Raw genomic sequence first — 230,686 nt, 5'->3', positions numbered from 1 at the left:
AACATCAAGACTAAGCAACATAAAGTTAAACCGCTGTACTGCATTGGCTCACGCTGCCTGTGCCTGAGCAATTCCAGTAATTTCAACCACATTACGAATCAGATAATCGAAAGCACTCAACGCGGCTTTAGACCCCTCCCCCATCGCAATAACAATCTGCTTATACGGCACCGTGGTCGCATCACCAGCAGCGAACACACCTGGTAAGCTGGTATGACCACGTTCATCAACGACAATTTCTCCACGGGGAGACAATTCCACCCTACCTTTCAACCACTCGGTATTGGGTAACAGACCAATCTGCACAAACACTCCTTCCAACGCCAATATAAAGCTTCCACCAGTACTGCGATCAACATAGACCAAACCAGTCACCTTCTTTCCATCACCACGTACCTCGGTGGTCTGGGCACCCATGATGACTTCCACATTCGACATACTGCGTAGCTTGCGTTGCAATACTTCGTCGGCACGCAGTTTGGTATCGAACTCAAGCAACGTGACATATGAAGCAATTCCAGCCAAATCGATCGCTGCCTCGACTCCCGAATTACCACCGCCAATCACCGCGACACGCTTACCCTTGAACAACGGGCCATCACAATGCGGACAATAAGCAACCCCCTTGTTTCGATACTCATCCTCACCAGGCACATTCATCTGACGCCAACGTGCACCCGTAGAGAGAATCACTGTGCGGCTGCTCAGCGACGCACCACTGGCCAATCTGACCTCGATAAAGCCGTTCTCTCCAGCCGGTACCAACGTCTCGACACGCTGCAAATTCATGATATCGACCTCATACTGACGCACATGCTGCTCCAGCGCCGCAGCCATCCTCGGGCCATCAGTTTCCGGAACAGATATGAAGTTCTCGATCGTCATGGTATCCAACACTTGGCCACCAAAGCGCTCAGCGACCAAACCCGTCCGGACCCCCTTGCGCGCAGCATATACCGCCGCTGCAACACCAGCCGGACCGGCACCAACCACCAACACGTCAAAAACAGCCTTAGCCTGGATACTCTCGGCTGTGCGCTTGGCCGCACCACTATCAAGCTTGGCAACAATCTGTTCCAACGTCATACGCCCCTGACCAAACAGCTCGCCATTCAAATACACCGTTGGTACTGACATAATCTGGCGCGCCTCAACCTCATCCTGGAACAATGCACCGTCAATAGCCACATGCTCAATCTGCGGATTCAACACCGCAGCCATATTCAGTGCCTGCACCACATCCGGGCAACTCTGACAAGAAACTGAAAAATAGGTCTCAAAACGATAATGACCATCCAGGTTACGTACCCGCTCAATAAGATCATCAGCCACTTTAGGAGGATGCCCACCAACCTGTAACAACCCAAGCACCAATGAAGCAAACTCGTGCCCCATCGGCAAACCAGCAAAACGTATCGAAATACTCTCTCCTGGAGTACTCAACCCAAAGGATGGCTTTCGCTTATCATCGTCACGATGCACCTCCAGAACGACCTTCTTGCCCGAAAGCAGCACAATATTTTCGAGTAAATCGAGCATCTCACGCGACTTGTGACTCTCGTCGACAGAAGCATGAATATGAATGGAGCGAATCACCCGATCCAAATAGGCTTTCAGCTGAGCCTTCAAACTTTCATCAAACATAACTATCTCCTGGAGAGGAGGATTAAAAGCACACGGCGTCGCTGCACGGCAAATCGCCGACGAGGATATATAAAGGGAATCAACAGCAAATATATCCCCACATACAAAACTGCGACGCAACAGACGCGTCGGAGTACCAGCTTTTTAGTTCATGAAATCATCCTCGACCGCGTTGTTGGCCGAGGATGTCTCGCAATTCAGATTTTACCGACCAAATCCAACGACGGTGCCAGAGTTTTCCCGCCTTCTTCCCACTTAGCTGGGCAAACCTCGCCAGGATGATTGGCAACATAAATCGCAGCTTTAACCTTACGCAAGAGTTCTTTTGCATCACGGCCAATGCCCTCAGCAGTAATCTCCACCGACTGAATCACACCCTGCGGATCAATGATGAAGGTGCCGCGATCAGCCAAACCACTTGGGCGCAACACATTGAAATTCCGACTGATCTCATGCGTCGGATCACCGATCATCGCATACTTAATCTTGCCAATCGCTGGTGAAATATCGTGCCAAGCCTTATGTGAAAAATGCGTGTCTGTGGAAACCGAATATATCTCAACCCCATACTTCTGGAATTCCTCATAATGATCAGCCAAATCTTCCAGTTCAGTCGGACAGACGAAAGTAAAATCAGCAGGATAGAAAACAAACACAGCCCACTTTCCCTTGAAAACCGCCTCCGAAACTTCAACGAATTGGCCATTCTTGTAAGCAGTCGCTTTGAATGAAAGTATTTCAGTGTTGAGAACAGACATTGAGTATTTCCTGTTGGTGGCGGAAAGTGTAGAACTCAGAATGATATATAGCTTAAGCACCCCTTATTAATTTATCAAATCAATGGAATAAATTAAATCGATAGTTATAAGCCATTAAATTAACTACCTACACACCCTTACCACCTTGCTACGCCCCATACTTATTCATTGACAATAACCAGACCACATAACCAATTACTGAGTAACAAACCTAGATTCCTCTTTCATGAAACCCACGACTTCGACTAGCCTTACTTAGCAATGATCGCGTGGACATCTAGAAAATCCAGTTGCCAAACCAAAGCATTACACACAGCACACTGAGGTAGGGCGGAGAACCACTCCCCGCCCCACAAACTACACTCACCACTGATAACCCACACCTGCACCTACACCCACGTGACTACGGGTATTCGCACTACCACTGAACTTGAACACCCAATGCCCACTGTCAGAAACCGCTGAAACACCCACCGCAATCGCCGACTGACCCTGATAACTACTGACTCCAACAGAGGTCATCCCTCGTCCCTGAACATAAGCCTGCGGGAGATTTGCCGTCGCAATCGCTGCGGCCACACCCCCGTTAGTCTCCCTACGGAGATTCCCTACCATCCCATCCGTGTACTGCTTGGCAGTGATCAAGCCTTGATTGAGTTGACTTACATTGACCGCATCCGTATCAGCAGTGCCTGCAGCCACATTCGTCACCTGCCTCTGAGAACCCGCAGATCCCACCGAAACACTGTTTGCGCGGTCAGCTACTGAATCATTACCAATAGCAACCGCATTATCAGCAGACACATTCGTATTCTTACCCAACGCAACACTATCTGTACCTGAAACTGCAGCATTGGTACCAATGGCCATCGCATTGACCCCCATCCCTTTAACACTTGGAGTACTGTCACCTTTAGTGACCTTAAAAACATCCTCTATATTATTGATCTCATGCCTCATATCATCCGTTTGAAGATTTGACTTCTGGGCCACAGCATCAAGCTGGCGCAAATTCACCGCATCCGTCTCCTCCTTAGCATCAGCCACATTACTGATCGAACGGGTTTCCCCCTTAGCAGCATCACCTACCGAAACAGTTCCCATCGTATTGTTCTGTACACCTGAATATTTCCCAGTGTAACTTTCTGCACCACGCCCACCATCCTTTGCACCATCACCCAAAGCCACACTGCCATCAGCACTAGCAATCGCATTACGGCCAATCGCCGTAGAACCTTTGCCACTCGAAGCAGCACCAGATCCCACCGCTGTCGCCCCTTCACCAGATGCCTGCGTACCAACACCGGCCGCGACAGCCTTACTGCCTGTCGCACCATCACCATCATAGTTACCTCCCTGGGTGCCACCATCATTCGTACTGTAATAGCGAGTCGCTTTGACACTCACATTCTGTACTGCCTGCTTCAATTGACTGACGTTAACCGCATCTGTATCTGCCATACCCACTGCAACATGGCTGATGACTTTGTCACCCGCATTGAACCCTGAAGCCGTCACCGAAGGTCCATTAGCAATGAATAATCCCATTGCACCCAACGAAACATCGCTACCCACCTTCACACCATCGGTGTTCACCACAGTATTGCCTGCAGTCACCCCATCCACTTTGAAATCCTTGGACAGGTTAAACACCACATCATTGCTATCGCTGGATTTACTGATCGTCAGATTCCCATCCGTATTCTTCAGATCCACCGTACCGCCAGACACCACACTGCTCCCATTGGCACCCGACGCCGTCAACGTCCACCCCTTATCAACCGCCTCGCTGACCGACTTCAACTGACTCAAGTTGACCGCATCCGTATCCTCCGTCCCTGCCGTCACATTAGTGATCTTATGGCTGCCAGCATTGATACCACTCAACGTAACCGACGCCCCACCGACAATTGATAACCCAAGATCATTAACAACAACAACATCATCAATATTCACACCATCGCCATTCACAACCGTCCTGTTAACAACACTTTCTCCATCTTCCAAAGTCTTGACAGATGAAGTGGATGAATGGCTCATAATCACTAACGACTTAGAATTCAGCAAAACATCACTGCTCACCTTCACCCCATCCTTGTCCAGCTGAGTGTTACCCACCGTTACACTTTTCTCCTTAAGATCCTCAGACAAGTTAAACACCACATCATTGCTATCACCGGATTTGCTGATCGTCAGATTCCCATCTGTGTTCTTCAGGTCCACCGCACCGCCAGAGACCACTTTGCTCCCATTGGCACCTGACGCTGTCAGCGTCCACCCCTTATCCACCGTATCGCTGATCGACTTCAACTGACTCAAGTTGACCGCATCCGTATCCTCTGTCCCTGCTGTCAACCCGCTGATCTTGCCGCCGTTGTTGATCAACACATTGCCAAACTTCGGAGAATCCGCCAATTGTAAATGAATCGCACCAGCTGCTTCATCCACCACACTCTTTAAATTCCCACCTGAATACGTCCCCGCAGTACTGCTTTCACCACTAATCACCACCGCCTGACCCAGGGTCCGTTTCACCGAGCCTTCGTTTCCACTAAACGTTACCGGCTGACTGGCTTGCGCTTGCACTGCATTCAACTGCGAGCCGTTCACCGCATCCGTCGACGTCTCCGACACCTCACCGGCCGCAACATGGCTAATCACCTTGCTGCCTGCATCAATACCCGATGCAGTCACCGCAGGACCATTGGTAATCGTCAAACCCGTCGTACCTAACGCAACATCGCTACCGACCTTCACGCCATCGTTATTCACGACCGTGGTGCCTGAGGTCATCCCATCCACTTTGAAATCCTTGGACAGGTTAAACACCACATCATTGCTATCACCGGATTTGCTGATCGTCAGATTCCCATCTGTGTTCTTCAGGTCCACCGCACCGCCAGAGACCACTTTGCTCCCATTGGCACCTGACGCTGTCAGCGTCCACCCCTTATCCACCGTATCGCTGATCGACTTCAACTGACTCAAGTTGACCGCATCCGTATCCTCTGTCCCTGCCGTCAGCCCGCTAATCTTGCCGCCGTTGTTGATCAACACATTGCCAAACTTCGGAGAATCCGCCAGTTGTAAATGAATCGCACCAGCCGCTTCATCCACCACACTCTTCAAATTCCCACCTGAATACGTCCCCGCAGTACTGCTCTCGCCACTGATCACCACCGCCTGACCTAGGGTCCGTTTCACCGAGCCTTCGTTTCCACTAAACGTTACCGGCTGACTGGCTTGCGCTTGCACTGCATTCAACTGCGAGCCGTTCACCGCATCCGTCGACGTCTCCGACACCTCACCGGCCGCAACATGGCTAATCACCTTGCTGCCCGCATCAATACCCGATGCAGTCACCGCAGGACCATTGGCAATCGTCAAACCCGTCGTACCTAACGCAACATCAGTGCCTACCTTCACGCCATCGTTATTCACGACCGTGGTGCCTGAGGTCATCCCATCCACTTTGAAATCCTTGGACAGGTTAAACACCACATCATTGCTATCACCGGATTTGCTGATCGTCAGATTCCCATCTGTGTTCTTCAGGTCCACCGCACCGCCAGAGACCACTTTGCTCCCATTGGCACCAGATGCCGTCAGCGTCCACCCCTTATCCACCGTATCGCTGATCGACTTCAACTGACTCAAGTTGACCGCATCCGTATCCTCTGTCCCTGCTGTCAACCCGCTGATCTTGCCGCCGTTGTTGATCAACACATTGCCAAACTTCGGAGAATCCGCCAGTTGTAAATGAATCGCACCAGCCGCTTCATCCACCACACTCTTTAAATTCCCACCTGAATACGTCCCCGCAGTACTGCTCTCGCCACTGATCACCACCGCCTGACCTAGGGTCCGTTTCACCGACCCTTCGTTTCCACTAAACGTTACCGGCTGACTGGCTTGCGCTTGCACTGCATTCAACTGCGAGCCGTTCACCGCATCCGTCGACGTCTCCGACACCTCACCGGCCGCAACATGGCTAATCACCTTGCTGCCCGCATCAATACCCGATGCAGTCACCGCAGGACCATTGGCAATCGTCAAACCCGTCGTACCTAACGCAACATCAGTGCCTACCTTCACGCCATCGTTATTCACGACCGTGGTGCCTGAGGTCATCCCATCCACTTTGAAATCCTTGGACAGGTTAAACACCACATCATTGCTATCACCGGATTTGCTGATCGTCAGATTCCCATCTGTGTTCTTCAGGTCCACCGCACCACCAGAGACCACTTTGCTCCCATTGGCACCAGATGCCGTCAGCGTCCACCCCTTATCCACCGTATCGCTGATCGACTTCAACTGACTCAAGTTGACCGCATCCGTATCCTCTGTCCCTGCTGTCAACCCGCTGATCTTGCCGCCGTTGTTGATCACCACATTGCCAAACTTCGGAGAATCCGCCAGTTGTAAATGAATCGCACCAGCCGCTTCATCCACCACACTCTTTAAATTCCCACCTGAATACGTCCCCGCAGTACTGCTCTCGCCACTGATCACCACCGCCTGACCAGGGTCCGTTTCACCGAGCCTTCGTTTCCACTAAACGTTACCGGCTGACTGGCTTGCGCTTGCACTGCATTCAACTGCGAGCCGTTCACCGCATCCGTCGACGTCTCCGACACCTCACCGGCCGCAACATGGCTAATCACCTTGCTGCCCGCATCAATACCCGATGCAGTCACCGCAGGACCATTGGCAATCGTCAAACCCGTCGTACCTAACGCAACATCAGTGCCTACCTTCACGCCATCGTTATTCACGACCGTGGTGCCTGAGGTCATCCCATCCACTTTGAAATCCTTGGACAGGTTAAACACCACATCATTGCTATCATCGGATTTGCTGATCGTCAGATTCCCATCTGTGTTCTTCAGGTCCACCGCACCGCCAGAGACCACTTTGCTCCCATTGGCACCTGACGCCGTCAGCGTCCACCCCTTATCCACCGTATCGCTGATCGACTTCAACTGACTCAAGTTGACCGCATCCGTATCCTCTGTCCCTGCCGTCAGCCCGCTAATCTTGCCGCCGTTGTTGATCACCACATTGCCAAACTTCGGAGAATCCGCCAGTTGTAAATGAATCGCACCAGCCGCTTCATCCACCACACTCTTCAAATTCCCACCTGAATACGTCCCCGCAGTACTGCTCTCACCACTAATCACCACCGCCTGACCTAGGCTACGTTTCACCGACCCTTCGTTTCCACTAAACGTTACCGGCTGACTGGCTTGCACTTGCACTGCATTCAACTGCGATCCGTTCACCGCATCCGTCGACGTCTCCGACACCTCACCGGCCGCAACATGGCTAATCACCTTGCTGCCCGCATCAATACCCGATGCAGTCACCGCAGGACCATTGGTAATCGTCAAACCCGTCGTACCCAATGCAACATCGCTACCCACCTTCACGCCATCGTTATTCACGACCGTGGTGCCCGAGGTCATCCCATCCACTTTGAAATCCTTGGACAGGTTAAACACCACATCATTGCTATCATCGGATTTGCTGATCGTCAGATTCCCATCTGTGTTCTTCAGGTCCACCGCACCGCCAGAGACCACTTTGCTCCCATTGGCACCTGACGCCGTCAGCGTCCACCCCTTATCCACCGTATCGCTGATCGACTTCAACTGACTCAAGTTGACCGCATCCGTATCCTCTGTCCCTGCCGTCAGCCCGCTAATCTTGCCGCCGTTGTTGATCACCACATTGCCAAACTTCGGAGAATCCGCCAGTTGTAAATGAATCGCACCAGCCGCTTCATCCACCACACTCTTTAAATTCCCACCTGAATACGTCCCCGCAGTACTGCTCTCGCCACTGATCACCACCGCCTGACCTAGGCTACGTTTCACCGACCCTTCGTTTCCACTAAACGTTACCGGCTGACTGGCTTGCACTTGCACTGCATTCAACTGCGAGCCGTTCACCGCATCCGTCGACGTCTCCGACACCTCACCGGCCGCAACATGGCTAATCACCTTGCTGCCCGCATCAATACCCGATGCAGTCACCGCAGGACCATTGGTAATCGTCAAACCCGTCGTACCCAATGCAACATCGCTACCCACCTTCACGCCATCGTTATTCACGACCGTGGTGCCCGAGGTCATCCCATCCACTTTGAAATCCTTGGACAGGTTAAACACCACATCATTGCTATCACGGATTTGCTGATCGTCAGATTCCCATCTGTGTTCTTCAGGTCCACCGCACCGCCAGAGACCACTTTGCTCCCATTGGCACCTGACGCCGTCAGCGTCCACCCCTTATCCACCGTATCGCTGATCGACTTCAACTGACTCAAGTTGACCGCATCCGTATCCTCTGTCCCTGCCGTCAGCCCGCTAATCTTGCCGCCGTTGTTGATCACCACATTGCCAAACTTCGGAGAATCCGCCAGTTGTAAATGAATCGCACCAGCCGCTTCATCCACCACACTCTTCAAATTCCCACCTGAATACGTCCCCGCAGTACTGCTCTCACCACTAATCACCACCGCCTGACCTAGGCTACGTTTCACCGACCCTTCGTTTCCACTAAACGTTACCGGCTGACTGGCTTGCACTTGCACTGCATTCAACTGCGATCCGTTCACCGCATCCGTCGACGTCTCCGACACCTCACCGCCGCAACATGGCTGATGACCTTGCTGCCCGCATCAATACCCGATGCAGTCACCGCAGGACCATTGGTAATCGTCAAACCCGTCGTACCCAATGCAACATCGCTACCCACCTTCACGCCATCGTTATTCACGACCGTGGTGCCCGAGGTCATCCCATCCACTTTGAAATCCTTGGACAGGTTAAACACCACATCATTGCTATCATCGGATTTGCTGATCGTCAGATTCCCATCTGTGTTCTTCAGGTCCACCGCACCGCCAGAGACCACTTTGCTCCCATTGGCACCTGACGCCGTCAGCGTCCACCCCTTATCCACCGTATCGCTGATCGACTTCAACTGACTCAAGTTGACCGCATCCGTATCCTCTGTCCCTGCCGTCAGCCCGCTAATCTTGCCGCCGTTGTTGATCACCACATTGCCAAACTTCGGAGAATCCGCCAGTTGTAAATGAATCGCACCAGCCGCTTCATCCACCACACTCTTCAAATTCCCACCTGAATACGTCCCCGCAGTACTGCTCTCACCACTAATCACCACCGCCTGACCTAGGCTACGTTTCACCGACCCTTCGTTTCCACTAAACGTTACCGGCTGACTGGCTTGCACTTGCACTGCATTCAACTGCGATCCGTTCACCGCATCCGTCGACGTCTCCGACACCTCACCCGCCGCAACATGGCTGATGACCTTGCTGCCCGCATCAATACCCGATGCAGTCACCGCAGGACCATTGGCAATCGTCAAACCCGTCGTACCTAACGCAACATCAGTGCCTACCTTCACGCCATCGTTATTCACGACCGTGGTGCCTGAGGTCATCCCATCCACTTTGAAATCCTTGGACAGGTTAAACACCACATCATTGCTATCATCGGATTTGCTGATCGTCAGATTCCCATCTGTGTTCTTCAGGTCCACCGCACCGCCAGAGACCACTTTGCTCCCATTGGCACCTGACGCCGTCAGCGTCCACCCCTTATCCACCGTATCGCTGATCGACTTCAACTGACTCAAGTTGACCGCATCCGTATCCTCTGTCCCTGCCGTCAACCCGCTGATCTTGCCGCCGTTGTTGATCACCACATTGCCAAACTTCGGAGAATCCGCCAGTTGTAAATGAATCGCACCAGCCGCTTCATCCACCACACTCTTCAAATTCCCACCTGAATACGTCCCCGCAGTACTGCTCTCACCACTAATCACCACCGCCTGACCTAGGCTACGTTTCACCGACCCTTCGTTTCCACTAAACGTTACCGGCTGACTGGCTTGCACTTGCACTGCATTCAACTGCGAGCCGTTCACCGCATCCGTCGACGTCTCCGACACCTCACCGGCCGCAACATGGCTAATCACCTTGCTGCCCGCATCAATACCCGATGCAGTCACCGCAGGACCATTGGCAATCGTCAAACCCGTCGTACCTAACGCAACATCAGTGCCTACCTTCACGCCATCGTTATTCACGACCGTGGTGCCTGAGGTCATCCCATCCACTTTGAAATCCTTGGACAGGTTAAACACCACATCATTGCTATCATCGGATTTGCTGATCGTCAGATTCCCATCTGTGTTCTTCAGGTCCACCGCACCGCCAGAGACCACTTTGCTCCCATTGGCACCTGACGCCGTCAGCGTCCACCCCTTATCCACCGTATCGCTGATCGACTTCAACTGACTCAAGTTGACCGCATCCGTATCCTCTGTCCCTGCCGTCAGCCCGCTAATCTTGCCGCCGTTGTTGATCACCACATTGCCAAACTTCGGAGAATCCGCCAGTTGTAAATGAATCGCACCAGCCGCTTCATCCACCACACTCTTCAAATTCCCACCTGAATACGTCCCCGCAGTACTGCTCTCACCACTAATCACCACCGCCTGACCTAGGCTACGTTTCACCGCCTGACCCTACGTCGTTTCCACCCTTCGTTTCCAAAACGTTACCGGCTGACTGGCTTGCACTTGCACTGCATTCAACTGCGAGCCGTTCACCGCATCCGTCGACGTCTCCGACACCTCACCCGCCGCAACATGGCTGATGACCTTGCTGCCCGCATCAATACCCGATGCAGTCACCGCAGGACCATTGGCAATCGTCAAACCCGTCGTACCTAACGCAACATCAGTGCCTACCTTCACGCCATCGTTATTCACGACCGTGGTGCCTGAGGTCATCCCATCCACTTTGAAATCCTTGGACAGGTTAAACACCACATCATTGCTATCATCGGATTTGCTGATCGTCAGATTCCCATCTGTGTTCTTCAGGTCCACCGCACCGCCAGAGACCACTTTGCTCCCATTGGCACCTGACGCCGTCAGCGTCCACCCCTTATCCACCGTATCGCTGATCGACTTCAACTGACTCAAGTTGACCGCATCCGTATCCTCTGTCCCTGCCGTCAACCCGCTGATCTTGCCGCCGTTGTTGATCACCACATTGCCAAACTTCGGAGAATCCGCCAGTTGTAAATGAATCGCACCAGCCGCTTCATCCACCACACTCTTCAAATTCCCACCTGAATACGTCCCCGCAGTACTGCTCTCACCACTAATCACCACCGCCTGACCTAGGCTACGTTTCACCGACCCTTCGTTTCCACTAAACGTTACCGGCTGACTGGCTTGCACTTGCACTGCATTCAACTGCGAGCCGTTCACCGCATCCGTCGACGTCTCCGACACCTCACCGGCCGCAACATGGCTAATCACCTTGCTGCCCGCATCAATACCCGATGCAGTCACCGCAGGACCATTGGTAATCGTCAAACCCGTCGTACCCAATGCAACATCAGTGCCTACCTTCACCATCGGTATTCAGCAAAGCAGGTCACCCAGCCACTTTGACATCCTTGTTCAAATTGAATTCCACATCATTACTTCATCGCTTTTGCTGAATCGTCAGATTTTTGTCGTGTTTTTCAGGTCCACCGAACCCTGAGACCTACGTTGCCACTTGGCCCCGACGCCGTAAGGTTCCAGCCTTTGGCCACCGTCAACGACCTGCTCGAGCAACATTCAACTGATCGTTTGATGTGCCTGCCGCCAAACCTGAGACTGACGCGTCTTAAAATTGCTACTTACATCGCCGATACTGACTGCTGCCAGTGTGCTTTTCCAGGCCGCTGAAGCCAGTGGAAATCGTTTTTGTTGGGTCGTACCCTGAGAGGCTTGCCAGTAGAAGCAACCGAGTTCAATCCCAATTGCCACCGCTCCATCTGGTACTGTAACCACCACCGCCACCAACCGCACGGCACCTTGACTGCCGAATTCCACCGAAGAAGCGTCCCGCAGTACTGCTCTCACCACTAATGCACTGTATCGGTGCACCATCGGCTTTTGCACCAATTGCAATTGCCAAGCACCAGTTGCTTTGGTTGCAAGCTCGCTTTCAGTGCATCAGCCGCACTACTCTGCGCCGAACCAATCGCAATTGCGTTGGTTCCCGCCATAGTGTTCATGGTTATCACACTGCCCATACGGATCGAATACGTTTTATTTAAAACGTCATTAACACCGAATTGACCCGAATTGACATATAAAACCCCACCCAGCGCAAGACTTCTTGATGCGTTCCCCTGGTCAGCAGTGGCTCCAGGGGCACCGAAGAAACGAGCGTAACCTGTCACAGTCCACGGATCTTCATTGCATAGGGGGGAAGTTTTCGACTCAATGGTCGTGTTTCCAAAATCAACGATCCTCTGACATTGCCCATCAATACCATCATTGATATAAAGTTGGGCTCTAGCCTCTTCAGCATATGGAAGCGACAGCGACAACGCAGCAAATAAAATAGTATGCAGCGGTTCCTTCCCATGCTGTTTACTACTATGTGGAGCTATAAATACCATGATCCACCCCCCAGTACTCGACCCAGATTGCCTAAATCAAGAAATAACTGATCGGTTATATATTTTGGACTTGATGAAAAAGTTCTCTTCATCTTATCTGCAGCAATATCAGCAGACAGCGAAATGAAAACGCGCATAGCAACCCTCCTTAATAAATAAAGAAGAAAATTTTTAGTAGCAGCATCAGCACCCACGTATTAGGCAATACACTTTAAATATCTTAAAAATCGTGTTTCGTTACTAAATTAGCCGCAGTGTGCCGATACCACAAATAAACCATTCGTAGAAAAACTACAATTTGAACTTAAATTTCATAATATGAACGATTGGCGTAAGCCAATGCCAACGAAGTAATCATAAAATGCACAATATCATTATCATTCCGTTGAATGATCCAAATCACATAATGTGCCAATATCCCATGAGTTTAACCAAAGGAATAGCAAAAAAACGAAATATTAACTTGCATAAAAACTCTCCTTAACTTTCAAAACAACATCAGGCATTAAACATAATCAACATCGAATAGATCAATGACTGCAATTAATTAATAACATCATAATCGTGATACTAGCGATACGAATCAATATTCTTTGATATTTTGATCACAAAAACGCGATTGATTATTTTAATATATTAAATATAAATCGATTAAAAAATATAACCATAAAAAGACAATTTCATAACATTATATTGCCGCCAAGCCATACACTCATGCCACATGAGTAAATGGCTTAATTAATTAGCATTAAAAATTCTTGGGAAACATGGCACCAGCAGCAGTTTCCCAACATCAAGCTCATTTTGTATTCAATCCTGGTAATGGCTCCATTGCGTTGAATTTTTGACTGTATTCATCAGTAAGATTACGCGCCTCCTGAGGGTTACGCACAATCTCTGGGGTCAGTAACACAATGATTTCCCGGCGATTATTATTCTGCGCCTTCGTACCAAACAACCCACCGACTATCGGCACCTTACTCAGGAACGGGACCCCGTTACTGCCTTTACCGCTATTACTGTCAATCAGGCCAGCAAGCATGATCGTATCGCCACTCTGCACCGCGGCCTCCGTCTTAATCCTGCGTGTGTTGATCTGGACATTGCACGCGGCGCTGTTGACCAACGTCGAACTAGCAGAGCTACATGCCGCTGGCAGTGAACCAGGGGTGCTGACCTCCTGTACGATGTCCAAAAACACCATTCCGTCCTTAGTCACGCGCGGACGCACTTTCAAAATGACGCCGGTATCAATGTACTGCACTGAGGAGTAGGTACTGTTACTGCCCAGACCGGTGTTAATTGAGGTGGAATTGATTGGAATACGCGCACCCACGTTGAGCGTGGCCTCGGCGTTGTTACGCACGAATACTGACGGCGTCTGTAGCAAACGGACCTGGGTGACTTGGTCCAATGCATTGATAATCGCTGCGGCGTTCTTTCCAAGGAACGTCCAAGCCAACCCATTGCTGGTGACCTTACCGGCAATGCTCTTCCACCCCGAACGCCCAGCGGCACTAGGCAGGCCCGCACCTAGGCCAATGCCAGTCCCGTTGGAAGCGCCATTATCCGCCGCATCAGCAGCAGCATTTACAGAATTCTGGAAAAACCAATTCACACCATAGCTGAGCTGGTTGGTGAGGCTGACTTCAGCGACCTGAGCTTCGATATGTACCTGCATCGGCATCACATCAAGCTTCTCAATCACATCACGTATCGATTTCCACGCTTGGGGAGTCGCACGGACCAGCAAGGTATTAATTTCCTCCACCGCCGACACACCGACGGTATCGCCCTGCACATGAAGAGTCACACTGCCATTGCCTTGGGTGCGTGGTGACAACTGGAGCGTACTGCCCCCCAAACCACCATTCGCACTGCTCGTGTTATCCGCCCCTCCGTTACTGGGAACAGCAGAAAGGCTACCGCCACCACCAGCACTTGGCAGGTTATCGCCACTGCCGCCACTTCCCAAGACGCCAAGTTGCGCGCCTGGAGCCAGCGACACATTACTATCTTCACGCCTAGCACCGACCCCAAATACTTCCGCCAGACGATTAGCTAAATCATTGGCCTTGATGTACTTCAGCGCGTAAGAGAACAAACTCAAAGCACCTCCAACACTGTCGACACTATCCAACCATTTCTGAATCTGATCCAGATAACTAGCCTGTGGGGTAATCACCAAAACAGCGTTAGCACTCTCCAGAGGCATAAAACGGAACATACCGGCGCTAGGCGTTTTTCCGCTCTCGCCAAACACTTTTTCCAAATCGGCAGCAACTTTATCCGCCTTGCCTGATTGAATTGGGAACACACCCACCGACATACCAGACAACCAATCAACATCGAAAATTTGAACAGTGCGCAGATAGTTCTCTAGCTCAACACGGGTACCCGCAAGGGTAATCAGGTTACGCGTTGTATCAATGCTGACAATCGCATTAGGACGTGCGTATGGATCAAGCACTTTTTTCATCTCGCTCGCCGAGATGTACTTCAGTGGTACCACACGGACTTCAAAGCCACGGGCAACCGCCGACGGTGCAGTACTCGGCGCAACCGTACCAGCTAGCGCCTGGTCGGCCTGGACAATGCTGTAACGTCCATTGTTATAAATCATCCGTGCGTTGTTCCAACCCAATACCATCTCCAAGAGACTCAGCGCCTGTGCCGACGAGACAGGCTTAGGTGTGGAAAGAGTCACCGTGCCCTGCACACCCGATGCAATGAAATAGTTTTGCCCTAGCATGTCGCCAAGAATGGCTTTGACCACAGCCTGCAACGACTCTCCTTCGAAGTTAAAGATAGCGCTACCTTTTCCAGCCACACCCATTGATGGCGGTGGAGTTGCAGCAACAGTCTGATTAATCACTTCCCCATTACCACGACGAATCACCGGGAGCGGGCCACCAGCATCAGAAAGCAGCGCATTCGGCGTCTCCGTAGTGTCAGGCAGCGGCACAGTGGCCGTCCCCACAGCGTCAGGGAGCTGTGTCGTCGGTATGTCTGCAGTAGCAGGATGTTTATGCAGAAGAGTATTCCGCTTAATCATCGGCGATGGTGGGGTAACACAAGAACCCAAAAGGGCAGTGACTATCGAAACAGTTAAAAGACGCGAAATCATGCATTCACTCTTATTGGTGCTGGTCAGAAAGAACCTCTATCCTGTTACTTTTGTTGCTCTTGTTGTTGCTGAAGTTGACGCCGACGGGCTTCAATGCGCTCACGGATAGCACGTATCTGTGCATCAATGGGCTTTTCAGGAGCTTGCGGTCCTGTCACCGCAGCCGGTTGCTGTCCCCCAGGAACCCTGCCACTTTGCGAAACAGCAGATGTACTAGGCTTTACTAAAGCAGCCGAGGCAGCCTCCGATGAGGGTGAGGCAACAGGATGCTCAACCATCGTTGGCACGTTATTTTCAGAAGGATTGTTCGCATTTTTATTGGCCTGACCATTAAAGGGCTGTAATTCCAGAGTGCGAGTACCACCAGCACCTTCAATCGTAGCGCTGCGTGGCTGTAAACTAATCAGGCGCCACCCATTGACTGCATCTCCACCCAAACGGATCCGTAGCGACTGGTTTTGCTCGTTGGTCAAGGTTGCCATTTTAAATTTAGGTGTGATCAGCACCCCGGTCAAACGTACATCGCTTTCAACACTCGTATTTTCGCCTGACACCAACAGGAACGGATGTGGTTTGCGATCCTCGGAAAACACTGGACGCGCAGCAATCTCACCATAACGGGTAAATGGGCCAAAATGCTCGGCTGCTGAAGCAGGCAATGATGGCAACTTCTGCCGGATTAATTGCGAATCATCACGAAGCAGTTGAACGCTTCTTCCCATGCCTGCCAACGCCAACATACAAACCAAAGCAGCCCAGCCTGCAACCGTGGCAAACAACCAGGTCCATACCGAAAAGGCATCAATTCGCATTGCTACTCCTTTGCGGCAAGGAAGAGGGCACATGATCACCCCGGGGCTTAAAAAGCCAGCCAATTCAAAAGCCACATCAAGACCATGACCACTCTCATTAGGCGAAAGAGGATAGCGCTGCGCCATTACATTAAGATTGTTCACGAACAACCGCGGGCTACCACTTTCCAAGTTATACAACACCAATGCCAGCTCCGGTGTGCCGCAGCGCAAACGGACCTGGACCGCCACGCGCACAAAACGATCATGCATATCTGGCTGCAGTGGCGAGCGGTTGATAATGGCGCAACTGCGGTTACCAGGGCTGGCATCGTTCACGACCCCCTCCAATCGCTTTACCAAGCCAGCCGATGCAAGCTCAACCGAAGACTCGGGCAAGAATCCCGGACGAGACCGCAATAACACCTGAATACGGCGCAATTGCTCAGCCAAATTCGCCCCCTGTTGCAACTGCGACTTGATCCTCAATTCTCGATCACGCAACACCTGGATCTGTTGCTGTACGCTCAACATCGGCCGAGTAAACCAAGGATGAACCAGCAACAGGTAGAGCACAGACAACTTTATAAACAACAAACCAAGTGCCAACCAACGATCAGAGTTAACGTTGTGCCTTGCCATCAGCAGCCTCCTTCATCGGAACCACTCCAACCAATTCGGCAGTGATGACGAAACGGTTCACACTGCTTCCCACATTACTCTGTAGCACGCTGCTTAATGACGGCGTACGCCATAACTTGGAACCTTCCAGAAGACGCACCAACGAGGATGCATCATTACTCATGCCCATCAAATGCAATTGTCCATCCTCAATCGCAAATTTTTCCAAATAGGTGCCGTTCGGCAAGCGTCGGCTCAGCTCCTCCCAAACTTCGATGACTTTCGGGCGCAGAGTGCGGCGCTCATCAAGGAAACGAACGCCTTCAATCAGCGTGACCAAGCGTTGACGTTCAGCCGCAACGCGGCGTGCACTGCTGGCCTGCGCCTGCACTTGCAGGCGCAGCTGCTCAGCCACACGGATGCGATTATTCAACAACAGCGCTCCGGCAGTGGCCACCAACAAAAGCGCGACCGCAGCTAGAGCCAGATTCCAACGTCGCATCGGATCACTGCACCGCCACCGCTGCACGGGCGGCAACAGATTCACATTCAACGGTTGGCCCTGCATATCAGCCACATCAATGCCCGCCAGAGTGGTGGCCCATTCCTTAGGAACACCGTCGGGACCGTCAACCAAACGCCGCGGCACCACGACCAACTCCGTTTCCAATTGAGCATCATCACCATGTCTTTTTAATAGACGCACATCGTAATAAACCTGTTCGACCTGGAAAGGCGTTTGACGATCAATTTCAAAGCGCACGACATCATGCAGACGCTGTGACGCCCCAGCAGGCAAACGCAACGGCCGACATAACGCACTCGTGGCAGGTAGCAGCCAGTGCCGCGGTAATATCTGCAACTTCGGCAACAACATCCCACTCAGTTCCTGAGGTGTGATAGGCCACGGCAGCTGTACCAGCGGTTCTAAAACATCACCGCACTGACGCACCAAATGCAAACCATCAGCCTGTACAGAGAGCAAGAGACGCTCTGAGAGCAGCCCCATCTGCACACGGCAGCGCATAGGTAACCAAGCCAACAGCGACTGCCACCACCAGTGCCAGAATCCACCCACACCGGGGGCAATACTCACACCGAACCACCTCAAACTCTCCCACCATTTACTCATTGCCATGCGATACCCTCTTCCCAATGCAAAATGGTGTAAGTCGCTCCTGGGATACGCCCCCCTCCCATGCGGACGACCGCGCGCAACACGGCTTCGCGCCCCTGAGCCAGCCGTACCTTGCTCTCAATACTGTAAGTGCCACTGCCCATCTGTTTGCTCACATCTGACGGAGACAACTGCTGACGCTTGGCCAGAACCGCCGCAACATTCTGCCCCAATGCAGTCAACACAGGGACCGGCGCATAACTTACTTCCGGCTGCAAATTCCCACTGTAAATAGTGATGTTAGGCAGCATCAGTCGATACAGATCCGTATCCATTCCTAACACCAAACGCAACTCAGCGATGCTCTGGAAAGGATTGTCCTTCGCACCATAGGGCAAACCAGCTGCGGCGTAATCTGAATCTTCGGCGCCACCAGGAGACACCAAATGATCGGTATCACGCCAATCAATGATCGCTCCAGCCAGACGCGCAGCACGCGCAACGTCGACACCCAATGCCTGAATCAAAGCGGTCAGCAGTTGCAGATCTGCAACGTTCAAATCAACCTTACCGCTCTCATCAATCATCCGCATCTCCAGCGTGGCATCTGCGTAATGCCAAGAGTAGGGGCGGCCATCGGGGATCCAACGCACCTGAACCGAATCGCTGTCCTGAAGCCGAGACACCGCATATTCCAACCCAGCACGTGCGACCTCCTGAGCTTGGGCACTACTGACTAGAACCGCCCCCTGAAGGTGCTCGACCCGAGCCGAGAGAGCAAACGCACCAATCATGGCCGCCAACAGCATGACCAGCCATAACACTACGATCAATGCAGCTCCACGCGCGCGCCTCACTAGTCCCCTCCATCGGAGTTGGACTGCAGAAGCACCACGACCAGTGTCGGCCACGGTGCAATGTCATCCTTGATCTGCACAGCTACTGACACTGGTAATTGATCCGAAGACGGCCAAGTAGCCACCCAAGGACCAAGTTGATGACGTGATTGATCCCAACCACGGTAGCTGAAATGCACTTCATGCAAGCCATCAGCAAGGAGTTCCGATGGTACCGACAGCCCATCTTTAACAGTCTCATCAGATTGCAACATGGTCAGTGCAATACGCAGCTGGTGCTGTACGCCACTCTGAACCACACTGATATCGTGTACATAAGGACCACCACGACCGAGATAATCCGGCACATCAGCGACAAAACGCATCCGCTGCGGCTCCCCGACAAACAACAACGGCATGTGCCGCTCCCTATCCTCCCCCATCATCAGCGGTAACGCGCCCATCAAACGCCGACGCAAAAATAACTCCACTGCTCTCATGCGCTCATTGCGGGAAGCCAGCGCCTCACTGCGTCGACTCACTATGCTGGCAGAGTGCAACGTCACAAAAGCCAGCGTAAGACCACTGGCCAGTAGCACGGTTGCCAAAAGCACCTCCATCAAGGTGAAACCGGCCATCCGTCTCATAGTCCGTCACCAGGCGGTTGCAGACGCACAAAGCGCAATGTCCGCCACTGCAACGATTGATCAGGCTCATCGCCCCAGCGCACTGACAGAATCAACTCCAGCAATTGAGCACCGTCAGGTGAGCCTGGTGAATTCTCATAGGGTCGCGTCTCCAACATCCAACGAAAACGACCGTTCTCAAACTGGCCCTGCTGATGCTGCACATGCAACGGCATAGCGACGCCTTGTTGGGCAAGAAACGACTGCGCGTACAACGTGGCCTGCGAGGCCAAATCGGCCCGACGCACCTGACGGGTTCCACCTGTCAGGGTACCGAGCAGCAAACTCAGCGCCAACGCCAAAATGGCAAACGCCACAATGACTTCCAGCAAACTGTAACCACGCTGACACTTCATAATGATGCAGATGTCCGCAACGGTCCGGAACGCACCTCACCGGTGATCCAACCCACATCAATACGCCAATAGGCACGCTTCATTTCCAGATCGATACGTCCACCACTTGAAGCTCCATCGTCGAAGAACTGAATCACCCCCTCACCCGAAGACGTCTGCAACTGCTGCGCACCACTGAAACGAATCTGCAATGCACCAGGCAATTTGCCCTGATGACCATTGGGTCCCTGCCATCGGCGTCGTTGCGGATCGATCATAAAACGCTGTGCAGTCCCCGTCGCCAACGCCACAGTACGTGTGTAACGCAACTCCGCAGCAAGCTGCTTACCGCTGTTGCGCAGCTGGACACCATCCATACCACCAGACAACACCGCAACGCCAAGCAAGCTGATCAAGGCGATCAAAGCAATCACAAGTAACATTTCCAACAACGAAACGCCCTGTGCATCTACCGGCGCACCTGAAGAGGTCTGAAAACGGAACGGAGCAGAACAAGGCAACATGCTGCTTATTCGTACTTGATATCGGCATCGTAACTAGACCCTCCAGGCTTACCATCCTTGCCCAAACTCATCAGATCAAATGGTCGTCCCTCACCGGGGACACGGTACTGAATCGGATGTCCCCAAGGGTCGTTCAATTCAGCGGCTTTGGCATAGGGACCAAGCCAATTACTCACACCACCAGGCGGATTCACTAAATCGTTCAACGATCCTGGCAACTTACCCGTGTCCAGCTGATAGTTCTCAATTTTTCCCGCCAACGTTTGAATCTGCGACTTGACCAAATTCGCCTTGCCACGATCAGCACCACCAAGAACACGACTGCCAACAAACGCGATCACACCACCAATCAGCACAATGACAATAATGATCTCCAGCAGACTCATACCAGCCTGACGCATCTGCGCTGGACTACATGTAATAGAACGTCGGTTTACCATCGCTACGACCTCAGGCCTCAATATAAAGTAGGGAAAAACAAATGCAGAACGCACCCATATTCATTTTAAAAACGCTGTTAATCAGCCAATCAAATTGGTCAAGCCGTACAACAATGCCAGAACCAACACAATCAACGTCATTGATGATAATCGCCATCACCAGCACGGTGGCTAGCGCCAGCACAACGAGCAGGCGATCATTAAGAAACAGCGTTGATCAGCCAATCGAATTGGTCAGGTCATACAACGGCACCAAGACCGACAGAATCACCACAGCGATAATCATCGCCATCACCAGCGTGATCGCTGGCACCAGCGCAGCAAGCAAGCGATCAATCATCACCGTGGTCTCCTGCTCGAAAGAGCTAGCCGCCTTGAGCAGCATCGTATCCAATGTACCGGACTCCTCACCAACCTGAATCATCTGCACCGCCAAGCGGGGGAAACGCTTACCACGCCCCAACGCTCCTGCCAATCCCAGACCATTTTTCACATCTTCGGCAACGCTACCAAGATCATCCACCAACGCTGCATTGGACAACACATTACGGGAAATCCTCAACGCGCTTAACAACGGCACACCGTTGCGCAGCAAGGTACCCAATGTACGTGCCAACCGGGCAGTCTCCAACTTAACAATCAGCGTACCCAACAGACGTTGACGCAGTAACCACGTATCGAACCGCGCACGGAATGCAACATCCCGCCGCTTACGCTCAACAAAAATCATACCGATGCAAATCACCGCTAATAGTAAAAACCACCAGTCACCGATGAAGTGACCCAATGCCAGCACGCCCTGGGTAAACCACGGCAACGCCACATCCAAACTCTCATACATCGCGCCAAATTGCGGAACAACATAACCAAGCAAAAAGGCAAGCGCACCGCCAACCACAAAAATCAGGATCACCGGGTAAATCAGCGCATTAATCACCTTGGCACGCACCACCTGGTTACGCTCCAGATAATCAGCCAGCCGCTGCAGCGTCTCAGGCATATTGCCGCCACTCTCACCAGCACGTGCCATCGTCACATACAACCTCGAAAACACACCATGCTGACGTTCCAAGGCAATAGACAACGGAGTACCGCCACGAACAATGTCGCAAACGTCACCAATAATACGGCGGCTCTTCTCGTTATCCGGAAGATCCGTCAAGATGGAAAGCGCACGATCCAAAGGTTGACCGGCGCCGAGCAACGCCGCCAATTGTTGAGTGAAATGAATCAAGCCGAGACCAGAAAACGGCTTCTCACCCAGAAAATTTCGCAATGACGGTCTGATCGCATCGCCGTTGGACAAACTCGCCTCAACAGGCACATGTCCCTGCTCTTGCAGCCGCGCGGCAACCTCGGCTTCACTGGCTGCTTCCATCTGGCCTTCCAGTAAGTCACCGCGCACATCCAACGCCTTATAGCGATACACCGGCATGTGTTATCCCTCAACGTCCATTGGCAACCACACCTTCAGCCTTCCTCCGTCACACGCAAGACCTCTTCAATCGTGGTCTCACCAGCCAATGCCTTGATGAGACCGTCCTCGTACATAGTACGCATCCCTGCTTGACGTGCGATCTGCTCCAACTCCCCTATGCCGGTACGGCTGATCACCGCGCGGCGCAGCGCATCATCCATAATCAGAAATTCGACGATCGCCGTACGGCCCAGATACCCAGTGGGCGCAAGCGCTGAAGCGCGCGGACGGTACAAATAAATATCACCCTCTGGCTGTAAACGGCGCAAATCAAAACGCGCGATCTGCTCTGGCGAAGCAAGATAACGCTCAGCATGCATAGGCTCCAAGCGACGCACCAAACGCTGCGCCAAAACACCATTGATTGTGGAGGTCAACAAATAATCCTCCACACCCATATCCAGTAATCGGGTCAGCCCACCGGCAGCACTATTGGTATGCAAAGTAGACAGCACCAAATGACCTGTCAGCGCCGACTGGATAGCAATGCGCGCAGTTTCCAGATCCCGCATTTCACCAATCATGATGATGTCCGGATCCTGACGCACAATGCTGCGTAGTGCGCTGGCAAAATCCAGCCCGATCTGCGGCTTCGCCTGGATCTGATTGATGCCTTCAATCTGATACTCAACCGGATCTTCCACCGTAATAATCTTGACACCGGTAGTATTGAGACGATTTAACACCGTATACAGCGTGGTGGTCTTTCCAGATCCCGTCGGACCCGTGACCAGTAAAATGCCATGAGGCATCTCCAACACACGGGAGAACCTGTTTAATAACTCATCGGTAAAACCAAGCTTCTGAAAATCGAATACCACCGTCTCCCGGTCAAGCAGGCGCATCACGACGCTTTCACCATGTGAAGTCGGCACAACACTCACCCGCAGATCCAGCTCTTTACCCTGAACACGCAACATGATTCGCCCATCCTGGGGCAAGCGGCGTTCAGCAATATTAAGTTTGGCCATAATCTTGACACGTGAAACCACAGCAGCAGCCAATTTAGATGGCGGACTCTCCGCATCAATCAACACGCCATCGACGCGATAACGTACCTTCAACCGATTCTCGAATGGTTCGATATGGATATCAGAGGCGCGTAATTCAACCGCACGCTGAATCACCAAGTTCACCAGCCGGATCACAGGCGCTTCAGACGCCAGATCACGCAAAGCCTCAATGTCATCTGTGGGCGCCGCATCACCATCGGTCGCCTCCACGATCATGCCCATGACGCTGCGGCCTTGGCCATACCAGCGCTCGACCAAGTCATCAATTTCGGAACGCAAACCGATACACAATTGCAATACTGCACCTGTGGCAAGGCGCAACGCCTCAATGGCGTACACATCAAATGGATCTGCAACACACAACTGCAACACACCATCATGCTCAGCAAGCGGGCATACATGGAACTGTTTGAGAAAGCGAATGGACAACCCATGCACCTCCGCCGAGAATTCTGGCGGCGTATCCGGCAATTCACGCACCTGTATCAACAACAGCCCCATCACCTCCGCACATACTTCAGCGTGATCGCGCTCAGAAACCAAACCAAGACGGCCCAACAAAGGTAACAACCCAACACCGGATTCGGCCTGCAACTGACGCGCACGATACAGATCACTTTCTTTCAAGCAACGACGCTGCAACAACGACTCAACGATGGATGCTTCCATACTTACATTCATACTTCCGCCAACAACGCACAACAACGTATTGTCGTTATTCCTATTTTCCACATTCGGACACCATAAAAAAACGACCTACTCATCTCTTCAATAAATTCCCCTTATTAAGCCACACACTTTCATCACCAACCGACTCGCACCTGAAGGCAGAAAACAGACAACCTCGTTCACTCCCCCAAAACACGAAGATTGCGTGAATGAAATTGCAGTCCCAATCGCCGAGTGGACGCGTAAAACATAATGAACAAAACAGAAAAAACGCGGGCAGCACAACGGCTGCCCGCGCATACACATTACCAGCCAAAACCCGCGCCAATGCCTACCGAACTATCACTACTACTGAACGCACCACCGATAGTGACCGTGCTCCTATCACTGATCGCACGCTGATAACCCAGAGAAAGTGCTGCCTGACCATTCTGGAAGCCAACACCAGCACCAACCCTATTTTGGGTATGGATTCCAGCAGCGCTGGTCGCCATGTTCAACATGGCCGCACCCATCGCTCCTTGGCGACTGATCCGGCGATCCTGCCGACGCATCTGTCCATTCACATCACTACGCAAACTCTCGAAACTATCGTTCAACGCCGAGAACCGTGCATCTGTGTAGCTATTGGCCGCCGCCATACTGTTATCCAATTGCGTTTTACTCACTCCCTGGGTTACCAAGGCGCCTACGGCCATCGTCGCCTGCCGTGCATTGAGCGAGCTACCTAACGAATCCGTACCCACCGAACTCGTCTGCACCTCATCCCTACTCTGAGCGCTACTCCCCGTCGCCGAAATGCTGACACCATTTTCTTTGGACAACACCTGCGCATTGGCAGCAACACTCGAATCAGACAACGCCGCACCGGAAACAAGCTTGGCAACTCCCACAACCTCCGTACTGGACGTTGCCCCCGGCTTGGAAGCACTGAGAGTAGACGCAGCAGCCCCCGCCGCAAGATTGCTATTCACGTTAACGCGATGATCAATATCAGTGACCTTACCATCCAGCGCCTTGAGCGCTGCACCCACACTGCCGTAACTACTGCCCTGTATTTGATACACCGGCGCAACCAACACGCCTTGTGCCCCTACCGCCGCACCACCACCTAAAATACTGGCCATGCTACTTAGGGTCTGGAAGAGCTGCCCACCATTCACCGCATCAGTGCTCACCTGCGATAGATTGCCGGAACTGACATTAACAATACGGCGTGTCGCCGGAGCACCGCGGCCGTTACCACTACCAATTGACAACACATCAGCTTCATAAGTACGCGAACCATAACCCAGCGCGATGGAATTTTTTCCAGAAACACCGGCATCAGCACCCAACGCAACACCATGCTCACCACTCTGACGAACAAAACTATTGAACCCCAGAGACACACTGCCATCACCGATCGCATTGCTCTGACGCCCAAGTGCCGTACTGTTGACCCCTCTGGCACGACTGTCCACACCCAACACAATGGAACCAATAGCGTTAGCAGTGGCACGCGTTCCCAAAGCAACACTGCTATCACCGGCAGCCTGCGCACTGGCACCGGCCGCAGTACTGTCCTTACGACTGACACTTGCAACACCGCTACCAGTGACTTGAATCGCCCCAGCAATATTTTTCACCGATGCCGCCACATCATTCACCGATGCCGTCACACCATCCAACTGCGACTTATTCACCGCATCGTTATTACCAATACCATCACCCACATTCACAATGCGCCGCACTGCTGGACCAGTCACCCCATCACCACCACCCACAGAAACCACATTAAGCTCTGAAGCCATCGAACCAGCACCCAAAGCCACTGAATTGACCCCTGATACGATGGCATTGCTCCCAAGAGCGATACCGTTGGTCGCACTCTGGGCAACAAAACTGTTGTAACCCAACGACGTACCACCCTCACTGATGGCAGTACTTTGACCTCCCAACGCAGTGCTGTTGGCGCCAAAAGCATGACCATCCACACCCAAGGCACTGGAACCAATAGCGTTAGCACGGGAACGCGCTCCCAAAGCAACACTGCTATCACCGGCAGCCTGCGCACTGGCACCGGCCGCAGTACTATCCTGACCACTGACACTTGCAACACCGCTACCAGTGACTTGAATCGCCCCAGCAATATTTTTCACCGATGCCGCCACATCATTCACCGATGCCGTCACACCATCCAACTGCGACTTATTCACCGCATCGTTATTACCAATACCATCATCCACATTCACAATGCGCCGCACCGCTGGACCACGCAAGCCATCACCACTACCCACAGAAACCACATTAGGCTCTGAAGCCATCGAACCAGAACCCAGAGCAACCGAGTCGACGCCTTGTAACAACACAAGGCTATTACTCCCAAGCGCCAAACCGTTGAATGAACCCTCGCCAACAAAACTGTTGTAACCGAGCGACACACCGCCTTGACCCAGAGAGACGCTTTGTGTCCCCACAGTTGTACTGTTGATTCCCTTAGCATGGCTATCAAAACCTAACGCACTGGCACCAACAGCGTTAGCGATAGCACGTCCTCCAAAAGCAGCAGTGTTATCAGCCACCGCCTGCGCACCAGAACCTATCGCAGTACTTTCCTTACCACTAGCACTAGCAACACTGCTACCGGTGACTTGATTCGTTAAGGCAATCGTCTTCACCGATGCCGCCACATCATTCACCGATGCCGTCACACCATCCAACTGCGACTTATTCACCGCATCGTTATTACCAATACCATCACCCACATTCACAATGCGCCGCACCGCAGAACCAGTCACCCCATCACCACCACCCACAGAAACCACATTAGGCTCTGAAGCTATCGAACCAGCACCCAAAGCAACCGAATTGACCCCTGATACGGTGCTATTGCTCCCAAGAGCGACACCGTTGTTGGCACTCTGAGTCACAGAGCTGTTGTAACCCAGCGCTATCGCATTCGGCGCAAAAGCCTTAGATAAGTAACCGATTGCAATACTATTATTGCCAAATGGGAAGAATTTCCAATCTAGCGCCATATGTGTCATCAACTCCGACCCATCGCCTGTAGGAATACGATCAGCGGTGCGATTTACCTGACTATCCACATGAGCCACCATGACCTTACTCGCGGTGACCATCGCAGGACCTTTCACCGATTGGGCATGAGTAACACTTGTAAGCGCAAGACCGATTGCCAGCACCAAGCTACGGTTTCGTACGCCTGAATGACGTAAAACAACATCACTGCAACCTCCATCATTAGTCATATGCGAGGCCACACTCCACGAACCCAAAGAGAGATTCCAGAATTTGCGGTAAATTTGATTTTCTTTCATTGACTGCTACTCCTGTAAATAACCCTTAAAAAATATTGATTATGAGAGATACCTGGAAACAAGAATGACTAAAAAAATGACTAAAAATTCTTTAATCAACATCACGATAAATAACAAAAATAATCACACTTTCCACTTTCACATCTGTATATAGAGGGCACCTAAAATTCTGACGCATTTAGACGGCTAGCTATTAGCTAACACCGATTAATCAATAAAAATCAATTTATTTAAATTATTTTTTTAGATATTGGGATTGGCATCACCTAATATCACCACAACCAATATTGTGATTTACATCATTTTAATATTGATGAAAATCAATATTTCGAATAATTGAAGATGATTTTTTTGACATACTCACGCAATACAACATGACAAGCAGCATAAAAATCAAAACCACCAAGATTAATTACCCCCTTCTAACTTCACGTCAATCACCTGTGACGCTTGTGAGCGCAGCGTGAATCCAGCAACTTGATGCGTTTTAGAAGGCACTATTAGTTTGATGCAGAAAATGCAATGCCAAGATGGACATAGAGCAATATGCCATTCAAACCAACCGGCTTAGCACGCGCGATATACAAAAATCCCAGGGCGGCGAAGATGGATGCCCTCCCCAATACGCATCACGGAAAAACATCATGGATCACCCAGAATCCAACCACCTCATAAACTCTAAACATCAACGAGACAGGCGAGTCACCCATACAATTGCTAAAGGAACTGTCACAACAGCAAGAAACGTGCTTACCATCACAGAAAAAGCAGCCTTCTCAGGATAGAGATTGAGAGTGTTTGCCACCACAACGGTATTAGCAGCCATTGGTGTTGCTAACATCATGACAATCACTGCAAGTGTGTCGATGGACACTGGAGTTATAAAATAAAAAATCAATACTCCAACAGCAGGGTAGATCAGATGCTTCCACGTGAGAGTGGCTATTAAAAACCCCCAGTCAATCTTGATCTTTTGGTAAGACGCAAGGGTCACCCCAATCACCATCATCCCCAACACACTATAAGCACCTTTAAAATTGGACATCGCAGAGAGTAATGTTGCTCCTACATCAATGCCCCACTTTTTAAACGTCATTCCAAGAATAATTGCATACAGTATTGGGAGCCGAACTATTTTCTGCAAACTATCTGTTGTTTTGAATGTACCCTTCGCGGCAATAAAATATCCAACAGTAAACTCATAGATATTAATACCGATGATGATAAAAACGGCAATAGCAATTTGCTGTGCATTAAACAGTGCAAATGCAAGGGGTAATGCAAAATATCCTGTATTTCCTGTGCCTGCTGCAAATGAAAAAAGATTCACTCTTCCATCACTCCATATCATTCGCGCCAGACCGTATGCAAGAAAAGCAGCGACGGATGCTGTCAATAATGCACCCAATGAATATGCAAAATAGGTCCAATCCGCAGGAGATTGCAATATGGAAACAAAAATAACGAATGGCGATATTACATAGACCAACAATGAAGATATCTCTTTTGAACTTAATTTCAAGATATATCCGGCACCCCATCCAAGCGCGGCAGTACATATTAAGAAAAATACCCTAATCAACACTTCAACGATCATGCATCACCTTGAAATAATAAGGGTTGACTCAATTGAAACACGGTGCCGGACGGAAAAACATACAATCCATAACACCGTTGCAACCAGCGTTGCCCTTGTATCTCGCCGCGTCCATGCATACAACGCAGGTTACTAAAAATAAGCAGGTCTGCTGGCTGCCACCGTTTAATGATCAACACAGATTGCAAAGCACGGCGTAATGAATGCAATGCATTGGATGCTATTGAAGTGAGTCCACGCGAATGATGCAATGCTGCTTTGACCTCATACATACCGTCTACCTTATCTAATATGAATGATCGACGCTTGGGGACTTTCACCTGAAAGGTTTCAGGGGAGACATGATAATAATCATCACGCATTAATGCATTGATCTTAGATGCACTGAGTAAGGGTAATGCTGCTTGCAAAGAAGCAAGCCATGTACCTTTCTGTGATATATCAACCAAACACAGTAAAGATAACGTATGCGGGCGGAGATGGCGTTCAAGATATGCACCATCGGTATGGAAATCAAAGCTGATAACACCATTGCTAGAAACACTTTTTTGTTGCCTGCAATCGGGGCAATGTCATGCACCAAGGCGCCACACTTTTCTTCTTGATAGGAGAAAGGATTCAAACCCAACGTGTAGGTGATTCAAAGTAAGCAAAGTTCGGAAAGGTGGCCTTTATTAGGGTGAGGTAAACCGTCAGAAGGCGGCGGCGGGATTGTTCTGTCAATTGGCACATTAGATATTTCGATATAACCTTTACCAGACTTTATTTCATTTCTAATAAAATCTATATCTGGAAGGTATTTTTTTGCAATATTGGATTGGCACTTCTGTGGATGGTGTCTTTATTAATACCTCCGTCAACTTCAATGTTCATTAATTCTTCAATCCAGTATTGCAATGCAACGGAAGATATTTCCAGCACTTTTTCTCGTTGTTGTATTTCATAATAATTTATAGAAATATGTCACGATTTTATATAACAAAAGGTATTTACTCGTTTATATACCAATAGACAGATAGCAGAAAAGTACGCCAACAATCAGACGATTGTTGGCCCCAGTTGAGCCGATGAGGTACTTCAACAGATCACCAAACACCATTGACGCATGGGAATAAACGCAATCAGTTACGGGGCGATTTTTCCTTGGCACAGATGGAGCAGTCATTGCACAAAACCGCATTAAGACACGACTTTTTTATCGCTTTCATTCCAAGTTAATAGCAACAATTGCAATAAATGCCGCCATATGTGTCAGCGCACTGGGCACACGTTCGCAAAGCACCAAGCATGGTGATCCGTAGAAAGGCTATGTGCACAGGTTTGGGCAGGCATGGAGTGGGTGTTTTAAGTCATAAAATACCGATGCTATTTCACAGCAATCAGTGTTGCCGTCTTCATTTTCTTAAAGGATGCAGTGATAGGGATGAGGACCGATAATCAGCACCCTGCTTTGCTCCACAATCCAGCCTTTCAATGCCATCACCGATCGCTTTGCTTGCCGCCGCCACTGAACGCATTGAGCGAGTCGATGCAGAAGCCTTGCTGTTGCATGCTCTGGACTGCGATCGGGCGTGGCTGTTCACCCATGGGGACATCCCCCTGGCAGCGGCAGCGACGGAGAGCTTCCAAGCGCTCGTGGAGCAACGTGCTCGCGGTATCCCCGTGGCTTATCTGATTGGGCGGCGTGGATTTTGGACGCTTGATGTAATTGTGTCCTCAGCAACGCTGATTCCGCGTGCAGAAACAGAAACGTTGGTCGAACAAGCATTGCAGCGACTCGACCATGCTTCAGAGCGACGCGTGGCCGATCTGGGCACCGGCAGCGGCGCCATTGCACTGGCTATTGCTTGCGAACGGCCGCAAGCACAGGTGTTAGCCACCGATAACAGCGCAGCCGCGCTCGACATTGCCGCACGCAATGCCAGCGCACATGGGCTAAATCATGTGGTGTTTCGAGAAGGCAATTGGTATGAGGCACTGTTGGGGGAACGCTTTGATCTGATCGTCAGCAATCCCCCTTACATTGCCGTCACTGATCCACATTTGACGCAGGGTGATCTGCGTTTTGAACCACCATCGGCATTGATCTCTGGTGGCGACGGATTGGACGCACTGCGCATCCTCGCTGCAGGGGCACCAGCACATTTACGGCCAGGGGGTTGGTTAGTGCTGGAGCATGGTTGGGATCAAGGTGCGGCCGTGCGAACATTACTGCACACTGCGGGATTGGTGGCAGTGGCCACCATGCAAGACTTGGAAGCACGCGACCGCGTCACCGTGGGGCGCTGTCCTGGTTTTTAAAAGCACAGCGGTACTGTGTGTCGTACTCAATACAATGCAGGCCATTTTCAAGTCGGCATCCCAGCCAAAGGCTGCTCATCTGTGGAGCGCATTGCGGTCGCAATGTCAGCAGGTCGGCCTCTTTAGCGTCCTGCAATGAGATGTAGGAGGCACTTACTTTCCCGCACAATCAGCTTGACAACGCACGCAGGATATTGATGGATTAAACCTGTAGTACGCAACTTCATCGCTGCTCATGTGGCTTGCATTGCCAATATCTAAAACGACTCAGCGGGGACCGAAGCAGTAATCGAAAACCGTGATTGGTAGTACATTCGCTGTTTACTATTTCCTAACAGGTATCGTCTATGCGTACGCTGTATCCTGAGGTCACCCCTTTCGACCATGGCATGTTGTGTGTTGATGACAGCCACAGGCTCTATTACGAGCAGTGCGGCAATCCGCATGGCAAGCCCGTTGTGATCCTTCATGGTGGCCCCGGCGGCGGCTGCAATGACAAGATGCGGCGTTTCCATGATCCCGATAAATACCGCATTGTGTTGTTTGACCAACGCGGTGCCGGGCGTTCGATGCCGCATGCCAACCTGACCAATAACACCACCTGGGATCTGGTGGCCGACATTGAGAAACTACGGGTCGCCTTAGGGATTACACGCTGGCAAGTGTTCGGTGGCAGTTGGGGATCCACCCTGGCGCTGGCTTACGCCCAAACCCATCCTGAGCAAACGACAGAATTAGTGTTACGAGGCATTTTCATGTTACGCCGCTGGGAATTGGAATGGTTCTATCAGGAGGGGGCGAGCCGTCTGTTTCCAGATGCCTGGGATCGTTACATTGCAGCGATCCCGCCGGTAGAGCGCCACGATTTGATCTCGGCTTTTCATCGCCGTCTCACCAGTGACGACGAGGCCACACGCTTGGCGGCAGCCCAGGCATGGAGCCTCTGGGAAGGGGCAACCAGCTGTTTATACATGGACCAAGATTTCATCGCCAGTCACGAAAACCCGCATTTTGCGTTGGCGTTCGCCAGGATTGAGAACCACTATTTTGTGAATGGCGGTTTCTTTGAGGTGGAAGACCAATTGCTACGCGATGCGCAGCGCATTGCGAATATTCCTGGCGTCATCGTGCATGGTCGCTACGATGTCGTCTGCCCTCTTCAAAATGCCTGGGACCTGCATAAAGCGTGGCCAAAGGCCAGTTTGAAGATCACCCCAGGTGCAGGTCATTCTGCATTTGAACCTCAAAACATTGATGCATTGGTCTGTGCAACGGATTCCTTCGTCTGAGATCCACACCATGAGCAGGTTCAGTGGCGATGGCTCCTTCTTCCATGAGGTTAACCGAACTCAGCGCTGCGTTCGCACCATGTCAATACCCTCAATACCCAACGTCGACCCAACGGCACAGGTACTGTCGATGTTCATCGGACACTGTCAAGAAGCGGAAGCCAGCCCATACATGCCCACACTCCTGTGCTGGCCTGGACCATAACAGATGCACACCAACGTCAATCTGTCGCAACCGCTCTTGCTGGTCAGATAGTTGAAAACGCAACTGGTACAAGGCATCGTCAACCAAAGAGGTATGGGACAAGACAAGCATGCCGTTTTCTGAAAGGTTGCTGAGCTGGCCAATCATGTGCTCAGCCACCATGTCGAGAACGCCAATGCGTCCGGATACTTGGCGGCGCAGTGTACGGCGAGATTCATGAATCATGCGTGGAGATTCTCAAAAGTATCTCGCGCACCGAGTAGGTGACGCAGCGCACGCAGCGTTGCACTCCACGCGCGGTCAATCAACCGCCCCTCTTCTTCAGTGAAGATACGAAGCTGACCGTTTGCAAGCAGCCGTGCAAGCGTGTCCAGCGTGTGTTCGGTGCTCTTTTGTCCACGTGGGTTGACGAGCAAGACATGGTCTGTCACCGGACTGTACCAACACAAGCGCTGACGACGCACGTCACCTTGCTGATTCATCACAAACTCCAACCAGGTACCAAACGGCAACGTGCGCAACTGTGCGTAACATGTTTCTTCAACGGTGTTACGAGGCAGGATAGTCTCCTGTAATGGCCTTGGTTCAATCTGCTCACCAAACCTGGTGTGGTGCTTCAGTCGCGCTGCCAATTCGGTCCGGGACATCAATTCATCCTCACCGTCTGGTGTAGATAAGCGGCGTGCAATCGCGCTGGCCTCAATGTTGCCATAACCAACGTGGTACAAGGATTGCTCGACCTGTTCCCTCAACACAAGATCACTGGCACCACCGGCTGGGGTGGAAGTGATCGCACAAATGCGCTCGGTCAATGCTTCATGTTCCTGCCATTCAGGCGACTCTTTTCCTTGACGCAACACACTCAGCGTCAATACGTCTAACCATGCCTGACGCAGCAGAGTCTTCACAAAACGGGGCGGCGGAGCAACGGCACACAGGAGTTCGATGGTTTCAGTCGCTTGGCGCTTGGCAAGCGCCAAGCGTTCTTGATCGCGTGCGGCTTCAATATAGTGACGCTCGGTGACCGCTACCCGATGCACCTGTGCACAATAGCCGACTTGGATGTCCTGATACGCTTGAACAAACACCGCTTCTTCACCCTGATACTCATGCAGCACCTTGTCCACGGCGCTGTTGAGAAGTTGCAATAATTGCGGGTCAAGCTCTTCATCACCGAGCCAAGTGGAGGCAGATTCAGCAATAACATTGAGCAATTCGCGTGCTGGATGCTGATCGCGGACGAAGAATCTGGGGTCCCGCAAGGCCGCACGCAGCACCGGCACTTGCAACCGTGTCAGCAAATCTGCCACGGTGCTACTGCCACGGACCTCGCGTTCTATCTCGCTGTACAACATGTCAATGAGTTCGAAAACGTGCTCATCCTGTGCCGACAAGACGGCTGCTACCCCATATCGGGCACGTATGTTAACCAGCACGTGCTGACGTAACTCACGCACACTGCGCCAAGCACCACCGCGAGGGGAAGTCGCAGCGATACGAGCCTGTAACGCGCTGAGCAACTGATTCAAGTCCATACCTGACAGGTACGATGCAGAAAATGGAGTCAATGTCCTGGCCTGAGGGGCATCAGAAGATTGATTACTTTTAATCTCTGTATCGGAAGGGAAGGTGAAGACCTGGCTCATCTTCATCTTGTACCCAGGAAACGCACTCGGCATCACAGCAAATTGCCCGTTGAGCTGAACCCCTGGTGGACATAAAACAGTCTCACCGCCTGCTCCAGAAGGTAAGAATAAAGTGGACATGCGGGTCTGGAGTACATCAGACATCTGGCTGAGATCAGGGGCAACCGATGGGAACGTTGTATCAGTGCCCACATCACTATCAACACCCGTTCCATTCGTGATCGTGGAACACTGAGGTACCGCTGGCAGCTGGGCTACATTCACGCCTTGTGCAGTCACTGGGGTGCAACGCGGCGCCAGCGTCGCGTTGCACCATTCGGTCGAACACATCACCGTGTCGGCAGGATTACCAGGCAGATCGTGTGGACGCGGTAACACTGAACGCGCCGCCTCGGGCAGAGAAACCAACCTGGGCAAGATACCGGCTTGATCCAGCAGGCGGTTGGCACACTCAAGCAGGTGACCGTAGCGGTCCATGCTCTTAGATTCAAACACACGGTATAGCGTCACCTGTGTGTTTGGATTCAGCCCCAATGTTTCTCCACACTCACGCAAGATGCGACACAGCAGCTGCGGCCCCATAGGCATCCGCTCGGGCTGGAATGCCGGCATGGCTACTAACACCGCCAAACGCTGGCCAAGCATCTGAAGCGCATCCAGATGGCGTACCACACTGCGACCGGCGATGTCATGCAACACGATGTCCCTATCTATCTCGCTATTTTCAGCCAGTGGCAGTGCAGCAGCTGTCATCTGCTCACACGGCATGTTCAATGCGCCAAAAGCACGCACCAAACCTTCACAGAAACACGGTATGAAGCTTTCTTTACGGTCACGCAGGCGCTTCATATCCACATACAGCTCAACCTGCTGCTGAGTGCTGGGCGCGCACGCGGCGAGCTGAAACAATTCCTGCTCCAACGCGGCTAAGGTGTCCATAAGTACTGGACCCAAACTATCCAGGCAACAGTTCAGCACTCCCTGCAACAGCACACTAGCGCGAGGAGACAAGGCCATATTGGCAGGTAGGCTGGAAGTTTTGCCGAGCGGTTCCGCAAACATCCGATGTAATCAATACTTTGATAAACCGCACATTTCTAGCACGTTTCTGGCAAAGAGGCCATGCACCGCTTATTCATTGAATAAGTTGATGACATCGTTAGCAAAACGCAACCCTAATTCAGTCGGGATGACGTGTTCAAGTTCACATCGTAACCAACCGCGTGCAACAGCCTCTCTCAATGCTGCATGGATTGATTCAACGGTCAGTCCTGTACGTACAGCAAAATCCTGTAATCGGAATCCTTCGCGCAGGCGTAATAGATTGAGCATATATTCAAATGGCAAGCGTGCCGTTGGCACAATCTCATCACCACCGATCGCAGAGACGGTACCAGCGTTGTCCAAGTAGGTGTACGGATGCTTACATTTCCAGCGGCGCAACACATGCTGTGACACTCCGGAAGTGATCTTGCCATGTGCCCCGGCACCGATACCAAGGTAGTCTCCAAAGCGCCAATAGTTCAGATTATGCAGGCACTGCCAGCCCTCACGGGCGTAAGCGCTGACCTCGTAATGCTGGTAACCAGCCTCAGCAAGCAGGCGTTGGGTATGCTCCTGCATCTCCCACGCGGCATCGTCATCGGGAATGCCCTGCGGCGGGCGGGCGTAGAAGACGGTATTGGGTTCAAGGGTGAGCTGATAATAGGAAAGATGGGTAGGCGCCAGGGCAAATGCACGCTGTAAGTCGTGCTCGGCTTCAAGCAAGGTTTGCTCTGGCAGCGCATACATTAGATCCAGGTTGATGTTAGTGAACCCGGCATCTTGTGCCAGTTTCACAGCCTGCTCAGCCTGGAGGCTGTCATGAATCCGCCCCAATCGCCGCAGTGCAGCATCATTAAAACTTTGGATACCAAAGCTCAGCCGATTGATGCCAGCGGCAAGATAACGATCAAAACGACCATACTCGGCAGTCCCCGGATTGGTTTCCAGGGTGATTTCAGCATCCGGAGCAAGACGCAGCCGCGCCGCAACGATCTGCAAAAAACGGTCAATCGCTTCCGGGGGGAATAGGCTGGGCGTGCCGCCACCCAAGAACACACTGTGCACAACACGGCCCCACACCAAAGGTAAGTCGTACTCCAGGTCACGCAGTAATGCGTTGACATAAGCATCGAACGGGAGTGCACCCTTGGCTTGGTGAGAGTTGAAATCACAGTACGGGCACTTACGCACGCACCAAGGCAAATGCACATATAGCGAAAGTGGCGGCGGGATCAACATGGGCAACAATAGAATGGCGATAAGGAAACGAAACAAACACCCCAAAAAAGTGGGCTAAAGGTTTAATCATGTTCACCGCGCGTAACACCGAGTGACAGGAACACCATCGACGGGCGGGTGCTTGTTCACTCCATCGCAACGGCAGCCAGGCGGCACATATCAAATCCAGTGTGCAATGAAGGTGTGATCTGCTAATAACGCCGCTCTGGTGTATGGCATGGATCAAGCCATGAATGTATGCAAGCAGTCACGCAACCTCTCCAACGCACGGGCACGGTGGCTGATCTTATTTTTTAATTCAGCCCCCATCTGTGCCGCAGTCATTCCGTATAAGGGATCGAAGAAGATCGGGTTATAACCAAAGCCCCCACTGCCGCACGGTTCAAAGGCGATCTCTCCCTCCCAACAACCATCAGCAATCAGTGGCTGCGGATCCTCGGCATGACGCAACAAGACAATCACGGCATAAAAACGCGCGCAGCGCCTGCCCGCAGGAACGTCACGCAGCATCTCCAACAACTTGGCATTATTGGCAGCCGCATCCGTCGGGGTACCAGCATATCGTGCGCTGTACAGCCCGGGCGCACCACCCAAGGCATCAACAATCAGCCCCGAATCATCCGCCAAGGCTGGGAAACCAGTCATCAGGCACGCGTGACGCGCCTTGATCAGTGCATTCTCAATGAAGGTCAAGCCAGTCTCCGGCACATCTTGCACACCAAATTCACCCTGTGCGGTGATCTGCAATGCCACTCCGGCAAGCATGGCGCGTAATTCCCCAAGCTTGCCTGCGTTGCCACTGGCAAGAACTAGTTTTTTCATCATCTTCGGTTCCAATCATATTGATGCATTACCCGTGGATGGCTCCATCGTCAATCATCACTGCAATGCATGTGGCGCCCAACAGATCTGCGATTCTAGCGGGCCAACGCTTCACGCTGGATGTCAAATAGCATGGCGGTGCCGCGCTCAGCCAACGCCAATAACATGTCCAGTTCACCGCGGCGGAATGCCTGCTGCTCAGCGGTCCCCTGCAACTCGATAAAACCACCCTCATCGTTCATGACGACGTTCATATCAGTGTCGCAGTCACTGTCCTCAGGGTAATCCAGGTCCAAGACTGGCATACCACGGTAAATGCCAACCGAGACAGCCGCTACAGCACCAATCAGTGGTGACTTCTTCAATTGACCTCGCTGCTCTAAACAACGCACCGCATCGACCAAGGCAACATAAGCACCCGTGATCGCTGCGGTACGGGTGCCGCCATCTGCCTGTAACACATCACAATCCAAGGTAATCGTGCGCTCGCCCAATGCAGTGCGATCGACACAGGTGCGCAGTGCACGTCCAATCAGACGCTGAATCTCCAAGGTACGCCCTGCCTGTTTACCACGTGCGGCCTCGCGCTCGGAACGCGTATGGGTGGAACGTGGGAGCATTCCATATTCGGCAGTGATCCACCCTTCCCCCTTATTGCGCAGAAACACGGGCACTTTGGCCTCCACACTTGCAGTGCACACCACCAAGGTGTTACCAAAACTGACTAGAACTGAGCCTTCAGCATGGCAGGTAAAGGCGCGCTCAATACGCACCGGTCGCAACGCATCGGCTTGACGACCACTGGGACGTGAAACATTCATATTGGTTTTTTCTTATTAGTCATAGTGAATGAAAAATTGAACCACCTTAAGGCCCCGCATGGGCGCGCTAGGGTACCATCCATATTTTGAGAGCAATATGATCCATAGCATGACTGCGTTCGCCGCAGATGAGCACCTTACACCATGGGGCCTGTTGGCCTGCGAGCTGCGTTCAGTCAACCACCGCTTCCTGGATATCGTCATACGCCTTCCTGAAGAACTCCGTGCTCTGGAATCACAACTACGTGAGCGCGTGGCCGCACGGGTCAGCCGCGGCAAGCTCGATTTGACGGTACGCCTATCACCACAGGAGATCCACACTGGGAAGCTGGTAGTGAACGAACTGCTGTTATCCCATCTCAGCACCCTGGCACTACGCCTATCAGCACAGTTCCCCGCGTTACGTGTCACATTTGCAGAGCTGCTACAGATCCCTGGTGTCCTGAAGGGTGAGCAGATCGACATGACCACGTTACAAGGACACGCCGTGGCGCTGCTAGATAAGGTACTGGATAACTTCATTGCCACGCGGGAACGCGAAGGTCTCAAAATGCAAGCAATGATCGCGCAACGTGCTAGTGCCATTGAACGCATCGTCGGTGAGGTTCGCACCCTGATTCCCACCATCCGCGAAGGCCAACACAACAAACTAAACGCTCGCATGAATCACCTGTCGTATCCCGTCGATCACGGTCGCATTGAGCAAGAGTTGGTGCTATGGCTACAAAAGCTAGACGTGGATGAGGAGTTGGATCGACTCAGCAGTCACATCAGCGAACTACATCGCATCCTCCAGCAACGCGAACCCGTCGGGCGGCGCCTGGATTTTCTAATGCAAGAATTCAACCGCGAAGCCAACACACTCGGCTCAAAATCGGTGGACAGCCGCACTTCTAATGCCACGATTGAGCTGAAGGTACTGATCGACCAGATCCGCGAGCAAGTGCAGAACATCGAATAACCGTAATAGTGCCTTTAACGGCAGTGACATCGCACACCAAGTATCCACCTGATCCATTGTCCACTGAGCAATCTCTATTCTATGCGCGGCACCCTCTACATCGTTTCAGCCTCTTCCGGCACTGGTAAAAGCAGCATCGTCAACGCCACTCTGGAACGCGATCAACAAATCGCTCTGTCGATCTCCTTCACCTCACGTCAGCCCAGACCCAATGAGCGCCATGCACAGCACTACTATTTCGTCTCAGCCGATGAATTTCAGCGCATGATTGAGGCAGGCGACTTTTTTGAATACGCATTGGTCCATGGCGATTGGAAAGGCACCGCCCGCCAATCGGTGGAGCCACAACTGGCTGCCGGTCACGATGTACTGTTAGAAATCGACTGGCAGGGTGCACGCCAAGTGCGCAGCAAGATCCCTGATGCAATCAGCATATTTATATTGCCGCCCTCACGCGCCGCACTGGAAGAACGCCTGCGTAAACGCGGCCAAGACAGTGAAGAGGTCATCCATCTGCGCTTAGCTGCCGCCCACGAAGAAATGGCGCACTACGATGAATTCGACTACACGATTATTAATGAGCATTTCGAAACTGCAGTTTCAGAAATGAGCGCTATCTTCACGGCAAGTCGGTTGCGGCGCCAAACCCAAAAAATACGGCATGCCAATCTGATCCAAACCTTATTAACTCCATAAAGCATGTTGGGGTTTTTCTTTAACGTGCATGTGGCATGCATACTGGTAAAGCCTCATTGGGATTCATCAGCAAGAAAAATCTGCGAAAGCAGGAAGTTCCATCAGCACAGACGCTGCGCTGCTGCTGCGACGCGTAGATCATTTACGGAAAGATTAAATAGACGAATCTTGCTACTGCTTGGTGTACGGTCTACAATGGCGCGCTTAGCGGTTATTCTGGAGTGGAGTCCGATGGCACGTATCACTGTTGAAGATTGCCTGGAAGTTGTTAACAACCGTTTCGAACTGGTCATGATGGCATCCAAACGTGCCCGTCAGCTCGCTAACGGTGTACCGCCGCTCATTGAAAATACCAATAGCGAAGATAAGCCGACCGTAATGGCATTACGTGAAATTGCTGCACGCAAGATCAACAGTAAGATGATCGACGAGATCGAGAAGGCCGAACGCGAGCGGGCTGAGCGTGAAGCTATGGAATGGGCCGCCGCTGAAGTCGTCGCTGACGAAGATATGTCTAAAAGCGACGATTGACCTGTCCGAAAAGGAGTCTCAGATCCCGAAACCGCACAATGTGCGGTTTTCTGTTGGATCGCGATCACATCGCGATCACATAAGGTCACATCACCCAAGTGAACCAAACAGCCTGCTGCAACACAGGCCCCAATCACTTCCCTTCCACCCCTAGCAACGACAACACCTGAGATGCCAATTGTTCAGGCGTTCCTTGGTCGGCACGCAGATGCAGTTCTGGGTGCTGCGGCGGCTCATAAGGGGAATCAATCCCCGTAAAATCGGTGATCAAGCCCGCACGGGCTTTCGCATACAAGCCCTTCACATCGCGCGCCTCAGCCACCGCCAAGGGCACATCAACAAACACTTCTACAAACTCATCAGCAGCGAAGCGCTCGCGGGCCAACTGCCGTTCATCCCTGAACGGAGAAATAAAACTCACCAGCACCACCAAACCAGCATCAACCATCAGTCTGGCGACTTCGGCAACACGGCGAATGTTCTCAACCCTATCTTCTACCGTGAAACTCAAATCACGGTTTAAACCGTGGCGCACGTTATCACCGTCCAAAATAAACGTGTGGTAACCCAAGGCATGCAAACGCTTGTCCACAATGTTTGCAATTGCAGATTTACCAGCACCGGATAGACCGGTGAACCACAGTACCTTGGGTGTCTGCCCCTTGATCCTGGCACGAGCAACATGATCAATATCCAGAGGCTGCCAATGCACATTGCTGGCACAATGCACCCCAGAATCCAACGTCCCGGCACCAACGGTAGCATTGGACTGACGGTCAATGAGAATAAAACTGCCCAGCACACGGTTGCGCGCATACGGTACAAACGCCACAGGCGCATCTAGCGACAGTTGGCAGTAACCCAGCTCATTCAGCTGTAAACGCTGCGCTACTCGCTGTTCCTGTGTATTGACATCAACCCGGTGCTTGATGTCACTCACGCTGGCAGCGACCATCCGCGCGCCCAACTTTAACCAATAACGTCGGCCAGGCAACAACGCAGTATCGTCCATCCACAACACGTAAGCAGTGACTTGATCGGCAACCTCGGGGGGATCATCAGTCGCGGCAATGACATCGCCGCGACTGATGTCAATCTCATCGGCCAGGGTCAAGGTCACCGCCTGGCCGGCAACAGCCTCGTGTACCTCAGTATCACCATTGAAGACACGTACCACACGTGAAACACAGCCCGAAGGCAACACGACGACCCCATCTCCAGAGCGCACGCGACCGGCGGCCAACGTCCCCGTGAAGCCGCGGAACTGAGAATCCGGACGATTAACCCATTGCACCGGCAAGCACATTGCAGCCGCAAGATCGACATCGGCTGGCTCCAACGCTTCCAGATACTCAAGCAAACTGGGGCCGACATACCACAGCATCCTTGCCGAACGCTTGCAAAGATTGTCGCCTTCCAATGCCGACAGCGGAATACACTGCACCTGATTGATACCCAGTTTGGCAGCCAGCGCCAGGTAATCGGAGGCAATCGCTTCAAATGTCTGCTGATCGTAGCCAACCAAGTCCATCTTATTCACCGCTAGCACCACATGGCGGATCCCCAACAACGCAACGATATAACTATGCCTGCGCGTTTGGGTCAACAACCCTTTACGCGCATCAACCAGCACCACCGCTGCATCCGCACTGGAGGCACCGGTGGCCATGTTCCGCGTGTATTGCGCATGTCCAGGACAATCGGCAACGATAAATTTACGTTTCTCAGTATCAAAGTAACGGTAAGCCACATCAATCGTAATACCCTGCTCACGTTCTGCGGCCAAACCATCCAACAACAATGCATAATCAATATGCTCGCCCTGAGTCCCGTAACGCTGACTATCCACCGTAAGATCAGCCAACTGATCTTCAGCCAAGCACTGACTGTCATACAGCAGATGCCCAATCAGCGTGCTTTTACCGTCATCGACACTGCCACATGTGATGAAGCGTAGCAGAGGCTTTATCTCCTGCTGCTTCAAGTAGGCAATCACAGACTGCATCCGTTTGTTGTCGCTATAGGTGACAGTCTCAGGAACCGGCAACGCATCCACACTTGTGCTTGCCTCTGACCAGTCAAACGCGCGTTTCACGTTCACCATCCGAGCAATCATCAGAAATACCCCTCTATCTTTTTGCTTTCCATTGAGGCACCAGGGGCATAATCGATCAGCCGCCCCTGACGCTCCGAAAAGGGAGTCACCAGCATCTCAGCAATGATGTCTTCTAAAGTCGCAGCACGAGACTCAACCGCCCCAGTCAGGGGATAGCAACCCAAGGTACGGAAGCGCACCCAACGCAACTTCGACACTTCGCCCGGATGCAGGGGCAAACGCTCATCGTCAACCAGAATCAACATACCGTCGCGCTCAACCACTGGGCGCGGTGCAGCAAAATATAACGACACCACCGGAATCTGCTCACGATAGATGTACAACCACACATCCAATTCAGTCCAATTAGACAGTGGAAATACCCGCACGCTCTCTCCAGGATGAATACGCGCGTTGTACACATTCCACAATTCAGGACGTTGGTTTTTGGGATCCCATCGATGATGGGCGTTACGAAACGAGAATACACGCTCCTTGGCACGCGACTTTTCTTCATCGCGGCGTGCTCCACCAATCGCCGCATCAAACTGCCCCTGCTCCAACGCCTGCCGCAACCCCTGCGTTTTCATAATGTCCGTATGCACAGCGGCACCGTGAGTGATCGGATTAATCTCCTGCGCCACACCCTCAAGATTAATGTGGACACGCAACTGTACCCCCGTCTCAGCAACACGGCGATCACGAAAGGCAATCATCTCGCGAAACTTCCAACGCGTATCGACATGCAGTAGCGGAATCGGTGGCGGTGCCGGCGCAAACGCCTTAAGTAACAGGTGCAACAGTACTGAACTATCCTTACCCACAGAGTAAAGCAACACCGGATTACGGAATTCCGCCACGACCTCACGCAAGATGTAGATACTTTCAGCCTCAAGCCGATCAAGATGAGAAAAAGAGAAAGAGGATGAATCCATCAGAGGTAGCAACTCTAGAGAATTGGAGTGATGTACACATCGGCGGACAGCGTAGCCAACCGAAAACATGCGCAGTGTGTAGCGAAATTAACCATGTTCTGAAATAAGCACGAAGCATAAGGGGATAACCTTCCTTCCTTTCCGCACCATTTCGCACCTCCCTAACATCTATTCGCTTGCTCCGGCTCATCACAAGCATGACTGCCCCCACCTATTCCCTTACCGCAAGCCCCCTCCCCGAGGACCGTCGCTCCCTGCTCATGGATCTCGTCAAGGGCCTGGACACACCGTCCCTATGGTGGCTATCCGGCTATGTCGCTGGACTGGCACAAAGCCAACTCACATCCACATTAACAGCGGTACAAGAAGAAGATTCAGGGACCCAAGCCAAACAACGCCTCACCGTGCTCTACGGCAGCCAGACCGGCAACGCACAGCGCATTGCTGAACAACTCGCCGCCGAAGCCGAAGCCGCAGGACTGGCAAGGCGCCTAATTAGAGCCGATGACTACACCCCTCGTGAACTAGCTGCAGAACGGCTGCTGTACATCGTCATCAGTACTCAGGGAGAAGGTGATCCACCAGATGACTCCATCGGCTTTGTGGAATTTCTGAATGAGCGACGCGCACCCAAATTACCCGAACTGAAATACGCCGTCCTTGGCCTTGGAGACTCCAGTTACGCTGACTTCTGCGGCATCGCCCGCCGTCTGGACGCACGATTGCAAGCACTCGGTGCACAACGGCTGCAACCATTAGGCGAAGCCGATGTGGATATCGATACAGTCGCCACGCCATGGCTGAAACAAGCGCTGCACCATGCCCGCGAGCAACTTAAAAACGCCACCGCCCCACTGACCAATGTCACACCGTTACGCGGCAATTCAGCTCTCCGTGGATCCAATCAGACGTTCCAAGCTGAACTGTTCAAAAACCAACTGGTCAGCGGACGCGACTTTAAAGGTCCAGCGTTCCGAACACATGGCCAGGCCTCGAAACGGGTCCACCACCTAGAGCTGTCGCTGGAAGGCAGCGGATTACACTACGAACCAGGCGACGCACTGGGCGTACATCACCGTAATCCCAATACGCTTGTAGATGCTGTCCTTACGACACTTAAACTTTCAGCTCACACCGAAGTAACACAAGATAAGGAAACCTTGCCGCTGTCCGAGTGGCTCGCCACCCGACGCGAAGTGACCAGATTGTCGCGACCATTCTTGGCTGCGCATGCCGAACGATCCGGTGCTGAGGAACTGCGCGCGCTACTCACCCCAACCCAGACTGCCGGACTAGCGACGCTACTCAACGATCATCAACTGATCGACGTATTGCGACGCTGGCCGGCGGATTGGGACCATACCGCACTGGTTGCAGCATTACGCCCCCTCACACCACGGCTGTATTCGATTGCTTCCAGCCGCAAGCGTGTCGGCGAGGAAGTCCACATCACGATTGATGAACTGCACTATCAAGCACACGGCCACGAACACATTGGTGCAGCAAGCAGCTTTCTGGCTGGTTTGACAGAAGCAGATACCCTCCCTGTCTACATCCAACCCAATGAGCGCTTCCGTTTACCGGCGGATGCAACACGCGACATCATCATGATTGGCTCTGGAACTGGAGTAGCACCATTCCGCGCTTTCGTCCAAGAACGCGCAGAAAGTGGCGCAACCGGGCGTAACTGGTTGTTCTTCGGCGCACAACACTTCAATTGCGACTTTCTGTATCAGACCGAATGGCAACAAGCCTTACAACGCGGTGAACTGCACGCATTGGATCTTGCATTCTCCCGTGACCACGCTGAAAAAATCTACGTACAGCACCGCTTATTAGCACAGGGGCAAGAGGTGTACACCTGGCTCCAAAATGGCGCATATCTGTATGTCTGCGGCGCAATCAGCATGAGTAAAGACGTCCATACAACACTGCTACAAATCCTCGTCACACATGGCAACCTCACCAAAGAAGCCGCCGCAGAGACGTTGATTGGAATGCAACGCGAAGGACGCTATGCACGTGATGTGTATTAATAGGCGCAACAACAGCCTGACTCGTATCGTGGCCATGCGTCGCTACAATCCCAACGACACATGGCGACCATGTCGCCCCAAACATCCTTGTCCATCCTCCTCCATCCGGGATCGCCTGCACCCATGAGTTCCTCCTCCATTGAAGACATCAAGGGCAAGAGCCACCGCCTGCGGGGGTCTCTGTTGGAGAGTCTCGCAAATCCAACCACCGGGGCGCTCGGCGAAAGCGACCAAACGCTGATTAAGTACCACGGCAGCTACCAGCAGGATGATCGTGATCTACGTGAGGAGCGCCGTCGGCAAAAACTCGAACCTGCTTACCAATTCATGATCCGCACCCGAACACCTGGCGGCGTCATCACGCCGCAGCAGTGGCTGCAGTTGGATGCCATCGCCACGCGCTACGCCAACCACTCATTGCGCGTCACAACACGTCAGGCATTCCAGTTCCACGGAGTCATCAAACGCGAATTGAAAACAACAATGCAGGCAATCAACGCGGCATTGATCGATACACTTGCGGCCTGCGGGGATGTCAATCGCAACGTACAGGTCGCTGCCAATCCATTGCTCTCGCGTGCCCATGCAGACCTTTATACCGACGCAGCGCACCTGTCTGAGCATCTGCTACCCAACACACGCGCTTACTACGAAATTTGGCTGGATGAAAAAAAGGTCGCTGGTGCCGGTGAGGAAGAGGAACCAATCTACGGCCCGCACTATCTACCGCGTAAATTCAAAATCGGTTTTGCCGCACCACCAATCAACGATGTCGATGTATTCGCCAACGACCTGGGGTTTATCGCAGTCATCGTTGACAACACTTTGCTTGGCTATAACGTCACTATCGGCGGCGGAATGGGGACAACGCATGGTGACCCCGACACGTGGCCTCGCGTCGGCAACATCATCGGCTTCATCACCCGCGCCGATCTGATCACAATCAGCACGGCCATCGTGACCACGCAACGCGACTTCGGCAATCGAACGCTACGCAAGCGCGCCCGCTTCAAATACACCATTGATGACCGCGGTCTAGATTGCATCGTCGGCGAGATCCAGCAGCGCGCCGGCATCACACTGCAACCAGCACGACCGTTTGTATTCGAACACAATGGGGACCGTTACGGGTGGATTGAAGGTGAGGACGGGCACTGGCATCTGACCTTATCGCTACCAGCTGGCCGCATCGCCGATACCGAAGGCAGCACGCTGCTGAGTGGCTTCCGAGAAATCGCACAACTTGGCATCGGCGAATTCCGCATGACTCCGAATCAGAATGTCGTGATTGCTGGCATCTCTCCCGGACAGCGCGCCGCAATCGACGCACTGGTCACCCAGTACGGTCTGGATACCGGTAACCGTGCGCCCACAGCCCTCGGACGTCACGCCATGGCGTGTGTCGCACTCCCGACCTGCGGTCTAGCGATGGCCGAAGCAGAACGTTATCTGCCGGACTTCAACGCGAAGCTACAGCCCATCCTGGAAAAATATGGACTTGCTGAAGCACCCATTCTGCTGCGCATTTCCGGGTGTCCAAACGGCTGCTCCCGCCCCTATCTCGCCGAAATTGCGTTGGTCGGTAAAGCCCCTGGACGCTATAACCTCATGCTCGGAGGCGATCAACGCGGCCAGCGCCTCAACACGCTGTATCGGGAAAACATCACCGAAACTGAAATCCTTGCGGCACTAGAACCATTGCTGGGCCGCTATCAACAGAAACGCCTTCCGAGCGAAGGCTTTGGCGATTTTCTACATCGCACCGGCATCATCGCACTTCCCCCATATCCCACCCACCGACACGTGATTTCCTCAACGCTGCAAGCATGACCGTACTTCCCGCCTTACCTCCTCTGGACGATCTGGAAACGCTCAACGTCCACCTAGAAACGCTGAGTGCTGAAAATCGCGTGTGCTGGGCACTGGAGCACGGTCCTGACCACCCTGCACTGTCTTCCAGCTTCGGCGCGCAATCGGCCGTCATGCTGCATCTACTCACCCGGTTTGCACCGGATATTACGGTGATCCTGGTCGACACCGGCTATCTTTTCCCAGAAACCTACCGTTTCGCCGACACGCTGACCGAACGACTCAAGCTCAATCTGAAGGTATACCAGCCGCTGCGTAGCGGCGCTTGGACGGAAGCCCGTCATGGTCGACTATGGGAACAAGGGATCGACGGAATTAATCAATACAACACCCTGCACAAGGTCGAACCGATGCGCAGGGCATTAGAGGAATTGCAAGTCGGCACCTGGTTTACCGGCCTACGTCGCGGACAATCCAGTACCCGTACCCAAACATCAATCGTGCAACGACGTGACGAGCGGTACAAAATCAGTCCAATTGCCGACTGGACCGACCGTGATATCTGGGAATACATGAAACACCATGATCTGCCCTATCACCCGCTTTGGGAACAGGGCTACGTTTCAATCGGTGACATTCACACGACACGCCCCTTGGAACCAGACATGCGCGAGGAGGACACACGCTTCTTCGGATTCAAACGTGAGTGCGGGATTCACGAGAACATCTAAGGCAGGTGTACATACCGCTACAACACTCTCGAGGATATACGGACATAGGCCTTCAGCCTTATTGTGTCTTCTCAAGACTGAATGCGCATGAGCAACAGCAGTCGCTCACCTGCAATCACTCCATGCCCACATTCCAGAACAGGTGCTATCAACACACTTAAACTTGCATAAAGATGTCGATCTTCAGCATCGCCCTCAGCAACAACGGCTATCCCAAAGTCAGATTTCAGGTCAGATAAAGTGCACGGCCGTCACCAGGTGAATAGCCGGAAAAACCGCATATAGGCATGGATGTGATTAAATTCTGAAAATAATTGCGATATTAATCCTATTATTTTTGTGGCGGAAAACTATATATCCATACCCAAACAAGGAATTCATATGAAACTTTCTAAAATTGCACTGCTAATAACCGCCATGACCTCTGGGGGCGTGATGGCGAACGATATTGTGACGCTGAAATTCAGCGACGCCCGTAAAGACGTAAAGGGCATCAAGGCCGTCAACGCGGTGCTGAATCCGATCGGTGTCAATGTCACCACCATTGAAATCCCTGAAGCCGCGAAACCGATCCTCAGGGCATCGGAAAGCCGAGCACTTACCAAAGAAGAGCACGCTTTTCTGATCAAAGAGTTTAACCTGACTCAGGAGCAGCTGCTGGAGCAAATCAAACTTGCAGGACGTACGCCGGCAGTAAAAGGCGGCGGCGTGCTGACAGAGGAAACAGGTTTTGGGCCGTATCCGAAAGTGTATGACATGCTGTCTCTGGATAAAGAAACCCACAAGGGCGTACTGGAAAAATATGGCCGCATGCATGTCAACTCTGCTGAAGATGGCACTGACGTGGATGAAGTGATGACGGTGGTCAGCGGCGGTCCGTTCCGCTGGGGCTTCACCCTGAAAGACGGCTCCATTGCACGCTTCCAGGTAGAAAAAGTTGGACTCAATGACAAGGCTGTGCGCGTGAGCTATCACGGTCTCGGCATGCACGCCGGCATCATGGATGCAAAACAGGGTCTGATTGTTGCCTTCGTCCACGGTCCGCAGGAGTTCACCATGCGCTATAAGGCGAACGTGCCACTGCCGCATGCGAAACTGCTGGGCACCAATCCGTGGATCGATTTCAGCGGTAACTACCCGGTCGTGCTCGATAAAGTGAAACACTAATTTATGGTCATAGCAGGGTAATGCACTTCATTCTGCCCTTTTCCCTTCAATATCATACTATTAGCTTGCTTCAGCCATTGCGTAGGGTAGTGAATGAATAATCAGCACACTGAATAACCACAGGGTTATTAGAGAGTATTTTTGGTAATACTATGCTGCTTCCTCAGATACTAATTGCGAAGCGGAAGCGTAATATTTCATTTCGGCTTCGGCTGTAACCAAATCGCCCAATCAGACTTATGTTGTTGTACCATTCAACCCGCTACAGCGTAGCCAACTCCACTTTCGTCCAATTTTTCCAGCTCCGGCGGTGGATAACCTCAGTTTTGTACAACCTGTTGATACTCTCTGCCATCACATTATCTTAGGCGGCACTGGTAGTGCCGACTGACGCCAGGATTGAAGGCAGCCCCTGCTGAGTGGCTTCCGAGAAATCGCACAACTTGGCATTGGCGAATTCCGCATGACACCAAACAGGTGTACATACCGCTACAACACTCTGGAGGATATACGGACATAGGCCTTCAGCCTTATTACATCTTCTCAAGACTGAATGCGCATCAGCAACAGCAGTCGCTCACCTGCAATCACTCCATGGGCCACATTCCAGAACAGGTGCTATCAACACACTTAAACTTGCATAAAAAATGTCGATCTTCAGCGTCGCCCTCAGCAACGACGGCTATCAAAAGGTCAGATTCCAGGTCAGATAAAGTGCACGGCCGTCACCAGGTGAATAGCCGGAAAGACCGCTGTCATACCAGGCATAGACGTAGAAACGATTGGTCACATTATTCAGTTGCAATGTCAATTCACTCTTGTTCGAAAGCAACCAAGTGGCACTAAGATTGCTAAGAAAATAACGGCCATAACGTCCCAGTGTGTTAGTGCGCTCAACATAATAGTTTCCCTGACCATTCCCCCAAGCACTGAGCTTGAGCTTGGGTAGCACCTGCCACTCCGCTCCAACATTGGTAAGCCAACGCGGCACATTTTCGATCTGTTTACCACGCGTGGCAGGCACACTCGGATCTGGAATAGCAATCTCAGCTTCCTGACGGGAATAGCCCAGCCATACACGCCACTGCTCGTCCGGCTGCAAGTTAAGCTGCGCATCCCAGCCGTTGCGTAACGTCTTGCCAAGATTACCAACCTCGTTAATGGCAATAGCGCCATTCGTACCTAAGAGAGTGGCCACCTCACCGGAAGCACGCTGCTGCCAGTACACCAAGCGCGCATTAGCCCAAGACCACGGCTTGAAAGTCAATCCAGTTTCCCAACCATCATTCATCGACGGCGCCAGATCATCAGCTTGAGTGCGATAGGCACCATTACCACTACCAATCTGGAAAGTACGCCCCCAGTTGGCATAGACAGTCACATCCTGACTCACGTCATAAGACACACTGAACTTCGGCTGTTGGATCGTGCCGTATCGGTACACCGGATAGCGCAGCCCACTAGCGATGTCAATAAACCGACCATCAATACGATCGACACGGTAGGCTGAAACCAACTTCAGGGAATCGTTGACGCGGATCATTGATTGTAAATAAGCGCCGTACGTATCCAGATCGAAATCCCAGTCACGCAGCACAGTGCCGCGCTGACCATCCAACATGCGATAGCGACGTGACACGTTGCTCTGCCATTGCGCATCAACACCGCCTTCAATGGAAAATTCATACGCCCAATCTACCGAAGGTCGCCAGATCGCATTGGTCAACACGCCACGATGGGTTTCATCGGTGTAGCGCTCCTGACGTGCGCTGGCAGCAGTGAACTTCACCACACGATCATTGGTATAGCGGTTGATATAAGACTTAGCAGTCCAATGGAATGCTTCACTCATCCTCCCATCCAAGTGCAAAGCAGTCTGTACGGTTTGGCGTTGGCTGTGGTCCTGTCCAGAATACGCTGGCGAACTACGCGGATCGGCGACAGCAGCATCATAAGTCAGGTATCCGGGCTCCTGAGCATCATTATGAAAGTAGCGCACACTCAAACCAGCACGCCACGCATCTCTAGGATCGGCATATCCCCATTTGCCAGAGACAGCACGTTTGATTGCACGCGCATGATCCCGGTATCCATCCGAATCAAGCCAACTTACAACGTAGTTCTGACTCCACGCGGCACGCTCAATGCCTTTGACCCACTGAATCTTGCGAGTGCCGAAGTCACCGGTAGTCACACTGAGCAAACCATCGTTGCCACCACTGCGGGTAATCACGTCGACATGGCCTGCGATCGCGTTGAGGCCATAGCGCGGATCATTCGTACCACGCACAATCTCAATCGCGCTCATCCCCAAAGGGGAGATCGCATCAAGGTAAGGCATCCCCCCCGCATTGTCGTTACTGGGGATACCATCAATGAGCAATTTAATCGCGTTAATACGGCCTTCGCCATTGAATCCCCTGAAGGAGATACGACCAGACTCAGTACCCATTTTAAACTGCGTCACCTGCACACCCTGTGCGCGCATGAATACTTCCCAGGTGTAATCGACATGCTGGCCTTGCAGCAGGTCATCGCTCAGGACATCGACAGAACCAAGCTTGCTATCCACTAACGTGGCGCCGTCATGAGTCCCCTCAACTTGAATTTTACCGAGGCTCAACGGTAGAGAATGATCCGTACTGGTAGTAACAGCAGTGGCATCAACGCCGAAAACGACACTACATAAAATAAGACTAAACAGCGACGCCGAGAAAAAGAAGCGGAATGACGGCATGAAAGAGATGCTCCAACCAGATCCGAACAGGGATAACAATAAAAAACCAATCACTAACAACGTACGTTAGCAGTCTAGTAACAGATGAAAATTTGGGTTCATCGCAATGTGTCAAAACAAACAAACTCTCAGCAGCCATAACACCCCAAAAACCCTGACCTTAAATCTTGAGATACAGATAACAGTCACGACAATCTGCCAATACATAACACGCCTATCGTAACTAAGAACACGCCAGAAAACGTTGTAGAGCCTGCCTATCAACGCCCCCTAAAGGGACTCAATCTATTTTTGAAAAAAGGACCATGAAGGAGATCGCACTACTCACAACTCACACCCTAGAACAGGTCGCCACAACAACTCTTTTAAGCTACCAATGTACTTAAGAACCTGGATTCCCACCTCAAACAAGAAGCAAGATAAGATGATCCAATTTGCCCCTTCAAAGCGAAGGCTGAGCACCAATACTCACTCGACGCAACAGAAAATACGCTACCCTTCTAGGGTTCATCCTCAATCGACAGCATTGCTATGTCTGTATTCCGTACGCTGACCGTTCTCTCCCTATTGCTACTTAGCAATTACGCCAGAGCAGATGGACACTGGGTCAATCTCGGTGGTCAACGCTACCAGGTGGAGCTAGCACAAACTGAAGAAAGCCGCGCGCTCGGGCTGATGTTTCGAACAAAAATGGCAGCAGATCACGGCATGTTGTTCATCCACGACCGTCAAGAACCTCAAGCATATTGGATGAAAAATACCAAGATCGCGTTGGACATCTTGTATTTCGATGAACAAGGAAAACTGGTAAGCCAGCAACGTAACGTGCCGCCGTGCCCAGCAGGTGAAGCGTGCCCACCCTACCCAAGTAATGCACCGGTACGCTACGTACTGGAACTCAACGCTGGTCAGGCTGCACGCCTTGATCTGAAAGATGGTACCCAACTGGTATTCGGACCAGGCATTCCCAAACTCTGATTAATCGGTTTTGCCATTGGCCATAGATCGGCAGGCCCCTTTCAGAAAACGTTGGGCTTGAATAAAGAGACACTTGGCACCACCCTGTGTTTCATGGTCGAACAACTGCTACTACCCCTCTGGAACAACCTCGCCACTGTCGACGATGAAACGCTGCCATTGATGTCGACAGCGTTACTGATCGCTCGTGACGAATATCCAGACCTGGACGCTAACCTCTACGACACGCTGGTACAAAGCTATGTCGAATACCTCCGCTCAGAAGTGGAAGAGATTTCTCTGTGGCCACTGAAGATGGCCGCAGTAAACCGTTACTTGTTCCAAAAATTAGGATATTCAGGAAACCACGACGAGTATTACGATCCACGCAACAGCTACCTCAATCAGGTATTTGAGCGCCGTCTTGGCAATCCAATCTCCCTGGCAGTCATACAAATAGAGGTAGCACGACGCCTTGGTATTCCTCTAGACGGTGTATCATTCCCTGGGCATTTCTTGGTCCGGCTGCCTGTCGACGACGGCATACTCGTCATGGATCCATTCAACGGCGGCCGACCATTAGACGCAGAAGAGTTACGGGAGCGCGCCCGCCCACATCTAGGTGGTGAAGCGCCAGATGATCGCGCATTAGCTCAAATCCTCAATCCCGCACCACACCGCACAATCCTCGTTCGTATCCTACGCAACCTACACAGTGTGTACGCTAACACTGACCGCTGGGATCGCGCAGCACGCTGCGCTGATCGCATCCTCAAACTGGTGCCGAACCAACCTGAAGCACTCCGCGACCGCGGCTTAGCATATCTGCAACTTGGACATCGCAGCGGTGCACTGAACGACTTGAAGCGCTACCTGCAGCTCTACCCATCCACACACAACGTCGACATGGTGCGTGGCCATCTAGTAGATCTAAGCAATGAACGCATCCAAACGCATTGAAACTGATACGTTAAACGACTATGCGACTATGCGTATGGTTAAGATAAGTAATCCTGACTTTCAACAATAAAAACTCCAAACGCACAGAAACGTGCATCAAGAAAGTCAAACAAATCAATTAGGCAATTAGCTGAACTACCAAGCTGGCCTTTTCGCTTACGCCCGTTGCACATGGAATGCACCGGGAATAGTCAAGGCATAGAAACCTCATAAACTTGATTCTGCTTGCACCTTAAAACAGGTAATGACCCTAAGGTCGAATACAAGTCGCACAGCATTGAGGTCATGCCAGCTAAAACAACGGCAATGATTCTAGAGCATGCAAACACAAGCAATAAAATGGATATCGACACTGAAACAAAAACACCTGACAGGACTTTATTGACCCAAAGCGTTAGATAAAGCAATTGTCAACTACACCCTCCAACAGCGCGCACACCACTCATTACGATGCTTCCTTATTGCAACAAGAGCCAAATCAATTCATTTCATGGCCAGAAACATCAAAACACTCAATGTAAGGAAGAGTATAAAATAATAGAACATACACTCACGCTCATTAAATTCCCCGTATAACCACATCGTTTACCCTTGCTATAAATTCAATATTATAAATTTATTTAATATTCATTCATAAAAAATGAAAAATTCTTATAAGAAAAACGTTTCTCAAGATAAAAATATTATATTGAAACGACCATAGACAATCTATATTTGCAAAAAGATGATATGCCACACTCCCTATAACATCATCTTGTAATAATGTTCATAAAAAGCTGATTGTGAGCGTCGGTATATACATTTCGCGCCATACCAGAAAAGAAGCCCAACGAGAAAAAAGAGGCAACATAGATTCAAACATTCACAAAAAATAATGAAGAGAAATATATGAAATCTCAAGAAACTATCGAACACATTGATGATAGCCTGAGCAGTAGAATTCATAGCATGATCAATAACCTGATCACCTATCAAAACCCATTTCACGCCTAAGCAGAATCCTCCGATCTAAATAGTGCTGCAAAGATGACCACCAATCACGTCTACAGCACGAGATTGCCACAAGCGAAGATAAGAATACCTGTAGCGTTTACAGAACGATATAGAAAATAGTTACCATTTCCAGTCTGGATTGATGACACCTCATATAAGTCATTCTTTAGAAAAAATTTAAAAACCCTTTAAGGACACCAACTCAAACCATAAAACGACGGCAATCATAAAAAATGAAAAAACTATCCAGCGCTTACAGGTTGCATCAGTACCTAGATATATCTTCTTTGCAAAGCTTATTATATAAAGCCTGTTTCAACCCTGAAATGCAGGAAACCTCTCATTCGGATGATTGGATTTCCATTCCTTGTAAGCAGCGGTACCTTCCCATGCAGCAAATGAACTCGGGAGACGCCCGCGACCAGTCCAAGTTTCACCACTGTGGGGTAAGCAATATTTAGGCACAACCACACGACGCGCGTCAGCAGACAAAGCCTTCCTAGTCTTAGGCCTTTCATCATTTACCATGATTAAAGCAGCAATTTCTGCTTTTTGCTTGCCATTGAAGTGCTTACCAAAATCATTCAAAAGAGCAATCACACGGCTAAACATTTCAGCTGCTTGCTGCTGGAGTAAATGCACTTCCTGTTCCTCAAGCCTGCGCAGTTCTTCTGTCAATTTTACCTTGGCTTCAGCAATGGCATCCAGATTCAAAACATTGTTGTCAATCATGAAATTCTATCTTTATATGGAGGATGTATAACGGATACTTCTAAGTATACATTGTTAACTGTTTGTGGATATCAAGCAATACTCTATTTGTTGATAAAGAACCCCAATTTTGAACCATACCCATAGATACAAAGTTAACCGCCCCAACTTTCCTGAAGCTATATTGCTTTAAGTTGAGAGATTCTCTGTTCAACAAAGCCTACTACAATGGTAATTCTGTTTCACCTTATGACACTTCCAACCAGTCTCCTCGTTTTAGTACGAGTCATCAATTCAACCAAACTAACGTTAAGCACCTTGCAATGGACTGGAGGAAATTATGGCTCCTCTTAATACCCAACCTTAATAAAGAAAGTACCTGCTATGATCAATTCCAGAAGCCCCTCCTTCATACAGCCACCACACGTGGTGAATGTCCGCCAACATAAAGTAAAACTCACCCGTTGGCTCAAGAAACCACTCGCAACATGAATCTCTGCAGTTGCACTACCACTGCGCCCCTTCTTTCAGTCCAGCATTACCCTTAAATCAGATCATCAACCCAACATTATTTTAGCTTTTTGGAAACACGGCAAAACAGAGATTGATATACCTAAACAGCAATATGACATCGTCTATGAAAAAGTGGAGAAAAAACTAAACGAAGCATTCCAGCCAGCTACCGCAACAAAATAATGCCACTAATAGAGCACTACTTAAGCTTTCAATAAATCATGAATTATACGTTATAAGCTCTCAAACAATATTATAACCATTTATAAAATGGTTCATACACAAAAAAGAGTGACTGAAATCAATTTTCAATTTATTCTGATGATATACATCAGGAAAGACAGTTAGTTCAACAATTTCCTTCTTATATATTACATAAATAAAATTAAATTGGAACGATCTCAACAAACATCATATTTTTAGTAGTTAAAGATCAATTGAAACTGAAAATATGTAAAAAAGACCTGAAAACTAATACCTTCAGAAGGATATATGGGATTAAATATCCTTCTGTGTACAACATATCCAGTAGCCAGTGCCCCCCAAATCCAGATCGCTTCCACTCATCCATACACAGCTTCATCCATCGGTACATACTGTGCACCAATTGTCGAAGCACATCGAAAAATCACACTATCTACAGCTCTGCTCAGCAGCATGCAAGATGGAATTGAGCACTTGCAGATACTATAGGGACACCAATCGCCAGTAGTCGTGTTACTGCATTCTCGCGCTGCAAACCGAAGCAATCCCATCTAAAAGCAATCACGTACGCCTTCCAGTGGCTGCCAAGCCAGTGGTTGAACATCCACCCATCTCGAACCGTCTGAATTGTCTAAAAAGTGTGGTGATTCGCTTGCCGCATGCTTGGATTAATAAGTAATAAGAGTTGCAACGTGCAGCAACGTTAGGTACACCACCAAGCCGCACCCATCGGAATAAATGAAAAAAACAGGTATCACGACATCGCACTCACAACAATTCGAAGATGATCGAAGATTTGTGGTTTCATATGAAATCGGAATCAAGGCCTAACGCAGCATGAGCGAATCCAATACCGCATCTCATACGATCCATATCAACCTGGAACAATTCTTGCCGTTCCGTATGAGCATGCTATCCAAACACATCAACGATAACATTGCCAAAATTTACGAGCACCGATACAACATTGCTGCCACAGAATGGCAAGTCATTACGATCTTGGCACTGTATCCTGGTTCTTCAGCAAGTAAAGTCTCTGAGCACAGCGCAATGGACAAAGTGGCAGTAAGCCGCGCAGTAGCGCGCCTACTGAAGCACCACTTCATCCAACGTGAAACTCATGGGGATGACCGACGTCGTTCGATGCTGACTCTCTCTCCCATTGGCCACCAAGTCTATGAAACTGTAGCGCCATTGATTAATGATATGAAAAACAGACTCATGTCGGTTCTTTCCGAAAAGGAGCGCCAACTGCTAGAGCACCTGATTGATCGGCTGATAAAAGAAGGGTTACCGCGAATGATATTACAAGACTAGAATTTAATAACATCTCATCATTTTCTCAGTGATAAATATCCAGTCATTTATGAAAACTGAAACTGATATTTACACAAATTTCCAACTCACTTGAAATTGACCTGAAACATACCATTGCAACCAGCAATCGCTGAATCTTTTCAACAACGCAAAAAAGTACTCATACATCCCCATCACACATAATTTCTTGATAAGACTGGATTTGGCTGTATCTTTCAGATCCCACCACAGGTGGATGCGTTTGTAAAAGAATCTAAAAAAATGGAGGGCGCCTCTCAATTCTTTGAAGGCACGGATTGGCGCAAGAACGCAAAAAATCTCCTACGATCATAACTGTGACCTTTCTCAAAATCAGCAGTAAACCGAGAACTCAGTAATTTGGCATCGGCATCAAGCACGAACAAGTGAGGGTAATTCTTCACTTTCGGGAAGCGCGCCAGAAACACCTCATTTTTATTTTCATCGCTAACATTAACCTTCATCCAAATAAAATGAGCGTCACGGAAACTTCGTATCTCAGCATCACCATTAATAAACTCATCCATAACACGGCACCAGGAACACCTCTTGCTCCCAATACTCAATATGATCTGCTTACCACCACGTTTCGCTTCAACCTTCGCTGTCGCCAAATCTGCGACTGGATCACGGCCCGGATCAAACTCAGCATTCAGAGCCGCAACAGCAGCGATGTCCGCTGCCGTCGGTGTATTTCCAGAAGTCACTGGTTGAGTCGGATCAGCCACTGAAAGCTTATGCATCGTAGTATCCACAGGACGAGGCATCACCGAATCTGGTAACGATACTTGACAAGCAGCGATGAGAATCATAAATGTGATAATAAAGATTCTTAATACAGAACCTAACAAAATTGCGTTCATCCTCGTCATCCACATCACATCCGTCTCATCATTCATGATCCAATAGATTTTAAAACAGGCCGTTCCAAAGTAACTCTTTAGAGCAGGTGAAGATGAGATTCCGTTTAAATAGTCCAGAAACTTTAGAATGGCTCACGGAATCAAGCATCATTTCTAAAAATCACTATTCATCCCTTTATAGGAAAATTACAAAAAGCAGCTTGGCATCCTAAAAGGTCATCGGTGAAAAATGACTTGAATCACCTCGCAATGGCAACAATATGCGCATCACATTGCAATAAACCTGTGAGATAGGAGTAAATCCACATCCATTTCTATAAACCTTCTAACCAAGCGACATACGCAGTCAGTCTTCCTGCCTAAATTTTATTTTTTACAGACATTCAACCTGACATACACAAAACCATATCCAGAAAACATTACATCGGCATTATTTTCAATGCTGAGCACATTAAAAAGAAATCGAATTAAGATCAACGCGACATTCAAATCTGGAGCAATCTAAGGACAGCAAACAATACATCCCCCTCCCCAAACCACACTATATTGTTGCACAACCACTCAGCCTCCCTTAGAAGCTTTCGCTGCCTGTGCAACTTGCTCTCTCACCAACACACTCTCCACCGATGCGATGGTGATTGGATGATAAAGAGATTTAAATTTTGCAAAAATTTGTTTAGCAAAAAATAATCCCTTTGGGGTTTTCGACAACTCAGCGTAAATCGGTAATATCAGCTTGAGTCGACCCACACGCCCTATGAAGGCACCCGCCTCCGGCCACGCAGCGGTATAACCACTACGGATCGCCAATGGATACCAACGCATCGCAATCTCGCCATTTGGCGTACCGGTGAAGTGGTAAGCTTCGTCAAGCTGCTTGAGTTGCTCAAGCTTGAGCGTCCCACCCATTCTGCTAAGAAAATAGACCCACTGCTGGGTACCCCAACCATCAGTCACCTGCCTATTCGGTAAGAGACCACTACCACTCCAAGCAATACGTGCACCATCCACATTGGCGAAACTCAGCGAACGCACCTTCTGAGCAATTGCCGGAATACCAGGGGCGTTCAGCCAACTATCCAATTCCTCGGTAGTAATCGCATTGGGATCTTGGGATAACAAATACTGCTTCAGATAAACGATAAAATCTTCGCTTGTCGCACTTTGAAACGCATGGCTGTCAAACCAACCACGTAGAAACGGATCGAACACCTCACGCCCAACACGTTGCTCAAGAAACTGTAGGAACCATGCCCCTTTCACATAAGCGATAGGACTCAGTGCATCATCCGGATCACGCTTGGTCAACGTCGACAGCACCAATTTTTGATCGGCTTTGGGAATATCCTTCAACGCTGCAAAAATATCCATTTGATCGACTTGACGCTCCATATCGGCCATCGTCTGACCGTACAGCGCCTCAGTAATGCGCGCTTGCACATAGGTCGTGAAACCTTCATTGAGCCAAATATCCTTCCACGAAGCATTAGTCACCAAATTGCCAGACCAACTATGCGCCAACTCATGTGCAATCAACGAAACCAGCGATTTGTCACCCACAATCACCGTTGGAGTGACAAAGGTCAGACGCGGATTCTCCATCCCACCAAATGGAAACGACGACGGCAATACCAACATATCGTAACGTCCCCAACGATACTGACCGTATAGCGTCTCGGCGGCAGCGATCATTTTTTCGGTATCCTCAAATTCCTTTGCCGCCTTATCCACCATAACCGGCTCGGCCCAAACACCAGAACGCGCAGAAATCGGCTTGAAGACCAAATCACCTGCAGCGATCGCCAACAGATAAGAGGGGATCGGCTCAGCCATTTTGAAGCGGTAATCGCCATCGCGTACTGCGTTGGGGTCGTTGTCGGCACTCATCAACACCATCACATCTGGACGCGAAACGATGTGGGCCTTGTAGGTAAAACGTACACCTGGGGTGTCCTGGAGCGGTACCCAACTGCGGGCATGGATCGCTTGAGATTGACTGAACATAAAAGGCAAGCGTTTGCCCTCCGTCATCGCCGGCTCCATCCATTGCAAGCCAGAAGCACTCGGAGCAGTCCGGTAAGTGACACGGATCTGGGTAGGCTGCGAAGGAGTCTCAATAACCAGTTTGCTACCCAATATTTTGTCGGCTGGGAATAAAACAAACTTAAGCTGATTCAAGTGCCCTTGGCCGTCGTCAACTTCAATCTTCTCAATGCTCAGCTCACGAGTATCAAGCACGATTTGCTTCGCATCCTTGTCCTTCCAGTCAAGCGAATAGGTCGCGGTACCAGCCAGCGTCTTCTTATCAAAATCCAGCTTAAGATCCAACGCCAAATGCTTAATGACGACCTTATCTGATTCGGCATAAGAACTTTCATCATGACGGCGAATATCGGCTTTCCCAACAGCAACGACATGTGCCGACATCGAAGATGGCACCACAGACGCGGACTGATTCGAGCAACCCACCATAACGATTGCTGCAAGTCCAAAAAGGCGCGGGATCAAAGGACACATGAACAACACCGATACAGGGAACAGCGGCGATTCTACTCCAGAGGTGTAATTCGCGCGCATTCACAACAAATAAAAAAGCGCATCACAAAAGGGAAACGCGCACTGATTGCCGCCACTAGCTGCACTCACTCAGGATCTGGAATCCAAAAACAGATGATGCGCTTCACTCAAGCGCAATTTTCTGCCTCACCCCCATCTACATCAACGATCTGCATTCGCCACGCATCCTAGATTCATCTCGCGCCAATGAGCATCACGAAGCAACATCAATATTTATATCCGGAATGAATCGCAACAATGCCACCGGTCAAATTCCTATAGCCACAACGCTCAAACCCAGCCGACCCCATCATCGCCTGCAACTCTTCCTGCGGTGGATGCTTCCGAATGCTCTCAGCAAGGTAACGATAGCTAGCAGCATCCCTAGCAAACAACCGCCCCAGACGCGGTAACACCTGGAAGGAATGGAAATCATAAATTGGCTTAAACCACTCGGCAGTTACTGCGGAGAATTCCAGTACCCTTGCCTGGCCACCCACCTTCAGCACACGGAACATCTCGCGCAGCGCTGCATCTTTGTCGGTCACATTGCGCAAACCAAAAGACATCGTCACCAAGTCGAAGCACTTATCCTGAAACGGCAGCGCTTCAGCGTTGCATTGCACATAGTCCAGACGAGCGACCACGCCACGATCAATCAGCCTATCCCGCCCAACGGACAGCATGCTGGCATTGATATCGCCAAGTACGATACTCCCCTCTGCACCAACCCGATTCTTCAATAGCATTGCGATATCGCCGGTGCCCCCTGCAAGGTCAAGCACACGGTCACCTGACTTCACCTGAGCAGTAGCGACGAAGTAACGCTTCCAGGCCCGATGAATACCCAGGCTCATCAGATCGTTCATCAAGTCATAGCGACGTGAGACCGAAGTAAACACCTCGGCAACCAGCGTCTTCTTGTCCTTGGCCGCAACCTGACGGAAGCCGAAATGGGTCGTGCTGGTTTTCTCGGAAGATTCACTCATATTGACCCCGATTATTGCACCGCCATCATAAGCCTGAGAAGGCCATATATTAATTAGTGTTCCAAACTTCCAGATACAGTCAAATCCACATCAAACCCATCGAAACCAAGACGACACCTAATGGTGAGCTACTTGCTACAGCCACAACTTCCACATGAACTCAAAACAAATACAGCCCTCAAACAGAGCAATCGGTTAATACCCTAGCACCACAATGCACGATTCACTGGATGATTGCATAGACTGAATGATCGTACAGATGTATATATAGATTGATACCCTGCTCACCTCATCCAAGGATGCTCACGATGCTGCCCCATCTAGGCAGCCTTCTACTCACTGGCCATTCCATCATCAGCCACACAATGGTAACGACCGAACGCGCCCCCTGGGTGATTACACAAATTCGCGACTATAACCACCCCTACGCCACCTCGAAAGCCGAATTAGACAGCAAAATGGCAAAGATGGCTGAGAGTCCATGCGATTTCTATCGTGGCACTGCCCACATCTTCTACCAAGACATGAAAACGTGGCCATCCTCGCAATGGAGCACTCCAAAAACAGGCTTCACATGGCTCAACGGCGACGCCCACCTAGGCAACTTCGATGCAACACGCAATAGCAAAGGAAATGTTGTGTTCGAGATCGCTGACTTCGACGAAGGCCACCTCGGCCAGTACATCTGGGATTTACGTCGACTCGCCGTCAGCATGGTTCTTGTTGGCCGTGACAACGGACTGAACGATGCCGACATCGAAAAAGCGATTGAAATAATGGTGCAGGCATACCTAAAAAAATGTCAAAATTCAGTAAAAGTAACGCGGAAAAACATTTCATACTCGACGCTGACAATACCAGCGGTGTCGTCGCGAAAACGATCAAAGCTGCCGACGCCAAATCGCGCCTCCAACTACTCGCCAAATACACCACACTCAACGGTAACAAACGCATCTTGTTGGACTTGCCTAACCTTGTCAGCGTAGATGCAAACACCCATAGCGGCGTGGCTGCAGCAATGGACAGCTACCTGGCCTCCATTCATCCATCCAAACGCTATGCTGCCGACTACTACACGATTAAAGACGTACGACAGAAACTCAGATCTGGCACCAGCAGCCTAGGTAAGCGCCGTCTATACGTACTCATCGAAGGTCCAAGCACCGCCACTGACGACGACGTCATCCTAGAATGGAAACAGGAAAGTCGCAGTGTGGTTGCCATTGCTGCACCAACACAGATGCCCGCCTCCATCTACCACAACCACGAGGGAGCGCGCGTAGCACGCACAGCTCAAGCACAGCTACTACATGCTGATGTGCTCATTGGCTATACCAGCATCGGCGACACACAATACTACGTGCATGAAAAATCACCGTATCAGGAAGATCTAGCGTCAGAAACACTCAATACAGCCGGAAAAATGACCATCGCCGCCCTCTATCTAGGTCAAGCGCTGGCCTCAGCACATACACTGGCCAACCAAGATAATGATCTGAGTGTGGTCGGATACAACATCGACAAGCAAATCCACAACACCGTCAGTCATAAAAAACAGTTAGAGAAAGAACTGCGACGGTTCGCATTTAACTACGCTACACAAGTCATGCTGGATTGGCGGGGCTTCGTCACGGCCTACCACGCTGGTACACCACTGTACTGATGCCCCCCACCACCAACCCGATGCGACGACTACGACAAGCTCGGGCTTTGAATAACGCTTGCATGTACATGGATAGTGCCATTGATGACAATGGTTAACAGCATCGTCCTCTACCAGATAGAGAACACCGTAGAATAACGATACGCCTCGCTGGCAAACAATGAAGATCGCACGATGCCTTGCACCCCAATAAAGACACAAGGCATCCGACATTACACATTACAAAATGTAACGACTCAGATCTGGATCCTTCACTAATTCCCCCAAATGCGCATTGACATAATCGGCATCGACCGTCACGGACTCGCCATCACGATCCGGAGACTCATAACTCAGCGTTTCCAACAATCGCTCCAACACCGTGTGCAAACGCCGCGCACCGATATTCTCCTGACGCTCGTTGACCAAATAAGCAATCTCGGCAATACGGTCAATCGCATCCTCTGTAAAATCAAGCGACACACCTTCCGTTTTCAACAATTCCTGATACTGCTTAGTGAGCGCCGCCTTCGGCTCTGTCAGGATACGGATAAAATCCGCTTTACTCAGCGCATCCAACTCCACCCGAATCGGGAAACGGCCTTGCAACTCCGGAATTAAATCGCTTGGCTTGGTGAGGTGAAAGGCACCGGAAGCAATGAACAAAATGTGGTTGGTCCTGATCGTGCCGTACTTGGTCGACACATTCGACCCCTCTACCAATGGCAGCAAATCGCGCTGCACACCTTCGCGACTCACATCACCGCCGCCAACAGTATCACCACGTTTAACGACCTTATCGATCTCATCAATAAAGACGATCCCATTCTGTTCGCAAGCTTCGATCGCTGCAGCACGGATTTCGTCTTCGTTGACCAGCTTAGCCGCCTCTTCTTCGATTAATAACGGGCGTGCCGCCTTGATCGCCAGCTTACGCTTCTGAGACTTGCCTCCCCCAATATTGGAGAACATCTGACGCAACTGCTGACCCATTTCCTCCATACCAGGAGGAGTCATAATGTCCATACTCACGTTGACAGCAACGTCCAACTCAATCTCGCGCTCTTCTAACTCACCGCTGCGCAACATACGACGGAACTTCGCCCTAGTCTCACTCTCATGCGCAGAGGGTTCTTGACGTATAGCATCGGCATCAGCATCAAAACCGATACCAACGCTACGACGCGGCAATAACGCGTCAAGAATGCGCTCCTCAGCGTACTCCTCAGCCTGAGTGCGTACACGCACCTTAGCTTGCTCACGATACATTTTGACTGCGGTATCAACCAAATCACGCCCGATTTGTTCCACATCCTTGCCAACGTAGCCCACCTCAGTGAAACGCGTCGCCTCGACTTTGACAAACGGTGCATTAGCCAAAGTTGCCAAACGGCGTGCAATCTCCGTCTTACCTACGCCCGTCGGACCGATCATCAAAATGTTCTTAGGCATCACCTCATTACGCAACTCCTCAGGCAACTGCATACGGCGCCAACGATTACGCAACGCAATTGCCACAGACCGCTTCGCGGCCTGCTGACCAACAATATGGCGATCAAGCTCCTGCACAATCTCGCGTGGCGTCATGGTTGAGGAAGTGAAATCAGTCTTAGAAGGCATACATAAACTCTAGATTGCGGCCGCAGCCATGCTGAATAACAAAGTAGAAGAGCCAAGCATCCCGTACTTATAACTCGTCAACCACCACATTACGATTCGTATAGATACAAATATTGCCAGCGATGCCAATCGCCTCGGTCGCGATGGTCCTCGCATCCAACGCAGTGTGTGCCATCAACGCACGCGCGGCGGAAAGAGCGTAGCTGCCACCAGAGCCAATCGCAACGATGCCATCTTCCGGCTCGATCACATCACCCGTACCACTGATCACCAACGAAGTTTCCTTATCGGCCACCACCAACAGCGCCTCAAGCTTTCCTAAACGGCGCTCAGTACGCCAATCTTTCGCCAGTTCCACTGCGGCACGGCTTAACTGACCATGTTTCTCCAGTTTGGCCTCAAACAACTCAAACAAAGTGAACGCGTCAGCCGCTGCACCGGCAAAACCGGCTAACACCTGACCATCACGCCCTAAACGACGCACCTTACGCGCATTACTCTTCATCACCGTGTGACCCAACGTCACTTGACCATCGCCGGCAATAGCAACCTTATCGCCACGGCGTACACAAACGATCGTCGTCGCATGAAAAACATTAGACATCTGACTGGATTCCATGGAGCCTCCAAAGATTTTCTTGAAAATGGGGATGCCTAACGACGCTTCAAGCCACACTGCTGCAACCCTTCAGCTCCCCCGTGCCCAACACACTGCCTGCATACAGAGGTCCCACGGTTTTACCACACCGCCATGCACACCCCATGAAGGCAGCGGAATCAACGCATCACGGTAAAATGCAGCTTCTATCCAGGCATTTTAACGACTATTCAACCCAACTCTTAACCACCTGAACGCCTGGAAATGCTCTACACAAAGTGCATTGCTTAGAAAAAAGCACTCCAAACATACCCAAATGTCATGCTCAACCATGCCAACCGCCAGATCTGGCACGTTTTAATGAGTCCTTGGTAAACCCCTCTTGAAATATTCCGCCTGATTGGCCCAATCACCTACCAACTCGACCTGGCCCAATGTCTTGACCTTTCTCAGCTTGTATCACGCATATCCCAGCACACCCCAGTGATATACGCATTGAACCTCTGATTCCAAATGACATTCATCCATGCCCCTCAGGGCTGATTGATTCACCTACCCATACAACACACTGTTGATAATGCCTAAGAAATACAGCACACACCCACACACTCAGCGCGCCTTACGCCGCGCACGCGGATGCGCAGCGTCATAAACCTTGGAAAGGTACTGAAAATCCAAATGAGTGTAGATCTGGGTCGTCGTAATGTCCGCATGGCCTAACAACTCCTGCACACCACGCAAATCACCGGACGACTCAAGCAAATGACTGGCAAAACTATGGCGCAACATATGCGGATGCACGTGCTTGGCCATACCCTGACGCTGAGCCAACTGCTTAATCCGCACCTGAACAGCACGCGCAGAAATCGGTCCACCGTAACGTCCAGGGAACACCGGCTGTTGCGCTCCACCACCACTACTAGCACACCATTCACGAAGCGCAGACAACGCATATGAACCGACAGGCACCACACGCTGACGACTACCCTTGCCCAACACGCTCACCAAACCAGCATCCAGATCCAACCCATCCCAACGCAATCCGCACAACTCACTCAAGCGCAAGCCAGAAGAATAAAACAACTCTAATAGCGCACGATCACGCAATCCAAGCGGCGTATCCGTTGGGATCTGAACAAAAGAGACCGCTTCATCCGCATCCAATATGCGTGGCAGCTTACGCAGTGCCTTCGGAGCACGCAGCCCAGCAGCCGGATTGACAGCAATGTGGCCACGTTTCACTAACCATGTATAAAAACCACGGCACGCCGACAAACGCCGCTGCAGACTCTTGGCCGACAAACCACGACGGTGCTCAGCAGAAACGAAAGCCTGCAACTGCGCCCTATCCAGCGCAACAACCTCACCCACTGCCTGTTGCCCCCCCCAGGCAATGAGCGCACCGATATCACGCCGGTAAGCATCCAAGGTATGCGATGACATACCCCGCTCCACATGCAAGAAAGCGAAGAAATCGTCAACCAACCTACTCATACTCTCTCGCTGCGGTAGCCATGTCAGACATCGAAACGCTTTAGCGCATCGAACAACGCCTGCCCCATCATACGTAGAAACAACGTCCCCATCCCCGGATAAAAGCGATTGGGATCGTAACTACCAATTGCGATCAACCCCAACCCAGACAAGGGAAATAACGCACTGGATTGCACCTGGTTGGCCTCTTCGGCATACAACAACACCTGCTTATTGGTGTTGAGCCGACCACAAATCGGCTCACCATCCCGCAAGCAATCACGGAACGGCACAAGCCGCACATCATCGGACTCAATCACCTGCAACCAAGCCGCATGCAGCCCTGCAACCGGGCGCAGCAATACCAAGCGGACACAATCACCATTAAAATCCTCAGCTAACGAAGCGACTAATACCCGTAACGTGTCCGCAGCACTCCTCTGGCGCATCAACGTCAGAGTCAATTGATGAGTACGCATGGCCAACTGCTCGTTCGCCTGTGCATTGCCCGTCAATGCAGCAAGTCGGCGCGACAACTCACGGTTCTTCTCACGCAACACCTCAAGTTGGTAACTGGCTAAAGAGGCCGTAGAGGCATTTTCACGAGGCACCACCAACGTCAACGCCAAATCAGGGAACTGCTTAAGAAAAGCGGGATGCCGACGCAGCCAAGCAGCCACGTCGTATGCACAGATCTTATCCTTCACCTCACTCATCCGTACCACACTCCATCAAACACACACCTTGCCGGACCAGACAACGTCACTGGCCCACCGGAAACTGGCCACTGCACACGCAACGTGCCCCCTGGTAGAACAACACGCACATCACGTCCAACCCTGCCACGCTGCATCAGCACAACTGCTGCCGCACAAGCACCACTGCCACACGCCAACGTTTCTCCAGCACCACGCTCATACACACGCAACCGTACCAAACCAGGATCAATCACCTGGACAAAACTGACATTCACTGACTCCGGAAACGCAGAATGCTGCTGCAAGAGCGGCCCGATCCGTTCGACAGGTGCCACATCAATCAAATCGACCTCAACCACTGCATGCGGATTCCCCATTGATACCGCACCACAACACAGCACCTCACCCTGTAGCGACAACACATACTCTCCCAAGGCATTGGGAAATCCAGACAAAGGAATACGCTCAGGCTCGAACACTGGCAGACCCATCTCCACCGCATACTCATCTTTACCTATGCAGCGAACCGAATGCGTCTGTACCGGACTGTCAATCAAGAAATGCTCGGTCGCAACGGAACCATCACGCACCAACCAAGCAGCGACGCAACGTGCACCATTACCACATTGCTGCGCCGCAGACCCATCCGCATTCCAGATACGGTAAGCGGCAAACACCCCGACACCACGCGGCGGCTCAATAGCGATAACCTGATCACACCCAATACCAAAGTGGCGATCAGCCAACCAAGCGACCAACGCCGCATCCGGCGGCGGTGTCCCATCACGCAAATCCAAAACGACGAAGTCATTACCAGCCCCTTGCATCTTGGTGAAATGCAAAGGACATCGCACGCTCTCAACCCCCATCGTCTTGCATCACCGGGACCGAACAGGCTTTGCAGTCGGCGGCGGGCTAGCTCCCTTATCCCCCTGAGATTTAGCCTTAGGCAACGACAACGGCTGCTCTGGCACATTGACCGGTTTCTGCGGCATCACCAACGCCCCCTTGTTACCACATGCGGTAAGGACAAAAAGAGCGGCACCAACCAAGATACAACGGGAAAAAACAATAGGCACTCTACTCATCATGCAAGTATATCTACGGAAACCAAGCGCAACCCGACGAGCATACAATGAAGAAAGACGCCAAGCATCACAACATGCAACAACGTCCTCCCACTTCACTTCACTTCACTTCACTTCAAGATGGTGAAGTACGAAAGCATAGGACTCAGCCAATTCCTGGTAACGCCTGAAACGCCCAGACTTCCCACCATGACCGGCATCCATATTGACTCTGAATACAATCGGAAAAGTCCCCGTATTCTCATCACGCAGCTTAGCCACCCATTTAGCCGGCTCCCAATACTGCACCTGTGAATCCCATAACCCCGTGCCAACAAACAACGCTGGATAAGCCTGATGCACCACGTTGTCGTAAGGCGAATACGTCAACATGTAATCGTAATAAGTCTTCTGCTCAGGATTACCCCACTCATCGTACTCATTGGTGGTCAACGGAATACTCGGGTCCAACATCGTCGTCACTACATCAACAAATGGCACCTGCGCCACGATCACACGGTAATCACTCGGCGCCTGATTAGCCACCACACCCATCAACAAACCACCGGCACTACCACCGGCCGCGGCCACACGTCCCTTGGCGGCATATCCCTGCGCAACCAATTCCCGCGTCACATCAATAAAATCATTAAACGTATTCTGCTTATGCAGCAACTTACCATCGTCATACCACTGCCGGCCCATCTCCTGACCACCACGGATGTGCGCAATCGCGTAGACAACACCACGATCAAGCAAGCTGGCCACTGGCAAATTAAACCCTGGATCTGTGGACAAACCGTAACTGCCATACGCGTACTGATACAGCGCAGCAGTGCCGTCTTTCTTAAAACCTTTGCGATACACCAGCGACACTGGCACCTTCACACCATCCCGCGCAGTCACCCACAGACGCTCCGTGACGTACTGCGACGGATCGTAACCAATCACAGGCTGCTGCTTGAGTTGACGACGCTCACCAGTACGCACGTTGAACTCATAAGTCGTCGCCGGAGTCGTTAACGAAGTATAGGTATAACGCAGCCACGGATTGTCCGGCTCGGGATTCTCAGAAAGACCCATTGAGTACGCCGGCTCATCCGCAGCAACATCAGTGTGTTGGCCATCAGCCTTGAGCAGACGCACCCGCTCCAAGCCCTGAGAACGCTCTTGGATCGCAGTAAAACCGTCGAACAGCTCAAAATCCTCAATAAAGACTGCTGGATCGTGCACGACCAAGTCACGCCACTGACTACGCAAAGTCGCATCACTGGGTGCAGTGACCAACTTGTAATTTTTGGCACCGTCGGCATTCGTGCGGATCACCCAACGACTGTCAAAATGATCTCCCCCATATTTCACGTCGCGCTCACGCCGAGCCAACACGACAAACCCCTTCGACAGATCCGCAGGTGCATAACGCATTTCGGAAGAAACCGTGCTTTCCATAGAAACCACAATGTATTTCTCATCACGCGTACGTTCGATGTCCATATAGAAACTATCGTCGTGCTCCTCATAAACCACCACATCGGTACTGACAGGGGTACCAAGCACATGCTTTTTAACACGCTTAGTCAGCAGCGTTTTAGGATCATTCTCAATGTAGAACAACGTCTTATTATCGTCAGCCCAAACCACGCTAGACGACGCACCATGGATTTCATCCTGATAAAGCACCCCAGTCTCCAGATTTTTGAAGCGAACCGTATACTGACGTCGACCCACACCGTCCTCGGCCCAAGCCAACAGATGAGTATTAGGACTCACCTCAGCATGAGCCACACTGAAGTAACTCTTACCTGCAGCCAACGCGTTAACGTCCAGTAATACTTGTTCACCAGCAAAGTCACCGGACGCATTCGCCGCCAGAATCACGGCAGCATCAAGCCCAGAACCATCTTTGCGACGCGCATGAATCGGATAATCCTTACCGGATTCAAACCTGGAATAGTAAAACCAACCGTGTTTCCGGTACGGAACACTGGCATCATCCTTCTTGATGCGAGCAACAATCTCCTTATACAAGGTCTGCTGTAACGGCTTGAGTGGTTCCAACACCTTGTCGGCATACGCATTTTCAGCGTTCAAATAACTCAACACCACCTTGTTCGTACGCGTGTCATCACGTAACCAGTAATAATTATCATTGCGGATTGCGCCAAACGGCGCTTTGATCGCATGGGCATGCTTAGCGATATCAGGAGGGAGAGGAGCACTTACAACAGCAGTAGTCACGTTCATCAGGCCGAAAAATAAGAAGGGAAGTTTGATCGTCATAGCTGAAGTTTCAATGGATTTCAGCCTTTCACGCAAGGGGAAACAGTCGAGACACTCTAGTTCCATTAAACGATCCTCGTTCCGATAACGAACCGGAACCACATTGCACACTGCAACGGCCTCGCTCTTCACCGCTCTTAATAAACACACTTTTCCGAATTAAAATTAATTAAACAACCATAGAATGCAACACCGATTAAATGAGATATTCAAAAACAAACCAACACTCTTAGCAATCCAAATCTCAACCCTATCCTCTTTTCTACCGAACTCACTGCACACAAGAAAAATAAAAAAGAAACAGCATTTAAACTACTGATACTGTACACATCGCATCGACACGGCTCCATTTAAAAAACAAAATACACCAAAATACCAATCAGTAAATCACCGCACATACACCCGTTTCATATTCAATAGAAGCACCTATATACCCAAATACCTTGAATACGGGCATAGACTTTCCCACAACAACCACACCCGGAGCGCACCCCGTGGAATCACCAGAAAAATGAGTACATATATTCCGATAACACAAAATTCACACATCCCCCACACCTCCTACCCATCCATGATGGTCGCTCCAATTCAGTGTGATTCAAACTATCAATACACACCACTCACAAACCTTTAGTCCCATAACATGTGAACCAATGACTTCAATAAAACCGGCAGCCTGCCCCCTCATCCTGTGTGAGTCGGACATGGAGCTACGACGTATTCAAAACAAAATAAACACATCACGTAGACTGATAACTACACCCATCAACCACCCTTAAGACCACATTAATCCTTCCTGACCCTTCAACGCTTGGGCTGAAGCATCGTGTGAGTACAGTGATCCGAACCGCATAAACACGCCCAGATCTTTTTCAGTCGCGCCGTATGGCGCTCTGCCAACACAATCCCATAGTTATAAGTCAGCTCCTCACCAGAAGCGATATCACGGATCGCCTGGATAAATATCTTGTCTTTACGTCGGTTCCCGCCCGTATCCTCCTCAACCACTGCCTCGCAATTCGGAGAACAACTATGATTGATCCAACGCGCAATGTTCCCAGCATCATTGGCATCAATCACATAATCATCATTCAACGTAAACAAAAACGTATGACCACTCTCAATGTGGCCATGACTATTGGCATCAACCGCAGCATGCGTACGGATGCGCCCCTTATATTCAATAATGCGCTCACCCTGATGGATCGACACCACAGCAAACACACCGTTGCCGTGGATACGGGACTTGCGAGCGACGATCCTACGGGACATCAATACCGTCCTTTATACAAAATGTGCATTGCAGACTAGATATATCAACACAGCAACTCTGGCACCCAAAGCACATCAATACAACACACACGGAAAGTCGATTGGCGCGCACATCTGGAAAGCGTACAATTTCTGTCCGCTTTAAACATTCACACACCATTGCATGCTGCGTGTTACCAAACTGACCGACTACGCAAGCGTCGTACTGACCGTACTAGCCGCACACCCCGGCGTGGTCCTCAGCGCCAACGAACTCGCCGAACACTCTGGTTTGGAACCACCCACCGTAAGCAAAATTCTCAAACCGCTATCGCAAGCTGGCCTCGTCGCAGGACGGCGCGGCGCTTACGGCGGCTATCGGCTAGCACGCACCCCAGGGGAGATCACCCTGATCCAAATCGTTGAAGCCATCGAAGGACCATTGGCCATCACCGAATGCAGCCAAGACCACAACCAATGCAGTATCACCCACCAGTGCGGCATCCGCTCAAACTGGCAACTGATCAACACCCTGATTGCCCAAGCACTACGCAGCATCACCCTGGCACAAATGCTGGCTCCCCTCCCCGCTTTTTCTACTCACAGCCAGCCGCGCACCATCGCCGCCAGCATCACAACCACCTGACACAAGCAAACGACAGAACCATGGCTACTGACATCGCCACCCCACAGAACGCCGAGATTCTCGAACGCCTGGACAGGCGCTACGAAGCCGGCTTCGTGACCCAAATTGAATCCGACTCGCTACCGCCTGGTCTCAACGAAACAATCATCCGCGCCCTATCGGCCAAGAAACACGAGCCAGAATGGATGACCGAATGGCGTCTGGCAGCCTACCGTCACTGGCTAAACATGCCGATGCCAGAATGGGCAAAACTCCACATCGCGCCGATCGACTTCCAAGCACTTAGCTACTACTCCGCCCCCAAAGGTCCGAAGTACGCCTCCCTTGACGAAGTCCCCAAAGAACTATTGGATACCTACGACAAACTCGGCGTACCACTGCACGAACGTGCCAGATTGGCCGGCGTCGCAGTGGATGCGGTATTTGACTCCGTATCACTCGGTACCACCTTCCGCAAAGAATTAGCCGAAAAAGGCATCATTTTCTGCTCGATCTCCGAAGCCATCCAAGAACACCCAGATCTGATACGCCAGTATCTGGGCAGCGTCGTACCCGTTCGAGACAACTACTTCGCTGCACTAAACTCGGCAGTCTTCTCTGACGGCAGCTTCGTCTTTATCCCAAAGGGCGTCCGCTGCCCAATGGAATTAAGCACCTACTTCCGCATCAATGCCGGCCACACCGGACAATTTGAACGCACCTTGATCGTGTGCGAAGAACAAGCCTACGTCTCCTATCTAGAGGGCTGCACAGCCCCAATACGCGACGAAAACCAACTTCATGCAGCGGTCGTCGAACTGGTCGCCCAAGAAGATGCAGAGATTAAATACTCCACCGTACAAAACTGGTACCCAGGCGACGAAGCAGGCCGTGGCGGCATTTATAACTTCGTCACCAAACGCGCCGAATGCCGCGGCGCGCGCAGCAAAGTAATCTGGACCCAAGTTGAAACCGGCTCAGCGATCACTTGGAAATACCCATCCTGCGTCTTGCTAGGCGACGACTCAACCGGTGAATTCCACTCCGTCGCACTGACCCGCCACCATCAACAAGCCGACACCGGCACCAAGATGATCCACATTGGCAAACGCACCAAAAGCAAAATTGTCAGCAAAGGGATCAGCGCTGGACATGGACAAAACACCTACCGTGGTCTCGTCAAAATCGACCGCAACGCAGAGGGCGCACGCAACCACACCCAATGCGACTCACTGCTCATCGGCAAACAATGCGGCGCCCACACCTTCCCCTACATCGAAGTGAAACACCCAAACGCCACCGTCGAACACGAAGCCACCACATCCAAAATCAGCGACGACCAACTCTTCTACTGCCGCGCACGCGGTATTGCCGAAGAAGATGCTGTCTCGATCATCGTCGACGGCTTCTGCAAACAAGTGTTCCGCGAACTACCAATGGAGTTCGCCGTCGAAGCGAAAAAACTACTCGACATCTCATTGGAAGGATCTGTCGGCTAAATCAACACCAGTGGATGGGGTATCCCTGAGTCCCGGACGCGCTCTAAAACCCAAACACTCCATCCACTCCAACAACGCATCCAAACCGCCTCAGTCCCATAAAAACGTATCAGCGGACACAAGCTCATCCTATAGACATCATGACTATGCTGAAGATCGACACCCTCCATGCCTCCGTCGCCGGCAAGGAAATCCTCAAAGGCCTTTCCCTGGACATCGCACCTGGCCAAGTGCATGCCATCATGGGACCCAACGGTGCCGGAAAATCCACCCTAGGTCACATCCTTGCTGGCCGCGACGGCTACGACGTCACCGCAGGTCAAGTGACCTTCGACAATCGCCCCCTGCTCACACTCCAACCAGAAGAACGCGCCGCCGCTGGATTATTTCTAGCATTTCAATACCCCGTGGAAATTCCTGGAGTGAACAACACCTACTTCCTACGCTCAGCACTCAACGCACAACGCAAAGCACGCGGTGAAGAAGAACTTGACTCAATACAATTTCTCAAACGTGTCCGAGAAAAACTCGCGGTACTGCATCTGAAAGACGAACTGCTGCACCGCGGCGTCAACGAAGGATTTTCCGGCGGAGAGAAAAAGCGCAATGAAATCTTCCAACTCGCCGTCCTCGAACCCAAACTCGCCATCCTAGACGAAACCGACTCAGGCCTAGACATCGACGCACTGAAAACCGTCGCCGATGGCGTCAACGCCCTGCGCTCACCGGAACGCGCATTCCTGGTCATCACCCACTACCAACGCCTGCTCGACTACATCAAACCCGACGTTGTACACGTACTTGCCGAAGGTCGCATCGTAGAAACCGGCGGCCCTGAACTGGCACTGGAATTAGAACAACATGGCTACACCTGGTTGAAAAATCGTGTCATCCCCACCAGCGAAACAATGCCTCCCTCCCCCCATGATCCACACACCGACACACCCAGACTGAAGGCACCAACACCGCGGGAAAATGTCTGATGAACCCCCTCCTTGACTCCCTGGCCGCCGCCTTCCAAAACGACGGTGACATCACCCGCCGCCAAGCACTGGAGGACGCACGTCGCGACGGCTTACCCGACCTACGCAGCGAAACGTGGAAATACACATCACTACGTACACTGGAACGCCGCCACTTCACCCAAGCACCTACTGCCGCAACAGCGATTGATCCTACATGGCTGAACACCATCCCGACACCGCGCCTGGTCTTCGTCAACGGTCGCCATAATCCCAACCTGTCCAACCTCTCTGGCTTGCCACAAGGCATGACCTTACACCCCCTGTCAGCCCCCCGAGAGAACAAGACAAAGGACTGCACCGCAGCCCCCCCCATTTCAAACACAGAGATGAGACATTTGCCCGACTCAACACCGCACTCGCCGACGAAGGAGTACTGCTACGTGTCCATCAAAACATCACCGTCAACACACCCATCCACCTCATCTTTATTACTCCAGCAGGTGAAATAGACCACGCCTGGCACCTACTCAACCAGATCGAACTGCACCGCGGCGCATCACTGCAACTCATCGAACACCAACTCCATACCGGCCACGCCGCCCACCTCAACAACGTCCTCACCCGCATTCATATCGCACCGGGCGCATGCCTGGAACATGCCCGCCTGCAAAACGATGCTACCGCCACGACCTCATTCCTGCGCACCGACGCAGTGCTCGCACAGGACGCTGAATACCGCCGTGTCGATGTAGAACTCGGCGCAAAACTGTCACGCCATGAACTCAACGTACGTCTTGAAGGCGACAACGCCCGCCTGACCGCCAACGGTATCCTGTTAGGCCACCTCACACGCCATCTAGACACCCGCCTGCACATCGAACATATCGCCCGCAATACGGCAAGCGAACTGCTATGGCGCGGCATCGGAACCGACCGCAGCCGCGTCGTATTTCATGGCGGCATTCACATCCATCAAGGCGCCGACGGCAGCGACGCCCGACTATCGAACAAAAACCTACTGCTCTCAGCAAACGCAGAGATCGACACACAACCTGTGCTGATCATCAACGCAGACGAAGTTCAGGCTGCACACGGTGCCACCGTCGGCCAACTCGACCCACAAGCCCTGTTCTACCTACGCACCCGCGGCATCCCACACACCACCGCACAACAGCTCCTCAGCGCAGCGTTCTGCCACGAACCACTAACCCTGTTAGACAGCACCCTAGCCGACATCCTGCGCGCACCACTGAATCACGCACTGAACAGCACATGGACCGTATAAACACCTCCGCAGCCCCCCCCACATCCCCCGATTGGGAACGCCTGCGTGCCGACTTCCCCCTACTGCAACGCCACGTACACGGAAAACCGCTGATCTATTTCGACAACGCAAATACCGCACAAAAACCCCAGGCAGTGATCACTGCCACCGACACCTTCTACCGCCGCCACAACGCCAACATCAGCCGTGCCGTACACACACTAGGCACCGAAGCCACAGAAGCCTACGAAGCCACACGAGCAGCACTGGCAACCCTACTTAACGTCCCCATGCACGAACTGGTGCTATGCAGCGGCACGACCTTCGCCATCAACCTCATTGCCTACTCATGGGCACTGCCACGACTGCGTACCGGCGACGTGATCCTAGTCTCACGGATGGAACACCACGCCAACATCGTCCCCTGGCAATTGATCGCTGAACGTACCGGCGCACGTATCCAAGTCGCCGACATCCTGCCTAACGGCACCTTGGATCTAGATGCCCTGCATACCCTGATGACACCCCAAGTCAAACTGCTGGCCATCACGCATGTGTCCAACGTCCTGGGCACCGTTAACCCGATACACGACATCTGCCGCCAAGCACGGCAACGCGGCATTACGACCGTCGTCGACGGCTCCCAAGCGGCACCACATCGCCACATTAATATTCCGGCCATCGGCTGCGACTTCTATGCCATCACCGGACACAAACTCTACGGCCCCACAGGAACCGGAGCATTATGGGCACGCCGCGAACACCTCCACATCATGCCGCCATTTCTAGGTGGCGGAGAAATGATTAAAGAAGTGAGTTTTGACGGTACCCTCTTCAACACCCCACCACATAAATTTGAAGCAGGCACCCCCAACATTGCCGGCTTCATCGGCCTCAGCGCCGCCGTAGATTACGTGCGTCGTATCGGAATCGACCAGATCGAAACACGCGAAACAGAACTACTGGCGCATCTCACCGAAGAACTACAGAAAATCGACGGCATGCGACTCTTCGGCACCGCACCCAACAAAGCCGCCGTGGTTTCCTTCATGATCGAAGGCACACACGCCCACGACCTGGCCACACTGCTCGACCTGGAAGGCGTTGCCGTACGCTCTGGTCAACACTGTGCACACCCCCTCCTGCAATACTACGGAGTGACCGCCACCTGCCGCGCCTCACTGGCGTTCTACAACACTCACGAAGAGATAGAACGCTTCATCACGGCCCTGCTCAAAGTACGCAAACTACTAGGCTGACCCGCATCCCTGCATCTCCCCTGACGCCTCACCACCACGGCACCATTCCACAGCACGACAATACTTGCCCGAACACATTTGAAAAATTTTTTGGAACCCACCCATGAATGACACTTGGACCTTCGTATGCACTGACACCGAACTCCTACCCGGCGAAATGAAAACCGTCTGCGACGACATCACCGGCACCCCCATCGTCGTGTTCAACATTGATGGCGAACTCTACGCCCTAGAAGACCGCTGTAGCCACGAAGATTACCCACTGTCACCAGGCCACTTTGACCCAACCACCGGCAGCATTGAATGCCCACTCCACAGCGCCTGTTTCGACATACGAAACGGCCAACCACTGTGCGCTCCGGCCTACACCCCAGTGATGCAATTCCCCGTCAAACGGGAACAAACCACTATCTGGACCCGTGACAACCGCTGATCGCCCCTCCCACATCGCTGTCGATCACACCACGCATGATTCACAGCACACACAACCTCAATAGCCCACGACTAAGAGAGCATCATGCCCAGCAAATCGCCCACACAGGACACATAACAACACTAGAAAAAGAACACGCCTGCCCATCAATAGCAACACCATCACTGCTGAAACAACACCCCTGACCTTGTCATCCAACACAATCATTGCCCTATTGAGTGACAGTCCCCCAAAATAACCAACAGAGCGCGGATTCAAGACAGAATCAAACGACTCAAACAGATCCCAAGAATAGAAAGAACACTTCCGTCCCAATCAGAATGGCTAAAAGTAAATACCAACTCAAAGATAAACGACGATAACAGCGCTTATCTAACAAAACAGACACACACCATTAACATAAGATCATCCGTTCTGTTATCTCTACTTCACTCACCACCTGATCCTACTCACTACCCCGGCATAAAAATGCTGGATGCATCCACAGACTGCGAATTCCGTGCTGTCCTTCGATGACACAACATCCTTTGAAAATCCTCCATACCGAGGCTGCAACCGGCTGCGGAGGCGAGGAAATTTACATTTATCGTCATATGCTCTCCATGCAGGCCCAAGGGCACCACATGGCGCTGCTCTGCCAACCCGGCGCTCCCCTGTCAACAATGGCACGTAACGCGGGGCTGCCGGTCTACCACATCAACATGCATAGCCCTTGGCGCATGCTCAACGGCATTCACACCGTCCAACACCTGCTCAAACGCGAGACATTCGACGTGGTCAATACCACCAGCCACGTCGATACATTGATCGCCGCTGCCGCTGCACGCCTAACGCGCACGCGCCTCATTGTCCGCTCTCGGCACCTGATGACCCCGATCAAATCACGACTCACCTACACCCATCTGCCGCATCGGGTCATCACCGTCAGCCAACATGTACGTGAACTACTCATCAAACAAGGGATCCAACCCACCCACATTGGTATCGTCCCCCCGATCACCGCGCAGCCACCGTGGATGGACACCGACCCAGAACACGCATGGCAACGCCTGCAACAGACGCGACACGTAGTACGTACAGAACTAGGATTCAACGACAACGACATCATTGTCGGCTGCGTCGCAGTACTGCGCGAAGCCAAAGGACACTGTGAACTGCTGGACGCCATCGCACCGTTATGCCAAGCCAACCCACGCCTGCATTTGGTCATTGCCGGAGACGGTGAACCCGTGATGCAACATCTACTGGCGCGCCGCAAAACACTCACACTAGAAACGCAAATCCACCTACTGGGTTACCGGCACGATGCACCACGCCTCATGAGCGGTTTTGACATCTTTGCACTTGCCACCCAAAAAGAAGCCGCAGGCACCGTATTTCTGGAAGCCGCCCAAGCCGGTATCCCCATCATCGCCACCCGCGTTGGCGGAGTACCAGAAATGCTCCAAGAAGGTACCAATGCAATCTTGGTAACACCCGGCAACCAAACGGCACTGACAAACGCACTACATACCTTAGTCACCAACAACCAGCAATGCCACTCCATGGGTCGCGCCGGCTGGGATTGGATTCGCAAAAGCCCTGTGTTCAGCGCAACAGGGCACGCAAAGACCACCGAACAATACTATCTAAAGTGGTTACAGGAGCTTGGCAAATGAGCCGTGCAACAGCCGTCCCTGTCCTCATGCACCATCACGTTTCACCATCAACGGGCATGATCACCGTCTCCCCGGAACACTTTGAAAGCCAGATTGCATGGCTGGCGAATGACGGCTGGACCTCACTCACCCTGGAGCAATACGCCGGCTTTCTCGCCGGTCAACCCGTGCCGCACAAATCGATCGTGATTACCTTCGACGACGGCTATCTGGATAACTGGGTCTACGCACATCCGATCTTGCAGAAATACCACATGCATGCCGTCGTTTTCATTGTCACCAGCTGGATTAGCGATGGCCCAGCGCGTCCCCATGCTGGACAATCCGGCGCGATATTGCCCACAACGCCAAACCACCATGCGTGCGAAACAGCCATCCTGCATGAGGGGCGCACCGACGAAGTGATGCTACGTTGGAGCGAAGTGCAAGCAATGATCGCCGCAGGCACCTTTGAGGCACATTGCCATACACACACCCATACACGCTGGCTAACACTACAACTCAGCCGCGCCCAACGACGCGAAGGTCTCGACCGGGACCTCATCACCGCACGTACAGTACTGCAACAACGCCTAGGCAACGTCTCCAACACACTGTGCTGGCCATACGGCGACTTCGATGCAGACCATATCGAAATCGCACGCGCCCATGGCTTTCGCTATTTCCACACCACACATCCCTTTGGACGCAACGTCATTGGCGGCAACCCAGAACACATCTACCGCTTCGCGCTCCGTAACCGCCCGGGGCACTGGCTGCGCAAACGCATCGCGCTCAGCTACCACCCACTCATTGCACCATTATTCAACCGCTTCAAAAGCCATAAAAAAGGCATGCAGCCGGGTCCATGAGATACAACACTCCCACCATGACCAAAGCTGCTTCAAGAAAAGAAATAAAACCTCGTGGCCTTGGCTGCAACAACGAAAGACATCCAATTCACGCCGCGTCACGGACCACATCGGCAAGCCTATCAAGCGTCTGCTGCATGAGTACAACGTCATCGGCTTCGACAGTGATACGCACCACCGGCTCGGTGCCGGAAGGGCGCAAAAACACCCGTCCCCGACCCTGCACCGCCGCTTGCGCTTCAACCAATGCTTGACGTACTTCCGGCATCTCGACTGCAGCCCTGGCTGGACCAGACCAACACACATTGACCGTCTTCTGCGGCACCTTATGTAAACCCAACAGTGCCTGACTCAACGTCAGCCCCTCATGACGCAACACTTCCAACACCTGTAATGCACTGACGATACCATCACCCGTGGTTGCGCGATCCAAACATAACAAGTGACCGGATGCCTCACCGCCTAGCACCCCTCCACTCTCAACCAATGCCTGATGCACATAACGGTCACCCACCCTCGCACGTATAAAGGGGATCCCAAGGGTCCCCAACGCCTGCTCTAAACCATAGTTACTCATCAACGTCCCAACCACTGTGCCCTTTAAACGACCACTAGCCCGCCAAGCACGCGCCAGCACATACAACAGGTCGTCTCCATCCACAGTCCGGCCTTGGGCATCCGTCATCAGCACCCTGTCACCGTCACCATCGAAGGCAATGCCCAAATCAGCACCGCTCTCACGCACTGTGGCAGCGAGAGTCTCCAAGTGAGTAGAGCCAACACCGGCATTGATATTCAAACCATCCGGATCGACACCAATCGTCACTAACTCCGCACCTAATTCGCGAAACAGCATCGGTGCGATGTGATACGTGGCGCCATGCGCACAATCCAATACCAACTTCAACCCGCGCAGCGTAAAACCACGCGGCACACTTGCCTTACTGAATTCGATATAGCGGCCAATTGCATCACGTGTACGCTTGACCTTCCCCAAATATTCAGAGTCAACGGTCAGGAATGGCGCCTCAATCGCCGCTTCAATCGCCGCTTCTGTCGCATCGTCGAGCTTTTCACCCATCGCGGAAAAAAACTTGATGCCATTGTCATCATGAGGATTGTGGGATGCGCTGATCACCACACCAGCATCAGCCCGCAACGTATTGGTCAAGAAAGCAATCGCAGGTGTTGGCATCGGGCCGATCAACTGCACATCAGCGCCAGCGGCCACCAAACCTGCCTCAAGAGCAGACTCAAACATATAACCGGAGATACGCGTGTCCTTACCAATTAACACCATCGGACGGGTATCACGGCCCTGAGCAAGCACTCGGCCAAGCGCGTTACCCAGGCGCAATACAAAATCAGCAGAAATCAACCCCTGGCCAACGCGGCCACGGATGCCATCGGTACCAAAATACCTGGACACCCTCATTGCCCCCGCATCGCCTGTGATGGGCTATCGGGCCTGGGATAACGCATCATTAACGCCATCAGATCCGCAAGACGGTCGCGTAATTCACGACGATCGCAAATCTGATCAATGCCTCCATGCGCAAGCAGAAATTCCGAGCGCTGAAAGCCTTCTGGTAACTTCTCGCGTACCGTCTGTTCAATCACACGAGGACCAGCGAAACCAATCAAAGCCTGCGGTTCGGCAATATTAATGTCACCAAGCATGGCGAATGAAGCCGACACCCCTCCCGTCGTCGGATGCGTCAACACCGAAATGTAAGGCAATCTGGCTTGGCGCAAGCGCCCCAACATAGCGGACGTTTTAGCCATCTGCATCAGCGAAAAAAGGCCCTCTTGCATACGCGCCCCACCACTGGCGGAAAAACAAACAAACGGACACTTATGCTCAATGGCCGCCTCCACAGCGCGCGCAAAACGCTCGCCCACCACCGAACCCATTGATCCACCCATAAAGGCAAAATCGAATGCGGCAGCCACCAACGATTTTTGCTTGAGCAACCCATGCATCACAATCAAGGCATCATATTCACCACTGCTCTTCTGGGTCGCCTTGATGCGCTCGGCGTACTTTTTTTGATCTTTGAACTTGAGCACATCCGTGGGGCCAAGACGCCCGGCAATCTCAGTCGTTGACAATGGATCAAACAACGCCGATAGACGCATCCGCGCACGGATCGGCATATGATGGCCGCACTTCGGGCACACCTGAAGATGTTCTTCCAACTCTGGACGATACAACGCAACGCCACAGCCGCTGCACTTCTCCCAAAGCCCTTCAGGAACACCACGCTTTTTGTTCGCAGTATTTTCGGTACGAATGCCAGAAGGCATCAATTTGCTGAGCCAACTCATACGTGCAAGACAATCCATTCAAGGTGGCCACGAGGCCACAGAGGGGTGACAGTCTAGCTCACCGCCCAGCACGGTAGCACGCATCAGTACGTTTATTTATTCATCCAACACCATCAAAAAAGAGCTACTTAAAACTGTCAGCCCCTCCACATGTTCAACAACGATACTCACATGCGAATCAACGCACCGGTCCCTGAACACACCATGATGATGACGTGAGAGCAACACGCCTGGTCCCACACACGACACGGCGGACCTGACCACAACAACTATCGAAAATAATCCGGATACAACGATCCAGAGAAAGACAACGGAACAGAGAAAAATGTATTCCAAGCATCTGTTAAACACCGCTTTTCTTGGCAATCAATCCATCAAGCAATGCTGACACCCTTTCAGTAGCAGAATGAATCCACACGATACTTAAGAACCCACCTGCGCACTCCGAAAAATGCTGGAATTGAATGAACTCAAGCGTTCACTCCTCTGAGCATCAAGCGTCATACCAAAATTGATGCGCTGCGATTACCCAATGTATCGGGCTTGATCTGAGAACCGCTTGAAGCCGACAACCTAGAAACATAGTGTAAAGCGTGATCCGTATTGGCACAGCTCAAACAATGCACACCATGACCGCCCTAACCCCACTGCTGTTACCCAAGCAACCGTGCACTTACTCACCCTAGAGACTCAAGCGCCCACACCAGCAATCCACGTGCCCTGTACCTGCACGTCGTCATCAACCCACACCAGGTCGGCTTGATAACCAGGCGCAATCCTCCCCAGACGATCCCCTAACCCAATGCACTGCGCCGGATAGGTCGAGGCCATGCGCACAGCCTCAGCCAAATCAACACCCAACCAATGCACCGTATTGCGCACCGCCGTTGCCATATCCAGCGCGGCACCCGCCAACGCACCAGCCGCATTACGGACCACACCATCCATCACCGTAATCGTTTCACCATAGAGATCATAGTGAACACTGTCACTGCCAACTGGTGGCATCGCATCGGTCACCAGCAGCACCTTACCGCGCGGCTTGGCGGCTAAGGCCACACGCAGACTCGCCGGATGTACGTGTACGCCATCAACAATGATCCCGCACCATGTATTCGGATCTTCCAGCGCAGCACCCACCACATTCGGCTCGCGCCCGACTAACTGCGACATCGCGTTGTACAGATGCGTAAACCCTGTGACACCCGCTGCAATGCCAGCCCGCACTTGCTCATACGTCGCTGCGGTATGCCCGGCAAAGACGATCGCACCACGCTCGACAAAAACACGAATCATCTCAACCGGCACCTGCTCAGGCGCCAACGTCACCAGAGTCACCCCGTTATCCAATGCCGTGCACCGCATCAGCTCATGCAACTGCGGCACACGGAATTGAGTATGGTCATGGATCCCTTTACGCAGGGGATTGAGGTAAGGGCCTTCCAAGTGAATCCCCAGGATTCCCGGTACCCCCTGAGCAATCGCGGCACGCGTGGCAGCAATGGCCTCAGCCATCACCTCCACAGTGTCACTAATCAATGTGGGTAACAGTCCCGTCGTCCCGTAGCGACGGTGCGCACGCGCAATTGTGGCCAAGCCATCCACATCACGCGCATTATTGAACAGCACGCCGCCGCCGCCATTCACCTGAATATCGATAAACCCAGGCAGCAACAGACCTCCCTGCAAGTCCACCCACTGCGCAACCTCCATCACCCACGGATCATCATGTGGCACCAGTGCGTGAATGCTGCCCTCACGCAACAACACCGCCAGATCATGACGGAACCCGGTATCGGTCAGAATGCGGCCATTGATGAACCCTGTGATGCCAGAAGAAACACCCATCACACCGTTTCCGTGACTTTTTTCAAATGTGGTGGCAGATCAGGGTTATACCCTCGGCATAATGCCAGCGTATTAATGGCGCGATAAAAACTCTGGATCGACAACAAAGGCGCACACACCGGGTGTGCGGCCACCCCAACGGGCAAATCACCCTCCGGTGCTGCCAGCCATACCAGGGAGCCGCGCCCTCGAAACTCATGGGCTAATGCACGTACCGCCGCTTCGGTCCCATCCGACTGAGCAAACACCAGCACTGGGAACCCCGAACCCACCAGAGCCATTGGCCCATGCTTGACCTCCGCCGCGCTATACGCTTCAGCATGCAGGCCACAGGTTTCCTTGAACTTGAGTGCCGCTTCCTGAGCAGTCGCCAAGCCAAAGCCACGACCAAGCACGAACAGATTGCGAGCATTGACCAAGCCATCAATTAAGCTTGTCCAATCGCACTCCCAAGCAGTGCGCAACGCATCAGACATACCATCCAACGCCGCCAGCAACCCCGATTCAGCCTTCCATACTGCTACTAACTGCAACACCGCAGATAACGAGGCCAGATAGCTTTTGGTCGCAGCGACACTCTGCTCCGGACCAGCGCACAGTGGCAATACAGTGTCAGCCAGCGATGCCAAGGGCGAGTCTTCGACGTTGACCAAAGCCACCACACGTGCACCGGCTGCCTTAGCCGCTTCCACATTGCGCAACAGATCCGGACTCTTCCCTGACTGCGAGATCACCAGATAGAGCGCACCACGCAACTGTAGCGACGCAGCATAGATTGACCCCACTGACAAGGAGGCCGAAGCCGTCACCAAACCCAACTGCGTTTCCAACAAATACTTGGCATAGGTGGCCACGTGGTCAGAACTGCCACGCGCGCATGTCACCACAAATGGAGGGGGATCAGCACGCAATGCCCGTACCAGTGTGGCAATCGTTGCTGCGTTACGTTCGAACTGTGTGGCAATCACTGCGGCAGCCTGTGCTGCCTCACGAAACATCAGTGTTTGTTCTGGTTCAAGCAAAGGGATCGGTAACGTCATGACAGATCGTGAGAGGGAGTTTTAATAAAGGGTGTCTGTCGCACTGGCGCGGTAGAAGCGCGTACCACTAACTGCGGCACAAAGCCGCGATTTTGTAACAGCATGCTCTGCTCATCACACGTATCCATGCGCAACTGGCCAATCAGGAGGCGTGCTGCATGGCGTGCAATCTCGTCCGTCGTCTGGCTGGCCGTGGTCAGCGTCGGTGAGGAATGAGATGCGAATGGACTATTTTCAAAACCAGTAATAGAAAGATGATGTGGCACATTGATACCCACTGAGCGAGCCGCAGCCAACACACCGGCCGCAATCTCATCATTACTGCCAAAGATCGCAGTAGGCTGATCACGTAACGCCAGCAAACGACGCGCACCGCGAAAACCATCATCAAACGTGTAATCACCTGGCACCACTAAGCGCTTATCGAGATCGATACCGTAATCTTTCAAGGCCGCCTCGTAACCAGCGTAACGTTCGCCACTGGAACGATGCTGAGCGCCCCCCCAAAGAAAACCAATCCGCTGGTGTCCAAGCTGGATCAGATGCTCGGTAATCTCATAAGCCGCCTTACGGTCGGCGATATAGACGCATGGACCATCGCATGGATCCTCAGTAGCGGCAATGATACGAACGAATTTGATGCCACGCGCAATCAGACCGGCAATCAGCTCTGGGCGCTCAGACATCGGCGCAGTCAGTACCAAGCCAGCCTGACGCGACCGCTGCACCCACTCAGTCAATTCTTCAACCAGCAGTGGCGACGTCGAATCGCAGGGGTAGATCTGCAAGCTAAACCCTGTTTCACGGCACGCCGCGAGCACACCATTCTGAATATTGATGATGTGGTAAGGGTTGGGGTTGTCATACACCAATCCGATGACACACGGCATAGCACTACGCAGATTGCGTGCGGACGGGGACAGGTCCGGTTCGTAATTCAGATCGGCAATCGCACGCAGCACCCGCGCCCGCGTGGCCGGCATCACCGAGGACTCGTTATTGATGACCCTCGAAACGGTTTTCAACGAGACATCGGCTCTTTCTGCAATATCTTTGATGGTCGGTCGGCGCATTTGTCATTTCCCGAGGGCTAAACGTTGCACACTGCGACCCTTGATCGCTCCAGCAATCAAGGAATAAAACAAAATGTACAGATAACAAGGCACCATCAACCCAGCGAACACCAGTTGGAAGTCAAGGTACTGTTTCAGAGAGGCGAAAAGCTGCGGGATGATCGCGCCACCAGCGATCCCCATAATCAACAAGGCTGAACCTGTCTCGGTAAAACGACCCAACGCATTGATTGCCAATGGGAAAATGGCTGGCCACATCATCGCATTGGCAAAGCCCAATGCAGCAACAAAAGCCACCGATACATACCCATGCGTCAGTGCCGCACCGATAGAAAACAGGACGCCCAACACCGCCGATAAACTCAAATAACGTTCTTGAGAAATCAAGTTTGGAATCACCGCCAAACCGGTCATGTAACCAAGCAACATCGCTCCTAATGTTGCTGAGGTGAACAGTTTTGTCTGGTCCAAAGGCAAGCCGAGTGCATGACCATAGGTGCCTATTGCGTCGCCAGCCATCACCTCCACACCCACATAAACGAACATGCACAACACCCCAAGCCACAAGTGCGTGAACTGAAAGATGTTGGTCTTTTGCGTGGTATCGCCGGATGAAACACGATTGACGTCAGCAGGCTGCAACTCCGGCAGCGGAGAAAACAACACGCCCACCGCAAGCACTGCCAACAAACCGGCCATGATGAGATATGGTGTATGAATCTTTGCGGCAAAGGCGGCAAGCAGTTGTTCCTTCGTCGCCGGGTCGGCAGTTGCAACTTGCATCGACAAATCGCCAACACCATGCAGCACCAGGGAACCAATGACCAACGGCGCCACAATACCGGCGACCTTGTTACAAATCCCCATCACCGCAATACGTCGCGCCGCGCTCTCTATTGGCCCCAGGATGCTGATATAAGGATTGACCGCAGTTTGCTGCAAGGCTAAACCACTGCCAATCACAAACAAGCCGGCCAATGCGCCTGCGTAATACCGTTGTGTCGAAAATTCACCGAAGACGACTGCGCCTACGGCCATCAACAGCAAACTCAACGCCAAGCCTTTTTTCAACCCAATGCACTTGAGAATCCATGCCGAGGGCAAGGCGAGAAAGAAATAAGACAGGTAGAACACCATCAGCACCAAGAAGGCATCGACCTCATTCAGATCAAAGACAAGATGCACAAAGGTAATCAGCGGTCCATTGACCCAGGTCAGAAAACCGATAATGAAGAACAACACACCGACAATAGCAATGGAAACAGTAGAACTCGGAAACCGGGCTGGAATCATGTGAAGAATAGTTTTTGGGGGGAAGGGGGGAGGTCAACCACAGTCAACAGCGTAGTTTGACCACAACATCATCGAAAACGTTGCGGAAATTAAATCTCTGTCAGCGTGATCGCAGTTCCATCACGCGCATACCCCACCCGCACCACGTATAAGACGGCTGCAACAACGCCCATTGCGAAGTGTCTGGCCAACCGCCCCGGTTGGTCAGCTTTGATCCGCAGCGTTTCACTGAAGCTGGTCAAACCACTGGGCCGGTGCTGGAGCTGCGCGGTCATCAAAAGTGGCTGTCCTTGGTAACGATTACCAAATAAAACCGAGTGGGAGCAGTACTATCAAGCAGAAGTTCATTCATACGCAGACCTGCTCTCCACTCTAGATTTGGCTTTGGACATGCCGCGCACGCTAGCAGGTACAAAGTTGTTATATCTAATATATTACCAATATAAAATTATTGGCACGACATCCTGGGTAACGTTTCATCCAAACAAAGTCTGGCAACACTCATCCGATGTCATGATCGCCCCCCGCCCCCGGGAGATGCGCGGCATGGATGATTAACATCCAGGAAACCAGCTAGCTGACGATCAACGACACCCTGTTCAAACCCTCATTGATACCGTTGTCATCATCTTCACGAAAATCAATATTTCGTCGCCGCGCTGCGCTTTTCCCTAAGATTGCTAGTGACCTCAATGATTCCGACCCCTACCCGAGATGCACCCAATATCCCGTCCTTTCTTGCCGCCGATGTCGGCGGCACTCACGTGCGCGTCAGCGTGGTTGCAGCCGCGCCCACGTGTGCTAGTCCACCGCAACTGTTCGATGTGCGCACTTACCGCTGCGCTGACTATCCCAGCCTCAGCACAATTCTGAACGACTTCCTCGGTACAAGATCAGCAGTACGTGATTGCGTCATCGCCAGTGCCGGTTTTCAGCGCAGCGATGGTACTGTTATCACTACCAACCTACCGTGGCCGCTATCACCACACCGGCTACGCGCAGATCTCAATCTGGCAGAGGTCTGTCTGGTCAACGACTTTGAGGCGCTGGCCTACGCGACGGAGGATATGGAGCCTGCGCAATTGCTGCACCTCACTGGTCCAGCCAAAGCGCAGGATGGACCACGCCTGTTGCTCGGTCCGGGAACCGGCCTGGGTGCAGCACTCTGGATTCCCAATAACGGACGCCCCATTGTCCTCCCCACAGAAGCCGGTCAAGCAGCATTGCCGAGTACAACTGAACTTGAAATGCAACTGGTACGACACATGCTGAACAACCGCACACATGTGCCGATTGAGCATGCCTTATCTGGGCCAGGAATACTCAATGTGTACCGCGCCTTGTGTGCGCTACAGTCCGTCCTCCCCCAGCACGCGAGCCCAGATGCGATCAGTCACGCTGCGGCAGCAGGAACAGACATGCTGTCATCACAGACTCTAGAGGTGTTCTGCGACTTCCTCGGCAGCATCGTTGGTGATTTGGTCATGATGTACGGTGCACAGGGGGGTGTCTATCTGGCCGGAGGAATCCTGCCGCAGCTGCGTGAGCCGCTGCTACGCAGTCACTTTGTCGAACGCTTCCTCAATAAAGGCCCCATGGGTGAGGCATTACAGCACGTCCCGGTGCGGCTGATCGAACATGGGCAACTCGGTATCGTAGGTGCGGCACGCTGGTACTTAAATAAGAAAGCAACTTAAGGAAACAATACCCCAGACCTCAACGACGCGAACCAAACAAACAGGTGTCAAGCCACACCAGCACACCATCCAAGGGCGTTAGACGCATCAACATGCCCAATACGACACCCATCGTATTGGCCAAGGCATCAGCAACATCAGGAAGCCGATCTACGGTAAACATCCCCTGAGCAACCTCTATCCCAATGCCCAGCAGCACTAGCCCCATTCCCACAGCCAATACAATCAGGGGACGTACGAACAATACTACTGCTCCCCAAGCCAGGAGAAAATAAGCGAGCAGGTGTTCCACCTTGTCACCTCCAGCAGGCACCTGTGGCAAATCCTTCTGTGGCAACACGCTGGCGATGATGACGACCAGGATTGCGGCAATCCACAAGCTCAGCCACAGCAGCGGTCGCCAACGCGGTCTCAATAACAGTTTCATAGCCGCCATATCAGGTCTCCCTTCAAGAACGCATGATCAAACGCTACCTCACGAGCAAACCCCATCACCTGAAAACGCTCCCCCATCTCGCTTGGCAAGGTAAGGCGCTTCACTTGGTTGCGCAACAGCAGCTTAGCCACCTCATCAACACCCTCTTCAGCGTGAGCAAGCAGCCGATCCAATCCATGACTGAGTAAAAAGTTCGCCTGGGTACAATAACCAGCCATATCAAAACCAGCAGCGGTGCCGGCTTCGGCCAAGGCGGTAAAATCCACCGAAGCAGTCACATCCTGTAGTCCTGGCCAGCGGTACCAATCATCATGCACGCGATGCCGGTAAAACGCCCTGAGGGTGCCAGTGTCACGCTCAGGACGGTAATACTCGGCACGTGGATAACCATAATCGACAAAAAGCAATACACCGCGCTTGAGGCCACCAACGACCGCCTGCACCCAATACGGCAGTTGCGGTAACACCTCTGAGCAATAACCGTCGGCAAAACGCACTGACAAGTCGCGCTCAATATGACGCACTGCCTGATGCAACAATGCATCGGCTGGCTGTTGGCCAGATACAAAACGCTGCTGTGCATCCAATAGCACTGTTGCCTCGTACACTTGGCCATCGCGTATTGTGAAACGCGAGGCAGGTAAGGCATCAATCACCTCATTGGCAAACACCACGCCATCCCACTGCTCCGAGAAGGGAGCATCCACCCATTCAACCAAGGCGAAAAGGGATGGAGGCAATGTGCGTTTCAAGTGCAATTGCTGACGTTGACGCAACTCAGCACTGGGTTCCAGGATCGCATAGCGCTGCGGCAGCCTATGCAGTTCCATCAGGCGCTTGAGCAGCATTTCAGCGAACGCGCCGCTGCCACCTCCCAATTCGAGCACACACGCCAACGCACCGAGTTGCTGCAACACCGGCGCCAAGGCATTCGCTACCGTTGTAGCGAATAGCGATCCCAATTCAGGAGCAGTGATAAAATCGCCAGCCTCGCCAAATTTACTCGCGCCGGCACTGTAATAACCCAGACCAGGGGCATACAAAGCCAGCTCCATAAAACGAGAGAATGGAATCGCCCCGCCGCTTTGAATTATCTGTTGGCGTATATAGGCTGCCAGTTGCTCGCTGTGGGCAAGCGCTTCAGGCAGGGGGGCAAGGGCATCAGCACACATGTATTCAATCAAATTCAGCAATCAACTAACAACTATATAGTCTAAGCAATAAGATCAATTTCTCCAGGGTAAAACCCCACATGTCAGATCCCTCTAAAGTCGCTCTGATCACTGGTGGCGCACGTCGGATCGGCAAGGCGATCGTGCATCACCTGCATGCACATGGTTATCGCGTCGCCGTCCACGCACACCAGTCTGGCCACGAACTGCATGCATTTTTAACTGAGCTAGAACGCACGCGTCCATCCATCACACTCGCATTGCTCGGAGACCTGCACGAAAACGCAGTCCCAGAAACGCTGATCGCACGCTGTGCTGGGCATTTCGGACGGCTGGACGTGCTCATCAACAACGCCTCCAATTTCTATCCAACCCCACTGGGCGAAGTGACACCAGCACAATGGGATGATTTATTTGCAATCAATGCCAAGGCCCCTTTCTTCCTCGCGCAAGCAGCCACACCACTGCTGCGCAAACATCGCGGGGCAATCATCAACCTGACAGATCTACATGGCACGCAACCACTGCGCCAACATGCTGTCTATACCGCAGCCAAAGCCGCTCTGGAGATGTTGACTCGATCACTCGCACTGGAACTGGCACCGCAAGTTCGAGTCAATGCCATCGCACCCGGGGCGATCCTATGGCCAACGCAAGGCATAGCTGAAGCTGCGAAACAGGCGCTGCTGGCACGCACCCCATTAGCACGTACCGGCACAGTGGAAGAGATCGCCGAAGCAGTGCTATGGCTACTAGAAAGTGCCAATTTCATCACCGGACATACCCTGCGCCTGGATGGCGGCCGCACGCTGACATGAACATGTTTACCTAAATCATGTCTCTATCGTCACCGGGTACTTCAAGATCCACGGCCTGGAAACATGCGTCGACGTGTGGATGCACCGCCCACAACTGCGCCAAGGTACGCCCACTGACTGGATCGACAAAATCCGGTGCCACATCCACTAATGGTTTAAGCACAAAACTATGCTTCAACTCACGGCGTGGAATACAGTATTCCCCACCTGGTTCTTTCACGATCAGATCACCATAGAACACCACATCCAGGGTACGGTTACCAAAACGCGGCTCGGCGCGATCACGGCCATAGCGTTCCTCCAACGCATGCAACCATGCAACCTGCAACCATGCAAGCAAATCTGACAGAGACATAGCGGTATGCACCATGGCAGCACTATTAAGGAAATCCGGACCGTCAAAACCCACAGCCAAAGTGCGGTAGACAGGAGAAAACAACACTTCACCAAAAAAAGCGTGCAATGCAGCTTCTGCCTGACTCAAGTAATACCTGGGACGAACATTACTACCTAAACTCAGAAGCACACTAGTCATGCCATATTCGCGCATGTAACCAGAGACAACGTCAACCTCCGTCATGGGCATGAATGCAGCGTTATTGCTGCCCTCGTGCTGCACACTAAGTGTTCTGTCAAAACTCCGCCCACTACGTCATACGTTATGTCAGTGCATACGCCACGGCTCGAAATACACGCCCCATCTCTAAGGGTTTTCGCAACATGTGAACCGCCAAGTCCTTCGAGAAATGCTCACGGCGCAAAGGCTGACCAGCATCCTCAAGTACGATGGCCGGCCCCCTGTAGCCCAACTCCTGCATCGTCGGGAGCAGACAGACCGCCGACAATAACAGGATGTCACTGTCGATAATGACTAAATCCGGCTCTGCATGGTGACGCAGCAGTTTTAGTGCCGCACCACCATCGGGAGCCAATTGCGGCTGATAGCCCTGACTGGCCAACGCATTTCCCAGCAACGACAGACGCGTCGCCTCTCCATCAACGATCAAGATACGCTGGCCATGACCAAGCACTACAGGCACATTTTCCTCTGATACCCTTGAAGCCGGTGCACGTGCCGGCAAGATCAGATCAAAACGCGTACCGACTCCCAATTCACTGCAGACCTGAATCAAGCCACCATAACTCTCAGCAATGCGTTTGCAAGAAATCAGTCCCAAACCGGTACCATCGGACTTGGTCGTGAAGAATGGACTGAACAACCGTGCCCGGGTTTCTTCACTCATACCGATACCGGTGTCAGTCACGCTAATACAAATACGGTCGCCATCATGGCGCTGTGCAACCAAGGTCAAGCACCCCCCGGTTGGCATGGCATGAATCGCATTCAAGGCCAAATTAAGTAAGCACTGCTGTAGCTCGGTATAATTGGCCTCCACGCTGAGATATTCATCACACTCTTCAATACGCAGAGCAATACAATCAGGCACGCTACTACGCAACAATAACTGCACTGTCTGGAATAGATCCGCCAATAAAACCCGCTCACGCGGCTTGTTGGAACCTCTCACGAAAGAAAGAATCGATTCGGCCATCTCGTGACCACGCCGTCCACACTCGGCAACGATGCTCACCAATTGATGCAACTGCGGATCATCGGTCCGTCCCGCCAGCAGATCAGGGACAATGAGCAAGGGCTGCAAAATATTACGCAGGTCGTGACTGAAACCAGCCGCTAACATCGCCAAGCTCTCCAGCCTTTGCGCACGCATTAACTCCGACTCTACGTGCTGACGCTCTAGCTCAGCCCGTGACTCACGGACCGCGCGCGTCACCGCACTTGGCAAGCGCACCAAATTTTGTTTGATGATGTAGTCGTTAGCACCTTCCTGCAACGCCTCGACTGCAATATCTTCACCCATCTTGCTGGAGACGAAGATAAACGGCGTATTGCCCACCTCGCGCACCACGCGTAACGCTTGATAACCGTGGAAACCAGACATGCTCAGATCGGAAAGCACAATATCCGGCGCGAAAAGATACAACGCCTCACGCAGCGCTGATTCGCTCTCTACACGCTCAAAACTCCCATCCAACCCTGCCTCACGCAACGTGTTGAACAGTAACTTGGCGTCCTCTAGCGAATCCCCTATCAGCAGAATCTTCAACAAACCCAGTTTCTCAGCCTGTTGCGACATGGATTATTCCCAAATAGTGTCAGGACGCATGTCACTCGAACACGCAGGATATAGGCCAAACATCTCGACAGCATTTAAGAACCAATCCGCATCACGGCAAGCACTCAAGCTCCAACGACACGCCTAGTATGGGATTAGCTGGCATACGAGAAGATCATCAATCACTCGATCCTGCATACCAATCCACAGAAATGGTGAAAGTTTCCGTACTTCACCTGATTACACGCCTCCAATTTCACGACCTTTCCGCAGTGAGGCAGCGTTTGCCTCTACTGCAATATCCCCCCGATTGGAAACATAACAACCACCTGCAGAAGCAGGTACATACCGTTTTGATACGTTGTCTTAAATCATTCACTCAGATTGGATTTCGCATTTACACGCGCCTACAAACGTTGCCCTTTCTGACCCCATCGCACAATGAAAGTACGTCGTTTTATAGAAAGCTGTGACATCACTGAATTAATTGCATCATACGTTGAGACACCGTGAAAATGGCGCAAAAATCCAATGCAATCGCGTATCCGCAACACCTAAACATGAAGACGTTGATGAAAGCGAATGATCGTCACACAGGGGGCTACATACAACCGATCAGAAATCCAATGACAGCCGCGCACGGCCCATTCATCAACATGGTCCATTATGCAGTACGATTTATTTCCAACACACGTTAATCATCACAAACAAAGGCACCCAGCCGCGCACCTAGAAACACAAACAACAAACCAAACAGTAAAGTGATACATAAGTAAAAACCGACTATCAGCGAGCGCTCGGAACGGACAAACACCAAACACTCCACCATCAGAGAGGAGAATGTCGTTAGCCCTCCAATCAGGCCAACAATCAACAACATCCGCCAAGACCAACCCGCCGATCCCCGTTTATCCACCCAGATCAGCAAGAAGCCTGCGACGAATGAACCAATCAGATTCACTGCCAACGTTCCCCATGGGAATCCAGCACCAAAGCGCTGTAACAAGCAGCTACCAATCACAAAGCGCAGCCCTGAACCGAACGCACCACCCAGCATCACAAGCAACAGCGATTGCCACCATACAACAGCATTCATGCTGCACCTCGAAGGCAAGGAACAACAATGCCGAGGAAGATGAGCGAAATTTCCAGCATCTCATGCTCCAATTGAACATAAATCCAGAGGAAGGAAAAAAGCAAAAGACACAATTAGCACACAACGTCGCCACACACAGCTTGAGGAGCGATGTTATCTTCTATGCACGCGGCGGCTGCGGCTTATCCGCTTGAATCTGAGCACGTGCTGCACGCAACCAGTCCAACTTCTCCTTCAGCTTAATCTCCAGACCGCGGGATACCGGTTGATAGTAAATACGCTCCCCCAGCGCATCGGGAAAACAAGTCTGTTCCAGCGCAACACCGTTCTCAGCATCATGATCGTACTGATACTCGATACCGTAACCGAGACTTTTCATGAGTCTGGTCGGTGCATTGCGCAGATGTAGCGGAACATCCTGAGTACCCGTCTGGCGAATGTCCTCCTTGGCCACATTGAACGCAACATAGCCAGCATTCGATTTTGCTGTACTTGCCAAGTACAGCACCAACTGCGCGAACGCCAGATCTCCCTCCGGGCTACCCAACCGCTCATAGATATCCCAAGCCTCCAGAGCCATCGACTGTGCACGCGGATCAGCCAAACCAATATCCTCAATCGCTATGCGGGTCAAGCGCCGGGCCAAGTAGATAGGATCACAACCACCATCCAGCATACGCAGCAACCAATACAATGCCGCATCCGGGTTGGAACTACGTACACTCTTGTGCAAGGCCGAAATCTGGTCATAGAACTGCTCCCCCCGTTTGTCGAAGCGCCGACTACGATCGGCAAGCACTTGCGAAAGCAAGTCAGCGGTTATCTGCTCATCCTGGGCAAGCTCAGCAGCAATCTCCAACAAGGTGAGCGCACGACGCACGTCACCATCTGCAGCCTTGGCAATCTCCAACAGAGAGGCTTGAGACACTTCAATCTTCTGCCCACCCAAACCCCGCTCCGTATCCTGCAACGCCCGCTGCAATGCCACAACAATATCCTGTGACGACACTGCCTCCAACACGTGGACACGGCAACGCGACAGTAACGCCGAGTTCAATTCGAAGGATGGATTCTCAGTAGTGGCACCAACGAAAATAATGGAACCACGCTCGATATGCGGCAGAAACGCATCCTGCTGCATCTTGTTAAAACGATGCACTTCGTCCACGAACAAGACGGTGCGGCGTCCTTCAGAAAAACGCTGCGCAGCGTCAGCCAAGATCTGACGCACCTCCGGCAACCCCGAAAGAACAGCCGAGACTGACCGAAATTCTGCATCAATGTAATGCGCTAACAGCAATGACAATGTCGTCTTGCCGCACCCTGGCGGTCCCCACAAAATCATGGAATGCACATGCCCGGAAGCAACCGCACGATGCAATGCACGATCTGGGTCAAGCAAGCGCTTCTGTCCTACCATCTCATGAAGAGTACGAGGACGCATGCGCTCGGCCAGTGGCTGCAAGAGAGGAGCCACACCAAGCAAATCATGCTGAAGAGTCGGAAAGCGCTGTCGTGTCACGTCTCATTGTATCGTGAGTAGGACGCCCCCCGTCCGCAGGGATCGATAAATATCAAAAACGGCTGCCAACGTCCCCCCCCCCTCTCTCCTACTCTCGAGAATCCAGAAAATAGGCATATCCACCGATCACCGATCACCGATCACCGATCACCGATCACATCGACATTCTTACCTGGTGTGAAACGAAAGGTATTAACAGCAAACACAGGATTACGCTGCCAACCACTGAACGCAATCACTGTACGCTGCCCAAGATTGTCTACAAGCTCCATTCTCGCCAACTGAGTCTGAGAAAAACCAAAAGAAGCACTCTGGAAGCTGGCCTCGGTACTCCCCCTAGGTCTCAACGACAACCATCGCAAACCATCACGCATGGCAACCTCCTCGCTCACATCGTACTTGCGATCCAGTTGAATAGGATCAATCAACGCGATCAGCGGACTATTGCGCTCCTCATTATCCTGAAGAAGCACACTAGCTTGGTTCAAATCGGGATCGAACAGCCACACACGCTTACCATCGGCCACAACCAGTTGCTTGTAGGGCGCATCACATTCCCAACGGAGCAAATTCGGTAACGACAAAGCAACGGTACCGTTGGAACGCTCCTTCACCCTACCCTGAGTATCAATGACTTCCTGCGAGAAGTGCCCCTGTAAGGTCTTCAATCCACGAGTGAAGGCGCTCAAATCAGCGCGAGCACCGGCACAAACAGGCCCCGAAAGCAACGCGACGGCAAAAAAAATATAACGAAAACGAGAAAACATCAGCATCATCCAGATCATGAAAAACCCAAATTGTTACGGCTCCGCAATACATTAGGCGAATGCTCATTACAACTCGGACCGCTCAAAGCACCCTCGAAACTTTACAGTTCCAGCAACCGCCATACTGAGCCTAAAACAGGCCGACAGTATCGAACAAGCACCTAGCATACCCCCAGATGATGAGCAACACATAGACACCGCTACATCAGTTCACTGACTGTGTGCATTTGATTGATATCCCCGGTACCAGCTACGCCTTCATCACTACCAAAGGCTATACAACCTCACCAGCAACGGTTCAAACCTCTGATCAGAGGCCATGCCTGTAACACATCAGCAACACCCCGCAATAGAACCAATACAACTGCGCAATACCGTAAGTATTGATTGTCTCCCCAAAGAACCAGTAACGTCGTTTGCATTATTTATTAAGGCAAAACTGTATAAGCGGTTGCAGGTTGTTGAAACTCTCCACAGAGACTCAAGTCAGCATTCATATCTCCCCTCCGTACACCAGCAACGCGTAAATTTCTAGCTAATTCTGGACCCTGGAATCAACCATCAATGCGCTACGGTCTCTATGCGCCGCAAATCACCGTACAGGACCTGCTCACGAAAGCCACGTCTTACCTGTTGGTAAAGCTGACGGAACGCCTGATAATCTCCCGGTAAACAGAGCTTCTCAGGACCACGCAACGCTAGATGACGTAATCGGTGCATGGCCGTGATTGTCTGCCCGTCGCGATACCAATCCACGCTGTACTCCCCGGCACGATTGCGAAAACGGTGACTCCCAGGAATCGCAATAATCGGAACGTTCGCCGGAAAGCGCAGTACATACGTCTCCTCATGCAAACTTTCGTTGCAATAAAACGGCGTCTGGTTGGTCTCAGCGGGCGTAGTGGTATAGATGTTGCGCACTGACTCGGCGCCTGGCATGTAAGGCAACGCAAACCCTCCGGCCATCGAAAAATCAACATAATCGCGCGCCAAGAACCGATAGCGGTAACTGAATGGAGACTGTAGATCCTGCGGCATCCCCAGCAACTCCAACATCCCATCGCCATCAAAACCGGACTGAGCCAGGATGCTCTCCTCAATGCGTCGCCGATTCTGCGCATTAAGCTCGACAAACATTGCGCGTGTCGCAATTTCCCCATCCGACCCCAGATCCAGCATGGTCTCTCCACTCAAACTACCATCCTGGGCAAAGCGGTATTCAGTGCGGGCCACGTAAGTGTTGGCCCATACATCATGGGGAGGTGTACGAGTCACATAACCGTCAGCGCTATGCACGACCGGTACCCCAAGGTCACTGGCCGGAAGCTGACCAAAGCGCGCGTAAGGATTTGTCGAATCAAGGTAAAGATTAAACTCGGGCACATAGTTGATGGCATGGTTGAAACGACCGAGTACCGCAATCGGTGGCAGTGTCGGTCCACCATCAGCACCAATCAGAACAGGTGTACTTTGAATACCTTTGGCTGCGAGCAACGCCTCAAGAATGACTGCATGATCTTTGCAATCACCGTAATGCTGTTCGAGGATGACATCAGCCCTGTTTGGCTCTAAACCACCGTTACCAAGATAGACCGCAACATAGCGGATGTTACGCGCTACCCAGTTGTACAGTGCAGTGGCCTGTGCTCGACGCCCGGCACTACCAGCAGTGATCTGATCGGCCAAAACACGCACCCGCGGAGTGACCACGGCCGCTTTACCTGCTTTGACATGATAAGCATGACCCAACTGTGACCAATCCTTGAAGGTGCTCACCATGATCGTCGGACTAAATTCCCATTGGGCCGCACTCCACGTCTGACTCTGCAACGGCACACTACGCCGGTAACGCCACTCCCAGCGAGCCTGGTCACCCTGAAAACGCGGTCGGGTGAACCCATGCACCCCACGTACCCAGACGTGCATCGACAGCTTGCGCGGCGCACGTAATGTCACCACTGCATCGTCATACCGGGTAAATACACTGAATGTCTCCCAAAATCCGAAATAGCCTGGGAAGTAAGGGGTGAGCTGAGTCCGCCGGAGGCGATACACCACGCGCGCCCCCGGTGCCAAATTGGGGAATACCACAACTTTAACCTTATAGTCAGCGTACATCGCCGCTGAAGCGCTGGAATAGCTCTCCTGGGTGTAAATCTTTGTCGGAGCCACATCCTGGCGGATTCCGGCAGCAGTAATCGTATACGCTTCCAAGATCTCCAACTTCTGCATCTTCTCGCTATAGCCAAGACGCACTTGGCTAAACTGCTCTACCGCCGCTTGGGTGTTGAGCCGGATATCGTATTCATTGGTCTGCACGCTACTCGCATCAGCCCGCACTGCGTAATCAGCACGGTAACGCAGATAGCTGAAGTTACCGTCCGTTTGAGCAGCAGCAGGCGCATTCCTGGCATCAGCAACTGTAACAATGCAAATAGGACTCAATAGCAGAAAAAACAACAAACGCATCATGATGGGCGATCCAATTCAAACGGTAGGGTCGGGGCTGCCACTCAGATGAGATCAACACCGACTGAAAGATGCTCATAAAAAATCTCGCGAAGGGTGACACAAGCACCTGATTTAACAGGAACACAGGTGAGCATGAGCTAACTTGTTGTGAGCCCCGTTACTTGCTTACCTGTTGTGAGACCCCTTAGCGCGGTGGTGGAGCCAACACGGCGCGATCACCGTTGTGCTCGGGCGGACTGACCACGCCCGCTGTTTCCATAGCTTCGATCAAACGCGCGGCTCGGTTGTAACCAATCCTCAGCCGCCGCTGCACACTGGAGATGGAAGCACGGCGCGTCTCGGTCACAATACGTAAGGCTTCATCGTACAAAGGATCGGTCTCATCACCGCCACCACTGGCACTCTCCGGAAATCCAGCAGGACCGATCACGACACCATCATCCATGGTTTGAATCTCATCAAGCACCCCATCCACATATTGGACTGGAGCACTAGCCTTCAAGTACTCAACAACACGATGTACTTCATCATCGCTGACAAAAGCACCATGCACGCGCTCCGGCATTGCTGTACCAGGAGGTAAATACAGCATGTCGCCGTGGCCCAATAAAGTTTCAGCGCCGGACTGATCCAGGATCGTACGTGAGTCAATCTTCGAGCTGACTTGAAACGCGATACGCGTCGGAATGTTAGCCTTAATCAGTCCAGTGATCACATCCACCGAGGGACGCTGAGTGGCAAGAATCAGGTGGATACCAGCTGCACGCGCTTTCTGCGCTAAGCGTGCGATCAATTCCTCAACCTTCTTGCCGACAATCATCATCATGTCGGCAAATTCATCAATGAAGATGACAATAAACGGCAATTTTTGCAGTGGCCGCGGCACCTCGCTCAGGTCAGGGTTCGGCTTAAAAAGCGGGTCCATCAATGGCTGACCAGCCTCTTCAGCATCCTTCACCTTCTTGTTGAAACCGGCCAAATTGCGTACGCCAACCGCACTCATCAACTTATAACGGCGTTCCATCTCAGCCACACACCAACGCAAACCGTTCGCAGCCTCCTTCATGTCAGTCACTACGGGCGCCAGCAGGTGTGGAATGCCTTGGTAGACGCTCAATTCAAGCATCTTGGGATCGATCATCAGCATCCGAAGATCATTGTGTGAGGCTTTGAACAACAGGCTCAACACCATTGCATTAACAGCCACTGACTTCCCTGAACCCGTAGTGCCGGCAACCAACAGGTGCGGCATCCGTGCCAAGTCAGCAACTGTCGGCCGACCAGCAATATTCTTACCCAGCGCCAGAGTCAATGAACTCGGCGACTTGTCGTACTCCTTGGAACGTAGGAGTTCGGATAGAAAGATCATTTCGCGGTTGACGTTAGGGATCTCCAATCCAATCACTGACTTCCCTGGAATCACTTCAACCACGCGTACCGATTTGACCGATAAGCCGCGCGCAATGTCTTTATCCAACGCGCTGATCTGGCTCACCTTCACGCCGCGTGCTGGCTCAATCTCAAAGCGAGTAATCACTGGTCCCGGATAGGCACCCACCACCTGTACATCAATACGAAAATCCTTGAACTTCAACTCAATCTGACGGGATAGCGCCTCCAATGTTTCATCAGAGTAGCCTTTGATCTGCGGCTTAGGATTATCTAACAACGCCAATGACGGCAAGTCAGAACCACGCTTGTTCACCCCAAGGAACATGGGGATCTGCGTATCACGCTTGGCACGCTCGCTCTTCTCCACTATCGGCTCAGGAGGTAATTCGATCTTCATCGGATCGCGTTTGGCACGCTGTACCGCATCAATTTTGCGGACTTCCTCACGCTCCTCACGCAAGGCACGCGCATGCTGCCATTCGTCGGCGCGGCGCTTGCTCTTCTGCAGCAGCGGTGGAACTGCAAGCACAACGCGACCAATGCGCTCCATCAATGCAAACCAAGACAAACCGGTGGCCAACGTCACCGAAATTAACAGCAACATCAGGACAAATAAGTTAGTACCGAAGACACCAAAACCCGCTTGTAGTGAATTGCACACCTGTTTACCAAGAATGCCGCCAGCGCGCGCCACATCGCTCTGAAACAAGTGCAGATGAAATAAACCTGTCGCTGCAATCAAAAAACCGACGATACCCACCAAACGGAGCGCTGGCTCCAAATGTCCTTCCGCTTGCTCCTCTTGGTCACTGCCAAACAGGGCAATCCAACTAACAACACCCAATGCCACTGGCAGCAAAAAAGCAACGAAGCCACAGAGCTGGAACAGCACATCCGCAATCCAAGCACCTGCCTTTCCACCGATGTTGTGCACAATTGCGCTACCGCTCTGGGACCAACCCGGATCATCTTTGGAGTAGGTAAACAAACTCGCCATGAGGTATACCAATACCGGTGCGATCATGATCAACACCAGATCCCGCAAAAGCTTATGTTGCTTCAGTCTATGGCCATTCACACTCCATACCTTGCGTATGGAAGGCTTACCCGCGTTGGGTTTGCTGCGCTCGGGAACTTGTTTTGCCACTTGTTACTAAACCTTAGGAGTGCTGCATTAGTAATTGATAATAAATGACATTGAACTTGGTTTCAGCTGCACTCATATCGATGAAGAACCGGGTATAGTCACCGAGTTGGCGCTCCACTTAGGCTGACCATGCACATATAGGATGTTGCACATCCAGCAACTCGGCTTGATTCACCGACAAAGGGGAACAATATCTATGACGCGAACCCAAGCTAGCAATCCGCTGCAATCTGTCGCAACTCTCAATTAATTAAGTAAGCAAGTATACATGAGCGATTATCCTGCCTCTGCCAAACACTCGCGCTTGTTGATCCTAGGCTCTGGCCCAGCTGGATGGACTGCCGCTGTCTACGCCGCACGTGCAAACCTTCAACCAGTATTAATCACTGGCCTGCAACAGGGCGGACAATTGATGACCACCACCGAAGTCGATAACTGGCCTGGTGACGCCCATGGCCTGATGGGACCGGACCTAATGGAACGGATGCAAGCCCATGCCGAACGCTTCGAAACGGAAGTCATTTTCGACCAAATTTATAAAGCCGATCTCTCCACACGTCCATTCACCCTTTTTGGAGACAGCGGCATCTATACCTGCGATGGGTTGATCATCGCCACAGGTGCGAACGCCAAATACTTAGGCATCCCTTCCGAAGAGGCATTCAAAGGTCGAGGGGTGTCGGCCTGTGCGACGTGTGACGGTTTTTTCTACCGTGACCAAGATGTAGCCGTGATAGGTGGTGGTAACACAGCCGTCGAGGAGGCCTTATATCTGTCCAACATCGCCCGTAAGGTTTACTTAATACATCGCCGTGACAAACTGCGGGCCGAAAAAATCATGCAAAACAAACTGTTCTCGAAAGCTGCAACCGGCAAAATAGAACTGATCTGGAACAACGCAGTCGAGGAGGTACTCGGTAACGATGCTGGCGTCACTGGTGTACGGATCCGATCCACGCAAGACAGCAGCACGCGTGACATTGATGTCCAAGGCCTCTTCGTGGCAATCGGACATCATCCCAATACCGATCTTTTCGCAGGCCAACTTGCAATGAACAACGGCTACCTGCAAATACATTCAGGCACCGCAGGCAACGTCACCCAAACTTCCGTAGAGGGGGTATTCGCAGCAGGTGACGTTGCGGATCAACACTACCGCCAAGCAATCACCTCAGCTGGATTTGGCTGCATGGCAGCTCTGGACGCGGAACGGTTCCTTGATAAAGGCAACTGAACCATTGGAGTACAACATCAGCAATATAAACAAACACCGCGAATCTCCATTGAGCATTTCACATTTTAAAACATCATGAGGAACGGGTCACAAATCACTGCCCTTAGGGCATCAACGTACAACCGATCTCAAGCGATATCACCGAACTAAGCCCGGATCGGCTCAGTTAGTCGCTCTCTTGATAATCAGCATCCCCTTATATGCAGTCAGTTTCTGCCCCTTCGTCACTGAGCATTGGATCATGATGCCTATCGCTCAACTCGCGACCACAGGTACATCACATGCAACTTGGCGATCGATTCAGAACGGTGCAGGGGATATCTCCGCCCATCATTAGCATGTTTTTTTCGTTCATCAATCTAATCACGCTGGGTATCAACTTCTACAACAACGGCATCGAAACAATGTAGTCCACTACAGGAACATGATGATGAACTTGGAGGTACGTTGGCTAAATGCGCTGGACGAGATTGCAGCCGATATCTGGGATTCTCTGCACGATGGCAGCAATCCCTTCCTAACGCATGCTTTCCTATCAGGCCTAGAGCAGTATGGCTGTCTACGTCCATCCTGGGGTTGGAAGCCACTACACCTTACCCTATGGGACAACAGCACCCTGGTCGCCGCCGCACCTGGCTATCTGAAGTACAACTCGCACGGTGAGTTTGTGTTTGATCACGCATGGGCACAGGCCTATGCACTCCAAAGACAAGCCTACTACCCGAAGTGGTTGTGCGGCATCCCTTACTCTCCAGTCACTGGTCCTCGCTTATTAGCACTCGATACGGCGAAACGTCAGGCGCTACTCACAGCAGTAAAGGCTAGAGTAACGCAAGACAATCTTTCCTCGGCGCATATAAACTTTCATACTGATGAAGAGGAAATCACATTTGGTACCACCGATGACGGTTGGCTGGCCCGAAGCGACGTGCAGTACCATTGGTGCAATATTGCAGGCTGGCCGGATTTCGATACATTTCTAGCCACAATGGACCATAAACACCGCAAAAACATCCGACAGGAGCGCGCAAAAGTCGCCCGCTCTGGGGTGCGCATCCAATCCATCCATGGCGACGAAGCAACCCCTATCGAACTGAAAGCGATGCATCACTTCTATGTGAACACCTTTCACCAGTACGGCAACGCACCCGCCTTGACACTACCATTTCTCACACACCTGGCAAAGACCATACCGCGGCAACTGGTGCTGTTCATGGCCACACTTAACGGCAAGCTGATCGGCGGCTCACTATGCCTACGCAGTGCAAAGACGCTGTACGGCCGCCACTGGGGCGGCGCAGCATTACCGGGGCTGCACTTCGAGACTTGCTACTACCAAGGCATTGATTACTGCCTACGCGAGGGTCTGACCCGCTTCGAGCCAGGCGCTCAAGGTAAACACAAGATCGCGCGCGGATTCCTACCAACCGAAGTGCGTAGCAGACACTGGATCTCTGATCCCCGCTTCCGAATACCATTGGCGCACTGGTGTGCCACGGAACGCATCGCAATCACAGCCCATATGCACGAACTGATTGCACATTCACCATTCCGTAAAGACTGAACCGAACACGCGTGCATTCCCAACCCTATCTGCTCTCTCCCACACCAAATACACCATTCCCACCGGCGGAACACGCCCTGCACGAACCCAATGGGCTCCTTGCAATCGGCGGTGACCTGACCCCACAACGTTTGCTCGCAGCTTATAGGAGCGGCATATTTCCATGGTTCACAGAAGGACAACCACCGTTGTGGTGGTCGCCTGACCCTCGCACCGTGTTTCACAGTGACAACATCCATTTGAGCAGACGCTTCCGCCGCAGCCTACGCACTTCAACCTGGACCGTACGCGCCGACACAATGTTCGCCGCAGTGATCGACGCCTGTGCATCTACCCCGCGCCGCGGCCAAGATGGAACATGGATCACTGCGAATATGCGCGAAGCGTACCTCACGCTACATCAACATGGTTATGCCCATTCGGTCGAAGTATTTGACGGCACCATGCTCGTTGGTGGTATTTATGGCGTGGCAATTGGACGCATGTTTTTTGGCGAAAGCATGTTCAGTACTCACAACGGAGCCTCCAAAATCGCTCTCGCCAGTCTTGCATATTTCTTACACACCCACAGCGTGCCACTCATTGATGCCCAAGTCGAGAACCAGCACTTGCTGAATCTGGGTGCCGAACGCTGGCCACGAAGGGACTTCCTGACCTCCGTACGTCGCTTAATCACGCAAACCGAGCTACCTGCCTGTTGGAGTGTACTGTTCGGTGAGAAGCTAAGTAGAGACCTCGTATAAGCTACCACCTCATTCATCACGTTAAAGAAAATATTTTGCGCCGCTCCAAGATAGCGCGTACGATATTCACCCTTGGCTGCCCGCCGGGCGGCGCTTTGGATTGCACGCAGGACTACATGTCGAAAGACGATTGCATTGAATTTGAAGGCACTGTCAGCGAGACACTGCCAAACACCACTTTTCGGATCAAGTTAGAAAGCGGGCACGAAGTTACTGCTCATATTTCCGGACGCATGCGCAAAAACTACATTCGCATCCTAACCGGCGATCGCGTAAAAATAGAGATGACTGCATACGATCTAACTAAAGGGCGTATCATTTATCGTATGAAATAACCCTATTTGCTAGCATCATTAAGCGGAAGTCGCAATAAATCTCTTGTTAACAAGTAGCGAAGGCTCGTAATTTTCGAGTGGTGTTTCTTTGCTTGTACAAGTATTTGAGCAATGCTATTGCATCATCCCTCTGACTGCGACTGCCCGCCTTTTACCTTTTACATCTCCTAGGCAGCAGATTCACTGGATTAAAAGTAAAAATCCTTTTTGACATTTCGGTCTATAACCGCGCCCGGAACACTCGCATTTTATACAGCCATGCAATAACAGACTGGCTAGCTTCAAGCATGACTGAACACAGAGACTAAAGATCACTCTAACAACCTTAAGTGAAGCAACACATCACCATTACTCCACGGTCGCCGGAAACAACAGCTCTGGTTCCGAATAAGTCTCAACAATTAACTCATTATCACGCACATCAATGCCTACCCGACCACCGTTGAGCAACTTACCAAACAACAATTCGTCTGCAAGTGGGCGTTTGATTTTCTCTTGAATCACACGTGCCATCGGACGAGCACCCATAAGCGGATCAAAACCATGCTGAGCCAGCCAGTCGCGAGCAATCGGCGTAGCCGACAAAACAACACGCTTCTCTTGAAGTAACATCTCCAACTCAATGATGAACTTGTCGACAACCCGCAGAATGTGACTGAAACCCAGTGGCTGAAACTGCACAATCGCATCAAGACGATTGCGGAACTCAGGGCTGAAGCTGCGACAAATCACTTCCATCGCATCGCTGGTATGGTCCTGCTTAGTGAAACCAATCGTACGCCGTGAAGATTGGGACGCACCTGCATTGGTCGTCATTACCAGGATCACATTTTTAAAACTCGCCTCACGTCCATTGGTATCCGTTAACACACCGCGATCCATGACCTGTAGGAGAATATTGAAGACATCCATATGCGCTTTCTCCACCTCGTCCAACAGCAGAACGCAGTGTGGAGTCTTGACGATCTTCTCAGTCAGCAACCCTCCCTGATCAAAACCAACATAGCCCGGAGGCGCACCAATCAGACGACTCACCGAATGCGGCTCCATGTACTCAGACATGTCAAAACGTACCAACTCGATCCCAAGATGGTGTGCTAATTGTTTAGTCACCTCAGTTTTACCAACCCCCGTTGGGCCAGCAAGCAGGAAGTTTCCAATCGGCTTATCCGGATTACCTAGGCCACTGCGCGCCAACTTAATTGCCGACGACAGCATCTCAATCGCTGGCTCCTGACCAAAGATCACCATCTTCAAATTGCGTTCGAGGTGCTTCAAAACGTCCTTATCGCTCACACTCACCTGCTTCGCCGGGACCCTAGCCATCTTCGTAACAATGGTCTCAATCTCCTCAATATCGATCAGCTCTTTGCGTTCTTTCTCCGGCAACAGGCGCTGACGCGCGCCCGCCTCATCTATCACATCAATCGCCTTATCCGGCAACAACCGATCACCGATGTGCTTGACCGATAAATCAACCGCAGCGCGCAATGCGTCATCAGCATAGGTAACGCCGTGATGTGCCTCATACTTAGGCTTGAGTCCTTGTAGAATCTCGAAAGCCTCGCCCGCGGTAGGCTCGACGATATCGATCTTCTGAAAACGCCTCGCCAAAGCACGGTCCTTTTCGAAGATGCCGCGATACTCTTGAAACGTGGTCGAACCAATGCAACGTAACTCACCTGAAGCCAAGGCTGGCTTGATCAAATTAGACGCATCCATCGTGCCACCCGAAGCGGAACCAGCGCCGATGATGGTATGGATTTCATCAATAAACAAAACTACGTTAGGGGTTTTGCGCAACGCACTTAACACACCCTTCAGACGTTTTTCAAAGTCACCACGATATTTGGTACCAGCCACCAGAGCGCCAAGATCCAACGAGTAGATCACCGCATCGGCAAGCACCTCCGGCACACTACGATCAACAATACGCTTGGCCAAACCCTCAGCGATTGCGGTTTTACCAACGCCCGCTTCACCTACATAGAGCGGGTTATTCTTGCGACGTCGGCATAACACCTGGATCGTACGTTCAATCTCATCTTTGCGCCCAACCAATGGATCAATTCGTCCATTCCGTGCATGCTCATTCAAGTTAATAGCATATTCAGCAAGAGCATCCCCCTTATTCGCCTCACTTTCCCCCTTAGCCTCATTCTCAGCAGCTTGCCCGATGTCACTCTCCTCGCCCATACGGGTAATACCGTGGGATAAATAGTTGACGATATCGAGTCGGCTGATGTCCTGCTGATTCAGAAAGTAGACGGCATGCGAATCCTTTTCACCAAAGATAGCCACCAGTACATTAGCGCCGGTCACCTCCTTCTTACCAGAAGACTGCACATGGTAAACAGCACGCTGCAGCACTCGCTGGAAACCAAGCGTCGGCTGAGTATCACGGCCGTCATCGGCATCCAAGCGGGTAATAGATACCTCAATGGCCTGCTCAAGGTCACGCTTCAGCCTGGTAACATCCGCTCCGCAAGCCTTCAGTACAGCGTGCGCCAATGGATTGTCCAACAATGAAAGAAGCAGATGCTCAACGGTCATGAACTCATGACACGCCTCACGCGTTCGCTTGTAGCACTGGCCTATTGTTTGCTCGAGATCTTTGCTGAACATATGAGTGACTCCAACAACTGTTACACACAATATGAGGCATGAGCGGGGATTTTCCACAGCCCTGCTAAATCAAAGCATTCAGACACCGTTAGGGCCGACTATACAGCCCCAGTAAAATTGGAATGTAAGGGTTTATGCCTGTTTCATCGTACATAACAGCGGATGCTGATGTATCCGGGAAAATTCGTTAACCTGCGCAACCTTCGATTCAGCCACTTCACGCGTATAGAACCCACACACACCACGACCACGAGTATGTACATGCAACATCACCTGAGTTGCCTTCTTAAGATCCATAGCAAAGAATTGCTGCAACACCACAATAACAAAATCCATTGGAGTGTAATCGTCATTCAGGAGCAACACCTGATACCGCGGTGGCGGCGCAACTTTGGTATTACCAGTCTCCAACAGTAATGCATTATCCTGATCGTGTACGGTCTTTTGTGACATTCTGAGTGATTATACGGCGGAGAACGAGAACATATCGGATTGGACGATCAACAAGCTACGATTCACAACTCTTCCCCTCATTCAGACGCTCTAACATCAACCATTTTAACGATTGGCAGGTTTCCAACTCACCCAGTGTACTTCACAGACGGCTCTCTATCTGAATTGATCATACAAAGATGCCTCTAACACAAGAACACTGGCAACCAAATGTAACCGTAGCCACTGTGGTAGCACACAACCAGCACCTATTACTGGTCGAAGAAACAATCAATGGAATACTGATGCTGAATCAACCTGCTGGCCATTTGGAACCAGGCGAGAGTCTACTCCAGGCCGCACTGCGCGAGACCCTGGAAGAAACCGGCTGGAAAGTACGTTTAACGAGCCTAATCGGCAGTTACCTGTGGACCTCTGCAACAGGTTACACCTACCTCAGATTTGCCTTCTCTGCAGAACCATTGACCTACTATCCCCAGCATCCCCTGGATGTGGGCATCGTACGTGCACTCTGGCTGACCCCATCAGAACTGCAAGCGGCTACAGCCCCCCTACGCAGTCCGCTAGTATGGCAAGTCATCGCCGACTATCTGTCCGGACAGCAGGCCCCACTGGACTTGGTGCGATACGTACCATGAACACACCCCGGATCATCGTCGCCATGTCCGGCGGAGTAGATTCATCAGTCGCAGCGTGGCGCTTGAACAGTCAACGCGAAGCCATCGCCGGATTATTCATGCGAAACTGGACTGACGACGGAAATGGTCAGTGCCACGCCGAAGAAGATCGCCGCGACGCCGTAGCCGTTTGCGGCATCCTTGGTATCGCTTTTCACTTCCGTGATTTCTCACACGAGTACTGGCAGGAAGTGTTCACACACTTCCTTGCCGAATACGCCAATGGGCGCACCCCTAATCCCGACGTCCTTTGCAACCGCGAAATCAAATTCAAGCATTTCCTGGAAACAGCACGCGAACTTGGCGCCGACCGCATTGCCACCGGTCACTACGCCAGGATCGAACATTATCGCCAACGTTGGCACCTGTTAAGAGGCGCCGACCGCAGCAAAGACCAAAGTTATTTCCTGCACCAACTTGGTCAGGAACAATTAGCAGCAACACTATTCCCAATCGGTGACTTGGAAAAACAACAGCTACGCCAACTGGCACACCAAACAGGCCTCCCTACCCATGCCAAAAAAGACTCAACTGGGATCTGCTTCATCGGAGAACGCAACTTCCGTGAGTTCCTCAAGCAATACCTGCCAGCACAACCGGGAGAAATCCGCGATCCACAAGAACAACGGATTGCCGAGCACCCCGGCGTGTTCTATTTCACTCTCGGTCAACGTCAGGGCTTGAATATCGGTGGAGTGCGCAACCGCCCCCCTTCCCCCTGGTACGTCATCGGCAAAGACTTAGCAACCAACGTACTTTACGTGGACCAACATCGTGACAGCCCCTTCTTACAGTCACGCTGGCTGCGCTCGGAACCGGCACACTGGGTGTCAGGATCACCGCCAGCCCCTACCTTTACGTGCACCGCACAAACACGATACCGCCAAGCTGATGAACCCTGCAAAGTCACAGTACGCAACGACGGCAGCCTTGACGTAGATTTCACACGAACACAATGGGCAGTCACTCCGGGACAGTCACTGGTACTGTACGACGGCAATGAATGCCTAGGTGGCGCAGTGATCGCCACCACAGACGCACCGTTAGAACGCAAGCGGGCGCGTAATCTTTCCAAAACTGAGAATGTGCTGCAATGAATGCTCTGATAGACAACCGGGTACTGGCATTAGCTGGCGTCGTACAAGCACTGCAACAAGTACGGCAAATCGCAGAAACTGGACAATCCGAAACCTCGGCAGTACGTACAGCCATCGACAGCGTATTGCGTATTGACGCCGAATCACCAGAAGCAGTCTACGGCGGGATACGTAATCTCACTCAAGGGCTGCAACTACTGCATGACTACTTCGGTAACCAATTACGCGACCAATTACTTCCGCGCCTAACACTGGCGGTATTGCAATTGGAACGCCGCTTCATACGCGACACATCTATCGTTGCCGCAGTTTCAACCGGAATTACCCAAGCGGCGCATCAGGTCGAACAAACTGGCGACAGCGCTCACCCAGAAATACTCTCCACACTCGGCGCCTTATACGCCAACACAATCAGTCATCTACGCCCCAGAATCATCGTACAAGGCAATCCACACTACCTTGGTCAAGCCGGAGTCGTAGCAGAGATTCGCGCCATGCTATTGGCCGCACTCCGCTCAGCAGTGCTGTGGCGCCAACTCAACGGCAATTTATTGGATTTCCTGCTTACCAAACGAGCTATGGCAGCCGCTACAGAACGTGCACTACGCTGAAAAAATGGATGCATAACAACTTCCTGACGTTGACTCATGGCAAGGAAACACCTTGGCATAATCAAACAACCTGTATGACATGTCAAAACGGACCAAGCGCAACACAATTAACGCAAAATGCGTTGAGGGATAACGAGATCCATACTCACCGCCAAATGATCGGAAAACGCAGCAGGGACCGCTTCCGTCTTGCAAATATAAAAGCCTTCACTCACCAAAATATGATCGATTGCACGCTCTGGACGCCAACTCGGAAACGTTGGAATCACAACACCTGGTGGTTGCAACCGAGTACGGCGATACAACACCTGCATCTCAGAACAATCAGCCCTACAATTGAAATCCCCCATCAGAATTGTATTGGGATATTCAGCCAGCAAATCAGCGATGAAAACCAACTGCGCCATACGTGAGCGCACCCCCAAAGACAGGTGAACCACCGCCACCACTAAACTATCAAACCCACCATTACCAAACTTAGCCAATAGCACACCACGGCCAGGAATCCGGCCAGGTAAAGCATGATTATGTATCTGTCGCGGTTTCAACCGACTGAGCAGGCCGTTCGCGCTGGAAGCGACCCCAGCCATACGCCGATTAGGTTGATGACTCCAGTAATGAAAACCGGCGCGCTGCGCCAAATAGCACGTCTGATTGGTGAAACCCGAACGCAAACTGCCAGGATCACTCTCTTGCAATCCTACGATGTCACGCTCACCGGCCAACTGCGCAATTGCATCCAGATTAATGCGCTTGCGACCGATCGGTAACGCATGCGACCAGCTTCGGGTCACGTAGTCGCTATAGCGGCGAGTACTCGAAGCGGCCTGAATGTTGGCAGTCAACACCCGCAATATGCATTGATCAGAATCGTTCACGTAACCAAACGAAGCCTACTTGCCAAGCACCTTACGCTCACCTTCAATCAGGTGATCAGCAATCCGGAGCATGTCATCGTAAGTACGGCCTTTAACCAAGTATTTTCCGTTGATAATCAACGAAGGAGTCCCCGTGACCTGACTATGCTTAGCGAATTGCTTAGCACGATTCACTTTTGCCGAGATACCGAAGCTGGACATCGTATTCACAAACTGCTCCGGATTGACGCCAAACTTAGCGTAGAAATTAGCGATGTCCTGCACCGTGTCACGACCGCGCTCCCCTTTCAATGTCCTATCAACATGAATCGCTTTATACAACTGCTGATGGGTCTTCTCCTGCAAATTCAGAGTCTCAGCAGCGTAAAACGCACGCGCATAATCATCCCAAGGACCACCAAACACTGCCGGGACATAAACAAAATTCACATCCGAAGCTAGACCTGCCTTCCATAGAGCAATCTGTGGTTGGAACTGGAAACATGCCGGGCAGATGTAACCGAACACCTCAACAACCTCAACCTTGCCAGACACAGGCTGAAACTGTTGGCCATCTTGGATCACAACATAATCCGTACCAGCCACTGGTTTTGGCCCAGATGGCACACGCGACGCTTCAACCGGCCGCGCCGACTCGGGCGGCGGTGTGGTCGGAGTGGTTGTTGCCGTGGAGGAGCTAGGCGGTGCGCTCGGCGCTGGAACGGCAGACTGCACGGTATCCGCACTACCATCCTTAGCTTGGCAAGCCACCAAAACGGGCAACAACGCCATCAACATCATAGCGAAGCGATTTTTCATACGCTTTCTCTCCGAAAGTGAAAGTGAAGCTGACCACAGTCAGCATGTCGGTGATCATGACACGAGCCACATACCCTGCCTCATCTATGGCTCACCGGCCATGTGAGGCAGCACGTTCACGACTCACCAGATAATCGGTAATGCGCAACGTATCGTCAAAATCGTGACCAGTTACCATGTAACGGCCATCCACTACAATCGCCGGCGTCCCGACAGGACGCACCTTCAACGCATAGGCACGCGCAGCCTGGAAACGCTTCTCAACTTCCGGGCCATTGAAAGTAGCGACAAAACGATCCGGCTGCACCCCATATCCGGCGTAGAAGACAGCCAGTTCATCTGGCCCCACGTTCTGAATTGGCACACTGCCCTTCTCATGGATGGCCTCGAACATTGCCGCATGGCTACGCTTCGCGACACCCAGAACGTCAGCAGCTAAATAAGCACGCGCGAAAGGATCCCAAACACCGCCGAACACGGCAGGCACTAAAGTAAAACGCACATCCTTCGCCTGACGCGCACCCCATGCCTGCAACTTGGAATCAAAATGTGCACAATGCGGACAGGTATAACCGAAAATTTCGACCACCTCGATCTTTCCAGCCAGCGGCGCAAACGGCCGACCATCGGGAATCTCGACATAATCCTCACCAACAACCGGAAGGTGATTCACAGCAGCACAAATACTCAGAGGCACAAAAGCAAGCAATAAAGACAATAAACGTCCAAACAGAGACATAGACACTCCGGGATACAAGCCCTTATGGAACTAAAGAAATTAAATGCTTGGCTATAGCTTATAGATAGCTATAGAAACAAACGCGTAATAATAACAGCAGTCCAACGACGTAACGTTCCCAACCCCAAAAATTCAATACATGTTCATCAATCAAAGGTTGCTTTCGGAATCCAAGGTGCCAAGCATGAGCAATATAGACAAGCTTAAGCACCTACATAGGTGTTAACGCACGACCTTCCTGGGAAACCCTTCGTAAGAAATAGTTAGCAACAGTAGTTGGCGAGTACGGCATATGCATCAATTCACATTCGGGAATCGGCCATTGAGATATTGACAACAGCAGTGCCATCGCTATCACCTTAATACATGGCTATTACACTAAGCGTATCAGTGACACCTATCATTTCCAGGATGGAGAGATCGGTTAACAGAGGAGAAGTGATGCGGGCATCAGTGCCCGCGTAGAGTCCTATACACTTTTATTGCATCCCCTGATATTTCCTACCTGGTGCCATCTAGCATATTAACCATCCCGGACGCGGACCATGATGGCCGCTCAACTCGCAGGGCGCAGGACCACTGACCTAATAGGTCATAATCTGTCAGCCCGCCTCTAGAGAAAATATCTCAGTCATGTTCTTACAGAACTGTGATTTGCAAGATAAGAATGGTAAATACTGCACACCACTTAAAGCTTAAATTTGAGTCCTACATCTCAAGATTTTTAAGATTTTTTCGTATTTTATTTGATGTGTGATTCGAAACGAAAAAATCCTAGTTCAATAATGAGAATAATTGCTTGGCTGGCGATTTATCAGCCTCTGTTATTTCCATTGATCTTTGGAGGGTTTATGAGTCAGTTTCAGAAAAACCGCTTTTATTTTAGTAATACAGTCGTTTTTACCTTGCTTGTGTTGTTATCTCTGGGAGCAAAAGCGGAACGAAGCGATAACGATGTGGTGGTGCAATCTATTTCCCAAGAGGAGCAAAACGCTGCACTTAAATATTGGACGCCTGAACGCATGGCGGCGACACAGGCGATGCAGGCACAGGCTATAAAAATGATCAACGATGATCCAGGAAATGTTTCCGAATCTAAACGCGTCAGTACGCCAGCAGCTACTGAGATATTGACGGCAGGACTACTGTTTTTTCGAGTAAATGGTGAAGATTCGTCCTGTACTGCCAATGTTGTACAGGCAGCCACAAAAAGTGTTATTGCTACTGCAGGTCATTGTGTCCAATCACCTGCAAATGAACATCATGAACGTATTGACCATCTTGTTTTCTTGCTTAATTACAATCACGGGCGCTGGGATGGGCGATTCCCTGTGAGAAACATATACACCGTGAACGGATGGTCACAGCAAGGCATAGATGGTTTTGACTTTGCTTTTCTAAGCGTGGCACACAATAACTACGGTTCCAGACCAGGTGATCTTGTCATACAAACTCCGATCAGGTTTGCTGCTCCAGCTACACAGGGAACCTTCTCACTCTATGGCTATCCAAATGCCATTGATGAAGGTGAGCATCTGGTGAAATGCTCAGAACGAGCAGTATTTTATCCTGATCCCCATGGGGGCGGCCCGAGGGTGCGTTCGTTGCCCTATTGCCATAATTTCAGCGAAGGGGCTTCTGGTGGCCCTGCATTACAGAATCTGCCCGATGGCACATATCAAACAGGCAATGTTGAGGGTTATGTTGATAGAGTTGGAGCAGCAACTTTCACCTATTGGGAAGCGGCTGCTCACGGTGCTTGGGATCGGGCACAACACGATCAATAGTTTTTAGGGATGAATCAGTAACAAGAATGTGGCTCATTTGGGTCGTCCCTCCACACAAGAGGGGCGATTCATAGTGTTTGTTGCTAATTGCATTGTTAGAAGCAAATAAAGACTTCCTTAGTTACAGTCAATGCCTTGCTTCCAGTATCTGATGGAAGATCGCGGATTCTATAAACCACTTCAATTAAAGGTGTCATCACGGGCTTCCCGAACAAGCAACAAACCAACTCTTTAGTTAATTCCTGAGTGATTTCAAAATTCCAGGTGTTGCCGTCACTCTCTTCAATAATGGCGTATGCATTTTTATCTTTACTTTCAATGCGGATCAAAACACCATCCTTTACAGCGCTTTAGCGCTTTGAGTAAAAGGTCCGAAATTCTCTAAAAAATGATTCACACAGAACCCCAATTTACGCTCCGCAATCCGCAAACCACATCAAAAACTCCATGAAAATAATCATTAATAACTTTACTTATTACGAAGTAAAATTAATAAAAATAAATAAGTAATTGATTTATAAAAATGAAAGTTACATGTTCACCCATCAGTGTAAGAACAGTTTGAAATTGCAACAATATCAGCAACACAGTCATCCAGACTCTGGGGACAGAGACCAAGACTTGGCTCCCTTGATCACTACATAATTACTGAAGTGACATGCCAAAACGGTCACCCTGCAAACATAGCGCAACCTCATCAACATCCTGAGCCCCCAGACTTGAATAAAACACACCAACATTGCCAACCCCAGTCGTCCCGTGGCAAATCATGCAAGGCAAAATGCCAATCACCGCCACCGTACAACTGCCGACAGATCTTCATCCCAGAAAAAACAAGCGCAGATCACAGCAACGAATGATCAAAACTTCTTGTTTGTTTGACCCTCAGACCATCCATTAAAACTGTCCTCATGCCACCAAACGCACAGCACAGCCCGCAGACGTGCGATCCTAAACAGATGTCATCACCACTCGAATGTGCCAAATACCTCCTCTCAGCCCACACACCCCATCAACTACCGTCCGATGACGGAAGCGAAGTTGCCTTTGCCGGACGTTCTAATGCTGGAAAATCCAGCGTACTAAACACCTTAACCCGTCAAAACGCACTCGCCCGCGTCTCCAAAACTCCAGGCCGCACCCAGCAACTGGTCTACTTCACAGTGACACCGCAACGCTACCTGGTTGACCTCCCCGGCTATGGCTACGCCAAAGTCCCCAAAGAACTGCAAATACACTGGCAAGCATTTATTGACACCTACTTCCATCACCGCCAATCCCTCCGTGGACTGGTGGTGGTAATGGACATTCGCCACCCACTCAAAGAATACGACCTACAAATGCTCGCCTACGCCAGACAACGCGGCCTACCCGCACAGGCACTACTGACTAAAGCCGACAAACTCGGCAGAGGCCAACAGGCACAAACACTACAAAAAGTGCGCAATGAACTCACCAAACACTTCGCTGACCATATCAACATACAAACCTTCTCCAGCAAATCGCGCCAAGGTGTGGAGCAATTGCATACAGTGATCGAAACCTGGTTAGGCTTAGCAAGATCCGGCTGAATCTAAAAAAACACGCAAACCCATCACAACCCTTTGATTTATATAAAATAGAAAAAATTTTTCACACACAGATAAACACCCATGCGACACCCCTATAGAAAGCGCAAAGAACACCGACATCAATCCTTTCAGAGACATACTGCGGTTATAGTGCCGCACTGCGATGCTTAAGGAACCATCCTCGCATCGCCCCATCTACATTCACTGCGAGCCCTACCCTTGTCGAGTCCGAGTCACATTACCGAGATCCCAATCACCAACCGCGCGCAACTCGTAGAAGTCCTGGCATCTGGCGAAAAACCCGCCTCCCAGTGGCGCATTGGCACCGAACACGAGAAATTCGGCTTCCGTTTGGACGACCTGCGCCCACCAACATTCGATGATGAACGCGGTATTGAGGCATTGTTGACCGGCATGACCCGCTTTGGCTGGACACCGGTACAAGAACATGACCGTACCATCGCACTGCTACGCGGCGATACCTCCATCACCCTCGAACCGGCCGGTCAACTTGAACTCGCCGGCGCCCCCTTAGAAACCATCCATCAAACCCACATCGAAGCTGAAACACACCTACGCGAAGTCAACGAGATTGCCAACACCCTGCAACTCGGATTCATAGGCATGGGTTTCCACCCCAAGTGCACACGTGCGCAAATGCCGTGGATGCCCAAAGGCCGCTACGCAATCATGCGTGCCTACATGCCCAAAGTTGGCCAACTCGGCCTTGACATGATGACCCGTACTTGCACCGTACAAGTCAACCTCGACTACGCCAGCGAAACAGATATGGTGAAAAAATTCCGGGTTTCACTAGCACTGCAACCGATCGCCACAGCATTGTTTGCAAACTCCCCATTCACCGAAGGCAAACCCAACGGTTACTTGAGCTACCGCTCACACATTTGGACCGACACCGACCCAGACCGCACCGGCATGCTTGATTTCGTTTTTGAGGATGGCTTCGGCTATGAACGCTACGTCGACTACTTACTTGACGTCCCGATGTACTTCTCTTACCGCACTGGCATCTACCACGACGCCAGCGGGCAGAGCTTTCGCGACTTCCTGCAAGGACGCCTACCCGCCCTTCCTGGCATCTTACCAACCCTCCGTGATTGGTCCGATCACATGACAACCGCATTCCCTGAAGTACGTCTAAAGAAATACATAGAGATGCGCGGCGCCGACTCCGGCCCACTGCCAACCCTGTGCGCACTCCCCGCCTTCTGGGTGGGCCTGCTGTACGACAACACCGCACTGGATGCCGCCTGGGACCTGATTAAAGATTTGACTCTGCAAGAACGCCACGCCCTGCGCAACGGCGTGCCCCGACATGCCTTGGCACTACCATTCCGCAACAGCACCGTGCGCACACTGGCACTTCAAACCCTGGACATCTCACGCGCCGGCTTACGTCGCCGCGCACAGCACAACGCCAACGGTCAAGACGAAACCATCTTTCTCAATGTCCTTGATGAGATCGCTCACAGCGGCCAAACACCTGCACAACGCAAACTACAACTGTATGAAAGCACCTGGAATCACGACATCAATCCGATCTTCAATGACTACGCCTATTGAAGCCCGTAAAGACGCTCCCCCTGCCCTAATATCCCCCTTTTCCTACACACCCCACCGATTTCCACTCAGCCACATTGACCCCAACCAACATTAGATTTCCAACCAACTGATACTGCCACCTGCATAACCACATCCCCGGATGCACCTCCTCCATCAACCATCTCCAGAAGCGTTTCACACCACAGACAGTAACTCGTGAAATGCTCCACTCAAACCTACCGATTCCCCCTTTTCCTGTTATCTACATTCAACTTCAACACTGCATCTAAGAACGCGACTAACCAGTATCAGCGCGACCACCCCACCGAAAAACTTGCCCACATCACACAATCCCCCCGATCAACACATCCTCCCTGAAACCCCAACACAATCAAACAGCCCCTACACCCCTTGGCATCTCAGCCACGGCAACGCGACACATAATCCCCCAACGCCGCACGTAACCGGACCAAACCATCGGCAAGCTCCTCATCACTCACATTCAGCGCCGGCACAAAACGCAGCACGTCAGGACCAGCCTGTAACAACAACACACCGTGCTCAGCCGCCACCTCAAGAATCGCACTGGCTTGCCCTGCATACAGCGGCGCCAACACCGCGCCCAGCATCAGACCGCGACCGCGCACCTGCGTAAACACCCCACCGAATGCCTCGCTGATCTCTTCCAACCCAGCGCGTAGCGCGACCGACTGACGCTGCACATTGGCGGCAATCTCAACCGAAGCCAACTTACGCAACGCCACCCGCGCCACAGCAGCAGCCATAGGATTGCCACCAAACGTCGTCCCATGCGCCCCGAACTGCATCACCTCAGCAACCTTCGGACCAGCCAACATCGCACCAATTGGAAACCCTCCACCAAGCCCCTTGGCCAACGTCACAATGTCCGGCACCACCTCTTCCTGCCAATAGGCGAACAACGTCCCAGTACGCCCCATGCCGCACTGAATTTCATCCAATACCAACAGCGCCCCATAGCGATCACACAACGCACGTACCTGCGCCAAATACCCTGGCGCTATCGGCATCACCCCACCCTCTCCTTGAATCGGCTCCAACATCACCGCAGCGACATCACCACCGACCATCGCCGCTTCCAACGCCTCAATATGATTGAAATCGACATAGCGGAACCCCCCAGGCAACGGCTCATAGCCCTCCTGATACTTAGGCTGCGCCGTCGCCGTCACTGCACCCAAAGTACGCCCGTGGAAACTGCCACGGAACGTCACAATCGTACGATGCTCCGGTAAACGCCCCTGCGCAGCAGCCCACTTACGCACCAACTTGATTGCCGCCTCGTTGGCTTCAGTCCCGGAACTGCAAAGAAACACCCTCTCAGCGAACCGTGAAACATCCACCAACTCCTGCGCCAAGCGCAACGACGGCTCGCTATAAAACACATTGCTGGTATGCCACAGACGACCTGCCTGCTCCACCAAAGCAGCGACCAAATCCGGATCACAATGCCCCAAACAACACACCGCAATCCCAGCAGCCAGATCAAGATAATCGCGCCCCTGCTCATCCCATACACGGCTGCCTTGACCACGCACCAACACCACCTGGCATGGACGATAGACCGGCAAATAATAGCGAGACAGCGATAACACAGATTCAGACACAGCGCTCATTGACGTCTTATCGATAATATGAACGCTACATTCTCGTGTATTTCAATCAATAAGACACGATCACGACATGCCCCTACTTTTCGACTCACAAATGACGCCAATCACCAACAGCGGTTGGCGCCGCCACTGGTTCGAGATCGTCTACCGTCACGATACTCCCCCATCACGGAACTTTGATCTGCTACTGATGTCAGCGATCTTAGGCAGCGTCCTCGTGGTCATGCTCGACAGCGTTCTAATCCTCCAAGCACACTGGAAATACTTCCTGTACACCCTGGAATGGCTCTTTACCCTCATATTCACCGCCGACTACCTGATCCGCTTGGTGGTGGTGCAACAGCGCCTACGTTACGTACTGAGTATTTGGGGAATCATCGACCTCCTATCGATCCTACCCACCTACCTATCCCTCTTCATGCCCGGCACACAGAGCCTGCTGATCGTCCGCGTCCTGCGACTACTGCGACTATTCCGCATCCTTAAAATGACCCACTATGTCGAAGAAAGCGGCGAACTGATACAGGCCCTATGGCGCAGCCGACGCAAAGTCATGCTGTTCATTTGCACCGTCATGACTATCGCCATGATTGCCGGTGCCACCATGTATGTCATCGAAGGCCCCCAACACGGCTTCACCAGCATTCCCACCGGCATGTACTGGGCCATCGTGACCATGACCACCGTCGGATTCGGTGACATTACCCCGCAAAGCACACTGGGCCGCTTTGTCACCTCAGCACTCATCCTGATTGGATACAGCATCATCGCCGTTCCTACCGGCATCTACACCGCCGAACTGACCCAAGGCCTACTCCGCAGCGAAGAAGAACACCGTCACGACATGCGAACCTGCCCACATTGCGGCCTCCAAGGACATGACCACGACGCACGCTATTGCCGCAACTGCGGCGGAATACTGCCGCAAACCCTGCATGAACCTAATCCAGCTACACAGCAGTAATCATTTCCCCATCAAATACAGCACCATGACACCGTCATCCCCCCTATTCACCCAACCATCACCCATTCACCCATCTCACTGCTATTTGCTCATCCACAACCAACAACGCCCTAATCCGGATTCAAAAACACAATGTACCTCTAAATCATGACCCTCCAACCTCATGACGAGTGGGTTCTGCAAACAACACCACCGATGTGCAAAACCAACTCAAGTCAATAGACTAAAAGAATGTACCGCCCCGCCACACTGCACGGATGACCCTCCGCACCACCAACCAACGCCGCCAACTGGCCAGACAACAACCTCCCCTATTACCCGAAGATGCAACAACCATTGCACACTGCCTTGATGCACTCTGGATCAAACACGGACTATCACGGCACACCCTCAACAGCTACCGACGCGACCTGGAAGGCCTGGCCCGCTGGAACAACGGCCGTGCCGGACCTCTAGCGACCTTAACGCCACCTGCCCTGCTCGATTACCTCACCTGGCGCACCCAACAACACTATTCCCCACTGAGCAATGCACGCTTACGGTCCGTACTGCGTACCTTCTTTTCCTATGCCGTCGAATGCGGCTGGCGCAACGACAACCCAAGCACCCTGCTAGCCCACCCAGTCTTACCCCATCCATTACCGAAAGCACTCACCGAAAGTCAGATAGAAGCACTCTTAGCCGCACCATCAATAGAAACCCCAGAAGGACTACGTAACCGAGCCATGCTGGAATTGATGTATGCCGCCGGCCTGCGCGTCAGTGAATTGGTCACCCTCCCCGTGGCGATGCTGAACCAACGTCAAGGCGTCCTACGCATCACCGGCAAAGGAGGTAAAGAACGACTCGTCCCACTCGGCGAAGAATCCCAACACTGGCTACAACGCTATTTAGAACAGGCACGGCCATCCCTGGCGGCCGACAAACCCATTCCCGCCGACTCGGACGGAGACGTCCCCTTGTTCATCAACACAAACCTGAAACGTCTCAGCCGCCAACAATTTTGGAGATGGATCAAACACTATGCCGCCTTGGTCGGCATCGCCCCAAACAAAGTCAGCCCCCATGTCCTGCGTCACAGCTTTGCAACACATTTACTGAACCACGGCGCAGACCTGCGTGCATTGCAAATGTTGCTGGGCCATCGCTCCATCTCGACGACACAGATCTACACACTCATCGCACGCCAGCACTTACAACAATTGCACGCCCAACACCACCCCCGTGGTTGAAAAGCACATACGGTAATGACAACGCACCCCAGAACAATGAATACAGACCTGTCCGACCACACCATAGACATCATGATGCAGCATCCAGCCTGTGAGACAATTACAATTCATTGTTCCATTTGGATGTTTGAATGTACCGCCTTATCGCCGCCTTGTTGCTGGGTATCGTGACCCTCACCGCCTGCGCACAACCCTCACAACCCAGCTCCAACAAAACGAGCACCACACCAACCAACACCACGCCAGCCAACGTGCAACAACGCGTGACTGCCGCCCTAAACACTCTGGACCCAGATTTCAAGCCAGACTACATCGGTGCCGCACCATTCCCGGGTTTCCGTGAAGTTGTGGTCAGCGGCCAAATTCTGTATGTCAGCGACAACGGCCGCTACCTCATTCAGGCACAACCCTACGACATTCAAAACAAAAAATTTGCTGTCAGCGAAGGGCTGCTTTCCTACCGCCGCACCCAACTAGCCACAGTGCCCCAATCGCAACGCATCGTGTTCGCACCAAAGAACCCCCAATACACCATCAGCGTATTCACCGACATTGAATGCGGCTATTGCCGGAAACTACATAGCGAAATCGCCGAACTGAATAAACAAGGCATCGCCGTTGAATACCTCGCCTTCCCACGGATGGGTTTAGGAAGCGAAGATTACAAAGACATGGTCTCAGTGTGGTGCGCCGCTGATCGTAAACAAGCACTGACCGAAGCAAAAGCCGGCAAAAAAATCCAGAATAAAAATTGTAATAACCCTGTTGCCTTGGAATACAGCCTAGGTCAACGTATCGGCGTCAACGGCACCCCAGCAATCTTCGCCCCAGACGGCACCCAGCTTGGCGGCTATCTACCACCAGAAAAACTACGTGCACTGCTGGACAAACTCGCCGCCGCCACAGCTAAAGGGGGCTGAGACCTTCTACCAGAACAGCAAGCCTCCCGCTCCCCTCTGCCACACTCTGCATCACTTCGGCTCCCATGTTGCTACCACCTCATGCGAGCCGAAGCACTGTCCTGTAATACCCCGCTAACCGCTCCTGCCAACACCAACACCCCGCATACGTACGGGTACAATGGTCGGCCTGCCTCCTCACTATGGTTCCTCGGACATGATCGTCCTCAAGGGTGCATCCGCTCTGTCGCCATTTCGGCTTGCCCGATTTGAATCCCGCCTACAAACCACTGTGCCTGAACTGCGCATTGTCGGCGCATGGCATTGCTACCTGATTCAAATCAAATCCGGCCATACCCTCGATATGTCGGCCCTGCACCGCATCCTTCAAGCCGAATCAGTCTCTGAACTACCCCAGAAACACGTGGTATCACGCTACGTCATGCCGCGCCTGGGAACACACTCCCCATGGTCAAGCAAAACCACGGAACTGCTTCATGGTGCCGACCAACCCATTGCACGCATCGAACGCGGTACCCGTATCGACCTCCTAGGCTGGTCAGCCAACGCTGCGACCTGCCCGGCCATCGCCAAACAACTCTACGATCCAATGACTCAATCACTCCTGGAGTCAGAGGACGAAGTCAAAACCTTGTTTAACGTGCCCGAACCACGGCCACTGGAACGCATTGCGTTAATTGATTTAGAACACGCCAACACGCGATTGGGACTGGCATTGACTGCCGACGAAATCGACTACCTGCGCACCCGTTATACCGAACTAAACCGTGTCCCATCCGATGTCGAATTGATGATGTTCGCACAGGCCAACTCTGAGCACTGCCGACACAAAATATTCAATGCCACTTGGACCATTGATGACAAAGAGCAACCGTACTCCTTGTTTCAGATGATCAAACACACCCACCAACACACCCCGCAATACACACTCAGCGCCTATGCCGATAACGCCGCCGTCATTGAGGGCCATCCAACAACACGTTACCGCCCAGACCCCATCACCGGCGAATACCGCCATGAAGCGGTCCTGCCTGGCGCGTTCCAAATCAAGGTAGAAACACACAACCACCCGACCGCGATTGCACCCTTCCCTGGTGCCTCCACAGGTGCCGGAGGCGAGATCCGTGATGAAGGGGCCACTGGTCGCGGCGGCAAACCAAAAGCCGGATTAAGCGGATTCTCTGTCTCCCACCTACGCATTCCAACACTTCCCCACCCGTGGGAAACGCCACGTGCACTCAACCCACGCATGGCCTCAGCACTGGACATCATGCTAGAAGGCCCACTCGGCAGTGCCGCGTTCAACAACGAATTTGGCAGACCCAACCTCCTGGGCTACTTCCGCAGCTTTGAACTTTCCGCAAGCAAAACACTCACCCGCGCCTATGACAAACCCATCATGCTGGCCGGCGGCTTGGGGGCGATCGACCGCATACACATCAAGAAACTCCGGCTACAACCAGGCGATGTGATCATCGTATTGGGTGGCCCAGCGATGCTCATCGGATTGGGTGGCGGTGCCGCAAGCTCCGTCACTTCCGGAACGAGCACAGAAGCACTAGATTTTGCCAGCGTCCAACGTGATAACCCGGAGATGCAGAGACGCTGCCAAGAAGTCATTGATCACTGTGTGGCACTGGGTACAAACAACCCAATCCGCTCATTTCACGACGTCGGTGCTGGTGGTTTATCCAACGCGATTCCCGAACTGCTACACGACTCGGAAGTAGGCGGCGTCATCGACCTGGCCAAGATACCCAGCGATGACCCATCCCTCTCCCCTTTAGAACTGTGGTGCAACGAATCCCAAGAGCGCTACGTACTCGGCATCTCCGCGCCACATCTGCAAGCATTCGCAGCCATCTGCAGCCGTGAACGTTGCCCGTTCGCCGCGGTCGGCGTAGCCACTGCAACAGAACAGTTGATTGTGGGCTATGGTGTCACCCTCCCCGCAGCGCTCCACGTTACAGAACAACAGACCCCACAGAGAGCAAATCGCACTGAGACTTCCCCAACACCCAACACCCTCGTCTCCCCCGTCAGGGAAGCGTTTGCAATCGATTTACCAATGGATGTGCTGTTCGGAAAAGCGCCAAAGATGCACCGCAACACGGCACACCCGCCACCGCCGCAATGGCCAACACTAGACAGTACCCAACTGGATCTGCACCACGCAGGGTTACGTGTCCTCGCCCACCCCACTGTGGCGGCCAAGAACTTCCTGGTGACCATCGGTGACCGCAGCATCGGTGGTCTCACCGCACGTGAACAGATGATTGGTCCATGGCAACTGCCACTCGCTGACTGCGCGATCACCCTTGCCGGCTTTAGCAGCTATGCCGGCGAAGCCTTCGCCATTGGGGAACGCGCTCCGCTAGCCCTATTGAACTCCGCCGCCGCCGCACGTATGGCGGTCGGAGAAGCCATCACTAACCTATGCGCCGCTCCAGTAGAGTCACTGAGCATGGTGAAACTCTCGGCGAACTGGATGGCAGCCGCAGAGTACCCCGGTGAAGACGCTCTGCTATACGACGCCGTCAAAGCTATAGGAATAGAACTGTGCCCGGCACTGGACATCAGCATCCCCGTGGGCAAAGACTCGCTCTCGATGCAGAGCCGATGGCAAGGCGACGGCGCCACACACACCTGCATCTCTCCAGTGTCACTGGTGATCTCCGCGTTTACGCCCGTGGCTGATGCACGCAGGCAATTAACACCGCTGCTACATCACCAGACCAATAGCGAACTTTGGTTGATTGCTCTGGATGGTGGCAAACAGCGGCTCGGCGGCTCGGTGCTGGCGCAGGTGCATGCTGACAGCGCAGCACTCCCCGCCTTCGGTGGGGAATGTCCGGATCTGGATACACCAGAGACGCTGCGCGCGTTCTTCGCACTGATGAACGATGCGCGCAACGCAGGCCTGCTGCTGGCCTATCACGACCGCAGCGATGGCGGCGCATTCGCCGCATTGTGTGAAATGGCATTTGCTTCACATCTGGGCCTAGACATTACATGCGACAACCGTACCGAACATCTCTTCCCTCACCTGTTCAACGAAGAACTGGGCGCCATCGTACAAGTGGCCGACGAGCACCGCACCGCTTTCGCCGATCTGGTGGAACACCATGGCTTGACGGCCTACACACAGCGCATCGCACACCCCACAACAGCGCCGTCTATCCGGGTGATGCACAACGATCAATGCCTCGCCCAATGGACTTGGGAGACATTATTTGACGCCTGGTGGTCAGTCACGCATGCAATACAACGCCTGCGCGACAATCCAGAGTGTGCCGACGAAGAGCGTGAAATTGCACGGACGTTCACCGCACCAGGACTGAAACCAACCTTGAGTTTCGACCCAGCCGCGGATGTAGCCATGCCGTTCATCTCGACCGGCATCCGGCCCAAAGTGGCTATTCTTCGCGAACAAGGGATCAATGGCCACATTGAGATGGCGCTGTGCTTTGAGCGCGCCGGTTTTCATAGTGTCGACATCCATATGAACGATCTCATTACCGGCCGTGTCCATCTGGATGAGTTCGTCGGCTTAGCCGCCTGCGGTGGCTTCAGCTACGGCGACGTGCTCGGCGCCGGCCGCGGCTGGGCCACCTCAATTCTGGAACGTACCGCGTTACGCGACCAGTTCGCCGCATTTTTCACACGCACCGATCGTTTCGCACTTGGGGTGTGCAACGGCTGCCAGATGCTAAGCCAACTCAAATCAATGATCCCTGGTGCCGAACACTGGCCACGTTTCGTACGCAATCGCAGCGAGCAATTCGAAGCCCGTACCGCACTGCTAGAAGTCATCCAATCCCCTTCTATTTTCTTGAGCGGTATGGCCGGCTCACGGCTCCCCGTAGCGGTGGCCCACGGCGAAGGCTATGCCATGTTCGACACCCCTGCAGATCAAGCGGCTGCACACGTCGCGCTTCGCTATATCAATGGACATGGGCAAGCAGCGACACACTATCCACTCAACCCCAACGGCTCACCCAACGGCATCACCGGACTGACAACCACTGATGGCCGCATCACCATCCTCATGCCGCACCCGGAACGTACTCCACGCACTATCAACCTGAGCTGGTGCCCGAATGAGTGGGGAGAAGACGCACCTTGGTTACGACTCTTCCGCAATGCAAGAGCCTGGGTGGGCTGAATGCAGATACGGCGGTATCACGCCACGGCCAAGGCGCTGACAATCACCCTCGTTTTACAAACTGCACGCGATCAGCAAAAAAGCAAATACACCAAGAAAACAATCCATGTTCCTAAAGCAATGCGATCATTCAATGGGAGCCTGACAACACTCCAACTCGGCGTCTTGCGCCTTGTCTGGTTCAAATCGCGTGCCAGCGGAATGTCAATGCGGTGTCCTTCAGCAGTACGCCCGTTGTAATCGTTGTAATAAAAAAACGATTCTCACGCCTTGCCGCTTTTCAGAACATAAGTGCAACGTAGCCTCTTGGGTGGTACATCACGGTGGCTTGATTTTGGTCGCATCATAAAACTCTCTTTCTTTTTCTTTTTTCTGCTAGCTCATGTAGCGCAGCAAAATTAGGCTCTGTAGCATAATGAGACTGTTTAGGCTGTTGTAGTGGGCGTATATCAGTAGTTGCCATGTGCGTAGACACCCCGGCCAAGCGCAAGCGTGCAAACCAGCGGCCCACAATCGGGCGTCGGCTGGCGTTGACCACATAGCACCATCCTTCTTTGTCCAGCCATTTACGCTGACCGGCGAAGTTCTTATAGCCTGTGATTTCAACCAACTCTTCAGCGGTCAGAAATTCTGTTTCGCTCATAGCCATCTCACGTCTCACGCACTTGGGCGCTACATAGCTATCCAGGGATAAAAAACGGTCTTCCACATGCATTTCATATCCCTGCATCCTTGGGCATATCAACGCTAGTTTTTGAAGCATCCTGGATGCAAGTTTCACTATGAATGATGGATTGTTTTTCTAGGACGACGTGAGCTGCAATGTTGGCGCGCCCACCAATTCTTGACCACTCACCAATGCGGGCAAAATTGCCGATGCGGGCATGCCCATCAATGTTGACCCATTCGCCAATATCAGCGTGCTGACCAATGCGTACTGAACCATCAATGCGACAGTAAACACCAATGCATACTGATCCACCAATACGCGCACCAGATCCGATACGGCTTCTACGATGGATCATTGATTCTTCACCAATGCGTACCACGTTACCGATATAGACTCCTTCATCAATATAGGCACGTTTGGCAATCACAGAACGTTGGCGGATGACGCAACCTTTACGAATGAACGACCCTTGGCGAATCCTAGTTCTTTCACCAATGCTCGACCTTTCACCGATGTTGACACCATCATCAATGATGGAATCCTTAGCAAGGCTTACAAAATTTCCAATGTAGACTTTTTCACCGATACAAGCTCTTGCGGCAATGACAGCATTTTCGCCGATGAAGGAATCTTGATAAATCCTAGATCTTTCACCGATGTTCGACCTGTCACCGATGCTGGCACCATGATCAATCATCGCATGCTTACCAATGCGTACCGCATTGCCGATGCAGACTTTTTCCGCGATACAAGCTCTTTCAGCAATGTTTGCATCAGGAAATACCACGGCGTCTTTGCCGATCATGACGGAAGCATCTATCTTGGCATCAATAGAAACAATGCCGCCTTGGCTTCCGTCTGGGTTAACCCAATACCGCGCAAGGGCGGTGCTTAGCGCATAGCCAAATATGTAGTCAAAGGTGTCATTCATGACATCATTTCTCCTTGTGATGTAGGGACACATGGTTCGCGCATGCTTATCCTCTTTTCCTTGAATTTCTCGTTTTGATTCACGGCGGGCCATCCCTCATCCCTCCACCGTATCAGCAGCCATGATGTGATGAACGAATACAGACCAGTTGATAGCGGCGGAGCTTCATATCAGATACTCACATCACCTTGTCATCTACAGTAAGGCAGCACTGCTACACACTCGCGATCACATATCGATAAGACAGGATAATTCGTGACATCAGTCTCGTTCGATACACTCAAATTTGCAAATAAGCTTAAAACTGCCGCCATTCCACCTGCACACGCTGAGGCCGAAGCAGAAGCGTTAGAAGAGGTGCTGAAAACAAATCTACAAGAATCCAGAAACGGTAAGGCGTTAGCGCGTCTTGAAGCAAATATGGAGAAAGGATTCGCAGAGGTAGATCTACGTTTCGCACAGATAAATCAACGCTTCTCTGAAGTAAAAGGAATCGACGACGGCGACGCGGCGCTACACCATGCGGCGAAAGTGCTTGTGCTCACATCATTGATGCAATTTGCACTGCTCACGGGGGACTTTGAGTTCCACCTACAGGATGCCGCTAGCCTACAGGCTGCTGCACCATTGCCTGATAGCACGCGCTCCTCTTCATGCAGCATCTTATTTTTTCCGAATGCAGGGTGGCATACGAGGCTGGAACAGGGCCTTTCCCAACACCTTAGCAAGCCCCCCAAAACCATCTTCAGTATGCACCTCATCAACCAAAATATAATTCAATCACTTAGATTGACATTGATAACAGCACCTTCGGAAACCGATTCCATATAAATATTTGATTTAATTATTTTTTTCCAGAAAAGTACGGCACTCTACCCGGATCTGTTCCCCACTGCGGCGCCAATAATAGGTCACACAATGACGCTGGTTCTCTTGGCTGTGCCTGACTGCTACCGCGTAGAACGCCTGCGCAATCTCCTGGCGTGACACCGTTCCATCACCATTCCAATCCATATCCTTGAACTGCACGCCCTCAGCAATCGCTAAACCAACGTATCGGGTGTAACCCAACCAACATAGGAACACCAACATGACAGCACCCAGGATCTTCCGTCGTCGACTGAAGCGACCCTGCAAAATCATGTCATACGCCGGATTGATGCACCCAGCACTCCGAGTTTTCTCTCAATGTTTTCGTAACCACGATCCAGGTGGTAAATGCGATCAATGATTGTTTCCCCCTCCGCGACCAAACCAGCCAGAATCAATGAGGCCGAGGCGCGAAGGTCAGTCGCCATCACCGGTGCACCGCTCAATCGCTCGACACCCTGTACAATCGCGGTATGACCCTCAATCTGAATTTTGGCGCCGAGCCGTAACAGTTCATCAACGTGCATGAAACGGTTCTCAAAGATCGTTTCTTTGATCACACCGACACCTTCTGCAACACAATTCAGCGCCATAAATTGAGCCTGCATATCAGTGGGAAACCCAGGATAAGGTGCAGTTGTCAGATTAACAGAACATGGGCGCCGCCCCTGCATATCCAAACGGATACTATCTGCACCTATTTCGATGCACGCTCCGGCCTCGGTCAGTTTGCCCAGCACCGCATCCAGAGTCTGCGGGCGCACCTGCTGCATACTAATCCGCCCCCCCGTCATCGCTGTAGCCACCAAAAAAGTACCCGTCTCAATGCGGTCAGGTAACACTGCATACTGCCCGCTATTTAACCTTTCCACCCCTTCGACCACGATACGTGGGGTACCAGCACCCTCAACACGCGCACCGAGAGTGATCAAACACTCGGCTAAATCGACAACCTCCGGCTCCATCGCAGCATTCTCAATGACGCTCGTCCCCTGAGCCACAGCTGCAGCCATCAACAGGTTCTCAGTGCCTGTCACACTCACCACGTCGAACACGAAACGACCGCCCTTCAATCGACCCTGACTGACAGAAGCCTTGATGTAGCCATTCTCAACCGTGATCTCCGCACCAAGTGATTGCAATCCTCTGATGTGCTGGTCGACCGGACGTGAACCAATCGCACACCCCCCAGGAAGTGCAACTTCAGCGGCACCATAGCAGGCCAATAACGGACCCAACAGCAACACAGAAGCACGCATGGTCTTCACCAAGTCATACGGCACCACGCGCTGACGTACCCAGCGCGGATCAATCGTAATCGAACGTCCTTTCGCCTCAATGCCTTCATTCATGGTGACACCCGCACCCAATTCACGAAGCAAATTGATCATAGTGATCACGTCATGCAGATAGGGTACGTTGCTGATCTCCACCGGCGCATCAGCGAGCAACGTGGCACATAAAATAGGAAGGACAGCATTCTTGGCACCGGAAATCCGAACATCCCCATATAGCGGGGTACCACCAGCAACTACAATTTTTGACATGAATTAATCAGCACCATCAACGGATAGGTGGAAGGAAAAAAGTAATAACACAAACCAATAACGAGGCTGTCACTCCTCATCAGGAGTCAACGTTTTAAGCTGTAACGCGTGAACCGCTCCCCCCATCAAATCACCGATGGACGCATACACCATACGGTGACGGGCCAACGGTCCCTTACCGCGAAAAGCCTCACAAATCACCGTAGCCTCAAAATGAACACCATCCTCACCACGCACATCAGCACGGGCCTGCGGTAAACCAGACTCAATAAGTTTACGAATAGTTTCAGCGTCCAATAGACACGTCTCTAAATCTAATAAAATGGAGGTTCATTTTACTCCTGTACTGAACACATGTATGGCTGTCTCATTACTCCAGCACAATCACCTCAGCGATACAGCGCTGATCGCAAGCGCAAGAAGGGTGATCGAGATTGAGCGTGAGGCGCTGACATTACTCAACGAACGGATAGGCGCACCATTTGTGGCAGCCTGTCGGCTGATTCTGAACTCGCACGGCCGCGTGATCAGCACTGGCATGGGCAAATCCGGACACATTGCACGCAAGATCGCTGCCACCTTGGCTTCAACGGGTACACCCGCATTTTTCGTACATCCCGGCGAAGCTGGGCATGGCGACCTTGGAATGATCACGGACAGCGATGTGATCCTGGCGTTGTCCTACTCAGGTGAATCAGACGAAGTACGGATGCTGCTTCCAGTCCTCAAGCGTCAAGGCAATCCAATCATTGCCATGACCGGCCGCCCCCAATCAACACTGGCACAGGCTGCCGATGTGCATCTGGATGTCAGTGTCACCACCGAAGCCTGCCCACTGGATCTAGCGCCAACCTCCAGCACAACCACTTCGCTAGTAATTGGCGACGCACTCGCAGTCGCACTATTGGATGCACGCGGCTTTACTGCGGAAGATTTTGCCCGCTCACACCCCGCTGGCCACCTAGGTCGACGCCTACTACTGCACATTACGGACGTGATGCACAGTGGTGATGACCTGCCAGCAGTACATGAGGAAGCCACACTGAGCGAGGCATTACTCGAGATGACTCGCAAACGTCTGGGCATGACTGCAATCGTTGACAACGAGGGCCGACTCCAGGGAGTGTTCACTGACGGCGACTTGCGCCGTGCTCTGGACAGCAACATTGATGTAAGAAACGCGCGCATCAACGAAGTCATGACCCGCCATCCCAAAACAATCAATGCCGACCAACTCGCGGCCGAAGCTGCACGATTGATGGAAGCCAATAAAATCAATGGTTTGATTGTGGTCGATCCGCAACAGCGTGCGGTAGGCGCCCTGAACATTCACGACCTGCTGCACGCCAAAATTGTTTAATCCTCTGAAAAATACCAATGCCTTATTCCCCATTAAATACCCTGCCTGCCGATGTCATTCAACGTGCAAAATGCATCCGCTTAGCATGCTTTGACGTGGATGGCACACTCACTGACGGTCGTCTGTACTACGACCACGTCGGCCATGAAAGTAAGGCATTCCATGTGCTCGACGGTCAGGGTCTCAAACAATTAGAACACTGCGGCATCCGCGTCACCCTAATCACCGCACTAGCCAGCTTAGCCGCTAAAAAACGCGCCGAAGACCTAGGACTCCCGATAAAAATCGGCGTGCAAGACAAACGTTTAGCGGTACAAACACTGGCAATGGAATCAGGAATCGGTATGGACGCCGTGTTATTCATGGGCGATGACCTAGTCGATTTACCTGCCCTGCTCACAGTCGGTCTACCAGTGGCCCCGGCTAACGCACATCCGTGGATCGCAGAGAGGGTCGCTTGGCAGACCCGCGCCCGAGGAGGCGAGGGGGCCGCCCGGGAAGTCTGCGATGTGCTCCTGGCGGCACAAGACAAAGTCGACGCACTATTGCGAAAATTCACCCCATGAGTTGGCGCAGTATTCTCAACATCATGCTATTGCTCGCTGCGATTGTCAGCGGTTGGTCAGCGTGGCATCAACGCAAACACACCCAAGCCACACCGCTACGGGACATCGCAGCTGACTACACGCTCCAGGATTTTAAGCTGGTCGCTTTGGACACACAGACAGGCAAAGAGTCACTCACCCTGCTCGGGCAGCAGATGCAGCACAATCAGACCGACAGCAGTGCGGAGGTGACCGCCCCACTTTTTATGATCCCCGATCAAGCTGGGCAACACTGGACATTGCAGGCGCAAACAGGCTGGATCAACAAAGATGGAACACTGCTACGCCTTCGCCACGACGTCAAAGGCGACAGCCCCACTGACCTAGGACAGCTTCCAACCACATTCCGCACCCAAAGCCTTGACATCTACCCAAACCATCACTTGGCCAAGACCACAGATGCAGTAACGATCACCCATCAAGGTATCATTCAGACCGGCGTTGGGTTCGAAGTCAATACAAAGACCCAGCAATACAAGTTCAATTCCAAGGTAAACACGCGTTATGAACCGAGCGCCGCTCGTTAAATTTTTCTTGTTCCCGTTACTGTTCACACCACTGTCTGCAACAGCTAAAAGCAGCGATCGCAACCAACCGATGACAATCGACTCTGCTACTCAAGAAGGCAACATGCTTGGTGACGGCAAGGCGCACTACTCAGGGAATGTCGTGATCCAACAAGGCAGCCTTGAGGCCCATGCCGACACTGCCGATGTTTTTCTCAAAAATGGGGACATGGACCGTATCGTACTGATCGGAAAACAAGCCAGCCTCAAGCAGGATATGGATAACGGCTCAACACTACATGGCCAAGCCGACAATATCGATTACAAGGTCAAAGAGGGCATCATCATCCTCACAGGGAACTATAAAGTCGAATCACCTAAAGGAAATAACACTGGCCAACGCATGATTTACAACACCCAAACCGGTGACATGCGTAGTGGTAACGACGGCACCCGGGTGCGCACCACAATCCAACCGAAGAGTGTCTCACAAGGCACCCTGCCTGCCGCCAAGCAGGAGAAAATATAATGCTTGTAGCCAGCGGCCTGCGTAAGCGCTATAAGCATCGCGAGGTGGTCCGCGAGTTCGGACTGACCCTCCAGCCTGGCGAGATCGTAGGTCTACTCGGCCCCAACGGGGCTGGTAAAACCACCTGTTTCTATATGATCGTTGGCTTGGTGAACACCGATGCCGGTCGTATTGAATTAGACGGACGCGACATCACTGCTGCACCGATGCACGCTCGTGCGCAGCTGGGCGTGGGCTACCTTCCGCAAGAACCCTCCGTGTTTCGTAAACTGAGCGTCACCGACAACATCCGCCTTGTTCTAGAACTACGTCAGGACTTAAAAACCAACCAAGCACGTCAGCACGAATTAGATTCGCTACTCAACGAACTCCAAATCTCACATGTGGCCGGCCAACTCGGCGCCAGTCTGTCGGGCGGGGAGCGACGCCGTTGCGAGATCGCCCGCGCCCTGGCCGCACAACCACGCATGATGCTGCTAGACGAACCGTTCGCAGGTGTAGATCCGATCTCAGTCGGTGAGATCCAACGTATCATTACCCATCTTAAAGAACGGGGTATTGGCGTACTGATTACCGATCACAATGTCCGTGAAACCTTGGGGATCTGCAACCGCGCATACATCCTCGCCGAAGGTGGCGTCCTCGCACAGGGAACGCCAGATGCACTGCTTACTAATACGGATGTGCGCCGCGTATACCTTGGAGAGACTTTCCACCTGTGATCGACATCTAACGCCGATGATGGTCAGTACGAATAAACGATATGACATTGAAAGCAAGACTGCGAACATCCATCGGACAACAGCTGGTCATGACACCCCAGCTACACCAAAGCATCCGTCTGCTGCAAATGTCCAACGCCGAATTGCAACTGGAAATCACCGCCGCGATAGAGAGCAATCCACTCTTGGACTGGGCCGAGAACCAATCATCGGAGACCAGCGAAGCTACCGAAAGGGAAGTAGAAACAGAAGATTGGCAAGCCAAAGAATCCGCCTGGGATATCAACGGCAGTAAAAGCAACGAAAATGACGACAACAACCCTGCTGAACGTCTTACCACCGGGAACACTCTCACTGATCACTTGCTGTGGCAACTGCACCTCTCCCCACTGTCAGCACGTGATTACCAAATAGGCACCGTCTTGATTGATGCCATAGAAGAAGATGGTTACCTGCGTGAACTTTTGTCCACACTGACTGCAACCCTGGCCCCGTTATCCGTAGATGAAAGCGAACTGCTACCAGTATTACGACACATTCAATCTTTTGACCCGAGCGGCGTGGCTGCACGCTCGCTGGCCGAGTGCTTGACACTGCAACTGAAATCATTGAGAGAAGCGATACCCGGACGCACACTTGCACTGCAGATTGTCAACAGCCCACTGCTCGAACAATTGCCGCGCAGTGGTGTCACCGGACTGGCACGCGAACTGAAACGACCCTCCCAAGACGTCCAACAGGCAGTGGAATTGATCCGTGGACTGGACCCTCGCCCAGGTAAGAAAATTGGCGACTTAGAAGTTGGAACCTACGTTGTACCGGACTGTGTGATCTGGCGCCAACATGGGTTGTGGCAAGCCGCGTTGTTGGAACGTGCATTCCCACAGGTCGTCCTCCACCGCGGCTACGAACAGCTCATCAACAGCTGCAATGACGCCAATGCGAGCTACCTACGCAACCAACTCCAGGAAGCACGGTGGCTGCTCAAGGGCCTGGAAGCACGCGGTGAAACCTTGTTAAAAGTGGTAAACAGCCTCATACGTCACCAAGCGGGATTCTTGGAATTCGGCCAACACGCGTTACGTCCATTGACTATCCGCGAATTAGCAACGGAACTTGCCCTGCATGAATCCACCGTATCCCGTGCAATTGCTGGCAAGTATGTACGCACCCCACGTGGCACCTTACCGCTACGCACCTTTTTCGCTTCAGGAATCAGCACCGACAGCGGCGGAGAGACCTCCAGCTCTGCCATTCAAGCAATCATCAGACGTCTCATAGAAACTGAAAACCCCCGCAAGCCACTCTCTGACGCCAAACTAGCTGAATTACTGAAGACATCCGGTATCCCAGTAGCGCGACGCACCATAGCAAAGTATCGTGATGCTATGAACATCTCCGCATCCCACGAACGCGTCCGAGTCCTCTGATCTATCTATTTCCGGCGTCTCAGCGCCAAACAGGTGGATCAAACAGGAATAGGATGATTGATTAACGTAATAACCAATGGGAGGTATCCGATGCACATCGAAACTTATGGGCAACAGATCGAAGTCACTCCTGCTTTACGGGAGTATGTGGAAACGAAGCTAAAACGCCTCCAACGCCACTTCAGCCACCACTGCGAAATCCGCACCCAACTGTCCATGAGTAAAATCGACCATCATGTTACCGCTACAATCAATATCCCAGGCCGTACTTTGAATGCCAACGCCAGTGCATCAACCATGTACGCAGCCATTGATCTGGTAGCAGACAAACTTGATCGATTAATACTCAAGCACAAGGAAAAAAAATGCGACCACCACGCCAAGGAGGTACGCGATCACCTAGAATGATTGCAACTTGAAGTTACCTACTCCAGATTGATTTGATGGTAATGGTGCTCACCCAGAGTATCCGCGTGATTTAGCTAAAAAGCGTACTGACAACAGCAACGCAACACCGCAAACCACGCCCTAACTAGCCGCACCATAAGACCGTGAAACAAGCAGGTAATAACGCTGCTGCGTTGGCCTCACTCAATAGTAGACTTACTATTCAACGCAGCAGATGAAATCCCCAAACTGCTACTTTCTATACCAAGCCCGCAAAAAACGCTGAATGAATACCAGCATCACCGCCCGCGAACTGTTCGACTTACAACGCGACCGCCTCTCTCTACGCTGGATTGCGGGACAACAGGGCGAACACCGTCAGATTGACTCCGGTGATACCCGCGCCCGACGTCCCTCACTCGCCGGCTACCTGAATACCATCTACCCAAACAAAGTGCAGATCCTCGGTACCGAAGAACTGACTTGGTTGGATTCTCTGGAACCAAACAAACGCAAAGAAACCATTGAGAAGATCATCCAATTCCAACCGCTCACCCTGGTCATCAGCAAGAATCAATCCTGTCCGGAAGACATGCGGACAGCAGCAGACAACAGCCAGATTCCCTTATGGGTCTCTCCCAAGCGAGGCCACGAGCTTCTCAACCATCTTTCCTACCACCTCGCACGCATATTGGCGCCACGCGCCACGCTACACGGGGTATTCATGGAAATCTATTCAATTGGCGTACTCATCACTGGGGAAGCTGGCTCAGGCAAGAGCGAACTAGCGCTGGAACTCCTCAGTCGTGGTCATCGTCTCGTTGCTGACGATGCTCCAGAATTCACTCAGATCGCTCCGGACGTACTTGACGGCACCTGCCCTGAAATACTCCAAGACTTACTAGAAGTACGCGGCCTAGGCGTATTGAACGTACGCCACATGTTCGGCGATACCGCAATAAAGAAGAACAAATATCTACGCCTGATCGTACACTTAACCAAGCCAATAACCGAACCCACACCTTCCGGCTACGAACGCCTCACAGGGGATTCAGGCACACGCCACGTACTAGACTTGGATGTTCCATTAATTACTTTGCCAGTGATGCCTGGTCGCAACCTCGCAGTATTGACGGAAGCAGCCACACGCCTACACATTCTGCGTACCAAAGGCATCGACCCAGCAACAATGTTTATTGCCCGGCACAGCAACCTGCTAGAACGGCGTCCCCCATGAAACCGCCAGAACATAGCCTCATTATCATCAGCGGCCTATCTGGCTCTGGCAAATCCGTCGCCCTAAAGACCTTTGAAGACCTTGATTATTACTGCTCAGACAATCTCCCAGTAGAACTGCTACCGCACTTCTTACGCCGTCGCCTTCGCGTTGCCGAACTGAGCGATCAACGCATCGCCATAGGCATTGACATACGCAGCGGCAGTAATATCTCCGAACTAGACCAATGGCGCCACACAGCCAAGCATTACAACATCAAAGCACACCTGCTGTTCTTCGACGCCAGCAACGAAACTTTACTCAAACGATACGCCGACACCCGCCGCCGCCATCCGCTGAGTCATTTAGGGCTATCGCTACCAGAAGCCATTGCTCTGGAACGAGAATTGACCGCACCACTGCGCGAAGCCGCCGAGGCAGTCATAGACACCAGTACATTCAACGTACACCAACTACGCCGACACGTCGTCACAGAATTCGCACTAACACACAGCGACAAACTATCACTGTTATTTGAATCATTCGCATACAAACGCGGCGTACCAACAGAAGCAGACTTCGTATTCGACGCACGCATCCTACCGAACCCACATTGGGAACCAGAGCTGCGCTCACTGACAGGGCGTGATAGCAACGTGCGCGACTACATGGAACAACAACCAGACGTGATCCTCTACCTGACACAAATCACCGAATTTCTCGACACTTGGCTGGCACGACTACAGGCCGACACCAGAAGCTATGTCACCGTCGCATTCGGCTGTACCGGCGGCAAACACCGTTCCGTCTACCTAGCCGAGCAAATGGCCAGACACGCACGGGAAAAAGGGTGGTCTGAAGTAGCCACTTTTCATCGCGAACTTGAGTAACCTTAATGATCCAGAAAAAAAGCATCCACACTTCAAGCATCATGGCATAGCGAACTTTATAACCCAGAGTGCAGACACAAAACGGCATCACCAATGATGCTCAACCATTCCCAAAAGTCGATAAAACATTGCAACATACGTACCAACAATCTCCCTACCATCGCTCATCATTGCTACCACATCTCAAAATAAGGGGAATACATAAAAAAAACACCGACCGCTTTCCAACCTAAACATGTGCGACCCTGCCTACACCATATACACTCCAAATAACATGGCACGCGCCTCTGGGCGTAGCACCTACCCCCACAGATCAGCACATACACACCACACACCTATGCTCAGAGAACACCGCCATGTTAACTTTTCCTTATGGCCTGTGGCATTCTCCTAATCACTCACCCCGGCATTGGCCACGCCTTGTTACGTGTGGCTACAGCGTTATTACAACAATTACCCCTCAAAATCGAAGCATTTGAAGTCCCTCTCGATGTTGATCTGGATACATTGCTACCACACGCATCAGCAGCGATGCATCGGGTCAACAACGGAGAAGGAGTGTTAATCATGACCGATCTGTATGGCGCCAGCCCGAGCAACCTCGCACACCGCCTAGCCCAACTAGACACCCCCGTGCGCCGAGTCTCAGCCCTAAGCCTACCGATGCTATTACGTGTGATGAATCACCCAGAACAAAACCTGCAAGACCTGCCTGCCACGGCAGCCGCCGCAACCCGCAATGGAGCAATCATTGACGATGCTTGAACACGAACTAACAGTAACTAACAAACTAGGACTCCACGCGCGAGCCACTGCCAAACTGGTACAAACAATGTCGAAGTTCCAAAGCAACACGACATTGTCGACAAAAGGCCGCGAAGTCAACGCCAAAAGCATCATGGGAGTCATGCTGCTCGCCGCCAGCCAAGGCACCGTGATCCGGGTACGGATCGACGGTGAAGACGAACATACGGCAATGCAAGCACTGAGTGAACTGTTCGAAAACCGCTTCAACGAGGACACATAAAGAGCACAGATAAACATGCCCCACTCCGCTCATCGCCCCACCCCCACACTGCACACACAGATGAATGTGCGCCTCCAGGGCCACGGCGCAGCACGAGGCACTGCACTGGGGCGCGCCTGGGTCCGTCAGATGAACATCATCGAAATCCAGGATAAATACATCACTGACACTAACGCCGAATTACATAGCTTGTACCAAGCCATGAGCGCAGCACGTCAGGAAATACAAGTACTGCGAGAACGCATGCATGGCACCTTGTCCCACGAAGTCGGCGAGTTTCTCGACCTATACACACTGTTGATCGATGACCCTGAGCTACTACGGAGCCTGAACGAACTCATCCTCACTCACAACTACAGTGCCGAATACGCGCTGAAAATACAGCGCGACCGCCTCACCACAGAATTCGAAGCCATGGAAGACCACTACCTGAAAAGTCGCATGGACGACCTGAATCACGTGCTAGGACGCATCCACGCCTTTCTAAAAAAACACTCCCCCGAACCCAAAGATGCTGCAGGTGAAATCCTCATCTGCAACAACATCGCCCCATCCGAATTGGCCCAAGTACAAGCCCAAGGCATTATTGGAATCGTCATCGCGGCTGGCAATACACTCTCGCACAGCGCCATCCTGGCGCATAGCTTGCACCTGCCACTGATCGTTGGTGCAGGAGAGCTGCTGCTACAAAAGATCACCAACGGCGACATGCTGATCATCGATGGCAACAGCGGAGAAATCATTGTCAATCCATCGCCACAGGACCTGCGTCACTACCATAGCCGACTGCGCGAACGCGCCAAAGAACAACGTGAGCTGGAACAACTACGCTCTAAACACAGCCGCACTCGCGACAACGTCGACATTGTCGTACAGGCCAACGCAGAATCACCGGACGATGTCTCCCAAGCATACGCACTGGGCGCGGCCGGTGTGGGCCTGTACCGCACTGAATTCCTGTTTCTGCAACGCAACAAACTGCCGGACGAAGAAGAACAGTTCCAAACATACCGCGACACTGTACTACGTATGAACGGACGCCCAGTCACCATCCGCACATTAGATCTGGGTGCAGATAAAACCGACTGTACCGGCCTGACTCTCAGTAACGAAGAAAACCCAGCAATGGGCCTGCGTGGGATACGCCTGTCGATGGCACACCCCGCAGTGGCCAACACACAATTACGAGCGATCCTGCGCACCTCCACCTATGGGCATGTCCGTATCTTGGTCCCCATGGTTAGCTGCCGAGAAGAGATCATCCTTCTACGCAAGCAGATCAAAGCGCTCAGCATCCAATTGCGCACCGAAGGCCACGACATTGCCGAGCAGGTTCCACTAGGAGCGATGATCGAAGTACCAGCTGCAGCAATCGCACTCAACAGCTTTATCAAAGAAATCGACTTCCTATCGATCGGTACCAACGACCTGGTCCAATACCTATTGGCCGCCGACCGCAACAATGCGGCAATCAGCGAAATATACTCCCCACTCCACCCTGGCGTCCTGGCAGTACTGGCTCAGATCATCGTCACCGCACATACACATGCCACCCCTGTCGCCATCTGCGGTGAAATCGCTGGCGATCCACATTACGTGCCCATGCTTCTGGCATTAGGTCTCACAGAATTCAGCCTTCACCCGGCCACATTACTTGAAGTACGCCGTGCAATCCGCAACAGCGACCTGGGCACATTGAAAACAAGTGTAACCACACTGCTCCGCGCACGCGACCGGAAGAGCATCGAAGAATGGATGGCGGCACACGCCAATACGACACCGACATAATGCCACCATCGCTACCGGACGCTTATCTGGTCATCCTATTGAAAGACAATAATGAAGATTGATTGAATCCAACCGTACCCTTTGGGAACGGTCCATTTTTCCTCTGCCGGAAACCAGGCATGAAACCAACTGCACCTACTATCCAACGCCCTAGATAGCTGTCGTTTAGCACCATTGGACGCTTGATTAACACACTCAGTACAGCGGAGATCGGCAACCTCCTCGAATCACTACCCACAGGGAAACGCGAGACTGTATGGAGCTTAGTTAATCATGAAGACGATGGCAAAGTACTCCTGCACGTTGGTGACGAAGTGCGAGAAAGCCTGCTTGCGACAATGGACATGGAGGAGATCATCGCCGCAGTCGAAGACCTAGATATCGACAACCTAGCCAACTTAGTTGATGACCTGCCAAACACAGTTATCGACCAACGCCATTCAATCAATGGACGGCGAAAGCCGTAAACGCCTTGAACAAGCCATCTCCTATCCTGAGGACAACGTCGGACCCCTGATGAACCCCCGACACAATCACGGTACACGCCAATGTCAATGTCGACATGGTCCTAGGCCAATTGCGCCTGCGTGCCGAACTCCGCGACCACACCGACAACCTGTACGTGGTGAGCCACCACCACCAATACCTAGGCAGAGTTTCACTAGCGACACTCGTCACCCATCAACCCGACACACTGATTAATCGCTTAATTGACAACGAACAACCAGCCATCAACATCAAAGAACACGCTCAAGAAGTCGCACGCCAATTTTCTTACAACGACAGGCTCTCCGCCCCAGTCGTCAACGAAAACAACGCCCTTCTCGGCCATATCACTATCGACAACATCGTCGACATCATCCGTGAACAAGCCGAACACCAAGCCATGAGCGCCGCAGGACTCAGTAATGTAAAAAACATGTTCAGCCCAGCACGACTTACATTCCGACGCCGGCTACTGTGGTTAGGCATCAACCTATGCACTGCATTCATCACCATCAACGTTGTCAGCGAATTTGAATACACCATCAAAAAGTGGTGACACTGACAGCGCTGACGCCAACCGTTGCCAGCATCGGAGGCAATGCGGTCACCCAAGTCCTGGCAGTGATGGTGCGCAGCTTGGCACTCGGCCAGATCAGCATCCTCCAACGTATTTACCACTCCTCAAAAAAGAAATCGCTGCTACCTTCATCAACGGCATCTCCCTGAAATGTAAGCTTGGGCATCATCGTTTTGCTTTAGCTCAAACAACCCATGCTGTCCCTGGTGATCTGCTGAGCACTGACCATCAACTTATGTACCGCAGCATTGGGAGGAGAGTCATCATCACAATGACACTCAAACGCCTAGGCTTCCACCCAGCATTAGCGGGAGGCGTTATTCTCAACTACCCTGACTAATACTAATGTCACCGGCTTTCTAGGCTTAGCAACACTCATCCTGCTACGCTGAACACCAGTACAGCAGCATCACATCGACAACCTCAAAAGAAGCCCCCCAAAGGGGTAGCAATACTCCATCCTTGCACATCAACCCGTAAACACACCGGCCTTTCCTACGCAAAATATCTCCTATGCACCCCAAAAACTTCCAACATCAGCTCAAAACCATCCCACAACCTCCGGAAGAAACCCGGGACTTCGTGTTCAATCACACCATGCTACGGGTCAAAGACATCAACGCTTCTCTGGATTTCTACGCTCGCATACTCGGCTTCCGCCTGATCGACCAACGGGACTTCCCCGAAGCACAATTCAGCCTGTACTTCCTCGCACTGTTACCCCAGACGGTACACATCTCAGACAATGACACCGAACGCCGCCTGTGGATGTCCGGCATCCCCGGAGTCCTTGAATTGACCCACAACTACGGAACCGAAACCCAAGAAGGACAGATCTACCACAACGGCAACAGCGAACCGCGCGGCTTTGGCCACATCTGCATCTCCGTGCCCGATCTGTACAGCGCCTGCGCACGTTTTGACACACTCCAAGTGCCTTATCAAAAACGCCTAACCGATGGCCGTATGAAAAACATCGCCTTCATCAAAGATCCAGACGGCTATTGGGTAGAAATCATCTCCAACACACCGCTGCCATAATCGCAACGTACTCCACCACATACCGACACCATCCGCCGCTCACCCAAAAAATTGCACACAGCACACCATCACTGCTCACGTCCCATGGTCACTTAATCCGCTGCCCCTTGCTCATCCATCAATAACGCTTGCGATTGAAACCACACTGACCAAAATAAGATCAACCCGCCATACCGGATGATGGCAATGTCTCCCGCGACGCCTGATCACCAGACCGTGAAGGCACACCCCAAGCCGACAACAGACGGAAAATCAACGACGGTAACAACGTCGTAAATGCCGCATACAACAGCAACGCCCCAAACAATACCTCCGAGATCGAGAAACGATCACGCAAAATTCCAGCTAATACCAATGTAAAAATTAGTGTCGGTACCAAAGCCAACGACACCCTCAAACTGGAGCGAAAATCCTCACCCTTACCGAACAGCACACGCCGTTGCACCCATATCACCGCAATGCGCAGCGGTAACACCACCATTGTTATCAAAATACCCAACCCCAATGCCTCAAAACTCAGTGCCTGCGGCGACACATTGGTACCGGCCCTGAAGAAATAAAACGGTACGAAAAATGAAGCAAACAAACGCACAGCATTCAAATTTTCCTCAGAAGCCAAATGCGGCATGCGCTGGTGCAACAAACGCGCAATCAAACCAGTAATGAATGCACCCACCAAGTAATAAACACCAATCTTGTACGTTGCGTAAGCAGCGATCATGCCGACCATGACCAGCAGCGAGAACTCCGAGCCTGGCGCTTGCGGCACCACCCAGCGATCCAAAGCAACAAACAACAACGGCAAGCACACAAACAACGCTACCAACACACCGCTGGACAACGCCATTTGCCACGGATCAGATGCCTGCAGAACGAAAAACAACACCGTCAGAGCCAGCAACTCACTGGCAATGGCCTTGTTCACTACCCAGAAACGCTCATGCTCATTCAAGCCTAAACGCCCAATCGAATCAATGATGAAACCAGGCGATGGAGTCAACAGCGCTAACGCCAACAGGCCAGCGACCTGCCACGTCAAACCCACGTAGCGCCACACCAACCAACCCAAACAGAACAACGCAACACTATAGACCAGCAAATGCACCCCCAGCGGCCATAATTCACGCCGCAAGGCCTTCAGATCCACCTCCAACCCAGCAAACAAAAACAACGAAGAAATTCCTAGCGTACTCAGTAAGACAATCACATCATCATGTGGTTTCCCCCCCATCACTAACATCGTGCCAATTCCAAATAACAAACACGTCAGCGGCGCAGGAACCATAAAGCGCTGTAATGCACGCGGAATCACCAACAGGGCAAAAATCAACATCAAATAGATCAATTCACGATTCATCGATAACATCATAATTTTTCAGCATCTAAAATTGGTATCACAGATGAGTCCTCAGCACTGCGCCCTCATTGTGCCATCCATAAAACCTCAATCCCGCATCGGCCTATTCCTGAATAAACCAAGAAAAAAACACTGCATCTCAATCCAGGAAAACAGATTCTAAAGAAAAATATAAGTAACCACAGCACACCCATTTGAAACAATTTATTTATTTATTATTTTCTTATTTACTTCCAGATAAATAAAGCAACTGCCATCTACACTAAATATGCCGATCTAGAACACCATTCCATATGGATAGCACCAAACACATCAGACATAACAACACGTCGAACGCTTACGCATCACGATAAGAAAGTAATCACCCATGTCACGCAACAAAGGCCACGTGGCAATCCGATCATCTAACCACGCCAAAGACTGACCTAAAATCGGATAGCGCTGATACAAACCTACTAAATAAGGAGGCGGCAAGAACACACTCAACGGACGGTAATACTCTAAAGAAAAATAAGCTTCAAACACCCGATAAAACTCACGCGGCAGATAGCGTCGAATCCGAACCATTTGCCCACTCACACGCAACGCCGCGGCACCACACGCAAAACGCATACTCGCCTGCATCAAGCGACCACGTAGCGTGTCCTCATTCATCTCCCACGGGCACATGCGGCCAATCACCGAAAACACCAAACAACCATCGCTACGCAATAGACGCGCACATTCAATAGCGACCGCCGGTAAATCCTCAATATGATTCAAGGATCCAAAATTCGAATAAATACCATCGAATTCACCACGCAATTGATCAATGTGCTGAATCCCAACAGGTACAACCTGCAACCGAGCCTCTAGACCCACCGCCTGCGCACGCTGGTGCGCAGGCGCGACCATCGTAGAAGCGCCATCAATCGCCATCACCCTATAACCGCGTTGTGCAAATGCCTGCGCATCCAACCCGGTACCACACCCCAAATCAATGAGGCGTGCACCCACTGGTAACTCTGCAGCGACGGCCTTCCTCAGCAAAACATGCATGCGCTGAATTAGCACATTGTTGCCGCAGGTGCCATCATCATCGGAGCACACACTGTCAAATGTCGGTTTAACCTGAAACAGCTGTATCGGATCGACCGCATCAGCAATACCGCACGCAATGAAATTTGGAAACGCTGTATCACAGCGCCCACATTCATCCTGTCCATCCAAATTATTCATATTCATCTATACAAGCTCCTCCGAAATGCCCCCCATCTTGGATCACTACGGCAGTACCAACCCAAACATACTTGGTTTAATGGATGACAGACCACCCTAAAAGACAGATTCACTATGACACTAAAACCATCTTAGACCTGCGATGACATTATCTTGCAGACACCAACTGGACCCAACTCATCTCGAAACAACATCCAAATACAGCACAGCTCCACACAACACCTCCTCTGCTTACCTTCTTGGCGACAGAGGGCATCACTCACATTGATTGGATAAATTAATCCAAAGCAGATCACCATCACGTGAAAAAGTACCCCACACTGCAAACTCACAGTACCACCAGAAACCTAGGGTTAAGGGTAAAAACTGCAACAAACACCTTCAAACAAGCGTCTCAACCACATATCAACGATTTGACTCCGATACACATCGCTATCCCTTCACGAAATACCTCTAAATATTTACAAAAGCATGACACGCCATACAGACCATTGTGCTCGACTTTCAACACCAAGTGAAAGCAACAGAACACACTACATCTACTCGTTGCAGATCACTCATTAATCTGCAAAACACCCCGTGAGACAGAGAGTAAAAACACCTAGATTATCTTTAATTCAAATAATAACCCGTTCTAATTTCTAAAACAAAAAATTATTATTAAAAAGGGTCATACTCGCCAGCACTTATAACACCAAAAGTAAAATAAAGAATTCGATCTAACAACATTATTTCCACTGACCCCACTACCATTATTCAACCCATCAATTAAATAACATCTCATTAAATTATTTTTTATTTCAACAACATCACTCACTGAGTCTTTAGAACTAACAATATCTTGGTACGTGAAGTTGATTCCCATCATTTGCGGAATAACCAATCACTATCCAACGGTTGTAAACAAAATTCCTTATCCACCGCAAATAAACCCAGCGCACCCTCCCCCTCCTAGATACAACAACAAAAAATAATATTTGGAATTATTCTTCCAATGCCAATGTAAAATTAGCCAGTAACGTGACTAATAATCTCTTTAAACACACTCCATCTCTCGCTATATCGGATAAACACTAAGCCTTTGCCTACGGATGACCTAGGAAGCCTACACAGCACAATGGATCTGCAAAGCAATCTGACTTGCCCCAGGCTGGGGATTGAGCGCATTCGGCAGCATGCAGGCCAGGGATGCCAATCGAACCAATGCGTCCTCGTCAACACTGAACTAACACACGATTGGTCACCCACAGATGACTGATCACTGCAAACCAGTCTTTCCCTATGACATCAATCCTGGAAACCGCATCGAAACCAGCACAGGAATCAGCGACCGCAACATCGGCACATTTAGATTGGCCGTATTCCATTTCATCACTCATCGAAAAAACACAGACACCTAATGCCCGGGCGCCAACCTAGATCATCCGTGCAACATCATTCTGGCGGTAACTCATTCCAGTGATACCCGCATTGCGGCCTACTACCCCCCAACTTAATCGGTTACAACAGCGCGGCGGGTACATGGTGTAGTACCGCCACCATAGAGGCACCAAAACAACATGATGATTTTTACGAACTCGCCATATAGCCAATGACCCAGACTCAATGGGCATTAAACCCAAGCGCCCTACGATCACCTAGACGCATTGCATTCTTAGAAAGGAATATCGTCATCAGCGAAATCGTCCATCGGCGGCGGTGAAGATTGCGGCGACTGTGACGGCTGACGGGTCTGGCGACGTGGGGCGTAATCCTGACGCTGCGATGTTTGACGCTGTGGGCGCTCACCGCCCCCGCCCATACCGCCACCATCACTACGGCCACCCAACATTTGCATCTCATCAGCAACAATCTCTGTAACATAGCGCTCTTGGCCATCCTGGCCAGTGAACTTGTCATAGCGAATGCTCCCTTCGATATAGCACTGTGATCCCTTACGTAGATATTCCCCGGCAATCTCACCGAGTTTTCCGAAAAACTTGACCCTGTGCCATTCGGTCCGCTCCTGGGTATTGCCATCCTTGTCCTTACGAACACTGGTTGTCGCCAAGCTGATGGTAGTGATCGTCATACCACCTTGGGTGTATTTGATATCCGGATCGTTACCGAGATTACCGACGAGGATGACTTTATTGATACCACGGGCCATTTAATATTCCACTATCTCGTTTGCCAACCCTAAAACGGTCAGGCAAACAGTTCTTAAAGGGTAACGGAGATTCTACACCCCCCTAACAGCATTCGGATATCCAAAAATACATGACAGAGCACCAGTAAAAGCAACAGCTATCTGTCAGAAAAACCCAACGGCAAGCAAATCAGAACAGAAGCGCTTCCACTTTCAGAACGGATCGCGTGGAGACGCCTATAATTCAGACAACACGTACCTTCTGTTCCGCATGAGCATTGCCACCACTCCTCTCCATACCGCCCTAAGCCTTCCCCAGATTCAATCCTTCGCAGCATCAGACATGGCTGCAATCGATACGCTGATCCACGACCGACTGACCTCAGACATCGTGCTGATCAATCAAATTGCCGATCACATCATCTGCTCAGGTGGCAAACGCCTGCGCCCCATGCTAACGATGTTAGCTGGCCACGCCATCGGCCCCACAGGCCCTCATCACCACCAACTGGCTGCCATCATTGAGTTCATCCACACCGCCACACTGCTACATGATGATGTGGTCGACGGATCGGAACTGCGCCGCAGTCGCAGTACCGCAAATGCACTATGGGGCAATGCACCCAGCGTTCTAGTCGGTGATTTTCTATATTCGCGTAGCTTCCAACTGATGACCGAATTAGCCAACCTAGAAGTCATGCAGATATTGGCTGAAACCACCAACCGTATCTCTGAAGGCGAAGTACTGCAATTGTTGCACGTACACAACCCTGATACCGACGAAACTACCTACCTAAGCGTGATCGAGCGCAAAACGGCAATATTGTTTGCTGCCGCAGCACAACTCGGAGCACTCGCATCCCATGCCGATACGCAGACACAGACACGGATGTACGAATATGGAATGCAATTGGGCTATGCATTCCAAATCACCGACGACGTACTCGACTACACCGCCAACAATAGCCAACTGGGCAAAAATCTCGGTGACGATCTCGCCGAAGGCAAAGCCACCTTACCAGTGATCCATGCGATGACACACTCAGACGCAGCCACATGTGAACGTTTGCGCATGATCATCAGCAAAGGCGATAGCGATGCAATGCCAGAAGTGCTGAACGCGATCCGTACAACTGGCAGCTTGGACTACAGTCGGCAACGCGCCAGCGCGTATGCGGCGACCGCCGAACGCGCACTAGACGGCCTGCCCGAAACCGAAGCAGTTGCCGCGTTGCGCGGCTTGGCCCGCTACGCTGTCCAACGAACCTACTGAAGTATCGGCGACTTAAACACCGGAGATTGACATCGCCCAAGAAAGAACCCGATCCATCTCACATTATCTAGATCTAGAGAAACTATTCGATCCGGGCAGATATGTTTCTCGGCATTAGTTTGTCAGTATTAAAAAAACGCAAAATTATTGCCCGTTTGCCTCCTGCGTCTGGTAACAGCTCAAGCAGTGTTTGGCTGAGATGAATCCGATTTCCTTTGTTAATCCAGGCACCTTGCATCACCAAACATAGATGCACTCCACAGATGCGACGACATGTCGCAGCCAACCAACAACAATTTCGACTTCAGATCATAATGTGTACCTTTCTATGGACCGCAGCAAGGCATAGAATTTGTGATGCTGATCTGAGTGTGACCCCACTGCTGCTCATACCGCAGTCTCCCGTGTGACCAATGACAAATCGCACTCAGAGCTGCAATTGATGCTTCCTTGCAACTGGATTGACCAATGATTTCCTCGAAACAAACGAGACAGTTACTCCACCTGGTACTCCTGTTGCCGCTCCTCCTGATACTCACGGGGTGCGACTGGGCCGTTCTGAACCCAAAGGGTCAGATTGGCCAGGAAGAAAAGACACTACTGATTATTTCAGTCGCGCTGATGCTACTGGTTGTCATCCCAGTGATCGTGATGACCGTCGCCTTCGCATGGAAATACCGCGCCTCCAACACCAAAGCGCGCTATGAACCAGAATGGGCCCACTCCACTGCAATCGAAGTCGTGGTGTGGTCAATCCCATGTTTGATCATTCTGGTGTTGGCCATACTGACGTGGCGCTCCTCACACTCACTCGACCCTCACAGACCCCTGAAATCGGATGTTAAACCGATCACCATCGAAGTCGTGGCGATGGATTGGAAGTGGGGGATGATCTACCCAGAACAGGATATGGCCACAGTCAACGAGATCGCGATCCCAATCAACACCCCGGTGAATTTCAAGATTACTTCCGATACCGTGATGAACTCGTTTTTCATCCCGCAACTAGGCTCACAAATTTACGCGATGGCAGGCATGCAAACCAAATTGCATCTCATCGCCAATGAGACAGGAACATTCCGCGGTATCTCGGCCAACTACAGCGGCCATGGCTTCTCCAAAATGAATTTTGTAGTCCATGTGCTCCCCGACCAGGCGGCATTCGACGCCTGGGTCGCCAAAGTCAAAACCTCACCGCTAAAACTACAACAGGATGAATATCAAGCATTGGCAGATGATCGCAACGAAAAAAGTGATTATCCGGTCACCTACTACTCATCGGTAGAGAATGGACTGTTTAAGTCACTGATCGATAAGCACATGATGGGGCATGGCCACCACGCCGACGATCACGACAATCATCATGAGCACCAGTTATCGCTGGAAGATTCGGTGAGCATGTGCACTTCTGGAGGCAAACAATGTTAGGCAAGCTTTCGTGGGATGCAATCCCCTACGACCCAATCGTTTTGACTGCAGTCGGGGGAGGCGGTCTCGCCATCCTAGGGGTCATGATTGCGATCACCTATTTCAAAAAATGGGGGTACTTATGGCGCGAGTGGCTCACTTCGGTCGACCACAAGAAAATCGGTGTGATGTATATCGTGGTAGCGCTGGTGATGTTGTTACGCGGCTTTGCCGACGCAATATTCATGCGCACCCAACTGGCCATCGCACATAGCGGTAACGAAGGCATTTTTCCACCGCACCACTACGACCAGATATTTACCGCCCACGGCGTGATCATGATCTTTTTCATGGCCATGCCACTCATGACAGGCCTACTCAATCTGATCGTACCGCTGCAAATTGGCGCCCGCGACGTCGCCTATCCATTTCTTAACTCCCTCAGCTTCTGGCTGTTTGTGGGCGGCGCGGCACTGATCAACATCTCATTGGCTGTCGGTGAATTTGCACAAACCGGCTGGCTGGCCTACCCGCCACTGTCAGAATTGGAATACAGCCCTGGTGTCGGCGTGGACTACTACCTCTGGGCACTGCAAATTTCTGGGTTAGGTACGTTGCTAACTGGCATTAATTTCCTGGTCACGATAATGAGGATGCGTGCGCCCGGCATGACCCTGATGCGTATGCCGGTCTTTACCTGGACCGCGCTCATCACCAACATCCTGATCATTGCCGCATTCCCTATTTTGACCGTCACACTGGCATTGTTGGGTGCTGACCGCTACCTAGGTACACACTTCTTTACCAACGACGGCGGCGGCAACGCCATGATGTACGTCAATCTGATTTGGATCTGGGGCCACCCTGAGGTCTATATCCTTGCCCTGCCAGCATTCGGCATCTACTCCGAATTGGTCGCGACCTACTGCCGCAAGAAGCTATTTGGGTATACCTCAATGGTCTACGCAACCTCATGCATCGGCGTCCTGTCGTTTATTGTTTGGCTGCACCACTTTTTCACGATGGGCTCTGGTGCAAACGTCAATGCCTTCTTTGGCATCACGACGATGATCATCTCGATTCCAACCGGCGTAAAGATATTTAACTGGCTATTCACCATGTATCGTGGCCGAGTGCATTTCAGCGCCCCGATGTGGTGGACCATCGGTTTCATGATCACCTTCACCATCGGCGGAATGACAGGTGTCATGCTGGCCATCCCCGCAGTCGACTTCGTGTTACATAACAGCCTGTTCTTGATTGCGCATTTCCATAACACCATCATCGGTGCGGCCGTGTTCGGTTATTTAGCCGGCATGACGTATTGGTTCCCGAAAGCATTTGGCTTCAAACTCAACGAAACACTGGGCAAAGCCTCTTTTGCCTGCTGGATCGTCGGTTTCTTCGTCGCGTTTATGCCGTTGTATGCACTCGGCTTCATGGGCATGACCCGTCGTCTAAATAGCTACAACAACCCGCAATGGGAGCCTTGGTTACTGGTTGCAGCTGGCGGTGCCGTGATTATTGGGATCGGTATTTTCTTGAATCTGGTGCAATTTGCTTACAGCCTCTGGACACACAAGCAAAACCGCGACCTGACAGGCGACCCCTGGGACGGACGCACCCTGGAGTGGTCGACCTCCTCACCACCGCCATTCTACAACTTTGCCCACGTCCCTCATGTGGACAGCTTGGACCAATTCTGGGAAGACAAACAGCGTGGCAAAGCCTGGAAAAAACCAGACAAATACGAGGATATCCACATGCCACGCAACACCGCAGCCGGCTTCTGGATCGGCGCCTTCAGCATCGTTCTGGGCTTCGCTCTGACGTGGCATATCTGGTGGATGGCAATACTCGGTCTGGTTGGCATGATCGGTAGCTTCATTGCCCGCAGTTTCGATAACGACATTGATTACTGGGTCCCTGCCGAGGAAGTGGCTCGTATCGAGAACGAACGCTTCGCACTGCTAGAAAAAGGACAAACAGCACTTGCTGCGAAGGCTGTATAACCCCTATGCCCATTTCCACAAAGATAGATATGCATAACAGAGATCACGCACATCACGACACTGGAGACAACACCGTCTTCGGATTTTGGGTTTACCTGATGAGCGACTGTCTCATCTTTGCAGGCCTGTTCGCCACCTATGCAGTCCTGGTCGGTGCGACAGTGGATGGACCAACAGCAAAAGAACTGTTCGATCTCAAGTTCGTGCTGGTAGAAACCTTCCTACTGCTGTTCAGCAGCCTAACCTTCGGCTTTGCCATGATTGCGGCGCACAAACGCCACATACCTGCTCTCTATGGCTGGCTCATGGTGACTGCCCTATTTGGTCTTGGCTTCCTAGGCATGGAACTCTACGAGTTTCACCATCTGATCCAAGAAGGAGCAGGCCCAGGACGCAGCGCGTTTCTATCCGCATTTTTCACCTTAGTCGGTACCCACGGTCTGCATGTCGCCTCAGGCTTACTATGGATGCTGATACTCGTGATCCAGATTGTTAAGAACGGCCTGACCCCACGCAACAGCACCCGCTTGGCCTGTTTAAGCCTCTTCTGGCACTTCCTGGATGTCATCTGGATCGGTGTCTTTACCATCGTCTATCTGCTAGGAGCGCTGTAATGTCTCATCACCCCCATCACTCTAGCGAGCCTACCGCACCCAGCCAAAGCACTCACCTGAAGTCATACCTCATCGGCTTTGTGCTAGCCGTGATATTGACTGCCATTCCATTTGCGATAGTGATGAATCGTAGTTTCTCCAAAGAAACCACCGTAGCCCTGGTTTCAGCGTTGGCAGCGGTGCAAATGCTGGTACATCTTGTGTACTTTCTTCACATGGACCGCTCAAAGGAACAACGCTCCAACGTCCATGTAGCGCTGTTTTCATTGCTGGTCATTGGGATCGTCATCGTCGGTTCACTGTGGGTGATGCATAATCTCAACATCCACATGATGTATTGAAAGCATTACGTAAACATAATTAAATCAATAATTTATGCTAAATACGTTTCCGTAACGTGAATTACGTTAACTAGATTAACTATTTGATTTTATTGATGTTTTTAAATGGTATACGGAAACGATTTTTAGCAGTCAAATTAAGCTGCCGGAAAAGGCGCTGCTCCAGCGCCTCGCGGGTGGAGCGGCCTTAATGGCCCCGCGTCCGGCAGGGTTAATATGCTGGACGCGGTGGGGGTGGTGGTATCAGAGAATGCCGCATTGAGGTATCAGAGAATGCGGAACCGATAGCAGGCCCTTATGTTTTCTGATGATGGGTGCGGGACGGGCGTACGATTTGATCGCGTACTTGCGTGTTGATGGCGGCAGCAACATCTGGATGGTTGTTGGGCCGCTCGGCTTCGATGCTACATCGGTAGCCGTTTTTGTCTAGGCAATGTTGCACACGGGTGACGAGCCAATCACCATTCACTCCTTCCCGCCAGCCGTTGAGTGTCAAGACGGCTTCTGCAGACAGCTCCGCACGCCCTGCCATCTCTAGAGTGAGTTTGGTTTCAGCGCGGGCACGGCGTGAGAGTTCACCCCGAGCGGCGGCGGTAGCAGCAGCGGCATCAGGCAGGTATTGTTTAATGTGGTGAACGGGGTGCCCGTCACCGACGCTGACTTGATGCAGTTCAGCGCGGCGTGCCACGCGGTAGAAGGCAATCACTGTGCCGGGGCTGTCCCGCGTTGCGTAGGTCATTTGCCAGGAGGCAATCTCATCAGGTGTTAAGGTGATGCGAGGCATATCAATGCCTGTGACGCTTTTAGCCTCGCCGCGTTTGGCAAAGATCAGTCGACCTCCGGCAGGTTTAGCAATCGCATCGTAACGCTGTGCTAGCCGTAGCAGGACGTTGATATCTGATTCTTCTGTCTGATCAATGTGGGGTAATGCCACGCCTGTGAGCGACGGGGAGATCGCCCAGGTCATGCCATGTTCGGCAGCCATTGTGGATAGCATGGCACCGAGTGTGGTTCCGGCGGGCCAGGAGCGGGTTTTTTGAGTTTGCAGGTCACTTTTGCCTTTGGGGGTGCCTTCCCAAGGGGCGGCGTGGGCACGCAGGGTCATTGTGGCTGGCCAGCCGGACAATGTGATTTCGCTACACACGAAAACGCCCATTGGGCGTAATTGGCCGTCATACCCTAATGCCAGTTCCAGTTCCGCCCCCATCGGTGGCAGCTTGAGCGGGGCGTTAGGTAGATGGTCAGCCAGAACAACTTCCAAGGTGTCGGCATGGCTTCCGGACTCATCGGAAAGCTGTAGGCTTGCCATGCGTTCGGTGATGAGGGCGGTAATATCGTTGTCGTTGGCGATGAGCCGGTAGCAGGGCGTTACTCCCACAATGTGACTCCTGGAATGGTGCGCGGTGTGGCCACAGGGTCTGGCAAGGTGATCGCGATGCCTTCCGGCAGCACGGGCCCCCATGCGGCTAAGCCGTGGTTTGCTTCATAAATCGCCGAGATGATGGTGGCATCGGTGCGTGCGTAATACTTCCATGCGAGCCAGTCGACGGTGTCACCGTGGCGTGTGAGATAGGTGTGCAGGCTCACGGGGTGGCCTCTACGGCGTGGTCATCGTTGACGCGTTGTAAGGCGAGTGTGAATTCAATGCGCCGTGGTGTGCCGTTGGGGTGATGGTCGCTTTGGCGTTCTTCAATCCGTTCGATGACGTACCAGCCGTGGATGAGGCCATTGCTATCAATGAGCTGTAAGGGTTTGCCTTGGGCGGCCAAGGCGCGTAATTCGTCCAATGAGGCACGTTGGCCTTGCCAATCTGGGTAGGCGATACCGGGCAGTTCGATACTTTCATCGCCTGGGCCGGTGTATTGGCGCGCATCGCGCTGCCCATAGCGTTCGATGGCTGCCCAGCGGTATTCGTTCACGCGGGCGAGTTCTTGGTAGACGAGGCTCGCCAGTGAGAAGGTGTAGCCACCTAGCATCATCAGGACAGGCCGGTTGCCGCTGTTGTTGGTTTGGAATGCGTTTTGAAGGGGTGCGGCGACATCGCTCCAGAGGGTTTGACGGATCATTCTTGACCTCTGACATCGTCGTACAGGGCGCTGCGTGGTTGCCTCTGTGATTGGCTGGATTGTGCGGCAATGCGGCGTGCTAGGGTTTCGCCACGTTCACCCGGTTGTTGGGTAATGTTGTAGGTGGCATAGCTACGGTAATCGGCGTTATTTGTCCTATGCTGCTGCGCCAATGGCGGCATGCGCACCGTTGCTGTGGGGGCTGCGCCTGCACCTGCGGTAGTCATGGTGTGTTGGGTCAGGCTGTCGCCGATGCCTAACCATTGTTTCATTGTGGTGAACTTTTCGGTGGCCCAATTCCATAGTGATTTGAGCTTGTCGAAGAAGGAGGTGGCAATGGTGCCGATGCCATCAAACATCGTTTTGAATCCGTTTTTCACGCGGTCGAAGTTGCCGGTAAAGAGGCCTGTAATCACTCCCCAGGCACCGCTGAAAATCGTTTTAACCCCTTCCCATAGGGCACTCATGAACGGTTTGATGGTGTTCCAGTGTTGGATGATCAGCAACGCGCCTGAAGCAATGGCGGTGACGGCCAATCCCACCGGATTCATGAGCAAGAGGCGACCCAACCACAATGCGGCACGGCCAGCCACCATGAAAGCGGCGGGGACGACGCGGCCTAACACACGCCCCACGGCCAGCGCCGCAGTGCGTACTTGGGCCATAGAAGCCAAGGTGCCCACAGCCCGCCACGAGGCGATCAGGCGTAGTCCGAGCAACAGGGGATACTGAAGGGCGGCAAAGGCAAAGCGCAGGGCGATGACGGCGACTCTAACACCGGCCAGCGCCAGGGCGGTTCCCAGCACCGCTTTCACTACGCCAGGATGTTTTTGTGTCCATGCTGCAAATCGCTCAATGACCGGAGCCGAGGACGCTAACAGGTCGTTGATAGCAGGCAGTAAGGCGTTACCAATGGCTACGGAAAGCTCGGTGAGGCGATTTTTTGTCTGTTGCCATTGCCCTGCTGTGGAGTCCTGCCAAGATTTGAATTCCCGCGACATGCTGCCTTTGGCGGCTTCTCCGTTGGCCAGCGCCAGTTGGCGGCGGTATTCATCAACGCCGTTCGCAAGCTTGGCGATGGCCCCGCCCCAGTCTTTGCCGAACAGGCGTGTGACGGCCTCCATTTGCTGTTCGACTGGGAGTTTTTTAATGCGTGTGAGGACGTCCAGAATCATGGACTGGGGATCGGTGACCATGCCTTTTTGGAGTTGGTCAGCGGTCATGCCCAACATCCCCACGCCGATCTGGAAGCGTTTGGGGTTCATTTTGGCAATTTGTAATTGCCGCAGCATTCCAGAGGCGGCGGTATCAGCGCGTTCGGCAGATTCACCCAAGGTGAGGAAGGTGGACGCCAGGGCGGCGGCATTTTTGGCCGATAAGCCCATGGTGGAGGCTGCTCCGGCCAGGTCGCCCTGCATCACTTTGATGATGTCACCCCCTTTAGAGATGGCGTTGTCATCCAGGTAGTTGATGGCGTCGCCCAAACGCTCAATGTCGCTGATCGGGATTTTGAAAATACCAGCGATTTTTCCCATGTTGTCGGCCAATTCACCGGCAGGCATCTCAAAGGCGGTGGCCGCCATGGCCGAGACGCGGGTAAATTCGATCAGCGTTTTTCTTGCCTGTTCTGGGTTCATGCCTTCGGCAATGCCCATACGGGCACCGGCGGTCACCATGTCGGCCAGTTGGTTGGTGGCTATGGGATCGTACGCGCGAGCTGCTGGATGGCGTTGCCCATGTCGTAATACACGGAGGTCAACTTGCCGGTATTGTCGCGTGCGCCATCGACTTGCTTGGCAATGCCAAGCATGGCGGTTTCAAACTCAACCGCTGCCTTGATGGGGAAAAACGCGGCGGCAGAGACGGCCCCCAAGGCCCCTACGGCCCCCCCGAGCTGTCCGCGCATCTGTGAAAGGCGGGCGCGGTGTCCTTCAAGGGCCGATTGTGCTTGGTTGAGTCGCTGTTGCGCGGCGCGGGTGCGTTCTAATTGTCTGGTTAATGCGTCATACCGGGTGCGCAGCCCGTCAATATTACGACCCATGCGCCCAAAGGTTTGAATGCCTTGCCCGAGCAGACGTTGCTGCCGCGAGAGTGTGGTGACCGCCGCACCAATACGTTGTACGTTGCGCTGTGTGGACCCGAAGGCGCTTTTCAATGTGCTGGACAGGTGCCCAGCAATGATGAGGCTTGCGTGGAATTGTTTTTTACTCGCCATCGCGCGGTAATCCGTCGATCCAGAATAGGAATTCACGCATTGGGAGCGCGAGAATGTCCACGCGTGACCATCCTGTATGTGAGGCTAAGGCTAGAACGCCTTGGCGGAGTTCTTCCAGCGTTAGCCTCACTCGATAAAAATCAAAAAGGCCTCCTGTAGCCGTTTGTAGTTACGCAGGCTGAAGGTTTCTAAGGCTTCGGGGGACACTTCAAGAAGGTTGGAAAAGATGCGCAATTCGCGTTCGCCTTCGTTGCCTGGGAGTGCAAAGGAGCGTTTCATATCCCCTGCGGTCGGTTCGCGCATCCATAGTTCATTGACGGTGGTGCCATTGATGCTGACGGGTGAGGCTAAGGTGATGCGTACGCCGCCTTCTGCTTCGCGGATGTACGGTTTATCAGTGGTCGGTCCGGTCATGGTTAGAGTCCTAGTGCGTTGCGAGCGGGGGCGAGCAGATCAATGCCGTTTTGCTGGAAGATCATGTTTTCTATGTCGATTTCATGAATGACGGTGGCGTTATGCACTTCTTTGTAGTAGCTCAGTGCCAAGGCCAGTTTTAGGCTGGATTTGTCCGGCGGTTTCCAGGTGCCGCGATCGATTTCTTTGACTTTGCCGCGCAGATGGATCGCAAGGGATGTTGTCGTCCCATCGAAGGATTCCAGAAAGCCACGCACGGTGCAGTTCACCTGCTTTCCTTCGGTAACGCCGAACAGCAGGAGTGCGTCGCTGCTGTAGCAAATCAAGCTGACATCGGTTTCTAGCTTCTCCATGCCCATCGTGAGTTCTACAGGGGCCAGCATGCCGCCACCCCGAAACTCTTCGGTTTTTAAGGTCAATTTTGGCAGGTTGATGTCTTCGACCTGCCCTGCATAGCCTTTGCCATCAATAAACAGGTTGAGGTGTTTGAGGATATGACGCGGTGCGGACATTAGAACACCTCCACAAGATAATCACTGGTGAGCCGACTACGGAAGGTGATGTGTTCGGCCGGATAGGCCGGGGTGAAGTCAAAATTAAAATAGACGTGTCCGGCGGTGATGGCGTCTTTTGTGTTGAGTGCTGTATCCGCCCAGCATCGGCCATTAATAATCGCGCCCAGGCTTTTCAGTCGTCGCAGATAGGCATTGACGCCTTCCTCAACATCACTGGCGTATGTTTTGGTAATGGAGCGATCCACCGCCCACAGGTGGGCCGCTTGTAGGCTATCGGCGATGATATCGGCGATGCGGACCACGCAGAGGTAGGTCCACTTAGGATCGCTGGATAAGGTGCGGTTTCCCCATAGTCTGTAGCCGTCATGGCGAATGATGGTGGCAATCTTTTTTTCATTGAGCAGATTGGCGCGGCTGGTGGCATCGCCCAATGCAAAATCAATGGGGCGTGAGGTGCCAAGAATGCCGTTGATGGGTTGATTGGAGGGGGACCACCACCAGCCGTTGCGGTTATCTATCTTGGCGATGAGTCCGGCCACCGCAGCGCTGCTGTAGGCGGTGATGGTGGTGCCATCAGCACCCAGTGTGGTGATCCGCGGATCAACCAGGAACACGCGTTTGCTGCCAAAGTCCCCGGCATAGGCAATGGCCTGTGCATCAGTGGTGCCTGGGCCGTCAGCAATGATGATGGCGCGCAGTCGCTCGGCAATGCCGATCAATTCGGACACAACGGGATTGGCCTGTGTCTGTTCTGGGCGCTGGTGGGTCAAGCCTGGAGCAATCAGCAGGCGCGGTTTGTAGCCGGTGATGTTTTCGGCGGCCAGCAGCGCATGGACGCCTTCATAGGTGCCGTTGGCGGCATTGATGCCACCAACAGCATGAGACAGCCGCTGGGTTTCATCCACGCTATCTTCAATACGCACCACAATCACGGCCGCGCCAATCTGATCAAAAATGCTATCCATGGCCTGGGGCAAGGTGCCTGCTGTCCCTAGTGTGGCCGCCATCGCGGTTGATCCTGGTATCAGCACGGGGGTGTTGAGGGGATAGGTGGTGGCGTCAGCCAAAGGTGCAGTGCCCACCAGGCCAATGACGCTGCTTGAGGCCGTTTGGATGACGCGTGCGCCATCGTCGATCTCCAGCACTTCAACGCCATGTAGATAGTGTTCCGTCATCAGGCCCTTCATCTGCTGTAAGACGGGGAGATGATCGGTGCGACAGCTGTTTGCTGTCCTGTGGCTATTTTTCCGCGTGGCGTGGCGCGTCGGTCAGTGCGTTTACTTTGGCTGATAGCTGTGCAATGGCATTCACCAGTACAGGCAGGAGTTGGTCCAGGTTGACCGAGGGGACGTAAGCGCCTTGGAAGGGGATGCCTTCGGGATTGACCGTTTCCGGCATCAGGTCCAGTAGTTGTTCTGCCTCTAAAAATAGGCGGCGGCGTCCGTCGGGGGTGTAGGAGGGTTTGTAGCGTCCGATCAGGGGGGTGAGTTGTTCAATCTCTGCCAAGCCATAGGGCAAGGGGCCTTCAATGTCTTTGAGTTTTCGGGAGGAGCCTTGGGCGTAGCCGCCTGCCGAGACGATAGTGCCTTTCACTGACAGGTTGCCATTGTCTTCCAGTGCCATCAGTTGTACTTCATTGGTACTGCCGTTGCCGCCGCTGTCGCTGCGTCTCCAGAAAAAGGCGTGGCCTCCGTTCTTTTTGTAAAAGGCAACGTGGGTTGTGTCGTGTTGTTGGTAGTAGTAATTGCCTGCGGTTTCAATCCACAGTAGGCCCGTTTTTGCACCAATCACTGTGCTGGTGTTTTTGGTGCTGGTGCCGAAATAGCAATGGTTGCTGGTGCCGAAGAACAGTTGTGCGATGGCTGGGGAGGTGCCGCTGCGGAAGGTGGCTGCGTAAGGGATATTGTTGTCCCAGAATTCACAATCGTTACCGATTTTCAGTGCCGGAATGCGTCCGTGACCCAGTGCGTCACCAATCAGGGTGCCTTGGGATTGGAGCGAGCCTGTCATGAGGCTTCCTGTTTTTTTCACCAGAGTATCTAGTTGCGAGGCCAGTTCTGGGATATCGCTGCTGGCGTGCTGGTGGGCACTCGGTGGATAGGTCTGTGGTGTGTTCTGGAGGTTTCTCCATTGTAGGTAGTAGGTGCCGTGATAGCCGTCAAGTAAATCTGCGTCCAAGTTTTTTCCTGATCCGGTGTCCATCACGGCAGCATCGCCTAGGCCCAGCAGGTGGCGGAGGGTGGGCGCATCGGCGCTGGCCAGCAGTGTTTTGGCGTAGTCGGAAGGGGCGGCTTCGCCTAGGCGGTGATCCAGGGTGGCTTTCAATGCGGTAGGCGGTATGGCGCTGCGATCCTCCAGGCCCGCGATGGCTTGGGCGTTGCTGGACAAGGTGAGCACGCCTGCCACTGTCTGTGTCGCCGGTGGGTTGTTCCAGGAGGTTTCACCGAAGGTGAGTTGAGTCGCATCGGTATCTACGAACCGAACATCAATGGCCAGCAGTAGCATGGCCGATGCGGATTTGCTGAGAATGATGTCCTGTTGGGAGTAGGTGGCAAATAAGGTGCCATCATCCAGGTAGACGCCAAAGCCGCGGACGTCGTACTGGTCGCTAGTTGCATCGCGGATAGTGATGTGAATGGTGTCTGCGGCCACCACGCCGCCTGAGAAGGTGGTCAGGCGTTTGGATTCATCAGGCATCGTTGCCGCGGTGGGGTCAAAGTGTTGTGCGGTCAGGCCGACAGAGGCCAGCCGCACGGGGACGGTGCCATGATGTTGGGCGTTCACTAGGGCGGCGCGGCCCTGGGGGTGATGGTGATTTGGAGTGGGGTCATAACATCCTCATGCGGCCTGGGTGAGGTGTAGGCGTCGGTACGCGGTGATCTGTGCGCCACCCAGCAGGCCAATCTGTCCGATGGTGTGCACGCCCTGGGTAAAGGTGAAATGGCTGCGAACGGGTTTGGTGCGGATGACTTCTGTAATGACATCTGCGACAAATTCGGCGGTGCTCTGGCTGCCGCCTTGCCCGGATAAGGTGAGCAGCAGTGTGAAGGTGTGCGGTGCAGCCGGTGGGTTTTGTTGCCACCATTCGGTGATGAGGACGTCTCCGCCAAAGCTGCGCACCACATCGCGCACACTTTTAACGCTGCCTTTGCAACGCTGAATCTCGATGGCTGCTGCAATACGCGCGCGTTTGATATGCACGGGCCACGTGCTGCGCCAGGTGTCCACGGACAATGACCAGGCCAGCCAGGGGAGTAATGGCTCGGGGCAGGTGTGCGGGTCCCATAGTTGTTTGAATGGGATCGGGATGTCAGCCATGCGTGCCATCACTTGCTCCAGGGTGCGCATGAGCGGTGTTGCCGTGGGGGGAAGCAGGCTGTGCAGGGGTTCATTCATCCACGCCACCATGCACGACGGTGATGTTGGTGCAGCGGGCCGCCTGGGTACGGTCCATCGTCAGTCCCTGTTGTGGTGTGATGAGTTCTACGCGTTGGATGCCTTCGACATGCAGTCCGGCATACAGGCCACTCAGGGCGATATCTCGCCCTAAGCGGAATGTGTCTGTGGTGTAGGCGGTGATGCGGCGGTGTGCTTCGGACAGGACGACCGCTGCATCCGGTCCGGCGTAGGTGTGCAATCGTGCGTGGACTTGGTAGTCAGTGATCTGTGCCGGTTGTACGGTCACGTGATCGGTCATGGGGCGTACTGATTCTTGGTTGACAGCGGCCATCACGGCGTCAAGCACGTCTTGTGAGGGCTGTCCGTTGGCGCTGCGTGATAGTACGGTGATGATGACGTCTCCAGGGGTTGGACTGGTGGCGCTGACGTCAAGCACGTCGGCATGGGCGCTGATGGCATGGTAGATGTAAGCGCCTTCCGGACCGGCGACGCTGTAGCCTTCCGGTGCAAGGACGATACGCCGCCGAAAGGCAGCATCACTCTCCATCCTCGGGGGATGCCTTGAGTGGGGTCACCTGCCTCCAACACGAGGCGCTTGACGCGAAATAATGCGGCTAAATGATCTAGGTCGGCATCGCTGGCCAAGGCCACCATGACGGCTTTGGCATCTTCATTGCTTTGATAGCGGCGCACGGCTTCGCGGTAGGCGGCCACTTCTAACAGGGTGTAGATGGGGTCTGAGGGCAGGAGGTTTTTCAGGGTCGGGTCACGTGCCGCCAGATCAGCCAGCATCTCTTGCAAGATCACGTCTGCGGCCACTTGCCGGATGACATCAGGCATGGGCAGCTTGGAGATGTCAATCGCCGTCAGAGTGTTGTCCATCAACGCACCTGGATGCCGTCTAGGGTGACGGTTTTCCCCTCAGGAAGGTAGTGGGCGGTCAACGCAAGGGTTACCGTGCCCGATGCGGTGGCGCGGGCCGTCACTTGCCGCAGGGTGATCCGTGGCTCGTGTGCGGCAAGGGCTTGTGCGGTGGCTGCGTACAGGTCCATTGTTAGGGCCCGTGTGATCGGGGCATCAAGCAGGTGTGGTAACCGGCTGCCGTAATCACGGCGCATGATCCGGCTCCCTAATGGGGTGCTCAAGATGTTCTGCACCGATTGGCGCAGGTGGTCGATGCCATCAAGCGGCTTTCCGGTGTGCATGTTCATTCCGCGCATGCTCAGCAGCTTGGGGGAACTCCCTGGGCGGTGTCCTGTGGCGGATTTTCCGAAGCCCTTCCACGGGGAGTTCAACGCATGATGATGTACAAAATATTAGACAAAACGTCGTTATTTTTGTACATTCATTTTCATGCAGACGATTATTTTCATGGGTAGCACTCTGGAGGATATCCGTAATTTCCCAACATCTGCCCGCCAAGCATTAGGCCGCCAACTTCTGCGATTACAAGAAGGGCTAGATCCACAGGACTGGAAACCGATGAAAACCATCGGTTCTGGGGTTCGTGAGGTACGTATTCATGCAGGCGGAGCGTTCCGGGCATTCTACGTCACGAACATTGGTAACGCTGTTTATGTGCTACATGCATTTGTCAAGAAGACGCAGACAACTAGCCCTAAGGACATTGCATTAGGTCAGCAGAGATTCAAACAAATTGGAAAATAAAATGAGCGAAAAAATGACAGTGAGTTGCGGTAACGTGTTCGAGGATCTGGGCTTTGCCCCTGATGAGGCCGCAGCCATGCTGGCACGCGAAACGTTGTTGATCGCGCTGGAAAAAGAATTACGCAAGCGTGGCAAAAAGCAGCAGGAACTGGCTGATGAACTCGGCGTGCCTCGGACTCGTATTTCTGAAGTGATGCATCTCAAAACAGATCGATTTAGCGTGGATAAGCTTGTCAGTTTGTTGCATCGTGCTGGGAAACGCGTGGAAATCCGTGTGCGTTGAGATTTCAAGAGATGACTATGTCTAAGACACTTCCCCCCATTCACCCAGGAGAAATTCTCCGGGAGGAGTTTATGGTCCCTCTAGGTCTGTCCAGTAATGCGCTGGCTAAGGCCATTGGGGTGACGGCGGCACGCATCAATGAGATTGTGCGCGAGCGGCGCGGGATCACCGCAGAAACTGCTTTGCGTCTGGCGCGCTACTTCGGTACCGATCCGCAAAGCTGGCTGAATTTGGAACAGCACTATGCGTTGGAATGTGCCAAACGTGATCTTGGAGATGCGCTGTCACGGATTCATCCGCGAGTGGCTTGAACGCCTACCCCTGTGCAGGGGTGGTAGGTGCATTGGGTCCTTGGGCCGTATGGTGGTGACGTTGTAGGCCAATGCCTGCGGCGGTGATGTCGCCTTGTGCGTGGATGGTGCCGTCTACGGTGAGGTTGCCGGTGAGGTGGAGGCTGGGCGTGTCCAAGGTGAGGCGGTCGCTGGCATTGAGGGTAGCCGTGGCGCAGATCAGGGTGACGGTGCCGGATGCGGCGGAGGCATCCACGGTCAGGGCGTGGGCTTGGCGGTCGTAGGTGATGCGTGTTCCGTCGCCAAACAGCAGGCAGGGCTGGTGGGCGGTGCTGCTGGGCGCAGGGAAGGTCTCTTGGTAGAGGCCGCCAGGCAAGACGATGCCCAGTGCCGAATCTCCATTGGGGCACAGTGCAATGACTTGTTCGCCCAGGTGCGGCAGCCACCAGGAGCGGTCGGCTCCGGCACGTGAGGCCATGACAGGCAGCCAGTCGGTGAGCAGTTCTCCGGCTTCAATCCGCACGCAGGCGGTTGCAGGGTCCAGTTCGGCGACGGTCCCTTGGAGGATCAGGTGTGCTAATTGGCGGGTGTGTTCGTTGAGTGTCTGTCTCATGGGGCGATCTGGTGATAGCTGTCTTGGACGGAGGGGCCGGTCTGCGGTGTGAAGGACAGCCATAGGTTGGTGGGTAGGGTGCCTGCATGGGTCCAGGCGCTGTTGCCAAGAAAGACGGGTTGTTGCCATTCCACGGTCCAGACGACGTATCGATCTAATGCGGCGTTGAATTCGTCTGGGTAGATGGCAATCACGCGGCAGGGGTCGGTTGGTACGCCACGCCAGCGGCGCTGGTACAGCCAGGTGCCCAGGGCGGCGGCGGCCAGACGTGCTTGCAGGTGGGTGGAGGGGCCGCGGTGCCCTAGGACAAGCCGTGCCTGAAAGCGCAGCAGGGCGGGGAATTGTCCGGTGCCTGCATCGTTTTCGGGGGCCGGTTCGATCTCACTCAGTGTCAGTAAACAGGCGGGCATGGGCAGTTGGTGGTCTTCATCGTCCTGATAAAACGCAACGGTGGCCAGGTCTGGGAAGTGCGCTGCAATTTGGTCGCGGATGGCGGTATGCAGGGTTTCTAAGCTTATGTCGGTGTGTGTGTCCGCCATTGCAGTTCGTGCTCAAACAGGGTGTAAAAGCGTGCTTCAAAGGTGGCTGTGTCAAGAAGGCCGTTTTCGATATAGGTCATGGAGGGTGCGTAAATGTCTGCTTTTTGAACGGCCACGGGGTAGCGGGCGCGGCCCAGGCGTTTGAGTACCTGCCGTTTGCCGCGCACTGTGGCAATGAATGCGCCTTTGATCTGACGCCCGCCCAGGGCGCTGACGCCGCTAGGGGTGGCTTTGGGGTTCAGCCATAGGAGGGGGACGGGGTTCAGGCCGTACCACACTTTCATTTGGTCGCGTTGTCGATAGGTGCGCAGGCGGCGGCGCACGATCTTTTGTTGGAGTTGCAATGCATCGCTCAGTCCGCGCACGGAGCGGGTACGCAGCCAGGCCGCCATTTTGATTTTGGCCGAACGCAGGGCCTGTTCCATCTGCGTTTCAGTGGCGTTGAGTGCTTGTGCGATGGCGGTGAGGCTGTGGGGGTGGATGTGGATGCCAATCATGGGGGCGCCATCGGGGCCAGCCGCACGAGGGCCATGCCGGTTCCATCCGGTTGTGGGTCGTGGGTGAGGCGGTAGTGGCGATCTTCAATGCGGGCGTAGTCATGTTTTTTGAAGTCCATAACATCGCTTTCTTTGCAGGTAAAGGAGGGTTCTGGGGCGTTCATTCTGTAGTCGCCGATGTCCGCATCAATGTAGGTCGCGTCAAAAACAATGGTGCATTGATGGACGCGCCCCGTTTTCTCCGAGTGTAATTGGGCTGTCACGGCAAAATCATCGGTTTCTAGGAAGGCGTCTAGGTCATCCCAGGAGGGGTGGTGCATCAACGGCGACTCCCGCGGGGGGAGGTTTCTCGTTGGTTTCTGTAGGGGTCAAGGTGTTTGGTGTGGGTGCTCCGCCGCTGGGTGGGTCGATGATCACTGCCACGGGGCCATCGGCATCACCGGCAAGCTCAGCACGGCCACGGCGCATTAAATCGTGCGCCAGTGCCGTAGGGATCTGGACGATTGTGCCAGGGCGGTAAATCAGGCCTTGGATTACCACCGCAGCGCTGATTTTGAGGGTGTTTGTCGTCGTCGGCATGGTGTGTTCCTCAAGGGTCAGGCGGCTGCGCCGTAGCAGAAGCTTTCGGTACGACGGATGTTAAAGTCGACATCTTGGAACACGACAATCCGGGTGCCGCCGCTGGTGCTGAGGCTGTAGGGGTCGACGGTGATATCTAAGCCTCCCCACATGGCAATGATGAGGTCCGCCCAGTTCCCAAAGAAGACATCACCGGCCTTGATCTGGTTGGACACGCTGGCTGGGTAGCCGTTGACGGTGTTGCCGGATTCCCAAATCGTGCCGCTGGCGGCAGTCTGGGGAAACTTCAAGGCGGTTTTGGCATAGCCACGTATGCCTGCATTGAAGGCGTAGGACATGGCGTTCACATCTGCGTTGTTCAGGGCAATTTGCGTTTCCATCTGGACAAGTTCAGCAAATGTGGGTTGCCCTTTTTGTGCAAAGGACACGGCGTTAATGCCGCTGTGATGTTTAACGCCTGTGGGTTGCATGTCTGAGCCGCTGCCGTAGATGGCGGCACGGTCCACTTCCAGGGCCATGACGTTCAGTAGGTCGCTGCGGACGATTTGTTCGGCATCCGGGGTGGATTGCAGGAGCAGACGCCGGGTGATGTCGGTATAGGCGGCCAGGGATTTGGGGGTGAAGTGGATTTGGTCCAGGGCAGGTTTGCTTTTTTCCGGTGAGTCGCCCTCCCCCACCCAGTAGGCTTGGGTGGTGCCTTTCTGTCTGGGGATATCGACGTTGCCAACCAGGCCGCCCATGACGGTAGCGCGCTGCATGACCCAGGTTTTATTACGCAGGATTTCGATAAAGGAGGAGGCGTGTAGTTCGGTGGCAATGATGTTGCTGCCGGGGCCGTCCGTCGGGGTGGTGGTGGAGAATGCGCGGTTGAGGACGTCCGAGGGGATCAGTAGGCCGCGCGCCTGTTTGCCGTAGGTTTTTTCTGCGGCAGCGGAACAGGCAATCTCAAAGGCCGCCGCGTTGCGGTCGGTCTGGCTGGCATTAGGCAATAACGCGCGGACTGCGCGGACGATGCTGTAGTGCCGTATTTCTTGTGTGGACAGGCCGATGCCGGTTTCCGTGTGAGGTTCAGACTGGGGCATGGGGGCTTTGTCCGTCAGTTTTGTCAGTAGGGCGCGCTGGAATGCTTCCGGTGAGTGGCCTTGGGTAATGTAGTCGTGCGCCAGTTCCAGGTGTCCGTAGGTTTTGCCAAGGTCAGCAATGTGTCTGACACGGGTTCGTTCGGCATCGACGCTGTTGGGGGTGTCAGTCGCGTTGGATGTCGGCTGGGGTGTGTTGGTGGTGTCGGCATGGGCGGGGGGTGATGGTTCCGTCATGGTTTTATCCTCAGAGGTGCCTGGAGTGTGTTGCGAGACTGTTGCGGTGTCCTGTGGCGGATTTTCCAAGGCGCGCCCGATGCCAACGGAGGGGTCGGCAGGGATGCTGACAATGGAGATTTCAATGGGTTCCCAGTCCGTGGCGCGGTACAGGGGGCCTGCGTCGCGTTGGCCGATCACTTCGACTTGATGGACTAAATAGCCCACTGAGACGTGTTTACGGATGCCGTCCAGGACATCACGTAGGATTTCTTCAGCACGTGGGCTGCGCCCGAAGCGCACGATGGCGCGTCCGCGGTGGTCGCTGTCAATAGAGGCCGATTCGACAACGCCAATGTGTTCGCGTGGGTTGTGGTCCAGGAGTAAGGCGGCACCGTTGTCAAGACGGTGCATGCGTACTTCGTTGATACGGTGGCCGAGAATCTCCACGCCGCTCCTTGTTTGCACTTCTGCTGCTTCGCTGCTAAATGCAAGTTCAAGGGTTCTGGAGGGTTCGTCTATCGATAGGACATCGGCATGGCGGTACTGGGTGCCGCCTTTGCGAAGGTCCCGTACTACCTCAGTGGCTGTGGTCATGGGGGGTGGGTTCCTTCTGGGTCGGTGTGGTGTTGGCGGTAGTGAGGTCTGCGCCATACAGCAGGTACTTGAGGTAGTCGTTGGGGATGCCGGAGGCTTGCATTTCTTTCAGGTCTTGGGCGATTTCGCGAAAGACGTCCTGGGGGTCGCGGCCTTGTTCCAGGATGACTTGGCTGGTGGAGGTCAGGCCGCCACGGATGCAGGTCAGTGCGCTTTCAACGTCGGTGCGGGGGTCGACCCAGGCCCAGCGGCGGCCTTGCCAGGAAACGCGGCGGTATCGGTCGTAGTGTTCGGCAGGCAGTGGTTTGCCATGCACGCGAATCTGTCCGCTCAGCAAGGCCACTTTCAAGGCCGCTTCAAAAACAGGGGTGTGGAGGGATTCAATAAAAAATTGCTGGTCTTCTTTCCAGCGTTCGCGTTCATCCAATGTGCCTTGGCGGATGCTGGAGTAGTTGACGTCCGCTAGATCGCCGGAAAGGGCGTGGTAGGAGAGATCCATGCCCGCAGCCAAGCTTTGTTTGGCGGCTTTGGTGAATAAGCCAAATTCACCTGAGGGGTATTGGGGGTTCCAGTCTTGAAATTCTGCGCCTTGGGGGAGTTCGTGGATGGCTAAGGGTCCAGCGTTCATCTGGATGGTTTGGGCAACGTTTTCCTGTTCGTCGGCTCGCGGTCCAAAACCCTCTCGGTATCCGACAAAACCCATTTTGCTAGCGGCGGCGCGTGCGTTTTGTACGGCGGCTTCTTCAAAGCCTTGTAGATGGTGTAGACGCAGTAGGGAGGTGGCGGCCCAAGGTAGGCCGCGGCGTTGTCCCACCATCACGGGTTTGAAGATGTGGATGACTTCCTCGGCGGGGACGCGGATGTAGCCTCGTCCATTGATGCTGTAGTAGTAGGTGTCACGTTCGTCAATGGAGCTGAAGTGGTAGGCCAGCGGTTTTCCGAATCGGTTAAATTCGATGCCTTGTCGGACAAATCCGCCGGTCTGGTCTGTTTTCAGCATTTGGTAGCGCACGGGTAGGCGCAGTGGGTCGATCAGTTGTAAGCAAAAGCCATGCGGTCCGGCGTGTGCGCCATAAATTTTTCGGGCAATAAACTCTCCATCACGGGCGCAGGTCTCTACGCAGAGGGTTTGGATTTCGCGCCATGATAATTTTCCGGTGACTTCACACTGGCCTTTGCGGCCCCAGTCTTGCCACCAGGTTTCAATGGCGTCGTTGATGGCGGTGTCCAGGGCACCGCTGCGCGATTTTCTGCTTTGGGCCTGCATGACGATGCCGCGGGGGCCCACAATGTTACGGCGGCATAGGTCAATGTACCGTTTGACATGGTCGTTGTTGGACCATTGTTCGCGCATGCGTGCGACCAGGATTGGAAGACGTTGGGTGATGTATTCGTCCGGGGATACGGGGATGCTGCTCCACAGGTCATTGGTATCCACCTGCCCTGCTTTGAACATGCCGCCTAGGGCAGCATGCGCTGATACCAGCGCCGCGGGGGGTGGTTTGGCTGGGGTGTTGCCGTGTCTGGGGTGGGAGGGTCTGGATGGGCTGTGCGCTGTGTCCACCATGTCCAGAGGTTCATCCTACAAACCTCACAGGAACGATGTTCCCCCAGCTGCGGGGGGTGTCGGTGGGTGTTTCGCGTTGTACGGCTACGGCGTAGAAGGTGCGTAGTTTCAGTAATTCAGCGATGGTGGTGCGCCACAGTTCGCGGTTGTTGATGCGGTAGCGCTGTTGGTCCTGGGTGGCGCGTTTTTGCAGGACGGCGTTGATGGCGTCTAAGGCGCGTTGGTTGTCGCTGCGTCCGTCATAGCCTTGGGGCAGCGATGCAAAGTCTGGCTCAACACGGAGTTTCCCACGTTTTATTTCGATGGTCTGGGGGCTGTGTGCTGCACGCAGTTGGTAGAGGTAATCGCCGGGTGTCCACTGTGCGGTGTCCGCAGCGGGGATGTCGAATCGGTGGGTGGTGTTTTCACCCTGCGCGGTGAGGTCCAGTGATGCCGGACCACGCAGTAGGCAATGGAGTGTCCAGTCGGGCCAGGGGTAGTTTTTGAGTGTAAGGGATATCTGTAATGAGCATCCAGCATTGATCTTGGCAGGGAATGTTGGGCAGGTGTGCTGGAATGTCATGGGTCACCAGTCGTTAGCCCATGTTCTCCGGCGTCTTAAGGGGGGCCGGGGATGTTGGGGGCGAAGATGGGGGGTATGGTGTTGCACTTCTAGGGTGGGGTCCTGTGGCAGTTTTTCCTTGGGTAGTAAGGCGGCGGCATCTTTAATACGCTTTGCGTCATGGGGTAGATGCGGGTTGATGATTTTGAGGGCGGCGTAGGCGTAGACGCGGCAATCCAATGCTTCGTTGGGGGTTTTGTCGGGTTTGGTCCATTGGCGTACTGGCTGGCCTTTGAGGTAGCGGGTACGTAATTTTTCAGCGGTCAGTTGTGCAAACCAGTCGGGGGAACGGTCTGTGGGGAAATGGGAGTAGCCTGGGCCAGGCTGGGTGATGGCAAGGCGGCGCATCACAATTAATTTTGCTTCGTCCACGCCAACGGTAAAGAGGTTGATTCTGGGTGCGTTGCGTCCGGAATGTTTGCGTTGTGCTTTGTCTACGATGGGACGGCCCCAGCCGCCAACGCCTTTAATGCCAAATAGACGCCTGTCTGTCCTAGTACGCAGGTATTGGTAAGCGGCTTGGGTGTAGCCGCAGGTGCCTCCGGTATCTAAGCAGGCGGCCTGGATGGATAGACGTATACCGCTTTCGTGCTGCCAGGTGGTAGAGAGGTAGCGGTCCAGTGCTTCCCATACCTCGCCTAAGAGGGGGTCGCCGTAGAGAACGGCGGTATGAATGGACCAGGATTCTTCGTCAATGCCCCATGCGACAATTTCCACTTCAAGGCGGTCGGTTTGCATGTCGATGCCCGCAGTGAGAAAAACACCGCCCATAGGGACATCGGCAAGGTAGGTTTCAAGGCGGCGCAGTAGGTCGTCAATGTCGGCCTGTTCGGCGGTCTCGCTCCAGACGCGGGCCAGGCTGACGTTGGTGAATGTTTGTAGGTCCTGGTGTTTGAGTTTGTCCAGGTAGTCTTGAACGATGGCGCTTTGGCGGCGGAAGGTGGAGTACAGTTCGTTCAGTTCGTAGGAGGCATGGCCGTTAAAGGGTTTGCTGGCTTGCCAGTGGGCTTGGCGAACGGCTGCAATGCGTTGGCCGTCATCCCAGCATACGCCGCACCCTTGGCAGACGTAGCGTGCAGTGTGCGGTTGGTGGGCGTCGATAGCGGCCAAGTCGGCGTCGGGGTCGCTTTGGCGTCCAACCCAGCTGACGTGTTCCCATTCTAGGGTTTGTTCGCATCCGCAGGCGGGGCAGCGTACATAAAATCGCCTCTGGTCTCCGGCTCGGTAGGCGTCATCAATATAGCTGGAGCCTTCAATGGTGGGTGTGCTGATCTCCAGAAGAAACCGTTCATCACCAAAGGTCGCGGCGCGCTGCCACAACAGGCTCACCGGGTGGCCTTCGTCCGTGCGTTCGTAGCCGTCTATTTCGTCGCACACAATCAGTGGTGCTGAGCGCCCGCGCATGGTCTTTGGTGAGCCGGACCAGGCAAACATCAGAAATCCTCCAGGGTAGGATTTCATCCGCTGGTTGTTGACGCCATCGCGGCCACGCGGTTTTGCAATAAGGCGTTGCAATCCTTGGTTGGCTGCAATCAGCGGGGAGAATTTGGTTTCTAGCCATGCTTGTAAATCGCCTTGTGAGGGTTGCAGCATCATTTGGCTGCGGGGGGCCATTTCGATGCAGTAGCCTTGTACGCATAAGGCCAGCATGGTTTTACCGACTTGTGCGCCCCATTTCAGGGTGACGCGGTAGCAGTCCGGGTCCACCAGCATATCCATGGGCTCGCGTTGGTAGGGGGCGTTGTCTAGGCGCAAGGGGCCAGGAATGGCGTTGCCTTCAGGAATGCGGATGCGTGTCTGTGCCCATTCGGAAGGCTTCATTGCTGGGGGCGGTCGCAGCATCTGTAAGGCGTTGCTGATCATCTGATCAACGCCTTCTTGGTTTTCTAGGGCGGTTAAACCTAAGGTTTCAGACATCGCCTGTTTCCTCGTCTTCGTCGGGGTCCGTGTCTTCTTGGGTCAGGTCTAAGGACGCGAGATTTTCTAAGGTCTGATCGATTTCTTGCAGCAGTACGCGTTTGTATCGGCGCTCGTCGGTTTCACCCAGTAGGAGGGCGACGGTCCGCCCTGGAATAGTGCGCAGGTTGGCACGCACTTCCGCGAATACGCGGGCCAATGTCTTTTCCACCTGCTCCAAAGGAGCAACCTGCTTTTTTGCATCAGCCAAGTGCAACTCTTCGCGTTGCGCTTCAGCGGCGATCTTACGGCGCTTCCATTCTTCAATATCGGCCACCGCTCCACCCGCCGCTTCTTCTGCGGCTTTGTCACGTAACCAGCGGGCGACTACAGCCGTGTCAAACGTCCATTCTCGCCCACGTCCACCGCGTTTCACGACTGGGCAGCCGTTACGTGCCCATTGATCGACCGTCGGCAACGCTACACCGAATATCTCCGAAAGGCCTGCACGATTAACCTGTTTTCCTTGCTGTTTCTGTAAAACCATCGGTCGATATAAACAACAAGTGAGAATCAAAACACCACGCACAATGGAAGCCCCGCGGAGTTTCGACCCCGCAGGGCTCCCCATCGGGAAGGACCCGTTAAAATCTGTCAAATTGCAGTTAAATTCGCTCATTTGACGCCTCTATAGCCATCAGATGCCATTGCACCATGGTCACGACGGTGTATCGCTGTCTTCTATTCCGCAGCCCTGCGGTGACCACGGCTGCCCGACGCTGGCCGCCTGTACCCATGCCGCAACACAGCGCACTTGCGCCGCACACTGCTCATACGCCAAACGCCATCCCAGCGTTTGACTCAGTAAGTCGCGGACTGTCTCTACACGCGGCAATGGCGGCTCCTCACACGGTTGCAACAACACCTGCGGCGGGATGATCACCTCAACGCGGGTCTGCGTGACGATAACTGGCTTGACAGGACCCCCCGTCGAGCAAGCACCCAAGCACGTCAGGCACATCCATATCCAAAAAAGCTTTCGCCTCATCGTGGTGTTGCTCCAAATGTATGATGCGTTGACGTAACACACGGTCGCGCACCGTGATCCGATTCAAATCCGTATGCAGCCCCGCAATCGCCTGCCTGTCGATCTCCCGTAACGCACGTAGCCGCGCAATCGCCGCATCTTGATCACGATTCATCGCAACCTGCGCATCCAACGTGCTTTCCACCGCCGCTAACTGGCCTTCCAGCTGCGCCGCACGTTGCGCTAATTGACTGCGCTCGGACCAGGCCAGCACTGCATGTGCAACCAGCGCCACCAACGCACCAATCATCATGTACTCAATCAGCAGCCGCACACTGGGCAAACCTCGCCCCACACGGCGCAGTGTATTAACGATCATCCGAACTCCTTCTCCCGCCCCCCACTTTGGGGACAATGAAGCTTTGAATCAGGTCCAAACTGGCAGAGGCTCCAAGCCAACCAAACACCCCCACTGTGACTGCCGTCAGTTGCTGGCTTAACTCCAGCGATTCACACACCCACATTGCAAACAGCCCAACAAGCCCAGCCGCACTGGCTTCGATCAGCACACGCGCCCACGTTGGTTTCTCGCCGTTGTCGAGCGTGCGCATTAAGTAGCCGAGTACCCCAGCCACCATCGCAAGGCACGTGTAGAACGCTTCTTTCCACCAGGACATCATGGCCGAGGGATCAATCACGGCGACCCTTTAAAGCAGCACGCCGTTTCTTCTCTTCAGCACGCCAGTCACCGCCTTCAAACAATGCACGTTCGGCGGCACGCCTGATGATTAAACCAGACTGCACACGACCGCCCGCCCATTTCCACACATGAAACTGCTGCGCCGCACCAGCAACATCACCGGCATTAAGCTTGCGTAACAGCGTCGAGCGGTGAAACGCGCCCACACCAATATTGAAGCTCAGCGATACCAACGCATCGAACTGCTGTTGCTTGAGTGGCACACGCACATAACGCCGTACAGCCGGTTCAAACTCTTTGGCTAATCGAGCACGTAACATCGCATCGGCTTCCTGCTCATTGGCAAGACACATATCAGGCCTAACGTGCTTGCCCGTCTCGCCGTAGCCAATCGTCAGCGCACCGCCTTCGCATATGTACGCCTGCAACCGCAAACCCTCAAAAAACTTAATCAGTGCAATGCCTTCTTCACCAATGGTCTGCATGACAAGTCCCGGAGACATTCATTGCCGCTCATCCTGCGTGTATCCTGGGCATACGTCCTGTGACAGGTTTTCCGTGGCGGGTGCGAGGAAATACCGGCAGCGAAATTCCTGACGTGCCTGACACTGATCCCAAATATCTTGGCAATGACATCAAAGGGCACACCACTACGCAAAAGCTCCACAACAGCACAATCCCGCGCATGGCGGGCAATGTAATTGCAATTGGCTGGCTGCAAAATCTCCCCACCGAAAACATCCACCAGCTTTTGCGCATCCTCCCATCCCAGAATGGATACCAGCCGGTGATGGGGCGATAAAGCCTTAGGAACATACAAAATCACCTTGCCGCTGCGGCGGCCTTTGGGGTACGTACGCGGCAACTGACCAATCAGGGTTAACGCTTGCTTCCGTCCGATGACATCAGCCAACTCCTGCACACTGGCAGGCAGCTCCGTAGCGACGGTGGGCCTCATGCCGACCCCTACGGCATCCCCGCATCCCGCAACGCAGGGCTTCCCACCCAAGGGCAAACGCGCCAGCAAGCGAGGCGGATTGGAGTGTTGCAGCAGGCATGTTGTTTGCATTGGACACTAACCCATCACAAAAAAGCATGGGGACTAGTATAACTCATTGATTATAAAGAAGATTATTGGGTGAGACGGCGGCACTTTCCTCCCGTCGGTGTGGCAATGGCTAGATGTACGGGCGCAAGGGGGCTGCCGCCCCACTCCCCACCTCTACATCCCCCAAAAATAAATAGCTATATATACATCTATATCTATACTTACTTTTAACCCAACATTGTAAAAAGGGGGTTTATAGAAGTGGGGAGTGGGGCGACCAACCCACACACCACACCTGCCCCACCTCAAAACTCAGCATTCACAAGCGCCACGCCGATAACCACCGTAAACTTGTGTCGCTTCCCTTCAACGATCCGGTCTACGTACTTCTTCTTGAACCCAGGTACACACCGTTTCAATCCGTCAAGGAAACGTACTTTGGACAGTGGGTGAACACCGCTTTCTTCCGCCGGTGTGGCAATGGCTGGATGTACGGGCGCGAGTGGCACCTGTCCTGTGTCCTGTCATATCACCCCCCCAGAAAAATAGTTATATATATATATATATCTACACTTATTATTAACCCAACATTGTAAAAAGGGGGCAAAACGACAGGACACAGGACACCACGCCTTTTTCAAACTTATATAGTTTTCGCAAATTAGCGTTTTTGACAGGACACAAAGGACACCTAAAAGCTTTTTTATATTCAGCTCACTAAAACGCGCAACGCGTCCCACGCCCGCTAAGCCCTCTGCACCCCGCCAACATCCATTGCGAAAGCGCTGAGGGTGCCGCAGCCCCGCGTTACTGGAAGGGGTCAGTGTTTATCAGTGCTACGCCTTGGATCACCACAAATTCGCGGCGTTTCCCCCCTTCTGGGGTTTCTTTCGTGAGTTTCTTCTTAAACCCAGGTACGCGCCGTTTCAATCCGTCAAGGAAACGGGTTTTAGACAACGCGCAAACGCCGCTGGCCTTACACCATTGCGTATAGGCTGGGTACAGGCCACCGCCCATTGGCGTACTGAGCTTCTCCTCTTTATCGGCTCCTAGCTCGCATTCTTCATCAATGAACTGGCCGACACGGTCCTGCTCCTCCTTGTAGTCTTCCGAAGCGGCCAACACGATATCAGGCGGCCTCAGCCCGTTCTTGTACCACTCCACGGCACCGGCCACGATCCAGGCCAATACGCCTTCTCGTTCAGTGGCAAGCTTCTCGGCGATCCTCATATCCCGAAGGTACTTGCCGTTACCGATCTCTTCCCCTTCAGCGGCATCAAATTTCGCTTTAAAGGGGATGAGCATAATGCGCCTCCAGATGCCGCTGTCCTGCCCCTTAATGACAGGCTTATGGTTAGTGAGCAGTTGCAGCTTGTGCGTGGGTTTGAACTCGAAGAATTCACCGTATAAGTAGCGTGCCTTGAGCGTATCGCCGCCAGTGGCTTGTTTCACGAAGTCTTCTCGCAATACTTCGCCCTCCCCCGATTCGTGGGTGGTGACCATGCGTCTACCGGCGAGGTCGGCAATGGCGTTAGGGTGTTGTGGGCCGTTCTTGCCTGTGAGCAGCCCTGGGGCGGCCACACCTGAATAACGGCCAAGAATACCTGTGATTAGGTCCAGTAACGTGCTTTTCCCGTTATTCCCATCCCCGTACAGCACGGCGAACTTCTGTTCGCGTACCTCTCCAGTGGCGCAGTATCCAAACCAGCGTTGCAGAAAGGCGCAAAGTGGCTTAGAGGATTCCCCATATTCGCAGGTGATGCGCGCCAGTGTGGTTATAAACTCAGGAGCGGTGGCCTTAGGGTCGAAGTTGATAGGAACGACCCGCGTAATGTAATCCTCGGGGCGATGCGCTTTGAGCGTTCCGGTGCGCAGGTCCACGGTGCCGTTGGCACAGTTCAATAGCCAGGGATTCGTGTCGAGTTGTTCCTGAGGGACCCTGAGTCTCTTTTTGAGCAGCCTCTCCAATGTTTCAATTGCGCTGCCCATTTCTGATTTTTTGCTCCAGGCATCCAGCGCAGCGGCGATCTTTTCGTTTTTCGCTTTCCCATCCTCCGTGTCTGTGGCTTTAAGACGCCATTGCTCGGCTTCGGCACGAATGAGGGCGGGAAGATCGGCCATCAGCGCATGCGCCCCGACCGGATCACTCTCCCAATATCTGTCATTCCAAACAAGCCAGCGATTCCCAGTCCACATGAGCTGTTTACCGTGGCGCTTGGCGATCCGTCCCGCGTTCGCTGCATCAGTGACCAGGTGCAGCGCTTCGGGTACAACGCGCTTCTTAACGGCTGGCATGGCTGGAGGGCTTGGATCATCTGTAATCACATCGAACATCTCTAATATTTCCTGTTCGGAATAGATTCCTATTTGGTTTAGAAATTCTGATTGCGGCACCCCGTGGCAGTGGGCGTGCTGGCATACAAAGGCGCCTTTGGCATAGCCTCCGGTATGTGCTGGGTAATACACCGTGGATGTGGGGCTAGAGGCTTGCGTATGGCGTTCTTCAAAGGGGCATTCAATGAAGAGCTCCCCCGCTTTGCCGGTGGAGCGGATCATCCCGTGTTTGGCAAGACACACAGCCACAGGGTCGTTGGCAGCAGCGGCCATGAGCTTGTGTTGGCGGCTGGGTTTGCCTTCAGTCTTGGCGCTTTCCAGGATCGCCGCATCAATCGCCAACATTACAGAATCCTCAAGAAAGCCTTTCACAAAGCCGCTGCGCACTGGAACTGGATCGGTCACACCGGCTTCAAACACAGGGGCGGCGGTGTAGTGGATTTGCACCGTATTAAATACAGAAGCATCCAGCCCTGGAGCGCAGACAGCGGCCCAGGCTTTGAGCTGTGCGCTGGTGTACGGCTTATGTAGCCAGAACCACACATGGGCTTTTAGCTTGCCTGCACACTCAGGACGCCCCGCGCTACTGGATAACTGCCAATGGTAATCTGCACCGTGGAAGCCAAAGGGCATTTGGTCGCTGAGGAACTCGTCGATACTCCCCACCGGATCGGCCACCGGATCGCGGCACCGTGGGTAGAAGTTGTCGATCTCAACGAGCATCCAGTGATGCGGGATATCCTCGTACAGCTCGGCAATGCGCCGTACTTTCCCTTTCTGGAACTCAGTATCAAGCGCAGCGGCTTTGGCATCGCCCACATACGCCCCGCGAATCACGCAGGCATGCGGGTTCTTCTCCAGCTCCGTGAGCAAGTTAGACAAGTCGCGGCTATTGTTGAGCGCTCGTTGCTCCACCTGGAAGAACTTGGCGTTGTCGTAGGCTTTCACCGAGCCATCAGCGCGCCATGTTTTGGCGAGGGTATTTACGGGGTGTTTTAGAACCGTGATAGAATCTCGCATAGGAGTTTCACCTTTGTTTTGGGCGAGTTGAGGTCACCCCCTCAGCCCGCCCTTTTTAACTGCGGGGGTGGTTTAAAGATTCGAGAGTCACTCCTTACTAATTAAGGAGTACGGCCAGCCAGACAGCCGGATGGTTTAGCGCAAACGGTAGAAGGCATTGCGGCAACGCCCAGCGAGATTCTCCATGCGCTTAGCACGCGGCCCCACCTCCCGCCACAGATCGCTGACCGCACCGGCTAACGGTGAGCGAATCAGATGTAAGGCTTGTTCAATCGGCTCAATGCGTTCCCGTGACAAATGCCCCGCGACCATCCTCAGCAGTGCGTACAGGTTGAATGCCTCTTCTTCTGTCAAAGTGACAGCATGAGGGTGCGAAGCTGAGTAGCTCCCCGTCTTGCGGATTGAGGGCATGAATTCCAACACATCCAACACCCAGCGACGAAACGCGGCGGCTACTGAAGTGCGAGCAAACATCGATACCATGTGGCAGCCACGAGGGCTGAAGAGTCGGACAGGTTTGTCTGAGTTACCGCTTCCAAACCCCTTGACGGTCAAATTGACCGTCAAGGTCATTTGATAGGTGAACTCTTCGGAATGGCGCGAGTAGATGCGCAAGACAGCGCTGGTGTCTTTGTAGCCCAAAGCTCGGGCCAGATCGGCAGCCGTCAGGTGAGGAACACCGTCACGGTCGATAATGGAAAGGGATTTGCCGGAAAAACACACGGCAGAGGGTAACTGCGTCATAAAACGTCTCCTGTTTCGTGAGATGACCACGGGGAGACGTTCTTAGGCGCCGCACCTGTGGGTGTCGGGAGGCTAAGAAACCGGAAACAGACGGCGGGCAGCTTTCCCCTTGCAGGGTGTTGTATGGCTGCCGCCCTCCCGACGTAAAAACGTGCAGGCGTAAAAAAACCGCATGATTTTCGGATGCGGGTACCGCTGTTTCCGGAGTTCTTAGGCTCCTTACCGAAGACGGTACCGCAGCGGCGAATGTGGGTCAAGCTCACGGTGTCTTTGTAACCCAAAGCGTGGGCTAGATCGCGTGCGCTTAGGTGGGGAACACCGTCACGGTCGATAATGGAAAGGGATTTGCCGGAAAAACACACGGCAGAGGGTAACTGCGTCATAAAACGTCTCCTGTTTCGTGAGATGACCACGGGGAGACGTTCTTAGGCGCCGCACCTGTGGGTGTCGGGAGGCTAAGAAACCGGAAACAGACGGCGGGCAGCTTTCCCCTTGCAGGGTGTTGTATGGCTGCCGCCCTCCCGACGTAAAAACGTGCAGGCGTAAAAAAACCGCATGATTTTCGGATGCGGGTACCGCTGTTTCCGGAGTTCTTAGGCTCCTTACCGAAGACGGTACCGCAGCGGCGAATGTGGGTCAAGCTCACGGTGTCTTTGTAACCCAAAGCGTGGGCTAGATCGCGTGCGCTTAGGTGGGGAACACCGTCACGGTCGATAATGGAAAGGGATTTGCCGGAAAAACACACGGCAGAGGGTAACTGCGTCATAAAACGTCTCCTGTGTTATGGGATGACCACGGGGAGACGTTTTTGCGCGCCGCACCCGTAGGTGTCGGGAGGTCAAAAACCGAACACAGACGGCGGGCAGCTTTCCCCTTTACAGGGTGTTGTATAGCTGCCGCCCTCCCGACGTAAAAACGTGCAGGCGTAAAAAAACCGCATGGGTTTCGGATGCGGGTACCGCTGTGTTCGGAGTTTTTGATCTCCTTACTAGCGACGGTACCGCAGCGGCGTACAGTGGTCAAGCTCACGGTGTCATCGCTTACATAACTCCCCGTCTTGCGGATTGAGGGCATGAATTCCAACACATCCAACACCCAACGGCGAAACGCGGCGGCTACTGAAGTGCGAGCAAACATCGATACCATGTGGCAGCCACGAGGGCTGAAGAGTCGGACAGGTTTGTCTGAGTTACCGCTTCCAAACCCCTTGACGGTCAAATTGACCGTCAAGGTCATTTGATAGGTGAACTCTTCGGAATGGCGCGAGTAGATGCGCAAGACAGCGCTGGTGTCTTTGTAGCCCAAAGCTCGGGCCAGATCGGCAGCCGTCAGGTGAGGAACACCGTCATGGTCGATAATGGAAAGGGATTTGCCGGAAAAACACACGGCAGCAGGTAACTGCGTCATAAAACGTCTCCTGAGTTATCGGATGACCACAGGGAGACGTTTCTACGCGCCGCACCTATGGGTGTCGGGAGGTTAGAAACCGAACTCAGACGGCGGGCAGCTTTCCCCTTGCGGGTGTTGTATGGCTGCCGCCCTCCCGACGTAAAACGTGCGGGCGTAAAAAAACCGCATGGTTTTCGGATGCGGGTACCGCTGAGTTCGGAGTTTCTAAGCTCCTTACCGGCGACGGTACCGCAGCTGTGGGCAGTGGTCAAGCTCACGGTGTCATCGCTTGCTTTCATTCTTGATTCCTTAAGGGCTTTTTAAGTCCCTTCAAATAAACCACCACGCCTTTTCCAAGAGGCGAATATTCATTGTTATCTCGTAGCAGATAAGCGTCCTTTAGTGCTTGTTTTGCAGCGTGTTCTACCGCTTCATCAACGCAAGCCAGTCCATAGATTTGTGTGTATTGCTCAAACATTTTTCGATCAGCAGGGCTTAGATCAATTTTCACAGGGCCTCCAAAGGGCCTGGTTAGGCACTTCAAGCCGCGTCTGCTTGCCGCTTATCATTCTTTATCGCAGCAGTTGCTACCGATAACGCCAGTTCACGAACTAACGCCGCCGGTTGCATCCCGTTGTACTGAGCCAACGCATTGATCAAATCGCGTTCGGCATCGTTAAAACGCACCTTCACCGGGTGACTACGAATGTGGGTCGGATCGGCATACATAGATTCATTACCAAGGGTTATTCAATGTCATTGAAAAGATCGAATACTCGGCATGGAAGAAAAAGTATTCGTTGTAGTGCTACATCCAAATGTAGCCTTGAGCCAATTGATCATCGGGAAACTTCACTCCCAAGATGGCCGTTTTGGCAGCCGCGCGTTTTGGATTTGCACGCACGTGGACATGGAAAACCACTACCTTTCAGTAGTTCTAGAAGGCCAACCCCCGCCCGGAGAAATTCAAACCCATCCAACCGTTTTCCACATTCCACACAGTGCGGTTGCTTGTGTAATCGAAACCACCAGAGGCGCACTGCCTTTGGTAATCGAGAAAGAAAAGAAGTTGGGAACTCGGGTTTAGGCCGCATCGGACACCTCCTGCCTGTGGCCTGTGGGGGGAGCGCCGAAGATGTCGGGGCGGACAACCTCAAGGAGCTGAAGCCGTGCCGAAGGAATGCCCGTCTTACGCCACTCACTTACCGATGGCTGTTTGATCTTAAACATTCGTGCCACAGCAGCAGTGCCGCCAAGGGTATCGATGATCTGATTTGCGTTCATACGTCTTAAGTTAGGACTAGCTAATAACTTTGTCAATAGCTACTCCTAACCACTTATTTGTTAGGCTTTCCTAATGTCTCTTAATGAACGACTCCGTTTTGCCATGCTTGAAGCTGGCATGACGCAAAAACAACTTGCCGATGCAGTCAGGGTCAAACCTCCGAGCGTTCATGGCTGGCTAAGCTCGAAAGCAAAATTCTTGCGCGGGGAGAATCTCCTCAAAGCCGCCCAGGCGCTTAATGTCTCGGAAAAATGGCTAGCAACAGGCACCGGCCCAATGCGTGCCGTTACCGCGAATTCTAACCAAGAGAATCCAAGCACACAGGGTCCCGAGCGTACCAAACTCGACGCCTGTGAGCTTCGAATAATTGATGGTGATGAAGATTTGGATAGAGAAGCTGATGTGCTGATCGACGAAGTAGATGTATTACTCGCTGCTGGTAGCGGTGTTGTGATCCCTGAATTTATCGAAACAAAATTCAGAATGCCGTTCCCCTTGTCTTGGCTCAGGGACGTACACATCAGTTCAAAAGATGTGAAGTTGATGCGCGTATACGGTGACAGCATGGAGCGAACGTTATTTGATAAAGACCGGGTGCTGGTAAATCTCGCAGACACACGCATCCGTGATGGGAAAGTTTACGCCATTGCCATTGGTGGTGAGGCGAAGGTTAAACGTCTTTACACCTTACGTAACAGTAGCTTACGCATTGTTAGTGATAATCAGAACAAGGACTCCGAAGGCCATCGTATTTACAAAGACGAGATCGTACCTTCTAAGGAAATGGATACGGTTCACATTATTGGCCGTGTGATCAGCAAGCTCGGTGATGGAGGGTTGTGACTTCATTTTTCTAACCACAGGAGCTACACATTAATGAAACCCAACACCACAAGCGTTTTAGTCCTAGTTGTAAAAACACTTATTAGCTTGTCATTGGTTTGTCAAATGACTTCATGTCAAGAGCATGACACCAGCAGCATCGAACAGGACACTTCGCTGACACTGGCAGAACGCATCATCAAGATTAATAAGGGTGTTGTGAGTGCCCGAGAGCATATGGAGGATGGCAAGCCTTTACTGATTGTTGACATCGGGCCTTCTTCAACATTTAGTAATTCGGCCCTCCTGTTTGATGCATCTACAAAGATGGTAGATATCTTGGCAAAATCCCAAAAAATAATTCCGAAGGATGGGAATGTGGAATTTAGAATAATCACAGAACTTGAAGATCGATATGGAAACACCAAAGAAGACGCAATTATGACAATTGGCTTCACTGGAAGTGATATTGAAAAAATCAACTTCGGTAACAAAGCAGGTTTCACTGGATGGAGCTTATTGAACTTAGCGCAACCACCAAAACATATTACTTTCGCGGGCAGGGAAGCAATTTCTGAGTATTGCTCAGATGATTCAAACAGAAATTATGCTGATCTCTTTTGCCTCCCTTGGCCTAAAGTGTCTAGATAGTTGCCAAGTTCAATAGGTCCGTTAACACAAACCCCGCCCGCGCGGGGTTTTTTAATGCTTGGGGAAGCCCAATAAATAATTAGGAACTCCTATTGACAATGTAATTAGGACTAGCTAATTTAGCTCCACATCACCCCACGACACCCGCAACCAGCGGCACAGGGGCCAGGAGATAACAGATGTCGTTAGACAGCACCCAAATTCCCATACTCTGCTTAGCTGCATTTATTACCGCAGTCAACGCATGGGTTGTGTTCATAACACGTAAGGACCCCTCCCCCTCAACGCCACCGCTGAGGGGGCCAAGGGCACCGCCACCGCCACCGCCCACTTCGGTGGAGGGGCCTGGTCTGCTCAGGGAAGTCCCCAACGATGAGGGTTCTTATGTCGACTTTGCGCCCTTTTCAAAAGGCTGCCGCCGCCGCTGCCGCTGTCACTGCCAAGTAACTCAGGTTTGGCACCTCCACACATCCCAACGGCAGGCCTCCGGAGACGGGGTACATGGCTCCGTAAGTAACCTTCAGCCGAACAGTGTCGCGGCGAATCATCCACACCGCGTTAAAAACGCCAAGCGTCGCGCCAAGCACCGCCAAAGCAAGTGTTAACCAATGCGTCCAGTTCATGGCACCAAGCATAACCGCGCTCAACACCCACACCCAAACACGCCCCACGACACCCGCACCCGGCGGCAGGGGCAAGGAGATATTGAAATGACATTAAACGTTAGCGAGCAAGCCCAGCCTCAGGCTAGCAAGGCCTTATCAGGGACTCAAAAAGCGCCGCTGTTCTACTGGAACGGCATTCGGGACGAGAAAGGCGCGGAGTTGCAACGCGCTATGTACACATTGCGACCACCATACGATTCCGAATCGGCTATCAGGGTGACTGCCCTCGACGCGAGGGGATTTAGCCTTTTAATACACTCCTGTTTTGAGGTGTACAACAGCGCCGATGGGCTGACGGGTCCTTACGGCAATGATCATTTCACTGTACGCATCGCCCACCCGCAGCATGCGCAAGTTAAAGCTGCCTTTGAAGCATGGCTCAATCGCTATGAAGCGCAGCTCGTTGCATCGGAGAAAAAGCGACAAGAAAAGCGTAATGCTGCTCGTGCTGCTTTAGCTACATACGAAGCTGCCGCTAGTAACGGGGTGGCCGCATCTGAAACTAAAAAAGCGCCGTTGTTTTATTGGAACGGCATTCGGGATGAGGAAGCCGCGGAGTTACAGCGCGCTAGCTACTCCTTGGTATCACCACGCGATCCTAATTCAGCGATCAAAGTAAGCTGCCTTGATCGCCCGCTGCCACTGTTTAGTGATTTGGTGTGCCGCTGCTTCGTCGTTCGCTTTGATAGCGAAGACAGGAGTTGCCATTACTTCATTGTGGATAGTAGCCATCCGCAATATGAGCAAGTCCGTGCCGCTTACAAAGATGCCGTTTTTATGTCATGCCACGCCGTTAGCGGCGAGCACACCGATAGCGATGAGGTGGCCGCATGAGCACCGCGACCCTCGAAAACGCCCCCACCCCAGGGGGCGCTAGGTTCACCAAAATCAACGACATATACGGCAACCACATCATTACGCGGGATAACCATACGGAGCTTGAGTGGCTGGCTGGGTTTGTCGGCATCTGGACGAATCAGGATAGCTGTTATGGCGTTGCGGCAAATGTATGTCGCCGATTAACGGTCGGCGGTTATGAAGATTGGCACGTTCCCACCCTTAAAGAGGCACTATCTGCTAATGGTGCAGATGAATTTTGGTATTGGGGGGATTCAGGCACTTGGATATGGACTTGTACGCCGGATATCGACGAACAGAGGGGGGAGACTTGGGTTGTTAAATTCGGCAAAGATCACGCCTTTAAAGCACCTCGAACAACGCCGTACCACGTCCGCCCTGTCCGTGGCCAGATGCGTACTGATGCCACTGCTACACCAAAGGCAGGTGCGTAATGGCTGGCATTGGATATAGCAGTTATAACGATCCGCGCTTACAACCACCGGAAGATGATTACCAAGAGTATTTTGCCGAGCGGGTCGATGCGCGGGTTAATGAGTATTTAAATAACCCAGATAAACTAGCGGAAGCGGATGAACGGGCGGCGGATATAATATCTACTGAGCATTATAAAGCGATGGGAAGTGCTTTAGCGGATTTATATACTTTCCCTTCGGATCAGTTAATCGGCAGCGATATATTAAAACATCTTTATGCATTAGCCGAAGTGCAAGGACTCGCACGCCTGAGGCAATTACATCTTCTCGCCGAGCAGGAAATCAAGGAAGAAATGCGCCAAGAAGCAGAATGCTTTCACGCGATGTGGGGCGATGTCATGCAGGAGGAATACGCATGATTCCTTGCACCATCACCGCACGCACCAAGCAGGGTGTGTACACCTATACCGGCCTGTTTCAGAAAACTGTTGAGGCGAAGTCTGACGCCTACCGGCGCTTTGGGTTCCCAGCCGTTATTGCCGTCACAGCCATCCACCGCAAATCAATGCGAAACAACACGCATCCCAGCCCGCCACGTGCGGCGTGATTTGACACAGGAAAAACCCACCGATGAACCGCTATCGCACACCGAAAGAACAACACACAGCGCGTTGCAATGACTACGCACACCCTGGGTTAGCCAGCTGCATTTTGCGCGATACCCGAGCAATGCCCAATGCACTACGCATCGCCAATTACCGCGTTCGCCGCGCGCACTACGAAGCCGCTAAAACGCTTTCATCGTTATTGATTAAACACTAATCCCGAACGTTTTTCTGGAAGGAGTTTTTATATGTCGCCTCCCATGCCGACAGAAATATTCATGCGTTCGATGAGCGATAGCGAACTTGTGAATGACCTAACAACCAGGCAAGCCGTGGAGCGTTTTACGCCTGTGGAAAGGGAGTTGTTATCGCGTCTTAAAGGCTTGCTAGAAGACTACGAAGAGGTGCGTGACGCACTGGAGCAAGACGGCGATGCGCTGTGGTGACAACGGACAACACATCGGAACGGAACACCCCACACACGAGAGAAAAAAGCCCATGTTTCCTATCACCGTCACGATTACCGATCAGGCCCAATTAAACGCTGTGTTAGCGGTGCTTAACCCGCCCCGCAACACGAGCAGCCCCGCGCAACCTGTGCTTGACAATACACCGCGCAGCGATAACACCCCTAGCCCTCCACCGGCGGCACCTCCTCCCCCAACGGATACAACGCCGCGCACTGCCAACGATGCACCGCGCACCGCAGAACCCTCTGTTACTGAGGTGACAACGGAGCCTGCTCCTGCACTGACCTATCTTGATGTAGCAAAGGCGCTAACGCGCCTGTCTAAGGATTTTAAGCGTAGATACGCCGACGATATTTTGAAGTCATTTGGCGTGGCTGGCCTCTCTCAAATCCCTCCGGAGTTGTACCCAACGCTGATGGAGCGCATCGAAGGATTTTACATCGCCCACGAACGCGGTTTGCCCTTAGAGGCTGAGACATGAGCCAGCACGCCATGTTATCCCCGAGCAGTGCGCATCGTTGGTTGCACTGTCCGGCAAGCGTTCCGTTAACGCGCACCTGCAAAGACGACTCCAGCCCATTTGCCGATGAAGGCACCGTGGCCCATACGGTGGCTGCCGACGCATTACGCACCGGCTCCGATGCCAGCGCGTACGTGGGGGCATGCCATGAGGTCAACGGCCACCGCTGGGAAGTCACCGCAGAGATGGCGGCGTACGTGCAGGAGTATGTGGACTATGTACGCGCCATTGCGGGGGTGCGCCTGGTCGAGCAGCCCCTACGCATTGCCTCCATCACTGGGGAGCAAGACGCTAAAGGCACCGCTGATGTGGTGATTTTAGCGGGGGATGAGCTAACCATCGTTGATCTCAAATACGGCAGAGGCGTCAAAGTCTTCGCCGAAGGCAATGAGCAATTGCAGCTGTATGCGCTGGCAGCGCTGAGTGAATTTGGAGGGGTGGAAGCCTTTCAGCACGTGCGGCTAGTGATCGTGCAACCACGGCTTGGGCATGCCGATGAGTGGGTGCGCACCCTCCCCCAGATGGAGGATTTTAGGCGGAAAGTTGCGCAAGGCGCAGCGCGGTGTAGGGCTGCGATGTGGCACTACAACAACGTAGGCGAATTGCCTTCAGAGTATTTCGGCCCCGCAGAAACGCCCTGCCGGTTTTGCAAGGCCAAAGCGAGCTGCCCTGCGTTGGCCACGCATGTACTGAACACGGTGGCAGATGATTTTGTCGACCTCACAAAGCCCATTGTCCCGCAGCTCAGCTACGCGCAGCTGCGCACGTTTGACAACACCACACTGGCCTGCCTGTTTGGCGCAACAGAGTTAATCGAATCCTGGTGCAAATCTATTCGCGACAGGGCAGCAGCGGAGTTGCTTTCAGGTCAGCCCGTGCCTGGATACAAGGTGGTTCAAGGCCGACAGGGGCCGCGCCGTTGGGCGGACATGACCGCCGCTGAAGCCATGCTCAAACAGCTGCGCATCAAATTCAAAGACATGTACGACGTGTCTCTCATCAGCCCCACGCGTGCCGAGAAACTCCACCAGGTCGGAGTCATTGGTGATCGCCAGTGGCCAAAGCTCCAACCGCTCATTCATAGGTCAACAGGGGCGCCCATTGTTGTTCCCACATCGGATAAACGCCCCGCGCTCGCCCTTCAGGACGCGACGGATTTCCAGGACTTGAGCGATATGCCCATCCCCCCACTCCCAGACACAGCACCCTCACTTCAATCTCAGGAGACACCGTAATGAAACTCACCCTAAAAAACGTGCGCTTAGCCTTCCCCGTGTTGTTTGAACCCAAGAAAGTCAATGGCGAAGGCGAGGCCGCCTTCTCGGCCTGCTTCCTCATCGACCCTGCTGACCCGCAAGTCAAAGCCCTTAACCAGGCCATTGACAAGATGGCCAATGACAAATGGGGCGCTAAGGCGGCGGCCCAGCTTAAACAGATGCGTATGGGCGACAGAGTCGCCTTGCATGATGGCGACCTGAAAGCCAGCTATGACGGGTTTGCAGGGCACCTATACGTCTCTGCGCGTAACAAGGCACGGCCACTGGTGATCGACCGTGACAGGACCCCGCTCGCCGCGCAGGACGGCAGGCCGTATGCCGGATGCTACGTCAACGCCAACATAGAACTCTGGGCGCAGGACAACAACTACGGCAAGCGGATTAACGCCTCGCTGGGGGGCGTGCAGTTCTTGCGTGATGGTGAGGCGTTCGCTGGAGGCGGTGTGGCCAGCGTGGAGGACTTCGAGGACCTGAGCAACGTCGCCGAGCTGGAGGATGTTGAAGGAGCCATGCCGTGGGGGTGAATCGGATTCACACCACTGGCAGCACACGAAACGGCAGGGCCGAGAAACGCGCACCCTCCACCGGCTTGCATCGTAAGGACAACATCATGAATGCACCCTCTGAATTCCATCTCCAGTTTGAATCCCACGCCGTGCGTGTCCAGCTCGACGAACACAAGCGGCGATGGTTCAACGCCAATGACATTTGCGCGGCGTTGGAGTTGTTAAATCCGCGTGCTGCACTTGCTCAGCATGTGGATGCGGAGAACGTATCGAAACGCGCCGCCATCGACACTATCGGGCGGACCAAACACGTTAACTATCTTAATGAGTCAGGGGTGTACGCCTTGCTCATCGGCAGCACCAAAGAGGCGGCTAAACGCTTTAGACAGTGGCTCATCAGTGAAGCACTGCCCGCAGCCGCAGCTCGAAAAGCGGGCCAACACATTGTCCCGCTGCATCACGCGCCTTCCATCCCAAGCCCCTTCCAACCCACAGAGGACCACGCAATGAATGCAATCACCCCATTCCAATTTGAATCGCACGCCGTGCGTACCGTGGTTGATGATCACGGTGAAGTGTGGTTTGTCGGCAAAGACGTTGCCGATGTACTCGGTTACACCAACCATAACAAAGCTTTGGGCGATCATTGCAGGGGGGTGCCGAAGCGTTACCCCCTTCAGACGTCAGGCGGAGTTCAAGAAATCCGGATCATCTCCGAGCCTGACATGCTCCGCTTGATTGTGAGCAGCAAACTCCCTGCCGCAGAGCGGTTCGAGCGTTGGGTATTTGAGGAAGTCCTGCCCACCCTGCGCAAGACAGGCAACCGTCCCGCGCTTGACCACTCCACTCATTCCGCCAACGCAATCACTCCATTCCAATTTGAATCAAAAGATGTGCGTATTCAACTCGACGAGGCCAATGCGCCTTGGTTCAACGCCAACGATGTTTGTGCCGTTCTGGAGTTTGGTAATCCACATCAAGCCATTGAATCCCACGTGGATGTAGATGACCTCCAGAAGTTGGAGGTCACCGACGCGCTGGGGCGAACTCAACGCGTTAACCACATCAACGAATCCGGTTTGTACTCCCTGATCATGGGCAGCACAAAACCTGCGGCCAAGCGTTTTAAGCGTTGGGTGACGAGCGAAGTTCTGCCCACCCTGCGCAAGACAGGCACCTACTCCACACCAGGAGCACTGCCCACCTTGCCTGGGCCGACACAGGATCGCGTTGCCGCACTCCTGTTAATCGGCCAATTCGTTTCCAAAGTGACTGGCGTAAAACCAGGAATTGCTGCCGCCGCGACATTGGCCTGTATCAAAAGCAATACGAATTTAACGACCGAAGAAATACGCCGCGCATTGCCTGCGTTACAGGAACCGCTTTGCCTGCTCAACGCCACGCAACTAGGCAAGCAGCTGCATTGCTCGGCCAAGGCGGTGAACCAATTATTAGCCTCCAGTGGCCTGCAATTCCGTAATGAACGCGACGACTGGGAATTAACCGAAGCCGGTCGCGTATGGGGCGAAGCCATTCCGTACTCACGCAACGGGCATAGCAGCTACCAAATTCTCTGGAATCCGACGGTGGTTGACTCGCTGAAGGTCGCCGCCTGAGATGGCCACCGCGCAGCCACCCGCACCGATCCTATGGGGGGACCTAGAGACGTACTCCCCCGTCCCGATTGCCCATGGCGTGCATGCGTATGCCGAGCAAGCACAACTGTTGCTGTTTGCTTACGCCTTGGGTGAGGGGCCGGTGCAGGTGTGGGACTGCACCGCCACGGCAACGATGCCTGAGGAGCTGTCGGCTGCGCTGCACAACCCCGCGGTGCTGCTGTATTTCCACAACTCCCATTTTGACCGAACCGTACTACGCCATTGCGGCATCAGCATCCCCTTGGAGCGCTGGCGCGATTCAATGGCCCAGGCCTTGGCCCATGCGCTGCCTGGGGCGCTGGGTACGCTATGCGAGCTGCTGCGCGTTCCTGTGGAGCAAGCCAAGGCCAAGGACGGCAAACGGCTCGTTGCACTGTTTTGCAAACCACGCCCGACCCACTGCACGTTGCGCCGTGCCACACGTGACACCCATCCGACCGAATGGGCACAGTTTGTGGAGTACGCCAGGCGCGATGTGACGGCCATGCGGGACGTGGTGAAGCGCTTGCCGTCCCACAACTACACGGGGGCGGAGCTGGCGCTGTGGTTTCTGGACCAAACTATTAATGACCGAGGCGTTCTGGTCGATACGGACTTAGCGCAGGCCGCCATCGGCGCTGTGGAACGCGCCAAGCAAGCATTGGCCGAGCGCACCAGTGACCTCACAGCAGGAGTGGTGCAGGCGGCAACCCAGCGCGATGCACTGTTACACCACCTGAGCACCGCGCACGGCGTGGCGTTGCCGGACATGCAGCAACACACGGTAGAGCGTTGCCTTGACGATCCGCTGTTGCCAGAGACGGTGCGGGAACTGCTGTCCATCCGCAGGCAAGCCAGCACCACCAGCACCGCTAAGTATCAGGCGCTGCTGAACTGCACCAGCCGCGATGGCCGCCTGCGCGGCACGCTGCAATTCAACGGGGCCAGTCGCACCGGACGGTGGGCGGGGCGGCTGTTTCAGCCGCACAACCTGCCCCGCCCCACGCTCAGCCAAGAAGCGATCACGGTTGGCATTGATGCCATGAAAGCCGGTTGTGTGGATTTAGTATTTGACGATGTCATGGCGCTGACCAGCAGCGCGCTGCGCAGCTGTCTGATTGCACCAACCCATAAAAAGCTGGTCGTGGCCGATCTGTCCAACATTGAAGGCCGCGTATTGGCGTGGCTGGCCGGTGAAACCCCCAAGCTGCACGCGTTTGGTGAGTTTGATACCTGCCAAGGGGTGGATGGTACATGGCACAGCGGCGAGGCCATCACTCACGGCGCACTGCGCGGGGCACCGATCGCCTTGCAATGGAATGCCGAGCACGCGCCTATTCGCAAAGGGGACGACATTTACAAGCGCGCCTACGCCCATTCGTTCGGGATAGCGCCCCAGGCCGTGACCAAGCAGCAACGCCAAATCGGCAAAGTGCAGGAATTGGCCTTGGGGTATGGCGGCGGTGTCGGGGCCTTTGCCGCCTTTGCGGCCATGTATCACATTGATTTGGAGGCGATGGCCGCGCAGGCCGCCTTACCGCCGCTGCTACTTCAGGAGGCAACGGAACTGCTTGAATGGACCAAGGCCAACCACCGTCCCACCTTCGGCCTCTCAGATCGCGCATGGTTGGCCTGCGATGTGTTTAAGCGCGCATGGCGCAACGCGCATCCGGCCATTGCCGCGTTTTGGCAGGCGTTGCAGTGCGCAGTCACAGACGCCATCGGCCACCCCGAAACGGCGCACACCTGCTGCGGTATCACAGTGCAGTACAGCCGTGCATGGCTGCGTCTGCGTCTGCCGTCGGGGCGGGTGCTTTACTACGCCGCTCCCAGAGTCGATGAGCACGGCGCGCTGTCCTACATGGGCACGCATCCGGTAACGCGCAAATGGACGCGCATCACCACCTACGGCGGCAAGCTGGTCGAGAACATCACCCAAGCTGTCAGCCGCGACGTGTTGGCCGCCTGCATGCCTGCGATTGAAGCCGCCGGATACAGCATCGTGCTTACCGTGCACGACGAAATCATTACCGAAGCCGATGACAACGCCGCTTTCAATGCCGCGCACTTGGCCGCACTCATGGCCACACCGCCCCCCTGGGCACAAGGGTTGCCCTTAGCGGCGGAAGGCTTTGAAACCCACCGGTATAGGAAGCAATGATGACCATTCCCCGTGAGCGGACAATCGAACGTTATTTAGTGGCCCAGGTCAGGGCCAAGGGCGGTGAAATCCGCAAGGTGAAATGGGGGGGCCGCCACGGTGCGCCGGACCGTATCGCCATGCTGCCCAACGGGCGCACCCTGTGGGTGGAACTCAAAGCCCCAGGCCAGCAGTGCACACCGCATCAAGTCCGTGAGCATGAGCGCATGCGCGGCATGGGCCAGCGCGTGGTCGTGGTCGATTCCTTAAAAGGCGTGGATGAGGTGCTGGCGTGACTCAGAAAAACGCTTTGATGATCAGTGCAGTCACACCGCCTACGAGGGCCCCAAACATCCATTTAAGTAGCAGCATTTCGCCTTTTATTTCAACGAAGCGTTGGTCTACTTGGGCGAAGCGCTGGTCCATGTTTTTATCCAGCTGTGCAAAATCTTTAGCGATTTGTTCAAAGCGCTGGTCAACCTGCGCAAAGCGCTGGTCTATTTTCTCAAAGCGCTGGTCAACTTGCGCAAAGCGCGTATTCACCTGCGCAAAGCCTTCCTTCATATCGGCTTCAAGGCGCGCTAATGCCTTGCCGTTTTTAGATTCAGACTCAGCAAGGCCTTGTAAATTTATTTCTAGCACTTCGGCCAAGGCTTCGGCTTCGGCCTCTGCGTGGGCCGCGGGAACCCCTGCCGTTTTCAGCCGGTTCGCAAATTTAAGCGTATCGAACGCTACGGATGTCACACATAACCCCGCTTTAGCTCCATGTGGTGGCGAGTATAGCAGCGTGCCTCCCACCCATCCTGAAGTGCTGCACGGAGCGTTGGCATGAACCTGCGCCCCTACCAACACACCATCGTTGATTTCATCCTGACGCACCCACGCTGCAATCTGTTTGTGCCCATGGGTTTGGGGAAGACAGTAGCCACGCTGACGGCGTTAGATGTGCTTCTGGTGGTGGAAGACATTGCGCCTATTTTGGTGATTGCTCCGCTGCGCGTTGCGGCCACGACATGGCCGGATGAGGTGGCCAAGTTCCCCCATTTGCGCCATCTGCGGGTGTCCGTGGTCGTGGGTAGTGCGGCAGCACGTCGCCACGCCTTGGAGCAGGAGGCGGATATCTACTGCATTAATTACGACACTCTGAAATGGTTAGTGGAGTTTTACAAGGACCGTTGGCCGTTCCGTATGGTGGTCGCCGATGAGTGCTCCAAGTTGAAAGGGTTCCGGCTGCGGCAAGGAACACGGCGCGCCCGCGCACTGGCCACGCATGTGCATACCAAGGTGGAGCGCTACGTTGGGTTGACCGGCACGCCCGCGCCCAATGGGCTACAGGACCTGTGGGCGCTGATGTGGATGGTGGATCGTGGGGCACGGCTTGGGACGCATTTTAAAGCGTTTATCGATCGCTGGTTCCGTGCGATGCAGATCGGCAGTGATCCGCATGCGGTGCGCTTTGTGCCCACGCCACATGCATCTCAAGAGATTCAAGACAAGATACGCGATATCTGTTTATCACTTGATCCACATGCGTACTTCGATTTATGCCAGCCGATTGTCAATACGATTCGCGTTGCGTTGCCAGCACATGCGCAACGTCTGTACAAGGCGATGGAACAAGATATGTTCATCGCCTTGGAATGCGGTGCTGAAGTAGAAGCCTTTAACGCCGCCAGCAAGACAATTAAATGCCTGCAACTGGCCAATGGTGCGCTGTACACCGATGACACACGTCAGGCCTGGGAAGTCGTGCACGATGCGAAATTAGAGGCGCTGCACGACATTATCGAAGAAGCCGCCGGTATGCCGGTGTTGGTGGCGTATCACTTTAAAAGTGATGTCGCACGGTTGCAGCGTGCCTTCCCCAAGGGGCGTGCTTTGGACAAACACCCCGACACGATCCGCGATTGGAATGCGGGGAACATTCCCGTGCTATTTGCCCATCCGGCCAGTGCCGGTCATGGCTTAAATCTGCAAGACGGCGGAAATATTTTGGCCTTCTTTGGCCACTGGTGGGACCTGGAGCAGTACCAGCAGATCATCGAACGCATTGGGCCGACACGTCAGGCGCAAGCCGGACATAAGCGGCCTGTATTTATTCACCACATCGTGGCGGCGGGCACGGTGGATGAATTGGTGATGGCCCGCCGTGAATCTAAACGCGAAGTACAGGACCTGCTGCTGGAAGCGGTGAAACGCAGAGAAACAGGCAAACCACTCACATCACAAGGAGCCATAGCGTTATGAACAACCCATCAAATGAAAAGCATCAAGACACCCCACCACTCGAGTTATCCGATGAATGTGTGAGTCATTTTTCAGAACTTATTAAAGCGTTAGCTGCTTATAAGGAGATGAATGCAAAGAAGCAGGGGGAGGAAACCGAGCAGGAATCAGACAATGATTGAGACGCAAGCAAAACAACTACGAGACATGCCCCCAGCCGCTGGTTTATGTCTTTCTAGAAGTGAGGTTGCCGAGTTATGCGGTACTCCGCAACGCGCTCGCCAAGCCGCTTTTCTTAGGAAGAACGGCATTCGGCATTATCTGGATGCGCATGACTGGCCTGTCGTGCTGCGTGCTGCAATTGACGCGATGCCGCCTTCTGCGGTGGTTCGGCCTGTGTGGAAGTCTAATAAGGTCGCTTATGGGACGTAAGCCAATCAAAGCAGGCGCAATTCCGAGGTTTCGCGTGCGCCCTCAGAAGTCCGGCGTGGTGTATTACTACTACGATCATGGCGGCAAGCCACGCAAAGAGACGCCACTAGGACGCGACTACGGGTTAGCCATCAAGCGGTGGGCTGAGCTGGAGCATGCGCAGATCACTCCTGCGATTGCGGTGACGTTCCGCCATGTGGCCGAGCGTTACCGCGCTGAGGTGATCCCAACAAAGGCGTATAACACCCAGCGCATGCACCACGTATATTTAAACTATCTGTTGCAGTTTTTCGACGATCCCCCCGCGCCGTTTGAGTCAATTAAACCTGTGAATATCCGCCAGTATCTAGATTGGCGGCCTTTTAAGGTAAGCGCTAATCGCGAAGTAGCATTATTTTCGCATCTTTGGAATTGGGCGCGGAGTAAGGGAATTACTGATCTTCCTAACCCTTGTGGGGGTATCCGGCGTAATAAGGAGCGGGGGCGCGACGTGTATATAGATGATACGACGTACCGCGCTGTGTACCAGGCAGCGGACCAAACGCTCAGGGATGCGATGGACCTCGCCTATCTGACGGGGCAGCGTGTGAGTGATGTTGTGTCTATGGATGAGCGCCATATTGTTAATGGCGCTTTGGAGATTTGCCAAGCTAAAACGGGAGTGAAATTGGCGATTGCGATTACGGGTGAATTGGCAGTTTTAATAAAGCGTATTTTTGATCGCAAGCGGGGGATGAAGCTGCGTAGTACACGTTTGATTGTGGATGAAAAAGGCTTGGGGTTGAATTGGAAAAAATTAGCTTACAGGTTTAGGAAAGTACGCGCTGCCGCAGGGATCGCCAAGGAGGTATTTCAATTCCGCGATCTACGCGCCAAAGCGGCGACCGATAAGGCAGATTTGGCGGGCGATATACGCCAAGCGCAAGCACAGTTGGGCCATACCTCGGTGGTGATGACAGAGCACTACGTACGTAAACGCAAAGGAGCGAAGGTGACGCCTACGCGGTGAATTGCGGAGCGCTCCCAATATTGCGGAGCGGCTATAACCCTTTAATCGATTGATTCATTTATTTATTTAACAGGATAAGGGTTATTTCACGATGCATTATATGCATCTCCCTCCACTCAACTGCACCCCCTACAGCGTAGATCGAACAAATAGCACGGCTACAGCAAGATCGCTACAATAAAAATTATGAATTAAGCTGGAATGATTTATATGTCATTCGGAAACACTGACAGCAATGGATCATGCCATTCCTACCTTTTCATACTTTGCCCCTCAATCTGTCGCCCTGTCGCCCTTGAGGCGTCGCCTACTGTTAAGTAACAGTCTGGAAATGGATATGTTCTCTTGAGGAATGACCGACTCATGACAGATAACAGCAGCACCCACAACATACACCGCCAATCTGGCTGGCGCCGTGCCATACCGGTATTCATCAGTCTGCTCATTCTCGGCATGGCGTTACATGCGTTGTCTGGCCACTTTACTAATCATGGCTATCACCAGATCCGCTTAGCATTCAAAGCATTTACCACTTGGCAAATCGTACTGACCCTAGTACTTGGGCTGTGTAGCTACGCTTGCTTGGTAGGCTTCGATTGGATCGGTTTACAACGTACCGGCAAACGTCCACATCCTGCACGGGTGGCGATTACCGCCTTCCTCGCCCACACAATCGGCCAGACATTGGGCTTTGCCGCACTGACAGGTGGTGCAGTACGGTTACGTGGCTACAGCAAAGTGGGACTGAGCCTCATTGAAATCGGCCAAATAGTATTGATGAGCACCTTGGGCTTCATATTTGGTGCTTGGGTACTACTGGGCTTGGCATTAGCACTCGAACCCGCCACAGCGACACCAATACTGCCACTGGACACACTAGGGATCCGCAGCACAGGTATTGCCTTACTCGCCGCATTCCTAGTGATGTTGTGGCTTGTTAACAGCAACGGTCGAGAGTTCGGCATCGGTCGGCAACGCTTTTGGATACCGGATAGACGCACCGTGCTAGGCGTCACTGCACTCAGTATCGTCGAGTTAGGTCTAGCTTGCGCCGCATTCTATGTGCTATTGCCATCAGAAGCGAACACAAGCTTCTTCGGCTTCATCGGCCTATGGCTAGTTGCTGTTGTCGCCGGGTTGATATCCACAGTGCCGGCTGGACTGGGTGTCTTCGAATGGAGCATGCTCAAACTTCTGCCTCACACTCCGCCTAGCGTAGTACTGGCAGCAGCGTTGGCCTATCGCATTACCTATTACGTCTTGCCTACCCTCATTGCGCTGACGATGGCTGCAAGTAGCGGTCTGCGCCAACCAATGCGAGTCAGCGCCGGCACCGCAATTGCAATCTGGAACACCGTACGCCCCTGGATCCCCCAAATCATCGCACTAGCCGTTTTTGCAATCGGTACGATACTGCTGGTTGATGGCACCTTACCGACACCAAAATCACGACAAGAGGTCGCCCCCCTCCCCCTCATTGAGACTTCACATTTACTAGTCAGTCTCGGTGGCATTGTCCTATTACTCATTGGCCAAGGGCTGCAACGACGTAGCCACTCAGCTTGGCTGCTAGCCTTAGGCATCTGCATATTACTCCCACCACTGGCGCTGTTACGTGGTAGCCACTACTCGGTTTCACTGTGGGCTGGCTTGACCGCAGTAACACTTTGGATGGCGCGGCGCGAGTTTTACCGCCAGAGTGCCCTGCTCGACGAAGCTTGGTCGTGGCGCTGGTTGAGCAATATAGGCATCGTCATAGTAAGCACCTTCTGGCTAGTGTTCTTCGTCTATAGCCACGTTGAGTACAGCAACGACTTGTGGTGGGAATTTGCAACCTCTGGAAACGCGCCGCGCGCACTACGTGCATTGTTATTGATATGTGTTTGCCTCATCGTGTTCGGTATGGCGCGTTTACTGCATAACGCCCGGCGACCCTTCACACCAGCCAGTGAAGCTGAGTTGCAAGCCTTATTGCCGATACTTGCCAATAACAAAGACACAAAAGCCTGTCTGGCCATGACCGGGGATAAGGCGTTACTACACGACCCACAGAAACACAGCTTCATAATGATGCAGCGCTACGGCGGTTCACTGATCGCAATGGGTGACCCCATTGGGCCACCTGAAGCAGCGATCCAACTGATCTGGCGCTTCCGTGAAGTCGCTGACCGGCTTGGATTACGCCCAGTGTTCTATCAAGTCGGCGACAACTATTGGCAAAATTACTTGGATCTAGGCATGACTATGGTCAAGATTGGAGAAGAAGCAATCATTGACCTTGAAAAATTCAGCCTCGAAGGATCTGCTAACGCCGAAATGCGGCAAGCATTCAACAAAGGGAAACGACTGGGATTGCGTTTTCGTATTCTTTCGGAAGAAGAAGTCAGACCACTGATGGATAGGCTCCGTCAGATCTCTGACGAATGGCTGGAAGAAAAGGGCAGCGAAGAGAAAAGTTTTTCTCTAGGAAATTTCGATCCCATCTACCTATATCGCTTTCCAATCGCGGTAATTGAGCATGAAGCACAACAGAAAATCATCGCCTTTGCAAACATTTTAAAAGCACAACCAGGCAGCGAGCTATCAATAGACTTGATGCGATATAGCCAAGACGCACCTAATGGCACGATGGACTTTTTGTTCGTAACCATGTTCCTGTGGGGAAAAGAGCAAGGTTTCCAACGGTTTTCTTTAGGAATGGCACCACTATCAGGCTTAGCGCAACATCATTTAGCGGGGCGCTGGAATCGGTTCGCCAACCTAATCGCACGGCATGGCGAACGCTTCTACGGTTTCAGTGGTCTACGTCGCTTCAAAGCCAAATTCTCACCAAATTGGTGTCCCCGCTACTTAGCGGCACCTGGGGGTATGCACCTTTTTGCAGCATTACTTGATGTCACCAGGCTGATTTCCATCAGCCCCAAACGCCGCGAGGGCAATTGCGATCAAATTTAAAGTGTGCGGTGCACTTAACACCAATACAAACTTTTAGCCTAATCGCTCTGAATACAGATAACAGAGTGGCACACAAACAATGAAAAAAGAGCATTTATGCGCTTTTTTGTGAATCACAGATCTATTTACACAGAAATACTACGATACCGCTGAGAAAAATTTCTGAACCAATTATTTTTATTAACCGCTCTAAGCCCTGGCCCCATTGAAAGCTCAATCAAGTGAAGCAATATCAGCGAAACAATACACCCGCTTACTTACCTGTTATGAAGCAACACACTTCCGTATTGCGCATCTAACGAGACACCATCGTTTCCAATCAACAACCAACACTACAGCAAGAACAAGCCACCTCAACACTCATCACGTAAAAACCGTCCCATCGAAGCAACACCCAGTTGCTCCGACTCAAACTGTCCAGCAACATCAATGAAACCGCGCATAATTGCAATCTCACGCGGGGAACGATTTAACGCGTCACGACGCTCTGAATCAGCGCCAGCACGCAACAAACATTTCACTAAAAGCGGCAACCCATGTAGCGCAGCCAAATGAAGTGGACCAAAACCCCGTGTGTCTACCACGTCTAAAGTCTCCCCCTCTTCAAGGAGGCGCTCCACTCCAGCCAGTACCACTTGCTCATCACAAACCGCGCCTCGTTCAGCACGCGCACCAAGCAACAAGAGCAATGGAGTGATTTTACCGTCAGCAAGCTGTCCCGGATTCGCTCCAGCCAAAAGCAACGCATCCAACAACGCCAACAACCTCGTTTTATCGCGAGCACTAAAACCATATAACGCTGCACAATGAAGTGCAGCAAAACCCTGCACGTTACTGGCATGCACATCAGCACCAGCCGCAATCAAACGCATTACAATATCGGGGAAACCAAGCGCAGCGGCCAACATCAGTACCGTCATCTCCTCCGGAAAACGGTATTCAAGTGGAGCACCTGCGTCCAAAAGAGCAGGGATGATCTCGTTCTGACGCATGCTTACCGCTGCCGACAACGGCGTGGCGCCATTGTTGGCGGCACGCTGTAAATCGGCCCCACGCATCAACAACAGACGCACCACTTGCAAATGGCCGCCACCGGCAGCACGCAATAACGCAGTACACCCCTGCGTATCAACCGCATCTACAGGCAACCCCAAATCAAGCAAGCGACGAACCGCCTCCGTATCTCCCCTCATCGCTGCATCCGGAACATCCGCATGTCGTAATGGACGACGCGGCAGGGGCCAAATACGCCAGTCCAACCATGTAGCTAAATCACGCCTACTACTGGATAGGGCCATACCCAGCGAAGTCTGGCCGTCTGGAGTACGTGCATCCGGATTTGCACCATGCATCACCAAGAGCTTTAAAGCCGCTTCACGACCAAGGACCGTTGCTTGGTGCAACGCTGTCATACCGTAGCTGTCACGGACCTCACAATTCACGCCAGCTTCCAGTAAAGCCTGTTGCAAACGTAACCAGCCCAACCGCACTGTAAGCACCAACGGAGAATCGCCATCTGGTGAAGGCATCAACGGATCAGCACCATGCTCCAACAACTCGCAGGCAAACTGCTCCAGACTACGGGAGGCCGCATCACACTGCATACAGGAAGCCAACCACAGCCCCAACCCACCGGCACCAGCGGGCGATACACCATGACGCAAGAACACCTTCAGGACCGGTACTGCCTCAATACCAAGCGCCAATAATGAAAACATCGGCACGTTACCAGAGCTATTGGGCACCGTTGGTGAAGCTCCATGAGTGAGCAACCAATCCACCACATCGGGATTCAACGCAAAGTGTGGATCGTGCAGAAGCGTCCCCAGCTCCTCTGCACTACACAGCTCAATTAATTCCGACAAACTGCCAAAACTACCCAACTGTAGTCCATCACGCAGCAACGTCAGGGGGGGGCGATCCAGCACCCCACCGACACTGACAGGTTCACTGACGACCACCGGAAGAGGATAGTCAGGATCAAGCAGAGATACGATCGACCAGCACCCAACCTTGGCAGCAATGTCAACGGGACGGTGACCATGCTTATCCGCAACGACTGGCACGCCAATTTCGAGCAAACCCCGGATCAGCGGCAGAGTCACCCGCTCAGACAAGCAAGCCAAAAACACCGCATTACGGCCCTCACTATCAACAGCCAACCTGTCGGCCTTGTGAGACAACAAGCACTCCAACACTACAATGCGTGCCTGTCGGGCTGCCTCTAGCAAGGGCGTGCGTCCCGCCATATCGCGCACCTCCAGGTTGGCGGCAGCCTCCAGCAGCGCTTTGACAATCTCACTGTGGCCCGCTTCGGCAGCCTCATGGAGTGCAGTGCGACGTAAACGATCACGCGCATCTACCCGAGCCTTATGCTTCAGCAGCAACAGTACGCCGGTTGGATCATCCTCATCGGTACCAGCCGCAGCCAACAAAACCGGAGTGCCTCCAATCGGCTCTGTCTGGGCACCACGTTCAAGCAAGAATTTGGCCAAGCGCCAATTACCTACTTGACAAGCCGCAGCCAACGGCGACAACCCATCGCAGTTGAGCGCATCCAACTCAGCCGCCGCATCACGTAATAACGCCGCCACCCCAGGATCAGAACTGCGGGCGGCATGATGTAAGGGAGTATTACGATCAGCATCGACAACACGTGGATCAGCACCATTTGCCAGCAACGTCTGTACCGCCTCAGACCGACCATGCCAACTGTCACGAGTGGCCGCTAACAATGCTGTCATCCCTCGGTGTCGCTGGTTAACATCAACACGACGTACGATGAGCTCACGTAGCAAACGCAGGTCCGGCAAAATTGCAGCCAGCACCATCAGACTACGTTGATCACGTGCGTTTTCGAATGGCAGTGCATGTGGATCAGCACCGGCCTCAAGCAATTGCAACGCACGATCAACACGGCCAGTGCGGGCTGCTTCATACAAATCCGCCACAAGTCGGTCACTTGGGATCGGTGGCACCGTCTCTGGGGTGGCCGTCACCTCGGGCAACGGCTCTCTTGGCGTTGGCGGCTCCACCCTTGCTGTCAACCCACGCGATTGAACACGTTGCAACAGCACATGCACCGCCGGTGCCAACAACGCAGCAACAACAGCTAATACCCAACGCAGGGATAGTGTGAGCAACCCAGGCCAAGCCAGCGCCACCGCTACTGAACCGATCATCAGGACCAGCACTGCGATACCCAGACCCGACCAGGATGCCAAATTATGACTTGGAAAAACGTACCAGCTGCTGCGAAACGTACACGGCCCACGCTCTATCTGCGGCCATAATGGCCAAGTACGCCACAGTACCAGCAGACTGACGCTGACAGCAGCACTCAACACCAATGCCCCCTCAAGACTACCGCTATTGCACAACACCGCCAGTGGCCACAACGCAGGCAACACCACTACAGTCAAACCAGCAGCCCACAGCACAGCAAGCAGCAGCCATTGCCGCCACAGCTCACGCAGTGAATGAGGCAGTGGGCGTGTACCACGTAACCAGGAAACACCCAATGCCAGCATCGGTTGCACTCCCCATAACGCCAGCACGGCCACGCCCCCAAAACCGGCAAGCAGATGCAGTAGCACTGCCAGAGACAGCACCAACACAGACAATTTCAGCGGTGTACGCACGCGTAAAATCTCAATCATCTCCCAACCTATCGACTGATCGAAACAAACACAGCGGCAATAGAAAATAGCATTCAGTCAGTTGGTCCTGTACTTTCATGCGAACGCTGTGCGCCAAGCACGCATCAGAGATCAATGTGACCTCAAGTACGAACGTGAACATTAGAAGCTGCAAACGCGCCATATCTGACGATATAGCAAACGTAATCAGACAAATACACTCAAGTCTCCCGGTTGCGGTAAACCTTATGAACAAATCATGCATGCGGATGTAGCTACACAGAAGTCTGAATTTGAATGAAATTGTGGCGGAAATCACCAGTGAATCCCAGAAGTACCACGCCTTAATATTGCAACCAACTGACAGTCTGGCTTGATAGCATCAATATACTAATTAAATATTCACGCCCAACGAATCTGTTCGAATGAGTTCATTGCAAACTTCAGCACGTATGCCTCCTATCGCTATCACCGCCTTCACCGCTACCACTGCGGTAGGTCATGGGCAAGCCGCACTGAATGAAGCACTACGCACACGTCGTAGTGGGCTACGCCGCAATGATTTTGGCGTACATCCACTTAAGTGCTGGATCGGGGACGTGGGGGAGTTGGAAACCATGACCCTCCCTCAAGCATTGCATCCCTGGGAGTGCCGCAACAACCGGCTGGCTTGGCTGGCACTGCAGCAAGATAACTTTTCCGAAGCAGTTGCAAACGCACGAACACGGCATGGAAAAACACAGATGGCGGTGATCATGGGCACCTCAACATCCAGCATCGGCGCAAGTGAAGAGGCGTATACCCGACTGGAATACGATGCCGAGGGCGCACGCTTCCCAGACGATCTGCAAAGAGCCGTCATCCACTCTCCGCATTCACTAGGCAACTTTGTACAACACGCCACGGACCTGTGCGGTCCCTGCGTTACCGTAGCGACCGCCTGCTCCTCTAGCGCCAAAGTATTCGCACAAGCAGCACGCCTAATTACCTCAGGCGTAGTGAGCGCCGCCCTAGTTGGTGGTGTGGACACCCTATGTGGCAGTGTGCTGTTTGGCTTCAACGCACTTCAATTAGTTTCACCAGAACCATGCCGTCCGTTTGATGTACATCGGGCCGGTCTGTCACTCGGTGAAGCAGGAGGCTTTGCACTACTGGAAAGACTCGACCTAGCACCCGATGCGGATCTGTTGCTGTGTGGTTACGGCGAATCCAGCGATGCCCACCATATGTCCGCACCACACCCTGAAGGATTAGGAGCCCGCATGGCCATGCAAGAAGCACTGGCCAGAGCCAACGTAGATGCCAGTGAAGTTGGCTATCTGAATTTGCATGGCACCGCCAGTCCTGCCAACGACAGCATTGAAGCTGTGGCAATAGCCGCACTGTTCCCACCGACATTGCATGCCAGTTCGACCAAAGCCTGGACCGGCCACACCCTCGGTGCTTCTGGCATCGTTGAATCGACCATTGCACTCTTGGCTTTGCGAGGGAACATCCTGCCAGGCACCATGAATAGCGAACAGCTTGACCCAGTATGCGGACCGCAGATCCGTTGCGAAAACGCACACACACCAATCCTGTACGCGATGAATAACTCTTTCGGTTTCGGAGGTAATAATTGCGCGTTGTTATTCAAAAGAGCGGACGCATGAGCGTGCTAAGCGCCACTGTCGAAGGGATCGGCTTTTGGTACAACAGACTCCCCAGCTGGGCAGCCGCATGCCGCTTTGTTGCTGGTGCTGCACCGCAGTCGGCTTCAGCCTGCCCTACCCCGCAACTACTGGCCGCTAACGAGCGCCGACGTGCATCGAACACCGTTGCCGTATCCCTAGAAGTGGCACTGGCCGCCTGCATTGATGCTGAGTACGATCCGGCACAACTGCCATCCGTGTTCACCTCCACCTATGGCGACCAAGAAATCGCTGACTATATGTGCAAAACGCTGGCCAAGGAGCCGATTGCCGTATCGCCAACCAAGTTCCACAATTCCGTACATAACTCCGCTGCCGCGTATTGGACCATTGGTACACATGCCCTGACACCCACTACTGCACTCAGCGCCGGCCAAGCCAGCTTTGCCCAAGGCTTGCTGGAAGGACTCGTACAACTGGCAATGGGTACCAAAGCAGTGCTTGTGGTCGGCTACGATAGCTACGCGGTGGGACCTTTCAGTAGGGTATTGTGCAGTCATGGCCTATTAGCAGGTGCCTTGGTATTGAGTAACGCATCCCGTCCAGACCGGATACGATTACGAGCGCACTTAGGCAATGGCGATCCTCCTACGGAAACCGGACCACTGGCACGACATGCCGCAACTAACGCGATGGCCCCAATGTTACCGTTGTTCGATGCACTGGCCAGCATAGATACAAAAACGGCGCTGTACGCCGGCACAAATCAGCTGTTACATGTGGAATTACTGCGTTGAATAAGATAGTACTGACCGCAGATACCACTGCAATCATCATCCCAGCGCTGAATGAAGCACTCAGCATCCGCAAAGTCATCACCGACGCACTCGCGTATTGTCCACACGTGATCGTAGTCGATGATGGCTCAGACGATGGCACCGCTAACTGCATCTCCGATCTGCCGATCATCCTGATACGACACCCACAACGCCGTGGTAAAGGTGCAGCACTGCGCAGTGGCTTCGCCGCAGCCACCCAACTGGGCGTACAAGGAGTAATCACCATGGATGGCGACGGCCAACATAGTGCTGCCGACTTCCCCCGCCTACTAGCCGCAGCTAACTATCATCCTGGTTGTGTGATCATCGGTGCACGACTACGCAAGCGCTCCGAACAACCATGGATCCGACGCATAGGTAATCACTTCGGCGATTGGGGGATTAGCTGGGGTTGCGGCTGTCGCATTGTCGACACTCAAAGCGGGCAGCGCTTCTATCCAGCCTCTGTATTTACCCTGCCCGATGTATCCGGAGAAGACTTCGTATTCGAGGCACAATTGTTGATCTCAGCTGCACGCCAAGCTGGCGCACGTATGATTGCTGTGCCAATAGAAGCGCGTTACAGCACTCCCCATTCGCCGAATATCTTTCGCAAAAGTCATTTTCGAATGGTACGCGACTTTTGGAAAATCACCTCTCACGTTGCCATACAAATTTGGCGTTACGGTCATGTAATCCAAGAGTATCGGCGCACGCAAGCGCATCCGGTCGTTATCGATAATCCAGATGAAAGGATGCAGGCTGATCACGGATTACATATTCGTAATGCAGAAAGCTAACACACGTCAATCCGTGCTCAATAGCAGATGAAACCATGTGTGCATATTGACATTGGAAAGGTGCACACATCCTATAAAAACGCAGGGAAGTTCAACCATCCCCAATCCAGAACATACAAATATTGACCTCAGCATATTCAGACCTGTTCGAGCACACCCTTTTAGCACAGTGATTTCTATTGCTGATTTGTCTCCCTGATAAGCCTCACAACGTCCATCAATGAATATCTTTCTGGAAATTACATCGTTCTTTGTCAGAGTCAGACAAACGCTTTCTTGCGGTCGTATGCTAACGCCACACTCCACATACACAGCGGCACCACAAGCACAAACCAAGCACACATTGTTGGCTTTGCTCATCTTCATCAATACGTACAACCAGTAATTCAACGATCCAAACCGCTTGAGCAACCGTGATTTGCCACCTTCCAGCACAGCAGGGTGCTTGCTCAGGGGATAGAGAAAAGATACGGGCTGTGCACGCATCTTCCATAATGAAATGGTCCTTACTGTTCCACCTACCACAAGATTTTCTAATAGAAAGCGATGCTGGGTGCATCCGCTGCGAGTCGCTGGCACTGACTGTTGCACCGCAGCATAGTAAGTAATAACCACACAATGCCGTATCACTAGTTAACGCCGACGCAGCCACACACCCAGACACTGGAAGAAAGCATGACTCCAGATCGCAAGCCAGACCCCTAAACGTACCGGTAACCCGCGCTGCGGCGCTTCGAACTTACAGAAGTACCGCCATAGCCCACAATGTTTATGCCACTCGACGAAAAAAGGCCGCGAACGACTGGAAACACCACGCAGATGTACTACCTGCAATGTATTGACCACCGCGACAGTAGCACCAACCTGGCGCGCACGTCGGCACAAGTCCAAGTCCTCGGCATGCAATCGATACCCCACATCCCAGCCACCAAGACGCTCAAACAGCAAACGCGACATCAACATCAATGCACCGGACAATGCCGGTACCAGTTGCAGTGACTGAGTCGGATCAGCAGGGATTGCCAGTTGTGTCCCGCGTCGCGGATTGCGCAGCATCGCCGCAAAATCGGGATCACGTCGGCGTACTGCAGGATCCGGATACCCATGTTCATCGACCTGCTCCACGCCTAGCAACGCTGGGACATACACCTCAGCATATGCACGTAGCTGTGCCAAGATCTCCGGCTCAACCATCAGATCCGGATTGACAAAAACCAACCATGGGGCACTGACATCAGCAGCACCTTGGTTACAAGCGGCAGCAAACCCAGGATTATCGAGGTTGGCAACAAAACGTACACGTGGGTCGGCCAAAGCATGGCACTGCACAATATTCAAAGTCTCATCGTGCGAGCCATTATCGACCACACAAATCTCGGCTACATCCTTAGCAGCGCGCAAGCGCGCCAAACAAACATCAATGGTGCTGCCACTCTGGAAGGTGACCACTACCGCAGCCATGAAATGTTTCTCCATCAGCGCATTATCCTCGCCCGAATGGCCTGCTGAGTCATCCATGCATAACCTTCAATTAAAAATGGTTGCCGACATTTGCGACGTTAGATCACGCATGGTCATTCTGAAATAGGTTCCGCAATTTAAAAGCAATCACACCAATGATAAACAACCGAAATATCCTATAACCCGCATCATATTATTGACGCATGAACTACCTACTGTTCCGAACCACAACATGAAGCCGATCAGGAGACGAACAGATCAAGGCACGTTTAATCACACCAAATAAACTTAACTGTAAAAGCACAGCATCAGCAACAACATCATCTGGCACATCAGTGATATTTATCGCTTGCTATCTCACCCTGCCAATACATCACCAACTACCGAACCTTCCAGAGCAAGCAGACAACAGATGTCATACGCCTCTCCTTTGATCACCATCAACTGCATCAATTGGCTGGGACCACTGCCACTCTGGAGGCAAAGAACACACAGTGGTTGAACACTGCCGATCCCAGCTCGCCCCTGACCTTGCAAGAGATGCTCTTTACCGGACTGCGAAGCTGCCATCTTTGCTTACTTCGTTCACGCGCGACACACAATATGTCGATACTTTTGAATGCAAACAGAAACTTTAATTAGACAAATCTAAAGGTGCTCGACACCATCTTATATGCCGCTGCGTCCTGCCACTCTCAGAAAATCCGATGACGGGTGGAACGCACATGTATTAAACGCCATGTATTACTTTCTCACAGCAAATGAACAGACAATCATATGGCTATCACCTTCTTTACTATCTCCTGAGCAAGTACAAGCAATCAATAAAGTACAGGAAAACCCCGAGTCGAGTGGCTAAGCGACTCAGGCCGTCGGTCTGATTGTGAATCGCTTAATAAGCCATATCAGAAAGAATGGATGTATTCAACAACACGCATCCAATAACACGGCGCTAAAACTGAGTGCTTGCAGTGGTACAATTTTTTCCTACTACTTCTTTAGAGAAAATCTGTATCGAAAACACGTTAGCGCTACGTAAAAAAACATCTATCTTCCAAATTGCTGCGCTTACTTAGAACATTCAGCACCAACAGCAACTGCAAAAATCACATAGGCTTTACAGCAAAAAGCACTTGATAACTGCACACCACCACTGTGATGCGTGCGCTATACTGCGCGCCGAATAGGATTCTTCCATTCGTCGTCTATGCAAGGGGCAAAGAACATATGGATATTGCTGAACTGTTAGCGTTTTCAGTCAAAAACAATGCTTCGGACCTGCACCTGTCAGCAGGCCTGCCACCAATGATCAGGGTGGACGGCGATGTACGCCGTATCAATATCCCCGCATTCGACCATAAGCAGGTGCAATCGCTAATTTACGACATCATGTCGGATAAGCAACGACGCGACTATGAGGAAGCCCTGGAGACGGATTTTTCGTTCGAAATCCCTTCACTCTCCCGCTTCCGTGTCAATGCATTCAACCAAGAGCGTGGTGCTGGTGCCGTGTTTCGCACCATTCCCAATAAGGTGATGACATTGGACGAACTCGGCTGTTTGCCGGTGTTCCGCAAACTCATTGAAGAACCGCAGGGGTTGATTCTGGTGACTGGGCCGACTGGCTCTGGAAAATCGACCACCCTCGCAGCCATGATCGACCATATCAACAAAAATGCTCACGGGCATATTCTCACGATAGAGGACCCGATTGAGTTCGTTCACACCTCACAGAAGTGCTTGATTAACCAACGTGAGGTACATCGCGATACTCACGACTTCAACAAAGCACTCAGCTCAGCACTGCGCGAAGATCCAGACATCATCTTGATTGGAGAATTGCGTGACCTAGAAACGATCCGTCTAGCACTGACTGCAGCCGAAACTGGCCACTTGGTATTTGGCACCCTGCACACCAATTCAGCAGCTAAAAGTATTAACCGCATCATCGACGTGTTTCCCGCTGCTGAAAAACCGATGGTCCGCTCTATGCTTTCCGAATCGCTCTGCGGGATCATCTCGCAAATGTTGTTGAAAAAAGTTGGTGGTGGACGTACCGCAGCCTGGGAAATTATGGTTGGCACCCCCGCAATCCGAAATTTGATCCGTGAGGATAAAGTCGCACAGATGTATTCATCCATCCAAACTGGCCAGCAATATGGCATGCAGACCCTTGACCAGCATTTACAGGATCTCATCAAACGCAACCTGATCACACGACAGCAAGCACGTGAATACGCCAAGGATAAAGCGAATTTTTGATTAAATACCGCACTATCACACATAAGATACAAACTAAGCAGTTCCCCCTTCAAAACGCCCTAGTGGCGCCCTAGTACAGTGGACATTGAAAGCTGGAGACACACCGCAACATGGAGCGCCTGCTCCTCTCCAGCTATCGGCATAGCAGCAAAGGAGCAACACCCGATGACTACCATCGATTTCACATCCTTACTTAAGCTGATGGCGCACCAAAAAGCGTCGGATTTATTTATTACCTGTGGAATGCCGCCTTCAATGAAGATTCACGGCAATATCACTCCAATCACACAAGTACCGCTGACTTCAGAGCAAAGCCGTGACATAGTCTTCAATATCATGAGTGAAGCGCAGCGCGAGGAATTCGAGAAGGTCCACGAATGCAACTTCGCAATTGACATCACCAGCATTGGTCGCTTCCGTGTCAACGCTTTCTATCAGCGTAACCAAATTGGTATGGTGTTACGCAGAATCGAGATGTCTATTCCCACCTTCGAAAAACTGAAGCTCCCGCAGGTCGCTAAGGAGCTCGTCATGGAGAAGCGCGGCATCATCATCATCGTTGGTGCTACGGGTAGTGGTAAATCGACCTCAATGGCATCAATGATCAACCACCGTAATCACAACTCAACAGGACATATCGTCACTATCGAAGATCCCATTGAGTTTATTCACAAGCACGAGAAATGCATCATCACCCAACGCGAAATAGGTACCGATACCGACAGTTGGGAAAATGCCTTGAAAAATACCCTACGCCAAGCCCCAGATGTGATTGTGATTGGTGAAGTGCGTACTCAAGAGACAATGGATCATGCCATCTCGTTCTCCGAAACCGGCCATCTGGTCATGTGTACCCTACATGCCAACAACGCCAATCAAGCAATAGACCGCATTATTAACTTCTTCCCGGAAGAGCGGCGCAGCCAATTACTGATGGATCTGTCGCTGAATCTAAAAGGCATCATCGCTCAACAATTGATCCCATCTGCGGATGGTAAAGAGCGCTGTTTAGCAGCGGAAGTTTTGCGCGACAGTCGATTAGTACAGGACTACATACGCGTAGGCGAGATCCATAAGCTCAAAGAAGTCATGCAAAACCACAATGATCTTGGAATGACGACATTCGATCAAAGTCTAGTCGAACTCTATCATAGCGGAGCCATTAACTATAAAGAGGCACTACGCCATGCTGATTCGCAGAACGAGGTACGCCTGCGTATTAAACTCTCCGATGGGAAAGACGCTAAAACTCTGAGTCAAGGATTCGATGGAATAGAAATTGCAGAAATGTCATAAATCTATTATGAGGTTATATAATCAATAGTGATGATTAATACCTTCATAATAACCACCCGCCGACGATGCAATTAGAGTGACACACCTAGATATCTATCCAGACCGCACGCTTCGCACATGCGATGCCGTTACACTTAAGCAAGATGCGTGAGTCATTGCTTGACAAAGTGACCCTAAACTCCTGCTCCACTGCTCCAGCGATGAATGGTGTCTTAATAAACGTTTTGATTTCAACCAAACTTCAATCTAATAAAGCAAGGTGCAGGCCACACACATTCCTTTATAAGGGCTGCGCTTTAAATTTAATTAGAGATTTACCCAGGAATAACACTACATATAAAAATAGAAAGTGTCAGATCTTAGTATGGCTCACTTCACTACTCACATATTTTTTAATTGCTTTTACGTTATGCACTGCATGATGAAGCAAATGCAACGGGAATACGGCAATCGCTGACCTTTGCATCAAAATAGAAATCCTGAGTTCAATGACATTCCAAGAAGCTCTATTCACGTCTAGCGCCTCGAACACGGACTGTGCCCTGCACTGGCACACTTACATTAGCTACTTCGCCCTCTTTCTCTGGAATCCAGTACAGCGAGCCAATCCTTTATGTCATTCAGCGGGCAACCACACCTACGGAGTGGTTGCCCGCATACGATAGAAAACCAAAAAACCCCTTGCTTTCACATCACTCATAGTTGCTCAACGCCAGCGACAATAAGGCCTTTGCTTGCTCACGTAGTGCAGGTGGCTCAACAATCTCTGCATCCGAACCATAATGCAACACGTCCATCAACAGCTCGCGCGAGATGCTGTACGGCACCTGCAATTCATAGCGACCATCGACAAGAAAACGCCCCCGCTGTTTAACATGCCAGTATTCGTCAGCGACCCAACGTGCCGCTTTGGAGCTAAACACGATTGTCGCCCAGCCTTTGGGTAACCCTGAGAAAATACCGTAACTACCCGATGACTGCTCCTCTAGATCGCTATCGGGTAGATCATGTGCCTGCACGTCAATAATCCGAGCACGATAGATCCTGTCTACAGCGAAACTGCGTACTCCCTGACGACCATGATCCCAAGCGTCGAGGTACCAATTACCGCGGTAGTGGGTCATGCATTGTGGCGAGACAACACGATTACTTGCTTCGTCAGTAGAACGCGCACGATAGTAAAAGCCAAGCTGCTTACGCTCAAGCACCGCAGAAGCAACGATACGGAAACTTACTTGGTTCAACTTACGATTTCGGTGTGAGATCACGCGTACACGCCCCACTTGCCAAGGTGGCATACCAGGCTGAGCAGCCAACAAATTTTCAATGTGCTGTTGCAGCGGTAACAGCATGGAAGATACAAGACCATCCATAGATGCAGATACCAACTGTTGTTGCATCGCCAGCAACGCGTACAACTCCTCCGAATTGAACCATACCCCCGGTAACTCAAACTGGTTACCCTCACTCAAGAGATAAAAAAACCCCGTCTCTCCATCCCCCTCAATCGGGGCCATTAGCACATTACGCATGAAGGCCACATCATGATAGATCGTCTCAGCAGAGCAACCCAATTCATCCTGAAAGCGCAACACGCCAATTGGACAAGACACCGACTTCAATAAACAGTGCATGACACCGATACGTTGATAAAGATCCATATAGAAATTATGTCCGAGTGGCCAAACGATGAACACATAACATCTTTCTCAAAAAACGTGCCGCTAGGAGTAGTATCGAAATGCTGATTCTCACTCCAAAAAGCTATTTTAAATAGCAATGATTTAACTGCTAATAATGAGCTTCACGTTAACGGCTACCGCTTCTATTCCTATCACCAAACGTTGTTATTTGAACCATACCAACCAAGAAAACACATCCCCCTGGACTGCAATGGGTCAACTCGGACTAGCGCTATTGTTATGGGCACAAACCAGGACCACTCCCACTCTTTTATCCCTTGGCAGCAAAAACACTACATCAACCCATCTAATGCAATGCGCTGCTCTCATGCTCTGTACAATACTGACGCTAAGAGCATCATGACCGATCTAATCAGCGCTGTATCTCCTGTCTATCAGAGCTCGCAGCGCATTGCCGCCAGTGCAGCATCATTAACTTTAGCCGGAAGCGCCAAGCAATTCTGGCTCCTTCACCATCCCCTTTTACTATCAAGCCTCATGCCGATGATGGGTACACTATCCTGTCTATAATTTCCCTAATCAGCTTGTATACATTTCAACGCACTTTCACGGCAGATTTGGTGGCTGACAACCACAGCCATGAGCATCAGGCACCGCTTACACTGGCAAGCTATTAAGAATTCAAGACAAGGGCAAAGCGCATAAAAATTAAACACACTACAGGCTCTAAATATTTTCTAAGCGTCGCTCCCCAAAGCTGAGTAAGAATCTTTTATTTAATGTAACAATGAGCGATGGCTGATACATCCGCTTTTATAACCAATATGTTTAATAAGTCCAATCGATCCAGGCCCAGAGAAGCATCTATGTCCCGCCCATCATTCTCCATACTTCCTTTATTGCTATGCACCTCCGCCACATCGGCTCAAACTAGCAATGCATCGCTGATCCCAAACAACCCAAGCGATCCTGCTGCGGTAGTAGTGCAATCACCATGGGCCGGCAGCAGCGGTGAATTGGGCTTTTCTTCCTCGCGTGGTAACAGTACCGCAGAAAACCTTAACGGGCGCCTGAAAGCACGCTACAACGAAGGAGACTGGATCCACTCATTAGACTTATTTGCTAATCGTTCCATTTCAAATTATACCGAGACCGCTGAAGACGGCAGCGTCCATCGTTACCGCCAAACGACCGTTGAGCGCTATACAGGTGCTGTTGGCACAGCATTACAGTTGGGCGAATTTCGCCAACTCACCGCCACAGGTCGGCACGAGCGTGACAGATTCGCGACCTACGACCGTTTGACAACCTTCGGCATCGGCTATGGAACACGCCTGATCAACGGAAACCGTTTCTCGCTGGACACACAAGTCGGACCAGGCATACGTCGCGCTCACAACGCCTATCTGGCACGGACAGAAATCGGACCAATTGGCCGTGGCTTACTCGACATGAAATACCACATCACCGATAACACCGATCTCATCAACAACCTGCTGATCGAAGTCGGCGCCTACAACAATTACATGCAAAACGACCTAGGCGTACAAGTCGCAATGAGCCAACGCTTCGCGTTCAAAGCAGCTTGGCAACTACGCCACAATAGCGAAGTCAATGAAAACGATAAAAAAACAAACACATTGACCACAGTGAACTTGGTCTACAGTTTCAAATAATCATCATCTTGCTGTGGGTGGTATCTACACAGCATGTTTAGTCTCAAAGGATCCTATGCAGTGGCGGCTAGCAACTCAGCCGCACCAGCATCCAACAAGCACTGTGCGACTGCCCTGCCGAGCATATCGCCCTCATCCTTTGCCGAACACAGCTCCGCACGCACGAGACGACCATCGGCAACACAACCCACCAAGCCCTGTAATCGCATACCACCAACTTCGTAGGATGCATAAGCCCCCACTGGCACATGGCAGCTACCATGAAGAGCACGATTCATCGTACGCTCAGCAATCACGCATTTGCGCGTTGGCAGATCGTCAAGACCAGCCAACAACGTACCGATCCGAGCATCCTCGGTCAGTGACTCCACCGCAATCGCCCCCTGACCTGGCGCAGGTAACCATTCTGGCGGTGCTAGCCGAGCCGTCATGCGTTGCTCCAATCCTAGCCGACGTAACCCCGCACAAGCCAGCACGATCGCATCGTAATCTCCGTTATCAAGCTTCGCCAAGCGCGTGTTAACGTTACCCCGCAAGTCAAACAACCGCAGGTCAGGCCGATAAAAGCGTAACTGGGCTTGTCGGCGCAGCGAAGAAGTCGCCACACGCGCCCCAATTGGGAGTGACTCTAGCGAAAGGTAGACATTAGAAATCAGCGCATCGGCCGGGTCATCACGACTCAAAACAGCCGCAAGCATAAATGGGGGCTCCAAATCCATAGGCACATCTTTCAGCGAATGCACCGCGCAATCAGCATCACCACGTAACATCGCCAGTTCCAGCTCCTTGAGAAACAGCCCTTTACCACCAATTGCAGCCAGGGAGCGATCCAGGATCTCATCGCCACGAGTGCTCATCGGCACCAACACCACATCTAAATCAGGGCACAGCATACGTAAACGCGCAGCGACATACTCGCTTTGCCACATAGCAAGTAAACTTTTGCGAGTAGCAATACGAAGTAAAGGCATCGTGGTATTACCAGCGACCTGTCAAAACAGCCGACAGACGCAACTGATCACACAGCAAAGGGACACAACGCCGACTCACGGCTAACGGTGTAACAACATTGCGAAGCACTGCCTGTACCTGTCCATCGCTACAACGACGCAACTCGGTCAGTTCGGCACGCGCAATCAAACAATTGCGATGTATACGTACAAACCTGTCACTAAACTCCTTTTCCAACGATTTCAACGATTCCTCAATCAAATCCTCCCCCTGCTCGTGACAGATCACAACGTACTTCTCATCTGCTTGTAGATAACGCACCTGATCCAAAGGAATCAATCGCAATCCGCCGCGGATACGCACGCACAAATGAGTACGTGGTGTCTCATCACACGAGGTCTGGGGTTCACGTAAACGTCCAGCCACGAAGGTTTGCACTCGTTTCAATGCCGCATGAAGCCGTTCCGCACGCACTGGCTTCATCAGGTAATCAATCGCCTCCACATCAAATGCCGACAATGCGTGATCACCATAAGCAGTGCAAAACACAACCGCTGGACAAGCAGGTAAATAACGTAAATAACGTGCTGTTTCCAAACCATCAATGCCAGGCATAGCAATGTCCATCAGGACCAAATCAGGATTCAGACGCTGACAATCATGTAATACCTGCTCGCCATTTTCAGCCTCAGCCACAACCTCTAAATGTTGCATTTGTGCTTGCAGCAACACACGCAGCCGCTCACGCGCAAGCGGCTCATCATCGGCAATCAATATACGCAGCAAACTGAAAACCTCCCAATCAACCCTATCATATCAACGGCAATACGATATCGCAGGAATAGTAACCTCCACTCCAAAACCCCGTCATTCGAGCATCAGGACCAAAGCGGTAACCAAGACGATGCGCAATGCTGGCCTGTGCATGCCCTGCTCCTGCAGCCAGCCGCTGTGGAGACGGTGCCGGATTCACAATACGGATATATAAACGCTGCGCTTCGCAACATATGCTTACCTCCACACAGCCACCGGAAGGTAACTGGGAAATGCCATGCAAAATGGCGTTTTCCAATAACGGTTGCAACACCAAACGCGGCAACGGTAACTGCCATGGCAGCGGCTCAAAACGTTTCCAACGTACCTGCAATCGGTCACCCAAACGTAATGATTCAATCGCAAGATAACGCTCGGCCAATTCGCACTCTTCACGCAAATTAGACTCGCGCTCCCCCGCATCAAGAGCAGCACGGAACAGATCGCACAAATCTAATACTGCCTGCTCCGCAATTTCCGGATCACGGCGCAGCAAGCAAGCAATCAGATTCATGCTATTAAAAAGAAAATGGGGGCGGATGCGTGCCTGTAAGGCATTCACCTCTGCACGGGCATGCGCCTGTAGTTGGGCAACCCAACGATCATTGACATAAAAATAGTGGAGCACCAAAACTGTGATCAGTAGTGTGATGGCGCTACATCCCAAGGTATAACGCCAAAATCCTACCTCAGGCGCGATAGGCCGCTGACCAAGGGAAACATACAACACATGCATAACACCAGTTCCCAACATGGTTACTGTACTGACCACCATCAACACCGCGAACTTACCCAACATCGGAGAAAGACGTAACAGTAACGGACGCAAGACACATAAGAGCACGCCAATCACCAACGCTAACCACATTGCCATACCGCTTGCTGACAGGAAACGAGAGACAGACCACACGCTGCCCCGATCAGGCACCAACATCGCAACCACAACAACAAGTTCAGCCAATCCTAGCAATACCACAATGCGTGGGACCCGGCACATCTCCGGCAACCAAGACGGACGCAACATCAATGATTGCGGCACAAAAGCAGCTCAGTTAAGAAGAAATCGCAAAACGGCGCTCTAACCAGTCTCCCAAGGCCTGGATCTCCTCTTGGCAAACCTGATGCGCCATCGTGTAGGTATACCATTCCACAGCGAAACCTAGCTTACGCAACACCTCAGCAGCACACTGACCATGTACCAGTGGCACCACTGGATCGGAATGTCCGTGGGCAATAAAAAACTGTTGCGCATTGCTGCCTGAAAGCAACCCTGTAGTGGTAGTGACAACGTTAGGATCCGGTAGATACGTAGACAATGCAATCAAGCCTGCTAAGTAGGCCTTACAACGCAAACCGATACTGAGCACCACCGCTCCTCCCTGCGAAAATCCGGCAAGAAACAAGCGTTCAGACGCAATGCCACGCTGCTGCTCGCGCATCATCAATGCCTGGACCTGCGCAACTGCAGCTTCAATCCCAGTCTGGTCGGCACGTTGATTGAAATCAAAACTGACAAGATCGTACCAAGCACGCATCGGTACACCGTTATTAATCGTGATCGGCCTCACCGGAGCATGCGGAAACACAAAACGCAAAGCTGGCCAGTGTGGACGCACCAACTCTGGAATGATGGGCATGAAATCATGACCATCCGCCCCCAAACCATGTAACCACAACACACTCCACTGCGGCATAGGGGCAGTCTCGTGCTCTATCGTTTCCAGCATATATATCCAAACAGGAGGGATTCAAAAATTAGGGTTGCCTAGCGCGGCGAAGTTCGGCGACACGTATCAATACCTTCGATGGTGCTGTTTCCTCTGGAATCAAAAAAATCCCCCAACGACGCAGCACAGCACCCACAAGACGGTGTGAGGTCAATGCCACGACCGGCACTGAGAACGCCATCCCCAACACCACTGGAGACATCCACATTGCTAGCGGCGGAGAAACGGTATACGCCAATGCACCGATCAACACACCCAATACGCTCAAACCTCCGTAGCTACGCAGCAATACACTCCAAGAGAGCTTGCCATCATCACGCTGCTGTGCATCCCAGCCAGAATCTTTACCAGCCAGCACTTCAAACACGCCACGCGACTGCAAATACATCACAATAGGAGCCATCAACGCCGCTAGAATGCTCTCCAGCAAAATACTCAGCAATACACGCAATGCTCCACCGCAAGCACGACGTTCATACGGTTTAAACAATAAGGCAAAGTAAGCAAGCAGCTTTGGTGCCAAAAGAACAAACATAGTGAAGGTAAAAATCCACAATACATCGCCATCTGTACGTCCATGCCAATAGTGTGCTGGTGAAAAATGCATGCCTGCGGTCAAATCAATACCATCTCCAACCAGAGGGATAGCGATGCCAACCAACATCAGCAGCCCCCACATTGGTGCAGTGAAGTAATGACCAATACCGATCAACATATGCATACGACTGATCCAATGCAGACCAGCAGCGGTAACAATTTTTGCGTGCTGCAAGTTACCTTGGCACCAACGACGATCACGAATGAGTAAATCCGTCAGTGTCGGCGGCCCTTCCTCATAGCTACCCTGCAAGTACGGCACCATATGCGTCGCCCAGCCACCACGTCGTATGAGAGCAGCCTCAACAAAATCGTGGCTAAGCACGTGACCGCCAAAGGGCTTCCGTCCAGGCAATGCAGGCAACCCAGCATGATCTGCAAAAGCCTTCGTACGAATCACCGCATTATGGCCCCAATAATTGCTCTCTGCGCCATGCCACCAAGCGACACCGTAGGCAATGATCGGACCGTACACACAAGCACCGAATTGCTGCATCCGCGCAAATAGAGTGCGGCCACCCACTACAACCGGCAAGCTCTGAATCAAACCAACATCTGGATTGGACTCCATCGCAGCAACTAGGCGGACGACTGTATCCCCAGTCATCACACTGTCAGCATCCAAGATCAGCATCTGCTGGTAAGCACCACCAAAGCGGCGTACCCAATCGGCGATGTTACCTGCCTTGCGTCCAGTGTTATCTGCGCGGCGCCTATAGAAGATTCTGCCATGAGCACCAAGCCGCTCACACAGGGCAGCATACTCCCGCTCCTCCGCCAACCCGAATTCTTCACGGCGACTATCACTCAGCACGAAAAACTCGAAATGTTCCAACTGTCCCGTTTCGGACAACGATTCATAGATCGCCTGCAACCCCGCCAACAACCGACACGGATCCTCCTGGTAAGTAGGCACCAACAATGCGGTGTAAGTGTGCAAATCAGGCAACGGCATCTGCGGATCGATACCAAGCTTACGACCACCACCGAACACCATGCAGAAAAACCCAGCTAATGCACTAGCAAAGGACATGGTGACCCAAGCAAACAAGAACATGAACAGTACTAGCAAGCAACCTTCAAGCACATTGATCCCACCAGGCCACATCACGGCGAGCATCACCCAGGTTGCAATCAAACTCATCGACATCGTCCCACCGATCAGGTAGAAGCGACGTAAACCAATCCCCAACGGCGCAGTACGCTGACGTGGCACATGTAAACGCCCCTTACGTAACGACTGCTCAGGCATCGGTAACGGAGACTCTGGAGGCAACACCGCACAACCAGTATCCAAGACTTGAACGACTTCAGAAGCGCCTATCTGCATTTCCATCAACGCTTGCACTTACGACAAACATGAGACACATGGCGATCTACTTGCCGTGAAACCACGCACACCCACTGCATACTGCATGCCCACCACACCATGGCTATATTCCGATGCACATGCCCTCCTCGACCGCAAATAGTCTCCACGGACCCTGTACCATAGTATGCTCCTTATCCGGGATACCCCACAGAAAACTATCGTCGGCTGTAGATCCCAAACACAATAAAAAGCTATACCAAAAATAACAGCGACAACGCCTCTAAAGATTAAACCAACCATCGTATACATAGGACTCGTAATCAGCCCAGCAAACCATACATTCCATAACACACCAAAAACTGGAGCGAACATATCTCAAATGGGTGCAGTCCGACAACGACCACATAAGCAGACAAAACCTCAAATCGATCTTGTCTACAGTCGGGAAACGGCCCATTAACACGCATCGCATGCCGTATTGGTTATGGATTGACTCCTGTAAAACCGTCATCAATTAGACACTAAAGAATAATAGCTGCCGTCACACACTGAATTTTAAGATTGTATAGAGCAAGTGAAAACTAACTACAACTAAAAAAGCGACAATGACTCAATAACCCGCTTGACCCCCTACTATTTGAAATGCAGCCTGGATTACTGCTTCAGCCCAGATGTAGCAACGATTTGCTGCCAAAGAACAGCGCAACCGCTAATGACTCCCTCCGAATCTATCAACCATCGCATCACACAAACCAACACAATCACCTGAGCTGTCTGTTTATCGGAATACGCACGCAACAACACCGCCTATTCACTCCTCCTAGACAATCCGAATAAGACATTTATCACACACTTAAAATAACGGAACAAGTTAAGAATGATGTCCGTAATTTGGATGGATAAGAGATTAGATTGATCCTTCTGACTTCATCCACACAAGCCTTGGCAAGACAATCAACATACAAAACCGTACATCCTCATGCTAGAGATTAAAAACAAGGCTCACTCGCAGGACCAAACACTGCGCTGGATGGTGAACGAACGAAAAAAACTACCGTCCCCTTATGATGAGAGCGTCTACACATGAGCAGCAGCAAGAACAACGCTCATCATTCATAACGACAGCCTTAGCAACGGCAACGTATCAATCTGCTTCCTCATCACCAGCACACACGACAGTACGTGCAACACACCTATGTGCTCCATTCATAAACAAACGTTATGGTACCTGACCATTGAGTTATGTCAGTACTGTTAGGTATAGAGGTATAGCGCTGAAAATTGAAACAAATTGCAAAAGTTCAGTGCAAACTACATCACTAAAAAACGCATCTGGCGATCTCAACAAACAACTGCGCACTCCCCATAGCGATAAAAATAGACTGTAAAATCAATGGGATATGAAATTTTTCTAAGTGTGATTTGTGGAACAGGAAAAAGCGACGGTAGAATCCGACCAGTCACAAATCATTGATTACTCTGGAGAGCCACAATGAAGCAACAGGGCTGGCACCGGAATTTGCGTCTAATTGTAACTGGACTACTGGGCAGCTTAATGCCCTTCACTCTCAGTTCCACAGATCAAACTCCAGTCCTCAAGCCGCAGTCGTTACCGCTGATCACTAGCTCAGACGACACACAAGACAAGGTGGCACTGCTGACGCACCGTTTCGATATCAAAGCAATCGAATCGATGGCCGAGCAACTGACCTATGGCCAAAAAGTCCCGGGGTTGGCAATGGCAATTGTCCAAGGGGGGCACATCCTTAGCATGCGCGGCTATGGAGTTAACGATGTCAGCAACCCGCAGCCTGTGAATGCACACACCGTTTTTCGCCTTGCTTCACTTTCCAAAGCCTTTGCCAGCGCCATGACCGGTTTACTTGTCAACGATGGCATCCTCAGTTGGAACAGCAAGATTGTGGATTACGTCCCCGGCTTCCACCTAAGCAACCCAACCGCAACAAACAAATTGACTGTTGCCGATGTCCTCAGCCATCGCGTCGGCCTGAGCCGCAACGCCTATGACGGCGAAATCGAGTCGAATGCGGACTATTATTCACTGAATCGCAAACTCGCCTATGCACCACTCATCTGTTCCCCAGGTGAGTGTTACTCCTACCAAAACGTGGCCTTCAGCCTGATCGGCGACGTCGTGTTTGCTGCCTCCGGAGACTTTTATGAACAGGCGGTGGAACGCCGCATCTTTAAGCCATTGGGAATGAATGATGCCAGCCTTGGTCTAGCTGGCATTCGATCCAGTCAAAGTTGGGCACGACCACATACACGTACCAAAAAGGGATGGAGGCCCGTCGTCGTCAAACAAACGTATTACCACTTAGCACCAGCCGCCGGTGTCAACGCCAGTGCAAGCGATATGGCTCAATGGCTACTGGCACAAACAGGACATAAGCCGGAAGTGCTACCCGCACCATTGCTCGTGACATTACACACACCACTTGTCAGCACACCCAGTGAAGTCCGCCCAGGATGGCGCGAACAACGTTTATTGGCAGCAAGCTACGCATTGGGCTGGCGCCTCTTCAACTACAATGGACACACACTCGTATTCCATGCCGGCGCGGTACAAGGCTACCGCGGTTTAGTCGCACTGCTACCAGAACGCGATTTTGGGGTGGCCATCTTATGTAATGGTGAAACCGGCCTACCTTCCGGGCTGCTACTCACTATCCTGGACCGGGTACTCGGTCTACGGGGACAACACCGACTAGATCTTGAAACTGATAGCGACTTCAGCAGCGAAAACATGCTAGCTAAGAAATCAACAAACGAATCGAATTCCCAGAGCAGTTTAGAAAACAAACCGTCACCACCATCACCTTCAACGCAACTACATTAGTATTAGTGTCCCTTTCTTTTTTTGCCACATCCGTTCGAAAAACGTCGAAAATCATGATCTGGAACCTATCGAACCTTTTAGACCATATTTCAAATGATCTTGAATACATAAACTATATTTAAAGAGAAACTACACTCAAGCTGCCAACGCTAAACGGGCATCTTGCCCAGGCCTGACTTCCACATACGACACAATGACGCCATGTGCATCTAATACTGCACACATCTGCCTCTGTCGGGCTAAAAACTGCTCATAAAGCACACCTAGCCGCTCACAGTCACTACCATCTTGCTGGTAATACGCACACCAGCCGACAAAATCAAACAACGCCATCCGTACCTCACCACTGCGATAACGCAACAGCGGCTGTGGTGGTGCGTCTAACCACTCCTCAGCTCGTGGGGATAGTAATGCGGCCTCCAACAGTGGCCACAGTACCCCAAGCCCCTGGTTGTCATACTGTATTGACATCATCGCAACCAAATCATGGACCGTCATATAACGCGCATGCTCAATCTGCGCACTGAACGCAGCCTGCGCCAACAACGCAGTATTCGCCTGAACCATTCCTTGCGTCAGCAATACCTCTTCCAGAACTTCAGCCACTGCAGCAACCTGCTCGGAGGCACCGCTAATCAAAAACGGCAACACACGCAACCGCCCAACATTTAAAGTCGAGTCGGCTGTAAAAGGCAATGGCACTTCTCCCTTTCCATTCTCCCCAAAAGCCAACACACGCGGGCCGTGATGAGATTGAGGGACATGTGCCTGCAACTCCTCAAGATACCGGTGCAGTGGCCACCCCGGACGCAATACCTCAGCCGGGTCAAAATGCACAGCAGCGAAACTCAGTTCTAGATCACGTACTTGCGGCACCCACTGCGCAAGATCACAGCCAACATGCTCAGCCAGCGCCCCCGCCTGATCGGGTGGCAACGCTGCGTGCTTAGGCACCGTATCCCCGGCCAATTCCAACACTAATACCCCCATGGAAGAAGCAACAGGTTCAGATTTTCTATCAGGCACAATTGGCCTACCAATGATTGGAAACTACACTGCGGGCATTATGCCTGTCCCCTGAATCTCGCAATACCCACAGAAGCACCTCTTGTTGCCATCATTGGTAACGTAGCCAGTAGAGCCTAAGCAAACGTAGACCATCCCAGAGACACCGCATTACACACACTCAGTACCCTAGTTGAACCCTTTAAACGACCTGTACAAACGTTAGGTAAGTAAGTCATCCATAGCATTGGAGTAAGTAAGCAACCGACGCATCACTCATCAAATCAAACCTCATGCCATCTACAATAAACTGCACAAGAGATTCGACCACCCATCAGTACGAGTACGTCCGGTGACCGATCGTGTCTCACGACAGGCTTTAGATTATCTAATGATATCGTTCCGCCAAATGGGCATGAGCTATACGTCGCGTTAACATCAACGATTATCAAACAACTAGTAAAATCTTAAATTCTTGGAAATTTAATTTTTACACAATGGACTCAAAGTCCATTAATTAAAATAACATTGATAATGATAGAGAATCGAAAAATTATTTTTGCGTAAAACAAGATTTTTATTTTCAATTGATATTCAAAGATATTCACCCATACCCATCTCTTCTCTTACCTACAAAAGAAGCGAGTCATGACAGCGCTGAGTAATGAAGTATTGCAACAACATGAAGAGAGACATAACACCAAACGGACATTCAACAGGCCACGATCAACTGAACGATTGCGAAGGTTCAGCCGCATACAACCGAGTCCGAGACATCCGAGTCCGAGACATCAAAGCCTATTAAACATTCTCCAGATACTCCGAGTCCAAGAGCACTGAAGGACACCTCGTATGCACAGCATCATACGACCCGCCCCTCTAGAACACCCATAAGAAATTAAGAACAAAGACTCCAATGCATCTCTAAGGATAGCCAGACTCAGTCATACCAATCACGTTATTGCACCACACTGGAAACGCAAGATGAAACATTGCAACCATCAAGAGATGTACCGCACCCACACTACGATCAAAACTTCTTCAAACCCCATCAAGTATTTTCTTAGTGTGTCCATCCATGACAACAAGCATTCCAACAACGATCTTATGCCCGCTTCACCTGCTTGATTGCATACCATAATCATCCGCCACAACACATCATCAACCATTTCTTAATTCTTGAATAAACTGAACATCCAGTCACATCCAAGAAATGAACCAACGGTCAAACCGCAGAAAGCAAGGATTTAACAGAGCTGTACGATTGACCCAGACGGACTGAGAAACGAGAATATCTCTGTATCGAGATATAGACATATTTATGGATTTGGAAGACTGGTCGTCACGCCTCAAAGTCTTCGCCGACGCAACCCGCGTCCGTCTGCTGACTCTCCTGGAACAAGAAGAGTTGACTGTCGCTGAATTATCAGCGATCACCCGACTCGCGCAACCGCGCGTCTCTACCCATTTGGCCAAACTTAAAGAAGCTGGGTTAGTCCGTGACCGCCGCGCGGGCGTATCGGCTTACTACCGCTTTGACGAATCCACGTTGGATCCAGCCCAGCGCGCCCTTTGGTGTGCCCTAAGCACAGGGAGCGACGATCCACTATTACGCCAAGACGCCGAAGGGGTCGCGGGCGTCTTGGCAATGCGCGCCGCTGACCAAAACTGGGCCGATTCAGTCGCAGGCGACATGGAACGTCACTATTCTCCAGGTCGCACCTGGGAAGCACTGGCACGTACCGCACTCCCGTTACTAGAAACTGGCGATGTACTCGACATTGCTTCCGGTGACGGCGTATTGGCCAAATTAATGGCACCTCACTCTCACCGTTACGTCTGTATCGACACCAGCGCACGGGTAGTTGCCACTACGAGTGAGCGGCTGCGTACACTCGATAACGTCGAAGTGCTGGAAGGCGATATGCATGCCCTGCCATTCCCTGACGCCAGCTTTGACCTGGTCGTACTGATGCATGCCCTCACCTACACGACACAACCGGCACAGGCAGTCGCTGAAGGTGCCCGCGTACTGCGTCGTGGCGGACGGCTGCTGCTTTGTTCCTTAGCAAGACACGAACATCATTCAGTGGTCAATGCCTATGGCCATGTCAATCTGGGCTTCAACGCCAAAGAACTCCGCAAATTCATCAAGAAAGCCGCACTGACAGTCTCCAGTTTAGAGACTGTCACCCGTGAAAAACGTCCACCACACTTCGAAGTGATCTCTCTGATCGCCTACCGTCCTTGAAAAATATCCCAACATTGGCCGTACGATGGCTGTCTTCCATAGCGATCTTCAAGGAACTCTAATGAAACGAGCTATTCAAACTGCTGGTATGTGTTTAGGGAGTATCTTGCTCGCATCGTGTAGTCAACCTGTGCATTCGAATGAGTACTACAAACAGTAGGAGAACGAGCAGAAAGCCATACTCGAAAAATGTAAGGCTGATCCTGACCTTGTGATGCGTGACGAGAATTACCGTAGTGCCGCCAGTGCGCAAGTTCAGTCGGGCAGCTACACGCCCAGGAAGAGGATTCCTGTAAAACCAGTGCTTGCATTGGCGCTATTGCGCTTTGCCGTGCATGCGCATGCGCATGCGCAAACGCCTGTCGATAGCGCCGATATGTTGGACAACATGCTCTGATGTTTCCATCAGGTCACTAATACTTAGTCTGGCAAGATGCTCAGCTACGCGTCCTGGCTGTTTGGGAGCTTAGTACTGCTGAGTATGGTCTGGACCTACGGAATGATGGCTTCACGTAAGGATGACATTCAGAAGTTTCTTACCGAGACGATCCGGTTCTCTGCGGTAATGGGCTTCTTCTAGTGGATTCTGTCCAAGGGGCCATTCGTTGAATCAATGTCGACAATTGATGCAACAGCGATTGGGCAGACATCCTATTACCCCATGGGAGGGTAGAAATTTGTTTGAACATTTTATTTAAGGTATTGGATTACACATCGGTATGGTCCCCAGTCGACAGTGTGTGCGGCATCATCATTGTGATTGAGGTTCTTTCGGCGGTGGTCGGTGAACGCAAGACATTGCGATCGACTACTACAAAACGGTACTTAGACTTGTTACGCAGATTATAACGATGCCCCTGATTATCGGCATCAATAAGACGTTCGTTGACCAATATTAGCCGATTATAAGCACTGGAGTTGATTTAAAAAAGCTTGGTGTGATGCTTGTTGTCTCGCTCATCCTTCTATACCTCACGAACAAGATGCCGCCACTCATCGGCGGCATCGTAGGCGGTCGTAGCGCTACGGGAAAAAATCTTTCCATGATGGCTAAATAAGTTGTCGTATAAAACAACTTTCATTGTATTAAAGTATGGAAATTCCTCTTTAATAATTTCATCAATATCCATTATTCTTTGTCAGAGATTTTTTGAATGCTAATCAAAGGAATGAAATATATTCTGATTTCTATAGTTTTTTTGTATTTGTCGGATGTGGTACTTTCGGTCACATAAAAGATCAGACTTCTAAAAAGTCAGATGCTAGTAGTATCTCCAGATCGTCTTTGGCCTCACGCCTCGACAAGATCATTTTAAGCAATAAAAGCAAGGTCGGCAGTCTGGTTGCGTTAACTGTACGCGATGGAAAAACAGGGGATGTTCTTTACGCCCCCGTAATACGGAGAGTCGAACATCTCCAGCCTCCAACGTTAAGCTCGTGACACTATATTCAGCCTTTTCGCTGCTGAGGAGCGATTATAAGTTCGAAACTAGTCTTATAGGATATTTTTCAGGTAAATTGTATCTGAAGGGAATCGGGGATCCGATCTTAAGCGCTGATAACTACGACAAGATCGCAAACAATCTTGCAGCACTAGGGATTAGAAAAAT

At 52.4% G+C, this 230,686-nt stretch carries 202 protein-coding genes and 14 pseudogenes (1 of these 216 running past the window's edge); 93 read left to right on the top strand and 123 right to left on the bottom strand.

What is annotated here, in order from left to right:
• Window positions 1-48: 48 nt before the first annotated feature.
• From ahpF to F7G16_RS07365, 19 genes and pseudogenes are all read right to left on the bottom strand, one after another.
• Complete coding sequence (gene ahpF / locus F7G16_RS07455; RefSeq protein WP_004087860.1) at window positions 49-1,644, bottom strand: alkyl hydroperoxide reductase subunit F; 1,596 nt, start codon at window positions 1,642-1,644, stop codon at window positions 49-51.
• Between the two features lie 197 nt (window positions 1,645-1,841).
• Window positions 1,842-2,402: an alkyl hydroperoxide reductase subunit C gene (gene ahpC, locus F7G16_RS07450; RefSeq protein WP_004087859.1), complete on the bottom strand. Its 561-nt coding sequence runs from the start codon at window positions 2,400-2,402 to the stop codon at window positions 1,842-1,844.
• A 363-nt stretch (window positions 2,403-2,765) separates the two neighbouring features.
• On the bottom strand, window positions 2,766-6,920 hold the full coding sequence (locus F7G16_RS12780; RefSeq protein ID WP_243857827.1) for a YadA family autotransporter adhesin: 4,155 nt from the start codon (window positions 6,918-6,920) through the stop codon (window positions 2,766-2,768).
• Window positions 6,914-7,387: pseudogene (locus tag F7G16_RS12775) on the bottom strand (hypothetical protein); the annotation flags it as partial. The pseudogene F7G16_RS12775 and the gene F7G16_RS12780, both read right to left, overlap by 7 nt.
• 255 nt (window positions 7,388-7,642) lie before the next feature.
• Window positions 7,643-12,306, bottom strand: a pseudogene (locus F7G16_RS12770) (beta strand repeat-containing protein); the annotation flags it as partial.
• Window positions 12,307-13,706: 1,400 nt separating this feature from the next.
• Window positions 13,707-16,034 carry a type II secretion system secretin GspD gene (gspD, locus tag F7G16_RS07430; protein ID WP_038232863.1) on the bottom strand — a complete coding sequence of 776 codons (2,328 nt, stop codon included), beginning with the start codon at window positions 16,032-16,034 and terminating at the stop codon, window positions 13,707-13,709.
• A 44-nt stretch (window positions 16,035-16,078) separates the two neighbouring features.
• Window positions 16,079-16,846 (bottom strand): hypothetical protein, encoded by a 768-nt coding sequence (locus F7G16_RS12220; RefSeq protein WP_004088945.1) that lies wholly within the window; start codon window positions 16,844-16,846, stop codon window positions 16,079-16,081.
• Window positions 16,847-16,867: 21 nt separating this feature from the next.
• Window positions 16,868-17,467 (bottom strand): annotated as a pseudogene (gene gspM, locus F7G16_RS12215) (type II secretion system protein GspM); the annotation flags it as partial.
• The gene (locus tag F7G16_RS07420; protein WP_038231887.1) at window positions 17,448-18,578 is read right to left on the bottom strand and encodes a PilN domain-containing protein; all 1,131 of its coding nucleotides are present in this window, start codon (window positions 18,576-18,578) and stop codon (window positions 17,448-17,450) included. The gene F7G16_RS07420 and the pseudogene gspM, both read right to left, overlap by 20 nt.
• Entirely contained in the window at window positions 18,575-19,420 is an 846-nt protein-coding gene (locus F7G16_RS07415; protein WP_011097764.1) for a type II secretion system minor pseudopilin, read from the bottom strand. The genes F7G16_RS07420 and F7G16_RS07415 overlap by 4 nt, the downstream gene beginning before the upstream one ends.
• Window positions 19,420-20,046 (bottom strand): type II secretion system protein J, encoded by a 627-nt coding sequence (locus tag F7G16_RS07410; RefSeq protein ID WP_011097763.1) that lies wholly within the window; start codon window positions 20,044-20,046, stop codon window positions 19,420-19,422. The genes F7G16_RS07415 and F7G16_RS07410 overlap by 1 nt, the downstream gene beginning before the upstream one ends.
• The gene (xpsI, locus tag F7G16_RS07405; protein WP_004088953.1) at window positions 20,043-20,441 is read right to left on the bottom strand and encodes a type II secretion system protein XpsI; all 399 of its coding nucleotides are present in this window, start codon (window positions 20,439-20,441) and stop codon (window positions 20,043-20,045) included. The genes F7G16_RS07410 and xpsI overlap by 4 nt, the downstream gene beginning before the upstream one ends.
• Window positions 20,438-20,944, bottom strand: coding sequence for a type II secretion system protein XpsH (xpsH, locus tag F7G16_RS07400; RefSeq protein WP_004083685.1), 507 nt, complete (start codon window positions 20,942-20,944; stop codon window positions 20,438-20,440). The genes xpsI and xpsH overlap by 4 nt, the downstream gene beginning before the upstream one ends.
• A gap of 5 nt (window positions 20,945-20,949) precedes the next feature.
• The gene (gspG, locus tag F7G16_RS07395) at window positions 20,950-21,384 is read right to left on the bottom strand and encodes a type II secretion system major pseudopilin GspG (protein WP_004088955.1); all 435 of its coding nucleotides are present in this window, start codon (window positions 21,382-21,384) and stop codon (window positions 20,950-20,952) included.
• A gap of 217 nt (window positions 21,385-21,601) precedes the next feature.
• Window positions 21,602-22,819, bottom strand: a complete 1,218-nt coding sequence (xpsF, locus tag F7G16_RS07385; protein WP_004088957.1) for a type II secretion system protein XpsF — start codon at window positions 22,817-22,819, stop codon at window positions 21,602-21,604.
• 35 nt (window positions 22,820-22,854) lie between these two features.
• Window positions 22,855-24,555 (bottom strand): type II secretion system ATPase GspE, encoded by a 1,701-nt coding sequence (gene gspE / locus F7G16_RS07380; protein WP_012382531.1) that lies wholly within the window; start codon window positions 24,553-24,555, stop codon window positions 22,855-22,857.
• Window positions 24,556-24,848: 293 nt separating this feature from the next.
• Complete coding sequence (locus tag F7G16_RS07375; protein WP_004088963.1) at window positions 24,849-27,863, bottom strand: YadA-like family protein; 3,015 nt, start codon at window positions 27,861-27,863, stop codon at window positions 24,849-24,851.
• A gap of 685 nt (window positions 27,864-28,548) precedes the next feature.
• Window positions 28,549-29,460: an AEC family transporter gene (locus F7G16_RS07370; RefSeq protein ID WP_004088966.1), complete on the bottom strand. Its 912-nt coding sequence runs from the start codon at window positions 29,458-29,460 to the stop codon at window positions 28,549-28,551.
• Entirely contained in the window at window positions 29,457-29,915 is a 459-nt protein-coding gene (locus F7G16_RS07365) for a TauD/TfdA family dioxygenase (RefSeq protein ID WP_228762626.1), read from the bottom strand. Before F7G16_RS07365 ends, F7G16_RS07370 begins: the two co-directional genes overlap by 4 nt.
• A 1,018-nt stretch (window positions 29,916-30,933) precedes the next feature.
• Between F7G16_RS07365 and prmC the strand changes: the two genes are divergently transcribed.
• A complete protein-coding gene (prmC, locus tag F7G16_RS07360) occupies window positions 30,934-31,761 on the top strand; it encodes a peptide chain release factor N(5)-glutamine methyltransferase (RefSeq protein ID WP_004088973.1) in 828 nt (275 codons plus the stop codon).
• A gap of 347 nt (window positions 31,762-32,108) precedes the next feature.
• Entirely contained in the window at window positions 32,109-33,050 is a 942-nt protein-coding gene (gene pip, locus F7G16_RS07355; RefSeq protein ID WP_004088975.1) for a prolyl aminopeptidase, read from the top strand.
• Between the two features lie 91 nt (window positions 33,051-33,141).
• Here pip and F7G16_RS07350 read toward each other — a convergent pair whose 3' ends face one another.
• The 5 genes from F7G16_RS07350 to rph all read right to left on the bottom strand — a co-directional run bounded on the left by F7G16_RS07350 (window position 33,142) and on the right by rph (window position 38,827).
• Window positions 33,142-33,480: a PilZ domain-containing protein gene (locus tag F7G16_RS07350; RefSeq protein ID WP_004088978.1), complete on the bottom strand. Its 339-nt coding sequence runs from the start codon at window positions 33,478-33,480 to the stop codon at window positions 33,142-33,144.
• Window positions 33,477-35,963 (bottom strand): DUF1631 domain-containing protein, encoded by a 2,487-nt coding sequence (locus F7G16_RS07345; protein WP_004088987.1) that lies wholly within the window; start codon window positions 35,961-35,963, stop codon window positions 33,477-33,479. The genes F7G16_RS07350 and F7G16_RS07345 overlap by 4 nt, the downstream gene beginning before the upstream one ends.
• A 69-nt stretch (window positions 35,964-36,032) precedes the next feature.
• Window positions 36,033-37,190 carry a radical SAM family heme chaperone HemW gene (gene hemW, locus F7G16_RS07340; RefSeq protein WP_038231889.1) on the bottom strand — a complete coding sequence of 386 codons (1,158 nt, stop codon included), beginning with the start codon at window positions 37,188-37,190 and terminating at the stop codon, window positions 36,033-36,035.
• A 216-nt stretch (window positions 37,191-37,406) separates the two neighbouring features.
• A complete protein-coding gene (gene rdgB, locus F7G16_RS07335) occupies window positions 37,407-38,006 on the bottom strand; it encodes an RdgB/HAM1 family non-canonical purine NTP pyrophosphatase (RefSeq protein ID WP_011097758.1) in 600 nt (199 codons plus the stop codon).
• Between the two features lie 95 nt (window positions 38,007-38,101).
• Window positions 38,102-38,827, bottom strand: coding sequence for a ribonuclease PH (gene rph / locus F7G16_RS07330; RefSeq protein WP_004083697.1), 726 nt, complete (start codon window positions 38,825-38,827; stop codon window positions 38,102-38,104).
• 97 nt (window positions 38,828-38,924) lie between these two features.
• On the opposite strand from rph, the gene F7G16_RS07325 reads away from it, so the two are divergent.
• The 3 genes from F7G16_RS07325 to rpoZ all read left to right on the top strand — a co-directional run bounded on the left by F7G16_RS07325 (window position 38,925) and on the right by rpoZ (window position 41,015).
• Window positions 38,925-39,788 carry a YicC/YloC family endoribonuclease gene (locus F7G16_RS07325; protein ID WP_011097757.1) on the top strand — a complete coding sequence of 288 codons (864 nt, stop codon included), beginning with the start codon at window positions 38,925-38,927 and terminating at the stop codon, window positions 39,786-39,788.
• A gap of 81 nt (window positions 39,789-39,869) precedes the next feature.
• A complete protein-coding gene (gene gmk, locus F7G16_RS07320; RefSeq protein ID WP_004089000.1) occupies window positions 39,870-40,484 on the top strand; it encodes a guanylate kinase in 615 nt (204 codons plus the stop codon).
• A gap of 231 nt (window positions 40,485-40,715) precedes the next feature.
• Entirely contained in the window at window positions 40,716-41,015 is a 300-nt protein-coding gene (rpoZ, locus tag F7G16_RS07315; protein WP_004089002.1) for a DNA-directed RNA polymerase subunit omega, read from the top strand.
• A gap of 133 nt (window positions 41,016-41,148) precedes the next feature.
• Here the strand turns inward: rpoZ and cysN are convergent, their stop codons facing one another.
• Both cysN and cysD read right to left on the bottom strand, forming a co-directional pair.
• On the bottom strand, window positions 41,149-43,131 hold the full coding sequence (gene cysN, locus F7G16_RS07310) for a sulfate adenylyltransferase subunit CysN (RefSeq protein WP_004089004.1): 1,983 nt from the start codon (window positions 43,129-43,131) through the stop codon (window positions 41,149-41,151).
• Window positions 43,131-44,045, bottom strand: coding sequence for a sulfate adenylyltransferase subunit CysD (gene cysD, locus F7G16_RS07305; RefSeq protein WP_011097755.1), 915 nt, complete (start codon window positions 44,043-44,045; stop codon window positions 43,131-43,133). Before cysD ends, cysN begins: the two co-directional genes overlap by 1 nt.
• Before the next feature lie 197 nt (window positions 44,046-44,242).
• Between cysD and F7G16_RS07300 the strand changes: the two genes are divergently transcribed.
• The 4 genes from F7G16_RS07300 to F7G16_RS07285 all read left to right on the top strand — a co-directional run bounded on the left by F7G16_RS07300 (window position 44,243) and on the right by F7G16_RS07285 (window position 49,788).
• A complete protein-coding gene (locus F7G16_RS07300) occupies window positions 44,243-46,081 on the top strand; it encodes an assimilatory sulfite reductase (NADPH) flavoprotein subunit (protein ID WP_004089012.1) in 1,839 nt (612 codons plus the stop codon).
• 123 nt (window positions 46,082-46,204) lie between these two features.
• On the top strand, window positions 46,205-47,911 hold the full coding sequence (gene cysI, locus F7G16_RS07295) for an assimilatory sulfite reductase (NADPH) hemoprotein subunit (RefSeq protein ID WP_004089014.1): 1,707 nt from the start codon (window positions 46,205-46,207) through the stop codon (window positions 47,909-47,911).
• Window positions 47,908-48,621 carry a phosphoadenylyl-sulfate reductase gene (locus tag F7G16_RS07290; protein WP_004089016.1) on the top strand — a complete coding sequence of 238 codons (714 nt, stop codon included), beginning with the start codon at window positions 47,908-47,910 and terminating at the stop codon, window positions 48,619-48,621. Before cysI ends, F7G16_RS07290 begins: the two co-directional genes overlap by 4 nt.
• A gap of 381 nt (window positions 48,622-49,002) precedes the next feature.
• Window positions 49,003-49,788, top strand: coding sequence for a hypothetical protein (locus F7G16_RS07285; protein ID WP_004089018.1), 786 nt, complete (start codon window positions 49,003-49,005; stop codon window positions 49,786-49,788).
• 150 nt (window positions 49,789-49,938) lie between these two features.
• On the opposite strand, the pseudogene F7G16_RS12210 reads toward F7G16_RS07285, so the two are convergent.
• Together F7G16_RS12210 and F7G16_RS07280 are read right to left on the bottom strand one after the other, a co-directional pair.
• Window positions 49,939-50,152 (bottom strand): annotated as a pseudogene (locus F7G16_RS12210) (IS3 family transposase); the annotation flags it as partial.
• 321 nt (window positions 50,153-50,473) lie between these two features.
• A complete protein-coding gene (locus tag F7G16_RS07280; RefSeq protein ID WP_004089020.1) occupies window positions 50,474-52,525 on the bottom strand; it encodes a TonB-dependent receptor in 2,052 nt (683 codons plus the stop codon).
• Window positions 52,526-53,056: 531 nt separating this feature from the next.
• Between F7G16_RS07280 and F7G16_RS07275 the strand changes: the two genes are divergently transcribed.
• The gene (locus tag F7G16_RS07275) at window positions 53,057-53,503 is read left to right on the top strand and encodes a DUF192 domain-containing protein (RefSeq protein WP_004089022.1); all 447 of its coding nucleotides are present in this window, start codon (window positions 53,057-53,059) and stop codon (window positions 53,501-53,503) included.
• A gap of 93 nt (window positions 53,504-53,596) precedes the next feature.
• A complete protein-coding gene (locus F7G16_RS07270) occupies window positions 53,597-54,442 on the top strand; it encodes a SirB1 family protein (RefSeq protein WP_004089024.1) in 846 nt (281 codons plus the stop codon).
• A gap of 1,308 nt (window positions 54,443-55,750) precedes the next feature.
• Here F7G16_RS07270 and F7G16_RS07265 read toward each other — a convergent pair.
• A complete protein-coding gene (locus F7G16_RS07265; protein WP_004089025.1) occupies window positions 55,751-56,167 on the bottom strand; it encodes an H-NS histone family protein in 417 nt (138 codons plus the stop codon).
• Window positions 56,168-57,700: 1,533 nt separating this feature from the next.
• On the opposite strand from F7G16_RS07265, the gene F7G16_RS07260 reads away from it, so the two are divergent.
• Window positions 57,701-58,180 (top strand): MarR family winged helix-turn-helix transcriptional regulator, encoded by a 480-nt coding sequence (locus F7G16_RS07260; protein WP_004089027.1) that lies wholly within the window; start codon window positions 57,701-57,703, stop codon window positions 58,178-58,180.
• A 275-nt stretch (window positions 58,181-58,455) separates the two neighbouring features.
• Here F7G16_RS07260 and F7G16_RS07255 read toward each other — a convergent pair whose 3' ends face one another.
• The 3 genes from F7G16_RS07255 to ubiE all read right to left on the bottom strand — a co-directional run bounded on the left by F7G16_RS07255 (window position 58,456) and on the right by ubiE (window position 62,606).
• On the bottom strand, window positions 58,456-59,070 hold the full coding sequence (locus F7G16_RS07255; RefSeq protein WP_012382528.1) for a DUF255 domain-containing protein: 615 nt from the start codon (window positions 59,068-59,070) through the stop codon (window positions 58,456-58,458).
• Between the two features lie 552 nt (window positions 59,071-59,622).
• Entirely contained in the window at window positions 59,623-61,578 is a 1,956-nt protein-coding gene (locus tag F7G16_RS07250; protein WP_014607687.1) for a M1 family metallopeptidase, read from the bottom strand.
• A gap of 266 nt (window positions 61,579-61,844) precedes the next feature.
• Window positions 61,845-62,606, bottom strand: coding sequence for a bifunctional demethylmenaquinone methyltransferase/2-methoxy-6-polyprenyl-1,4-benzoquinol methylase UbiE (ubiE, locus tag F7G16_RS07245; protein ID WP_004089034.1), 762 nt, complete (start codon window positions 62,604-62,606; stop codon window positions 61,845-61,847).
• 299 nt (window positions 62,607-62,905) lie between these two features.
• Between ubiE and F7G16_RS12765 the strand changes: the two are divergent.
• A pseudogene (locus F7G16_RS12765) lies at window positions 62,906-64,269 on the top strand (DUF2252 domain-containing protein).
• Window positions 64,270-64,488: 219 nt separating this feature from the next.
• Here the strand turns inward: F7G16_RS12765 and hslU are convergent.
• From hslU to F7G16_RS07200, 8 genes are all read right to left on the bottom strand, one after another.
• Window positions 64,489-65,868 carry an ATP-dependent protease ATPase subunit HslU gene (hslU, locus tag F7G16_RS07235; protein ID WP_004089043.1) on the bottom strand — a complete coding sequence of 460 codons (1,380 nt, stop codon included), beginning with the start codon at window positions 65,866-65,868 and terminating at the stop codon, window positions 64,489-64,491.
• A 67-nt stretch (window positions 65,869-65,935) separates the two neighbouring features.
• Complete coding sequence (gene hslV / locus F7G16_RS07230; protein ID WP_011097750.1) at window positions 65,936-66,487, bottom strand: ATP-dependent protease subunit HslV; 552 nt, start codon at window positions 66,485-66,487, stop codon at window positions 65,936-65,938.
• Between the two features lie 588 nt (window positions 66,488-67,075).
• Complete coding sequence (xerC, locus tag F7G16_RS07225; RefSeq protein WP_024749281.1) at window positions 67,076-67,960, bottom strand: tyrosine recombinase XerC; 885 nt, start codon at window positions 67,958-67,960, stop codon at window positions 67,076-67,078.
• Between the two features lie 23 nt (window positions 67,961-67,983).
• Complete coding sequence (locus F7G16_RS07220; protein ID WP_004089053.1) at window positions 67,984-68,655, bottom strand: DUF484 family protein; 672 nt, start codon at window positions 68,653-68,655, stop codon at window positions 67,984-67,986.
• A complete protein-coding gene (gene dapF / locus F7G16_RS07215) occupies window positions 68,652-69,506 on the bottom strand; it encodes a diaminopimelate epimerase (protein WP_012382526.1) in 855 nt (284 codons plus the stop codon). The genes F7G16_RS07220 and dapF overlap by 4 nt, the downstream gene beginning before the upstream one ends.
• Before the next feature lie 9 nt (window positions 69,507-69,515).
• Window positions 69,516-69,728 carry an LPS translocon maturation chaperone LptM gene (lptM, locus tag F7G16_RS07210; protein WP_012382525.1) on the bottom strand — a complete coding sequence of 71 codons (213 nt, stop codon included), beginning with the start codon at window positions 69,726-69,728 and terminating at the stop codon, window positions 69,516-69,518.
• A gap of 102 nt (window positions 69,729-69,830) precedes the next feature.
• The gene (locus tag F7G16_RS07205; RefSeq protein ID WP_038232859.1) at window positions 69,831-71,984 is read right to left on the bottom strand and encodes a S9 family peptidase; all 2,154 of its coding nucleotides are present in this window, start codon (window positions 71,982-71,984) and stop codon (window positions 69,831-69,833) included.
• Between the two features lie 804 nt (window positions 71,985-72,788).
• Window positions 72,789-73,256 (bottom strand): SET domain-containing protein, encoded by a 468-nt coding sequence (locus tag F7G16_RS07200; RefSeq protein ID WP_004083722.1) that lies wholly within the window; start codon window positions 73,254-73,256, stop codon window positions 72,789-72,791.
• Window positions 73,257-73,419: 163 nt separating this feature from the next.
• On the opposite strand from F7G16_RS07200, the gene F7G16_RS07195 reads away from it, so the two are divergent.
• The 6 genes and pseudogenes from F7G16_RS07195 to F7G16_RS07170 all read left to right on the top strand — a co-directional run bounded on the left by F7G16_RS07195 (window position 73,420) and on the right by F7G16_RS07170 (window position 79,280).
• Window positions 73,420-73,881, top strand: a complete 462-nt coding sequence (locus F7G16_RS07195; protein WP_004089061.1) for an SUF system Fe-S cluster assembly regulator — start codon at window positions 73,420-73,422, stop codon at window positions 73,879-73,881.
• A gap of 20 nt (window positions 73,882-73,901) precedes the next feature.
• Window positions 73,902-75,359: a Fe-S cluster assembly protein SufB gene (gene sufB, locus F7G16_RS07190; protein ID WP_004089062.1), complete on the top strand. Its 1,458-nt coding sequence runs from the start codon at window positions 73,902-73,904 to the stop codon at window positions 75,357-75,359.
• Between the two features lie 146 nt (window positions 75,360-75,505).
• Window positions 75,506-76,342, top strand: a complete 837-nt coding sequence (sufC, locus tag F7G16_RS07185; protein WP_004089063.1) for a Fe-S cluster assembly ATPase SufC — start codon at window positions 75,506-75,508, stop codon at window positions 76,340-76,342.
• Window positions 76,342-77,609, top strand: a pseudogene (gene sufD, locus F7G16_RS07180) (Fe-S cluster assembly protein SufD). The gene sufC and the pseudogene sufD overlap by 1 nt, the downstream one beginning before the upstream one ends.
• Complete coding sequence (locus F7G16_RS07175; protein WP_004089067.1) at window positions 77,597-78,847, top strand: cysteine desulfurase; 1,251 nt, start codon at window positions 77,597-77,599, stop codon at window positions 78,845-78,847. Before sufD ends, F7G16_RS07175 begins: the two are co-directional and overlap by 13 nt.
• Window positions 78,848-78,950: 103 nt before the next feature.
• The gene (locus tag F7G16_RS07170; RefSeq protein WP_004089069.1) at window positions 78,951-79,280 is read left to right on the top strand and encodes a non-heme iron oxygenase ferredoxin subunit; all 330 of its coding nucleotides are present in this window, start codon (window positions 78,951-78,953) and stop codon (window positions 79,278-79,280) included.
• Window positions 79,281-79,337: 57 nt separating this feature from the next.
• Here F7G16_RS07170 and F7G16_RS07165 read toward each other — a convergent pair whose 3' ends face one another.
• Window positions 79,338-79,538: a hypothetical protein gene (locus tag F7G16_RS07165; RefSeq protein ID WP_225621609.1), complete on the bottom strand. Its 201-nt coding sequence runs from the start codon at window positions 79,536-79,538 to the stop codon at window positions 79,338-79,340.
• 254 nt (window positions 79,539-79,792) lie between these two features.
• On the opposite strand from F7G16_RS07165, the gene F7G16_RS07160 reads away from it, so the two are divergent.
• Both F7G16_RS07160 and F7G16_RS07155 read left to right on the top strand, forming a co-directional pair.
• Complete coding sequence (locus F7G16_RS07160) at window positions 79,793-80,938, top strand: glycosyltransferase family 4 protein (protein ID WP_004089072.1); 1,146 nt, start codon at window positions 79,793-79,795, stop codon at window positions 80,936-80,938.
• Window positions 80,935-81,789 (top strand): polysaccharide deacetylase family protein, encoded by an 855-nt coding sequence (locus F7G16_RS07155; RefSeq protein WP_011097744.1) that lies wholly within the window; start codon window positions 80,935-80,937, stop codon window positions 81,787-81,789. Before F7G16_RS07160 ends, F7G16_RS07155 begins: the two co-directional genes overlap by 4 nt.
• 88 nt (window positions 81,790-81,877) lie before the next feature.
• Here the strand turns inward: F7G16_RS07155 and glmM are convergent, their stop codons facing one another.
• The 7 genes and pseudogenes from glmM to F7G16_RS07120 all read right to left on the bottom strand — a co-directional run.
• A complete protein-coding gene (glmM, locus tag F7G16_RS07150) occupies window positions 81,878-83,224 on the bottom strand; it encodes a phosphoglucosamine mutase (protein WP_004089079.1) in 1,347 nt (448 codons plus the stop codon).
• Complete coding sequence (gene accD / locus F7G16_RS07145; RefSeq protein WP_004089081.1) at window positions 83,221-84,117, bottom strand: acetyl-CoA carboxylase, carboxyltransferase subunit beta; 897 nt, start codon at window positions 84,115-84,117, stop codon at window positions 83,221-83,223. The genes glmM and accD overlap by 4 nt, the downstream gene beginning before the upstream one ends.
• Window positions 84,118-84,807: 690 nt before the next feature.
• Window positions 84,808-85,965: an N-acetylglucosamine-6-phosphate deacetylase gene (gene nagA, locus F7G16_RS07140; RefSeq protein ID WP_004089084.1), complete on the bottom strand. Its 1,158-nt coding sequence runs from the start codon at window positions 85,963-85,965 to the stop codon at window positions 84,808-84,810.
• Window positions 85,965-87,005: an SIS domain-containing protein gene (locus F7G16_RS07135; protein ID WP_004089087.1), complete on the bottom strand. Its 1,041-nt coding sequence runs from the start codon at window positions 87,003-87,005 to the stop codon at window positions 85,965-85,967. Before F7G16_RS07135 ends, nagA begins: the two co-directional genes overlap by 1 nt.
• Window positions 87,002-88,078 carry a LacI family DNA-binding transcriptional regulator gene (locus tag F7G16_RS07130; RefSeq protein ID WP_004089089.1) on the bottom strand — a complete coding sequence of 359 codons (1,077 nt, stop codon included), beginning with the start codon at window positions 88,076-88,078 and terminating at the stop codon, window positions 87,002-87,004. Before F7G16_RS07130 ends, F7G16_RS07135 begins: the two co-directional genes overlap by 4 nt.
• 3 nt (window positions 88,079-88,081) lie before the next feature.
• Window positions 88,082-89,371, bottom strand: coding sequence for a glucose/galactose MFS transporter (gluP, locus tag F7G16_RS07125; RefSeq protein ID WP_004089092.1), 1,290 nt, complete (start codon window positions 89,369-89,371; stop codon window positions 88,082-88,084).
• An 89-nt stretch (window positions 89,372-89,460) separates the two neighbouring features.
• A pseudogene (locus F7G16_RS07120) lies at window positions 89,461-89,673 on the bottom strand (GntR family transcriptional regulator); the annotation flags it as partial.
• Between the two features lie 390 nt (window positions 89,674-90,063).
• On the opposite strand from F7G16_RS07120, the gene F7G16_RS07115 reads away from it, so the two are divergent.
• Window positions 90,064-91,068, top strand: a complete 1,005-nt coding sequence (locus F7G16_RS07115) for a glucokinase family protein (RefSeq protein ID WP_004089098.1) — start codon at window positions 90,064-90,066, stop codon at window positions 91,066-91,068.
• Between the two features lie 19 nt (window positions 91,069-91,087).
• On the opposite strand, the gene F7G16_RS07110 is transcribed toward F7G16_RS07115, so the two are convergent.
• Complete coding sequence (locus F7G16_RS07110) at window positions 91,088-91,504, bottom strand: VanZ family protein (RefSeq protein WP_004089101.1); 417 nt, start codon at window positions 91,502-91,504, stop codon at window positions 91,088-91,090.
• On the bottom strand, window positions 91,492-92,676 hold the full coding sequence (locus F7G16_RS07105; RefSeq protein WP_004089104.1) for a class I SAM-dependent methyltransferase: 1,185 nt from the start codon (window positions 92,674-92,676) through the stop codon (window positions 91,492-91,494). The genes F7G16_RS07110 and F7G16_RS07105 overlap by 13 nt, the downstream gene beginning before the upstream one ends.
• Window positions 92,677-92,756: 80 nt before the next feature.
• On the opposite strand from F7G16_RS07105, the gene F7G16_RS07100 reads away from it, so the two are divergent.
• The gene (locus F7G16_RS07100) at window positions 92,757-93,494 is read left to right on the top strand and encodes a pteridine reductase (protein WP_004089106.1); all 738 of its coding nucleotides are present in this window, start codon (window positions 92,757-92,759) and stop codon (window positions 93,492-93,494) included.
• Between the two features lie 10 nt (window positions 93,495-93,504).
• On the opposite strand, the gene folK is transcribed toward F7G16_RS07100, so the two are convergent.
• From folK to F7G16_RS07065, 7 genes are all read right to left on the bottom strand, one after another.
• On the bottom strand, window positions 93,505-94,029 hold the full coding sequence (folK, locus tag F7G16_RS07095; protein ID WP_038231892.1) for a 2-amino-4-hydroxy-6-hydroxymethyldihydropteridine diphosphokinase: 525 nt from the start codon (window positions 94,027-94,029) through the stop codon (window positions 93,505-93,507).
• 124 nt (window positions 94,030-94,153) lie between these two features.
• Window positions 94,154-95,650, bottom strand: coding sequence for a sensor histidine kinase (locus tag F7G16_RS07090; protein WP_004089113.1), 1,497 nt, complete (start codon window positions 95,648-95,650; stop codon window positions 94,154-94,156).
• A gap of 673 nt (window positions 95,651-96,323) precedes the next feature.
• On the bottom strand, window positions 96,324-96,725 hold the full coding sequence (crcB, locus tag F7G16_RS07085; RefSeq protein WP_004089119.1) for a fluoride efflux transporter CrcB: 402 nt from the start codon (window positions 96,723-96,725) through the stop codon (window positions 96,324-96,326).
• A 160-nt stretch (window positions 96,726-96,885) separates the two neighbouring features.
• Window positions 96,886-98,169: a replication-associated recombination protein A gene (locus F7G16_RS07080; RefSeq protein ID WP_004089123.1), complete on the bottom strand. Its 1,284-nt coding sequence runs from the start codon at window positions 98,167-98,169 to the stop codon at window positions 96,886-96,888.
• Window positions 98,170-98,387: 218 nt separating this feature from the next.
• Window positions 98,388-99,014: an outer membrane lipoprotein periplasmic chaperone LolA gene (gene lolA / locus F7G16_RS07075; RefSeq protein WP_004089126.1), complete on the bottom strand. Its 627-nt coding sequence runs from the start codon at window positions 99,012-99,014 to the stop codon at window positions 98,388-98,390.
• 561 nt (window positions 99,015-99,575) lie between these two features.
• Window positions 99,576-101,486, bottom strand: coding sequence for a DUF3857 domain-containing transglutaminase family protein (locus tag F7G16_RS07070; protein ID WP_004089128.1), 1,911 nt, complete (start codon window positions 101,484-101,486; stop codon window positions 99,576-99,578).
• A gap of 184 nt (window positions 101,487-101,670) precedes the next feature.
• Window positions 101,671-104,025 carry a DNA translocase FtsK gene (locus tag F7G16_RS07065; RefSeq protein ID WP_011097738.1) on the bottom strand — a complete coding sequence of 785 codons (2,355 nt, stop codon included), beginning with the start codon at window positions 104,023-104,025 and terminating at the stop codon, window positions 101,671-101,673.
• A gap of 268 nt (window positions 104,026-104,293) precedes the next feature.
• Between F7G16_RS07065 and trxB the strand changes: the two genes are divergently transcribed.
• The 4 genes from trxB (at window position 104,294) to infA (ending at window position 107,901) form a co-directional block, all read left to right on the top strand.
• Complete coding sequence (gene trxB / locus F7G16_RS07060) at window positions 104,294-105,259, top strand: thioredoxin-disulfide reductase (RefSeq protein WP_004089132.1); 966 nt, start codon at window positions 104,294-104,296, stop codon at window positions 105,257-105,259.
• A 430-nt stretch (window positions 105,260-105,689) separates the two neighbouring features.
• Complete coding sequence (locus tag F7G16_RS07055; protein ID WP_004089135.1) at window positions 105,690-106,823, top strand: GNAT family N-acetyltransferase; 1,134 nt, start codon at window positions 105,690-105,692, stop codon at window positions 106,821-106,823.
• A gap of 11 nt (window positions 106,824-106,834) precedes the next feature.
• Window positions 106,835-107,566 (top strand): leucyl/phenylalanyl-tRNA--protein transferase, encoded by a 732-nt coding sequence (gene aat, locus F7G16_RS07050; protein ID WP_004089137.1) that lies wholly within the window; start codon window positions 106,835-106,837, stop codon window positions 107,564-107,566.
• Between the two features lie 116 nt (window positions 107,567-107,682).
• Window positions 107,683-107,901 carry a translation initiation factor IF-1 gene (infA, locus tag F7G16_RS07045; protein ID WP_004083749.1) on the top strand — a complete coding sequence of 73 codons (219 nt, stop codon included), beginning with the start codon at window positions 107,683-107,685 and terminating at the stop codon, window positions 107,899-107,901.
• Window positions 107,902-108,249: 348 nt separating this feature from the next.
• Here the strand turns inward: infA and clpA are convergent, their stop codons facing one another.
• Both clpA and clpS read right to left on the bottom strand, forming a co-directional pair.
• Window positions 108,250-110,526 carry an ATP-dependent Clp protease ATP-binding subunit ClpA gene (gene clpA / locus F7G16_RS07040; RefSeq protein ID WP_004089140.1) on the bottom strand — a complete coding sequence of 759 codons (2,277 nt, stop codon included), beginning with the start codon at window positions 110,524-110,526 and terminating at the stop codon, window positions 108,250-108,252.
• A 132-nt stretch (window positions 110,527-110,658) separates the two neighbouring features.
• Window positions 110,659-110,979: an ATP-dependent Clp protease adapter ClpS gene (gene clpS / locus F7G16_RS07035; protein ID WP_004083751.1), complete on the bottom strand. Its 321-nt coding sequence runs from the start codon at window positions 110,977-110,979 to the stop codon at window positions 110,659-110,661.
• Window positions 110,980-111,158: 179 nt separating this feature from the next.
• Here clpS and F7G16_RS07030 point away from each other — a divergent pair, with 179 nt between their 5' ends.
• The 3 genes from F7G16_RS07030 to hflD are packed head-to-tail and all read left to right on the top strand — an operon-like array spanning window position 111,159 to window position 113,364.
• Complete coding sequence (locus F7G16_RS07030) at window positions 111,159-111,617, top strand: NUDIX hydrolase (RefSeq protein ID WP_004083752.1); 459 nt, start codon at window positions 111,159-111,161, stop codon at window positions 111,615-111,617.
• Complete coding sequence (gene mnmA, locus F7G16_RS07025) at window positions 111,614-112,753, top strand: tRNA 2-thiouridine(34) synthase MnmA (protein WP_011097736.1); 1,140 nt, start codon at window positions 111,614-111,616, stop codon at window positions 112,751-112,753. The genes F7G16_RS07030 and mnmA overlap by 4 nt, the downstream gene beginning before the upstream one ends.
• Window positions 112,750-113,364, top strand: a complete 615-nt coding sequence (hflD, locus tag F7G16_RS07020; protein WP_004089149.1) for a high frequency lysogenization protein HflD — start codon at window positions 112,750-112,752, stop codon at window positions 113,362-113,364. The genes mnmA and hflD overlap by 4 nt, the downstream gene beginning before the upstream one ends.
• A 107-nt stretch (window positions 113,365-113,471) precedes the next feature.
• Here the strand turns inward: hflD and F7G16_RS07015 are convergent, their stop codons facing one another.
• The 3 genes from F7G16_RS07015 to F7G16_RS07005 form a co-directional block, all read right to left on the bottom strand.
• A complete protein-coding gene (locus tag F7G16_RS07015) occupies window positions 113,472-114,242 on the bottom strand; it encodes an endonuclease/exonuclease/phosphatase family protein (RefSeq protein ID WP_012382517.1) in 771 nt (256 codons plus the stop codon).
• A gap of 15 nt (window positions 114,243-114,257) precedes the next feature.
• Window positions 114,258-115,040: a thiol:disulfide interchange protein DsbA/DsbL gene (locus F7G16_RS07010; RefSeq protein WP_004089159.1), complete on the bottom strand. Its 783-nt coding sequence runs from the start codon at window positions 115,038-115,040 to the stop codon at window positions 114,258-114,260.
• 91 nt (window positions 115,041-115,131) lie between these two features.
• Complete coding sequence (locus F7G16_RS07005) at window positions 115,132-115,779, bottom strand: thiol:disulfide interchange protein DsbA/DsbL (RefSeq protein ID WP_004089161.1); 648 nt, start codon at window positions 115,777-115,779, stop codon at window positions 115,132-115,134.
• Between the two features lie 851 nt (window positions 115,780-116,630).
• Here F7G16_RS07005 and F7G16_RS07000 point away from each other — a divergent pair.
• On the top strand, window positions 116,631-117,566 hold the full coding sequence (locus tag F7G16_RS07000; protein ID WP_038232892.1) for a trypsin-like serine peptidase: 936 nt from the start codon (window positions 116,631-116,633) through the stop codon (window positions 117,564-117,566).
• Window positions 117,567-117,661: 95 nt separating this feature from the next.
• Here F7G16_RS07000 and F7G16_RS06995 read toward each other — a convergent pair whose 3' ends face one another.
• The gene (locus F7G16_RS06995) at window positions 117,662-117,895 is read right to left on the bottom strand and encodes a hypothetical protein (RefSeq protein ID WP_027699997.1); all 234 of its coding nucleotides are present in this window, start codon (window positions 117,893-117,895) and stop codon (window positions 117,662-117,664) included.
• A 630-nt stretch (window positions 117,896-118,525) separates the two neighbouring features.
• On the opposite strand from F7G16_RS06995, the gene yihA reads away from it, so the two are divergent.
• Window positions 118,526-119,137: a ribosome biogenesis GTP-binding protein YihA/YsxC gene (yihA, locus tag F7G16_RS06990; protein WP_011097734.1), complete on the top strand. Its 612-nt coding sequence runs from the start codon at window positions 118,526-118,528 to the stop codon at window positions 119,135-119,137.
• Window positions 119,138-119,356: 219 nt separating this feature from the next.
• On the top strand, window positions 119,357-120,721 hold the full coding sequence (locus tag F7G16_RS06985; RefSeq protein WP_004089170.1) for a glutamate--cysteine ligase: 1,365 nt from the start codon (window positions 119,357-119,359) through the stop codon (window positions 120,719-120,721).
• A 398-nt stretch (window positions 120,722-121,119) separates the two neighbouring features.
• Here F7G16_RS06985 and F7G16_RS06980 read toward each other — a convergent pair whose 3' ends face one another.
• On the bottom strand, window positions 121,120-122,355 hold the full coding sequence (locus F7G16_RS06980) for an acetylornithine transaminase (RefSeq protein ID WP_004089174.1): 1,236 nt from the start codon (window positions 122,353-122,355) through the stop codon (window positions 121,120-121,122).
• Between the two features lie 67 nt (window positions 122,356-122,422).
• Here F7G16_RS06980 and F7G16_RS06975 point away from each other — a divergent pair, with 67 nt between their 5' ends.
• The 5 genes from F7G16_RS06975 to F7G16_RS06955 all read left to right on the top strand — a co-directional run bounded on the left by F7G16_RS06975 (window position 122,423) and on the right by F7G16_RS06955 (window position 129,873).
• Window positions 122,423-123,316, top strand: a complete 894-nt coding sequence (locus F7G16_RS06975) for an ion transporter (RefSeq protein ID WP_004089176.1) — start codon at window positions 122,423-122,425, stop codon at window positions 123,314-123,316.
• Window positions 123,317-123,573: 257 nt separating this feature from the next.
• Window positions 123,574-124,548, top strand: coding sequence for a site-specific tyrosine recombinase XerD (gene xerD / locus F7G16_RS06970; RefSeq protein WP_004089178.1), 975 nt, complete (start codon window positions 123,574-123,576; stop codon window positions 124,546-124,548).
• Between the two features lie 131 nt (window positions 124,549-124,679).
• Window positions 124,680-125,468 (top strand): DsbC family protein, encoded by a 789-nt coding sequence (locus tag F7G16_RS06965; RefSeq protein ID WP_011097733.1) that lies wholly within the window; start codon window positions 124,680-124,682, stop codon window positions 125,466-125,468.
• Window positions 125,469-125,664: 196 nt separating this feature from the next.
• Window positions 125,665-129,633: a phosphoribosylformylglycinamidine synthase gene (gene purL, locus F7G16_RS06960; RefSeq protein WP_011097732.1), complete on the top strand. Its 3,969-nt coding sequence runs from the start codon at window positions 125,665-125,667 to the stop codon at window positions 129,631-129,633.
• Window positions 129,634-129,873 carry a hypothetical protein gene (locus F7G16_RS06955; RefSeq protein ID WP_004089192.1) on the top strand — a complete coding sequence of 80 codons (240 nt, stop codon included), beginning with the start codon at window positions 129,634-129,636 and terminating at the stop codon, window positions 129,871-129,873.
• 103 nt (window positions 129,874-129,976) lie between these two features.
• Here the strand turns inward: F7G16_RS06955 and F7G16_RS06950 are convergent, their stop codons facing one another.
• Both F7G16_RS06950 and F7G16_RS06945 read right to left on the bottom strand, forming a co-directional pair.
• Complete coding sequence (locus F7G16_RS06950) at window positions 129,977-130,348, bottom strand: DUF4224 domain-containing protein (protein ID WP_012382515.1); 372 nt, start codon at window positions 130,346-130,348, stop codon at window positions 129,977-129,979.
• A gap of 1 nt (window position 130,349) precedes the next feature.
• Window positions 130,350-131,234, bottom strand: coding sequence for a UDP-3-O-(3-hydroxymyristoyl)glucosamine N-acyltransferase (locus F7G16_RS06945; RefSeq protein ID WP_012382514.1), 885 nt, complete (start codon window positions 131,232-131,234; stop codon window positions 130,350-130,352).
• A 255-nt stretch (window positions 131,235-131,489) separates the two neighbouring features.
• On the opposite strand from F7G16_RS06945, the gene F7G16_RS06940 reads away from it, so the two are divergent.
• A complete protein-coding gene (locus tag F7G16_RS06940; RefSeq protein WP_004089198.1) occupies window positions 131,490-132,065 on the top strand; it encodes a hypothetical protein in 576 nt (191 codons plus the stop codon).
• Between the two features lie 9 nt (window positions 132,066-132,074).
• On the opposite strand, the gene F7G16_RS06935 is transcribed toward F7G16_RS06940, so the two are convergent.
• The 3 genes from F7G16_RS06935 to F7G16_RS06925 form a co-directional block, all read right to left on the bottom strand.
• Window positions 132,075-132,377, bottom strand: coding sequence for an EF-hand domain-containing protein (locus F7G16_RS06935; RefSeq protein ID WP_011097729.1), 303 nt, complete (start codon window positions 132,375-132,377; stop codon window positions 132,075-132,077).
• A complete protein-coding gene (murA, locus tag F7G16_RS06930; RefSeq protein ID WP_004089202.1) occupies window positions 132,374-133,651 on the bottom strand; it encodes a UDP-N-acetylglucosamine 1-carboxyvinyltransferase in 1,278 nt (425 codons plus the stop codon). Before murA ends, F7G16_RS06935 begins: the two co-directional genes overlap by 4 nt.
• A gap of 69 nt (window positions 133,652-133,720) precedes the next feature.
• Entirely contained in the window at window positions 133,721-133,948 is a 228-nt protein-coding gene (locus tag F7G16_RS06925) for a BolA family protein (RefSeq protein ID WP_004089208.1), read from the bottom strand.
• Window positions 133,949-134,009: 61 nt separating this feature from the next.
• Here F7G16_RS06925 and F7G16_RS06920 point away from each other — a divergent pair, with 61 nt between their 5' ends.
• The 14 genes and pseudogenes from F7G16_RS06920 (at window position 134,010) to gloA (ending at window position 146,215) form a co-directional block, all read left to right on the top strand.
• On the top strand, window positions 134,010-135,011 hold the full coding sequence (locus F7G16_RS06920; protein WP_011097728.1) for a KpsF/GutQ family sugar-phosphate isomerase: 1,002 nt from the start codon (window positions 134,010-134,012) through the stop codon (window positions 135,009-135,011).
• Between the two features lie 17 nt (window positions 135,012-135,028).
• Complete coding sequence (locus tag F7G16_RS06915) at window positions 135,029-135,577, top strand: KdsC family phosphatase (protein ID WP_004089213.1); 549 nt, start codon at window positions 135,029-135,031, stop codon at window positions 135,575-135,577.
• On the top strand, window positions 135,574-136,143 hold the full coding sequence (gene lptC, locus F7G16_RS06910) for an LPS export ABC transporter periplasmic protein LptC (protein ID WP_004089215.1): 570 nt from the start codon (window positions 135,574-135,576) through the stop codon (window positions 136,141-136,143). Before F7G16_RS06915 ends, lptC begins: the two co-directional genes overlap by 4 nt.
• Window positions 136,121-136,651: a lipopolysaccharide transport periplasmic protein LptA gene (gene lptA, locus F7G16_RS06905; protein ID WP_004089217.1), complete on the top strand. Its 531-nt coding sequence runs from the start codon at window positions 136,121-136,123 to the stop codon at window positions 136,649-136,651. The genes lptC and lptA overlap by 23 nt, the downstream gene beginning before the upstream one ends.
• Entirely contained in the window at window positions 136,651-137,373 is a 723-nt protein-coding gene (lptB, locus tag F7G16_RS06900; RefSeq protein WP_004089219.1) for an LPS export ABC transporter ATP-binding protein, read from the top strand. The genes lptA and lptB overlap by 1 nt, the downstream gene beginning before the upstream one ends.
• A 47-nt stretch (window positions 137,374-137,420) precedes the next feature.
• Window positions 137,421-138,803: an RNA polymerase factor sigma-54 gene (locus F7G16_RS06895; RefSeq protein WP_024749294.1), complete on the top strand. Its 1,383-nt coding sequence runs from the start codon at window positions 137,421-137,423 to the stop codon at window positions 138,801-138,803.
• 90 nt (window positions 138,804-138,893) lie between these two features.
• Window positions 138,894-139,211, top strand: a complete 318-nt coding sequence (gene hpf, locus F7G16_RS06890) for a ribosome hibernation-promoting factor, HPF/YfiA family (protein WP_004083778.1) — start codon at window positions 138,894-138,896, stop codon at window positions 139,209-139,211.
• Between the two features lie 265 nt (window positions 139,212-139,476).
• Entirely contained in the window at window positions 139,477-140,427 is a 951-nt protein-coding gene (gene hprK / locus F7G16_RS06885; protein ID WP_004083779.1) for an HPr(Ser) kinase/phosphatase, read from the top strand.
• Window positions 140,424-141,296 carry an RNase adapter RapZ gene (gene rapZ / locus F7G16_RS06880; protein ID WP_004089221.1) on the top strand — a complete coding sequence of 291 codons (873 nt, stop codon included), beginning with the start codon at window positions 140,424-140,426 and terminating at the stop codon, window positions 141,294-141,296. Before hprK ends, rapZ begins: the two co-directional genes overlap by 4 nt.
• A gap of 372 nt (window positions 141,297-141,668) precedes the next feature.
• A complete protein-coding gene (locus tag F7G16_RS06875) occupies window positions 141,669-142,061 on the top strand; it encodes a PTS sugar transporter subunit IIA (RefSeq protein WP_004083781.1) in 393 nt (130 codons plus the stop codon).
• On the top strand, window positions 142,054-142,323 hold the full coding sequence (locus F7G16_RS06870; protein WP_004089222.1) for an HPr family phosphocarrier protein: 270 nt from the start codon (window positions 142,054-142,056) through the stop codon (window positions 142,321-142,323). The genes F7G16_RS06875 and F7G16_RS06870 overlap by 8 nt, the downstream gene beginning before the upstream one ends.
• Window positions 142,324-142,338: 15 nt before the next feature.
• Entirely contained in the window at window positions 142,339-144,111 is a 1,773-nt protein-coding gene (gene ptsP / locus F7G16_RS06865; RefSeq protein WP_004089223.1) for a phosphoenolpyruvate--protein phosphotransferase, read from the top strand.
• 129 nt (window positions 144,112-144,240) lie between these two features.
• Window positions 144,241-145,566, top strand: a pseudogene (locus tag F7G16_RS06860) (magnesium transporter).
• A gap of 121 nt (window positions 145,567-145,687) precedes the next feature.
• Window positions 145,688-146,215 carry a lactoylglutathione lyase gene (gene gloA / locus F7G16_RS06855; RefSeq protein ID WP_004089226.1) on the top strand — a complete coding sequence of 176 codons (528 nt, stop codon included), beginning with the start codon at window positions 145,688-145,690 and terminating at the stop codon, window positions 146,213-146,215.
• Window positions 146,216-146,375: 160 nt separating this feature from the next.
• On the opposite strand, the gene F7G16_RS06850 is transcribed toward gloA, so the two are convergent.
• The 4 genes from F7G16_RS06850 to F7G16_RS06835 all read right to left on the bottom strand — a co-directional run bounded on the left by F7G16_RS06850 (window position 146,376) and on the right by F7G16_RS06835 (window position 150,939).
• The gene (locus F7G16_RS06850; protein WP_004089227.1) at window positions 146,376-147,584 is read right to left on the bottom strand and encodes a cation:proton antiporter; all 1,209 of its coding nucleotides are present in this window, start codon (window positions 147,582-147,584) and stop codon (window positions 146,376-146,378) included.
• A gap of 300 nt (window positions 147,585-147,884) precedes the next feature.
• Window positions 147,885-148,796, bottom strand: a complete 912-nt coding sequence (locus tag F7G16_RS06845; RefSeq protein WP_004089229.1) for a class I SAM-dependent methyltransferase — start codon at window positions 148,794-148,796, stop codon at window positions 147,885-147,887.
• Between the two features lie 1,208 nt (window positions 148,797-150,004).
• The gene (locus tag F7G16_RS06840) at window positions 150,005-150,169 is read right to left on the bottom strand and encodes a hypothetical protein (RefSeq protein ID WP_014607674.1); all 165 of its coding nucleotides are present in this window, start codon (window positions 150,167-150,169) and stop codon (window positions 150,005-150,007) included.
• Between the two features lie 275 nt (window positions 150,170-150,444).
• Window positions 150,445-150,939 carry a single-stranded DNA-binding protein gene (locus tag F7G16_RS06835; RefSeq protein ID WP_004089231.1) on the bottom strand — a complete coding sequence of 165 codons (495 nt, stop codon included), beginning with the start codon at window positions 150,937-150,939 and terminating at the stop codon, window positions 150,445-150,447.
• 250 nt (window positions 150,940-151,189) lie between these two features.
• Between F7G16_RS06835 and F7G16_RS06830 the strand changes: the two genes are divergently transcribed.
• From F7G16_RS06830 to cyoD, 5 genes are all read left to right on the top strand, one after another.
• The gene (locus F7G16_RS06830; RefSeq protein WP_004083792.1) at window positions 151,190-152,191 is read left to right on the top strand and encodes a polyprenyl synthetase family protein; all 1,002 of its coding nucleotides are present in this window, start codon (window positions 151,190-151,192) and stop codon (window positions 152,189-152,191) included.
• A gap of 468 nt (window positions 152,192-152,659) precedes the next feature.
• A complete protein-coding gene (cyoA, locus tag F7G16_RS06825; protein WP_011097726.1) occupies window positions 152,660-153,619 on the top strand; it encodes a ubiquinol oxidase subunit II in 960 nt (319 codons plus the stop codon).
• Window positions 153,613-155,610, top strand: a complete 1,998-nt coding sequence (gene cyoB / locus F7G16_RS06820) for a cytochrome o ubiquinol oxidase subunit I (protein WP_004083794.1) — start codon at window positions 153,613-153,615, stop codon at window positions 155,608-155,610. The genes cyoA and cyoB overlap by 7 nt, the downstream gene beginning before the upstream one ends.
• Before the next feature lie 5 nt (window positions 155,611-155,615).
• Window positions 155,616-156,224 (top strand): cytochrome o ubiquinol oxidase subunit III, encoded by a 609-nt coding sequence (cyoC, locus tag F7G16_RS06815; RefSeq protein ID WP_004089235.1) that lies wholly within the window; start codon window positions 155,616-155,618, stop codon window positions 156,222-156,224.
• Window positions 156,224-156,565 (top strand): cytochrome o ubiquinol oxidase subunit IV, encoded by a 342-nt coding sequence (gene cyoD / locus F7G16_RS06810; RefSeq protein WP_004089237.1) that lies wholly within the window; start codon window positions 156,224-156,226, stop codon window positions 156,563-156,565. The genes cyoC and cyoD overlap by 1 nt, the downstream gene beginning before the upstream one ends.
• Window positions 156,566-156,860: 295 nt before the next feature.
• Here cyoD and F7G16_RS06805 read toward each other — a convergent pair whose 3' ends face one another.
• The 11 genes and pseudogenes from F7G16_RS06805 to F7G16_RS06755 form a co-directional block, all read right to left on the bottom strand.
• Complete coding sequence (locus F7G16_RS06805) at window positions 156,861-157,943, bottom strand: phage late control D family protein (protein WP_038233030.1); 1,083 nt, start codon at window positions 157,941-157,943, stop codon at window positions 156,861-156,863.
• Complete coding sequence (locus F7G16_RS06800; RefSeq protein ID WP_004088371.1) at window positions 157,934-158,152, bottom strand: tail protein X; 219 nt, start codon at window positions 158,150-158,152, stop codon at window positions 157,934-157,936. The genes F7G16_RS06805 and F7G16_RS06800 overlap by 10 nt, the downstream gene beginning before the upstream one ends.
• Entirely contained in the window at window positions 158,149-158,631 is a 483-nt protein-coding gene (locus tag F7G16_RS06795) for a phage tail protein (protein ID WP_011097928.1), read from the bottom strand. The genes F7G16_RS06800 and F7G16_RS06795 overlap by 4 nt, the downstream gene beginning before the upstream one ends.
• Window positions 158,628-160,846: pseudogene (locus F7G16_RS06790) on the bottom strand (phage tail tape measure protein). The gene F7G16_RS06795 and the pseudogene F7G16_RS06790 overlap by 4 nt, the downstream one beginning before the upstream one ends.
• Before the next feature lie 126 nt (window positions 160,847-160,972).
• A complete protein-coding gene (locus F7G16_RS06785; RefSeq protein ID WP_011097930.1) occupies window positions 160,973-161,260 on the bottom strand; it encodes a phage tail assembly protein in 288 nt (95 codons plus the stop codon).
• Window positions 161,261-161,262: 2 nt separating this feature from the next.
• Window positions 161,263-161,772: a phage major tail tube protein gene (locus F7G16_RS06780; RefSeq protein ID WP_004086986.1), complete on the bottom strand. Its 510-nt coding sequence runs from the start codon at window positions 161,770-161,772 to the stop codon at window positions 161,263-161,265.
• A complete protein-coding gene (locus F7G16_RS06775; RefSeq protein ID WP_011097931.1) occupies window positions 161,772-162,950 on the bottom strand; it encodes a phage tail sheath subtilisin-like domain-containing protein in 1,179 nt (392 codons plus the stop codon). Before F7G16_RS06775 ends, F7G16_RS06780 begins: the two co-directional genes overlap by 1 nt.
• Window positions 162,951-163,014: 64 nt before the next feature.
• Window positions 163,015-164,606: pseudogene (locus F7G16_RS06770) on the bottom strand (hypothetical protein).
• A 7-nt stretch (window positions 164,607-164,613) separates the two neighbouring features.
• Window positions 164,614-165,171, bottom strand: coding sequence for a phage tail protein I (locus tag F7G16_RS06765; protein WP_011097610.1), 558 nt, complete (start codon window positions 165,169-165,171; stop codon window positions 164,614-164,616).
• Window positions 165,164-166,056, bottom strand: a pseudogene (locus F7G16_RS12645) (baseplate assembly protein). Before F7G16_RS12645 ends, F7G16_RS06765 begins: the two are co-directional and overlap by 8 nt.
• Window positions 166,056-166,394: a GPW/gp25 family protein gene (locus tag F7G16_RS06755; RefSeq protein ID WP_004088650.1), complete on the bottom strand. Its 339-nt coding sequence runs from the start codon at window positions 166,392-166,394 to the stop codon at window positions 166,056-166,058. The pseudogene F7G16_RS12645 and the gene F7G16_RS06755 overlap by 1 nt, the downstream one beginning before the upstream one ends.
• A gap of 133 nt (window positions 166,395-166,527) precedes the next feature.
• On the opposite strand from F7G16_RS06755, the gene F7G16_RS06750 reads away from it, so the two are divergent.
• The 3 genes from F7G16_RS06750 to F7G16_RS06740 are packed head-to-tail and all read left to right on the top strand — an operon-like array spanning window position 166,528 to window position 167,436.
• On the top strand, window positions 166,528-166,842 hold the full coding sequence (locus F7G16_RS06750; protein ID WP_004087029.1) for a type II toxin-antitoxin system RelE/ParE family toxin: 315 nt from the start codon (window positions 166,528-166,530) through the stop codon (window positions 166,840-166,842).
• Window position 166,843: 1 nt separating this feature from the next.
• Window positions 166,844-167,125: a helix-turn-helix domain-containing protein gene (locus tag F7G16_RS06745; protein ID WP_004087027.1), complete on the top strand. Its 282-nt coding sequence runs from the start codon at window positions 166,844-166,846 to the stop codon at window positions 167,123-167,125.
• Window positions 167,126-167,136: 11 nt separating this feature from the next.
• Window positions 167,137-167,436 (top strand): HigA family addiction module antitoxin, encoded by a 300-nt coding sequence (locus F7G16_RS06740; protein ID WP_004087025.1) that lies wholly within the window; start codon window positions 167,137-167,139, stop codon window positions 167,434-167,436.
• A 4-nt stretch (window positions 167,437-167,440) separates the two neighbouring features.
• Here the strand turns inward: F7G16_RS06740 and F7G16_RS06735 are convergent, their stop codons facing one another.
• From F7G16_RS06735 to F7G16_RS06620, 24 genes and pseudogenes are all read right to left on the bottom strand, one after another.
• Window positions 167,441-168,028 carry a phage baseplate assembly protein V gene (locus tag F7G16_RS06735; RefSeq protein ID WP_167405114.1) on the bottom strand — a complete coding sequence of 196 codons (588 nt, stop codon included), beginning with the start codon at window positions 168,026-168,028 and terminating at the stop codon, window positions 167,441-167,443.
• Window positions 168,025-168,567: a hypothetical protein gene (locus tag F7G16_RS06730; protein WP_011097613.1), complete on the bottom strand. Its 543-nt coding sequence runs from the start codon at window positions 168,565-168,567 to the stop codon at window positions 168,025-168,027. Before F7G16_RS06730 ends, F7G16_RS06735 begins: the two co-directional genes overlap by 4 nt.
• Window positions 168,543-169,064 (bottom strand): hypothetical protein, encoded by a 522-nt coding sequence (locus F7G16_RS06725; RefSeq protein ID WP_011097614.1) that lies wholly within the window; start codon window positions 169,062-169,064, stop codon window positions 168,543-168,545. The genes F7G16_RS06730 and F7G16_RS06725 overlap by 25 nt, the downstream gene beginning before the upstream one ends.
• Entirely contained in the window at window positions 169,061-169,384 is a 324-nt protein-coding gene (locus F7G16_RS06720) for a head-tail joining protein (protein WP_011097935.1), read from the bottom strand. The genes F7G16_RS06725 and F7G16_RS06720 overlap by 4 nt, the downstream gene beginning before the upstream one ends.
• Window positions 169,362-169,643 carry a hypothetical protein gene (locus F7G16_RS06715; RefSeq protein ID WP_159241635.1) on the bottom strand — a complete coding sequence of 94 codons (282 nt, stop codon included), beginning with the start codon at window positions 169,641-169,643 and terminating at the stop codon, window positions 169,362-169,364. Before F7G16_RS06715 ends, F7G16_RS06720 begins: the two co-directional genes overlap by 23 nt.
• 17 nt (window positions 169,644-169,660) lie before the next feature.
• Window positions 169,661-171,535: a phage major capsid protein gene (locus F7G16_RS06710; RefSeq protein WP_038232803.1), complete on the bottom strand. Its 1,875-nt coding sequence runs from the start codon at window positions 171,533-171,535 to the stop codon at window positions 169,661-169,663.
• Window positions 171,519-173,116: pseudogene (locus F7G16_RS06705) on the bottom strand (phage portal protein). Before F7G16_RS06705 ends, F7G16_RS06710 begins: the two are co-directional and overlap by 17 nt.
• On the bottom strand, window positions 173,113-173,664 hold the full coding sequence (locus F7G16_RS06700) for a hypothetical protein (protein WP_038233040.1): 552 nt from the start codon (window positions 173,662-173,664) through the stop codon (window positions 173,113-173,115). The pseudogene F7G16_RS06705 and the gene F7G16_RS06700 overlap by 4 nt, the downstream one beginning before the upstream one ends.
• A 3-nt stretch (window positions 173,665-173,667) precedes the next feature.
• Window positions 173,668-175,620, bottom strand: coding sequence for a phage terminase large subunit family protein (locus tag F7G16_RS06695; RefSeq protein ID WP_128712497.1), 1,953 nt, complete (start codon window positions 175,618-175,620; stop codon window positions 173,668-173,670).
• Window positions 175,613-176,188, bottom strand: coding sequence for a DUF1441 family protein (locus F7G16_RS06690; protein ID WP_004085150.1), 576 nt, complete (start codon window positions 176,186-176,188; stop codon window positions 175,613-175,615). Before F7G16_RS06690 ends, F7G16_RS06695 begins: the two co-directional genes overlap by 8 nt.
• A gap of 129 nt (window positions 176,189-176,317) precedes the next feature.
• Window positions 176,318-176,620 (bottom strand): Rz1-like lysis system protein LysC, encoded by a 303-nt coding sequence (lysC, locus tag F7G16_RS06685; RefSeq protein WP_425527299.1) that lies wholly within the window; start codon window positions 176,618-176,620, stop codon window positions 176,318-176,320.
• Entirely contained in the window at window positions 176,544-177,005 is a 462-nt protein-coding gene (locus F7G16_RS06680; RefSeq protein ID WP_038233047.1) for a hypothetical protein, read from the bottom strand. The genes lysC and F7G16_RS06680 overlap by 77 nt, the downstream gene beginning before the upstream one ends.
• The gene (locus tag F7G16_RS06675) at window positions 176,995-177,324 is read right to left on the bottom strand and encodes a phage holin family protein (protein ID WP_004086884.1); all 330 of its coding nucleotides are present in this window, start codon (window positions 177,322-177,324) and stop codon (window positions 176,995-176,997) included. The genes F7G16_RS06680 and F7G16_RS06675 overlap by 11 nt, the downstream gene beginning before the upstream one ends.
• Window positions 177,317-177,811, bottom strand: coding sequence for a lysozyme (locus F7G16_RS06670; RefSeq protein WP_072866401.1), 495 nt, complete (start codon window positions 177,809-177,811; stop codon window positions 177,317-177,319). The genes F7G16_RS06675 and F7G16_RS06670 overlap by 8 nt, the downstream gene beginning before the upstream one ends.
• A complete protein-coding gene (locus tag F7G16_RS06665; protein WP_038233051.1) occupies window positions 177,778-178,395 on the bottom strand; it encodes a hypothetical protein in 618 nt (205 codons plus the stop codon). Before F7G16_RS06665 ends, F7G16_RS06670 begins: the two co-directional genes overlap by 34 nt.
• A gap of 284 nt (window positions 178,396-178,679) precedes the next feature.
• Window positions 178,680-178,883 carry a hypothetical protein gene (locus F7G16_RS06660; protein WP_128712495.1) on the bottom strand — a complete coding sequence of 68 codons (204 nt, stop codon included), beginning with the start codon at window positions 178,881-178,883 and terminating at the stop codon, window positions 178,680-178,682.
• 298 nt (window positions 178,884-179,181) lie between these two features.
• Window positions 179,182-181,728, bottom strand: a complete 2,547-nt coding sequence (locus F7G16_RS06655; protein ID WP_072866400.1) for a DNA primase family protein — start codon at window positions 181,726-181,728, stop codon at window positions 179,182-179,184.
• A gap of 135 nt (window positions 181,729-181,863) precedes the next feature.
• Entirely contained in the window at window positions 181,864-182,472 is a 609-nt protein-coding gene (locus F7G16_RS06650) for a BRO-N domain-containing protein (RefSeq protein ID WP_128712493.1), read from the bottom strand.
• Complete coding sequence (locus tag F7G16_RS06645; protein WP_128712481.1) at window positions 182,469-182,855, bottom strand: BRO-N domain-containing protein; 387 nt, start codon at window positions 182,853-182,855, stop codon at window positions 182,469-182,471. Before F7G16_RS06645 ends, F7G16_RS06650 begins: the two co-directional genes overlap by 4 nt.
• A gap of 245 nt (window positions 182,856-183,100) precedes the next feature.
• A pseudogene (locus F7G16_RS12760) lies at window positions 183,101-183,238 on the bottom strand (BRO-N domain-containing protein); the annotation flags it as partial.
• The gene (locus tag F7G16_RS06635; protein WP_167405112.1) at window positions 183,235-183,879 is read right to left on the bottom strand and encodes a BRO-N domain-containing protein; all 645 of its coding nucleotides are present in this window, start codon (window positions 183,877-183,879) and stop codon (window positions 183,235-183,237) included. The pseudogene F7G16_RS12760 and the gene F7G16_RS06635, both read right to left, overlap by 4 nt.
• Window positions 183,876-184,139, bottom strand: coding sequence for a hypothetical protein (locus F7G16_RS06630; RefSeq protein ID WP_243857815.1), 264 nt, complete (start codon window positions 184,137-184,139; stop codon window positions 183,876-183,878). The genes F7G16_RS06635 and F7G16_RS06630 overlap by 4 nt, the downstream gene beginning before the upstream one ends.
• Before the next feature lie 17 nt (window positions 184,140-184,156).
• Window positions 184,157-184,405: a hypothetical protein gene (locus F7G16_RS06625; RefSeq protein WP_128712489.1), complete on the bottom strand. Its 249-nt coding sequence runs from the start codon at window positions 184,403-184,405 to the stop codon at window positions 184,157-184,159.
• Complete coding sequence (locus F7G16_RS06620) at window positions 184,402-184,590, bottom strand: plasmid mobilization protein (protein ID WP_004085135.1); 189 nt, start codon at window positions 184,588-184,590, stop codon at window positions 184,402-184,404. The genes F7G16_RS06625 and F7G16_RS06620 overlap by 4 nt, the downstream gene beginning before the upstream one ends.
• A gap of 52 nt (window positions 184,591-184,642) precedes the next feature.
• Between F7G16_RS06620 and F7G16_RS06615 the strand changes: the two genes are divergently transcribed.
• On the top strand, window positions 184,643-184,948 hold the full coding sequence (locus F7G16_RS06615) for a hypothetical protein (RefSeq protein WP_004091234.1): 306 nt from the start codon (window positions 184,643-184,645) through the stop codon (window positions 184,946-184,948).
• Here the strand turns inward: F7G16_RS06615 and F7G16_RS06610 are convergent.
• Entirely contained in the window at window positions 184,945-185,145 is a 201-nt protein-coding gene (locus F7G16_RS06610) for a helix-turn-helix domain-containing protein (RefSeq protein WP_057683780.1), read from the bottom strand. The two genes, F7G16_RS06615 and F7G16_RS06610, sit on opposite strands and share 4 nt — an antisense overlap.
• 73 nt (window positions 185,146-185,218) lie before the next feature.
• Here F7G16_RS06610 and F7G16_RS06605 point away from each other — a divergent pair, with 73 nt between their 5' ends.
• Complete coding sequence (locus tag F7G16_RS06605; protein WP_004085133.1) at window positions 185,219-185,989, top strand: LexA family transcriptional regulator; 771 nt, start codon at window positions 185,219-185,221, stop codon at window positions 185,987-185,989.
• Window positions 185,990-186,022: 33 nt separating this feature from the next.
• Entirely contained in the window at window positions 186,023-186,619 is a 597-nt protein-coding gene (locus F7G16_RS06600; protein WP_072866408.1) for a hypothetical protein, read from the top strand.
• 130 nt (window positions 186,620-186,749) lie between these two features.
• Here the strand turns inward: F7G16_RS06600 and F7G16_RS06595 are convergent, their stop codons facing one another.
• Window positions 186,750-186,989, bottom strand: a complete 240-nt coding sequence (locus tag F7G16_RS06595; RefSeq protein ID WP_128712491.1) for a hypothetical protein — start codon at window positions 186,987-186,989, stop codon at window positions 186,750-186,752.
• A 34-nt stretch (window positions 186,990-187,023) separates the two neighbouring features.
• Window positions 187,024-187,317, bottom strand: a complete 294-nt coding sequence (locus F7G16_RS06590; protein WP_038231792.1) for a hypothetical protein — start codon at window positions 187,315-187,317, stop codon at window positions 187,024-187,026.
• Window positions 187,318-187,329: 12 nt separating this feature from the next.
• Between F7G16_RS06590 and F7G16_RS12755 the strand changes: the two genes are divergently transcribed.
• The 13 genes and pseudogenes from F7G16_RS12755 (at window position 187,330) to F7G16_RS06530 (ending at window position 196,009) form a co-directional block, all read left to right on the top strand.
• Window positions 187,330-188,118 (top strand): hypothetical protein, encoded by a 789-nt coding sequence (locus F7G16_RS12755; protein ID WP_234056287.1) that lies wholly within the window; start codon window positions 187,330-187,332, stop codon window positions 188,116-188,118.
• A complete protein-coding gene (locus tag F7G16_RS06580) occupies window positions 188,115-188,576 on the top strand; it encodes an Lcl domain-containing protein (RefSeq protein WP_072866409.1) in 462 nt (153 codons plus the stop codon). Before F7G16_RS12755 ends, F7G16_RS06580 begins: the two co-directional genes overlap by 4 nt.
• Window positions 188,576-188,977, top strand: a complete 402-nt coding sequence (locus tag F7G16_RS06575; protein WP_128712492.1) for a hypothetical protein — start codon at window positions 188,576-188,578, stop codon at window positions 188,975-188,977. Before F7G16_RS06580 ends, F7G16_RS06575 begins: the two co-directional genes overlap by 1 nt.
• The gene (locus F7G16_RS06570; RefSeq protein WP_004086365.1) at window positions 188,974-189,165 is read left to right on the top strand and encodes a hypothetical protein; all 192 of its coding nucleotides are present in this window, start codon (window positions 188,974-188,976) and stop codon (window positions 189,163-189,165) included. The genes F7G16_RS06575 and F7G16_RS06570 overlap by 4 nt, the downstream gene beginning before the upstream one ends.
• Before the next feature lie 23 nt (window positions 189,166-189,188).
• Window positions 189,189-189,380: a hypothetical protein gene (locus F7G16_RS06565; protein ID WP_012382635.1), complete on the top strand. Its 192-nt coding sequence runs from the start codon at window positions 189,189-189,191 to the stop codon at window positions 189,378-189,380.
• Window positions 189,381-189,411: 31 nt separating this feature from the next.
• Complete coding sequence (locus F7G16_RS06560) at window positions 189,412-189,609, top strand: hypothetical protein (protein WP_004090711.1); 198 nt, start codon at window positions 189,412-189,414, stop codon at window positions 189,607-189,609.
• Window positions 189,596-190,114 (top strand): hypothetical protein, encoded by a 519-nt coding sequence (locus F7G16_RS06555; RefSeq protein ID WP_038232209.1) that lies wholly within the window; start codon window positions 189,596-189,598, stop codon window positions 190,112-190,114. The genes F7G16_RS06560 and F7G16_RS06555 overlap by 14 nt, the downstream gene beginning before the upstream one ends.
• On the top strand, window positions 190,111-191,388 hold the full coding sequence (locus F7G16_RS06550) for a DUF2800 domain-containing protein (protein ID WP_012382637.1): 1,278 nt from the start codon (window positions 190,111-190,113) through the stop codon (window positions 191,386-191,388). The genes F7G16_RS06555 and F7G16_RS06550 overlap by 4 nt, the downstream gene beginning before the upstream one ends.
• Window positions 191,388-191,954 (top strand): DUF2815 family protein, encoded by a 567-nt coding sequence (locus F7G16_RS06545; RefSeq protein ID WP_004090881.1) that lies wholly within the window; start codon window positions 191,388-191,390, stop codon window positions 191,952-191,954. The genes F7G16_RS06550 and F7G16_RS06545 overlap by 1 nt, the downstream gene beginning before the upstream one ends.
• An 86-nt stretch (window positions 191,955-192,040) precedes the next feature.
• A pseudogene (locus tag F7G16_RS12750) lies at window positions 192,041-192,289 on the top strand (BRO-N domain-containing protein); the annotation flags it as partial.
• Window positions 192,290-192,442: 153 nt separating this feature from the next.
• Window positions 192,443-193,552, top strand: a complete 1,110-nt coding sequence (locus F7G16_RS06540) for a BRO-N domain-containing protein (protein WP_004088917.1) — start codon at window positions 192,443-192,445, stop codon at window positions 193,550-193,552.
• A gap of 1 nt (window position 193,553) precedes the next feature.
• Window positions 193,554-195,734 carry a DNA polymerase gene (locus tag F7G16_RS06535; RefSeq protein ID WP_011097961.1) on the top strand — a complete coding sequence of 727 codons (2,181 nt, stop codon included), beginning with the start codon at window positions 193,554-193,556 and terminating at the stop codon, window positions 195,732-195,734.
• Window positions 195,731-196,009 (top strand): PDDEXK family nuclease, encoded by a 279-nt coding sequence (locus tag F7G16_RS06530; RefSeq protein WP_011097962.1) that lies wholly within the window; start codon window positions 195,731-195,733, stop codon window positions 196,007-196,009. Before F7G16_RS06535 ends, F7G16_RS06530 begins: the two co-directional genes overlap by 4 nt.
• Window position 196,010: 1 nt before the next feature.
• Here F7G16_RS06530 and F7G16_RS06525 read toward each other — a convergent pair whose 3' ends face one another.
• On the bottom strand, window positions 196,011-196,457 hold the full coding sequence (locus F7G16_RS06525) for a DUF1640 domain-containing protein (protein WP_012382639.1): 447 nt from the start codon (window positions 196,455-196,457) through the stop codon (window positions 196,011-196,013).
• 84 nt (window positions 196,458-196,541) lie between these two features.
• Between F7G16_RS06525 and F7G16_RS06520 the strand changes: the two genes are divergently transcribed.
• The 5 genes from F7G16_RS06520 to mprF all read left to right on the top strand — a co-directional run bounded on the left by F7G16_RS06520 (window position 196,542) and on the right by mprF (window position 202,335).
• On the top strand, window positions 196,542-197,960 hold the full coding sequence (locus F7G16_RS06520; protein ID WP_038233072.1) for a DEAD/DEAH box helicase: 1,419 nt from the start codon (window positions 196,542-196,544) through the stop codon (window positions 197,958-197,960).
• A complete protein-coding gene (locus F7G16_RS06515) occupies window positions 197,957-198,121 on the top strand; it encodes a hypothetical protein (protein ID WP_012382640.1) in 165 nt (54 codons plus the stop codon). Before F7G16_RS06520 ends, F7G16_RS06515 begins: the two co-directional genes overlap by 4 nt.
• Window positions 198,114-198,371, top strand: a complete 258-nt coding sequence (locus F7G16_RS06510) for a DUF4224 domain-containing protein (RefSeq protein WP_011097965.1) — start codon at window positions 198,114-198,116, stop codon at window positions 198,369-198,371. The genes F7G16_RS06515 and F7G16_RS06510 overlap by 8 nt, the downstream gene beginning before the upstream one ends.
• Complete coding sequence (locus F7G16_RS06505; RefSeq protein WP_011097966.1) at window positions 198,361-199,380, top strand: tyrosine-type recombinase/integrase; 1,020 nt, start codon at window positions 198,361-198,363, stop codon at window positions 199,378-199,380. The genes F7G16_RS06510 and F7G16_RS06505 overlap by 11 nt, the downstream gene beginning before the upstream one ends.
• Before the next feature lie 363 nt (window positions 199,381-199,743).
• Window positions 199,744-202,335 carry a bifunctional lysylphosphatidylglycerol flippase/synthetase MprF gene (gene mprF, locus F7G16_RS06500; RefSeq protein ID WP_004087286.1) on the top strand — a complete coding sequence of 864 codons (2,592 nt, stop codon included), beginning with the start codon at window positions 199,744-199,746 and terminating at the stop codon, window positions 202,333-202,335.
• 353 nt (window positions 202,336-202,688) lie between these two features.
• Here the strand turns inward: mprF and F7G16_RS06495 are convergent, their stop codons facing one another.
• Window positions 202,689-205,865, bottom strand: coding sequence for an ankyrin repeat domain-containing protein (locus F7G16_RS06495; protein ID WP_011097967.1), 3,177 nt, complete (start codon window positions 205,863-205,865; stop codon window positions 202,689-202,691).
• Window positions 205,866-206,398: 533 nt separating this feature from the next.
• Here F7G16_RS06495 and F7G16_RS06490 point away from each other — a divergent pair.
• The 3 genes from F7G16_RS06490 to F7G16_RS06480 are packed head-to-tail and all read left to right on the top strand — an operon-like array spanning window position 206,399 to window position 209,222.
• Window positions 206,399-207,625, top strand: a complete 1,227-nt coding sequence (locus F7G16_RS06490; RefSeq protein ID WP_004087295.1) for a beta-ketoacyl-[acyl-carrier-protein] synthase family protein — start codon at window positions 206,399-206,401, stop codon at window positions 207,623-207,625.
• On the top strand, window positions 207,622-208,401 hold the full coding sequence (locus F7G16_RS06485; RefSeq protein ID WP_004087296.1) for a beta-ketoacyl synthase chain length factor: 780 nt from the start codon (window positions 207,622-207,624) through the stop codon (window positions 208,399-208,401). Before F7G16_RS06490 ends, F7G16_RS06485 begins: the two co-directional genes overlap by 4 nt.
• Entirely contained in the window at window positions 208,398-209,222 is an 825-nt protein-coding gene (locus F7G16_RS06480; protein WP_011097969.1) for a glycosyltransferase family 2 protein, read from the top strand. Before F7G16_RS06485 ends, F7G16_RS06480 begins: the two co-directional genes overlap by 4 nt.
• Before the next feature lie 633 nt (window positions 209,223-209,855).
• Here F7G16_RS06480 and F7G16_RS06475 read toward each other — a convergent pair.
• Complete coding sequence (locus F7G16_RS06475) at window positions 209,856-210,683, bottom strand: glycosyltransferase family 2 protein (protein ID WP_012382641.1); 828 nt, start codon at window positions 210,681-210,683, stop codon at window positions 209,856-209,858.
• Between the two features lie 357 nt (window positions 210,684-211,040).
• Window positions 211,041-211,253, bottom strand: coding sequence for a hypothetical protein (locus tag F7G16_RS06470; RefSeq protein WP_004087301.1), 213 nt, complete (start codon window positions 211,251-211,253; stop codon window positions 211,041-211,043).
• Between the two features lie 657 nt (window positions 211,254-211,910).
• Here F7G16_RS06470 and F7G16_RS06465 point away from each other — a divergent pair.
• On the top strand, window positions 211,911-212,945 hold the full coding sequence (locus F7G16_RS06465; RefSeq protein WP_004084948.1) for a type IV pilus twitching motility protein PilT: 1,035 nt from the start codon (window positions 211,911-211,913) through the stop codon (window positions 212,943-212,945).
• 165 nt (window positions 212,946-213,110) lie between these two features.
• Window positions 213,111-214,241 carry a PilT/PilU family type 4a pilus ATPase gene (locus tag F7G16_RS06460; protein ID WP_011097971.1) on the top strand — a complete coding sequence of 377 codons (1,131 nt, stop codon included), beginning with the start codon at window positions 213,111-213,113 and terminating at the stop codon, window positions 214,239-214,241.
• A gap of 692 nt (window positions 214,242-214,933) precedes the next feature.
• Here the strand turns inward: F7G16_RS06460 and F7G16_RS06455 are convergent.
• Entirely contained in the window at window positions 214,934-215,902 is a 969-nt protein-coding gene (locus F7G16_RS06455; protein WP_004087304.1) for a helix-turn-helix transcriptional regulator, read from the bottom strand.
• Window positions 215,903-216,750: 848 nt separating this feature from the next.
• On the opposite strand from F7G16_RS06455, the gene F7G16_RS06450 reads away from it, so the two are divergent.
• On the top strand, window positions 216,751-217,560 hold the full coding sequence (locus F7G16_RS06450) for a DUF481 domain-containing protein (RefSeq protein WP_004087308.1): 810 nt from the start codon (window positions 216,751-216,753) through the stop codon (window positions 217,558-217,560).
• Window positions 217,561-217,613: 53 nt separating this feature from the next.
• Here the strand turns inward: F7G16_RS06450 and hemC are convergent, their stop codons facing one another.
• From hemC to mdoH, 5 genes are read right to left on the bottom strand one after another with little or no spacing between them, the layout of a single operon-like run.
• Window positions 217,614-218,531 carry a hydroxymethylbilane synthase gene (hemC, locus tag F7G16_RS06445; protein WP_004087310.1) on the bottom strand — a complete coding sequence of 306 codons (918 nt, stop codon included), beginning with the start codon at window positions 218,529-218,531 and terminating at the stop codon, window positions 217,614-217,616.
• Between the two features lie 7 nt (window positions 218,532-218,538).
• A complete protein-coding gene (locus F7G16_RS06440) occupies window positions 218,539-219,297 on the bottom strand; it encodes a LytR/AlgR family response regulator transcription factor (protein ID WP_004087312.1) in 759 nt (252 codons plus the stop codon).
• Between the two features lie 25 nt (window positions 219,298-219,322).
• Entirely contained in the window at window positions 219,323-220,348 is a 1,026-nt protein-coding gene (locus tag F7G16_RS06435) for a sensor histidine kinase (RefSeq protein WP_004087314.1), read from the bottom strand.
• Window positions 220,349-220,376: 28 nt separating this feature from the next.
• Window positions 220,377-221,051: an alpha/beta hydrolase gene (locus tag F7G16_RS06430; RefSeq protein ID WP_004087316.1), complete on the bottom strand. Its 675-nt coding sequence runs from the start codon at window positions 221,049-221,051 to the stop codon at window positions 220,377-220,379.
• Window positions 221,052-221,079: 28 nt separating this feature from the next.
• Entirely contained in the window at window positions 221,080-222,984 is a 1,905-nt protein-coding gene (gene mdoH / locus F7G16_RS06425) for a glucans biosynthesis glucosyltransferase MdoH (protein WP_004087318.1), read from the bottom strand.
• Window positions 222,985-224,452: 1,468 nt separating this feature from the next.
• On the opposite strand from mdoH, the gene F7G16_RS06420 reads away from it, so the two are divergent.
• Window positions 224,453-225,820 carry a serine hydrolase domain-containing protein gene (locus F7G16_RS06420; RefSeq protein ID WP_004087320.1) on the top strand — a complete coding sequence of 456 codons (1,368 nt, stop codon included), beginning with the start codon at window positions 224,453-224,455 and terminating at the stop codon, window positions 225,818-225,820.
• Between the two features lie 135 nt (window positions 225,821-225,955).
• Here F7G16_RS06420 and F7G16_RS06415 read toward each other — a convergent pair whose 3' ends face one another.
• The gene (locus F7G16_RS06415) at window positions 225,956-226,810 is read right to left on the bottom strand and encodes a hypothetical protein (protein WP_004087322.1); all 855 of its coding nucleotides are present in this window, start codon (window positions 226,808-226,810) and stop codon (window positions 225,956-225,958) included.
• 1,336 nt (window positions 226,811-228,146) lie between these two features.
• Here F7G16_RS06415 and F7G16_RS06410 point away from each other — a divergent pair.
• From F7G16_RS06410 to F7G16_RS06400, 3 genes are all read left to right on the top strand, one after another.
• On the top strand, window positions 228,147-229,076 hold the full coding sequence (locus F7G16_RS06410) for an ArsR/SmtB family transcription factor (protein ID WP_004087323.1): 930 nt from the start codon (window positions 228,147-228,149) through the stop codon (window positions 229,074-229,076).
• 214 nt (window positions 229,077-229,290) lie between these two features.
• A complete protein-coding gene (locus tag F7G16_RS11975) occupies window positions 229,291-229,473 on the top strand; it encodes a hypothetical protein (RefSeq protein ID WP_004087325.1) in 183 nt (60 codons plus the stop codon).
• A 36-nt stretch (window positions 229,474-229,509) separates the two neighbouring features.
• The gene (locus F7G16_RS06400) at window positions 229,510-229,656 is read left to right on the top strand and encodes a hypothetical protein (RefSeq protein WP_004084970.1); all 147 of its coding nucleotides are present in this window, start codon (window positions 229,510-229,512) and stop codon (window positions 229,654-229,656) included.
• Between the two features lie 127 nt (window positions 229,657-229,783).
• Here the strand turns inward: F7G16_RS06400 and F7G16_RS06395 are convergent, their stop codons facing one another.
• Window positions 229,784-229,969, bottom strand: a complete 186-nt coding sequence (locus F7G16_RS06395) for a hypothetical protein (RefSeq protein WP_038231627.1) — start codon at window positions 229,967-229,969, stop codon at window positions 229,784-229,786.
• Between the two features lie 544 nt (window positions 229,970-230,513).
• Here F7G16_RS06395 and F7G16_RS12180 point away from each other — a divergent pair.
• On the top strand, window positions 230,514-230,686 hold the 5' portion of the coding sequence (locus F7G16_RS12180) for a D-alanyl-D-alanine carboxypeptidase (protein WP_228446141.1). Its footprint extends 157 nt past the window's final position; the window shows 173 of its 330 coding nt (coding positions 1-173); its start codon is at window positions 230,514-230,516; the stop codon falls past the right edge of the window.

The sequence above is a fragment of the Xylella fastidiosa genome (genome assembly GCF_011801475.1).
Taxonomy (GTDB): Bacteria; Pseudomonadota; Gammaproteobacteria; order Xanthomonadales; family Xanthomonadaceae; genus Xylella; species Xylella fastidiosa.
The sequence above is the reverse complement of the archived record's forward strand: the minus strand, read 5'-3'. Positions and strand labels throughout refer to the sequence as shown.

What these genes read in the sequence shown, in the direction of transcription:
- ahpF (WP_004087860.1), bottom strand. Translation starts at nt 1,644, where the DNA reads ATGTTTGATGAAAGTTTGAAGGCTCAGCTGAAAGCCTATTTGGATCGG.
- ahpC (WP_004087859.1), bottom strand. Translation starts at nt 2,402, where the DNA reads ATGTCTGTTCTCAACACTGAAATACTTTCATTCAAAGCGACTGCTTAC.
- gspD (WP_038232863.1), bottom strand. Translation starts at nt 16,034, where the DNA reads ATGATTTCGCGTCTTTTAACTGTTTCGATAGTCACTGCCCTTTTGGGT.
- F7G16_RS12220 (WP_004088945.1), bottom strand. Translation starts at nt 16,846, where the DNA reads ATGCGAATTGATGCCTTTTCGGTATGGACCTGGTTGTTTGCCACGGTT.
- F7G16_RS07420 (WP_038231887.1), bottom strand. Translation starts at nt 18,578, where the DNA reads ATGAGTAAATGGTGGGAGAGTTTGAGGTGGTTCGGTGTGAGTATTGCC.
- F7G16_RS07410 (WP_011097763.1), bottom strand. Translation starts at nt 20,046, where the DNA reads ATGAGACGGATGGCCGGTTTCACCTTGATGGAGGTGCTTTTGGCAACC.
- xpsI (WP_004088953.1), bottom strand. Translation starts at nt 20,441, where the DNA reads ATGAAGTGTCAGCGTGGTTACAGTTTGCTGGAAGTCATTGTGGCGTTT.
- xpsH (WP_004083685.1), bottom strand. Translation starts at nt 20,944, where the DNA reads ATGTTGCCTTGTTCTGCTCCGTTCCGTTTTCAGACCTCTTCAGGTGCG.
- gspG (WP_004088955.1), bottom strand. Translation starts at nt 21,384, where the DNA reads ATGGTAAACCGACGTTCTATTACATGTAGTCCAGCGCAGATGCGTCAG.
- xpsF (WP_004088957.1), bottom strand. Translation starts at nt 22,819, where the DNA reads ATGCCGGTGTATCGCTATAAGGCGTTGGATGTGCGCGGTGACTTACTG.
- gspE (WP_012382531.1), bottom strand. Translation starts at nt 24,555, where the DNA reads ATGAATGTAAGTATGGAAGCATCCATCGTTGAGTCGTTGTTGCAGCGT.
- F7G16_RS07375 (WP_004088963.1), bottom strand. Translation starts at nt 27,863, where the DNA reads ATGAAAGAAAATCAAATTTACCGCAAATTCTGGAATCTCTCTTTGGGT.
- F7G16_RS07370 (WP_004088966.1), bottom strand. Translation starts at nt 29,460, where the DNA reads ATGATCGTTGAAGTGTTGATTAGGGTATTTTTCTTAATATGTACTGCC.
- prmC (WP_004088973.1), top strand. Translation starts at nt 30,934, where the DNA reads ATGCCATCACCGATCGCTTTGCTTGCCGCCGCCACTGAACGCATTGAG.
- pip (WP_004088975.1), top strand. Translation starts at nt 32,109, where the DNA reads ATGCGTACGCTGTATCCTGAGGTCACCCCTTTCGACCATGGCATGTTG.
- F7G16_RS07350 (WP_004088978.1), bottom strand. Translation starts at nt 33,480, where the DNA reads ATGATTCATGAATCTCGCCGTACACTGCGCCGCCAAGTATCCGGACGC.
- F7G16_RS07345 (WP_004088987.1), bottom strand. Translation starts at nt 35,963, where the DNA reads ATGTTTGCGGAACCGCTCGGCAAAACTTCCAGCCTACCTGCCAATATG.
- rdgB (WP_011097758.1), bottom strand. Translation starts at nt 38,006, where the DNA reads ATGAAAAAACTAGTTCTTGCCAGTGGCAACGCAGGCAAGCTTGGGGAA.
- rph (WP_004083697.1), bottom strand. Translation starts at nt 38,827, where the DNA reads ATGAATGTTTCACGTCCCAGTGGTCGTCAAGCCGATGCGTTGCGACCG.
- F7G16_RS07325 (WP_011097757.1), top strand. Translation starts at nt 38,925, where the DNA reads ATGATCCATAGCATGACTGCGTTCGCCGCAGATGAGCACCTTACACCA.
- gmk (WP_004089000.1), top strand. Translation starts at nt 39,870, where the DNA reads ATGCGCGGCACCCTCTACATCGTTTCAGCCTCTTCCGGCACTGGTAAA.
- rpoZ (WP_004089002.1), top strand. Translation starts at nt 40,716, where the DNA reads ATGGCACGTATCACTGTTGAAGATTGCCTGGAAGTTGTTAACAACCGT.
- cysN (WP_004089004.1), bottom strand. Translation starts at nt 43,131, where the DNA reads ATGATTGCTCGGATGGTGAACGTGAAACGCGCGTTTGACTGGTCAGAG.
- cysD (WP_011097755.1), bottom strand. Translation starts at nt 44,045, where the DNA reads ATGGATTCATCCTCTTTCTCTTTTTCTCATCTTGATCGGCTTGAGGCT.
- F7G16_RS07300 (WP_004089012.1), top strand. Translation starts at nt 44,243, where the DNA reads ATGACTGCCCCCACCTATTCCCTTACCGCAAGCCCCCTCCCCGAGGAC.
- cysI (WP_004089014.1), top strand. Translation starts at nt 46,205, where the DNA reads ATGAGTTCCTCCTCCATTGAAGACATCAAGGGCAAGAGCCACCGCCTG.
- F7G16_RS07290 (WP_004089016.1), top strand. Translation starts at nt 47,908, where the DNA reads ATGACCGTACTTCCCGCCTTACCTCCTCTGGACGATCTGGAAACGCTC.
- F7G16_RS07285 (WP_004089018.1), top strand. Translation starts at nt 49,003, where the DNA reads ATGAAACTTTCTAAAATTGCACTGCTAATAACCGCCATGACCTCTGGG.
- F7G16_RS07280 (WP_004089020.1), bottom strand. Translation starts at nt 52,525, where the DNA reads ATGCCGTCATTCCGCTTCTTTTTCTCGGCGTCGCTGTTTAGTCTTATT.
- F7G16_RS07275 (WP_004089022.1), top strand. Translation starts at nt 53,057, where the DNA reads ATGTCTGTATTCCGTACGCTGACCGTTCTCTCCCTATTGCTACTTAGC.
- F7G16_RS07270 (WP_004089024.1), top strand. Translation starts at nt 53,597, where the DNA reads ATGGTCGAACAACTGCTACTACCCCTCTGGAACAACCTCGCCACTGTC.
- F7G16_RS07265 (WP_004089025.1), bottom strand. Translation starts at nt 56,167, where the DNA reads ATGATTGACAACAATGTTTTGAATCTGGATGCCATTGCTGAAGCCAAG.
- F7G16_RS07260 (WP_004089027.1), top strand. Translation starts at nt 57,701, where the DNA reads ATGAGCGAATCCAATACCGCATCTCATACGATCCATATCAACCTGGAA.
- F7G16_RS07255 (WP_012382528.1), bottom strand. Translation starts at nt 59,070, where the DNA reads ATGACGAGGATGAACGCAATTTTGTTAGGTTCTGTATTAAGAATCTTT.
- F7G16_RS07250 (WP_014607687.1), bottom strand. Translation starts at nt 61,578, where the DNA reads ATGTGTCCTTTGATCCCGCGCCTTTTTGGACTTGCAGCAATCGTTATG.
- ubiE (WP_004089034.1), bottom strand. Translation starts at nt 62,606, where the DNA reads ATGAGTGAATCTTCCGAGAAAACCAGCACGACCCATTTCGGCTTCCGT.
- hslU (WP_004089043.1), bottom strand. Translation starts at nt 65,868, where the DNA reads ATGCCTTCTAAGACTGATTTCACTTCCTCAACCATGACGCCACGCGAG.
- hslV (WP_011097750.1), bottom strand. Translation starts at nt 66,487, where the DNA reads ATGGAATCCAGTCAGATGTCTAATGTTTTTCATGCGACGACGATCGTT.
- xerC (WP_024749281.1), bottom strand. Translation starts at nt 67,960, where the DNA reads ATGAGTAGGTTGGTTGACGATTTCTTCGCTTTCTTGCATGTGGAGCGG.
- F7G16_RS07220 (WP_004089053.1), bottom strand. Translation starts at nt 68,655, where the DNA reads ATGAGTGAGGTGAAGGATAAGATCTGTGCATACGACGTGGCTGCTTGG.
- dapF (WP_012382526.1), bottom strand. Translation starts at nt 69,506, where the DNA reads ATGGGGGTTGAGAGCGTGCGATGTCCTTTGCATTTCACCAAGATGCAA.
- lptM (WP_012382525.1), bottom strand. Translation starts at nt 69,728, where the DNA reads ATGATGAGTAGAGTGCCTATTGTTTTTTCCCGTTGTATCTTGGTTGGT.
- F7G16_RS07205 (WP_038232859.1), bottom strand. Translation starts at nt 71,984, where the DNA reads ATGACGATCAAACTTCCCTTCTTATTTTTCGGCCTGATGAACGTGACT.
- F7G16_RS07200 (WP_004083722.1), bottom strand. Translation starts at nt 73,256, where the DNA reads ATGTCCCGTAGGATCGTCGCTCGCAAGTCCCGTATCCACGGCAACGGT.
- F7G16_RS07195 (WP_004089061.1), top strand. Translation starts at nt 73,420, where the DNA reads ATGCTGCGTGTTACCAAACTGACCGACTACGCAAGCGTCGTACTGACC.
- sufB (WP_004089062.1), top strand. Translation starts at nt 73,902, where the DNA reads ATGGCTACTGACATCGCCACCCCACAGAACGCCGAGATTCTCGAACGC.
- sufC (WP_004089063.1), top strand. Translation starts at nt 75,506, where the DNA reads ATGCTGAAGATCGACACCCTCCATGCCTCCGTCGCCGGCAAGGAAATC.
- F7G16_RS07175 (WP_004089067.1), top strand. Translation starts at nt 77,597, where the DNA reads ATGGACCGTATAAACACCTCCGCAGCCCCCCCCACATCCCCCGATTGG.
- F7G16_RS07170 (WP_004089069.1), top strand. Translation starts at nt 78,951, where the DNA reads ATGAATGACACTTGGACCTTCGTATGCACTGACACCGAACTCCTACCC.
- F7G16_RS07160 (WP_004089072.1), top strand. Translation starts at nt 79,793, where the DNA reads ATGACACAACATCCTTTGAAAATCCTCCATACCGAGGCTGCAACCGGC.
- F7G16_RS07155 (WP_011097744.1), top strand. Translation starts at nt 80,935, where the DNA reads ATGAGCCGTGCAACAGCCGTCCCTGTCCTCATGCACCATCACGTTTCA.
- glmM (WP_004089079.1), bottom strand. Translation starts at nt 83,224, where the DNA reads ATGAGGGTGTCCAGGTATTTTGGTACCGATGGCATCCGTGGCCGCGTT.
- accD (WP_004089081.1), bottom strand. Translation starts at nt 84,117, where the DNA reads ATGAGTTGGCTCAGCAAATTGATGCCTTCTGGCATTCGTACCGAAAAT.
- nagA (WP_004089084.1), bottom strand. Translation starts at nt 85,965, where the DNA reads ATGGGTGTTTCTTCTGGCATCACAGGGTTCATCAATGGCCGCATTCTG.
- F7G16_RS07135 (WP_004089087.1), bottom strand. Translation starts at nt 87,005, where the DNA reads ATGACGTTACCGATCCCTTTGCTTGAACCAGAACAAACACTGATGTTT.
- F7G16_RS07130 (WP_004089089.1), bottom strand. Translation starts at nt 88,078, where the DNA reads ATGCGCCGACCGACCATCAAAGATATTGCAGAAAGAGCCGATGTCTCG.
- gluP (WP_004089092.1), bottom strand. Translation starts at nt 89,371, where the DNA reads ATGATTCCAGCCCGGTTTCCGAGTTCTACTGTTTCCATTGCTATTGTC.
- F7G16_RS07115 (WP_004089098.1), top strand. Translation starts at nt 90,064, where the DNA reads ATGATTCCGACCCCTACCCGAGATGCACCCAATATCCCGTCCTTTCTT.
- F7G16_RS07110 (WP_004089101.1), bottom strand. Translation starts at nt 91,504, where the DNA reads ATGGCGGCTATGAAACTGTTATTGAGACCGCGTTGGCGACCGCTGCTG.
- F7G16_RS07105 (WP_004089104.1), bottom strand. Translation starts at nt 92,676, where the DNA reads ATGTGTGCTGATGCCCTTGCCCCCCTGCCTGAAGCGCTTGCCCACAGC.
- F7G16_RS07100 (WP_004089106.1), top strand. Translation starts at nt 92,757, where the DNA reads ATGTCAGATCCCTCTAAAGTCGCTCTGATCACTGGTGGCGCACGTCGG.
- folK (WP_038231892.1), bottom strand. Translation starts at nt 94,029, where the DNA reads ATGACTAGTGTGCTTCTGAGTTTAGGTAGTAATGTTCGTCCCAGGTAT.
- F7G16_RS07090 (WP_004089113.1), bottom strand. Translation starts at nt 95,650, where the DNA reads ATGTCGCAACAGGCTGAGAAACTGGGTTTGTTGAAGATTCTGCTGATA.
- crcB (WP_004089119.1), bottom strand. Translation starts at nt 96,725, where the DNA reads ATGAATGCTGTTGTATGGTGGCAATCGCTGTTGCTTGTGATGCTGGGT.
- F7G16_RS07080 (WP_004089123.1), bottom strand. Translation starts at nt 98,169, where the DNA reads ATGCGTCCTCGTACTCTTCATGAGATGGTAGGACAGAAGCGCTTGCTT.
- lolA (WP_004089126.1), bottom strand. Translation starts at nt 99,014, where the DNA reads ATGTTTTCTCGTTTTCGTTATATTTTTTTTGCCGTCGCGTTGCTTTCG.
- F7G16_RS07070 (WP_004089128.1), bottom strand. Translation starts at nt 101,486, where the DNA reads ATGATGCGTTTGTTGTTTTTTCTGCTATTGAGTCCTATTTGCATTGTT.
- trxB (WP_004089132.1), top strand. Translation starts at nt 104,294, where the DNA reads ATGAGCGATTATCCTGCCTCTGCCAAACACTCGCGCTTGTTGATCCTA.
- F7G16_RS07055 (WP_004089135.1), top strand. Translation starts at nt 105,690, where the DNA reads ATGAACTTGGAGGTACGTTGGCTAAATGCGCTGGACGAGATTGCAGCC.
- infA (WP_004083749.1), top strand. Translation starts at nt 107,683, where the DNA reads ATGTCGAAAGACGATTGCATTGAATTTGAAGGCACTGTCAGCGAGACA.
- clpA (WP_004089140.1), bottom strand. Translation starts at nt 110,526, where the DNA reads ATGTTCAGCAAAGATCTCGAGCAAACAATAGGCCAGTGCTACAAGCGA.
- clpS (WP_004083751.1), bottom strand. Translation starts at nt 110,979, where the DNA reads ATGTCACAAAAGACCGTACACGATCAGGATAATGCATTACTGTTGGAG.
- F7G16_RS07030 (WP_004083752.1), top strand. Translation starts at nt 111,159, where the DNA reads ATGCCTCTAACACAAGAACACTGGCAACCAAATGTAACCGTAGCCACT.
- mnmA (WP_011097736.1), top strand. Translation starts at nt 111,614, where the DNA reads ATGAACACACCCCGGATCATCGTCGCCATGTCCGGCGGAGTAGATTCA.
- hflD (WP_004089149.1), top strand. Translation starts at nt 112,750, where the DNA reads ATGAATGCTCTGATAGACAACCGGGTACTGGCATTAGCTGGCGTCGTA.
- F7G16_RS07010 (WP_004089159.1), bottom strand. Translation starts at nt 115,040, where the DNA reads ATGAAAAATCGCTTCGCTATGATGTTGATGGCGTTGTTGCCCGTTTTG.
- F7G16_RS07005 (WP_004089161.1), bottom strand. Translation starts at nt 115,779, where the DNA reads ATGTCTCTGTTTGGACGTTTATTGTCTTTATTGCTTGCTTTTGTGCCT.
- F7G16_RS07000 (WP_038232892.1), top strand. Translation starts at nt 116,631, where the DNA reads ATGAGTCAGTTTCAGAAAAACCGCTTTTATTTTAGTAATACAGTCGTT.
- yihA (WP_011097734.1), top strand. Translation starts at nt 118,526, where the DNA reads ATGTCATCACCACTCGAATGTGCCAAATACCTCCTCTCAGCCCACACA.
- F7G16_RS06980 (WP_004089174.1), bottom strand. Translation starts at nt 122,355, where the DNA reads ATGAGCGCTGTGTCTGAATCTGTGTTATCGCTGTCTCGCTATTATTTG.
- F7G16_RS06975 (WP_004089176.1), top strand. Translation starts at nt 122,423, where the DNA reads ATGCCCCTACTTTTCGACTCACAAATGACGCCAATCACCAACAGCGGT.
- xerD (WP_004089178.1), top strand. Translation starts at nt 123,574, where the DNA reads ATGACCCTCCGCACCACCAACCAACGCCGCCAACTGGCCAGACAACAA.
- F7G16_RS06965 (WP_011097733.1), top strand. Translation starts at nt 124,680, where the DNA reads ATGTACCGCCTTATCGCCGCCTTGTTGCTGGGTATCGTGACCCTCACC.
- purL (WP_011097732.1), top strand. Translation starts at nt 125,665, where the DNA reads ATGATCGTCCTCAAGGGTGCATCCGCTCTGTCGCCATTTCGGCTTGCC.
- F7G16_RS06955 (WP_004089192.1), top strand. Translation starts at nt 129,634, where the DNA reads ATGCAGATACGGCGGTATCACGCCACGGCCAAGGCGCTGACAATCACC.
- F7G16_RS06950 (WP_012382515.1), bottom strand. Translation starts at nt 130,348, where the DNA reads ATGCATGTGGAAGACCGTTTTTTATCCCTGGATAGCTATGTAGCGCCC.
- F7G16_RS06945 (WP_012382514.1), bottom strand. Translation starts at nt 131,234, where the DNA reads ATGAATGACACCTTTGACTACATATTTGGCTATGCGCTAAGCACCGCC.
- F7G16_RS06935 (WP_011097729.1), bottom strand. Translation starts at nt 132,377, where the DNA reads ATGATTTTGCAGGGTCGCTTCAGTCGACGACGGAAGATCCTGGGTGCT.
- murA (WP_004089202.1), bottom strand. Translation starts at nt 133,651, where the DNA reads ATGTCAAAAATTGTAGTTGCTGGTGGTACCCCGCTATATGGGGATGTT.
- F7G16_RS06920 (WP_011097728.1), top strand. Translation starts at nt 134,010, where the DNA reads ATGGCTGTCTCATTACTCCAGCACAATCACCTCAGCGATACAGCGCTG.
- F7G16_RS06915 (WP_004089213.1), top strand. Translation starts at nt 135,029, where the DNA reads ATGCCTTATTCCCCATTAAATACCCTGCCTGCCGATGTCATTCAACGT.
- lptC (WP_004089215.1), top strand. Translation starts at nt 135,574, where the DNA reads ATGAGTTGGCGCAGTATTCTCAACATCATGCTATTGCTCGCTGCGATT.
- lptA (WP_004089217.1), top strand. Translation starts at nt 136,121, where the DNA reads ATGAACCGAGCGCCGCTCGTTAAATTTTTCTTGTTCCCGTTACTGTTC.
- lptB (WP_004089219.1), top strand. Translation starts at nt 136,651, where the DNA reads ATGCTTGTAGCCAGCGGCCTGCGTAAGCGCTATAAGCATCGCGAGGTG.
- hpf (WP_004083778.1), top strand. Translation starts at nt 138,894, where the DNA reads ATGCACATCGAAACTTATGGGCAACAGATCGAAGTCACTCCTGCTTTA.
- hprK (WP_004083779.1), top strand. Translation starts at nt 139,477, where the DNA reads ATGAATACCAGCATCACCGCCCGCGAACTGTTCGACTTACAACGCGAC.
- rapZ (WP_004089221.1), top strand. Translation starts at nt 140,424, where the DNA reads ATGAAACCGCCAGAACATAGCCTCATTATCATCAGCGGCCTATCTGGC.
- F7G16_RS06875 (WP_004083781.1), top strand. Translation starts at nt 141,669, where the DNA reads ATGGCCTGTGGCATTCTCCTAATCACTCACCCCGGCATTGGCCACGCC.
- F7G16_RS06870 (WP_004089222.1), top strand. Translation starts at nt 142,054, where the DNA reads ATGCTTGAACACGAACTAACAGTAACTAACAAACTAGGACTCCACGCG.
- ptsP (WP_004089223.1), top strand. Translation starts at nt 142,339, where the DNA reads ATGCCCCACTCCGCTCATCGCCCCACCCCCACACTGCACACACAGATG.
- gloA (WP_004089226.1), top strand. Translation starts at nt 145,688, where the DNA reads ATGCACCCCAAAAACTTCCAACATCAGCTCAAAACCATCCCACAACCT.
- F7G16_RS06850 (WP_004089227.1), bottom strand. Translation starts at nt 147,584, where the DNA reads ATGATGTTATCGATGAATCGTGAATTGATCTATTTGATGTTGATTTTT.
- F7G16_RS06845 (WP_004089229.1), bottom strand. Translation starts at nt 148,796, where the DNA reads ATGAATATGAATAATTTGGATGGACAGGATGAATGTGGGCGCTGTGAT.
- F7G16_RS06840 (WP_014607674.1), bottom strand. Translation starts at nt 150,169, where the DNA reads ATGAGTGATGAAATGGAATACGGCCAATCTAAATGTGCCGATGTTGCG.
- F7G16_RS06835 (WP_004089231.1), bottom strand. Translation starts at nt 150,939, where the DNA reads ATGGCCCGTGGTATCAATAAAGTCATCCTCGTCGGTAATCTCGGTAAC.
- F7G16_RS06830 (WP_004083792.1), top strand. Translation starts at nt 151,190, where the DNA reads ATGAGCATTGCCACCACTCCTCTCCATACCGCCCTAAGCCTTCCCCAG.
- cyoA (WP_011097726.1), top strand. Translation starts at nt 152,660, where the DNA reads ATGATTTCCTCGAAACAAACGAGACAGTTACTCCACCTGGTACTCCTG.
- cyoB (WP_004083794.1), top strand. Translation starts at nt 153,613, where the DNA reads ATGTTAGGCAAGCTTTCGTGGGATGCAATCCCCTACGACCCAATCGTT.
- cyoC (WP_004089235.1), top strand. Translation starts at nt 155,616, where the DNA reads ATGCCCATTTCCACAAAGATAGATATGCATAACAGAGATCACGCACAT.
- cyoD (WP_004089237.1), top strand. Translation starts at nt 156,224, where the DNA reads ATGTCTCATCACCCCCATCACTCTAGCGAGCCTACCGCACCCAGCCAA.
- F7G16_RS06795 (WP_011097928.1), bottom strand. Translation starts at nt 158,631, where the DNA reads ATGATCCGTCAAACCCTCTGGAGCGATGTCGCCGCACCCCTTCAAAAC.
- F7G16_RS06785 (WP_011097930.1), bottom strand. Translation starts at nt 161,260, where the DNA reads ATGACCGGACCGACCACTGATAAACCGTACATCCGCGAAGCAGAAGGC.
- F7G16_RS06780 (WP_004086986.1), bottom strand. Translation starts at nt 161,772, where the DNA reads ATGTCCGCACCGCGTCATATCCTCAAACACCTCAACCTGTTTATTGAT.
- F7G16_RS06775 (WP_011097931.1), bottom strand. Translation starts at nt 162,950, where the DNA reads ATGACGGAACACTATCTACATGGCGTTGAAGTGCTGGAGATCGACGAT.
- F7G16_RS06765 (WP_011097610.1), bottom strand. Translation starts at nt 165,171, where the DNA reads ATGAATGAACCCCTGCACAGCCTGCTTCCCCCCACGGCAACACCGCTC.
- F7G16_RS06755 (WP_004088650.1), bottom strand. Translation starts at nt 166,394, where the DNA reads ATGCGCGGAATGAACATGCACACCGGAAAGCCGCTTGATGGCATCGAC.
- F7G16_RS06750 (WP_004087029.1), top strand. Translation starts at nt 166,528, where the DNA reads ATGCAGACGATTATTTTCATGGGTAGCACTCTGGAGGATATCCGTAAT.
- F7G16_RS06745 (WP_004087027.1), top strand. Translation starts at nt 166,844, where the DNA reads ATGAGCGAAAAAATGACAGTGAGTTGCGGTAACGTGTTCGAGGATCTG.
- F7G16_RS06740 (WP_004087025.1), top strand. Translation starts at nt 167,137, where the DNA reads ATGACTATGTCTAAGACACTTCCCCCCATTCACCCAGGAGAAATTCTC.
- F7G16_RS06735 (WP_167405114.1), bottom strand. Translation starts at nt 168,028, where the DNA reads ATGAGACAGACACTCAACGAACACACCCGCCAATTAGCACACCTGATC.
- F7G16_RS06730 (WP_011097613.1), bottom strand. Translation starts at nt 168,567, where the DNA reads ATGGCGGACACACACACCGACATAAGCTTAGAAACCCTGCATACCGCC.
- F7G16_RS06725 (WP_011097614.1), bottom strand. Translation starts at nt 169,064, where the DNA reads ATGATTGGCATCCACATCCACCCCCACAGCCTCACCGCCATCGCACAA.
- F7G16_RS06720 (WP_011097935.1), bottom strand. Translation starts at nt 169,384, where the DNA reads ATGCACCACCCCTCCTGGGATGACCTAGACGCCTTCCTAGAAACCGAT.
- F7G16_RS06715 (WP_159241635.1), bottom strand. Translation starts at nt 169,643, where the DNA reads ATGCCGACGACGACAAACACCCTCAAAATCAGCGCTGCGGTGGTAATC.
- F7G16_RS06710 (WP_038232803.1), bottom strand. Translation starts at nt 171,535, where the DNA reads ATGACCACAGCCACTGAGGTAGTACGGGACCTTCGCAAAGGCGGCACC.
- F7G16_RS06700 (WP_038233040.1), bottom strand. Translation starts at nt 173,664, where the DNA reads ATGACATTCCAGCACACCTGCCCAACATTCCCTGCCAAGATCAATGCT.
- F7G16_RS06695 (WP_128712497.1), bottom strand. Translation starts at nt 175,620, where the DNA reads ATGTCTGAAACCTTAGGTTTAACCGCCCTAGAAAACCAAGAAGGCGTT.
- lysC (WP_425527299.1), bottom strand. Translation starts at nt 176,620, where the DNA reads ATGTGCCTGACGTGCTTGGGTGCTTGCTCGACGGGGGGTCCTGTCAAG.
- F7G16_RS06680 (WP_038233047.1), bottom strand. Translation starts at nt 177,005, where the DNA reads ATGATCGTTAATACACTGCGCCGTGTGGGGCGAGGTTTGCCCAGTGTG.
- F7G16_RS06670 (WP_072866401.1), bottom strand. Translation starts at nt 177,811, where the DNA reads ATGCAGACCATTGGTGAAGAAGGCATTGCACTGATTAAGTTTTTTGAG.
- F7G16_RS06665 (WP_038233051.1), bottom strand. Translation starts at nt 178,395, where the DNA reads ATGCAAACAACATGCCTGCTGCAACACTCCAATCCGCCTCGCTTGCTG.
- F7G16_RS06655 (WP_072866400.1), bottom strand. Translation starts at nt 181,728, where the DNA reads ATGCGAGATTCTATCACGGTTCTAAAACACCCCGTAAATACCCTCGCC.
- F7G16_RS06650 (WP_128712493.1), bottom strand. Translation starts at nt 182,472, where the DNA reads ATGACGCAGTTACCCTCTGCCGTGTGTTTTTCCGGCAAATCCCTTTCC.
- F7G16_RS06645 (WP_128712481.1), bottom strand. Translation starts at nt 182,855, where the DNA reads ATGACGCAGTTACCCTCTGCCGTGTGTTTTTCCGGCAAATCCCTTTCC.
- F7G16_RS06635 (WP_167405112.1), bottom strand. Translation starts at nt 183,879, where the DNA reads ATGACGCAGTTACCTGCTGCCGTGTGTTTTTCCGGCAAATCCCTTTCC.
- F7G16_RS06620 (WP_004085135.1), bottom strand. Translation starts at nt 184,590, where the DNA reads ATGTATGCCGATCCGACCCACATTCGTAGTCACCCGGTGAAGGTGCGT.
- F7G16_RS06615 (WP_004091234.1), top strand. Translation starts at nt 184,643, where the DNA reads ATGGAAGAAAAAGTATTCGTTGTAGTGCTACATCCAAATGTAGCCTTG.
- F7G16_RS06610 (WP_057683780.1), bottom strand. Translation starts at nt 185,145, where the DNA reads ATGAACGCAAATCAGATCATCGATACCCTTGGCGGCACTGCTGCTGTG.
- F7G16_RS06605 (WP_004085133.1), top strand. Translation starts at nt 185,219, where the DNA reads ATGTCTCTTAATGAACGACTCCGTTTTGCCATGCTTGAAGCTGGCATG.
- F7G16_RS06600 (WP_072866408.1), top strand. Translation starts at nt 186,023, where the DNA reads ATGAAACCCAACACCACAAGCGTTTTAGTCCTAGTTGTAAAAACACTT.
- F7G16_RS12755 (WP_234056287.1), top strand. Translation starts at nt 187,330, where the DNA reads ATGACATTAAACGTTAGCGAGCAAGCCCAGCCTCAGGCTAGCAAGGCC.
- F7G16_RS06580 (WP_072866409.1), top strand. Translation starts at nt 188,115, where the DNA reads ATGAGCACCGCGACCCTCGAAAACGCCCCCACCCCAGGGGGCGCTAGG.
- F7G16_RS06575 (WP_128712492.1), top strand. Translation starts at nt 188,576, where the DNA reads ATGGCTGGCATTGGATATAGCAGTTATAACGATCCGCGCTTACAACCA.
- F7G16_RS06570 (WP_004086365.1), top strand. Translation starts at nt 188,974, where the DNA reads ATGATTCCTTGCACCATCACCGCACGCACCAAGCAGGGTGTGTACACC.
- F7G16_RS06565 (WP_012382635.1), top strand. Translation starts at nt 189,189, where the DNA reads ATGAACCGCTATCGCACACCGAAAGAACAACACACAGCGCGTTGCAAT.
- F7G16_RS06560 (WP_004090711.1), top strand. Translation starts at nt 189,412, where the DNA reads ATGTCGCCTCCCATGCCGACAGAAATATTCATGCGTTCGATGAGCGAT.
- F7G16_RS06555 (WP_038232209.1), top strand. Translation starts at nt 189,596, where the DNA reads ATGCGCTGTGGTGACAACGGACAACACATCGGAACGGAACACCCCACA.
- F7G16_RS06550 (WP_012382637.1), top strand. Translation starts at nt 190,111, where the DNA reads ATGAGCCAGCACGCCATGTTATCCCCGAGCAGTGCGCATCGTTGGTTG.
- F7G16_RS06545 (WP_004090881.1), top strand. Translation starts at nt 191,388, where the DNA reads ATGAAACTCACCCTAAAAAACGTGCGCTTAGCCTTCCCCGTGTTGTTT.
- F7G16_RS06540 (WP_004088917.1), top strand. Translation starts at nt 192,443, where the DNA reads ATGAATGCAATCACCCCATTCCAATTTGAATCGCACGCCGTGCGTACC.
- F7G16_RS06535 (WP_011097961.1), top strand. Translation starts at nt 193,554, where the DNA reads ATGGCCACCGCGCAGCCACCCGCACCGATCCTATGGGGGGACCTAGAG.
- F7G16_RS06530 (WP_011097962.1), top strand. Translation starts at nt 195,731, where the DNA reads ATGATGACCATTCCCCGTGAGCGGACAATCGAACGTTATTTAGTGGCC.
- F7G16_RS06520 (WP_038233072.1), top strand. Translation starts at nt 196,542, where the DNA reads ATGAACCTGCGCCCCTACCAACACACCATCGTTGATTTCATCCTGACG.
- F7G16_RS06515 (WP_012382640.1), top strand. Translation starts at nt 197,957, where the DNA reads ATGAACAACCCATCAAATGAAAAGCATCAAGACACCCCACCACTCGAG.
- F7G16_RS06510 (WP_011097965.1), top strand. Translation starts at nt 198,114, where the DNA reads ATGATTGAGACGCAAGCAAAACAACTACGAGACATGCCCCCAGCCGCT.
- F7G16_RS06505 (WP_011097966.1), top strand. Translation starts at nt 198,361, where the DNA reads ATGGGACGTAAGCCAATCAAAGCAGGCGCAATTCCGAGGTTTCGCGTG.
- mprF (WP_004087286.1), top strand. Translation starts at nt 199,744, where the DNA reads ATGACAGATAACAGCAGCACCCACAACATACACCGCCAATCTGGCTGG.
- F7G16_RS06495 (WP_011097967.1), bottom strand. Translation starts at nt 205,865, where the DNA reads ATGCTGGCATTGGGTGTTTCCTGGTTACGTGGTACACGCCCACTGCCT.
- F7G16_RS06490 (WP_004087295.1), top strand. Translation starts at nt 206,399, where the DNA reads ATGAGTTCATTGCAAACTTCAGCACGTATGCCTCCTATCGCTATCACC.
- F7G16_RS06485 (WP_004087296.1), top strand. Translation starts at nt 207,622, where the DNA reads ATGAGCGTGCTAAGCGCCACTGTCGAAGGGATCGGCTTTTGGTACAAC.
- F7G16_RS06475 (WP_012382641.1), bottom strand. Translation starts at nt 210,683, where the DNA reads ATGGCTGCGGTAGTGGTCACCTTCCAGAGTGGCAGCACCATTGATGTT.
- F7G16_RS06470 (WP_004087301.1), bottom strand. Translation starts at nt 211,253, where the DNA reads ATGGCAGCTTCGCAGTCCGGTAAAGAGCATCTCTTGCAAGGTCAGGGG.
- F7G16_RS06465 (WP_004084948.1), top strand. Translation starts at nt 211,911, where the DNA reads ATGGATATTGCTGAACTGTTAGCGTTTTCAGTCAAAAACAATGCTTCG.
- F7G16_RS06460 (WP_011097971.1), top strand. Translation starts at nt 213,111, where the DNA reads ATGACTACCATCGATTTCACATCCTTACTTAAGCTGATGGCGCACCAA.
- F7G16_RS06455 (WP_004087304.1), bottom strand. Translation starts at nt 215,902, where the DNA reads ATGGATCTTTATCAACGTATCGGTGTCATGCACTGTTTATTGAAGTCG.
- F7G16_RS06450 (WP_004087308.1), top strand. Translation starts at nt 216,751, where the DNA reads ATGTCCCGCCCATCATTCTCCATACTTCCTTTATTGCTATGCACCTCC.
- hemC (WP_004087310.1), bottom strand. Translation starts at nt 218,531, where the DNA reads ATGCCTTTACTTCGTATTGCTACTCGCAAAAGTTTACTTGCTATGTGG.
- F7G16_RS06435 (WP_004087314.1), bottom strand. Translation starts at nt 220,348, where the DNA reads ATGTTGCGTCCGTCTTGGTTGCCGGAGATGTGCCGGGTCCCACGCATT.
- F7G16_RS06430 (WP_004087316.1), bottom strand. Translation starts at nt 221,051, where the DNA reads ATGCTGGAAACGATAGAGCACGAGACTGCCCCTATGCCGCAGTGGAGT.
- mdoH (WP_004087318.1), bottom strand. Translation starts at nt 222,984, where the DNA reads ATGGAAATGCAGATAGGCGCTTCTGAAGTCGTTCAAGTCTTGGATACT.
- F7G16_RS06420 (WP_004087320.1), top strand. Translation starts at nt 224,453, where the DNA reads ATGAAGCAACAGGGCTGGCACCGGAATTTGCGTCTAATTGTAACTGGA.
- F7G16_RS06415 (WP_004087322.1), bottom strand. Translation starts at nt 226,810, where the DNA reads ATGGGGGTATTAGTGTTGGAATTGGCCGGGGATACGGTGCCTAAGCAC.
- F7G16_RS06410 (WP_004087323.1), top strand. Translation starts at nt 228,147, where the DNA reads ATGGATTTGGAAGACTGGTCGTCACGCCTCAAAGTCTTCGCCGACGCA.
- F7G16_RS11975 (WP_004087325.1), top strand. Translation starts at nt 229,291, where the DNA reads ATGCGTGACGAGAATTACCGTAGTGCCGCCAGTGCGCAAGTTCAGTCG.
- F7G16_RS06400 (WP_004084970.1), top strand. Translation starts at nt 229,510, where the DNA reads ATGCTCAGCTACGCGTCCTGGCTGTTTGGGAGCTTAGTACTGCTGAGT.